Raw genomic sequence first — 224,671 nt, forward strand, 5'->3', positions numbered from 1 at the left:
TCTTGCAAAATCGCAAGGCCCTGTAGCGCAGTTGGTTAGCGCGCCGCCCTGTCACGGCGGAGGTCGCGGGTTCAAGTCCCGTCAGGGTCGCTGAGGCGGTCGGAGAAATCCGGGCGTCGACGGTGATCATCACACGATGGTTGCAAGGCTCTGTAGCTCAGTTGGTAGAGCGTTCGACTGAAAATCGAAAGGTCACCGGATCGACGCCGGTCGGAGCCACCACTGAAAGCCCCTGGGAAACCGGGGGCTTTTGCTTTGCCCGAGGACTTGTTTCAAGAGGAAGCAGTTTGATCCACGGCACCTGCAAGCTCGCAGGTGACGTCTTTTTTGAAGCCATAACCGTCGCATGATTCTAGAGGCACGCTAATATCGGGGAAATTGCCCGGCGCGCCCAAGGAGGAATGGCCATTCCAGAGACAATCAGGCACAGAAACATGGCTGTCTTCATAGACCTCGAGAATTTATTCGGGGGCTACGGCGGTGATGTCTTAGGGGTGCCCATTTCCCGCCTTATCAGAGGCATCAAGGAAGAGATGACGTCACTGGGCATCAGTACCGGATCAGCCACAACGAGGGCCTATGCGAATTGGAGCCATCCAGGAATGGCTACGTATCGACGCGAGATGATGGAAAATGGAGTTGAACCAATCCAGGTATGGTCCCAAGCGGGACCTACCCGCGATCGCCGCGAGGTAAGGAAAAAGAACGCGGCAGACATTCAACTCGTGGTTGATGCTCTCACTGTTGCGGGTGAAGCGCCTTGGATCGACGTGTTCGCAGTTGTTAGTGGCGATGGTGACTTCATTCCGCTCATTCGGCGACTGCAATTCTTAGGCAAGATAGTAGTGGGCGTGACTATCAGACATGCCGGAGCGGGCGGCGTCAGCCAGGACTTAAGAGCCTCGGTGGATCATTTCGTTGATCTTCAAGTCGGCGATGAGTTATCCACTCCGGCAATGGCTGTACCCCCAACCGATGCTTCGTCAACCGAAGATGGGTTCGCCGTACGCCACGTTGCCCATGTAGTCCCTTCGAACAAAAAACCGTCCCAAGATGAGTATGTTCAGACGACATTGAAGTTTGCGAAGGACTACCCACAGACGATGAAGGACGGGGACGTTGATGGAGCGTTCATGAACGGCCTCCTCCGGCGTCAATGGCCCCGCGTCACCTATTCCGACTATGGTTACCGGTCCTTCGGAGCCTTCATTGAAGAGGGATGCGGTTTATCAATCTTCCATCCCAAGGTCCCGCATACCCTTCAAACAGAGCCAAAGACCTCTCGGGATACGGAGGCTCAAGCAGATGTTGTTGATAGAGCAGGCTTCCTCTCCGTCGTCAAGAGCCTCCTGCAAGACGGTTCCCCTTTCTCTGATCGGATCAGAGAAAGGGGAACGAAGGGGTTCACTGTCGCAGACGTAGATACGGAGATGCAACGCCTAGTGCCCGAAGTTCGGCGGAGTGAAATCGGCTTCCCCTCTGTTTTTTCCCTGCTCCAGTTTGTCCTGCGCGGTACCTCCCTCGTTGTCGTTAGGGACGGGCTAGAAGGAAGAGTTGTGGATCAGGGAGCCGTCGACGGGCGCGAGCAGTTTCCGACGCTCGACGAGATATCTATCCTGCGCGCGGTGCTTGAAGAAGTTTCGCCGCAGGTTACATACCCGACACTGGAGGCGCTGACCGATGTACTAAACGAATTGACCCTTCAACTGCTACCACTCGCTCCTGAAGAGTTTTTAGATCTTGTGAGCAACCAATTGCCGGAGATTTCTGCTGAGCAGATCCGCCACGCCTTCAGCCTGCTCTTCACTGTCGGTGCATTTCTTGAAGATGAAGCCGCTGGCACCATCATTCTCAGCTCTGACATCAACTCTGTTGATGACGGCGTGGATTTGGTGCTGCAGGACGCAGAACGAAGAGCAGAAACCATCGGCTGGGATTTGAAGGGCGAACCCGAGCGTAAGTCGCTCTTTCCTGTTGATTGAACTTTGATTCGCGCCGTCGGAAAGCGCACCAACCTAACCAAGTACTACTAGAAGCAACGGCTGAGACATGCATGTCTCCCGCGCTTCAGGGACGAATCGATTCAAGGCCGTCCGCCGTCGATTAGGCTATGTCTGGGTACGGGGCTACATGCAAGGATTGCGGGGAGGATCGGCGATGCCACACAAGATTCTGGTTGTTGATGATGACGCGGACATCCGCGATCTCGTCTCCACCAAGCTTGAGTCAAGCGGCTACGAGGTTGAGACCGCCGGTGACGGGGTTGCCGGCCTGGAGTTGGCTACCAACAATGAGTACAGCCTCGTGATCTCCGACGTCATGATGCCCGGCATGTCCGGCGTGGACATGGTCAGGATGATGCGCTCGGCAGAGCCTCCTATCTCCATTCCCGTGATCCTCCTGACCGCCAAGAACCAGGAACGCGATATCGAGAATGGGTTCGCTGCCGGAGTCACGGACTACGTCGTCAAACCTTTCAGCCCTCGCGAACTCGCAGCCCGGGTTGCCGGCATCCTGGCACGCTAGCTCCCGTGCTGGTCTCATGGGATGTGCTGGCGGTTGCCGTCGTCGTACTGGTTGTCGCATGCGTGCTGGCGCTGGCCGCCGTCGTTCTCATCAAGGCGGTACGCCACGCCCGTGAGCGCGGGCGAACTGTCCATGACGAGGCAATCCGCAGCCGCATCATGATGCTTGCTGTTGCAGAGGATGAGGCGCTGGAGGAGTTGGTGTCGGAACTGGCCTCGACAACAGGTGCCCTCGGCGAACACGTGGAAAAAACTCTGCTGCGCATGATTCCGGAAGTCCGTGGCGATGTACGCGAAGCCATGATCCGCGTCCTCGCCGCTCGCGGCCTGCTCAGCCGATCCCTTGACCGAATCCATTCCCGCGGCGCCATTCAGCGGGCTGCTGCGGCTGAACTGCTCGGCATTCTCGGCGGCAGGGAGGTCATCGGCCCCTTGACGGCCGCCCTTCAGGACAAGAGCCTCGAGGTCCGTCTTGTGGCGGCGCGTGCCCTCGGCGTCGCGGCCCAGCCCGAGGCCGGAGGGCACCTCGTCGATGCGCTTTCGCTGACCAGTGGGATCCCGCACTCGGTTGCCGCCACGGCGTTGCTCAATCTGCCCGAACAGGATCCCGCAGTGTATATCGAGGGTCTGCGGGACCGGGACGCCGGGATCCGATATGGCTCTGCGGCTGTGGTGGGCCTGCTGCTCATGTCGGAAGCCGCGGACGCACTGTTCGACTGCATGGTTGCGGAGCGGGGCCGGGAAGGTGCGTCCGATGTCGTCATCGCTGCCTGCGCCCGGTCACTGGGACGGCTCGGCCACAAGCCTGCCATCAGCGAACTTGCGGACATTTCCTGCTCAAGCGCTGCGTCGTCGTCTGTCCGGCAGGCAGCAGGAGAAGCTCTCAAGGCGATGCCTGGCGCCGAGGCACGCGACGTGCGCAGGCGGGTCATCGAGCATGCCGATGCGGATGTCCGCCGCATCCTCGTGGATGCATAGGGGGAACGGATGGAGAACGTGCTTGAGCCGCTGAGAGCGGCAATCCGGTTGCTCTTCGAGATCACGGCGTACCCCGTACTGGCCTACTTCATCGTGATCAATTCGTTCCTGCTGCTGCTGATCATCTTCGCGAGCGTGAATTTCACCGCGCATCTCCGGCGGCAGTCCTTTGCCGGGGCCCGAGTCACCGCCGCATCCCCGCTCAGTCCGGGAATCTCCGTCCTGATGCCGGCGTATAACGAGGGCGCAGTCATCGCAACGTCCGTCCGCTCTGTGCTCGACCTGCGCTACCCGGATCACGAAGTCGTGGTGGTCAATGACGGCAGCTCGGATGAGACGCTGCAAACGCTGATCGATGTCTATGACCTCGTCGAAGACCGGCGGGAAGTGTCCGTCAAGGTGCCCGTCCGGGGAACCATCCGCGCCATCTACCGTGCGCGGGATACAGCGCTGCCCATCGTGGTTGTTGACAAGGAAAACTCGGGCCGGTCGGATTCGCTGAACATGGGACTGAACGTCGCGTCCAAGGACCTCGTGGTGATGGTCGACGCCGACAGCCTGCTGGATCCCGATTCCCTCCTTGTGGTGTCCAAGCCCTTCACTGATGACCCCGAGCGCGTGATCGCAACCGGCGGAGTGGTGCGCGTGGCCAACGGATGCGAGGTCGTTGCAGGCCGCGTGGTCAGCGTGAACATGCCGAAGAACTACTTCGCCCGCATTCAGATCGTGGAATACCTGCGCTCCTTCCTCCTTGGGCGGGCGGGGTGGTCCCAACTCAATTCCCTGATTCTCATTTCCGGTGCCTTCGGAATGTTCCGGCGCGACCTCGTGACCCAGGCGGGTGGTCTGGACCCGGACTGCATCGGCGAGGACTTCGAACTGGTCATGCGCCTGCACCGGATGATGCGCCGGTCCAAACGGAAGTACCGCGTCATCTTCATCGCCGAACCGGTGTGCTGGACGGAAGTTCCCTCCACGGCCGCGGTCCTTGCAAGACAACGACGGCGGTGGCACCGCGGTCTGTGGGAAGTCCTGATCAAATATCGCGGCATGACGTTCAACCCCCGCTATGGGACCGTGGGCATGATTGCGCTGCCCTACTACTGGATCTTTGAGCTCATCGCTCCCGCCATTGAGCTCTTTGGCCTCGTCATTGTCCCGCTGGGACTGCTGCTCGGCGTGGTGAACGTGCCCTACGCGCTCGCGTTCATCGCTGTCGCGTACCTCTATGCCATTTTTGTCTCGCTGATGGCATTGCTGGTCGAGGAAGCTTCGTTCCACCGCTACAACCGGTGGGGGGATCTCTGGGTGGCCCTGCTGGTATCGGTTCAGGAAAACATCGGGTACCGCCAGCTGACCGCTATCTGGCGGATTCAGGGCTGGTGGGCAGCGCTTCGCGGCAAGAAGCAGGTCTGGGGCACCATGACCCGGACAGGTTTCGAGAACGCGTCACCGTAGCCGGCGCCGGTGTTCCTGCTAACTACCGCTGCCAAAACACGCGAGGATGGTCAGGCCGCCGCCCTCGGTCTCCTCCAGCTCAAGGAAACCGCCGTGCGCCTGGGCAATCCGATTGCAGGTTGCCAGGCCGAGCCCGGTACCGGCTATTGCGTTGCTCTCCAGCCGCACGAGCGGTTCGAGCACCCTCTGCCGGTCTTCGGGAGCAATCCCGATGCCATTGTCCTCGAACTTCAGGCACCACCTATCTTCGGCGGACTGGCCGGCACTGATCCGTACTCTGGGAGACCTGTGGGGATGGCGGTAGTTCAGGGCGTTCTGGAGCAGATTCTGCAACAGCGTATGTAGCTGGGTGGGATCAGCCTGGCCCACAAATTCCTCCACCTCAAGGCGCGCTCCGGCAGCGGAGATGGCGGCGGCGAGGTCGTCCTGCACGGCTCTCACGGTTGCCGCCAAACTGACCGGTTGGACGCGCAGAGTTCCGTTGGAGCGGGCAAATGCGAGGAGCTCTTCGATCATCGCCGTCATCCTGCCCGCGCTGGCACCGATGCGCTCGAGGTATTTCCGGCTGGTGCTGCGGGCGGGAATCGCGGTGTCATCCTCAAGCATCTCGGCGAAGCCGCGAATACTTGTGAGCGGACCCTGCAGATCATGGCTCACCCGCCCGGCGAATTCCGCGAGGAGTTCATTGCTGCGTTTCAGCTCCTGCAGGGCGGTGCTCAACTCGCGTGTCCGCAGTTGCAAGTTCAGGATGTCCATGATCTGGGTGGCCAGGATTTCGAGGCTGCGGCTCTGTTGTGGAGTGATCGAGCCGGGTGAATCATCGAATACGCACAGTGTTCCCAACGCGTCGCCCTCCGCGGTGATGAGCGGAGTAGAGGCGTAGAAGCGGACCTCGGCGATCTCACCGGTGACAAATGGGTTCCCGCGGAACCGCGGGTCCTCCAGACAATCCTCCACCATGACCGTGTGGCCATAGCGGAAGACCTGGGCGCACATTGAGTCTTCGCGTGAACAAACACTCGCTTCGATACCCCGAGCGGCTATCTGGTGCTGTTGGTCGGCGGTGATGATGTTGATGACAGCGAAGGGGACCCTGCAGACGTCCGCGGCCAGTACTACGAGGTTGTCGAGATCCTCGTAATAGGTTCCCTCGCGGCCGGACAACCCGTCCGCAAGGGAATAGCGCTCCAGTGTGAGAAGCCGCTGTGTCTCGCTTCGGCTGCCTACCTCTATGGACACGGTGTGGTTCCCCCTCCTGTACGTCCTGGGGGAAGTCTAACGGCTGGCGGGCCGTGGCCATGCTGCGGGAGAAGACTCACGCCGTTGACCGTTAGAGGGGTGGAGCCCTGTCTGCAGGCAGCCGGCACTCCATCAGCCACCACCCCTCAATGGAAGGACCGCCAGGCGTGAGACTCAAGTTCGCCGTGGCCGTTTTTGGTGCGCTCACCCTGTCCCTGGCCGGGTGCGCCGCTGCCCCACCGGAGGCAACCAGCACCCTGAGCATGCCGCCTATCCCTTCCGAACCACCGCAGTCTTCGCCATCCATGTTCCAATCGCCCGATCCTCGGCTCGCGGAGGGCGCACACAACACCGGAGCGGCCATGGCGGACTGCCTGGTTGTTGCCGCCGGAATCTCCTCTGTGCTGTTGGCCCCGCTCAGTTTCAGGGGAGATGAAGATCCCGAGACCATGGCCAAGCTTGAGGATCAGCTGCATCACCTGCACGGCAAGGTTCCCGACGAGCTCAAGCCGCATTTCGTCCGGGTGGCGGACGCCGCTGAGAGCGGCCCGCACGGCACTGGCCAGTTCGATGAATCCGCGTTCCGTGAGGCGCTGCAGCCAGTCCAGGAGTGGCTCAGGGAGCACTGCAGCGAGCCTTCCCGCTGACCCTTCCGGCGCGTGTCAAAGGTTCAGCGGAAGGGTTAGGCTGGGCGAAAGAGAAAGGGCGCCAGCATGGAGCACGAGCAGGGAACAGGGCCGGCGGGCGTAGCGCCCGTTACTGAATCCGCAACCGGCAGGACAACCATCTCCGAAACTGCCGCCGCAAAGGTTGCCGCGATCGCCGCCCGGAAGGTGCCGGGGGTCTACGCGCTGGGCAGCGGCACCGGCAGAGCGCTTGGGGCGCTTCGCGATGTGGTCGGTGGCAGCGACCTGGCGCAGGGTGTGCACGTGGAGGTGGGAGAGATTCAAGCCGCCGTTGACATCAACCTCGTTGCTGAATACGGCTACCCGCTCACTGCGGTGGCCGACCAGGTGCGCGTAGCCGTATTCGCCGCTGTCGGTGAGCTCGTGGGCCTGAAGGTGATTGAAGTCAACGTTGAAATCAATGATGTACACGTGCCCGGCCTGAATGATCCCAAGAGCACTGAGAAGCCCCGCCCCGCGGCGAGCTAAGGAGCCACTATGAACCTCACCGTCGTCGGTATCCTCGTTGGCACCATCCTTGCTTTCGCTGCGCTCATCTTCCACTTCTGGGGCTTCCTCCTGGTGGCACTCTTCATGGCTATCGGCGCTTTCGTCGGCCGGGTTGCGGAGGGCAAGCTCGACCTGCGCAGCGTGCGGGATGCCCTGGCCGGACGCCGCTCATCATCGTGACCGCAGCAGCCGCAGCGCCGCAACGGCTGGCCGGCCACAACCGGATCAGCACGCAGGCGCTCACCAGCACAGCGTGCGCCGTTGCAGCCGAGGTGCTTCGGGTTCCCGTCCGCGAGGTCCGCGCCAGCTGGTCTGACGACGCCGGTCTGCTCGCCCTCAGCCTTGCTACGCCCATCGCCATCCCTTCCCTGCACCGGGTGGCAGCGGACCCCGCGGCTGTTGAGATGTTCGGTGGATCCGTTGAGGACCGCGTGCATCGAGCCAAGGGGGTCATTCTTGAGCGGGTCGCCCAGCTGAGCGGGTCCCGTCTGAGCCGCGTCGACATCAGGGTCACCGGCGCCCGTGTCAGTGAGCGCGGGAGGACGCAATGAATGATGAGACCACCCGCCTGACCTCGGACGTCATCCACCGGGAAACCCACGCATCCCGGGCGGTACCGGCCACGATCGTTGCCGGGTTGGTCATCCTCGTCTGCCTGTACGTGATGCTGGAGGCCGCTCTGAAGGCGCTTGGCCAAAATCCCTGGTTACTGGGGCCGGAGGCAACGGCAGGGTGGCTGGGTGCGCTTCCGGCAGGTGTCTCCGCCTCAGTGCTTGCCGCGGCGGGAGTGTTGATCTTCCTGGTGGGGCTCCTGTTTTTCCTCGCTGCGATCCTTCCCGGCAGGCGGGCGCGGCTAAGCATTCCCAACGGGCGCGCCGCCGTCGTTGTCGATGCGGAGGTGCTGGCATCCTCGCTGGCGCGCCGCGCGCGCGTGGCTGCGGGGGTGACTCCGGAGCAGGTGCTGGTGACCATCGGCCGCCGGCTCGTCGACGTGCAGGTGCGGCCAACATCCGGCATCCCCGTGAACCAGGAGTCCGTCCAGGCGGCCGTGGAGGATGAGCTTCGCCGGACCGCCATCGATCCGGTGCCCGAGGTCTCGGTGGCGATTGCGCAGTCCGGGGTGATCGGTCAGTGAACCAGACTCCACGGACCATCAACCGGATCCTGCTTGCAGTCTTCGGTCTGGGACTGATGCTCGCCGGAGCGCTCGCCATGGCGCTCGGTGTCCCCGCCGTCGCCGGCTGGTGGCAGTCAACGGCTGCGCAGGCTGGTCAGTGGATCAGCAACGTTTTGGACGCTACAACCCTCCCCGGGCAGCGGGACAGCTGGCTCTGGATCGTTCTAGCCCTGCTGATGGTGCTGCTGATCATCCTCATGTTCGCGTGGGTGGCCAACCAGGGGAAGGGACGGTCAGGAACGCTTGCCTATGACGACGACGACCACCCGGTTCCCGGCAGCGTCACCATCAACGCGGCGGTGGCGGAGCAGGCCCTGAAGGCTGCACTGAGTGAGCGGGTGGACCTTGTGAACTCGGCCGTATCCACCTATGAGTTCCGTGGCCGGCCTGCACTGAAGGTGAAGGTCTTCCCGCGGCAGGGCGTGGCGCCCTATGTGGTAGCGGAGGAGGTCTCGGCGCTCGTGTCTGCGCTGGATGCCGTGCTCGGCGTGCAGACACCGGTGCTGATCAGCATCAGCTCCGGTGCCCGCTCGCGTTTCACCCGCGCCGAAAGGGTGCGCTAGGCAGAGGGTGCGTTAGGGCTAGTCCCGCGCGGCGCCGGCTGCGTCAGGACCGCTCGATCCAGACCGCGCAGTCCGGCTGCAGCTTCTTGCCGCCTCCCGCTTCAGATACGGCATCTTCCGCGCTGGCAAGTACGACGACGCCGGAAGGCAGCTCGATGGGCTTCTCGCCCATGTTCGCAGCCACCAGCACTGAACCGTTGGTAAGGGCGATCACGCCCTCGCCGGGGCGGTGCTCCGGCGCCCACTCCAGCGATCCGCGCCCCAGTCCACGCGAAGAGCGTTCGGTCAACGCCGACTTCACCAGCTCATGCACGGAGCCGGGGCGGTCAACCTGGACGTCCGCCGCGTACGCCGCGAAGCCGGCGGGCTGGGGCAGCCAGGGGGCGGCGTCGTCGTTGTTGTTGGTTGTGCTGAAGCCGAAGCCCGGTGCGTCAGCCTTCCACGGAAGCGGCACCCGGCAGCCGTCGCGGCCGCGCTCCACGCCCTCCGTGCGGAAGAACGCGGGGTCCTGGCGGACGGTGTCATCCAGCAGGGTGTGCTCGGGCAGGCCGAGCTCATCTCCCTGGTAGAGGTAGGCGGAACCGGGCAGCGCCAGCATGGTGAGAATCGCTGCGCGTCCGCGCCGCAGTCCCAGCGCCTCGTCAGGCTGCTCATCCCGCGGCCCAACGCCCTTGGGCAGCTGCGTCGGGTCCTGCAGGCCGAAGCGCGTGGTGTGCCGGACGGTGTCGTGGTTGGAGAGGACCCAGGTGCTGGGCGCACCGACATTCCCGGCCTGCGCGAGTGATTCGGTGATGCTTGCGGTCAGGCGCCCGGCATCCCAACCGGCGCGCAGGAAATCGAAGTTAAAGGCCTGCTGCATCTCGTCCGGGCGGACATAGTGGAAGAGCCGCTCCGCCGGTTCCACCCACGCTTCCGCGACCAGCATGCGGTCCCCGGGGTACTCGGCCAGGACGCGGTTCCAGTCGCGGTAGATCGCATGGACGCCGGGCTGGTCGAAGTACGGCGGCGTGGGCTCGGTGGCTGTTGATTCTTCGGCTGCATCGGGGTTGTGTACGTCGCCCACCATGCTCTCGCGGCCGGCCCAGTCCGGCAGTCCCTCCGCTTTGACGAGGCCGTGCGCCACGTCGATGCGAAAGCCGTCCACCCCGCGGTCCAGCCAAAAGCGCAGGACAGAGATCATTTCCTCATGCACTTCGGGGTTCTCCCAGTTGAGGTCCGGCTGCTTGGTGTCAAACAGGTGCAGGTACCACTGGCCGTCCTCCACCCGCGTCCAGGCATCGCCGCCGAAAATCGACTGCCAGTTGTTCGGGGGCAGCTCGCCGTTCTCGCCGCCGCCGTCCCGGAACATATAACGGTTGCGCTCGCTGGAGCCCTTCGGAGAGCGCAGGGCGGCCTGGAACCACTCGTGCTCGTCCGAAGTGTGATTGGGTACCAGGTCAACGATCACCTTGAGTCCGCGCTCGTGGGCGTCGGCCAACATGGCATCGAAGTCAGCGAGGGTGCCGAAGCGGGGATCCACATCCCGGTAATCAGCGACGTCGTAGCCGGCATCCGCCTGTGGTGAAACATAGAACGGCGAAAGCCAGACGGCGTTCACCCCGAGGTTCTGAAGGTAGGGGAGCTTGCTGGTGATGCCGTGCAGGTCACCCATGCCGTCGCTGTTTCCGTCCGCGAAGGAACGGGGGTAGATCTGGTAGATCACGGCGTCTTCCCACCAGGCGGCGCCTCCACGGTCCTGAACCGGGTGGACGGGAGTTGAAAGATCGGAGGCAGTCATGGGGGCTCCTCTGCAGGATGGTGGGTCACGATTGGATATCGACGGGGCGGTCGGGTGCGCCTGGTGTTGCAGATCACAACGTAAGCGCTTACTTTGATCGTATCAAGAGGCAAGGCGGCGGTAACCAATTCAGTGCCTAGCTGCCGGACAAAGGAGTCATTTTCATGGCGATTATTCGCGGTAAGAAAGCGGTGCTGCCAGTGGCCGCACTCAGCGTGCTAGCACTCACACTCTCCGCCTGTGGATCGGGAAGCGAGGGCGAAGGAGGCGGTGACCAGCCGGCTGCCGACTGCGCTAACTACGAGGACTACGGAACCTTCGATGGTGAAGAGGTAAGTGTCTACTCGACCATCGTCGACGTCGAAGCGGAGAGTCTCGAGAACTCGTGGGCCGATTTCGCCGAGTGCACCGGCATCGAGGTTGTCTACGAAGGCTCGAAGGAATTCGAAACCCAGATCGGCGTCCGTTCACAGGCCGGGAACCCGCCGGACATCGCCATCTTCCCGCAGCCGGGTCTGCTTGCAGCCGAGGTTGCCAGCGGCAACGTCCTGCCCGCGCCGGATGCCGTCGAGGCACTTGTCGACGAGAACTGGTCCGAGGACTGGAAGGGCTACGGCACCGTGGACGGCGAGTTCTACGCCGCCCCGATGCTCGCCAACGTCAAGGGTTACGTTTGGTATGACCCTGCAACCTTCGAGGAGAAGGGCTGGGAAATCCCTACCACCCTCGATGAAATGATGACCCTCACTGAGGACATCGCTGCCGAGGGAACCATGAAGCCGTGGTGCGCAGGCTTCGAATCCGGTGAAGCCACAGGCTGGCCGGGTACTGACTGGGTTGAAGATTATGTTCTCCGCCAGGCCGGACCTGAGGTCTATGACCAGTGGGTGAACCACGAGATTCCGTTCAATGATCCCCAGATCGTGGAAGCTTTCGATTCCGTCGGTGAAATTCTGAAGAACGACGAGTTCGTCAATGGCGGTTTCGGAGACGTGCGCTCCATCCTGACCACTCCGTTCGCTGATGCCGGCCAGCCGGTACTCGACGGCGAATGCGCCATGCACCACCAGGCATCCTTCCAGGCCGCCAACTGGCCTGAAGGAACCGAGGTTGCCGAAGACGGAGACGTCTGGGCGTTCATGACCCCGGGTGTCGAGGCAGGCAGCAGCGCGATCACCGGTGGCGGCGAATTTGTCGCTGCCTACTCCGATGAGCCTGCCGTGGTTGCTTTCCAGACCTTCATGGCAAGCGGCGAGTTCGCGAACAACCGCGTGGAGCAGGGCGGCGCGATCAGCGCCAACAAGGCACTGGATCCGTCACTCGCGCAGAGCGCACTCGACCGGCAGTCCATCGAGTTGCTGCAGAGCGAAGACACTGTCTTCCGCTTTGACGGCTCCGACCTGATGCCGGGCGCCGTTGGCGCCAACTCCTTCTGGAGCGGCATTGTCGAATGGATCAATGGCACGCCGACCAACGAAGTGGTTGACACCATCGAAAGCAGCTGGCCCCAGTAGTTCCTTCTGCGGACCCGGCGTTCCACGGTAGTGGGACGCCGGGTCTGTCCTGACAACTGACCGCACCCAGCAAGGAGGCTGCGTTATGGAGGATCTCGGCGAGAAATTCCTGCAGGTGGTGATCGCCATGGCGATCTTCGCCGCCGTCATCGGGATCATCATGCTGCTGGTGGACCGTGCACCCAAATCGTTCCGCGACAAGGCGACGATCATCGGCTTTCTGGCACCCGCTGCAATCCTGTTGATTGTCGGCATGGTCTGGCCTGCGCTGCAGACCACCTTCCTCGCGTTCACCGACCGCGACGGAAACCTCACCGGTCTGGACAACTTCATCTGGATGTTCACCGAGCCGACCGCCCTGGTCACCCTTCGGAACACCGTCCTATGGGTGATTCTCGTGCCCACAATCTCCACGATCATCGGTCTCGTCTATGCCGTCTTCATCGACAAGGCGCACGGCGAGAGAGTGTTGAAGGCACTCGTCTTCATGCCGATGGCCATCTCCATGGTGGGCGCGGGCATTATCTGGAACTTCATGTACGCCTATCGCGGAGTGGAACAGGAGCAGATCGGGCTGGTCAACCAGATCCTCGTCTGGTTCGGTGGCGAACCGCGTCAGTTCCTGCTCGAGGCACCGGGGAACACCTTCTTCCTGATCGCCGTCATGGTCTGGATCCAGGTGGGCTTTGCCATGGTGATTCTCTCCGCCGCCATCAAAGGCATCCCCGCAGACATCGTGGAGGCATCGCGCCTGGACGGTGCGACTGCCTGGCAGCAGTTTTGGAGCATCACCATTCCGTCAATCCGCGGAGCGTTGGTGGTGGTGATCACCACCATCACGATCATCACCCTGAAGGTGTTCGACATTGTGCGGACCATGACCGCCGGAAACTATGACACCTCCGTGATCGCCAATGAGATGTACACGCAGGCATTCCGGGCCAACGAACCCGGCCGGGGCGCGGCACTGGCGCTGATCCTGTTCCTGATGGTGCTGCCCGTGGTTATCTACAACGCCCGCGTGCTCAAGAAGCAGAAGGAAATCCGATGACTTCGACACCAGCTGTTCCAGCCATGGGAACCAAAGACACCGGGGAAGACACCACGGTACAACCGCCCATCGCCCGCCGGGTGAAACAGCGCCTGACGTCCCGCGGCGCCACGATCGCCGCGGTGATCATCGCTGTCATCTGGACCGTACCGACGCTCGGGCTGTTCATTTCCTCGTTCAGGCCGGAAGAGAACATCAACCAAAATGGTTGGTGGAACGTGCTCTCGAACTTCGAGTTCACACTCGACAACTACGCGGACGTCCTGATCTCGGGCGGCAGCCAGTCGCCGAACCTCGGCCAGTACTTCATCAACTCCCTGGCGATCGTGATTCCGGCGACGCTCATACCGCTGGTGATCGCCTCCATGGCGGCCTACATCTTCGCGTGGAGCAGTTTCCGCGGGAAGGACACACTGTTCGTGTTCATCTTCGCCCTGCAGATCATTCCTCTGCAGATGGCGCTGATTCCGCTGCTCACCCTCTTTGTGAACCTGAAGATCGGCGAGTTTGAGCTCCTTCCATCCGGATCCTACGCACAGCTGTGGATTGCGCACACCATCTTCGCGCTGCCGCTGGCCATCTTCCTGCTGCACAACTTCATCGCGGAGATTCCCGGTGAAGTGATCGAGGCAGCGAGGGTGGACGGCGCCGGACACGCCACCATCTTCTGGCGGATCATCATTCCACTGTCGGTGCCGGCGTTGGCCTCCTATGCCATTTTCCAGTTCCTGTGGGTCTGGAATGATCTGCTGGTTGCATTGGTGTTCTCCGGAGGTACAGGAGACGTTGCGCCCATTACGCAGCGGCTCGCCGAGCTCACCGGTACCCGCGGCGGCGAATGGCACCGACTCACGGCCGGCGCCTTCGTGTCCATGATCGTCCCGCTGCTGGTCTTCTTCGGGCTGCAGAGGTACTTCGTCCGTGGTCTGCTGGCTGGTGGCCTCAAGGGCTGATGCACCGTGACCGGCATCGAAGATGTTGCGGTAGCCACGGGAGTTTCAACCGCAACCGTGTCGCGCGCCCTGCGGGGCCTCGCCGGAGTTTCGGCGGGGACCCGCGCCCGGGTACTGAGTGCCGCTCAGGAACTCGGGTACGTGCCGTCGTCAGCGGCGTCCGGCCTGGCCTCTGGACGCACCATGGCGATGGGCGTGCTGCTGCCCCTGATCGAACGCTGGTATTTCTCGGCCGTCCTTGAGGGGGTTGACCGTCAGCTCAGGGCCGCGGGCTACGACCTCATTGTTTTCAGCCTCGGCGGAACGGGAGTCAACCGGGAACGCGTGTTTCACCGCTCCATCCTGCGGAAGCGCATCGACGCCCTCCTGGTCATGTGTATGGAGCTCACCGAAGACGAGTACCTGGCTTTGCGTGAACTGGAATCGCCCACCATTGTGGTGGGCGGTTCCGTTCAGGGAGTGCGGCACGTCGGCATCGACGACGGCGCTGCCGTGCGGGACGCCGTCGAACACCTGATTTCCCTTGGCCACACCAGAATTGGGCACGTGCGCGGAGGCGGTGCCTTCGGTCTCTATTTCGAGGTGCCCCGCATCCGCGAGGAGTCTTATCTAGCGACCATGGCCGCCCACGGGCTGCCCCTGTGGGATGACTGGTCCGTGTTCGGCGATTTCCGGTTCGGTGAGGCCAAGATCGCCGTGAAGCGGATGCTGTCCACCGTGGATGAACGCCCCACCGCACTGTTCTGCTCCTCCGATGAGATGGCCTTCGGCGCCCTGATGGCTGCTTCCGAACTCGGCATCAGCGTGCCGGGGGAACTGTCAATCGTGGGTATCGACGATCACGAGTTCGCCGGGCCTATGGGCTTGACCACCGTGCGGCAAGTGCCTGAGGAGCAGGGAGCCTTCGCCGCGGATCTGCTCCTGAGGGAGCTGGAGGGGGCGCTGCCCGTGCTGAACCCGCCAACGCAACCCCATGAACTCATCCAGCGCGCCTCGACGGGTCCGGCACCCCGCTAGTGGTGCTCTTCGTTAGTTCGTCGGGGGTTAAGCGGCGGCTTGTTCGTGTCGGTTGACGCGGTCGAGTAGATTGCGGAGGGCGTCGCGACTGAATCGCCAGTCGAAGGGCACGGCGGTGAGGTTGTACCGGGATTGGAATCGGAGCAGCCTCTGTTCGAGGGCGTCGAGATCATCGAAGTCCTGGGGCTTCACGACCTTGCGTTGAACGATCGAGAAGTAGATCTCGACCTGGTTCAGCCAGGACGCGTGGACCGGCAGATGAACAAGTTCTGCTGTCGGCCAGGCGTCCTTCATCCGCTGGACGGATCGGACGCCGTTATGGGAAGAGCCGTTGTCCACGACCCAGAACACCCGTTTCGCTGACGCGTAGGGTTCGCAGCTCATCACCTGGTCAACGAGCTGCTCGAAGGGTTCGATGCCGGTCTTCGGGGCGCAGAACCCGTGCACTCGGGCTGTGTGCACGTCGTAGCCAGCGAAGTAAGCCAGGGTCCCGCCGCGGCGGTATTCGAATTCCTGCCGCCGGGCGCGCCCCGGGCCGGGCGGCAGATCGGGGTGCCGACGGGTCAGGGCTTGCAGTTGCGACTTCTCATCGGCGCTGATCACGTACTCGGCCTCGCCGAGCGGTTCACCGTCCCAGGTTCGGGCGTAGAGATCCAGCACCCGGGCGGCTTTGGCTTGGAAGTCGGGGTCGCGGGGAAAGATCCACGACCGGCACTGCCAGGGCTTGATCGCGTCTCCGGTCAGCCAGCGCCGGATCGTGGACGTCGACACCAAATCCACTAACCCGCGAGTGACGGCCTCAGCGGCGAGTTCGGAGTGAGACCACCTCGACAGCGGAACGGCGTTTTCGGCGGGCAGGGCACAGGCCATCACTTTGACCTCCGCGACCACGACGGTCGAGAAAACCGGCGGCCGGCCACTGCGAGGCAAATCCTGTAAACCGGCGATGCCCGATTGGGAGAACCGACGACGCCATTTCCGGACCGTATCAACGGTGACCTGAAGGTCGCGGGCGATCGCGGCGTTCGAGAGGCCGGCGTTAGCCGCGAGCACGATCCGGGCCCGCAGATTGTCACGGATCGTGCTCTTCACCCGGGCTGCCCGCCGGGTCAGGGTTCGGTAATCGGTGGGGCTGAGTACGACAGAGAAAGGACTGGTCAATGTCATGAACCTGTTCTGCACCCGGGCTGTGGATAACTCGTCACGACACGCCGTCAAACACGCCACGATGGACGGATGGTCACCATTCCCGAGTCCACCCAGCATTCCCTGACCCACAAGCTCAAAGCCCACGCCGCCGCGAACTGGCCAGCCGCCAGCGGCGTCACCGTCCGATTCCATGGCCGGTTCGCCTACGTCACCGCGCTCCTGGCCGACGGTGACGAGCAACCCTTGATGCGGCTGCGATACAACCAATCAGCGAGCATATGGGGCTTCGCCCTCTACCGCGCCAGCCACGACGACTACCAGGACAGCACACTGAACACCGGCCTGCCGATCGGCAGCCCACAAGAGGCCCTCGACACAGCCGCCGGCCTCTATTTCGAACCGCCCTCAAACCCCCGACGAACTAACGAAGAGCACCGCTAGCTGCTACCGCCCTGGTTTCAATTCGGTCGCTACGCTGGTACGCATGGCTACTGAACTCCTCTACCTTGACGATTTCGATGTCCTGACCGCGCCCGCAACCGTCACAGCGGTGACCGTGCTCGAGGACGGCAGGCTCGACGTTGTACTGGACCGCACCTGCTTTTACCCCCGCGGCGGCGGACAGGACTGGGACACCGGCACCATCCGCGGCGGGCACGCCGCCTTTCGGGTCGAGGAGGTGCGCCTCGACGAGCACGGGGTTGTCCATCACCTGGGCGCCGGTGAAGCGTGGAAGGAATCCGCGGGCGGGGAGGCAACATTGGAGGGCGCCGCCGTCGTGCTGGAAGTGGACGCAGACCGGAGGGCTGTCAACACGCGGCTCCATTCCGCAGGGCATATTGTTGATCTCGCCGTTGAGCGGCTGGAACTGCCCTGGGTGCCAGGTAAGGGTGCGCACTATCCGCACATGTCCTTTGTCGAGTACACCGGGGACGTGCCCGGTGAGGTGGAGGATGTCCGGCAGCGCATCGAACAGGAGGTCGCGCAGATCATCGGCGAAGGCAGCCGCAACGAGATCCGGTTCATGCCGGTTGCGGACATGGGTGAGTACTGCAGGCATGTCCCGGACAACATCCCGACCAACAAGCCCGCGCGGATTGTGCTCTACAACCAGACGTTCGGCGTGCCGTGCGGTGGAACCCACGTCCGGAATGTCGCGGAGGTCGGTACGCTGAGCATTCCCAAGATCAAGTCGAAAAAGGGCGTCACCAAGGTCTCCTACGCTGTGGAGGACGTCAACTAGTCCGAGTCCAGCAGGTCCGCCTCGCACGCCGCCCGGAAGGGTGAAACCGCCAGGATCAGTGCGGCCGCCAGCATGACCGCCGCGGCGGAGCCGAGAGCCACGACGGGGCCGAACGCCGTAGCCAGGGCGCCGCCTAGGGGAGCGCCGATAACGATCATGCCGCGGTTCACGGACCGCCTGGTTGCGCTCATCCGGGCAATCAGCGCATCCGGAGTGACCCCCTGCCAGTACCCCATCTCCAGCGGCCCCTCGGCGCCCATCGCCAGGCCGAAGAGGAATTGCCCGAGGACTGCGCAGGCGAACGCCGCCCACACCGTGGCCGGCCAACTTTCGATGCTCCCGCCGCCCGCCTGCCCGGCTGCCACCAGTGGTGCCAGAACCACGACGACGACGGCGGCCGGCTGGGCCAGCCTCGCCGCCACCATGACCCGTCCGGTGCCGTAGCGCTGACCCCAGCCCGAGGACCAGGTGGTGCCCAGCACCGCACCGATTCCCGCTCCGCCGAGGACAAGACCCAGGCCGAGCGCGCCGAGTTGAAGGTCATTGAGGATCAGGGCCGGAAGAACGGTGCCGACCATCGCTGAGCCGATGAACCAGACGTGCGTGCTCAGGCCCAGCGGCCGCAACAAGGATGAGCACTGACAGCGCCACGGTGGTGAGGTAGGTACCGAAATCCGAGACCGTCGAAGCAACCCAGAACCGGACAAAGGCGGGATTCCGGCGGAGCTGCATGCGTTGCCGAGTCCGCCGGCTCAGGACGCGCGTGCGAGCTGGCGAATGGGAACCCACCGTGACGCGAGGCGGCGGTAAGCCGCGGCCGCGCCGGTCATATCCGCTTCGGCGAGGCACTCGATTCCCATCCGGACATCCATGGGGGACTCGTCCGGAAATACCAGGTCCGCAACCGGTCCGTAGTCGAGTTCGACGACGGCGTCGCGGCGGAAAGACTGCAGCCACTCCGTGATTTCGGTGAGCTCTCCCAGCAGATCAAGCTCCGGAGCAGCGATGGCGAGCCCGGCTACGGCACGGCGCGCACGATCGATGCAGTCGCTGATGGTGGCGGAGACTCGGACGGTGTGGACTTCGCCGTCGTCGTCCACCACCTCGGTGAGGTCGTCTTCGTGGATGAGGACAAACCAGGCGAAGGGGATGCCCCACGTCGCAGAGCGGGTATGCAGCTTGGCGGTGGATTCGGTCAGCGTTTCGGGATCGAGCCGCGCCTGGTGCGCCTCCCTCGCGATTTCCGGGAGGAGCACATCCATCAGCGGACCGCGGATGGTCTGCTCGAGGGACTCAGCGGACAGGTAGGTGCGTACCGCCAGCTGATTGGGGCAGTAGTAGGGCGCGGTGGTGCCGTTGCTGCGCGGGAAATGCAGCACGCGCACAAGATCCTGCGCATGGTGCGGAAACGGGTCCGATACTGCGCGCGTTATGCGCCGCATCGCATCGATGCGTTCCAGCTGCTCGGTGACCCTGCGGCCGCGGGTCCGCTGTTCCAGGATGGCGAGCTGCTGGGCGTCACTGAAGGCATCAAGCGGCTCATACACCCGTAGGTAGGAAACGTAGGGGAAACTGCTGCCGGCGCCGGGCACGTCTGCCATGGATCAGGTCAGCTCTACGATGACCGGCGCGTGGTCAGAGGCACCCTTGCCTTTGCGTTCCTCCCGGTCGATCGACGCGCCGCTGACCCGCTCTGCGAGGGCGGGGGAGGCCAGGATGAAGTCAATACGCATGCCCATGCGCTTGGGGAAGCTCAGCTGCTTGTAGTCCCAGTAGGTGTAGACACCGGGGCCCGGGGTGTGGGGGCGGACAACATCGGTGAAGCCCGAGTTCTCGAACGCGTGGAAGGCTGCGCGCTCCGGCGGGCTCACATGCGTGTAGCCGTTGTTGACGAAGAGGTCGATATCCCAGACGTCCTCATCCTGCGGCGCGATGTTCCAGTCACCGGTGAGCGCCACCTGGGCGGAGGGGTCTGCCTCCAGCAGTCCGACGGCGTGCTTGCGCAGCAGCTCAAGCCATTCGACCTTGTACGCCATGTGCGGGTCCCCGAGCGCCCGCCCGTTCGGTACGTACAGGCTCCACACGCGCACGCCGCCGCAGGTGGCGCCGATGGCGCGGGCCTCCTGCACGGGGTCGGTGTCCTTCCCGAACACCGGCTGCCCGGGGAAGGTGCGCTCAACATCGGTCAGCCCCACACGTGATGCAATGGCGACGCCGTTCCACTGGTTCAAGCCGAAGTGCGCAACCTCGTAGCCGCTCTTCTCGAACATGTCCCAGGGGAAGTTGTCGTCCTTGCACTTGGTTTCCTGGATGGCTAGGACGTCCGCATCGGAGCGGTCAAGCCAGGCTTCCACGCGGTCGGCACGGGCTCGGAGGGAATTGACGTTCCAGGTCGCTATTTTCACAGTTGCTACGTTACCTAATCAGCGCCACCACGAGTCGTCGGGGGAAACCGGGACGGTGCGCTTGTGCCGGGTCATCAGGTAGCGGCGCTCAATCAGCTGCGCGGCTTCCTCGGGAACGTCCCGACCCTCGAGGTAGTCATCGATCTGCTCATAGGTGAGACCGAGCTCGTGCTCGTCGCTCTGCCCCGGGTTCTCATCCAGCAGATCCGCGGTGGGGATCTTGTTGTAGAGGCGCTCCTGCGCGCCGAGTTCCTTCAAAACCTGCCGATTCTGCCGTTTGTTCAGGCCGAACAGGGGAAGGATGTCTGCCCCGCCGTCACCGTACTTGGTGAAGAAGCCGGTGACTGATTCCGCGCCGTGATCGGTGCCGATCACCAGTAGGTTGTCATCACCGGCCAGGGCGTACTGCGCCACCATTCGTACGCGCGCCTTGACGTTGCCCTTGTTGAAATCGGACATTTCGTTGCCTGCAGCGCTGGTGAACTCAGCCTGGAAACCGTCCACGGCGGGAGCGACGTTGTAGACAACGGACCGGTCCGGTTCGATGAACGCCAGGGCCGCCTGGGCATCGTCTTCGTCATGCTGCACGTTGTACGGCAGGCGAGCCGCGACGAACGTTGCCTCCACGCCGTCGGACCTCAACTCATCAGCCGCCAGCTGCGCGAGCTTTCCGGCAAGGGTGGAGTCCAGGCCGCCGCTGATGCCGAGCACGAAGCCCTTGGTGCCGGTGGCCCGGACGTAGTCCTTGAGAAAGTCCACGCGCCGGCGGATCTCCTCCGCAGGGTCGATGGTGGGGCGTACGCCCATTTCCTCGATAATCTTCGCCTGGAGTTCACGCATGCGACCCAGCGTACTCATTTTTTGTCGCCTACCTGCTGCCTAAAACGCGCGTAAACCGCAGGTAGGCGACAAAAACTCCAAGGGCTACTGCTTGAAGGCGGCGTCGAAGGACAATGACGACGGCGCGAAGTCGAACTTCTTGAGGAAGGCCAGGGCCTCGGGGGCTCCGTCCAGGCGGTCCATGCCGGCGTCTTCCCATTCAACCGAGATCGGCCCGTCATAGCCGATCGAGGTCAACGCTCGGAAGCTGTCTTCCCAGGGCACGTCTCCACGGCCCGTGGACACGAAGTCCCAGCCGCGGCGCGGATCTCCCCACGGCAGGTGGGAGGAAAGGATGCCGTTGCGGCCGCCGCCCATCCGCATCTTAGTGTCCTTGCAGTCCACGTGGTAGATCCGGTCAGCGAAGTCGGAGATGAAGGCTACCGGGTCGATCTGCTGCCACATGAAGTGGCTCGGATCCCAGTTGAGGCCGAAAGCGGGACGATTGCCGACGGCGTCAAGCGTGCGCTTGGTGGACCAGTAGTCGTAGGCGATTTCGGAGGGATGCACCTCGTGTGCAAACCGCACACCGCAGTCATCAAACACGTCCAGGATGGGGTTCCAACGGTCGGCGAAATCCTGGTAACCGGCATCGATGACGTCCTGGCTGACGGGCGGGAACATCGCGACATACTGCCAGATCGAGGACCCGGTGAACCCGACGACCGTCTTCACCCCGAGTTTCTGCGCAAGCTTGGCGGTGAGCTTCATTTCCTCCGCTGCACGCTGCCGGACGCCCTCCGGATCGCCGTCTCCCCAAACGCGCGGCCCGACGATGGCTTCGTGGCGGAAGTCGATCGGATTGTCGCAGACCGCCTGGCCCTTGAGGTGGTTGGAGATGGTCCAGACCTTCAGGTTGTTGCGCTCCAGAATGTCGAGACGGTCCTGGATGTAGTCATCGTCGTCCCACCGCCACGCGTCCAGGTGGTCTCCGGAGACTGCGATTTCCAGGCCGTCGTAGCCCCACTGGCCCGCGAGTTCGGCGACCTTCTCAAACGGCAGGTCGGCCCACTGGCCGGTGAAAAGTGTGAAGTTGCGTGCCATGATTTTTCTCCTTGTGTGAGTGGGTCAGGAAAGCGTGCGGCTGGTGGGATCCCAGTCCTCGGGCAGCGGCTCGGCAGCCACGGCTGAGCTGGCAACGTCAACGAACGTGCGACTGTCCACCGACTCCGCGATCGAAGCCATGGTGTCCAGGACGTGGAAGGCAGTCTCCCCTTGTGCGCGGTGTGGAACGCCGGCGCGGATTGAGCGGGCCAGGTCGAGGACGCCTGTGCCGCGCCCGAAGGTGGAACCGACCGCCGGGAAGGTCTCCCAGTCTTCGGCGCCGTGGCGGTGGAGGCGGATGTCGCCGTCGAACCTGTTGGGATCCGGGAAGGCAATGGTGGCTTCCGAGCCGGTGATCTCGACGAAACCGTGCCGGGGGAGCGGTGAATCGAAGCTGAAGTTGCTCGTGGCGGAAGCGCCGCGCTCGAACTGCACCAGGGCGCTGACATGGGTCGGAACGGTGACGGCGAACTCCTCACCGGCGCGCGGGCCGGAGCCGATGATGCGCGTTTCCCGCGACCGTGATCCGAGCGCAGCAACGGTCCCGATCGCACCGAATGTCTGAACGAGGGCTGTCAGGTAGTAGGGGCCCATGTCGAAAAGCGGGCCGGCACCCTCCTGGAACAGGAAGGCCGGGTTGGGGTGCCAGGCCTCAGGCCCGGGGGACTGCATGAGGGTCAACGCAGTAAGCGGCACTCCGATGTCCCCACGCTGGATCATCCGGAGGCCTGTTTGCAGCCCCGCGCCGAGGAAGGTGTCAGGGGCGCAGCCCAGCCGGAGGCCGGCGTCGGAAGCGGCCTTCAGGAGTGACCGGCCTGATTCGCGGTCGAGCGAGAACGGCTTCTCACTCCACACGTGCTTCCCCGCAGCCACAGCGTCGAGCCCTACCGGTACATGCGCGGCGGGAGTGGTCAGGTTGACGATGATCTCGACGTCCGGGTGCGCGAGCGCGTCCTCGACAGTCCCGGAGGCAGCGATCCCGAACTCCTCGGCACGCGCCCGGGCGGCCTCGGGGAAGAGGTCCGCGACGATATGGACCTGGACGTCGGGGAACGCCGTGAGATTGGTCAGGTACTCCTTGCTGATGACGCCCGCACCGATGATGCCGACGCCCACCGGGCCGCTCATGCTCCTGCCTGCCTGGAGTCCGCCTGCAGGTAGTGCAGGCTCGCCTCGAGCGCCTCGAACAGGTCACCGGCGCTGTCATCGAGCTCGACGACACCTACCTCTACCGATCCGGCAGCGGCCAGGACTGAGGGGACGTCCATCCGTCCGGCGCCCACCGCCACCTGCGAGGTGTTGTCCTTGTCCAGCGCGCCGTCCTTGAGGTGGATGAACCGCACGCGGTCGCCCAGCTTCGCGAGCAGCTCGGCTGGATCCTGCCCGCCCACTGCCACCCAGTAGGTGTCCACTTCAAGCACGACGGCGGGATCCAGGGCGCCGGCGAGGACCTCCAGCCCGGTGCGGCCGCCGAAATCGGTTTCCACCTCCCACCAGTGGTTGTGGTAGCCGACGGTGATGCCGTACTCCGCGCCGAGGGCCGCCACCTCGTTGAGGGCCTGTGCGGTCTGCTCGACGGCCTCCTCGGTGGTCCACCGCTCAGGGTGCACCATGGGCTCGATGACCGTGCCGATGCCCAGTGTCCGGGCTGCTTCGAAGATGAGGTCGCGGTCGCCGTCGAGCAGCGGTGCGTGGCCCGACGGAGCGGCTATGCCGTTGCGTTCCAGCGCAGCGGAGAGCGCCGCCGTGTTCGCTGCGAAGTTGTAAGGCTCGACCCGTGAGAAACCGATCGATGCAAGTCTGTCGATGGTGCCGTCCAGATCAGCCTCGAGGGCTTCGCGGACGGTGTAGAGCTGGACAGACAGGGGTGGAGTTGGCACGTGGGATCCTCTCGCTGGCGCCGTCGGGATAGCCGGTACTAGATAGTCTTAGTCCAGATGCTGTCAGCTTCCGCGCTGCGCTCCACACCGTTAAGGACCTTCTGCACCTGCAGTCCGTCCGCGAAGGACGGCTCCGGCTGGCGATTCGCTGTGATTGCTTCGACGAAATCCTTGGCCTGATGGGCAAATCCGTGTTCATAGCCCAGAATGTGCCCGGTGGGCCACCAGGCAGACATGTAGGGGTGGGAGGGCTCCGTCACCATAATGTTGGTGAAGCCCTGCCGGGTATCAGGCGCGGTTGCATCGTAGAAGCCGAGCGAGTTCATGTTCTCCAGATCGAAGGAAATCGCGCCGGTGGAGCCGGCCACCTCAACGCGCAACGCGTTCTTGCGCCCGGTGGACATGCGGGTCGCTTCGAATGAGCCCACCGCGCCGCCGTCGAACCGGCCGCTGAACAGGGCAAGATCGTCCACTGTGACGCTTCCCCGCTCGGCTGAGGCGGTGCCTGCGAGCCCGGAGGCTTCGGCCAGCAACGGACGCTCGTGCACAAAAGTGTTGAGGATCCCGCTCACACCTGTGATCTTCTGGCCGGTGATGAACTGCGAGAGATCTACCGCATGCGCGCCGAGGTCACCGAGTGCGCCGGAGCCGGCGGATTCCTTCTGCAGCCGCCACGTCAGCGGGGCGTCGGCGTCAACCAGCCAATCCTGCAGGTACGCGGCACGTACCTGACGGACCTCGCCGATTGCACCGGACTGAACCAGATCCCTCGCGAAGGCCGCTGCAGGAACGCGGCGATAGGTGAAACCAACCATCGCGAAGACGTTGTTGCCGGCGCGGTCAGCGGCGGCTGCCATCGCCTCAGCCTCTTCGAGGGTGTTGGCGAGCGGCTTCTCGCACAGAACGTGCTTTCCCGCCTCAAGCGCTGCAATGGCGATCTCAGCATGGGATCCGCCGGGAGTAACGATGTCGATGACGTCGATGTCGTCGCGGGCGATGGCCGCCCGCCAGTCAGTAGCCGTCTCTTCCCAGCCCCATTTACGAGCCGATTCCTCTACTCCACGGGCGTTGCGCCCCACGAGCAGGGTCATCTCCGGCCGGGCCGGCAGGTCGTGGAAGCGCGGTGCAACCCGCCACCCCTGCGAATGGGCAGCCCCCATAAATCCGTGTCCGATCAGGGCGATTCTCAGGGGTGGTGCGTCGTTGTGCATGTTTCCTCTTTATCCGGCGGCGGTTATAAGCAGTTGGATGGAGGCGGGGCGCCCTGCCAGCGATTGAGCGCCCCGCCCCTTAGTGTCCTACGATTCGAAGGCGGTCGGCAGGTACTGCTCAACGTTCTCACTGGTGACAACCGGAGCGTTCAGAACGATGCGCTTCGGAACTTCCACTTCCACCAGATCGCTCATGGCCTTGCCCTGGACAATCAGGCGGGCAAGGAGAATTCCGTCGGCCGCCTGGGTGGCGGGGTAGATGACGGTAGCTTCCAGGACGCTCTCACCGGACTGGATCTCTCGCATGGCGTTAGCGGATCCTGCGCCGCCAACCATGAAGAATTCGTCACGGCCGGCGTTGTCGATGGCTGCCAGGACACCGATGCCCTGATCATCATCATGGTTCCAGATCGCGTCGATCTCCGGTGCTGCTGAGAGGAGCTGCGAGGTTGCTGCTTCGCCTCCGGCAATGGTGAAGTCGGCTGCGACGCGGTTGTCCACGTCGAGGCCGCATGACTCCAGTGCATCGGCGAAGCCCTGGCTGCGGTCCTGAGTCAGGGGTAGGGAGTCGACGCCGGCGATCTCGGCAACCACTGCGTCCTCGTCACCTTCGAGCTGTTCGCAGATGTAGGTGCCGGCGCTGACGCCCATTCCGTAGTTGTCGCCGAGGATGGTGGTGCGGGCAGCGAACGGGCTCGAGAATTCACGGTCAACGTTGATGACCGGGATGCCGGCTTCCATGGCTTGGGTGGCCACCGGGGTGAGGGCGGCGCCGTCCGTCGGCAGGAGCACGATGGCATCGACGCCGTCGTTGATGAACTGTTCAACCTGGCTGATCTGAAGGTTGGCGTCATTGGTTCCCTCGGCGACACGCAGGTCGATGTCCGGGTAGTTTTCAGCCGTAGCGATGGCAGCGGAGTTGATGGCGCCCAGCCAGCCGTGGTCGGCAGCAGGTCCGGAGAACCCGATGACTACGGTGTCGCCTTCGGCCTGATTTCCTTCGACGGATGCATTGGTGGGCTGCGTGTTGGTGTTACCCGCGTCGGCTGTGCACCCGGTGACAAGGGCGCCGACAGCCAGGAAGGCACCGGTGGTGACGAGCATCTTCCGGCCCGTACGAACTGCAAGCATGTGAATCTCCTCAATGAGTTAGGTGCGTCTTCGCAAGGGTGCAGCATGCGTCTTCCATGGCCGCTTCTTCGCGTGACTGCAATCACAATAACAGAAGATCGAAAGAAATCGACGACTTTATACCGATTGCCGACATAATGTGTTAGCTTCGTCTCATGTTCGAAGAAGATCAGCCACGTCCGTTGCTCGAAGTTTGGGGGATTACCAAGCAATTCGCTGGTGTCCAGGCGCTTAAAGGCGTCGACCTGCAGGTACTTCCAGGAGAAGTGCACTGCGTCATGGGTCAGAACGGAGCCGGTAAATCCACCCTCATCAAGACGCTGTCCGGAGTACACCAGCCCGACGGCGGTGAAATCCGCTGGGAGGGAAAGGAGATCTCGATTCCCGGCCCCACCGCCGCCCTGGATCTCGGCATCGCCACGATGTACCAGGAACTCGACGTCGTGGATGGACTGTCCGTAGCGGAGAACATCTTCCTCGGGCATGAACGCGCCAGCGGAGGCGTGCTCCACGTCAAGAAGACAAATGCGATCGCGCGTACCCTGCTGAAGCGGCTCGGGCACGGCGGTCTTTCGCCGTCCACCGAGGTCGGTTCGCTTTCTGCCGCCAACAAGCAGATCGTGAGCATGGCGCGCGCACTGTCGCGGGATACCAAGCTGATCATCATGGATGAGCCGAGCGCCATCCTGGACTCCGGCGAGGTGGCTAACCTTTTCCGTGTGGTGCGCGAGCTCACGGCCCAGGGCATCGCCGTCGTCTACATCTCCCACCGGCTGGAAGAGATCCGCCAGATCGGTGACCGCATCTCCGTGATCAAGGACGGACGGAGCACAGCGAGCGGTCTGAGCGTCACCGATACGTCGAGGGCTGAGCTGATCCGTCTGATGACCGGCAGGGATGTCGAGAACGTTTTCCCGGAGGGGACACCGGTACCGTCCGATGCTCCCATAGTTCTCAAGGTCGACAACCTGGAACTGGCCGGACACTTCGAGGATGTCAGTTTCACGGTACGGGCAGGCGAGATTGTCGGGCTCGCCGGCCTCGTCGGGTCCAAGCGGTCGGAGATCCTTGAAACCATCTACGGTGCACGGAAGGCTTCTTCCGGGACGGTATCCGTCAACGGCAAGGTGCTGCGTCCCGGGTCTGTTCCAGCCGCGGTTGACGCGGGAATCGGGCTTTCGCCGGAGGAACGCAAAAGTCAGGGCCTGATTCTCGATGAACCGATCTTCAAGAACGTAACGCTCTCGACCTTCGAGCGCTTTGCCCGCTCCGGATATCTGAATGAAAAGGCAGAGCGGAACGCCGCGCGCGAGCAGATCGCAGCCCTCGAGTTGCGTCCAGCTGATCCGGACCGCCCGGCCCGGACGCTTTCCGGCGGAAATCAGCAGAAGATACTCCTCGCCCGCTGGCTCGTGCACGGAACTCCGGTGCTGCTGCTCGACGAACCAACCCGCGGCGTCGACGTCGGGGCGCGCGCTGAAATCTACGCGCTCATCCGCAAACTCGCCGCTGCCGGGACCGCAATCATTGTTGTTTCGAGCGAAATCGAGGAAGTGCTCGGCCTCGCCGACAATGTCCTCGTCATCGATGACGGCACCGTTATCACCCAAACCAAAGCAAGCGATCTAGACGAGCACGGAGTGCTCGACCTCGTCATGAAGGGAAGTGCCGCGTGAGCGAGCAGAAAACCAAGGTGGCTGAACCGCGCATCGACGCGTCGGCCGACCACAGCGCCCCGAAGGCCAACCCGCTACAGAGCTTCCTGAAGGGCTCCGGAGGCCGCAGCCTGGGGCTGGTCATTGCCCTGGTGCTGCTGTTCGTGGTGGGTGCCATCACCAGTGGGGACCGGTTCCTCAACCCCGAAAACATGCTGACCATCCTCCGGTACGCCTCGATCATCGGTGTGATCAGCATCGGCGTCACCTTCGTTATCACCGCCGGAGGCATTGACCTTTCGGTCGGTTCGGTCATGGGACTGGCGACCGTCGTTGCTACCCTGACCAGCGTCCAGCTGGCCGCTACGCAATCATCCTGGATTCTCATGGTGCTTGTGGCGCTCGCGGTCGGTGCCGGAGCGGGCCTGATCAACGGGGTTGTGATCGCTTATGGCAATGTCGTCGCCTTCATTGCCACGCTGGCCATGCTGGTTGGCGCACGGGGTCTGGCCGAGCTCATCTCCGGGCGCAGCACGCAGATCGTCGTCAACCAGGACTTCCTGCAGGTCATGCGCGCTGACTTCCTGGGCGTTCCTGTTCTCGTGTGGATCTTCCTCCTTGCCGCTGTTGCAGGATGGTTCCTCCTCAACCGCACCACGTTCGGCCGGCGGACCATCGCCATCGGCGGAAACCTCGAAGCTTCCCGCCTGGCGGGTATCAAGGTGAAGCGCCACCTGGTCTACCTGTACGTCCTGGCCGGACTCGCCGCGGGCATTGCGGCTGTCATGATGCTCGGCCGTACTACCGCGGGTACCTCGACGCACGGTCTGCTCTACGAACTGGACGCGATTGCCGCCGTCGTTGTTGGTGGAACACTGCTCATCGGCGGGCGCGGCACAATCATGGGCACGGTTCTTGGTGTGCTGATCTTCAGCACACTCACCAACGTCTTCATTCAGAACAATCTGGACACCTCCGTTCAGGCTCTAGCCAAAGGCGTGATCATCGTGGTCGCCGTTCTGTTGCAGCAGCGCTTTGCAGCCAGTGGCAAAACACGACGGGCCAAGACGAAGCCAGCGAAGGCCTGACCGGGCACCAGGATGCAGGTCACCCAGCCGGCTCCCGAACTCAGGGAGCCGGGCGAGCAGCGGTAACCGGAAGGTGAGTCGGTGAGTTTCCTGAACGCGGACTACGCGCTGCACGGCAACGCAGACCTCGACCTGGTTGAGGATGCCCTCCAGCGGTTCTTCAGTGACGCGAAACTCCGTGCTGTATCGGTGAACGCTGCCTACCTCGGTCTCTGGGAATCGCTGGAAAGGGCAGCCGCGGGCGGCAAGCGCTCCCGCCCGCGGCTGGTTCTGCTTGCCTACAAACAGCTGGGAGGTACTGATGCCTCCAGCGCGGCGCAGCTCGCCGCCGTCTACGAGCTCCTGCACAGCGCGCTGATCATTCACGACGACGTCATTGACCGTGACTTCGTCCGTCGCGGCAGCCCCAACGTGTCCGGCCACTACAGGAACCGGGCACTGCGCACCGGAGCTTCCCCGGCGGCCGCTGAGCACGCCGGAGTTTCGGCAGGAGTACTCGCCGGCGACCTCGCACTCTCGGGTGCCTACCGGCTCTTGAGGTCCGTGGCGGCACCGGAGGCCGTAGCGCAGCGGCTTGGCGACATCCTCGATGACGCCGTTTTCTCATCAGTGGGCGGGGAGGTCCTCGACATTGAGTTCAGCCGGACGCAGGACATGCCCTCGCTCGAGGACATCACCAAGACGGCCCACCAGAAAACGTCTGTCTACTCGTTCGAGGCGCCGCTACAGGCTGGAGCCGTGCTGGCCGGGGCTCCGGAGCCGGTCGTCGCGGCCTTGACGTCTTTCGGGCGTTACGCCGGGATCGCCTACCAGATTTCCGATGACCTGCTGGGTGTTTTCGGCAGGGAAAGCCGGACGGGCAAGACCAGCTGGGGAGATTTGAGGGAGGGCAAGCGGACAGCCCTGCTCTCCTATGCAGCAACGCGGCCGGAATGGAGCAGCATCGCGGCACTCATCGGCTCCCCGGACCTGACAGCCTCCAGCGCCGAGTACGTCCGCTCCGTGCTGGTGGCCTGCGGTGCCAGGGACTTCGCGGTCAGTCTGGCTACCGAGAACGCACACCTCGCCGTCATGCACCTGGAGTCCGAGGGCGTGCCCAACGGGTTGCGCAGCAGCCTTGCGCGCATGCTGTTCGCCGCCATCTCCGAGGCCACCTCACACTAACCGCGCCTCTGCCGTTCGCCCGGCTCAGGGCTGCCGCCTGTTCTGCCGTTATCATGAAGGAACAAATCCGGCACCGCGGCGATCCGCCAGGAAGGACCTGAACCAGGTGGAAGGTAGAACGGTGGCCGGCACCAACCTCGGTAACAACCGTGACTCCACACGGCAGCACAACCTTTCCACGGTGCTGCGGCTCGTGCACTCCATGGCAGGCGTCTCCCGCGCACAGCTCACCCGCGCCACGGGGTTGAACCGTTCGACCATTGCGGCGCTTGTCGGGGAACTGGTCCAGCTCGGCCTCGTCGTAGAGAGCAATCTCGACCAGGCGCAGCAGCACGGACGCCCCAGCATCATGATCGAGCCGAGTCCCGGAGCGCTGGCGCTGTCGGTCAATCCGGATATCGACGTCGTCAGCGTCGCTCTGGTCTCGCTGGGCGGCCACATCGTCAATCCGGTCCGCTTCCACACCGTCCGTGCGCCGTCGGTCGCGGAAGTCGTGAACATCGTGACTGCTGTCTACGCCGGAATGCGGACCTCCCTGCCGGCCGGGCACCGAATCATGGGGGTAGGGCTTGCCGTTCCGGGGCTGGTAGATCCCGGGGATGGCACTGTCATTGAAGCGCCGCACCTCGGCTGGCGCGACCAACCGCTCGCGGCTCTGCTCAGCGACGCGCTGAAGCTTCCGGTCATCGCCGCGAATGACGCCGTGGTGGGCGCTCGCGCGCAGGCAACCTTCGGCGCGGGCCGGGACGTGTCAGACCTGGTCTATCTTTACGGAGGCGCCAGCGGGATCGGCGGAGGCGTGATCAGCGGCGGCCGCCTGGTGCGCGGTGCCACCGGCTTTGCCGGCCAGCTCGGGCACACGCACGTGCGCTCCGGGGGTGAGGCATGCACCTGCGGGTCCTTCGGCTGCCTCGAAGCCGAGATCACGCGGGAAGCGCTGATCGCGGCGGTCGGTCTGCCTGCCGGCGAGACGGAGAACCTCGAAGAAGCCGTACTGGAAAGGCTCCAGGATGAATCGGAATCGCAGGAATTACGCGAACTGATTGACCGCCAGGTCCAGCTCCTGGCCGTAGGGCTCAAGAGCGTCGTCAATCTGCTGAATCCCTCCATGATCGTACTGGGAGGGTTCCTGCGGATCCTGGATCGCGCCGCCCCCGACGCCCTGAGCGAGGCGCTGCGCACTCCGGGTACGCGCGGTCCACGAGAGCGCGTGGCCATCGAACTGGCTCCCCTGGGCGAAGATCCCATTCTGGTCGGTGCCGCGGAGCTCGCGTTCGAACCCCTCATCCGGAATCCTGCCGGCTTCCTTCGATTTCACGACGACGACGCCGACGTGCCGCTTTCCTTCGCATAGCGGACAATCTTTCGGACCACGAAAAAGCGGATCCTGTTCCAGCCTTTGCTGGAACAGGATCCGCTTTTCTTATCAGGGCCAGATGGCCCTTACAGCGCGATCAGCGTGATTCGTGCGGAATTAGTTGGGGATGATCACCACTTCAGCGGTTCCGGTCAGCGGATCGGAAGCCGCATCGCCGGCGTCAGTGTAGGACGCATTGAATACTGCCGAGAGATCGTCCACTGCGGGATCGTGTCCCTCAGGAACCGTGGTGGTGATGGTTCCGGTGCAGCCGGTGGTGGTGGTCTGCGGGTGTCCGTGGGTGTGGTGGCCCAGGATGTAGGTGACCTGAACCAGTGCGCAATCGACGGGCTGGTCGTCGGTGACGCGGACTTCGTAGGAAACGGTGTCGCCGAACTGGAAGGGCTGGTCCGCAACCGGAGTAATGAATTCGACAACCGGTGCCTGGTTTCCGACTTCAATCGTCACTTCTGCGGAGGAGTGCTTTCCCCGGTGCTTTCCGCCCTGGTCGGTGACCTGAAGGCTTGCGGTGTAGGAGCCGATCTCTTCATAGGTGAACGTGGGGTTCGCCTCTGTTGAGTCCACGGTGCCGTCGGAGTTGAAGTCCCAGGCGTAACGCAGCTTGTCGCCGTCGGCGTCTGCCGTGCCTTCGCTTGAGAACTGGACGGTCAGCGGGGCTGAACCAACGGTGGGAGTACCGGAGGCCACTGCTACCGGGCTGTGGTTGCCGTTCTCGCCGATGTAATCAATGCGGGACAGCTGCGCATCAGGGTTCTCGCCGAAGTAGCCGTCGCCGTACTCGAGTACGTAGAGCGCGCCGTTGGGGCCGAACTCCATGTCGATCGGGTTGTCAGTGACCAGCGAGTCCACCACGTTCTCAATGGAGACGAGCTCACCGTCGGCGGTGGTCATGCCCTTGATGTAGTCGCGGGTCCACTCGTAGAAGAAGGACATTCCGTCGTAGTACTCCGGCCAGGCGACGGGTGCGCGGCCCTTGGTGGCCTTCTTGTCGAAATCATAGGCAGGCCCGGCCATGGGACCGATTCCGCCGGTCTCCAGTTCAGGGAACTCAGCCGAAGCGCCGTACGAGTACCATGCCTGAGGCTGGGATACCGGCGGCAGCTCGCGGAGCCCGGTGTTGTTCGGGGACTCGTTGACCGGAGCATCGCAGTTGAACGTCTCACCGGAGGTGTTGGTGGCGAAATTGTAGTCAACGTACGGCAGTTCGGCGGTGGCGCAGTAGGGCCAGCCGTAGTTGGAAGGCTCGGTCACCGACATCCACTTGCCGGTTCCTGCCGGACCACGAAGCGGATCGGCTGACCGGGCGTCGGGGGAGTAGTCAGCGATGAGCAGTTCACCCGTGTTCTGGTTGAGCTCGATGCGGAACGGGTTGCGCAGGCCCATGACGTAGATCTCGGGGCGGGTCTGTGGAGTTCCCGGTTCGAAGAGGTTGCCCTCGGGGATGGTGTAGCCGCCGCCCTCGGTGGGGGTGATCCGGAGAACCTTGCCGCGCAGGTCATTGGTGTTGGCGGAGGTCCGCTGTGCATCGAATGCCGGGTTGCTGTCCGGGCGTTCGTCAATAGGGGTGTAGCCGCCGGATGCGAAGGGGTTGGTGTCATCGCCGGTGGACAGGTAGAGGTTGCCCTCGGCATCGAAGACGATGTCGCCGCCGACGTGGCAGCAGATGCCGCGGTCAACGGGAACCTCGAGGATTTCCTGTTCGCTGGCCAGATCGATGGTGGAACCGTCGAACTGGAAACGGGACAGGACAAGCGAGCCCTTGAAGGGCGCGAAATCGGCGGCGGTGCCGGTGGTCGGTGCGTCACCCTCGTTGATGCCCTCAGTGGCCGGATCATCTACCGGAGTGTCCCCCGGAGGCGAGTAGTAGAGGTAGACCCAGTTGTTGCCCTTGGTTCCGAAGTTCGGATCGAGCGCGACGCTCTGCAGACCTTCCTCGTCATGCTCGTAGACATCGAGGGTTGCCGCCAGAGTGTTGAGGCCGGATTCGGCATCATTGAGCCACACCTCGCCGCCGCGGGTGGTGTGCAGGACGTCATTGTTGGGGAGGACCGCAAGGTCCACCGGTTCACCCGGCGTGTCATTCAGGGTCACCTTTTCGAAGTTTGCGTCCGGCGGAGCCACCGGCGGTGCTGCGGCGTCCTTGGCCTGAGCCGGTGCAGCGGCGAATGAGGTGGCCAGCAGTGCCACCATTGCCAAACCTGCGCCCGCTCGTGCAGCGCGCTTCATTGAGAATCGTGCGGCATCGGTTCGATGCCCGGAAGCTTGCGCTATCCCGTGTTGATTGACTGTCATCATTCACTTTCTTCTCGCCTTTGAGGACCCGGGCCAGCCGGAGTCAGGTCACCTAGAACGCTAGTAGAAGCGTCTCAGTTCCGCTAGTGGTTTCAATAAACAAAGTTCGCAATTCTTCCGACACGCAAACAGATTCCGGGCGTGCAAAAGTGACTTGTGTCCAGTGAAACCGGCACCAACGCGCGCCAGAAAATCTTTGTTGTTCAATCCAGCTAAAGTAGGGCTGCGGTCGTTGAGCTTCGCATCCCCTGTGTCTCGAGCACCAGCTGCTTCACCGCAGCCGCCGGCACCTGCCTGCCACCGTTCACGAGGGTTTCGATGGACGCCGGGACCTGGTCGTGGGAAGCGATGATCAGGGGCGTGCCGTTCTTCGAATCGGGTAACCGTCCATGCGTTCCGCGAACGTGCGTCGGGTCCAGCGGCACGGTGTTCATGGCATACCGCAGGCCGAGCTTCTTCTTGGCCAGATTCAGGCCGGCCTTTGCCTTGGCCAGTCTGTCCGCGGGGTTGAAGAAAAGTTCAGCCGGGTCGTATCCGGGCTTTCGGTGGATATCGACCCCGCGCGCGTATTCCGGAGCCCGGTCATCGTCGAGCCAGAAGTAATACGTGAACCATGCGCCGGGTTCGGCAACCACTACCAGCTCACCGGACCGCTCATGGTCGAGCCCGTAACGGGCTTGCGCTTCGCGGTCGAGGACCTCATCGACCCCGTCGGTTGCGCGAAGAATCACAGCCGCGCGCTTAACATCCGCCGGGTCGGAGACGTATACGTGGGCAACCTGGTGGTCTGCAACGGCGAAGGCCCGCGAGGTCCACGGGTCCAACTGCTCCTTCCCGTCCTGCACATACACTTCGAGCAGACCCTCACGCCGAAGCGTCCGGTTGATGTCCACCGGCTTTCGCGCTTCCTCGATGCCGTACTCCGAGACGACAATCACCGCGTAGCCGCGCGCCTCGGCTTCGTCCAGCAGCGGGGCGAGGACCCCGTCCAGGTCGGTTGCTGCCTGGGCTGCCTGGAGTGAATCCGGTCCGAACCGTTGAAGATCGTAATCAAGATGCGGCACGTAAGCCATCAGGAGATCCGGCGCCTGGTTCCGCAGGACATGGCGGGTGGAATTCACAATCCACTGCGTCGACTGGATAGCCGCGGTCGGTCCCCAGTACTGGAATAGCGGGAACTCGCCGTAGTGTCCCACCAGCTCATCATGCAGGGCTGGCGGACGCACGTACGCGTCCGGTGATTTCCGTCCGTCCGCATGGTAGATCGGTCGAGGGGTCACAGTAAGATCAGTGGTCATTCCCATGGCGTACCACCAGCAAATATTACCTGCCCGGTACCCGGGATCCTGCTGCCGGGCGGCCTCCCAGATCTTCTCTCCGGAAACCAGCCTGTTGTGCTGGCGCCAAAGGTGCACATCTCCCAGTTCGCGGAAATACCAGCCGTTCCCAACAATGCCGTGCTGCGCCGGAGCCAGTCCGGTCAGCATGGTCGATTGCACGGTGCAGGTCACCGCCGGCAGGACCGTCGCCAGTTCGGACGACCATCCCTGTGACGCGAGTTTGCTCAGGCGGGGCATTGAACGGAGGGACAGGGCAGTCAGCCCCACAACATCCAGCAGCAGTACTGGTTTCACGGTTCTTCCTTGCAGTTGTCTTACCTAAATACGGATGAATGCTCAAGTGCTCCCAGCGATTACGACGCCGGTGCTGCCGCGAGCAGATGGGACTCGGCCCACCCGATCTCGGCGGCGATGCCGTCGACAATTCCCACCTGCCCGCTGGGCAGGACGCTCCAGGTGTAGGTTTCGATGTCCAGGTGCACTTCCCAGCCGTAGTGCCTGCGGGAAACCTCGGCCACGGTGTGCCGCAGCACAGCGGCAGTTGTCTCCAGCGGGGAGGAGGGGATGTGGTGGAGCGGGATGTGGAAATGAACCCGCCAGGGCGCCTTCCCGGGCAGGGTGTCGAGGGCCTCCGTCAGGTCATCGGCAGCCAGGATTCCGTTCTCACCCTGTTCCCGCACCTGGTGAAGGTAGCGCGGTTCGGCGAAGGCCGTGAGTGCGGCCCGTGCGGCGGCGCTGGAGGGGTCGGTTACGTGCAGGGCGGCCGAGGCCTGAATCTTGACCACTCTTAGGCCTGCCGCTTCGATCCGGTTGACGGCGTCAACCGGGTCAGCGAAGGACACAGCGAGGTGACAGGTGTCCACACACAGGCCGATGAACTCGGGATCAATGCCGCGGTCAATCCGCGCTTCCAGCCAGCCGGCAACATCGGCGACCGTATCTAGTACGCAGCCCGGCTCCGGTTCGACGGCGATGCGGACAGTTTTTCCCGTACGCTCCTTCAGCTCCCGCAAGCGGGAACTTAGCTCCACAAAAGCGGCGGTGGCGGCGTCGTCGTCGGCTTGTGTCCAGGGTTCCCGCCAGGCAAGGGGCAGCGTCGAGATCGAGCCGGCTGTGTTTTCCGGCAGGAGCGCAGCCAGGATCTCAGCGCAGTCGAGGGTGTATTCCAGCCGCCTCGGCTCAGCCCAGGTGGGCTTGTAGACGTCGAGTTTGACCACCTCGTTGTGGAAACCGCCGTAGGGAAAGGCGTTGATGGTGTGCAGCTGGAGGCCTTCCACCAACAGGACCTCACGGAGCGCCGCCAGATCATCGGCATTGTGGGCCAGCCGGCGCGCCAGCCCGGCGGGAAGCCAGAGCCCCACGCCGAGAATGTTCAGGCCCGCCTTCCGCCGGATGGGGCCGGAGTACTCGTGAAGCTGCCGGATCAGCCCGTCGAAGTCCTCGGCCGGATGGACGTTCGTGCAGTAGGAGAGGAGCATCAGGCGCGTGCACCCCGCAGGACCGAGTTGCCCTCGAATCCCGCTGTAGCGTTGGGAGGCTCTGCCGCGTCGAAGCCGGGGATCGGGTCGAGGATCAGCTGGCCGCTTTGACCGTAGAACTCGACAGGGTTGCGCCAGAGGACCTGATCGACGTCGTCGGCGGTGAAACCGGCATCAAGCATGGCGTGTGCGGTGCTTGAGGTCTTGAGCGGATCAGACCGGCCCCAGTCGGCAGCGGAGTTGACGAGCACGCGCTCTGTTCCGTAGCGGCTGAGAATTGCGACCATGCGCTGCTCATCCATTTTGGTGTCGGGATAAATGGAGAAGCCCATCCACGCGCCCGCGTCCTTCACTATTTCGACGTTGGTCTCATTGAGGTGGTCCACCACCACCATGCCGGGGGCGATGCCGGATTCGCGGACAACATCAAGGGTCCGGTGGGTGCCGGCCAGCTTCTCCCGATGCGGTGTGTGCACCATGACCGGCAGCGAATATTCGAGGGCAAGCTCCAACTGGCGGCTGAACGCGTGGTCCTCAGCGGGAGTCATGGAGTCGTACCCGATCTCGCCGACGGCGACCACGCCCTCCTTCACGAGGTAACGGGGGATCTCCTCGAGGACGGGAACGCAGCGCGGGTCATTCGCCTCCTTGGGGTTGAGGGCGATCGTGGCGTGATGCCGGATGCCGAACTGCGCGGCACGGAACCGCTCCCAGCCAAGCAGCGAGTCGAAGTAGTCGAGAAAGGAACCGACATTGGTGCGCGGCTGCCCCAACCAGAAAGCCGGCTCAACGAGCGCGCGCACACCGCTGGCGTACAGCGCCTCGTAGTCATTGGTGGTGCGGCTGGTCATATGGATGTGAGGGTCAAAAATGCGCATGGCTGGTTTCCCCTTAGGAAGTGGTCGAATGGCTGGAGGTGGCCAGGAGCAGCGTGACGTCGTCCGGGACCGGCCGCCCAGCGGCTGTCCGTTCGGCGGCGAAGTCGCCTGCCATCCGGGCAAGCTCGTCATCCGCACGTTCCTGCAGGTCCGTGACGGCACGGAGGCTGACCCCCATGAACACCAGCTTCAGCACGGCGTGGCGCCAGCTGTGCTGGTCCAGGTAGGCGGCTGCAAACGGCCCGACGGCGGCGGCAACAAGGCCGCTTTCGTTGGTTCTCAGGGCCTCAGTGGTGAGCCTCAATCCCGCGATTACGACGACGTCGGGAAGCTTCGGTGAGCGCGCGGCCAGCGCTGCCAGTCCGCGAAGCACGCCGCGGCGCTCCGCGGAGTCACCGCCGTCGTAAAGTGCCGATAGCGCAAGCGCCAGCTCTTCGGGCGGAAGCAGTTCACCGAGTCGGCCGAGCAGCAGGCCACGGGCGGAGTCGCTGGTGGTACCGAAGAGTACGCCGGTGGGGTCGGCATCCGGGTACAGGGGCGTGCGGCCCAGCCGGCGCCCGGCCTGGGCGAAGACGGTGGTGAGGGTGGAGGGATCGGCGGTGACCGCCGTCGTGCTCTCCTGAAGCCAGCGCTCAGATTCCCTGCTGCGTACTGATTCCGCCCAGGCGTCGCCGAGCGCCGCGATGCTGCGGGCGGCGAGTCCCGGTGCGTCGTAGGAGTGCCGCGGCAGTTCGACGGCGGCCACACCGCGGTAGTTCAACTCGGCCAGGGTGCCGAGCGCGAGGGGCAAATCCACGGTTCCTTCGCCGAACGGCAGATGCTCGTGGGCGTGCGGGCGCATGTCATCCAGCTGGACGTTCGCCAGCAGCGGCCCGGCCTCAAGAAGTGCCCCGCGTATGCCGTCCGGTTCGACCACTACACAGTGCCCGATGTCCACGGTGATCCGCAGGTTGTCCGGGTTGTCGAGCTCTGCCCGGAGGCGCAGGGCGTCCGACACCGTCTCCACCAGCATGCCCGGCTCAGGCTCCACGGCCAGCAGCACGCCTTTGTCGCGGGCATACTCAACGACGCCCGCCACACGTTCGGTGAGCCGCTGCCACCCCGTTTCCGGGGACGTTCCCTCCGGGAGGACCCCGGAGAAGAAGGAGACACACTCTGCCTCCAGCGCTGCCGCGATGTCGACGGCGCGGCGCAGGAAGGCAACGCGGCTTTCGGCCTCCTCATCCACCAGGGCGGGACGGTGCTTGTGGCGCGGATCGAGCAGGAAGCGGGTGCCCGTTTCGATGACCACGCGAAGCTTCAGCTCACCGAGCGTCTTCCGCAGGGCCTGCAGTTGTTCAGCCAGGTCCTCGGCGAACGGGTCCAGGTGTGGATGCCCCAGGGTCAGAGCCACTGCTCCATAGCCCTGCTCGGCGAGGAGATCCAGGGCCACTGAAAGGGGGTGGTCGGTGAATCCGTTGGTGCCGTATCCCAGGCTGAAGGGCAATGGTGATGCCGTCATGACTCGCTCAACTTCCTGTTCCACGAACGTGTGCGCATGAGCTTCCCGAACAGGTCCACCGACGCAAGCACGCCTGCGGCGGCCAGGTTTCCGTGGCGAACCGTGAGCGCTGCCTGCAGCGGCACCATTGCGCGAATGCCCGCCTTAGTGGCGTCGAGTGCATTTGTTGCCACCGGGTTGCGGGCAGCGCGCACCTGCGCCGGGGCGCACCGGCCGGCGTAGGCAGCTGTAGCGGCAAGCAGGGCAAGGATTTGGTTGCGGGACTCTTTGCCACCGGATTGCAGAGTGCCGCCCACTACTGCACTGGCAAGCAGGGCGGTGCCGGCAGCGACGCCGGAAGCCGTCGTCGGCGTTGTTCCGTGGACTTCCCCGCGGGAGAGGACGGTGACCCCGGCCGTGTGGCCGCCCATGATGACCGCCGCACTCAGGGCGGGGCGCAGGTGCCCGAAACCGGCACCCATGAGGACGTCAAGGGCACGGCAGGCGCCCATGGTGAGCGCGCCGGGGACGGCATGATTCTTGGCGATCAGGTCATAAGTCCAGATGGAGGCTGCGAGCGGAACTCCCACCGCCAGCGCCGGCCTGCCTCCGCCGGCCGCACTGAGGCCCAGCCCGGCGACGGTCAAACCCGCGGCGGCAGCAAGAGCGCTGCGTGCGCTGATCCTCCCGGACGGAATGGGGCGCTCGGGGCGCTCGCGGGCATCGATTGTGCGGTCGGCGTAGTCGTTGAGTGCCATGCCGCCGGCGTAAAGGCACGCGCTCGCCAAAGGGAGAGCCACCCGGCGGCCGCCTAGTGCATGCCCGGCTGCAGATCCGCCCGCGAGAGTGTCGCCAAGTACCGTCAGCACGGCCGGCGCGCGCACGAGCTCAAGGTAGTCGTTGACGCTCACGGCTGCTCTGAGCTCCCGCCGCCGGCCGCCAACCGGGCACTTGCCGTCTCCGCCCACTCCACGAGGTTGCGGGTCTGGTTGGCGAACGAGTGCTCGTCGCTGCCCCAGGGATCCTTGAAGAAAAACCCCAGTGCCTCGACATTGCCTTCCTCTCCCGCAGCGTGGGCGAGGGCCATCAGCCGGGCGAGGTCGAGCACCATGGGAGCGGCGAGCATGGAGTCGTAGGCGCTCCAGGTGGTTTGCAGGGTCAGGCGCGATCCGAGGAAACCCTCAACGTTGATGTGGTCCCAGGCCACCTTCGTTTCACCGAGATCCTGGACATTGTCAATGTGAAGCGGAGTGACCGCACCCCCCGTCAGCTCCTGCAGGCCGCGGTTCTTGGACTGAAGCTTGCCTGAGACGGCCTGCGGATCGGCGAGGGTTGCGCCGTCCCCACCGCCGAGCAGGTTGGTGCCGGCCCAGGACAGGACACGGAGCCCGCGAGCTGCGAAAGCGGGTGCGAGGACTGACCGCAGCCAGGTCTGGCCGGTCTTGCCGTCCTGGCCGGCGGACGGCACCTGATGCCGGGCGGCGAGCTCACGCAGCGCTGGGATGGTGAGAGCCGTGGAGGGTGTGAAACACACATAGGGGGAACCGGCCAGGATAGCTGCGTAGGCGCCCACCGAGCTCGGCGGCAACACGCGGCGGGCCGGATCCTTCAGGGCGGCGAGAAGCAGGTCTACGTTGTAGAACTCGGCGATCGGTTCAACGGGTGCCTCGGTGGAAGCGACATCAAGAACGACGACGCGGTCAAGGTTATTGGCCTGCTTGAAGTCGGTGATGTCCTGCGCGAGCCGCTGGGCCACCTTTTCCTGTGACTCGGACTTCTGTGCGGGGTCGTAACCCGGCCGCACGCGCTGGTCCGCCTCACCGAGCTGTGAGCGGACGGATTCGAGCAGGTGAGACGGCAGCATTCCCGAATCAACGAGTGCCTCGGCACGCTTGGTCATGCAGACGCCGCTGATGTCGTGTCCGCCCACCACGAGGTCGGTGAAGTCGGGAAGCAGAGCCGCATTGAAGGAGTGCTGGTCCGTGACGCAGCCCGTGGCGGGGGCAAGGCCCGAAGAGATGGCAGCGAGTCCCACCGTGGCAGTGGTGGCCACGGATCCGCGCGCACCGATGAGCCAGATGCCGGTCCTGCCATAGGCAGGAGCGGTTGATTCTGACCTTTCGGCCTCGCTCTGAGTTCCTTCGGCTGATGTACCCAATTCGGTGTTCCTTTCGAAAGTTCGGCAGCGCTGAGGCCCTCCGGGCGGACCTGTTCAGGACCACCCGGAGAGCTTGCGCGTCAGTAGGAGTAGCAGGTGAGGAAGTTGAAGCTGTCCTCGGCGAACTCCGCCGTCGCCGGGGCGCCGTCGCGTTCAATGACGTAGTACTTCACATGGCCCTGCGCGGCGTCGAGAATGGGCGCCCAGTCAATGTCCCCTTCTCCGACGTCGGTCAGCAGGGGAAAGCTCTCGAAACCGAGGGTGTCGGCCGGCAGTGCGCCATCCTTGATGTGCAGCAGTTCAATCCGGTCACCGTGGCGCTCAAGCAGGTCGACGACGTCGACTCCCGCGTCAGATGCCCAGTACACGTCCAGCTGGAAGGCCACGTAACGCGGGTCGGTGTTCGCCAGGAGCACTTCATAGGCGGTTGTCTGCTCGCCGGTCTCCGGGTTGGTAACCAGCGTGGTGAACTCCCACCAGTGGTTATGCCCGAAGTGCTTGCCGGTGCCGGCCTCGACGGAGAGCTGGCCGAGATGGTTCATTGCCTCGGCGGTGGCCAGCACGTCTGCGTAGGTGCTGCTTCCATCCCTGTTGATACCGGGTGCGGCCCAGCCGCCGGATCCCGTGTACTTCTGGCCGATGGTCTTGGCGTACGCAAGGGTCTGGTCGAAGGTCGCTTCAGCTGTGCTTCCGTGCGCCGACGGAGCCTTGAGCTTGTATTCCTTGAGCAGTGCACGGAACTCCTCCGCGCTTCGTCCTTCATAGGAACCGCCGAACGGCTCCACGTTCTTGTAGCCGATCTCAGCCAGCTCGGCGAGGACGGCCTCGGTACCGATCTCCCCCTGCCAGCCCGCGTAACTGTAGAGCTGGAACGAAATCTTGCTGGCCGGAATGCTCTTGCCTGCGCAGTCGGCTGCCGGGTTTGCATTGCTGGACGCGGGAGCCGCAGCAGCGGGCCCGGTCAATAGAGCGGTCGCCGCGATGGCAAGTGAAGCGGCGCCTGCCAGCCTGCGAATAGCCCCCCGGTGTGAGCGGGTGCTGCCGGTACGGGTGTCCTTGATCAAAGCTTCCTCCTTGAAGTGATGCTGCGTCGTAGCTGTGCCGGAGGTTCTCTCCTGCTGGGAGACCTGTGGAGAGACGCCGGTCACAAAGAACCTAACACGACTAATGACGATGACCAACGGATGTAGTGGTTCCTTCGATATATTCGCGCAACCCAACGTGACCAATAAGACGAAATTGCGGGCAATAACGCGGATTGCGTGGCATTCGATCATTTCGACGGCGGTGGAAGCGGTTGAAGCGCGTGCACGCGCCCTTTCTTCCGGGTGCCCACCGAGCCCGCTTCCAACCCTCTGTTTCGTCGAAAGGTGTGCTGTAATTAGTCGATGAGTGACATAAGTAGCTTCAATGGCCTTGGTTCATCCGGCGCGAGCGAGTTGTTCCAGATCCTGCGCGATGGCCGTCCGCGTACGCGGACCGAGCTCGCCGAGCAAATGGGCCTTGCCCGTTCCACCATCACGCTGCGCATCGAGGCGCTCATGGAACTCGGTCTTGTTGGTTTCGTGGATGATGCGGTTTCGACCGGCGGGCGTCCCTCCTCACGTATCGCGTTGAAGGCCGGCAGCAAGGTAGTACTCGGTGTGGACATTGGCGCTTCGCATCTGCACGTCGCGGTTACGGACCTGACGGGCCACCGCCTGCATGAAGCTTCGCGGGCCATCGAAGTCACGCAGGGCCCCGATGTTGTGTTGCAGGCAGTTGTGGAGTTGGGTACCGAGTTGCTCGAGCAATCAGGGCGGGCCGTCAAAGACCTGCTGGCCATCGGCATCGGCGTGCCCGGCCCGGTGGAGCACCGGACCGGCAGGCCGATCAACCCGCCGATCATGCCCGGCTGGAACGGTTTCGACGTGCCGGGCCACCTGCAGGCCCACTTCCACGTGCCGGTCCTCGTAGACAACGATGTGAACATCATGGCGCTCGGTGAGCGCAACGTCGCCTGGCCCACAGTAGACAACCTCATCTTCGTCAAGGTCGCCACCGGCATCGGCTCGGGCATCGTCTCCAGCGGTATGCTGCAGCGCGGTGCAGACGGCGTCGCCGGGGACATCGGCCATATCCGCGTGCACAACGGCGGTGGCGTGCCCTGCCACTGCGGGAACAAGGACTGCCTGGAAGCAGTGGCATCCGGGCCGGCCGTCGCGTCGAAATTGCGCGCCCTCGGACTGGAAGCCACTACCAGCGAGGATGTGGTTCGGCTGGTTGGCGCGGGAACCACCGAAGCCGTGCATGCCGTGCGCCAGGCCGGCAGGGATGTAGGTGAGGTGCTCTCTGCCTGTGTCAGCCTCATCAATCCGTCCGTCATTGTCATCGGTGGCTCGATGGCACTCACTGGCGAGCACTTCATCGCGGGCATCCGCGAAGTGGTCTACTCCCGAACTATCCCCCTGGCTACCCAGCACCTGCAGATTGTGCAGTCAAGTTCCGGCCTCGATGCCGGCGTGCTCGGCGCCAGCATGCTGGCCATCCACCATGCCATGTCCCCACAGCGCATCGATGCCATGGTCCTGGGCCTGTCTGACTCGATGGCGGGCTAGCCGCCGACTTCTTCTGACACCCTTCCGACTTTTGCTTGACAGACAACAAAACCCCGAATTAGGGTCAGACCACAAGCCCGAACGACGGCGGCACTGACCTTCCCGGTAAGCGTCGCCGCCGGCTGGCCAGGCGGGAGGGTCAACACCTTCCTGCCTGGATTTCAGGTGCAATTGCTCTTGAAATCGGGGAAGTTGTGGTTGTGAAAGCTCGGATTACATCAGCACCATGACTTCCTGCCACTATCGCGTCTGGCACCGATTGACGGCAACGGTGGTGTGTTGAGCGCACGGCGAGGACGCTGTGGGTGAGGCAACCAACCGTGGGTAGCGCTGCTGCCCGGCTGCTTCGGTTCCTGCCGTGAGCCCCGTAACCAATTGCTGCGCCGCAGCTTCACATGCTTCCCCACCAAGGTCGGCGGCGGAACGCATCCAGTGCCAGGAAAGGCAAACATATGTGCTTTGGATTCAATGCCCCAGGCGCCCTTCGTCGTTCATTGGAAGAGAAGGGGGTTGACCGGCGCAGCTTCCTGAGGGGAGCCGCAGCGGTCGGTGTAGGAATGGGTCTGGCCGGCGTTGGCGGGACTGCTGCCATCGCCGCTCCCGGTGGCAGGAAGGGCCGGCCGGTGCCTCCCGGACTCATCAGCATCCAGCTGTACACGCTGCGCGACATCATGCGCGGCGAGGGAGTGGATGCAACTCTGGCGAGCCTTGCTGACTTCGGCTACACCAAGGTTGAGCTTGCCGGCCTCTACGGACGCACCGCTGAATCGATGCGCTCAACCCTTGATTCGCTTGGCATCACCCCATCATCGAGCCACGACGGCATCAGTTCCTCGCCGGCCGCACTGGAGGCGAAGATCGCGAACGCCGTCACCCTCGGCCAGACGCACATCAACGTGCCGTATCTGGCTTCAACCTCCGGGGATGACTGGCGCCGCTGGGCGGACCAGATGAACGTGGAGGCCGCAGCTGCCCGCGCAGCCGGGCTCAAGTACGGTTACCACAATCACGCCCACGAGTTCACGACCGACGTCGGCGGCGGAGAGACCCCATGGGACATCTTCACCAGCCGCCTTGATCCCAAACTGGTCCACCTGGAGGTAGACCTGTACTGGGCTGTCACCGGCGGTGTTGGCGTGGGCGCGAAAGATCCCGTTCAGTTCGCCATCGACACCATTCAGCAGGCGCCGCAGAAGGTTCTGCAGTACCACGTGAAGGATAAGGAGAGCCTCGACGGCGACCGCAATTTCGCTGACCTCGGCACCGGAATCATCGACTTTGCGCGTATCTTCCGGGCCCACACACCGAAGGAATACATCGTCGAGAACGACCAGCCGGACGTCACGCCCCTGCAGACCGCAGAGGTGGGCTACGACTACCTGCGTGCGCTCCGCTTCTAGTGGGAACTGCTCCAGTAGAGCCGTAGAGCGGACCGACGCTCCCAGTCGAGCCGTCCGGTGAAAGCCGGGTAGATGTCTCCCACAGAGGCACCTGCCCGGCTTTCGTCGTCGTCGGGGCTTGGGAAAGCCCTGTACAGCAGGGTGGCAGGTTTTACCCGGCAAACGCCCACGCAATCGTCACCGGAATGATGCGCTGAGCTGAAATGTGCAACCGTCGCCCCGTCTAAACTGATTCCCATGACCGATATCCCCACCGCCCGTGACCGACTCCGCGATCTCATTTTGGAACTGGCGGTGGTGCGGGGGAAGGTCACACTTTCCAGCGGCAAGGAGGCGGACTACTACATCGACCTCCGCCGGGTGACGCTGCATCATGAAGCGTCGGCGCTGGTGGGAGAGGTCATGCTGGGCCTGCTCGACGACGCCGGCATCACCTTCCAGAGCGCGGGCGGCCTGACAATGGGGGCGGACCCGGTGGGAACAGCGCTGATGCACGCCGCCACCCGGGACGGACGCGCTATTGACGCCTTCGTGGTGCGCAAGGCGCAGAAGACATACGGAATGGGCCGCCAGGTCGAGGGCCCGGATGTAGCAGGTCGCGACGTCGTCGTTCTTGAGGACACCTCCACTACCGGCGGATCCGCGCTCACCGCAGTGGAGGGCGTGCGCAAGGCCGGCGGGAATGTAGTGGCAGTCGCGGTCATCGTGGACCGCGATACCGGTTCGAAGGAGCGGATCGAATCCGAAGCGGGCGTGCCCTACCTCTTCGCGTTCAGCAAGGACGAACTCGGTCTGGAGTAATGGCCAACCCATGACCACCGATCCGGAGCGGCTCCTCACCTATGCGCATGGCCTGAAAGGCATGTCGCGCCGGCGCTTCCTTACCGGTTCCGCTCTTGGGCTGGCCCTGGCCACGGACCTGTTCGTTACGCGCCAGATCCAGGAAGCCCGCGAAGAATTCACCATTATCCCTGTGGAGGATGAGTACGCAGACGCCACCTTCCCCAACGCTCGCTGGATCCTGTTCCCGGGATACAAGACGAGCTGGGAAGAAGGTGTCTGGATCATGAACTCGCTCCGGCCGGTGCTCAGCCGGCGGGCACGGTTGGCCGTCATGGGCTACTCCAACCGGGGCCTGGATATCTCCACCATCGTCGGCTCCCTGCGGCGCTACATCCGCACCCAGCAGATTGACACCCTGTATTTCTACGGACACAGCTTCGGGGGAATGGTGGCTGTGGAGGTTGCTTCCCGGCTTCGTGAGGTGGGTATCGACGTCCGGTTCATCCTGCTGGATTCGAGCCCGCATGACCGGTTTGACGTGATCGACCAGGCAATGTTCGACGGCGTTGTCTACCTTTACGAGGCCGGTTACCGTGTTCCCACCGTTCTTCGCGGCAGTTACGAGCTGGCTGAGCGCATTGTGCACAAGAACGAGCGCACCTGGTCGCAGATCGTCGATCAGACCCTTGAGCAGCTCTCACCGTTGGCTCCGTCCAGTGTGCTGATCCAGTCCCAGGCGTCGTACATCTTTCATTACAACGTTGCCCGGTTCAGTCTGGGCAGCAGCACCGAACTGGCGTTCATCGGCAACCCGAATGACGGCACGGTGGATTACGCGACGGCGCGTCCCGGCTGGGCGGCGGCCTTCCCGGACAGCTTGGTTTCAGCGGACCTCATTACCGAGGGTGCTCTCCCGCCCCACGCCAGCCCGCAGTGGAACCCGCTGATTTACCAGGCTGCGGTGCGCGAACTGCAGCAGGAATTCCTTCCGATTCCCACCGGTGGAGCAGTGAAGAGCATCTCCTAGTTTCGTGCAGAACCGGCGCCAACCTGCCTATAGTCGCTTCAGAACGGTGGCAGACCTCGCACTTGCGCGGAATGCAGCCCAGAGCTAGGCGGCGATGTCCCGCAGGTTGAGGATGCCGGGCATCAGACCTGCTCGATGAGGTCCTGCACGGAGTCCACGATCTGCGCCGGCCGGAACGGGTAGGCATCGACGTCTTCCCGCTTGGTGATGCCGGTAAGCACCAGGACAGTATGGAGACCGGCCTCCATGCCCGCGATGATGTCCGTGTCCATGCGGTCACCCACCATGGCGGTGGTCTCCGAATGCGCGTCGATCTGGTTCATTGCCGAGCGGAACATCATCGGGTTCGGCTTGCCCACGATGTACGGCTCGCGGTTGGTTGCCGCTGTGATGAGCGCCGCTATTGCCCCGGTGGCGGGAAGCGGGCCCTCCTTGGAGGGGCCGGTGGTGTCCGGGTTGGTGGCAATGAACCGGGCGCCGTCCAGGATCAGGCGAATGGCCTTTGTGATCGCTTCGAACGAGTAGGTTCGCGTTTCGCCGAGCACCACATAGTCCGGATTCTGGTCGGTGAGGACAAAGCCGGCCTCGTGCAGCGCCGTCGTCAGTCCGGCTTCACCAATCACATAAGCTCGGCCGCCGGGCAGCTGATCGCGCAGGAACTGCGCTGTGGCGAGCGCCGAAGTCCACAGATTCTCCTCCGGAACCTCGAGTCCGGAGGCCTTCAGCCGTGCAGCCAGGTCACGCGGGGTGTAGATCGAGTTGTTCGTCAGAACGAGGAAGCGGCGGGAGGTTGCCACCCACCGGTCAATTAGCTCCGCAGCTCCCGGGATGGCCTGATTCTCGTGGACCAGGACGCCATCCATATCAGTCAGCCAGCACTCGATGTGTTCGTTTTCGCGCATTTGCTTCTTCCGTGACGACGTTGGAGGGGACATAAACCCGGCATCAGTCTTTCACTCTAGTCTTGGGGGGTGGAAGAAACTGTGGAAAACGCTCCGGCAACCGTGGGTGTGGGTCCCTGGGAGGGCGTGTGGCCCTCTGGTCCGCACTGGGACCCGGATTTGCTGGCACACGGGGATACCCGGAACGTAGTTGATGAATACCGCTACTGGCAGCATGACGCCATCGTTGCCGACCTCGATTCCAAGCGCCATAACTTCCACGTGGCCATCGAGAACTGGCAGCATGACCTGAATATCGGCTCAGTGGTCCGCACGGCCAACGCTTTCCTGGCGCGTGAAGTGCACATCATCGGACGACGACGGTGGAACCGCCGCGGAGCCATGGTCACCGACCGCTACCAGCACGTTCGGCACCATCCCACGGTTGAGGAGTTTGTCGAGTGGGCGCAGGCAGCCGGGCTACGTGTGATCGGTATCGATAATTTCCCCGATTCCGTGCCGTTGGAAACGTATGAATTGCCGCGCGATTGCGTGCTCGTGTTCGGGCAGGAGGGCCCGGGCCTCACTCCGGAAGTCCATGCCGCCGCCGATGCCACGCTGTCCATCGCCCAGTTCGGTTCCACCCGTTCGATCAACGCATCAGCAGCAGCGGCCATCGCCATGCACGGCTGGGTGCGGCGCCACGTGTTTGGGCAACACACCATTCCGCAGTAGTCAGCCCTGCTGGTCCGCGTCGATCCCGTCCACGGCCTCGCGCAACCGGACAAGGAAGTCAACGACGACGGCCGCATCCCCCGGTGGGAGCGTCTGAGCGACATCCATCATCCGCTGGTGCGTATTGCTCATGGTCCGCCGGGCGTCGCAATCCGGCTCTGCGCTCGCCTCCAGGACCAGTGCCCGGCGGTCGCTGGGGTGCGGTTTGCGCCGCACGTGCCCTGTCCGGGCCAGCCTGTCGATGAGGCTCGTGGTGGAGGCAGAGGAGATCCCCAGCCGAACAGCGAGTTCCTTGGGGCTGACTTCGCGATGATCATGCTGCGCCTCAAGCAGGTAGCGCAGCGCAAGGAAGTCGGTTTCGCCCATGCCGGTGGAGGAGCGAGTGCGTCGGCGCATGGCTGTTTCGGAGGCACGGTAGTCCCGTAAGGCGTTGAGCACGGAGATACCCGGATCCAACCGGTCAGTCAAGGTTCCCCCCGTGACGGGAACAGCCTGCGGAAGAGTGCTCATGTCTGTCAGCCTAGCATTTTGTTAGCGAGCCTTGCAGGACGCTTACCATGTAGCTAGTTTTCCTAGGGAAATGGGTGTAGAACTGCTAGGAGGCTAACTATCAGAAGGACCAACCGCGATGACGATGAGAATTAACAGACCGCCCCGGATCTCACGTCAGGTTGTCTCATGTCGGTGACCGTTGCGGAGAGACTTCCTTCGCTGAGTGAGATGCCGGAGCCGGACCTCGCCTCTCTCCTCATGCAGGTGGGGTTGGGTGACGAACGTGCATTCACCGCCCTTTACCGGGCCACGAGCGCGCGGATCTTCGGGCTGGTGCGGAGGATCGTCGTAGACCCCACGATGTCGGAGGAAGTGACCCAGGAGGTTTTCCTTCAGGTATGGAACAAGGCGCCGGAATTCTCACCGGCACTCGGATCGCCCATCGCGTGGCTCATGACACTCGCGCATCGTCGTGCAGTGGACAGGATCCGGTCGGAGCAGGCTCATCGGAACAGGTTCAACCGGTGGTCCACTGGCGAGGTGCTGACGCCTTTTGACTGCGTCATGGAATCGGTTCTGGCGCAGGACGAGTCCCAGGCGGTGAAGGCTGCCTTCGGTGTGCTGACCGAGAAGCAGAGGCAGGCAATCGAGATGGCGTACTACAAGGGGCTCACCTATGCGCAGGTGGCGGAAGTGTTGGGAACCCCTCTCGGCACGGTGAAGGCCCGGATCCGCGACGGCCTTGCACGGCTCAAGGATGCACTCGAACCCAATTCATCACTCGCGCCGTAAGGTTTCCGCGCAATTAGCGCCCTCGTTAGGATGGGACAGAAGCGAGGCTTCACCTGCGTGAGCCTTGAGTGCCCGAAACCCATACGAGGAGTTGCCATGCCCATCGCCACACCGGACAGTTACGCCGAGATGATCGACCGCGCCAAGGCCGGCGGCTTCGCCTACCCGGCGGTGAACGTAACGTCCTCCCAGACGTTGAATGCGGCCATTCGGGGTTTCGCCGAAGCGGGCTCTGACGGCATCATCCAGGTTTCCACGGGCGGTGCAGCCTACTGGTCCGGCGCCTCCGTCAAGAACATGGTTGCCGGATCCCTCGGCTTTGCAGCCTTTGCGCGCGAGGTCGCCAAGAGCTACGACGTCAACATTGCGCTGCACACGGACCACTGCCCGAAGGACAAGCTTGACGACTTCGTGCTGCCGCTGCTGGCCGCATCGGAGGAAGCAGTCAAGCGCGGTGAAGACCCGCTTTTCCAGTCCCATATGTGGGACGGTTCGGCCGAGACGCTCGAGGAAAACCTGCGGATCGCCAAGGAAATCCTGCCCCGCGCCGCTGCGGCGAAGATCATTCTCGAGGTTGAAATCGGCACCGTTGGCGGTGAGGAAGACGGAGTCGAAAACGCGATCAATGACAAGCTCTACACCACGGTGGAAGACGCAATGGCAACCATTGACGCCCTCGGAGCCGGCGAGCACGGCCGTTACATCACTGCGCTGACCTTCGGAAACGTACACGGAGTCTACAAGCCGGGCGGCGTGAAGCTGCGCCCCGAAATCCTGAAGGACATTCAGGAGCAGGTGGGTCAGAAGATCGGAAAGGACAAGCCCTTCGACCTCGTGTTCCACGGTGGTTCCGGCTCCTCGGACCAGGAAATCGCTGACGCCGTTTCCTACGGCGTGATCAAGATGAACATCGACACGGATACGCAGTACGCCTTCACCCGCCCGGTGGCGGACCACATGCTCAAGAACTACGACGGCGTCCTGAAGGTCGACGGCGAGGTGGGCAACAAGAAGACCTATGATCCGCGCGTCTGGGGTGCGTCCGCAGAAGCCGGCCTGGCAGCCCGTGTTGTCGAGGCCGCCAAGTCGCTTGGATCAGCGGGCAAGAAGCTCTGATGTCGGACGAGTTCCGCAAGAACCTCCTGGGCCCGGAGCCTACGCTCCTTCCCGAGGAACCGGATGTTGTGTCCCGGCTGGCGGCAGGGGACGAGGCTGTCGATCTGGCAGCCAAGCACCCGACGTCGTCGTTATTGTGGGCCATCCTCGCCGACGAGGCGTATGGCGACGGACGCACCATCGAGTCCTACGCCTACGCACGCACCGGCTACCACCGCGGGCTGGATGCGCTCCGCCGGAACGGGTGGCGGGGAGCGGGCCCGGTGCCGTACTCGCATGAGCCGAACCGCGGCTTCCTGCGCGCGCTGAACGCGCTCGGCCGTGCGGCGGCCTCGATCGGTGAGATCGATGAGGCGGAGCGCATTGCGAAGTTCCTGCGCGAATCGGACCCGGAGGCAAGCGAGAAGCTTTCCGGTTCCTAGCCGGCGCACCTTGAACAGGAACTTTTGCGCAGGTCTGGTGAGCTGACGACGTCGGCAAGTCGCCGGATCTGCGCAAAAGTTCCCTTGGTGGTGGGCGCCCTTTGACACTCCCGCAGCCGAACTCATAGTTTCGTTGTGAGACCCATGGGCGCCGTGGGCGCCTCCACACGAAGGAGACGCATGGCTGAGCAGGAGAGAACAACCGGACCTCCCACAACGGACGCAGGGGAATTCGCCACTCCGGATTCCGAAACTCCCGAAGGGAAACGGACACTTCGGAAGGCGATCGGCGCCTCCGCGATCGGCAATGGTGTCGAGTGGTTCGACTACAGCATCTACGGACTGATGGTGGTGTACATCAGTTCCATTTTCTTCCCGGGAGACCAGGCAACGGTCTGGGCGCTGGGAACCTTCGCCGTCTCATTTCTGGTGCGGCCATTCGGCGGGTTCTTCTGGGGTCCGTTGGGTGACAAGATCGGACGGAAGTCCGTGCTGGCGATGACCATCCTGTTGATGGCGGGTTCCACTTTCTGCATTGGTCTGCTGCCAACGTATGACGCCGCTGGCTTCCTCGCTCCGGCGCTGCTGGTTCTGCTGAGGTTGATTCAGGGCTTCTCTGCCGGCGGTGAGTATGGTGGCGCGGCGACCTTCATGGCTGAATACTCCCCGGACAGGAAACGCGGTTTCTACGGCAGCTTCCTGGAGTTCGGCACGCTCGCGGGGTTTGCCTTGGGCAGCCTGGTCGCTCTGTTGTGCCAATTGATCATCGGCGCCGACGCCATGGCCGACTGGGGGTGGCGCATTCCGTTCCTCATCGCGGGTCCCATGGGAGCGGTTGGTTGGTACCTTCGCAAGAAGCTCGAGGACACTCCCGTCTTCCGGGAGGCGGAGTCGAAGGGCGAAACCGAATCCAAAGCCGGGGTGGCGCTGAAGGACCTGCTGACCAAGTACTGGCGTCCGATCCTCTCGATGTCAGGGCTCGTAATCGCCCTCAACGTAGTGAACTACACGTTCCTGCAGTACATGCCTACCTACCTTCAGGTCACGATCGACATGGACGCGGACGCCACTTTTACCCTGCTGCTCATCGGACAAGTCGTGTTGATGGCCTTGATCCCCTTTTTTGGAGCACTGTCCGACCGGGTCGGACGCAAGCCTCTGTGGTGGTTCTCTCTGATCGGGCTGTTTGTCCTGGCAGTGCCGATGTACATGCTCATGGGATTGGGGTTCGGATTTGCACTGCTGGCGTTTGCGGTCCTCGGACTCCTCTACCTGCCGCAGCTTGCGACCATTTCGGCGATGTTCCCATCCCTGTTTCCCACCCACGTACGGTTTGCCGGCTTTGCCATTACCTACAACGTCGCCACTGCCCTGTTCGGCGGAACAGCCCCGGTGGTCAACGGAGCACTCGTGGAAAGCACCGGGAACAATCTGGTCCCGGCCATGTACATGATGGGCGCGTGCGTGATCGGAGCTCTCGCGCTCATCAAGACTCCCGAGACCGCGGGCCTCTCGCTGCGCGGACGCAACACACCCGGCAGCAAAGTGGCGGCAGAAGCTGCCTAGCGGCGTCAGGTACCGGAAACTGCCGTTGATTCGGTGAGCGGCAGCACCGTCGTCGTTACGTCCACCACCTGCGGCTTCTTCGGCACCGAGCTGAACCCGAACCGCACGCGGGGACGCACGCTCGTGAGCTCGCCGAGTGGATCGCCCGCCCACGACGCCGTTGCGGCGGTGATGACCCGGGCGCCGGTGACGCCGTAGAACTGCCGGCGGCCGTCCTTCGTGGTACCTGCTGTGCGCACGCCGGGCATGATGATTTTGGAGATGGGGTTGATGGCAGTCAGCCAGCGCGGATGGGTGGCGATCATGGTAGGAATCAGGCCGAGCACACGCCCGACGACGGTTGACTCACCCAGTTCCGCGCGGATACTGAGCGGGCCGGCATCGAGGGCGAGCGAATCCTCTCCCATACTGACCGTCAGCGGAACGGTGCGCACAATGTCGAAGGAATAGGCTCCGGACACGTAGTCGGCGACGGCCGACGTCGGAGCGAGCAGCGTGCGCGTTCCTTCGGCGCTCTGCACCATCACGTCGGTGAACGCACCGTACGGGGACGCGCCCCACATGCCGATGACGATGCGCACTCCCGATGTGGTGCCCAGGCTGGCGATGTGTCCTACGAATTGTTCGGTCTCGGCGCTCATGGTTTCCATTATGTACGGTGTGCGTTCGGCCGCCGAGAACCGGAGGCTGGTGCGCCCGATGTTGATGCGCCCGATCGAACTTGTTGCCCGCAAATACCACACATTTGCGTTGACTTATTCCAAACAGCTGAGAAACGCTGGTCAGTAATACTTGCCTCGCCTAGGTTGGTTTTATGGCACAGGGACCTGTTCGTGCGGGGCTTGATGGTTCGGCCTCTGACGCGTTGTTGAAGCTGGGGCGTTTCTTCAGCAAGTGGGAAGAAACCGATGACGGCCGGGCGGTTTTCAGGGAAGGCGGAAGAAGCGGCGACATCTTCTACCGGGACCGCTGGAGCCATGACAAAGTGGTCCGCTCCACGCACGGGGTCAATTGCACGGGCTCGTGCTCCTGGAAGGTGTACGTCAAGGACGGCATCATCACCTGGGAATCGCAGCAGACCGACTACCCTTCCGTAGGTCCCGACAGCCCGGAATATGAACCGCGCGGCTGTCCGCGCGGAGCGGCCTTTTCCTGGTACACCTATTCCCCAACCCGGGTCCGCTACCCGTACGGACGCGGTGTGCTCATTGAGATGTACCGGGAGGCAAAGGCCCGGCTGAAGGACCCGGTGCTGGCATGGGCAGACATTGTGAACGATCCCGACCGGCGGCGGCGCTACCAGCAGGCCCGCGGCAAGGGCGGCCTCGTCCGGATTCCCTGGCAGGAAGCAATCGAGATCGCCGCGGCTGCGCATGTCCACACCATCAAAGCCCACGGACCGGACCGGGTGGCCGGCTTCTCGCCGATTCCCGCGATGTCCATGGTGTCCCACGCCGCGGGTAACCGCTTCATCCAGCTCATCGGCGGAGTGATGACGTCCTTCTACGACTGGTACGCGGACCTGCCGGTGGCCAGCCCGCAGGTGTTCGGTGACCAGACGGATGTTCCGGAGTCGGGCGACTGGTGGGACGCGACCTACCTGATGATGTGGGGCTCGAACGTACCTGTGACCCGTACGCCGGACGCGCACTGGATGACGGAGGTGCGTTACCGCGGAACCAAGGTGGTCTCGGTGAGCCCCGACTACGCGGACAACACCAAGTTCGCCGACGAGTGGCTGCCTGCCCAGGCAGGCACGGACGCCGCGCTGGCCATGGGCATGGGCCACGTGATGCTCAAGGAGTTCTTCGTGGACCGGGAGGTCCCGTTCTTCCGCAACTACGTCCGCCAGTTCACGGACCTGCCATTCCTTGTCCGGTTGGAACAGCACGACGGCGGCGCACTGGTCCCGACCAAATTCCTCACCGCCGCGGATCTGAGCTCACATGCTCCGGGCGAGGATGATGCGTTCAAGACGGTCCTGTTCGACCAGAAGACCGGCCGGGTCGCCGTCCCCAACGGCACGATGGGACACCGCTACAACGACGGCGGCATGGGCAAGTGGAACCTCGACCTGGGAGAGATTGACCCCGCGCTGTCCATGCTGGAAACCTCCGGTGCCGGCAGCGCCGAGATCCTCATGCCGCGCTTCGATGACCCGTCCGGTGAGGCAGGAGTCCAGCGCCGCGGCGTTCCCGTTCGGGAGGTCGAAGGGCACCTCGTCACCACGGTGTTCGACCTCATGCTTGCCCAGTACGGTGTGGGCCGCGAGGGGCTGCCGGGGGAGTGGGCGGGCAGTTACGACGATGCTTCTACTCCCTACACGCCGGCGTGGCAGGAGGAGGTCACGAGCGTCCCCGCGCAGGCCTGCATCCGGGTGGCGCGCGAGTTCGCCCGCAATGCCGAGCAGTCCAACGGCCGCTCGATGATCATCATGGGCGCGGGAATCTGCCAGTGGTTCCACGGGGATGCAACCTACCGGGCAGTGTTGTCGCTTCTGATGCTCACCGGGTGCATGGGCCGCAACGGCGGCGGTTGGGCCCACTACGTCGGCCAGGAGAAATGCAGGCCGATCACCGGATGGATCTCACTGGCCAACGCGTTGGACTGGTCCCGGCCGCCGCGCACCATGATCGGCACGGGTTACTGGTACATGCACACTGACCAGTGGCGCCAGGACGGCTACTCCGCTGACGCGCTGAAGTCACCGCTGTCCACCGGAAACCTCGACGGCATGCACACCGCCGATGCCCTGGCGCAGTCCAACCGGCTCGGCTGGATGCCCTTCTACCCGCAGTTCGACCGGAACCCGCTGGATCTGGCCGAGGAAGCCCAAGACGCGGTGGATCGCGGTGAGGTGGCCGACGCGCCGTCGTACATTGCGGATCAGCTGAAAAGCCGCAAGCTCAATCCCGCCATTGAGGACGTCGACTCCCCGAAAAACTGGCCGCGCACCCTGATGCTCTGGCGGTCCAATCTGTTCGGAAGCTCGGCAAAGGGAAACGAGTACTTTCTCCGCAACCTGCTCGGGACCCACAACAACGTGATGGGCGAGGACCATTCCAGCGGCCAGCTTCCCGAGGACGTCACGTGGCATGAGGAAGCGCCGCAGGGGAAGCTGGACCTATTGGTCACCGCGGACTTCCGGATGACGTCGAGCACGCTGCTCTCGGACATCGTCTTCCCCGCCGCAACCTGGTATGAGAAACACGATCTCTCCTCCACCGACATGCACCCATTTGTCCACGCCTTCACCCCGGCTATTGACCCGCCGTGGCAATCGAAGTCGGATTTTGAGACCTTCCACCTGCTGGCCAGGGAGTTTTCCCGCCAGGCCAAGACGCACCTCGGTGTGCGCAAAGACCTGGTGAGTGTGCCGCTGCAGCATGACACCCCCGGGCAGGTTGCTCAGCCGGGAGGTGTGGTGCGCGATTGGCGCCGGGAGGACATTCCGGCTGTTCCCGGCCAGAACATGCCCAATTTCCATATTGTCGAGCGGGACTACACCGCTATTGCCGACAAGCTCGCGTCCGTGGGGCCGCTGGCCGACACGCTGGGCTTCACCGTCAAAAACATCACTTACCGTGTCAAACGGGAAGTTGACCGGCTGGGGCACTCAAACGGGGTCATGCAGGGCGGCGCGGGCAACGGCCGGCCGGCGATCGACACCGATTCGAAAATGGCTGAGGCAATCCTGGCGTTCTCCGGAACCACAAACGGTGAGCTTGCCGTCCAGGGTTTCAAGGACCTCGAGAAACGCACCGGAGTGAAGTTGGCGGACCTGGCGGAGGGGTCGGAGGAGAAACGCATTACCTTCGCCCAGACGCAGGCAGGACCGGTTCCTGTGATCACCTCGCCGGAATGGTCCGGCTCGGAGACCGGGGGCCGCCGTTACGCTCCGTTCACCGTCAACGTTGAACGGTTGAAGCCTTGGCACACACTGACGGGACGCATGCACTTCTTCCTGGATCACGACTGGATGCGTGACGTCGGGGAGGCCCTGCCCATCTACCGGCCGCCGCTCGACATGAACCGGCTGTTCGGTGAGCCGAAGCTGGGCCCCGACGGCACCAGGGAAATCACGGTACGGTACCTCACCCCCCACTCGAAATGGTCCATCCACTCGGAGTATCAGGACAACCTGCTGATGCTTTCGCTTTCACGCGGCGGCCCGACCGTCTGGATGAGCCCTGCGGACGCTGCCTCCATTGAGGTGAAGGACAACGACTGGGTTGAGTGCGTCAACACCAACGGCGTACTGGTCGGCCGGGCGATCGTCAGCCACCGGATGCCGTCCGGCGTCGTTTTCGTCTACCACGCACAGGAACGGACGATCGATGTACCGAAGTCCGAGGCGACCGGCCGGCGCGGCGGAATTCACAACTCGGTCACCAGGCTGCTGGTCAAACCGACCCACATGATCGGCGGCTACGCCCAGCTCGCCTACGCCTTCAACTATCTGGGCCCAACGGGAAACCAGCGGGACATGGTTACGAGGGTCCGCCGTCGTTCACAGGAGGTGAAGTACTGATGCGTGTCATGGCTCAGATGGGCATGGTGATGAACCTGGACAAGTGCATCGGGTGTCACACCTGCTCGGTGACCTGCAAGCAGGCCTGGACCAACCGGGCGGGCACCGAGTATGTCTGGTTCAACAATGTTGAAACCCGGCCCGGGCAGGGGTACCCCCGGCGTTACGAGGACCAGGATAAATGGCGCGGGGGTTGGGAGTTGAACAAGCGCGGCCGCCTGAAGCTGAAGGGCGGCGGACGGCTGAAGAAGATGCTTGGGCTCTTCGCGAGTCCCGTGCAGCCTGAGCTGGCCGACTACTACGAGCCCTGGACGTATGACTACAAGAACCTCGTGGACGCCCCGCTCGGCGACGACTTCCCCGTTGCCAGGCCGAAGTCGCTCATCACCGGGGAAGACACCAAGGTGACCTGGTCCGCCAACTGGGATGACAACCTGGCCGGCACAACGGAGATGGGCCATCTGGACCCGATGGTCGAGAAAGTCCGAAAGGAGTCCGCAGACAAGATCAAGTTCGAGTTCGAGCAGACCTTCATGTTCTACCTGCCGCGGATCTGCGAGCACTGCCTCAACCCCTCCTGCATGGCCTCCTGCCCCTCCGGCGCTATCTACAAGCGGGTGGAAGACGGAATCGTGCTGATTGACCAGGACCGCTGCCGCGGGTGGCGTCAGTGCATCACGGGCTGCCCGTACAAGAAGGTCTACTTCAACCACAAGACCGGGAAGGCGGAGAAGTGCACGTTCTGCTACCCCAGGATCGAGGTGGGACTGCCCACCGTATGCTCGGAAACTTGTGTTGGCCGCCTGCGCTATCTGGGCCTGTTCCTGTATGACGCAGACAAAGTAACCGAAGCGGCATCGGTTCCGGATGACAAGGACCTTTACCAGGCGCAGCTGGACGTACTGCTGGATCCCAATGACCCGGCCGTGGTTGCGGCTGCCCGCGAGCAGGACATCCCGGACGACTGGATCGATGCCGCGCAGCGCTCGCCCGTCTACGCGCTCGCGAAAGTCTACAAGATAGCCCTTCCGCTGCACCCGGAGTACCGCACCATGCCAATGGTCTGGTACGTTCCGCCGCTCTCTCCGATTGTTGACCTGCTGCGCGACCAGGGGCATGACGCTGAAGACCACGGAAACCTGTTCGGCGCCATCGACGAGTTGCGCATTCCGGTTGAGTACCTTGCCGAGCTTTTCACCGCGGGCGATTCCGAGATGGTTACCGGTGTGTTGAAGAAGCTCGCTGCCATGCGCTCCTATCTGCGCGGCATCAGCCTGGGCAACGATCCGGACGATTCCATTCCGGCTTCCGTCGGGATGGAGGGCGAAACGATGTATGAGATGTACCGGTTGATGGCTATCGCCAAGTACGACGAACGCTATGTGATTCCGAAAGCCCACGTGGAGCAGGCACACGATCTCGAGGAGCTGGGATGTTCCCTCGATTTCGACGGCGGCCCCGGCATGCAGGACTCCCCCTTCGGGGAGGCCAGCGGCGTACCGACACCGGTCGCAGTGGAAACGTTCAATGCGCTGCAGCAGCGGCAGACCTCCGACGCTCCCGGAGGTCGGGAGACGCTGCGTGGTCGGGTCAATCTGCTGAATTGGGACGGCAATGGAGTGCCTGAGGGCATGTTCCCTGACCAGCCGCGCGATGATCCGCAGGAATACGATCACTCCGATGGGGAGGAACGGCGATGAGCAAGCTCTTTGGCGGCTGGACGTCGAAGAGGTCTACGCAGGAGGGACGCGAGGGAAGGGAGGCCGTCACCTACCTCGCCGCGGCCTGGTGCCTGTCCTATCCCGATGAGGAGCTGCTCGGCCGGATCCCGCTGATCCGGGCGGCTCTCTCCGAGCACGACGGCGCGCTTGCACCATTTGAGTCCGTCCTCCGTCAGCTCGAGACCAGTGCACTGCCCGAGGTCCAGGCGACGTATGTGCAGGAATTCGACCTGAGCCGGCGGCACTCGCTCCATCTGTCCTACTGGACCGACGGCGATACCCGGCGCAGGGGCGAGGTGCTGGGCGAATTCAAGCGGGTGTACCGGCGCAGCGAGGTGTTGGTGGACCTGGACGGTGAATTGCCTGACTACCTGCCGATGGTCCTTGAGTTCGCAGCCACGGTGGACCCGGCTGCAGGAAGGGATCTGTTGCTGGGATTCCGCCCGAGCGTCGAACTGATCCGGTTGGCTCTCGAGGACGACAAGCTGGCGCACGCCGACCTCGTGCGTGCAGTGTGCGACACCCTGCCCGGCCCGTCACCCGCGGACCGCAACGCCGTCATGCGGCTGGCCAGACAGGGGCCGCAGACGGAATCCGTGGGCCTCGATCCGTATGATCCGCGCCTGCTCCCCCTGAGTTCATCGAAAGGTTGACCATGGACGTCCTGCTCTGGGGAATTGCCCCGTACGTCTCAATGGCGGTGCTCATCGGCGGGCTCATTTGGAGGTACCGCTATGACCAGTTCGGCTGGACGACGCGCTCCTCGCAGCTGTACGAGTCCCGGCTGCTGCGGATCGGATCACCGCTGTTTCACTTCGGCATTCTGGCGGTAGTGGCCGGCCACTTCTTTGGTCTGGTCATTCCCATGTCCTGGACCGAAGCAGTGGGGATGAGTCAGGACTTCTATCACTTCAACGCGCTCTTCGTCGGGGGGATCGCAGGAATCGGCACTCTTGGCGGGATCGCGATCCTGATCTACCGCCGCCGTAAGACAGGCCCTGTCTTCATGGCGACAACACGCAATGACAAGATGATGTACGTGGTTCTCGCGGCCGCGATCGTCTTCGGATTGTGGACCACGCTGGCGAGTGTCTTCCTTGGCGGGCACGGGCACAACTACCGTGAGACGGTAGCGCCCTGGTTCCGTTCCCTCTTCATTTTCCAACCGGACATTGCATCCATGGCGGCCGCTCCGTTCTCCTTCCACCTGCACACGCTGGTGGGCATGCTGCTGTTTGTCATCTGGCCATTCACCCGCCTGGTGCATGCGTTCACTGCTCCCCTCCATTACCTGTTCCGGCCCTACATCGTCTACAGGTCGAGGGATCGCAGAGGTTCGGGCAGTTCACCCTCGCGTCGGGGCTGGGCGCCCGTCGGTACACCGGACCGCGATAACCGCAGGCGATAAGGACGAGGCAGAGGGGAAGAGATGGGCCCACAGACCCCAGCCAGCGCAACTCCGCCGGCTACCCATACACCGGGGAAGACCCGCAACCTGGCGCTGGCAACGCTCGCCTCAGTGGTTGGTTTCCTCGCGTGGACGGTCATTGCACCACTCAGCGGCACGTACACTGCGCAGCTGGGCCTTGCCCCCTCCGCAACGGCAGCACTGGTAGCGATGCCCGTGCTGGTGGGGTCGGTCGGGCGGATTGTGGTCGGTGTCCTCACGGACCGTCACGGCGGAAGGGTCATGTTCACTGCCGTACTGCTCGCAGCCGTCCCGCCGATCCTGCTGGTGGCCCTGGGGGGAACCATCAATTCCTATCTCCTCCTCATTGCGGCAGGGTTCCTGCTGGGGATCGCCGGAACCGTCTTCGCCGTCGGGATACCTTTTGTCTCCGCCTGGTACGAGCCCGAAAGGCGGGGATTCGCCACCGGCGTCTTCGGTGCCGGCATGGGCGGAACCGCACTGTCTGCCTTCTTCACACCGCGGCTCGTGGACCTGATCGGCTATCTTGCCACGCACCTTCTCATTGCCGGGCTGCTGGTGGCCACGGCCATCGTGGTGTGGCTTTTCATGCAGGAGGCACCTGCGAGACCGTCGGTCCCGTCAACCGGAGTCGCCGCGAAACTCCTGGGCGCCGCCCGGCTGGGAGTGACCTGGCGGATGTGTTTCCTCTACGCCGTGGTCTTTGGCGGGTTCGTGTCATTTTCGACCTACTTGCCCACCTACCTGCGGGACATCTATGAGTTCGACCTCACGGCGGCCGGAACACGCACAGCGGGCTTTGCTCTCGCGGCGGTGCTGGCTCGCCCGGTGGGCGGTATCCTGGCGGACCGGATCGGGGCGAAACCAGTGGTTCTCACCTCCCTTGCCGCTGTTGCCATCCTCGCCTGGGTGGTGAACCTCAAGCCGGCCGGCGAGGTGCCGGCGGGGCTGACCTTCCTTGCAATGGCTGCGGCGCTCGGTCTCGGTGCGGGCGGCGTCTTCGCATGGGTGGGGGTACTGTCTCCGCCGGAGAAGGTAGGTGCGGTTGCAGGGATTGTCAGCGCTGCGGGCGGTTTGGGCGGCTACTTTCCGCCATTGATTATGGGCGCCACCTACGACGCCGAGGACAACAGTTACTTCATCGGGCTGATGTTGCTCACGGTCACAGCACTGGTTGCGCTCCTTTTCACTCTCTTCGCGGTGAAGGGCAAGCCCGAAAACTCTCAGCCGCCGTCCTGACCCGCGGAGCATGGGGTGGCGGTGCATTGATTTTGTTAGCTGACCTAGACTTAAAGCATGAGGATCAACGCGTTTGCAGACGTATGCCTGCGCGCAGTAATGCTGCTGTCGGCGGCCCCGGAAGGGGACCTGCTCACATCCCGGGACATCGCGGACGGCATCGGCACTCCTTACAACCACGTCAGCAAGGCCATCGCGCGTCTGCGTACGCTTGGACTCGTTGACATTACGCGGGGACGCAGCGGGGGCGTGACCCTCAGCCAAGCCGGGCGGCACGCCACGGTGGGTTGGCTCCTCAGGCAGCTGGATGACCGTGCCGATGTCGTCGACTGTGAAAGTGCCGCAGGCGGATGCCCGCTGAACCATCGCTGTTCGCTGCGCGCTGCACTGCGCCGGGCACGCGAGGCCTTCTACTCGGAACTGGATGACCTCGTCATTTCAGAACTGCCTAGAACGGAGCAGATGGGCCCGGTCTTCGTGACTTTGCACACACGTAAGTCGGCCTGACAGCTCAAATTCAAGGAACTTTCTACGTGGTGTAGAAATCCCTGCAAAAACTGGTATCAGAAATGCTACTTTTCTTGTGTAAGCCCTTCTACGCAGGAGAAAACGATGCTCTCGGACCAGTCCTTTCCCATTATTGAAGCCACCCTCCCGCTCGTTGGAGAGCGCATGCCGGGCATCGCAAAGAACTTCTATGGGCGCCTCTTCGCAGCGCATCCCGAACTGCTGGACGGTCTGTTCAGCCGGGCCAATCAGAAGAACGGCTCCCAGCAACAGGCGCTCGCCGGAAGCGTTGCCGGATTCGCTGCGCACCTGGTCCGCAACCCGGACACCTACCCCGAGGTGATGCTTTCGCGCATCGCACACAAACATGCCTCCCTGGGAATCGCACCCGAACAGTACGACGTCGTCTACAAATACCTGTTTGAGGCAATCGCCCATGAGCTCAGCGACGTCATCACCAGCGAGATCGCTGCTGCCTGGAGCGAGGTGTACTGGCTCATGGCCCACGCCCTTATCAAGATCGAAAAGGGGCTCTACGCCGAACAGGCCAACACTCAGCCCTGGAGTTCCTGGACCGTCGTCGCCAAGCAGCCGGCGGGAACCGCGGCCATGACCTTCACGCTTGAGCCGGCGGATGACACGCCGGTAACCCTCGCCAAGCCCGGTCAGTTTGTCAGCGTCCGCGTGCAGTTGGCCGACGGCCTCCGTCAGGTGCGCCAGTACTCGCTGTCGGCGGAGACCAGCTCCCGCCGGCGGGTCTTCACCACGAAGCGCGATGACAACGGAGAGGTTTCGCCGGTCCTGTACAACGACGTCGCTGTCGGGGACGTGATCGAGGTATCCAACCCATATGGTGACGTCACTCTTGCTGACGGGAACGCGCCGCTGGTGCTCGCCACCGCAGGCATCGGCTGCACTCCGTCAGCGTCCATCCTGCGCTCACTGGTGGAGCGCGGCTCTGAGCGTGAGGTCCTGGTGCTCCATGCCGAGCGCAGCCTCGACCAGTGGGCGTTGAAGGACCAGATGAATGCCGACGTCGATGCACTCACCGGCGCCCGGCTGACACTATGGCTGGAGAACCCGACCGGCACTGCACACCCCGGGTTCATGTCCCTGAAGGGGCTGGACATTCCCGATGGCGCGTCTGTGTACCTGTGCGGTCCGCTTCCCTTCATGAAGAACATCCGCGCGGAGGCGCTCGCCGCCGGGGTCCCGGCCGACCGCATCCACTACGAGGTCTTCGGTCCTGACCTCTGGATGAATTCAGCCAACTGATCCGGTGGGCGGCTAGCACCATGAAGCGGCGGTAAGCACTATGAGAACGACGACGACGACGACGACGGGCCGGCTGCCGGCCGCACGGGCGTCCTGGCATCGGAAGGCCAGCAGGCCGGTGCTGGTCTGGTTTGTGCTGCTGCTAGTGCTGGCGCTGGTTCACCGGTGGGTGCCGGAGTCCCGCTGGTTGCTGGTCCACATGTTCGTGCTGGGAATGGTCACGAACTCCATCCTCATCTGGAGCCAGCACTTCGCAGAGGCTTTGCTGAAGAACCGGCTCGGCGAGGAGCAGCGGAACATCCAGGTGCTCCGCATCCGTTTGCTGAACCTCGGCATCGCAGCCACTGTTGCGGGTGTACTGACCGGCATCTGGGCGCTGACGCTGGTGGGCGCCGTCGTTATCGGAGCCATGGTGACCTGGCATGCAGTGTCCCTGATGCAACAGCTGCGGACGGCTCTGCCGTCCCGCTTCGGGTCAACGATCAAGTACTACATCGCAGCCGCGCTGTTGCTGCCGGTCGGTGCTGCCTTCGGTGCAGTTCTGGCGTACGGGCTCGATGAGCGCGCGCATGCGCGGTTCCTGCTGGCTCACCAGGCGCTGAATGTGCTGGGCTTTGTCGGTCTCACGGTCATCGGAACGCTGGTGACGCTCTGGCCGACCATGCTGAGGACCCGCATGGTGGACGGGCTTGCGCGCGCGGGGCGCTGGGGTCTCGCGGCCATGCTCGCCGGGACGCTGTTGACGACCGTTGGGGCGCTGGGCGGGTGGGCCGTTCCGGCTGCGCTGGGAGTCCTCGTCTACCTCGACGGCGTCGTGATCACCGGGTTCTACTTCGTCAAGTGCGCCTGGCAGAAGCGGCCCAACGACTATCCCACGTTTTCTGTGGCTGCGGGACTGCTCTGGCTCACCGGTTCACTGTTGGGACTCTTCCTCCTGATCGTCACCGGTCCGGTGGACCCGGAGCGGTTGCACCTGCTCACCGTTCCGGTGGTTGCCGGTTTCGCCGCCCAGGTACTCCTGGGCGCCATGAGCTTCCTGATGCCCACCGTTATGGGCGGCGGTCCGGCGGCTGTCCGCAACGCGCTGCAGGAAACCAACCGTTTCGCGATGCTGCGGATCGCAGTCATCAACTTCGGCCTGCTCATCTTCGTGTTCAGTGAGGCCAGTTGGGTCAGGGTGATTACCTCAGCGCTGGTTCTCGCCGCTTATGTGTCCTTCCTGCCGCTCATGGTCCGCGCGGTGAGGGTCTCGGTGGCTGCGCGGAAAGCGACGGTCCGCGACCAGGATGGGTCCAACGGACTTCGGCGCCCGGTGCGGGTGACCATCGAGCCTCCTCCGGCTCCGCAACGCCATCTGGCCTTGGCCGCGGCCGGCGTCGTGATCGTCCTGGCGGGAGCAGGAGCGGGCATCATGCTGGACCCGGCGGCGGTTGGACTGAACCTGGCTCAGCGGGCCGGGACCGCCGAGGTAGAGGCAACCGGTGAAGAAACCCGCGTCAAGGTTTCTGCGCGGGACATGCAGTTCCACCCGGCGTCCGTGGACGTGCCTGCCGGGAACACGCTGGTCATCGAACTGAGCAATGATGATCCCACCACCGTGCATGACCTCGCGCTCGAAACGGGCGAACGGTCGGAGCGCCTCCGCCCGGGAGAAACAGCCATCCTGGACGCCGGCCTCATCACGGCAGGCACGGACGGCTGGTGCACCGTCGTCGGGCACCGGAGCATGGGGATGGTGTTCGAGGTCAACGTGATTGGCGGTCCCAGTGATGATCCGGCTGCGGCAGCCGGGGCCAACCACGGGAGCGAGAGCAACCATGGCGGCCATGGCGGGAGCGGCGGTACCGGCGGGCCGCTCAACCTCAGCGAGGACCCCGGCCCCGGCTTTGTGGCGCGTGAAGCGGCCCTCCAGCCGGCGCCGGCAGGCACGGTGCACCGCTTCACTTTCGAGATCAAGCAGGAGCAGCGCGCCATCGCTCCGGGGGTTCTCCAGGAAGCGTGGACCTACAACGGGCAGGTTAACGGCCCAACCCTGCGCGGTAGGGTCGGCGACACCTTTGAGATCACGCTGGTCAACAACGGGAGCATCGGGCATTCAATCGACTTCCATGCGGGCGCGGTCTCTCCTGACGAAGTCATGCGCTCCATCCCGCCCGGGGAATCCCTGGTCTACCGGTTCCGCGCCGAGCGGTCCGGCATCTGGCTGTACCACTGCGCCACCGCGCCTGTCTCGGCCCACATTGCCTCCGGGATGTTCGGTGCGGTGATTATTGATCCGCCGAACCTGCCACCCGCCGACCGCGAGTACCTCCTGGTGCAGTCGGAGGCCTACCTTGAGGACGGCTCCGGTGCGGTGGATGTAAGGGCGATCGCTGCGGGGCAACCGGACGCCGTCATATGGAACGGACACGCCAACCAGTACATGTTCCAGCCGCTTCAGGCGGAGACCGGTGAACGCGTCCGCGTGTGGGTGTTGGCGGCCGGGCCTTCGCGCGGTACCAGCTTCCACATCGTCGGCGATCAGTTCGACACCGTCTTCAAGGAAGGCGCCTACCTTTTGAGAAAGGACAATCCGGAGCAGGGCGGTGCCCAATCACTCGACCTTGCGCCGGCTCAGGGCGGTTACGTGGAACTTCAGTTCGACCAACCTGGAAACTACATGTTCCTCAATCATTCCCTCGCTGATGCCGAGCGGGGTGCGCAGGGGATGATCGCGGTCACCGAGGCACCGTGATGTCACCGACCTTCGTTGAGCAGTCTCACTCCCCGCGCTGCTCGTCCTCCTCGTTGGTGGGGCGGTCGTCATCTGCCGCGTCAGTTGCCGCGCCCGACGGCGTTGCCCCACCCTCGCCTGTCCAGTCGCCCTGATCGCTGGCGTCGGCGGCGGGATCGGACTGGACATCCGGATCGACCGGCGGCTTGCCCGGCAGGTCCTCGTCGATTTCCTGCGGCTTGTCCGACGTGCTTTCGCTCATGGTCTCTCCTCGCGTATCCGAATAGCTGATACCTGAGTCCTATGCCCCGGCGACGGTCCGCGTCAAGGCCGTCACCGGGGCGCCGGGCAGGTCACAGACCGAGGTCTTCCAGCACGGGGAGCTTGCCGCGCACGGCGCTCCGGGCATCTTCAGCGGTGCGCGCGGAGAGTGCAAGTTCTGCCAGTTCCTGCGCCTGCTCCAACGTCACGGTCTTGAGCACAGCTGCCACTGCGGCCAGGGACCGCGCGGTCATGGACAGCGTGGTGACGCCCAAACCCACCAGTACGACGGCGAGCGCAGGGTCCGCTGCTGCCTCACCGCAGACTCCCACCGGTTTGGCGTTACGTTCTGCGGCTGCGCCTTCCGCTGCCGCGCCTTCGGCTGAAAGGCGGACCAGCCGCAGCACGGCCGGCTGCCAGGGTGTGTTGAGCGCTGCAAGGGGGCCAAGCTGGCGGTCCGCGGCCATGGCGTACTGCGTGAGGTCGTTGGTGCCGAGGCTCGCGAACGACACCTCGCGGAGGATGGCGTCCGCGGTCAGGGCAGCGGACGGCACTTCCACCATCACGCCGGGCGTCTTCAGGCCGGCGTCAGCACACATGGAGGCGAACTTCGCAGCCTCGTCCGCCGTCGAGATCATGGGTGCCATCACCCACACGTCTGCTTCCGACTGTTCAGCGGCGCGGGCAATTGCCTCGAGCTGCCGCTGCAGCACGCCGGGGGAGGTGAGGTCCGTGCGGTAACCGCGGACCCCCAATGCCGGGTTAGGCTCCGTCGCGTCCGTGAGGAAGGGGAGCGGCTTGTCCGCTCCGGCATCGAGGGTACGGAGTACAACCTTCTTGCCGGGAAAAGCGTCGAAGACGCCCTGATAGGCAGCTGCCTGCTCATCGACGGTCGGCTCGCTGTCCCGCTCAAGGAAACAGAACTCGGTCCGGAACAGGCCAACTCCTTCGGCCCCAAGCTCGGCTGCAGCCACAGCGTCTTTCGCTCCGCCCACATTGGCGAGGAGGGGCACCAGATGACCGTCCGCCGTCGTGCCCTGGCCGTCAAAGTCAGCCAGCAGTGAAGCTGTTTCCTCCCACGCGGCAGCCGCGCTCCGTTCGGCATCCCCTGGTTCCTCGACAAGCGTGCCGGCCGCGCCGTCGACGTACACTTCCGCGCCGTCGGGCAGGTCGTCGACGCCGGGTGCTGCCACTACGGCAGGCAGCCCGAGGGAGCGGGCAATGATGGCGGTGTGCGACTGCGGGCCGCCGCCCGATGTGACGAGGGCGAGGACAACGGCGGGGTCCAGCGTGGCGGTGTCGGCCGGCGCAAGGTCCTCGGCGACGAGGACAAACGGTGTGGCAGAGGCAGGAATGCCCGGAGCCGCCTGGCCGCGGAGCTCCGCGACAATGCGGGAGCGGACATCAAGGACGTCCGTTGCGCGTTCAGCCATGTACCCGCCGAGGTTGTGCAGCATCTCGGACACTGAGGCCGCGGATTCCCAGACGGCCCGCTGGTTGGACAGACCTTTCGCGATCAGCTTCCCGGCGCCTTTGAGCAACATCGTGTCCCTGGCCATCAGCGCCGTTGCCTCAAGGACCGCCTTGCCGTCACCTGAGGCACGCTCGGCACGCGACTTGAGTTCGTCGTGGACCGCCGTTGCTGCCTGTTTCAGCTCCGCCGTTGCCTCCTCGGCGCTCACGCCGTCGGGAAGCTGTTCCCCGGCCGGAGGTTCACTGACGGGTTTGGGCATCTGGCGGACCGGTCCGATCACTCGACCGGGGCTGACGCCTACTCCTTGAAAGTTCTGCACTGGAGGTCCTCATTTTCGTTGTGACGCAGTTCATATAGCGTTGCTATAGGTGCTAGGCTAGCGGCCATGAGTTTCGAAGGCCAGCCACCGGCGAAGATGAGACTGCTGCGTGCAGCCGCAGAACTGCTGGCCAACTCTGCTGGAGCTCCCGTTTCCACCCGCCAGATCACCCAGCTGGCGGGGGTGAGCGCGCCTACCCTGTACCACCACTTCGGTGATAAGGAAGGCCTGTTTGATGCGGTGGTTTCAGCTGGTTTCGAAGAGTATGTGGCGGGCGAGAGAGATTTTGCTCCGTCCGGACAGCCGCTGGTGGACATCCGGCGGATGTGGGACAACCACGTGCAATTCGGGCTCAACCAGCCGGAGCTCTATCTGGTGATGTTCGGCAATATCCGCCCCGAAAGCCGCCCGGCCATCGTTGCAGATGCCGAGGCGCTCATGGAAGAGATGCTGAACAAGGCCGCTGCTGCCGGCCAGTTGAGCGTTCAGCCGAGTGAGGCGGCCAGGAGCATCCTGGCAGCCAACGTGGGAGTAACGCTCATGCTGATCGCAGAAGCTGTCGTTGACCGGAACCTCGATCTGTCCACCATGACCCGGGACGCCATGATCTATGCGGTGGCTTCGGATCAGGCGGAGCAGAACGGGAACGAAACGTCTGGAAAATCGTCGGTTGTGGTGGCTGCGATCGCGTTGAATGCAGCACTGCAGTCATCGCACTCCGATCAGCTGTCCAGTTCCGAACTCAAGCTCTTCCTTGAGTGGCTCCACCGGATCTCAACCAGTTCCACCACATAGTGCTCCACATCTATCGGACCATCCTGCGCTGGCGCGGGACTCACGGTTAGGAAATCACATGGCAACAGAGACAGCTGCGAAGCCCAAGGGCAGCATGCGCGTCGGCGTCCAGAAGTTCGGGACGTTCCTGTCCGGCATGATCATGCCCAATATCGGTGCATTCATTGCGTGGGGACTCATTACCGCGCTCTTCATTGAAGCGGGCTGGCTTCCGGTTGCGGAGCTGGGCGGCTTCGGAACGGATGCGGAGGGCAACCCGAATACCGGCCTTGTGGGCCCCATGATCACCTACCTGTTGCCGCTCCTGATCGCCTACACCGGCGGCCGGATGGTCTATGACGTCCGCGGTGGCGTCGTCGGTGCAATCGGCACCATGGGCGTGATTGTCGGCGCTGGTATTCCCATGTTCATCGGCGCCATGATCATGGGCCCGCTCGGCGGCTGGACCATGAAGAAGATCGACAAAATCTGGGACGGCAAGATCAAGCCCGGTTTCGAGATGCTGGTCAACAACTTCTCCGCCGGCATCTGGGGAGCAGCACTCGCGCTGATCGGCTTCTACGGTATCTCCCCGCTGGTCGAGGCATTCAGCACGGCTGCGGGCAACGTGGTCCAGTTCCTGGTGAACAACGGGCTCCTGCCGCTCACCAGCATCTTCATCGAGCCCGCCAAGGTCCTGTTCCTGAACAACGCCATCAACCACGGCGTCCTCACCCCGCTGGGTGTCCAACAGTCACTGGAGGACGGCAAGTCCATCCTGTTCCTCCTCGAAGCAAACCCCGGCCCGGGCCTCGGCATCCTGCTGGCGTACATGTTCTTCGGCCGCGGCATTGCCAAGGCGTCCGCTCCCGGAGCTGCAATCATCCACTTCCTCGGCGGCATCCACGAGATTTACTTCCCATACGTCCTGATGCGCCCGCTGCTGATCCTGGCCGCCATTGCCGGCGGCATGACCGGAATCGCGACGCTCGCCGTCACCAACTCCGGCCTGGTCGCCCCTGCCGCTCCCGGTTCGATCATTGCTGTACTCGCCCAGACGGCCCGTGACAGCTACTTCGGTGTGATTCTGTCGGTGATCCTTGCGGCCGCCGTGTCCTTCCTGGTTGCCTCGGTGATCCTGAAGACCTCGAAGCAGAAAGACGACGACGGCGATGAAGGCGGTCTTGCGGCCGCCACCTCGCGGATGGAATCGATGAAGGGCAAGAAGAGCTCTGTTGCCTCCAACCTGACCGGTGGCGGGAACGTTGCTGTGATGGCCGGACCGATCCAGAACATTGTTTTTGCCTGCGACGCCGGCATGGGTTCAAGCGCGATGGGCGCATCGGTACTGCGGAACAAGATCAAGGCGGCCGGCTACCCGGACGTCAAGGTCACCAATGCTTCGATCGCGAATCTACGGGATGATTACGACGTCGTTGTAACCCACCAGGACCTGACGGAACGGGCCAAGCCCGCTACCTCCAGCGCAGTGCACGTCTCTGTGGACAACTTTATGAACAGCCCCCGGTATGAGGAAATCGTGGACCTGGTCAAGGAAAGCCGCAGTGACAGGGCGGATGCAGGTGCAGCAGCGGGTACCGGCGCCGGCTCGGATGCTGATGCCGGATCCTTCGGCGGCGCACACGCTGCCGGAGCGCACGCGGCGGGAAATGCCGCGGAAGAGGCAGCCGGCGGGACGTCTCCTGATGCTCGAGGAGCCGGCGCACACGCTGCCGCAGCGTCTGCGGATGGTGAGGAATCGGCGTCGGACATCCTGGTTGCCGAAAGTGTTGTGCTCAGCGGTTCCTCGACCAACAGGGATGCAGCCATCGACGAGGCAGGGCAGCTGCTGCTGGCTCGCGACGCAGTGGATGAGGGCTACCTCCGCGCCATGCATGAACGCGAGGAATCCGTCTCCACCTACATGGGCAGCTTCCTGGCGATTCCGCACGGCACCAACGCGGCGAAGGGCCACATCCGCAAGTCCGCGGTGTCCTTTGTCCGCTACCCGGAGGGAATCGACTGGAACGGTAAGGAGGTCAAGTTCGTGGTCGGCGTGGCCGGTGTGAACAACGAGCACCTGCACATTCTGTCCTCCATCGCGAAGGTCTTCACGGACAAGGGGCAGGTGGCCCAGCTGGAGGCAGCGACCTCGGCTGAGGAGATCCTCGAAATCTTCCGGAAGGTCAACGCATAGTGAAGGCAGTCCACTTTGGAGCAGGGAACATCGGGCGCGGCTTTGTTGGGCTGCTCCTCCATCAGGCCGGCTATGAGGTGGTGTTCGCGGATGTCGCGGACGCTCTCATCAGCGAGCTGGCGGGCGCGGAGAATTACCGCGTCCACGAGGTGGGTGAGCAGCCGGCCGTGCATGCAGTCGACAACTTCCGTGCGGTGAACTCCACTACGGAGGAGAGCCGGCTGGTCGAGGAGATCAGTTCCGCTGACATCGTAACCACAGCTGTGGGCCCGCACATCCTTAAGTTCGTGGCGCCGGTGATCGCGAAGGGGATAGCCGCACGGGCGGGCGGCTCCGCCCCGCTGCAGGTCATGGCCTGTGAAAACGCGATCAACGCGACCGACATCCTTCGGGAGTTCGTCGCTGCATCCTGGGATGAGGCAGGCGGGGACCTGGCAGACCGTGCGGTCTTCGCCAACACTGCAGTGGACCGCATCGTTCCAAATCAGGAGCCCGGCCAAGGCCTGGACGTGACGGTGGAGACCTTCTACGAGTGGGTGATCGACCGGACGCCGTTCGGGAACAATCCGCCGGTGATTCCGGGGGCGATGTTCGTGGACCGGCTCGGCCCGTATATCGAGCGGAAGCTGTTCACCGTGAACACGGGACACGCGTCGGCGGCCTACTTCGGGTACCAGGCGGGCCTGGAGAAGATCTCCGAGGCTATGGCTGATCCGTCAGTAGCCGCGGATGTTCGAGCGGTGCTCGGGGAAACCAAGCAGCTCCTCGTGGACAAGCACGGCTTCGATGAGGCCGAGCAGGAGGCGTACGTCCAGAAGATCCGTGGGCGCTTCACCAACCCGCACCTTCCGGACACCGTGATCCGGGTAGGGCGTGCACCCCTGCGCAAGCTCAGCCGGAATGAGCGGTTCATCGGTCCGGCCGCCGAGCTCGCCGAGCGAGGTACTACGCCCTCGGCTTTGCTGAAGGCGATTGAGTCAGCGCTGCGTTTTGATGATCCGGCGGATGCCGAGGCGGTTGAGCTACAGAAGCTCCTACGGTCCTCAGGGGCAGCCGAAGCTACTCAACAGATCACCGGGCTCTCATCGGATCATCCGTTGTTCCCGGATGTGCTGAAGCTTGTGGAGGAGCGGCAGAGCGCGCTGGTCTGAGTTCTGAGCCCACCGAAACGGCGCCGTACCCCATCAGGGGTGCGGCGCCGTCGTCGTTCTTCTTGAGGGTGCGCTGACTCAGGCGCTCTCTTCGCCCTTGGTGTCGACTTCCTCAACCCAGCTCGGCGGCTCGTCCTTGCCCTGGTCCTCGTCCTTCTCGGCGTCTTCCGGGGTTTGCTGCACGATGCCCTGGGCGTGGTGGGTAGGCGCGTAAATGGTGTAGAGGCGGAGTGCTTCGTCGCCGGTGTTTTCGACGTCATGCCAGGTTCCGGCTGGCACCTGAATGCTCCAGCCGTCCTCGACATCCTGCTGGTAGGAGAGGTCGTCCTTCGACGGCCCCATCTTCACGCGACCAGTTCCTGCGTCAATACGCAGGAACTGGTCAGTGCCGTGATGCACTTCGAGGCCTATTGCACCGCCCGGCTCAATCGACATGAGCGTCACCTGCAGGTGCTTGCCTGTCCAGGCGACGCGACGGTAGGCGGCGTTTTCCGTTGTGGCGTCCTCGATGTTGAACGCGTTGGGGTTCGGTCCGTTGTCAGTGATGTCCATGAATCCATCCTTGACCATCCCGGCCAGGACCGCCAGAGTGATGGCGGGCCACCCGCCGGCCTCGGAAGGCTGATGGGCCTTCGGTTCAGGTCCAGTAAAGAAGTTACTCCCGCGAGCAAGGAAGTGCTGCTGCGCTGGTATCCCAGGATCAAAAACGGAGGGTGATTATTTCGGCCGTCAGGTCGAGGTCGCTGACGCCGTCGACTGCCTCGGAGACGTCATTCAGCAGGGCGCCATACTGCTCCTGCCAACCGGGTACGGGCATGATGGGCGCGATCGTCAGACCCACCCGATAGCCGGCCGTCGATACCGCGCGAAGGGCTGCGGTGTTCCTCCTTCAAGCAGGCACTGGGAGGTGTGGGTACTCGGGTTCTCGTTGCTGGAATTGCAGTACGTCCGGGTTCAGGATGACCCCCTCGCGGATTTCGATCGCGCGGCTGATGGTCTCGCTCCGAGCCCAGGCCGCCGGGCCTGTGATGACGGTTTCCAGGAAGGGCAGCAGAGCCTCGCTGATCTCCCAACTGGCGGAATTCCAGAGGTAGGAGGGGCTGTGATCGACCGCGTAGTAGTCAATGTGGTCGCCCACCGTGAACATAGGCTGGGCAAAGGTGGTCGGCTTGGCCCAACTGAAGCCCATACCCTCATCGCAGGAAACATCAACAATCAGGCTGCCGGGCCTGAAAGCGTCCAGGTCCTTGGTGCTCAGGTAGGTCAACGGTGCATTTGGGTCCTGCAGAGTGCAGTTGACCACGATGTCCCTTTCGGCCAGGAATGGCGCCAGCGGTACCCGTCCGCGTTCGGTGATGACCTCGCTGAGGAACGGTGCCTCATGATTGTGGTCAAACTGGGCGATCCGTACCGAATGGATGGGTGATCCGACGGCGGCCACTCCCCGGTTGGTCAGAACCTGGACGTCATGGATGCCGTGGGCATTGAGGGCGGTGACGGCCCCGCGTGCCGTTGCCCCGAAGCCGATGACGACGGCGCTCAGCCGCCGTCCGTAGTCGCCGGTAGCGCCGGTCAGGGCGAGGGAGTGCAGCACTGAGCAGTAGCCGGCCAGTTCGTTGTTCTTGTGGAACACGTGCAGGCCGAAGCCGCCGTCGCTGGCCCAGTGGTTCATCGCCTCGAAGGCGATCAGCGTGAGCTTTTTGTCGATTGCCAGTTGGGTGATGGCCCGATCCTGAACGCAGTGCGGCCATCCCCACAGGATCTGCCCGTCGCGGAGTTCGGCGAGATCCTCGGGTTGCGGTTTGGGCAGGAGAACGACGTCGGCCTCCGCCAGTACACGCTCGCGTGGGACGATGCCGCCTACGAGTGGTGCCAGCTGGGAGTCTGAAACACCGAAACGCTCACCGTACCCTTCTTCCAGGATCAGGTGCTGCAGCAATTCGGGGGCAATGCGTGTCAGATGCAGGGGGTGTATCGGCAGGCGCCGCTCATCAGGTTTTCGGGTGCTGGAAAGGACGCCGAGGGTGAGGCGATCGGTCTCGGATGGTGCCTGGCGGGGGGACTTATCTGCCATGATCGCTCCTGTCGCGGAACCGAATGGGTTCCTTGCTTTGAACGTTACAGGCATGCCGGGGCTCTGCGGGAAGCTATATCAAGGAACCACTTCATTTCACCCCGGCATACGATAGTAAGTATGCTTGTTAATCGACCTCTTCCAAGATAGGAATTTTTGCCACAGGACACGCAACGCACGCTATTGAACAGGCTGGGCTGGCTGAAGCCCTCCGTCACACGCTCGAGGCTGCTACTTGCCTGCAAGGCTGCCCTCGCCGTGGGTATAGCCTGGGTGGTTGCGCCGCTGATGCCCGGAGTCGTGGATGAATACCCCTACTACGCCCCGCTCGGCGCGTTGCTCAGCATGCATTCAACGCTCAAAGGGTCGGCGAAATACGGTCTGCAGATCCTCGCAGGGCTCGCCCTCGGTATTCTCCTCGCCGCGATCGTGCTGGTTGTCGGTGCGCCAAACTTCCTGACTATCTCGCTCGTGGTCGCCGTCGGTGTGTTGATTGGCAGCATGCGCTGGCTTGGAGCCCCGGGCCAGGAATACTTGCCCATCGCGGCGCTATTCGTCCTGATTGTGGGCGGCCAGGACGCAAGCGGGTACGCGATCGGCTACCTTGTGCAGATGATCGTGGGCATAGCCGTAGGGCTCCTGGTCAACCTCCTGGTTCTTCCGCCCCTGACATTCGATTCTGCTGTACAGAAGGCATCACGCTTCCGTCGGAGCCTGTCGCGTCACCTCAACGACGTCGGTATCGCGCTGACGGAGAGCTGGCCTCCCACCCGCGAGGACTGGGCCGGCCAAAATGATGCATTGGCTGCAGCGGCAGCGGAAGTGCGGGGGACCATCCACCTCGCTGATGACAGCAGGAAGGGCAACCCGCGGGCAAAAATTCATAAGCGGAACCTGGAAGCAGATTATGAGGACTTGGCTGCCCTTGAGAATGTCACCTTCCATATCCGCGACCTAACCGAGGTACTCGCGGGGGCGGTGTGGGGAAAGCCCTTCCCGGTGGAACTGCCGGCAACCCTATGTGAACCACTCAGCCAAGCGATTCTCGCGGTAGCCGACGTGCTGGACGCTTGGGACGGGCAGGCGGACCCACAGGAACCCATCAAGCATGCAGAACGCAGTATTGAACGGCTCCACGCTGGACTTGATGAGCATCGTTCCGGGGGTCCGGCGTCGATGAGCGCCGGTGCCACTGTTGCCATGGCCCTGCAGCGGATACTGGCAGCCGTCAGGATCCGGCTGGAGGGCGCCCGCGCGGGTCACGCGGACTGACGGAAATGTTGATTGGATAGCTGCGTCGTCTCACACACCTTCGAGTGAACCCTCGCCGGATTTCTCGACACGACGCACCACTGCAAGGTGGACAGCAGTGTCCGCGACTCGGTGGATCGAGTCCAACGATTCGACAATGTCATCGCCGTCGGGGGTTTCGATTACCAGCCGCCCTTTGAAAGAGGGCGTATGTGTGCCGTCATTGCAGCGCACTCCTGCGGCCAGCATTCTTCGGGCCTGTGCTCCATCAAGTACCAGGTCCGGTGATGGTTTCACGCCCTGAGCAAGCTCTAGAGCTTTCACGACACCGATGAGAGCGCCGGTCCGATCAAGTACGGCCATACCAATACGAATCCTGCTCAAACCTGCCATGTTTTTATTCCCTGTCATTGAAGCGTTACGCCTTCAACGCTAGAGAAAGGGCATGGCTAGGACCCGAGAGATGGCTGACAGCAGTATGTAAGCCCGCTTCGTATTCGCTGATAGCGCGCTAGAAGCTTGCTCCACGCAATTCAAGGAGAACAAGATCGCAGGGCTGCGATATGGGCGCGATGACGGTTCGACCACTTCAACCTGCAGCCAAAGCCGCGAAATTCTCCGGTTTCAGGCGCTCTGGCGGTCACCGCGAACCGGAGCTGAAAGTGAAATCAGCTCCGAATTCGCCAAGCCGGCCTGCTGCTGATCGACGTTGGAGACTGCAGGATGAAGAGAAACTATGACGTTTTCCAACGCGGCGCGAAGGTTCTGATTAGCCAGCCCGGTGGACCGATCGAATTCTTCCTCTTCTGCCTCCAGAGTCGACAGGAGTTGCCGGCCGATAGCAGTGAGCTCGACCAGGAGGACACGGCGGTCCTCTTGGTCACGCACCCGGTGCACAAAGCCTCGCAGCTCCAGCCGCTCCACGGTCTTGCCCACAGTCTGCGGCTGAATATGCAGCACGGCGGCCAGGCGGGCCTGGGCAACCGCCGATCGATCGGAGAGGACCCGCAACAGAGTCAGGCCGGAGTGGGTGATCCCATGGGCTTTCAGCCGCTCGTTCTCGTAGCGTTCGTTCATCCGGGCTGCCGTATTGAGCAGCCGACCGATCGACCATGAGTTGATTTCCACTGGTTCCCAACTTCCCTTTGTGCCAGCCCGGTCACCTCACTCGCGGGCTGTTGATAGGTAAGCCTACTGATGGTGGCCCTATTTCACCTGAGTATTATGCCGTGGTTTTACACAAGAAACGCTCAACCCTGGACAAGCCGGATCAGGGGAGCGTCCTGTTCGTCCAGTTCAGCATCGCGGCGGTCAAGTTCATCCGTAAGTTCTTCCTTGCGGATTTCCGTCTCGAACGACGGCGTGCCGTCCCGAACGTATTCAAGGTCAAGCTCGCGGTGCACCTTGCTGTTGAGGATCTCCACCTCAGTGAGCGCGAGCTCACTGAGGTCTTCGGGGAATGGGTCAGAGGGGCCGAGTTTGGAACTCAAAGTAATCGCCTATCGATCAGCACTTTCGGGCCTGCTTCTGGACCCCAGCCCGAGATGTGAAATCTCGTGGCAGTCAGAATCATAACCGTCCCGCAATCCTGATGCGTTTCACGTGGATTAAGAGTGCGTAGCACTACTCAGCATCCGGCGGCTTTCGCTGCGAGACAGTAACAGTCCGCGCCCGTCCAAACCCATTTCACCTGACCCGACTCGCGCCGTGAGCCCACGAAGCTCGCGCCCGGGATCAACGGTTGAGAATTTCTTCCTGGACGAGGCGGGCCAGGTCCTTGAGGAACTGCCCGTCTTCGACGGAAAAGTCGCGTGGTTTCTGATCGATGACGCACAGTGTGCCCACGGTCCATCCACCGGGTCCCCGTAAGGGGTAACCGGCATAGAAGCGGATGAATGGCTCGCCCAGCACGAGTGGGTTCTGCCGGAACCGTTCGTCCTCAAGTGCATCATTGATGATGAGCGGGCCGGCGTTCCGGACCGTCGTGTCGCAGAAAGTGATCTCCCGCGGCAGATTCTGCTCAATCGGCCCAAGCACTGATTTGAGAAACAAGCGCCGGTCATCGAGCAAAGCGATGATTGACGAGCTGACCTGGAAGTGCTCCTTTGCCTGTTGCGTGTACCGATCAAACCGGGCCTCGGGGAAGGAGTCCAGTAAGCGGGTCCGGTCCAATGCGGCCAAGCGTTCATTCTCCTGTTCGACGGCGCTGAACAGGAATGCCCCTGCCGCACCGAGTCCCCGTCGCGGGTCCCTGTCAGGGGGGTCGGCGTCGCTCTCGGAATGAACCGGTACACGGGTCTGCACCGTTGTCAGCTCAAGCAGTTCATTGGCGGCTTCGGCCAGAAGATTTCGTTCCAGAGACGGCAATGACAGTTGGCCCGTCAGGTAGCACTGCACCTCGAACGCTGAGATGCCGCCTCCAAGTCCGTAGTAACGGATCCACAGATCCTCAACACTCAACTCCGCCTCAGACAAAGCCGTGGACGTCATGTCAATCTGCACTTGCTCGTTCAACGTACCTCCAGGGCAATCCAACTAGCGATCCCAGCAGCAGCCGAGCGGTAGGAAGCAGGAGGCTGGGATGATAAGCGTGCTGATCATCCCAGCCTAGACGCTTTTCGTCAGGTGAGGGGAATGACCTCGTAGGTATGGCCTGCCGCGCGAAGCCGCTCAACCAGGACGTCGCCGAGGGCGGTCGCCGGGGTCAGCGATCCTGCCGCGGGCGGCAGGCGGTCGCCGTCGAGGGCAAGCGAGAGCGCTGCCTCTCCGGCCATGACGGCGGTGGCGGCGTATCCCGGGTCCCCGGATCCGGCTGCGACGGCCCGGTACCGCCGGCCGCTCTGGGTGGAAGCAGTCACCTGGGAACGGAACCAGCCAGATCGCCGCGCGGCCTCGCTCGGGCCCGCCCCGGGCGAGGGAAGGACGCGGTCCAGTAATTTCCTCGTGAGCGGTAGGGCCAGTGCGGTGCCGAACACCCGCAGGCCGAGCGCCGTCGCTCCGGCAAGAACGGCCCCGGCGGGCCCGCGCTGCATACCCATCACCTCGCCATATCGCAGGGACTGTCCGTAGGCCCAACCCTGCAGGGCATTGCTGCGACGAACGATCCGCGTGTTCACTGACGCCATGAGAAAGGGAGCGGTCCACAGGCCGCCCTCCGTGCGGCCGACCCATCCCAGGTCCGCCGGTTGCCGGGTGGAGGGCTCCGCCGTCCGGTCCGGACTGAGGGAATAGGGATCACCCGCGAGGAAACGCAGCACAGGATCCGACCGCATGCCGTCGAGCTGCCCGCGCATCGACTCGATGGTGCCGCCGCTGAAGCCACCCTTCGCCCTGGCGACGAGCTGCACTTCGATCAGTCCGCCCGCGCCGTCAGTCTCCGCGGCGTGGTGCAGGAGGAGCACTGCGAGGTCCGACGGGACGGAGTCGTAGCCGCACGCATGGACGATCCGTGCGCCGGTAGTCCTTGCCAGAGTGTCGCAGCGGTCGATGGCTTCGCGAATGAAGGACACCTCGCCCGTCAGGTCACCGTAGTGGGTGCCGGCGCGGGCACATGCCTCGACGACGGGCAGCCCATACTTTGCGTAGGGACCGACCGTGGTGAAGAGAACCCTGGTGCCCGCGGCCAGCGCAGCGAGCGAGTCAGGGTTCTCCGAGTCAGCCTCGATGAGAGCCCAATCGTGTGCGGTGACGGGCAGCCTGGACCGTACGGTCTCCAGCTTTCCTCTCGACCTTCCGGCGAGTCCCACGCGCAGGTCCGGCGGAGCGTGGTCCGCAAGATATCCGGCGATCAGTTCACCGACGAAACCAGTCGCACCGAAAAGGACGAGGTCGTGGTCGCGCGTTGGTGCCTCCATGCCAGCAGTCTTCCATGGCAGCGTCTTCGCGACATATGTGGGCGGATTCCTGGAGCTGATGCAACCACTCCTGGCCTTACGAAGGTGCAGGGCCGTCGTCGTTCTGGGGTTTGCGCCCGCCCAATCGCTGAGCGAGTCCGATCGCGTTGAACGGGGCGTGGACCTTCACATCGTTGTCGAAATACAGGTAGACGTCGCGACCGCGCCCGTCCGGGCAGGCACGTCCGGACAGCCAGCCCTCACTGAGCGCCGCCCACTCGTCCAGCTCTGTCTCCGTGTAACCGCTGGTGTAGAGCTCGGTGCTGCCGTGCAGCCGGACATAGACGACGTCGCCGGTCACCTCCCGGAACTGCGGCCACTTCTCTGCCGAGTCCGCCACCACCAGCCCGACGCCGTGACGACGCAGAATCTCATAACTTTGCTCGGCGCCGAAACTCTCATGCCTAGGCTCAAGCACATGGTGAATGGGCCGGTCCGCGTCAGTTGTGACCCAGTCCCGGTCCTTGAGCCGCTCATCGTGGCCGCGGGCGAGGGAGGCGGCCGCCGTCGTCGTTCTGGGTAGTTGAGAGAAGAAGGTATCCAGGAGTTCCGGATCGAAGCGGCGGGTAGCTGGCAGCTGCCAGAGAACGGGCCCGAGTTTCTCGCCAAGGGCAAGCACTCCGGAGGCGAAGAAGTTGGCCAGCGCGGTCTCGGCATTCCGTAGTCCGAGCATGTGCGTGATGTAGCGCGGGCCCTTGACGGAGAACCGGAAGTCACCCGGCACGGTGTCCCGCCAGCGGAGGAAGCTGTCGCGATGCTGGAGCGAGTAGAAGGTCCCGTTGATCTCGATGGTGTCGAGCTGGGACGCGGCGTACTCAAGTTCGAGGCGCTGCGGAAGGCCGGCCGGGTAGAAGGACTTGCGCCAGGGTGCGTACCGCCAACCGGAGATGCCGCAGCGGGCTCGGGCCTGGGAATCCGACATGGGCGAACGCTACCCCGCGCGGCGCTTCCGGCACCAGTGGCGCCGGACAGTTGGCTGAGGCAATTGTCCTTGTTGGGGCAGTTGTGTCGGGCGTAAAATGCAGTCCTCAGTTCACTGTTGGGGGCCGACGTGAAAGGAGTCGGAGACACCCGTTCCCTCACGTCCGTCGCGACCAGCGTGGCACCCCAGAGAAGCTGAACATCATGGATTCCGCCCTACCCCGCGTTTCCCTGCGAACCTCCTATTCACCTCCGCGCATTGCACTCTTTGCCGTCGGCGCCACGGCAGCCTGGATTTTGTCCGTGACGATCGGCGCTTTGCTCGAGGTTGATCCGGGGGTCGCGAAGGTTGCCCTCATTGTGCATACCATCTCCCTGGTCGCGGCATTCGGTGCTGTCCTGCTGGTCGACTGGGTGGGGTTCCTCTGGCTGATCTCGCGGCGGAAACTGGTCGAGACCAGCCGGATAGAGTCTGCGGCTATGCCCATCATCTGGGGTGGGCTCGCAGGCTTGCTGGTCACCGGCGCCCTGATCAACCCGGCCATGGAAAATCCCCTGACCATCATCAAGGTCTGCGCGGTGCTGGTGCTGATGCTCAACGGGATCCTCCTCATACCGTGCATGCGACGGCTGAACTCCATGCCGGCAGGGACCCGGTTTGGCGACGTCCCCGCCGGGATGCGGGTTCACCTGCTGATCTGCCTCGCAATTTCGCAAACCTGCTGGTGGACGGCGATGGTTGTCGGGTTCATCAACAGCTCAGACCTTCTCTAGCGTCTCCTTTTGTGTTGTCCGCTAAACTTGGGTGGTAAGAGCCCCGGACTTCTTACAAGTCTTGGGGCATTCTCATGCACGGCGGCACCTTTTCGCGCGGCACGCGGCGCGTACTTGTTGCCGCCAAACAATGGGGGAGGATCCCATGCCAGCAATCGTGATCGTCGGAGCCCAGTGGGGCGATGAAGGCAAAGGCAAGGCCACAGACCTGCTCGGCGGGCGTGTGGACTACGTCGTGAAGCCAAACGGCGGCAACAACGCCGGGCACACCGTCGTCGTCGGCGGAGAGAAGTACGAGCTCAAGCTCCTTCCCGCCGGCATTCTCAGCCCCAACGCCATTCCGATCATCGGCAACGGCTGCGTCATCAACCTCGAGGCTCTGTTCCAGGAGATCGAAGGGCTGGAGGCACGCGGCGCTGACACCTCGAAGCTGCGCGTTTCCGCCAACGCACACCTCGTTGCTCCCTACCACCAGGTCCTCGACAAGGTCACGGAACGCTTCCTCGGCAAGCGCGCCATCGGAACCACCGGTCGCGGCATCGGACCGGCCTACATGGACAAGGTCGCGCGCCTTGGCATCCGCGTACAGGACGTCTTCGACGAGTCGATCCTTCGCCAGAAGGTTGAGGGATCGCTCAAGCAGAAAAACGAACTCCTGCTCAAGGTGTACAACCGGCGGGACGTCGAGGTCGAGGAAATCGTCCAGTACTTCGTGTCCTTCGCCGACCGGCTGCGCCCGCTGGTCATCGATTCCACGTACGTGCTCAACGAAGCGCTCGACGCCGGCAAGGTGGTCCTCATGGAGGGCGGCCAGGCCACGTTCCTCGACGTGGACCACGGCACCTACCCGTTCGTGACGTCATCCAACCCGACCGCGGGTGGAGCGTCGGTGGGCTCCGGCATCGGGCCCACCCGGATCAGCCGCGCCGTCGGCATCATCAAGGCCTACACCACCCGGGTAGGCGCGGGGCCGTTTCCCACCGAACTGTTCGATGACATGGGCATCTACCTGCAGAAGACCGGCGGTGAGTTCGGCGTGAACACCGGCCGGCCGCGCCGCTGCGGCTGGTATGACGCCGTGCTGGCCCGCCACGCTGCGCGGGTCAACGGCTTCACCGACTACTTCGTGACCAAGCTCGATGTCCTCACCGGGATCGAGCAGATTCCGGTGTGCGTGGCCTACGACGTGGACGGCGTCCGCCACGATGAAATGCCCATGACGCAGACCGAGTTCCACCACGCCAAGCCGATCTTCGAGTACTTTGCCGGCTGGACCGAGGACATTACCGGCGCACGCACCATTGAGGACCTGCCGGAGAACGCCCAGGCCTACGTGCGGGCGCTCGAGAAGATGTCCGGTGCCCGGTTCTCCGCGATCGGCGTTGGCCCGGACCGCGACCAGACGATCGTGATCAATGATCTGATCGGCGGTTAGCTTTTCTCATAAGAACGGCCAGATTCCCGTTGCGGGGACCTGGCCGTTCTTATTGTCCGGGTTGGCTCAGAGATTATTGACGACGTCGGCCTCTTCACGCAGCTTCTCTACCAGTGCAAGCGCGACTTCCGACGTTTTCTGCTGCTTGGCCTGCTGCTCAAGCTGCGACTTCACTTCCTCATACGGCGGGATTTCTCCGCCCTGCGCGGCCGCGGCTCCCGAGGCCTTGGCCTCTTCGTACAGAGCCTTCAATTCCTCCTCGGTCGGCGCGGCGTCCGCGCCTTCCTCTGCGAGCAGCGCATCGATTCGGACCTGCTGCCTGATTTGCTCGATGGCTTCCTCCTTGGGAATGCCCTGCTTCTCTTCAAGCGCCGCGAACAGCTCGTCAGCGGACGTGAACTGGTTCGATGCAACCAGCTCATCAGTTGTCGCTGTGATGGCTTCCTCGCTGGCTTCGATCCCACGGGCGTCAGCCTCCTGGATGAGAAGCTTGTTGCCGATGAGGTTGTCGAGTGTCTGCGTCTTCAGCTGTTCCTGGTCGACTTCCTGCCCGGTTACCTGGGACTGCATGGACATTTGCGTGAAGGCGCCCTCATAGGAAGTGGTGAATTCTTCCTTGGTGACCTCGATGCCATTGACGGTTGCGACGACGTCCGGGACCCCTTCAAGATCGGGGGTAGGGGCTTCAGCCGGTGTGCTTGCTGCACTTTCACTCGGTGCAGGCTCTGCCTCGGTGTTACCGGCGCAGCCAGTTGCGAAGGCGAGCGAGCCCGCCAGGACAACGCTCAAGAGCAACTTCTTCTTCACGGACTCTCCTCATGTTGATGACCGACGTAAAACTGTAGCAATCGGGAATGTGTGTCGGCTCGGCGTCGGCTGGACGGACGCTGGACGGTAGGATGCGCAAGATGCCGAACTTCAGCGCCGACCTGCACCTGACCAGCCTCCCGCAGCTGCTGCTTGATGTTGATGCCATTGATGCCAACATTGAGCTCAAGGAGCAGTGGGCGGTGGAACACTCCATGGTGCTGGCTCCGCATATCAAAACAACGATGACCCGCGAAATAGTCCAGCGTCAGCTTCCGGGTTCGTGGGGAGTAACAGTCGCGACGACGGCGCAGGCAGCCCATGCCGTGGGCTGGGGTGCCCGGCGGATCCTGATTGCCAACGAAGTGGTGTTTCCTCCGCTGGTCCGCGAACTGCGCCGGCTGCTGGAGATCAATCCGTCCGTCGAGGTGTACTGCCTGGCTGACTCTTCGGCTGCCGTCTCAGCACTCGCGCGCGGATTCGAGGACACTGACCGGCAGCTGTTCGTGCTGCTTGACGTCGGTATTCCGGGCGGGCGCACCGGCATCCGACATCCTGCGGAGGCTCCCCGTCTCGCCGCAGCGGTGAAGGATGCCCGCGGTCTCCGCCTCGCGGGCATCAGCGCCTACGAGGGGATTGCGCCGAATGTAAGGACCCCCGAGAACCTGGCGGTGATCGACGCGCACTGCCGGACGGCGATGGAAGTCTTCGATGCGCTGCGGAGCCAGTTCGAGGTCGAGCGGCCACTCTTCTCGGTCGGCGGGTCGGCCTTTCAGGACCGTGCTGCACAATTCCTTCCGGAAGGAGCATTGAGCGTGCTCCGTTCCGGCTGCTACGTCATTCACGACCACGGCACCTACGCGGATGTTTCCCCGTTGCCGGACCTGCGGGCCGCAGCGGTGGTGCGCGCCGTCGTGCTTTCCGTGCCGGAAGAGGGGCGGGCAATCGTGGGTGCGGGGAAGCGGGAGCTGGCATACGACGCCGGCCTGCCCACCCTCGTGGCACACCACCGGGACGGTGAGGCGCTGCCTGAGCCGACGGGCGTCGTCGTTCGGTTGTTTGACCACCATGCGGTGGTGGATAGCGCCGGGTCCCTTCAGGTGGGCGACACCGTTGATCTCGGCATTTCCCACCCCTGCTCCGTCTTTGACCGGTGGCGAACGGCGCTTGCAGTGCACGGCAACTCAACGGAGCTGTGGCACCCGCAGTTCTGAGGGCTACCAGCCCCAGGTGCCCGGCGCGCCCTTGAAGGGACCCACCACCTTCGAGGTGATCCAGCCGCCGTAGAAGTCGCCGGGCTGAGCCTGGACCACCTCATTGTCAACGAGGCAACGGTCCATCCGGCCCGGATACACGGCAATGGTTCCGGTCAGCTGCTCAAAGCCGGCCGTGGGTTCAAGGTACGTCCAGGCGGACCGTTCCGCGCGTGCTGAGCCGGCAACGACGTCGTAATAGGTAGCCGCTCCCTTGAATTCACACCAGGTGGTTCCATCCACCCGGTGCAGGGTGCCCGGAGCGAAATCCGCCTGCGGCACATAAAAGACGGGCGGATGGCTCGTTTCCAGGACGCGCATGGCGCGCTGAGTCCGCGCGATCTCCTGACCGCCGAATTCGAGAACGACGACGCCCGGATAGTTTTCGACGCGGGGCGGGCGCGGGTAGTCCCACACCGACTCCTGGCCCGGCCCCGGCTTCTCTCTGCTGATACCCATGGGGCCACGCTACTCTTCGGTACCCTTGAAACAGCCCCACTTCCTATCCGAGAGGTCCGCGATGAAGATCAGTGTTGGACAATTCAGGCCGGGCGGGGACGTCTCCGCAAATGTCGCGACCATGCGGGAGCTCGCCGGCCAGGCGGTGGAGGACGGGTCGGAGCTGATCGTCTTCCCCGAGGAATCCATGTTCTCGATCGGGAAAGTTGAGGGTGCGCTCGCTGCTGCTGTGGACGCAGGCTGGTCCGTCTTCGTGCAGCAGCTCTCTTTCCTGGCGGCGGAACTGAAGATCGCCGTCGTCGCCGGCGGGTATGAGTCCAGCGGCGAAGAACGCCCGTACAACACGCTGGTGCTCATCGAGGACACCGGGCGGATTGTGGACACCTACCGCAAACTGCACCTCTATGACGCCTTCAGCTACTCCGAGTCGCAGCGCATCAAACCGGGCGACGGCGGAATCACCGTGGTCCCGGTCGGTAGCCTCAATGTGGGGCTGATGACCTGCTACGACCTCCGTTTCCCGGAGCAGGCGAGGGCGCTCGCAGACCGTGGTGCCGACGTCGTGCTGGTGCCTGCTGCGTGGTTCAAGGGGGACCACAAAATCGAGCACTGGGAGACGCTGCTGCGCGCGCGGGCCATCGAGAATACGGTGTGGATCGCGGCGGCGGGGACGTCGTCCTCACACACGATCGGGCACTCGGCCATCCTCGATCCGATGGGCGTTCCGCAGGTTTTCCTGAACGACGAGGAGCAGGGTGTGGTGACGGCCGAGGTGACCCGGAAGCGCATCGAAGAAGTGCGTGAATTCCTGCCCGTGCTGCGGAACCGCCGGTTCGCGCGGAATGAGGAGATCGTCGAGGGTCACTAACTTGTAGGACAAGTTATGTAGTTGTACGATAAGTCATCCGATCCGCTCTTTAGAAGGCTTCCGCGATGACTTACACGCCCGATGCGATCCGCCACGTTCAACTCTCCACCGTCACGCTGCCGCTGGCCACACCGATCTCCGACGCCAAGGTTTTCACCGGCAGGCAGAAGCCCATGACCGAAGTGGTCTTCCTCCTCGCGGAGATCCTCACGGAGCAGGGGGTGTCCGGGCTCGGCTTCTCCTACTCGAAGCGGGCAGGCGGCCCGGCGCAGTATGCACACGCGAGGGAAGTCGCCGAGATTCTGATCGGTGAGGATCCCAACGACATCGCCAAGCTGTATAACAAGTTGCTCTGGGCAGGCGCCTCGGTGGGCCGCTCCGGTGTTGCCACCCAGGCGCTCGCTGCACTGGACATCGCGCTGTATGACCTGAAGGCGAAGCGCGCCGGACTCCCGCTGGCCAAGCTGCTCGGCTCCTACCGGGACTCGGTGCGCACCTACAACACCTCCGGAGGCTTCCTCAACGCGTCGATTGACGAGGTGAAGGAGCGTGCCTCGCAGTCACTCGCCGAGGGTATCGGCGGCATCAAAATCAAGGTTGGTCTGCCGGATTCCGCGGAGGATCTGCGCCGCGTCGCGGCGGTTCGCGAGCACATCGGCCCGGACGTGCCGCTCATGGTGGACGCGAATCAGCAGTGGGACCGAGCCACCGCCCTGCGCATGGGGCGCAAGCTTGAGCAGTTTGATCTGGTCTGGATTGAAGAACCCCTGGACGCGTACGACGCCGAGGGGCACGCCGCGCTGGCACTGGCACTTGATACCCCCATCGCCACGGGCGAGATGCTCGCCTCCGTCGCTGAGCATGAGCGGCTGATTGCCACCCGCGCCTGCGACATCATCCAGCCTGACGCCCCGCGCGTCGGCGGCATTACCCAGTTCCTCAGGCTCGCCACCCTGGCGGACCAGGCGGGGCTGGACCTTGCGCCGCATTTCGCCATGGAAATTCACCTGCATCTCGCCGCTGCGTATCCGCGCGAGCCGTGGGTTGAGCACTTCGACTGGCTGGACCCGCTGTTCAACGAACGGCTTGAGACCCGTGAAGGCCGCATGATCGTCCCCGACCGCCCGGGACTGGGCGTGACCTTCAGCGACCAGGCGCGGGTGTGGACCACGGACAGCGTCGAGTTCGGCCGGCGCTGATCAGGCTGGCTGTGGCAGGCAGCGGCCCTGGCCGTGTCAGCCGTAACGTCGTGTCAGCATTAAGCGCATGAAGCAAACGCTGGCAGTCTCGCTCGTCGACAGCCTCCGCCGTCGGATTGTGGATGGCACCATCCCTTCCGGCGAGAAGCTGCCGAGCGAAAGCGCGCTCATCGGCGAGTTCGGCGTCAGCCGCACAGTGGTGCGGGAGGCGGTATCGCGTCTCCAGGCCGAGGGGCTTGTGTACACGCGGCGGGGGAGCGGCAGTTTCGCGCTGACCCCGCCGTCCCCGGACGAAGACTCGACGGGCGGCATGCGGCGGCCCCGGACCCTGGAGGAGCGGCGCGCGCTGCTGTCATTTCGCGCGGGGGTGGAGAGTGAGGCGGCTGCGCTTGCGGCCGGTAACGCCACGCCTGCCATGATTGCCGCGCTCGATAGCGCCCTCGAGGCATTCGACGCAGCCGGCAACCACGCGGCAACGGCGGTCTCCTGCGACTTCGCGTTCCACCGGGCTGTGGCCGAGGCCAGCGGAAACTTCTACTTCGTTGACGCGCTGCTGTCACTGGGGCCCGCCATGATTGCGATGCCGCCGGAGCGTCTTGAACCAGCCGACGACGGCGGCCAGTCAGAGCGGTTGCAGCGCGTCGCCGCAGAGCATCGTGCGGTACGCAACGCGATAGCTGCGGGGGATTCACTGACCGCCGCCGCTGCCATGCGGCTGCACCTGGTCAACTCGCGGTCCCGGCTGGGCCAGGAGTCCGGCTCCTAGCTCGCCGTACGATGGACGCATGACCAAAAACCCAGAAACCATCCGGATGTACGGGGCCGACTGGTGCCGTGACTGCATCCGCACCAAGCGGCAGCTGGATGAACTCGGCATCAGCTACGAGTACATCAACCTCGTTGAAACGCCGGATGCCGCTGAAGAAGCCAAGAGCATCTCCGGCAGGACCAACATTCCGGTAGTGGTGTACCCGGACGGCGCGCACCAGGTCGAACCGACCAACCCTGACGTCGAGGCGAAGCTTCGCGAGCTGAACCTGCTCGGTTAGTCAGTCGCGGCCGTCCGGCTTCACCGCGAGTACCGGGCGGTCCGCCTGCAGGAGGATCCGCTGAGCGTGTGAGCCCATGATGAACTTGCCCACCTGCGTGCGCTGGCGAAGGCCGATCACGATCAGCGAGACGTCGTGTTCGACCGCGAGCTCGAGGATTTCGTCCGCGAGGTCATCCCTGTGGGAGGGGCGAAGAACGCGTGCGGTGATGCCGGCGTCGGCGGCTGATTTTTGCAGCCGCGAAAGGTCTTCGTCACTGGCAACCGACTTGTCCACGCGGGAGCCCTCGCGCACGGAGTTGACGATCAGCAGCTCCTCGCCGCGGAGCTTCGCCTCGGTGATTGCTGCTGCGACGGCCGCTTCGCCGACGGGTGTGGGCACGTAGCCGACCATGATGCTCATGGGTTCTCCTAGAAGTGTGCGATTAGGAATCTGCGTTAACGCGGGTGGTGTCGCGCTGGCGGCGGGCCAGGGCGGACTTGATCATGGGGCCCACTGCTACCAGGACGAAGATCACCAGCAGGGTGGCCGAGATGGGGCGGGTGAGGAAGCCCGAGACGTCGCCTTCGAGTACCAGCAGCGAGCGGCGGAGGTTCGACTCGAGGAGCTCACCGAGCACGAACGCCAGAACCAGCGGCCCGGGCTCGAAGCCGAACTTCTTCATCAGATAGCCGAGCGCCCCGAAGAGCACCACGAGCAGCACATCGAACATTGAATTACGGATGGTGTACGCGCCGAGGATGGTGATCAGCGCCGTGATGGGGGCGAGGATGGCGGCCCGAACCCGCAGGATCTTCACGAACAACCCCACCAGCGGGATGGACAGGATCAGGAGCAGGATGTTCCCGATGTACATGGAGTTCACCACGCCCCAAAACAGCTCCGGGTCTTCGGAGATCAGCTGAGGTCCAGGGGTGATGCCGTGGATCAGCAGCGCGCCGAAGATGATGGCCATCGTTGCGTTGGCCGGGATGCCAAGCGTGAGCAGCGGGATAAAGGAGCTCGTCGCAGCCGCGTTATTGGCGGTCTCCGGTCCGGCTACGCCCTCGACGGCACCTTTGCCGAAGCGGGAGGGGTCCTTGGCCCGCTTCTTCTCCACCGCGTAGGACACCATGGAGGAGATCGTTGCCCCTCCGCCGGGAAGGATGCCGAGGAAGAAGCCCAGGACGGAGCCACGGCCGATAGCGCCGGAGGATTTGCGCAGGTCCGCACGGGAGGGCCACACATTGGCAACCTTCGCCGGTGCGCTGACCGCCCGGTGGCGCTCCTCAAGGTTGTAGAGGATCTCGCCGATTCCGAACAGACCCATCGCAATGGGTACGAAGTCGATGCCGTCGGCGAGGCTCAGGTTACCGAAGGTGAACCGTTCGGCGCCGGTGAAGACGTCGCGGCCGACGGTCGCCAGTAGCAGGCCGACGGCGGCGGCGATGAGTGCCTTGATCTTGGTTCCACCGCTGATGGTTGCAACCAGCAGGATGCCGACAAGCGCCAAGGCCGTGTACTCCGGCGGGCCGAAGTCGAGCGCGAAGCTGGCTACGAGCGGCGCCAGGAAGGTGAGGCCGATAATGGCGACCGTCCCGCCGATGAATGAACCGATGGCCGCGATGCCCAGGGCGGTTCCGGCTTTGCCCTGCTTGGCGAGGACGTAACCGTCAAACACGGTCACCACGGAGCTCGCCTCGCCGGGAAGCCGCAGGAGGACGGAGGTGATGGTTCCGCCGTATTGGGCGCCGTAGAAGATGCCGGCGAGCATGATGATCGCGGTGACGGGGTCAATGCCGTAGGTCAGGGGCAGCAGGATCGCGATGGTTGCTGCGGGGCCGAGGCCCGGCAGTACGCCGATGAGCATGCCGATGACGACGCCCATCAGGCAGTAGAGGAGGTTCTGCGGGTCCAGCACTACGCCGAAGCCGTTCAGAACCGGGTCGAAGAAATCCATGGTGGGTCCTTTGGTCCGTCAGGTCTTAGAACAGGTGGGGGATGGACGTTCCCAGACCCAGGATGAAGATGGCGTAGAAAGCGGCAACAACGAGCACTGAATAGAGAGTGGCTGAACGCCAGGTCTCGCCACCGAGGAACTTCATCCAGACGAAGCACAGCAGTAGCGCCGGAATCTCGAAGCCGATGACCGGCATCAGCCACACCATGGCCAACAGCGTGACGAAGCCGAAGCCTGCCATGCGGGACAGCGGGGAGAATCTTTCGCCGTCCACACCCCCGCGCCGGCCGACAACCAGCTGCGCGAGGGCGAGGACGGCGATGATGAGACTGATAATGAACGGCCACGTCCCGGGGCGTGGCTCGCCCGGTGTGCCCAGGCCGAGACCAACAGCAATGACCATGCCTGCGACGCCGACGCCGGCCGCCACGAGTGAGGCGGCAAGGTTGGCCGTGGAGCCCGACGGCGGTGGAGAATCTGCCGCCCATTCGGCGGCGAGTTCCTCCGGCGTCAGATCTGGAACGCCAGGGACATCGGTGCCTGTGCTTTCGGCTTCGAAGTCGTGATTCCGCTTCATGGTGATGCTCATTTCAGCTGATGGTCTCGGCTGGGACAGGAAACGGGCTCTTACTCGCCGGAAAGCGAGATGTCGTACTCCTCAACCAGTGCCTTGTACTGCTCTGCGAGGGCGTTCCACTCCTCGACAACCTCTTCACCGGTTACTTCCCACGGGGTCAGGATGTTCTGCTGGTTGAACTCCTGGTAGGTCTCGGAGTCACGGACCGACTGCACGGACTCGATGAGTCGCTCTTTCACGTCCTCGGGAAGACCCTTGGGCGCAGCCAGTGCGCGGTACTGCGACACGGGAACCTCATAGCCTTCTTCGATGGCGGTCGGGGTGTCGGGAAGGAACTCGGGGCGCTCTTCAGCGAAGGTAACGATCGGCGTGACGGTGCCGGCTTCAATCTGGGGGAGAGCTTCACCAAGCTGGATTGTGGCGACGTCGACCTGGTCACCCATGACAGCGGTCAGGGCCGGCGAGCCTGAATCGAACGGTACTGCGGTTCCGTCAATCTCGGCCTGGGCGAAAAGAACCGCCTGGGCCAGCTGGGAGCCGGTGCCGACGCCGGTGGTGCCGAAGTTCAGTTCTTCGGTGCTTTCCTGAATATCTGCGAGGGTCTCAAACCCGGACTCCGGGCTGGCTACCAATACGTAATCGTCCTGGGAAAGACCCGCGATGACGTCCAGATTGTCCAGATTCACTGCCTCGTCCTCGCCGACAGCGAGCGGCGTGATGGTGATGAGGGAGGCGTTGAGGAGGATGAGATTCTGTCCATCCGCCTCCATGGCGGCAACTTCCTTGGTGGCCAGCGCGCCGTTGGCTCCAGCCTTATTAACCACGGGCACGGCAACGCCGAGGTCTTCCGCCATCCCCTCGGCAACGGCGCGTGCGATGCGATCGGTCGAACCACCGGCATCCTGGCCAACAGTGATCGTTACGGGGCCGCTGGGGAACGCTTCGCCGGATTCAGCGCTGCCCCCGGCCACGTTACCGCCGCAGGCTGACAGGGCGAGAACACCGGCAGCGGCAGTGGTTGTGATCAGGGTGCGGCGGGTAGATGATGCTTTCACGTGTTGGTACTCCTCATTCAGGAACGGCGTTGTTCGGCTACAGGCCTGGAGCAAAGGTGTGATGGCACTCACGGCTCGGCCCTGAGAAGACTGTACGGAGCGGTTATGATGCATGTCCAAGCCAACATATGCATGAAGTGATACCCGGAAGGCATCATGTTCACTCTTGATCAGGCACACAGTTTTGTCATCGTCGCCGAAGAGCTGCACTTCGGCCGGGCAGCCGAACGGCTCAATATGACCCAGCCCCCGCTGAGCCGCCAGATCCAGAAACTGGAGCGCAGTGTCGGCGTCGAGCTGCTGTTGCGCGACAACCGGAAAGTGTCGCTCACTGCTGCCGGCCGCGCCTTCCTGGTGGAAGCCAGGAAGCTCGTCGTCGCCGCCGAGAGGGCACCGCGGACGGCGCAGCGCATTGCGGCAGGCAAGTCCGGTCAACTGCGGGTCGGGTTCACCGCCGCTTCCGGTTTCAGCCTCCTTGGGCCGCTGCTGACGGAGATCGCAACGGAACTGCCCGACGTCGATGTGGAGCTTCAGGAGCTCGTCACCGGTGAGCAGCTGGCAGCGCTCATCGACGGCGACCTGGACCTTGGCCTCGCCCGGCCGGCTTTCGACGCTGATCTCTTCGAGTCGCATCTGATGTTCACCGAGGATCTTCTGCTGGCAGTCCCATCGGGGCACGAGCTTGACCAGCTGAACCGCTTGTTGACGGTGGCGGACCTCAAGGGCGTCCCGCTGATCATGCATTCGCCGACCAAGGCCCGGTACTTCTACGACCTGGTGGTCCGCACCATTCCGGTGGAGCACGGCAATGTAGTTCATACGGTGAGCCAGGTCCTCACGATGGTGGCGCTGGTTGCTGCCGGGCGGGGAGTGGCCTTCGTTCCGGAGTCGACAAGCCTCTTGGGGGTAGAGGGTGTCTCCTACCTGCGCCTGGCGGATATTGAACCGGACGCCGTCGAGCTTTATGCCATTTGGAGCAGGGAGCTGCGTAACCCGGCCCTCGGCAGGCTCCTTGAGGTCATCCGGACCAAGGACCTGTAGGTCCTTTTGATACCCGCAGGGCATCAGTCCATTCAAAAGTGGGCTTGGACAGGCATCACCCGATTTCCTACGGTTGAAGTAATCCATCAAGGAAGCACCACCCCTCGCCGTTCACGGCGATCTGCCCTAAGGAAGATGCATCGTGGCCCAGTACGAGCCCCAGGAACTTGCCCAAAAGCTGAAGGACGGCCTGCTGTCCTTCCCGGTAACCGCCTTCACGCCGGAGCTGGCCGTGGACGAGGACGCCTACCGGCAGCACCTGTCCTGGCAGGCGAGTTTCGGCGTCGCAGGTCTCTTCGCGGCCGGCGGCACCGGTGAGGGTTTCAGCCTGACGCCCGCAGAAGCGGCTCAGGTCATCCGCGCGGCCGTCGAGGAGGTCGGCACCAAGGTGCCTGTCCTCGCCTCCGCAGGTGGTTCCACCGCCCAGGCCATCCAGAACGCTCAGGACGCCGAGGCTGCCGGCGCCGAGGGCCTCCTGCTGCTCCCGCCGTACCTCACCGAGTGCGACCAGGAGGGGCTCCTGGCCCACGTCAGCGCGGTCTGCTCCGCTACGAACATCGGCGTCATCGTCTACAACCGCGCCAATGCCATCTACTCGGCAGATACCGTTGCCCGCCTCGCCGAGCGCCACCCGAACTTCATCGGGTTCAAGGACGCCATCGGGGACATCGAGCATCTCACCAAGGTCTACGCCAGGAACGGCGACCGGCTCTTCTACCTGGGTGGCCTGCCCACCGCCGAGACCTTCGCCCTCCCGCTGCTGCAGCTGGGAATGAGCACCTACTCTTCGGCGCTGTACAACTTCGTTCCCGAGTTCGCGCTTGAGTTCTATGGCGACGTCCGGAGGCAGGACCACGCAGCGGTCACCGAGAAGCTGCAGCGCTTTGTGCTGCCCTACCTCGACATCCGTGACCGGGTGCGCGGTTACGGCGTCTCGATCGTCAAGGGCGGGCTGAAGGTCGTCGGCCGCGATGTCGGCGGGGTCCGTCCGCCGCTGCAGAACCTGACGGAGGCTGATCTCGCTGACCTCGGGGCGCTCATCGACGCCGCCGGTATCCGTCCTGCACCCGCCGCGCTCACCCACGCCTGACACCAGCACTTCCAGAAAAAACCAACCGGACACCATCGGTAAGGAGCTTTCATGCCTACGCAGCACGCCACACTTCAGGGTCACTCCATCATCGCCGGGCAGGGAACTGCCGGGAACGGCAAGACCGTCTGCGGCTTCAATCCGGCCACCAACGAGACGCTGGAGCCCGCCTACTCCCTGATCGACGAGGCACAGCTCAGTGAAGCGACCTCCGCCGCGGAGGAAGCCTTCGACTCCCTCAGCACCCTCGATCCCGAAAGCCATGCGGCTTTTTTGGCGAGCATTGCCGACCGCATTGAAGCAGCGGGTGAGGAAATCGTTGCCCGTGCCATGCTCGAGACCGGCCTGCCGGAACCACGCATGCGCGGCGAGCTTGCCCGCACCACCGCCCAGCTTCGTCTCTTCGCTTCGGTGGTTCGCCAGGGCGATCACCGCGGCGTCCGGATAGACCCTGCACAACCCGACCGCACCCCGATGCCACGCGCGGACATCCGGCAGCGGAAGGTGCCCCTCGGTCCCGTTGCCGTCTTCGGCGCGAGCAACTTCCCACTGGCTTTCTCCACTGCCGGTGGTGACACTGCGTCGGCGCTCGCCGCGGGCTGCCCGGTGATCTTCAAGGCGCATAACGCCCACCCCGGCACCAGCGAGCTGGTTGGCCGCGCTATCACGGAGGCCGTGAACGACGCCGGCCTCCACCCGGGCGTCTTCTCCCTCATCTACGGTCCCGGTGCCAGTATTGGCCAGGCCCTCGTCTCGGATCCGGTCATTCAGGCGGTCGGCTTCACCGGCTCGCGTTCCGGTGGCACGGCGCTCATGGCAACAGCCGCCGCGCGGCCCCAGCCCATTCCGGTGTACGCGGAAATGAGCTCGATCAACCCGGTCATCTTCTTTGAGGGTGCCCTGCAGGGCGATCTCGACGGGCTCGCTGCCGCGTATGTCACCTCCGTCACCGGATCCAGTGGACAGCTGTGCACCTCACCCGGCCTGGTCTTCGTGCCAACCGGCGAGGCCGGCGACAACTTCCTTGCCGCGGTCACCCGTGCGCTCGAACCTTCGGCGGGACAGACCATGCTCACGCGTGGAATCGCAGACTCCTGGAATGCAGGCGTTGAAGCGCTGGGATCGCAGGCCGGGGTCGAGCTGGTTGCCCAGGGCACAGACGGGGCCACAGAGAACGCGCCCGCACCGGTTGTCTACGGCACCCAGGCAGAGACGTTTCTCAGCAACCCTGTTCTGCACGAGGAAATCTTCGGTGCCGCGTCGCTCGTGGTGCACTACTCCTCCACAAAGGAATTGGTGGCGGCAGCGAAGCGCCTCGAAGGGCAGTTGACCGCTACCCTGCACCTCACCGACTCGGACTACGAGACCGCGGCGAGCGTCCTGCCCGTGCTGGAGCGCAAGGTTGGCCGCATTCTCGCCAACGGCTGGCCCACCGGCGTCGAGGTTGGTCACGCGATGGTTCACGGCGGCCCGTTCCCTGCCACCTCGGATACCCGCACGACGTCGGTCGGCACCCTCGCGATCGAGCGTTTCCTGCGGCCGGTCGCCTACCAGAACATTCCAGAGGTGCTCCGCCCCGCCGCAATCCAGGACGGCAATCCCTGGCAGCTGAACCGCCGGATTGACGGCACGGTAGTGCCGGCGACGGAGGGTGAGGGCAACGGTACAACCATCAAGGCCACCGGGGAGGACGCGTGACCGCCCAGCCAACCATCGCCGTCGTCGAGGTTGTCCCGGTTGCCGGGCACGACTCGATGCTGCTCAACCTCTCGGGAGCGCACGGGCCGTTCTTCACCCGCAACGTCGTCATTATCACCGATTCCGACGGCCGTACCGGGCTGGGCGAGGTTCCCGGAGGGGAGGCGATCCGCTCCACCATCGAGGAAGCAGGCCGGTTGCTGAAGGGCAAGCCGGTAGCGCGTTTCCGCAGTCTCCTGCGCATCGTCGCCGCCGCGTTCGCTGATCGCGACGCCGGTGGGCGCGGGCTCCAGACGTTCGACCTGCGCACAGCTGTCCACGCGGTTACCGCGATCGAGTCGGCCCTGCTGGACCTGCACGGCCAATTCCTTGGGGTTCCCGTTGCCGAGCTCCTGGGCGACGGTCAGCAGCGCGACGCCGTGCCGATGCTCGGCTACCTCTTTTACGTGGGAAATCCGGATTCCACCGACCTGCCGTACCTGCGCGAGCAGGATTCCTCCGACGACTGGGTGCGTGTCCGGCGGGAAGAAGCGATGACGCCTGCCGCCGTCGTCCGCCTGGCCGAGGCAGCACAGGCACGCTACGGTTTCGCGGACTTCAAGCTCAAGGGCGGAGTGCACGCGGGCGATGACGAGGTGGACGCCGTCGGCGCGCTCAAGGAACGCTTCCCGGACGCGAGGATCACGCTCGATCCGAACGGGGGCTGGCTGCTGGAGGATGCCATCCGGCTGGGGAAGCGGATGCAGGGCGTTGTGGCCTACGCCGAGGATCCCTGCGGCGCCGAAGGACGGTTCTCCGGCCGTGAGGTCATGGCGGAGTTCCGCCGCGCCACTGGGCTGAGGACGGCGACCAACATGATCGCGACGGACTGGCGGGAGATGGCCCATGCCGTTCGCTCCAACGCCGTGGACATCCCGCTCGCTGATCCGCACTTCTGGACTATGGCCGGCTCGGTCCGGGTGGCGCAGCTCTGCAACGAGTTCGGGTTGACCTGGGGATCGCACTCCAACAACCACTTCGACATCTCGCTGGCCATGTTCACCCACGTCGGCGCTGCCGCTCCTGGCGAAATCACGGCGATGGACACGCACTGGATCTGGCAGGACGGCCAAGGGCTCACCACCAGCCCGCTGCAGATCCGTGGCGGCGAGATCAGGGTTCCGGACGCACCCGGACTAGGGATCGAGTTGGACCGCGGCCGCCTCGAAGAAGCGCATGCATTGTATCTTGAGCACGGTCTTGGCGCCCGCGATGATGCCGCGTCCATGCAATACCTGATCTCCGAGTGGACGTTTGACCCGAAGAGGCCCTGCCTGGTCCGCTGATGCAGGGTCAGTAGGAATCGACAGGTAAACAGGAGGGTTTGTGGAGGGGGTTCTCCTCGGGTTCGGCATTGTCCTGGCGCTGGTCGGCGTTGGCATTGTCGCCTCGATCCTCCTCCCAACCCGCACCCGGGCCATGCAGGAGGGGCTCACGCCGGTGATTTACTACATCACCAACCCGGCGCTCATGTTCATCCTGCTCGCCGAGACCGAACTTGCTGAAGTCCTGAGCATCTACACGCCGATCGCGCTCCTGGTTGCTGCCGCGACCGCCGTTGTCTATGCGCTGTTCAGCCGCTTCATCCTCAAACGCCCGGCGGCACAGACAGCGGTGGGGGCGATGGCGTCCTGCTACGTCAACGCCGGCAACATCGGCATACCTATTGCCCTGTATGCGGTGGGGAGTTCCGCCCCGGTGGTCTCGGTGCTGCTGGCCCAATTGCTGGTGATCGCGCCGGTCTTCCTCACAATCTTCGCCTGGTGCGGCAGGAAGACAAGCCCTGCCGGCTCATCGACGGCGCCCGGGCCCGCCGGTGGTTCCCAGTCTCAGCGCAGGTCACCGACGCTTGCGCGGACGGTTCTGCGGTCGGTGGCCAATCCCGTCACTCTCGGGACGGCCGCAGGGGCACTGTTTGCCGCAACCTCGCTCACGCTGCCGGCAATAATCTGGACGCCGCTGGAGATGCTTGGCCAAGCGTCAATCCCGCTTCTCCTGATGGTTTTCGGTATGAGTCTCCGGGGACAGAAGCCGCTGGCACAGCGGAGCCTGCGTGCCGACGTCGTGCTCGGAAGTGTGGTGAAGCTCGCGCTGATGCCGGTCATCGCGTGGGTGGTTGCTTACTACCTCTTCCGTGTCGAGGGCACAGCGCTGCTCGGCGTGGTGGCCATGGCGGCGCTGCCCACCGCGCAGAACGTGTTCCTGTTCTCCGCCCAGTTCGGGTTGAAGGTCACGCTGGTCCGCGACATCATCCTGATGAGTTCGTTGTTGGCACTGCCGGCGTCGCTGTTGGTGGCGGTTCTGCTGGGCTAAGTGAGCCGCCGGGGGCCCAGGGCTGTGTGGGGGCTATCCCGAGCAAAGGCAGAAGGGGTGCCCAGCCGGGTCCAGAAACACACGGAAGGATTCGCCCGGCTGGTGCTCGTGCTTGATTGCTCCGAGTTCGAGCACGGCGGCCTCGGCTGCATCCAGATCATCCACTATCACGTCCAGGTGCATTTGCTGCGGGGAGTGCTGGCCCGGCCACTCAGGCGGCGAATAGTCCCCCACCTTCTGGAAGCAGATGCACTGGCCGTAGTCCGCCTGGACCTCAACCCAGTCAGGCTCTTGCTTGACCTTCCAGTCCAGCATGGTCCCGTAAAACCGTGCGAGGGCAAGGGGATCGGGACAATCAATAACGGTCGTGGGAAACCTTGCGATAGCCATGCCCATACCGTACGTACAGTTGCGGTCGATTAGTGTCCGCATGAGGGGTCTTTTCCTGCGGTCACTGCGTGCAATACGGATTCGTCCGGCAGGGTGATGCCCGGCCAGACAATCTTGGACCGGCCGCGTGCGCGCTTCATCGCGGCAGGTACAAGGGACAGGTCCGCACCGGCCTCAAAGCAGATCTGTGCCACGAGGGGATGCGACCAGCTGCTGGTCGGTTTGCCCTCGATCGATCCGAGATACATTCCGGCGACCTCCGCGAGGACCTGCGGGCTGACGCCGTGAATAGTCCTGATTTCGCTGACGGCGCTGCCGAGGTCGAAGGGCCGTGTTGTTGCGTGACGGATGGCGGTCCCGGCCACCCATGAAGCGACAATGTGAGGGTCTCTCGCAAGCATGGCGTCAGCATAGAAGCCGGCTCTGACATCCCGCTCCATTTCATGCATGCGTACATTGGGACAGACTTGCCTCATGGCTGATTCAGAAATCACAACTTCCGGCTCCACAGTCGAGGAATGGACACAGGCTCTCGGGGAATCGGTGGGTTCGCCCGGCGGCGGTGCAGGAGCAGGGGTCATGCTCGCCATTGCAGCGTCGCTGACCTCTATGGTCGCGGGGTACACCGATGCCGGCGCTGAGCAGGGAGAGCAGTTGGAGAGTCTGCTGGCCCGGGCGCGGGAGCTGCGCCGGACCGCCCTGCGGTTGGCGGATGATGACGCGGCCGCTTCGCGCGCCTTCGGTTCCGCGCTCCGATTGAACGAGGGCGACGAGCGCGACCGGGCCATCCGCGAGGCATCGCTGGGCGCCGCGCGGTCATCCGCAATGCTGGGAGATCACGCCATCGCTGCGATTGATGACCTGTCCTGGTTGGCGGAGAACGGCAATAAGGCACTGATAGCGGACGTCGTGGTGGCCTTTGGTGCACTGCGCGCGGCCGTGACCGGAGCCCGAACGAATGTCAGCTTCGATCTGGCCACGCTGAGATCTTCCGGCCTCACACTCGAGCAGGTCCGCGAGCAGCAACCCCGCCTCTGGGCAGCCGTCGAGAAGCTTGATGCAGCAATTGTGCGGATCGATGAGGCGACGGCTGCCGTGGACCACCGTGCTGCCCCCACCGACTCGGCCTAACGCTGGCCGCCCGCCTGGCCGGGTCCCGTGTACGGAGTGGCAGCGATGATCGAGATGGTGACCTGCCGCTTGTTCGGCGCCGTGTAAGAGGTGCCATCCCCGGGCCGCAGACCGCGGATGGATACACCCAGAGGGCTCTGTTCGCTGAAAACGTTTAGCTCCTCCGTTCCCAGGATGACTCGGTTTCCCATCAGGAACACTTCGGGCTGCCCGTCGATGCAGGCTTCAATCAGCATGCCCGGCTCTACGATTCCATCATCTGCGGGTGAATGGATGTTCACGTTCTTCAGCAGTGCCGTCAGCTGCCTGATGCGTGATTCCCTGGCCATTTGTTGGCTGGACTCTTCCTGCTGCCCCCGTGCATTGAGCAATACGTCCAGTTCCCGCTTCAGACGCGTATAGGCCTCCTGTGTGAGCCAGGTAGCGGGGGCAACTGAATGCAGCATTTCACTCCTAAAATACGTGCGGGCACCACCGGAAGAACCGAGTGAACGAATGTCCGGGGCGGTGATGAATGTTTGAGCATAGCCCATTCCTGTTTTTTAGCAATTCCGGAGATCGTGAGGGCTGCATATTTCTTCGACAGCGTCAGGACTGGCTTTAAAAATATAACTGGGTATGGTTCTGGGTATTGATGAGGAAGGCGGTGATCCCCGTGTCAGGAAAGTCTCCCCGGAGCGCTGGCGTGAAAAAGCAAGGAAAGTCCATCCTTGAAAAGCGTGCCCAGAAGAGGGCAAAGGCAGAGTCCAGCGAATCGCTGTTCGCCAAGCCCCGCAAGAACCAGCGGTAGCTCAAGCTTCAGTGGTGTCCCGCTCATGCCTTCCGCCAGTCGACGTTCCTCCCACGGGTTGGTGAAGATCGGGCGTGAGCGGGATACCGCTGATCGGTTTTGTATGCAATTCGGGTCCTTTTCGGGGTGAACTGTTCGCGGCGGAATATCGCGCTCGCCGGGTTCAGCTAAATTCCTGATAAGTAGTCAAACCTTCTCTTTTCGGAGCACGGTTCAAGGGGTTTTGGGTATTCTATGGCGTGGTGCGGATGAACATTTCCACGCGACTGGCTGTGCTATTTCTGCAGAGTTTTTCCCTGATCAAGTACCGTTTCCTGTGTGACCGTGAACAGTGAACCGACGCCGTCGTCTGCCGGGCAGCCGCCCGCGCGCAGCCGCTCCGCGAACATCCGCGACGTCGCGAAGGCGGCAGGTGTCTCTCACCAGACAGTCTCGCGCGTGATCAACGGGCACCCGAGCCTGCGCGAGAGCACGCGGCAGCGGGTTCTCGACGCGATGGAAGCACTCCAGTTCCGCCCCAACCGCGCGGCCCGCTCGCTGGTCACCAGCCGCTCCGGCATGATCGGCGTGTTGGTCACAAACGGCACCTACTTCGGTCCGGCGTCGACCAGGGCTGCAATTGAATCTGCAGCCTCCACTGCCGGCTACCTTGTCGATACGGCTACGCTTACGTCCCTTGAAGAGACCGCTTTCAAAGAAGCCCTTGGACGGCTGGTTGATCACGCGGTTGAGGGACTCATTGTCCTGGCGCCGCAGGAGGCTACCCTGCGCCAGCTCGTTCACTTGCCCGTCAAGTTGCCCATGGTCACGGTGCATTCGACATCAGCAGCGGACGATCACGGGCTCTCGGTTGATCAGGTGGCCGGCGCCAGGCTCGCAACCCGACATCTGCTGGAGTTGGGCCACCGCAGCATCGCGCATGTTGCGGGACCGGACGGCTGGGTGGAGTCGAAGGAGAGAATTCGGGGGTTTCGTACTGAAATGGCGAACTGGGGTTTGGATTCGTCCCGGATTGTCACCGGTGACTGGACCTCCGACAGCGGTTTCCGGATAGGCCAGGAGCTCCTTGCCGCAGACCCGCCCACGGCAGTCTTCTCCTCCAATGACCAGATGGCGTTGGGGCTCACGCATGCCTGCGGTGACCGCGGTCTCCGGATTCCTGAGGACATCAGCATTGTTGGGTTCGACGATGTGCCTGATGCGCGGCATTTCGCCCCACCCCTCACGACGGTTCGCCAGGACTTCGACGAACTGGGACGGCGCTGCGTGGCGCACCTGCTCACTCAACTGGGAGTGCCCGTACAGAGCGCACCGCGGACCGTTGTTCCCGAACTCATCGTCCGGCAGTCAGCCGCCTCCCCCCGGTAGACCGCCCGTCGGACATCCGCCGCGGGGATTCGTCCCGGACTATTCCACTGGCAGGGCGCTGATCGCGGCGCGTTCGACCTGCAGACCCGTGTGGTAGCGGTCGAGGTAGGTTGCGAAGCCGGCGACGTCGGCCGCGTCAGGTTCGGTTGTTTCGAATTCTGCGTCGGCGAAGACGTGTTTACGAAGGTAGGCGTCCAGGTCCAGTTCATCGCCGGCGGCGTTGGCCGAAGCATAGGAAGCCAGCACCGCCATCCCCCAGGGGCCGCCTTCCGAGGCCGTTGCCGCGACGGAGACGGGTGCGGCGAGAGCGCCGGAGAGGAAACGCTGCGCCACGTCCGCGGTACGGAACATACCTCCGTGCGCAAACATGCGGTCCAGCTCAACGCCCTCTCCGGAAAGAACACGCATCCCGAGGGCGAGCGTGCCGAAGACCCCGTAGAGCTGCGCGCGCATGAAATTGGCCAGGGTGAATTCGCTGTCCGGGGTCCGCAGGAACAGGGGCCGGCCTTCAGGAATTTCGGCGATCGGTTCTCCGGCGAGGTGGTTGTAGGCGAGCAGGCCGCCGGCGTCGGGAGCGCCGTCGAGCGCTTCCCGGAAGAGGGTAGTGAAGACGTCGTCCGAATTCAGGGCAGCACCGGAAGCCGACACGGCTCCCGAAGCCGCTGCGAAGCGGGAGAAGAGGCCCACCCACGCGGCGAGTTCACTGGCACCGTTGTTGCAGTGCACCATGGCAACGGGGTCACCGGAAGGGGTCGTGACCAGGTCCAGTTCATGGTGCACCCGCTCGAGCGGACGTTCGAGAACCACCATCGCGAAGATGCTCGTGCCGGCGCTTACATTGCCGGTACGGGGGGCAACCGAGGACGTTGCCACCATCCCGGTGCCGGCGTCGCCCTCCGGCGGACACAGCAGGGCACCCGGGCGGAGGCCGCCGGTGGGGTCAAGGAGAGCGGCCCCCTCAGCAGTCAGTTCGCCTGCCGGCTGGCCGGCCACCAGGACCTCGGGCAGAAGTTCGGATAGCTTCAGGCCGGGTACGGTTTCGGCTGCCAGGGTGTCATAGCGGGTGAGCAGCCCGGCGTCGTAGTTGCTGGTGCCGGAGTCGATGGGGAACATTCCGGAGGCATCGCCCACGCCAAGGACATTGCGGCCGGTCAATTCACGATGGACGTAGCCGGCCAGGGTTGTGATCGAGCGAACCTGCGCTACATGAGGTTCACCGTCCAGTACAGCCTGGTGCAGGTGGGCGATTGACCACCGCAGCGGGATATTGACTCCGAAGAGCTCGGTGAGCTCCGCTGAAGCCGCTCCGGTGTTGGTGTTGCGCCAGGTACGGAAGGGCACAAGCAGTTCATCGGCGTCGTCGAAGGCAAGGTAGCCATGCATCATCGCCGAGACGCCGATCGACCCGAGATTCTCGAGCCGCGTACCGTACCGGCGTTCGACGTCGGCAACCAGCTCCGCATAGGCGGCCTGGACGCCCTTCCAGACATCTGCCAGCGAGTAGGTCCACAGGCGGTCGACGAGTTGGTTCTCCCACTCATGGCTGCCTACCCCCAGGACCGTCGAAGGATCCTCACCGATGAGGCATGCCTTGATTCGTGTTGAGCCGAGTTCGATTCCGAGGCTGGTGCGGCCGCCGGCTATAACGTCCTTGAAATCGGTCATGAGCAGAATCTCCTTCAAATAGACGTCGCCGCTCCACGCGACCTTCCGGCGATTCCCTGCGATGAGAAATGTCCGGACCCGGTGGTGCTTGACAGTGAACGTGACGTCGAGCATATAGTGTGAACGGTCACATTGGGTAGTTCAAGGAACTCCGCCGGACCGCCTACTCGAAAGCGATGGTCAAGCATGACTAGCACCACCCGGTCCTTTTCAGATCGTGAAACGGACGCCATCAACGCCGTCCGCCGCGATGTGGCCAAGCTCCACGCAGAGCTGGTCCGTTACAACCTGGTGGTGTGGACCGGCGGGAACGTGTCCGGACGCGTGCCGGGGATGGACCTTTTTGTGATCAAGCCCAGCGGCGTCGACTATGACGAGCTGACGCCCGAGAACCAGATCCTGTGCACCCTCGACGGAGCCGTCATCGAAGGAACGCCGGGTTCGGAGCGGTCGCCTTCGAGCGACACTGCCGCCCATGCATACGTCTACCGCAACATGCCCCGCGTCGGTGGAGTGGTGCATACCCACTCGACCTATGCCACAGCGTGGGCTGCGCGCGGCGAATCCATCCCGTGCGTCATCACCGCCATGGCGGACGAGTTCGGCGGGGAGATCCCGGTAGGTCCGTTCGCGATCATCGGAGACGATTCGATCGGCCGCGGCGTCGTGGAAACCCTTACCGGCCACCGCTCGCGTGCCGTCCTGATGCAGAACCACGGGCCCTTCACCATCGGCAAGGACGCGCGCGACGCCGTCAAGGCCGCCGTCATGCTCGAGGACGTGGCCCACACCATCCACATCTCCCGCCAGCTCGGGGAGCCGCTGCCAATCGAACAGCGCCACATTGAATCCCTCTTTGACCGCTACCAAAACGTGTACGGGCAGCCAAACCCGCTTAGAACCGGAGCAGCACTGTGACTACCCTGAATACCTCACTCGACCAGTACGAGATCTGGTTCCTCACTGGAAGCCAGGACCTCTACGGCGAAGACACACTCCGCCAGGTCGCCGAGCAGTCCCAGCAGATCGTGAAAATGATCGAAGCGTCCGACGTACCGGTCAAGGTGGTCTGGAAACCGACGCTGAAGGACTCGTCCTCAATCCGCCGGATGGCGCTTGAGGCGAACGCGAGCGACAAGACCATTGGCGTCATCGCCTGGATGCATACGTTCAGCCCCGCCAAAATGTGGATCGCCGGCCTCGACACGCTGCGCAAGCCGCTGCTCCACCTGCACACCCAGATCAACGTCGAGCTGCCGTGGGCGGACATCGACTTCGACTTCATGAACCTCAACCAGGCCGCCCATGGCGACCGCGAGTTCGGCTACATCCAGACGCGCCTGTCCGTGGCGCGGAAGACCGTCGTCGGGCATGTCTCCAACCCGGCCGTGACTGCCCAGATCTCCACCTGGTCCCGCGCCGCAGCCGGCTGGGCCGCCGTCCACGAGCTCAAGGTTGCCCGGTTCGGTGACAACATGCGCAACGTCGCCGTTACCGAGGGTGACAAGACCGAGGCAGAGCTGCGCTTCGGCGTCTCCATCAACACCTGGGGCGTCAATGAGCTCGTCGAGGTGGTCGATGCGCAGTCCGATTCCGACATCGACACCCTCGTCGAGGAATACGAGGCGACGTACGACGTCGTTCCTGAACTGCGGCGCCGAGGGAACCGTCACGAGTCCCTCCGGTACGGCGCGCGTCAGGAGCTGGCGCTGAAGTCCTTCCTCGAGGCCGGCTCCTTCGGTGCCTTCACGACGACGTTCGAAGACCTGGGCGGCCTGCGGCAGCTTCCCGGCCTCGCGGTTCAACGGCTCATGGCCGCCGGTTACGGTTTCGGCGCGGAAGGCGACTGGAAGACCGCTGTGCTGGTCCGCGCAGCCAAGGTGATGGGCGCAGGGCTTCCGGGAGGCGCGTCGCTGATGGAGGACTACACATATCACCTGGTACCTGGGGAGGAGAAGATCCTCGGCGCGCACATGCTGGAAATCTGTCCAACGCTCACCACCTCGAAGCCCACCCTCGAGGTGCACCCGCTGGGAATCGGCGGCAAGGAGGACCCCGTCCGGCTGGTATTCGATACGGACTCAGGGGACGCCGTCGTGGTCGCCATGTCCGACATGCGCGACCGCTTCCGGCTGACTGCCAACGCCGTCGAAGTGGTTCCGCCGGACGCGCCGCTGCCCAACCTTCCGGTGGCGCGCGCCGTCTGGAAGCCGCAGCCGGATTTGGCGACGTCCGCAGCGGCCTGGTTGAGCGCGGGTGCTGCGCACCACACTGTGATGAGCACCGCCGTCGGGCTTGATGTGTTCGAGGACTTCGCAGACATTGCCGGCACGGAGCTCCTGCGCATCGACAGCACGACGACGTTGCGCGAGTTCCAGCGTGAACTGCGGTGGAACGCGGCCTACTACCGGCTGGCGCAGAAGCTTTAACCCGTTCATTTCGCAGGACACACCCCTTATGGGTCTCCATTAGGGGAGTGTCCTGCCAACTCACGCGAGGAGAACATCGATGGCGAACGACGTCGGCACCAACTGGGCGGGGAACCTCGCCTATGGAGCATCCACCCTGCATGAGCCGGCGTCGGTCGAGGAGGTGCGGCGGATTGTCGCTGGGGCGTCATCCATCCGTGCGCTGGGTTCGCGGCATTCCTTCAATAGCATTGCGGACGGCACAGCTGAGCTGCTGTCGACGGCGGCTTTGACCGGTCCGGTGACGGTTGACCGGGATCGCTCGACCGTGACTGTCGGCGCCGGGATCCGCTACGGAGAACTGGCGCAGGAACTGGAACGGGAAGGCATTGCGCTGGCGAATCTTGCGTCCTTGCCGCACATCTCGGTGGGAGGGGCTGTCGCTACGGGGACCCACGGGTCCGGTAAGCGGAACCGCAGTCTGGCTGCCGCCGTCGTCGGGCTGGAGCTGGTGACCGGCAGTGGTGACCTGGTGCGGTTCACTACCAGCGACCCGGACTTCGAGGGTGCGGTGATCAACCTCGGGGTGCTGGGTATTGTGACCAGACTGGAGCTCAAGGTTGAGCCCGCTTTCGAGGTTGAGCAAACTGTTTTCGAGCGGCTTCCGCTGGAGAACCTGCTTCAAAATTTCGACGGCGTGACCGGCGCCGCGTACAGCGTCAGCGTCTTCACCACCTGGCGGGATCCGGATGTTGCCGACTCGGTATGGGTGAAGCGCCGCCCCGATCAGGATGCGCCCCTTGAGGAGACTCTGTTCGGTGCGGTGGCTGCAAAGGATGAGCGTCACCCGCTTCCCGGGCTGCCTGCAATCGGCTGTACTCCGCAGCTGGGCGTGGCCGGTCCCTGGTACAACAGGCTGCCGCATTTCAAGCTGGACTTCACGCCGAGCAACGGCGTGGAACTTCAATCCGAGTACCTGGTTCCCCGCGAACACGCCGTTGACGCGATTCGTGCGGTTCGGGAGCTCAGCCCGGAGATTGTGCCGTTGCTGCAGGTCAATGAAATCCGGACCGTTGCCGCTGACGATTTGTGGCTCAGCTCAAGCTACGCCACCGACGCCATTGGGCTGCACTTCACCTGGGTTCAGGATCAGCCGGCCGTCGAGGCACTGCTGCCCACCCTCGAGGCTGCACTGGAACCATTCTTGGCCCGGCCGCACTGGGGGAAAGTGTTCACCCCCGGAGCGCACGACTTCGATCGGTTGTACCCGCGGCTTGAGGACTTCCGGCTCCTGACCAAGCGGCTGGATCCCGAGGGCATCTTCGCTAACCCGTTCACCGCAAGCCTTATGGCCCGTTAACGCCCTTCGGTCCGCGGGAGCGTCTTCCGAGCACAACCACTCCCGCGGCCAGGAGGATCAGCAGCGCAGCACTGATTCCGACCACCGGTGGGGAGCTTGCTGACACGACATCCGGTGATGCGCTTTCGGCAGCCGGTGGTGCGGCAGTGGGTGATTCTGTCGGCTCCACGTACATGGGTGCCCAGGCATAGGGCGGCATCGCGAATGGAGCGGGCTCCTTTTCGGCGTCCTTGGTCTTCTCCGGCGCTGGCTGCTCGGCCGGGACAATCTGCATCGGCACGGTCAGCACCGGCGCGGGCAGTGCGGGAGATATGAACTGCTGGGGGATCTGGGCTGGTGCTGGTGCTGGCGGCGGAGGAACCGGAGCGGGCTCTGGATCGGGTGCCGGGGCAGGTGCGGGAGCGGGTTCTGGAGCGGGCGGTGCCGGCGCAGGTTTGGCCGGCGGTGCCGGCGCAGGTTTGGCCGGCGGTGCCGGCGCAGGTTTGGCCGGCGGGGCAGGCGCGGGGTCGGGCTCGGGTTCGGAGGACGGCGGGGGCTCGGCAGGCGAGGACGGCGGCGTCACCGGCCCGGTTGCCGGCGGCTCGCTTGGCGAGGGAGGTGGCGTCGTCGGATCATCGCGATCACGCTCGCCGTCATCATCGCGATCGCGATTCCGTCGCGGCTCGATATCGGTGTCAGGCGGTCCAACCTGAGATAGCGGCCCGACGTCGGATCCCGTTGCAGGACCTGATGGAGAAGGACCAGAATCCGAGTTGGGATCCGCGCTGGCGGGCGGAGCAGCGGTGAGCGTTGCACCGATGATCAGTGCAACCCCTGCGGTATATCTGAACCAGTTTTCAGTGCTATGCACGGCATTCTCCCAACGCTGCCGGTCGAAATACGCGGTACAGCTCAACGCGGGCTGGTGCCCGCTTGATGGAGGGCCGATTGCTTGACCGTCAGTGTGCTTACGAGTTTACACAGCGGCTCCCGATTTGTATCCCGCCGGGTTCAGTTTCACCCGAGGAATTCACGGTCGATGTGGGCGCGGCCAACGCTGAGCGAGGTTGTGGTCACAGTGATCCGTGGAGTGGACAGCACCAGGAGAACGGCCAGAACGACAAAGACTACGATGCAGGCAATGATTCCGGTGAGGATGCTGATGGGCGCGAAGACGAGAACCGATGCTCCCGCGACTCCTGCGATGATCAGCCATACGAACGGCGTCGGCCACAACCGTTCGTCGTAAAGGATCGCATCTGGGCTTGCGGACGCCTTAGACATGCTCACCTGCTTGCTGCAGTCTGCGGGGGAGGGGCCCGGGGTTGATGGCCTCGAGGGGCGTCTGGGCATGCCTCGAACGCTTCCCACTGTGCGGAGACAAGTTCATCTGCCGGGCCTGGCTTCCGTGTGCGGTGCGTCGGCGGGTAGGACAGTGTCGGGGATGGCGGGCGTCCCGGCGGCAGCGGTGTGGTTGCGATGTTGCTCTGCCGCCTGCTCACGGTAGCGGACCCTGCGGATCCTGCCCACCATCGAACGCATCAGGAAGATCACGGCGATCACCATGAAAAGGGTCATGAGGAATCCCAGGAGCCCGGGGGTGACTTGGGTGGGATCCAGGCCGGGCCGTAACTGGCCCTCATCCGGTGCTGGTACCAAGGCTGGCAGCGAAGCGGCTAATAGCATCAGAGTTTTTCCTTCATCTGTGGGCGGGTAGGTGCCGGGTCATGGTTGGTCGAGCTTCTGGCGCAGCTGCCGCCGTAACCGGTGGCGCGCCGCTGTACCGGCGGCGACGCTCACAACAGCGCCGAGGGCTGAGGCCAGACCGACCCAGAACAAGGTTCCTTCCGTTGCACCCAGCAGGATCGGCGCGCGGAAGACCACTTCCGACCAGATCACGGTCATCACCAACAACCAGACCAGGGCGGTGAAACCGGCCGCCCACATGTACGGCTGAGGACCCTTCCGGCGGCCGTTACTGCTGAATCCGACTGCCAACAGGGCCAAGCCGGTCAAGGTCACCACTGCACCCCCAATCACGAGCTGACTCAGGAGCGCCCCGAACAGGATCAGCAACGCGGCGATGAGCACGAGCCGGCGGTGCCGCAGGGGCAGACGGAACGGTGAGTTGACGGCGGCCCGCCCGAGTGCTGCCCTGATCTCCGACTCCTGCGGGACGGCCAGGCCGGAAAGGGACCCTGTCCCATCTACCTGCCCGGTCGCGACCGGGCCGATCTCCCGTCCGTCTACCTGCAGCATTGGGCTGCCGGGAAATATCGCCGCGGCAGTGCCTTCCCCGGCGGGAACCCTGGTGAAAGTGATGTGTTCCTGCGGAGCCAGGTCCTCCAGGATTGCCTCGGTCGTTTCCCGTAACGGTTGCGCTGCCGGACAGCCCTCGGTGTACCGGAGCTCGACGCGCATCACCGGCCTCCGGTATGTGCTGGGGCCTGTTCAGGTTCGGTGGTTGATGACCGTGGCCGGTTCCTACGGGAGAGGAACACTGTGAGGGCGCCGAGGAAGAGGATGGCGGAGACCCAGGTGTTGATGCGCAGACCCAGGATGGTGTTGGCGTAGTCGGAGCGCATCAGTTCGAAAAAGAACCTGCCGGCCGTGTACAGGGCGACATAGAGCGCGAAAGGTGCACCTGCGCCCAGAGCGTATTTCTTATCCAGGAAAAGGATCAGCGCCGCGGCGGCCAGGCACCACAGCGATTCGTAGAGGAAGGTCGGGGCGAAGTACCCCAGAATGATCGGGTCGCCGGCGGCGTCGAGCCGAGCAGAACCGGCCGGCAGGTCCATGTCGTGTATTTCGAGGGCCCAGGGCAGGGTCGAGGGGTCACCGTAGAGTTCATTGTTGAACCAGTTTCCCCATCGGCCGATCGCTTGGGCGATGAGGACGCCGGGCGCGGCAGCGTCAGCGAAAGCCAGGAAGCTGACCTTGTTCCTGCGGCAGCCGATGTAGGCGCCGACAGCGCCCAAGGCGATCGCCCCCCAGATACCAAGACCGCCTTCCCATACCCGTAGGGCACCCCAGGGGTCCTTCCCGGGGGCAAAGTAGAGCTGGTAGTCGGTGATGACGTGGTACAGCCTCCCGCCGATGATCCCGAACGGTACGGCCCACATCACCACGTCCAGAGCCTGCCCGGGACTGCCTCCGCGCGCTGTAAGCCGGCGGCTGGTTAGCCACACGGCAACGGCGATGCCGGTCATGATGCACACTGCGTAGAAGCTGATTGAAACCGGTCCCAGCGAGAGGGAACTGACGGACGGGGAAGGAATGTAGGTGAGGGGCTCTGCTGTGTTCATGGTGATCCAATGGCGGTGATGTCGAAGATGACCTCGCAGGGGGCGCTTCGATAGGTGGGGAGCCTGGTCTGATGGGGTGAGCTGTCAGGCGTAGGCGTGGGAGGGGTTTAGATGGGGAGTCGGATGTCGTTGGCGAACCAGTTCTGTAGTTCCGCGACCCAGGCCCCCCAGGCGCCGGAGACCATGAGCAATCCCAGGGTGATCAGGATTCCGCCGCCGAACCGTTGCAGTGCCAGACGGTGGGTGCGGAAAAAGCGCAGGGCTCCCATGCCGCGGCGGGCTCCGAGCGCTATGAGCAGGAACGGCACACCGAGGCCCAGACAGTAGAAGAAGGTCAACAATGCGCCCTTAGCTGCACCGGATCCGTCGGTGAAGGCCAGTAGCTGGACAGCCGAAAGGGTCGGGCCGATGCACGGTGCCCACCCGAGGCCGAAGGTGACACCAAGCAATGGCGCCCCCCAGAGCCCGGTAGGTACGCGTGCGTGGATTCTCGCTTCCCGTTGGAACCAGGAGAGACCACCGAGGAAGACCACACCCATCAGAATCACCAGGACACCGAGCACCTGGGTGATCCACGCCTGCCCCGGCGCCTGGAGCCACGCACCGAGCTGCCCGAACACCGCACCGATCAGCATGAACACCAGCGAGAATCCCAGAACGAACAACCCGATACCCGCGAGCATCCGACCGCGTTTTTGCTGGGCGAGATCGACCCCGGTCAGGCCTGTGACGTAACCGAGGTAGCCGGGCACGAGAGGAAGGACACACGGTGAGGCGAAGGACACCAACCCTGCCAGCACAGCAATGGGAACCGCCAGCAGAAGCGAACCGCTCAGGATGGTCTCAGCGAATGGATTAGCTACGGTGGAGATGACCATGGCCGGGACCTCCATGAGCCGCGTCATTGTTCGGCCACCACATCAGTGATCAGAGCCTTCAGGGTGCTTTTCTCCGCCAACCCGATGATGCGGGCGGCAACACGGCCCTGACGGTCCAATACCAGGGTGCTTGGTACGGCCTGCGCCGGCACATACTCTGCCATGGTGAACTGAACAGTCCCGTCCTGGTCGTTGAAGCTGGGATAGGTGATGCCGAAGTTCCGTTCGAACGCCTCAGCGGTCGGCCGTTGGTCCCGAATGTTCACCCCGAAGAACTGAACACCGTCCTGCTGGTGTTCCTGCGAGAGTGCTTGCAGGTCCGGGGCCTCCACACGGCACGGCGCGCAGGCGGCGTACCACACGTTCAGGACAGTCACTTGCCCGGTCCAGTCGGCTGACGAGATCACTGTCCCGTCGTAGAGCTCGGCGGTCAGTTCCACCGGTTCTCCCCGTGTTTCGGGGGCGTACTCGCTCACCGAACCGTCACCGGCGATGTAGTTCTTGTTATCTCCGGCTTTGGCCTGTTGCGCCAGCGGATCGGTAGCGGCGCACCCAGAGATCAGCAATGACAGGGTCAGAAACAGGACCGGAAGATTCATCCGTGGCCGGTGTTTCCCGCCGTTTTGCCGGCGCGGCGCACCGGTTGGTGTGTGTTGGAAGAGTTGTTTGCTCATTTTTCTCGCCGATCACGCCGGGCATCGGAGGAGGCGGTGTAGGCGGCGAGGATCGCCACGGGTAGGACGATCAGTACCGACACCCAGGAAGGGAACATTTGCCGGAGCAGGAGGTAGCCGATGGCGGCGACCAGGAGCAGGAAAGTGGTCTTATGCCATCCGCGCCATTGGGACATTTCTCTCCAGATCGGATAGTGGAGTCCGTGCATCAGGGGACCAGGTCGTTGAATGAGGTTCCGCCGTCACCGGACACTTTCACGCCGGTTTCGGTGGCGACCCAAATTTCCTGGTCGGCTCCGTCGTCGGTATGGGTGTCTATGGCGGTGGGTGCGGCCCCGATGGAGCCCTTCTTCGCCCAGGTCACCCCGGCGTCTGCGCTGGTGTGAATGTCACCTTCAGGTGTGACACCGACCGCCTTATCCCCGGCCAGGGCGGTCAGCAACAGTAGCGGGCTGTCAGCGACGAGGCTCCAGGTGGACCCGGCGTCGGTGGAACGGTAGAGCCCGTCCGCTGTGGTGGCCAGTACAACATCGCTGCTTGTGGCGCCGGAGAGGTCGAAGGGAGCGATCTGGGTTTCCGCAGCTTCCCATTGAAGACCGTCTTCGCTGGTGATCAGTTGGCCGTCGTATCCGACAAAGGATTCTCCGGTTCCGGTTCTGGTCAGAGCATGAAAGTCGGACTGGCCCTGCCGGGACATAGGTTCCCAGCTCTTGCCGCTGTCGGTGGAACGGAGCAACCCCACCGGGTTGGGCAGATCCGTGTCCGGTCCCGGGTGCCCCGATGCGTACAGGGTGCTGTTTCCCCCGGCGGTGTATCCCATCAGGTCGATCACGGGACCGATACGTTGAGCGGGGGAGGTGGAGACGTCGTACAACCCATCGTGGGTGGCCAACAGCACCCGATCAGTGCCAGGGTCAACGCTCATCCCGTGCACATGACCGGTGGGAAAACTGTTAGGTGTGCTGGTTGGTTGCGGTGCTGCCGAAGGCGCCGAACAGGCCGCCAGGGACACCGTCGAAACGAGCGCCACCGTGAGCAGGACCAGGCGGCGGCGGAGAAAGCGGGTCGCGGAAATTCTTGGGCGCATGTGTTGCTCTCTAACCAAGGTGAAGTAACGGGAAAAAGGTTCGCCCGGTTCCGGGGAGGCGCCGGTGATCAGGCGCCTCCCCGAGACTGGGTTCGCCCGTTCTAGAGCTCGGCCAGGAGGGCTCCCATCTCCTCGATCTCGGCCTGCTGCGTTTCCACGATGGTTTCGGCCAGAGCGATGGCGTCCGGGTACTGCCCGTTCTCGATCTCTTCCTGCGCCATTTCGACCGCTCCGTTGTGGTGCGCTGTCATGGACTCAAGGAACATGCGCGCCGCTTCGTCACCTTCGGCGGCTTCCAGTTCAGCGAGCTCGTCCTCGGTCATCATGCCCTGCATCTCCCCGGAGCCACCCATGTTGCCCATGTCGTGGCCTTCCATGCCGCCTTCGGGTTCGACCGGTTCACCCCAGGTTTCGAGCCAGCCTGTCATCGTCTCGATTTCGGGTGCCTGCGCGTCTCTGATCTGGGTGGCCAGGTCGCGTACTTCCGGGCTGATGGAGTCCTTCTCGAGCATGATCTCGCTCATTTCCACGGCCTGGCGGTGGTGCGGGATCATCATCTGGGCGAACATGACATCGGCATCGTTGTGTTCGGCCGCGGTGTCCTGCGTGGTTTCCGGTGCGGCTGAGCCGGCACTGGTTTCCGGTGCCGTAGCAGTGCCGGGTGTGTCGCTGGATCCGCAACCGGCGAGCGTGAGGGTCGCGGCGATCGCCAGCGCGGACATGGAAAGGTAACGCTTGGTCATGAGGGTGTGTCCTTCGATGGTCGAGCTATCTGCATTTCAGGTGGCGGGCACGACGGGATGCCGTCGGCCCGTTATCGGAGTCGGGTAACTACGCGACTCTTACGTGCGACTGATGCAGAGCTGAACCAGTGTCAGCGAAGGCACGAAAGTGCGGGGAAGCCGTACAACCGGCGGTGGGCCCCGCAAGCGAACACGGCCATAGGCCAGCCGGCTCCTGAGGACGATAGCCGTTGCAAAGGAAACCACCAGGAACGCCAGGATGCACACACCCGCGGCGATCTCTTCACCGCACGTATCCGCACAATCCAGATTCAGCGCCATACCCGAATCCGCAGGGTTGGATGCAGAAGCTGGCATGGAACCCTGATGGTGCACGTCAGTTGCGGGCGCCGCCGTGGCAGCCGAACCGACGGCGTGTGAGGCACCATGCCCGCCCATCCACACATGCATCGCAAGAATGCCCACGATGACGGCGGTCAGGCTAAGGAAGAGAAGAGCTGTCTGGGGCAAGCGGCGTGGAAGAGGCAGGGGTAGGGCGATTCCAGGGTGCTTATTCATCGCTCCGCTCCTTCCCGTTCTCCTGCATGTTCGTGCCTGATATCAGAGTACCGATCCATCCTGTGCGGGATCGAATCGGGGCTCAGCCGGTGATGGCTGCCCGACGCAGGTCCAGCTGGACAGGAGCTGCATGTGCAGAGCGACCACGACGGTCTGAGCTAACAGCTACCCAGCTACCCAGCTGCCCAGCTGCCCAGGGGTGGTTTTCACGGATCCATCGAGGACAAGATGCTCCCTGCGGGGATGCGGAGACGCGCCGTGACCTAATTGTGATCTTGGCGTTGGTATGAGATACCCTCAATCTCGTGCCTGCGTCCCATGGAGGCACTCCCACACGGATCGCCGAGCTCTGTCACCGTGGTGGGGTCGTCCGTTTTCCGCTGGCAGAGGCGGGGGAACCATGTACGCGGGCCCATGCTTTGAGGGTCCTTGGGGTTAAGCCGTTTTCACGGCCGGGTGACTCCCATCCGAACCCGACAGCTAACCTCGCAGGCGTTGGGAGAAGGTACTCGACTTATGTCCACTCGGCATGCCCCCGCGCGCCACCGCGCAGTCCCCGCCCAGACCAATACGTTGGCTGTTATCTCCAAGGCTGTCTCCTCCAATATGGGTTCTGCGGGCCGTCAGGCTGCGGTGATCACCGCAGCTTCTGGTCTCGTTCTCACCGCGGGCCTTCCTGCCCAGGCATTGGATGCACCGCAGCGTCAGGTGAGTACCAGTTCGTTGGTTACCACCGTGGAAGCCGAGCCGGTGTCCGCGGATACCTCGGCCGCTGTCACCTTCGAACGCGAAGCCGTCACCGCTGCGCCCGCTCCCGTGATCGCTGAACCGGCTCCCTTCGTGGAGCATCCGGCACCCGAGGCCGATGCGTCACTGGCAGCAGTGCAGACGGTGGAGCCCGCCCCGGTACAGCAGACCCCTGCGGTGCAGGAAGTGGCACTGCAGGCTGCCGCGGCGCTTCCCGCCGCACCGGCGCCTGCCCCTGCTCCCAAGCCGGAGCCAGCTCCTGCCCCTGCAGCCAGCAGCAGTGTCGGTGCCGCGCTGGTGGCCTCCGCCTACGCACAGATCGGCCGCACCCAGGACTGCACCATCCTCGTCGAGGTCGCATTGCGATCCATCGGCAAGTCTGTCGGCGACCTCGGGCCCGAACAGTTCTACCAGTACGGCACCGTTGTCGGCTCTCCCGCACCGGGTGACCTGGTCATCCGCCCCGGCCACATCGCCATCTACGTAGGTAACGGCCAGGTCATCAGCAGTGGCATGAACGGGGTCAATGACACCCTCCTGCACCCCCTGAGCGATCTCCCCGGATCATCCTTCGTCCGGGTCAACGGCTAACAGCCACCTAAGCCGGGCAGGAAAAGGGTCAACAGGGCGATTGCGAACCGCCCCAAGCTCTTTGCCTACCCACACCTGGGCATGCCGGAGCCATCCCCCTGCGCTCCGGCATGCCCTCACCCCTTCCGCTGAGCGAGACGAGATCATCGTTGTCTTCCCATAACGCGCACGGTCGACGCCGCGCCGCCTCAGGACGTCGTCGCGCAGAACCGGCCACACCACGTCACCAGCAGGGCCGCCGCGCGGCCAGCCGTAGCGCGACGAAGCGCCACGCCTCACCTGTCGCCCCGATCGCCGGTGCAATCTCGGCCGTCGGCGTGCTCAGCGGCGCGCTCCTCGCGGGCATCCCCCTGACCGCAGCGGTGCCATCATCGGTGGAATCATCCACCACCAGCTCGGCCGCGGACAGCGCTCAACAGCCACGAGCGCACAGCGTTGAGGCCGATCCGAAGGCCGAAGTGGATTTCAGCCGTGTCGCGGTGCCCGGTGCTGCCTCCACTGAGCCGGCGACAGGGTCGGTCGACTCATCCCACTTGTTGGCTGATGGTCCCATCCAGACGGACCCCGGCGATGACGCCGACGAAGAACCTACTACTGAACCTGCGGTCGAACCAGTTGAACAGGCCGGCCTTGGCGCACCACTGGCCCAGATGAGCACGGTCTCGACCTTCGGATATCGCACGAACCCATTGACCGGGGTGCCGGGTGAGATGCACACCGGCATCGACCTCACCGGCTCATGTTCCACCCCCGTCATGGCCGCTGCCAGCGGAGTCATCACCGAAGCCGGATGGAGCCCCTACGGTGGTGGCAACCGGATCGTGATTGATCACGGGGATGGGCTCAAGACCACCTACAACCACCTCGCCACGATTGCTGTCAGCGTTGGCCAGACAGCTACTAGGGGAGACGTTGTGGGCGGAGTCGGAACCACCGGCAACTCCACCGGCTGCCATCTACACTTCGAAGTTATGATCAATGACACGCTCGTGGACCCCGGCAGCTGGTTTTAGTCAAGGACAAGCACTAGAGGGCGAGGAAAAATCCCGGCCTCCGCGGTTTCTCATCCAGTGCGGGAACTGCAGTGTGCGTCGAGCTGCAGCGGAGGGGCCACCGCCGCGCGGGTCGCACCAGTCATATAACCATCCCGCACCGGGTCGACCTGAGCTGATTGCGAGGTCATGATCGACCTGAACCTGCACCTGCATCTGTTCGTTCTGGTTTGTTTCTCCTGGCAGGCCTGCCCGCCCCATCAAGTCGCCGTGCCCAGCATGGTCTTCAGGAAATCTGTTCTCTAGCTGACGCCCGCTTCACTCCGAGTCGAGGAATCAGCCCCACCTAGTGATGGATCGATGGCCGCGATGACACCTGGCCTGGCGTCGTTGGATAGCTAAACGCTGGCCCGTTGGACCTTGGAAGTGGTGAACAGAAGAAAAAGCGGCAAGCACCCCCGTTCCAAGGTGCCTGCCGCTTTCCCATCCTAGGGAAACGCTCTAGGAATACTTAGCCGTTGACTCGCACGTAGGACGAGCCTGCAAGGTCGGACAGCGGGTGCTTGAGGGTGAGGTTCGCACCGTTCATGCCGCTGCTGATGACTTCGCCGTTACCTACGTAAATGCCGATGTGGCCGGGCCGGATGACCAGGTCACCGGGAGCCGGGGTCCCGACGACGGTGCCGTACTGATAGAACTGTTCGGGCCCGAGGTCGCCGACAGACTTGCCGATGGATCGCAGTGCGCGCTCAACGAGGATGGTGCAGTCCTGAATGGAGCCAAGCTGGCCGTACGCCGAGGCGACCAGAGCGGCACCGACACCACTGGAGGAAACAGCCGGAGCCGGAGCTGACCGCTGGGCCGGAGTGATGCTGCTCGAAGCGAGCGAAATACGGGCTTCCTGCTGGCCGCCCACCGTGTAGGAGACCTCGTTCGCCGGTGCTGCTTCAGGAATGGCGGCAGGAGCCGCGGGTACCGAGGCTCCTGCCGAGGCGGCCGCTGCGCCCGACACAGTGATTTGTTGGCCGGGGTAGATGATCGACGTGTAGGACAGGTTGTTCTGGGCCAGCAGGGTGTTGAGTTCAACGCCGTAGCGAGCTGCGATGCTTCCCATGGTGTCACCGGAAACCACGGTGTGAACCGATGCCGAGGATGCAGCCGGAACTTCTGCGACCGGCGCGGGAACAGGTGCCTGAGTGGCCGTGGTAGCCGCTTCCTGGGTGTAGGTTCCCGCCTGGGCAGGTGCCCCCACGCCAGCAACGAGACCGCCGGTTGCTGCGATGATGATGGCCGGCCTGCCCAGTGCAACCGCACCGGCTTTGGTCGAGTGGGACAATCCCTCTAGGGCGATCGAGTGGGTTACGGTGGCGCGGTGGCGCGCCGGAGTGTTTCGTGACATGCGTGGTTGCCTCTCCCATGCCTGCGGGGTGAGCTGTCGGGTTCGGATGGGAGTCACCCGGTCGTTCCTGATATTCCGGGAAGGAAAGCAGCAACGTCTTAACCCCAAGGACCATGTGATGGCCCGTCGATCTGTGGGTCCCCCGTTCCTGCCGAACGGAATTACGGACGAATCCCGGGCAGCGGCAGGACTCAGCATTCTGCACGGGAATATTCTCGGCTGGTGCCGGGAACACCTGATGAGGATACCCCCACAGGTACCAAATGTCACGTTTAGATAACAGAAGCCCCGGCCTTGCGGGAGGACATGGATCTCGGAGTCCGTCACCATCAGGGCGTATCACTGCCGCGCATCCCATCCGGTGGACCCGAACGGGTGGGACCGGCGGCACTTGTAACCATGCTTAGTGTTCATTAGGGTGGGAAGGCAGGCAGCGTTCGGGAGGGGATAACCATCACGCAGCGAGCACGCGTTCATCTACGTGGCACCGTACAGACGGTGACGCTGGTGACGCTGGCCTTTTCGCTGATAGTCGCGTTCACAACTTCGGCTGCCGCCGCATTGTGCCTGCAGATGGAGCACACTTCTGGTGCGATGACCGGTAGTGCTGTAGCTATGGGTCCGACGGTTCCGACCAGCAGTACCGAGGCCGCAGTCCTGGCCGCGGTCCCGAAGGGGTCGCCGTCCACGCAAGCCTGCTGTCATCAACAGGTCAGCGCTCCTGATGCCGTAGTCCCACCGCAGCGTGCGGTCCCGGCTGAACCAGCTGACGTCCTTCCCCCAGCCCTCGGGCAACTTTTTGCCGAGAATGGGAACGCACCACCGGGGCTGTTTGATCCGGCGCTGGAGAAACTTGACCACCTCACTCCGTCCTTGACTGCGTTGTCGATCAGTCGCACATAAACCCTCCTCACGGGCGCGCGGAGGCCTTCCTTGGCGTGACCTTTTCAGTCTGTTCCCGGGCCGACACCGTCGGTCTATGGCTGCCCACCGGGGTGCCATACCTACAGAACGAACGAAACCGCAGCCTGACCTCGGTCAGCTGCACCCTAAGTTGAGGAGAAACCAATGACACACCATGTGACGTCCATGCTGGATACCTACCCCAAGGACCTTGGGGGAGTGGACAAGGAAAAGCTCGCCGAATGCATCCAGGCGTGCTTTGAATGCGCCCAGACCTGCACCGCCTGTGCCGACGCGTGCCTGAGTGAGGATATGGTCGCGGAACTGACCAAGTGCATCCGCACCAACCTGGACTGCGCGGACATCTGCGCAACGACCGGCAACGTCCTGTCCCGCCACACCGGGTACGACGCGAACCTCACCCGCGCAGTACTGGAGGCCTGCCGCACCGCGTGCAAGGCCTGCGCGGACGAATGCGAACAGCACGCCGAGATGCACGACCACTGCCGGATCTGCGCCGAAGCGTGCCGCCGCTGCGAGAAGGCCTGCGCAGAATTGTTGTCCGTGCTCGGCTAGAGCCTTCCTCTTTCCCTTTCGTGCTGAAAGGGAAAGAGAAACGTGACGAATCGCAGCAGAAACACCCGTGGCCCTGGGCGGGCACAACCGGCCCCAGGGCCCACCGCCGATGATGACCGCGATCGATAGGGGTCATTCGAAAGTTCACAGGTCTACTGCTGTCTGAACCTTCATCTTCAGCAGCCGCCCTGGGATCAATCAGGTATTCAGATACTGAAAAGGAGCAGTCGGTGTCGAACACGGAAAATAGCCGGTCCAACGAGCAAGGTCAGGACGAGCAGCAGTCCCATCACATGCGGAATATGTACCTGCGTTTCGGGGCGATGATCCTGACCGCCATGGTGGTGATGTACTTTGTCATGTTCATCGGCTCCTACGAATGGAGCCATATCCGCTTCAGCGAGAGCCGCGTGTTCATGGCACTCGCGATGGGCGGCACGATGGGGTTGATCATGCTCGGCTGGATGTTGAACATGTACAAAAATACGAAGGCGAACGTGGCCGTGGTGGTGGTCAGCCTCCTGCTGCTGGGCGGCGGGGCTTTCCTGGACCGCAGCCAGACCACCGTGGATGATCAGGACTTCATGAGCGCGATGATCCCGCACCATTCCCTCGCAATCACCCGGTCCGAACGCGCGGAACTGGCCGACGTGCGGGTATGTCAGCTCGCAGTCGAAATCAGTGAGGCCCAGCGTAGGGAAATCTTTGAGATGGACTGGCTGATCGAGGACATCGCGCAGAACGGTATCGCGGCAACCGTCCAGGAAGCGGCAGACCGGCCCGTTCCTGAGTACGAGGAACCCGCGGAACGCGAGTGTGCTGGAGAGTAACCGGCTGCCGAGTGTCAACCCGGATAACAGCGGTCCAAGGTCCCCGGCTGGTCCCGACCGATCGGTGGCTGAGGAAGTTTTCCGACTCTCCCGTCACAGGGAAATCGGATAGCTGAGCCGCAGCGCGGTGCGGCCCCTGTACGAGGAGATCACGAGGAGATAGGAAGCATGCCTTGACCTATACCCCCTGGGGGTATAGATTCGTGGGTACCGGAGCGGGAAGTCCGAGCCCATCAGTGGCCGCATACTCCTTGAAGGTCACCTCAGGCGGCTGTAGCCGGCAGGAACGACCACCGGCTGCAGCCGCCGCTGATTCCCGAAAAACCATTCCCTTTTTGTTTGGAGATCACCATGTGCGGCGCTACTTCTTCCGATCTGACCCTGACAGACAAGTCCTCCGCTGGCTGCGCCTGCTGCGCACCCCAGGACACCTCGGCTGAGCTGGTTCCCGCGGCAGCAGACGATGTCACTGCCAGTTTCGCCGTGACCGGGCTGACGTGCGGGTCCTGCGCCTCCCGTGTCACCTCAGCCATCAGCGCTCTCGATGAGGTCAAGGACGTCACGGTTGACCTCGTGTCGGGTGGGGCCTCCACGGTCACCATCCACAGCAGCCAGCCCGTCCCTTCCGCAGCAGTACGCACCGCGGTCGAGCAGGCAGGCTATCAACTCACCAACGCCTGACTTTTCCAGGTCCGGGACACAAGCCCCGTGTGACCGAAGGAGAATTCCCATGAAACACCAGACACCCACCGGCTCCGCGGCCGGTGATCACGACACCCACGGTCAGGCCATGCCCACGCAGGAGCCGACCTCCGCGCTCGACGCCGACCAGCACGAGGGCCACGGGGGACATGCGGATGCTGACCATGAGGTACACACCCACGGACAGCACGCCGGGCACTCCACCGCCATGTTCAAAAACAGGTTCTGGATCAGCCTGATCCTGACCGTCCCGGTCGTCCTGTTCAGCCACATGTTCGCCATGATCGTCGGTTACACGCCGCCGGAATTCCCCGGCTCCATGTGGATCTCCCCGATCCTCGGCACCATCATCTTCATCTACGGCGGTGCCCCCTTCCTCAAGGGCGGACTCACCGAGCTGAAGTCCCGGCAACCCGGCATGATGCTGCTGATCGCGATGGCGATCAGTGTCGCCTTCATCGCGTCCTGGATCACTACCCTCGGCATCGGGAACTTCAACCTCGACTTCTGGTGGGAACTGGCCCTGCTGATCGTCATCATGTTGCTGGGCCACTGGATGGAAATGCGGGCACTCGGCTCCGCCGCCGGCGCCCTCGACGCTCTGGCAGCGCTCCTCCCAGACGAAGCCGACCGTGTCACCGAGACCGGGGTCGAAACCGTCCCGGTCAGCTCACTGACGACCGGGGACGTCGTCCTGGTCCGTTCTGGCGCCCGGGTCCCGGCAGATGGTGACATCGTCGACGGCGCAGCTGAGTTCGACGAATCCATGATCACCGGCGAATCCCGCACCGTCCCACGGACCATCGGTGAGACTGTGGTCGCCGGAACGGTCGCCACCGATAACGCGGTACGGGTCAAGGTCACCGCCGTCGGATCCGACACCACCCTTGCAGGTATCCAACGACTGGTCGCCGAAGCACAAGCCTCCTCATCGAAGGCCCAAGCACTGGCCGACCGCGCAGCAGCCCTGTTGTTCTACTTCGCCCTGATCGCGGGCATCCTCACCTTCATCGCCTGGCTGCTGCTGGGCAGCCCGGATGACGCGGTGATCCGCACCGTCACCGTCCTGGTCATCGCCTGCCCCCACGCCCTCGGCCTGGCCATTCCACTGGTGATCGCCATCTCCACCGAGCGGGCAGCAAAGAGCGGGGTGCTGATCAAGAACCGCATGGCCCTGGAACGGATGCGCACCGTCGACGTCGTCCTATTCGACAAGACCGGCACCCTCACCGAAGGCCGCCACGCCGTCACCGCCACCACCACAACCGGCGGTATCAGCGAGGCGGAAATGCTGGCGTTGGCCGCGGCCGTGGAATCCGACAGCGAACACCCCGTTGCCCGGGCCATCGTCCAGGCGGCCGCGGATCAATCGGAAGCCATGGCGTACGGTTACCGCGGTAACGGATTCTCGTCCATGACCGGGAGGGGCGTCCGCGCGACCGTCAACAGCTCCGAGGTCGCCGTCGGCGGACCGAACATGCTCAAGGAACTTTCTTTGGAGACACCGCCGGACATGACGGGCACCATCCAGGAATGGGTGGGCCGCGGCGCTTCGGTGCTGCACGTGGTCCGCGACGGTGAGGTGATCGGAGCGGTCCGGCTCGAGGACCGCGTCCGCGACGAGTCGAAGGCAGCAGTTAAAGCCCTGCAGGACCGTGGGGTGAAAGTAGCTATGATCACCGGTGATGCCCGGCAGGTCGCCGACGCTGTCGGCGCTGAACTGGGCATTGATGAGGTCTTCGCCGACGTCCTGCCGCAGGACAAGGACTCCAAGGTCGCTGAACTGCAATCCCGCGGGCTTAAAGTGGCCATGGTCGGGGACGGCGTCAATGACGCCCCTGCCCTGGCCCGCTCAGAGGTCGGCATCGCGATCGGTGCCGGCACCGACGTCGCCATGGAATCCGCCGGCGTCGTCCTCGCAGGAAACGACCCACGCTCGGTCCTGGCGATGATCGACCTGTCCAGGGCGAGCTACCGCAAGATGATCCAAAACCTCGTCTGGGCCACCGGCTACAACATCCTCGCGGTGCCATTGGCCGCAGGCGTACTCGCCTTCGCCGGTTTCGTCCTCTCACCCGCAGCCGGAGCAGTGCTGATGAGCGTATCAACGATCGTGGTCGCACTCAACGCGCAACTGCTGCGCAGAATCGACCTCAGCCCCGAACGCATCACAACATAGGAACCGACCTGGAAACGTCGGCGTCCCGCCGGATCGCCGATTGGGCAAAGCATGAGTACTCCTTCGGCTGGCTGATACCACGCGTTTTCATAGGCCACCAGCTCGAGACCGGCATCCTTTCGCTCTGTCCGTCTGGAGTGGGTGGACCACAGTTTGACGGCAGTCGGATCAGTTTGGCGGGCCGTGATGATAAGGCCAGTGGGAACAGCAATGATCGAGAGAGAGGAACGTTGGAATGAGTGTTGTGCTGACGATCGTGGGGATCGTGATCATCCTGTTCGGGCTCATGGACATGTTCCACACCTTGTTGCACCCCAGCGGTCAAGGGCACCTCAGCGGGCTCGTACTGGCTGTGGCGTGGCGGTTCTCGAAGATGATCGGACACCGGTTCGGATCAAGCCTCGGGCCAGCAGCAATGGTCACCGTGATCTTGCTGTGGGTGGCAATCCAAGGGACAGGCTGGGCACTGATCTACTATCCCCACATTCCCGGCGGGTTCATGTACTCACCGGGCGTGGATCCGGCAGCCTATCCTGACCTGCACGAAGCGTTCTACATTTCCTTCGTCACTCTCTCTACCCTCGGCTACGGGGACGTCGTCGCTACCGACACATGGATCCGCTTGGCCTCTCCCTTGGAAGCACTGACCGGTTTCGCTCTGCTCACCGCAGCACTGACCTGGTTCACGCAGATCTATCCGCCGCTGTCCCGACGTCGGGCCCTGGCGCTGGAGCTCAAAGGCCTGGCCGATGTCGGTTACGCCGATGCGATCAGGGAAATGGACGCCGCCACCGTGTCACGGGTTCTGGATACTCTCGCTGCTGAAGTGGTGAAAGTGCGCCTGGATTTTACGCAGCATGCCGAGGGCTTCTACTTTCAAGAGCAAAACCCTGATGTGTCTCTATCCCGCCAGCTGCCCTACGCGCTACGCCTGCGCGATGCCGCCCTGGATCGGCAGGAGACCGCGGTACGGCTCAGCGCACGGCAACTCTCTCTGGCGCTGGACCAGTTGGGGTCTGAGCTTAAGGAGAGCTTCCTGCACACCGGGGAAAACCTTGAGGAAATCATCGACGCGTATGCCACGGACCACGGACAGAAACCGCGGAGCTAAACGTCAATGTGGCTAGCCCGAAAATCACGAGGAATCTCAGCCGGCACGACGCGACAATGAGGCACAAGATCAGCAGTAATGAACACATTGACGTATGGGCCGTTATCGGCAGTTCCGAACTTTGCAGCAGGAGTCCGACGTTCGACCTCGGTCACGTGGTGGGTGTGTGCATGGCACCATGCTCGTTCCGGCTGACCAAGTGCAAGACGGACAAGCAGGCCGAAGCCTGCGCCCATCCATGCAATCAACTCGGGAATCATTGTTCGTGCGCTAACCAGGGAGAAGGGAACGGTCCCCCGTAGCTTCAGTTATCCACGGGGTGTGAACAGTCAGCGCTGCTTCCGCTGCCCGTCCCGGATCTCGCGGATGGAAAGCGCTCCGGTGACGTCTTCGGCGGCTGATCGGCCGAGCACCACCACGCGGTCGGCCAGCCGGAGCGCCTCTTCCATGCTGTTGGTCGCCAGGAGGACGGTGGTGGGAAGCGCGCGGTGAAGGGTCTGCAGTACGTTGTGCAGCACGGTGCGGGCAGCGCCCTCGACGGCTGCAAACGGATTGTCCAGCAGCATGACGCCCGGCCCGCTGGCCAAAGCCCGAGCCAGTGCCGCCCGGCGGACTATTTCAGCGGTGACGTCGGTCGGCAGCAGCTTCGCGAAGCGATGGAGGCCCGCAAGGTCGAGCAGTTCAGCGATCTTCGCCTTGCCTTCGCTGGCGCTGGAACTCTTACGAAGCCCGAGCGCGAGGTTCGCCTGCAGCGAGTGGGTCGGCTGCAGAGCGGCGTCGCTCGGCGTCCAGGAACAGCGGTCGTCGGTCCGGCGAACAGGTTCCCCGCCAACCAGAACCGATCCTGACCGGGGATGATCGAGACCGGCGACTGCACGCAGCAGGCGGGAGGCGCCGTCGTTCTCTGTGCCCAGAAGGCTCTCTGTTCCCACGAGGTTCTCGGTGCCGGGCGTGGCTCCTACGAAGGCGAGCACTTCGCCCGCGCGAATTTCGAGATTGACATCCCGCAAGCCCTCGGCGTGGAGGCTCACAAAGGAGACGGGCAACGGCATGGAAGCGCGCTTCACCGCGGCGTGAGGGGGTGGAACCGTGCTGGGACTCATCGGTTACTCCGTAGCATCCAGGTGGCGGGGTAGCCCCGTCCGCCCGCCAGTGATCTCCACTAACCTAGCCGGAGCTGGACTGCATATGGCCACCTCGGGGATATGTCTCGAAACATTACGAACGGCATGTCACCGGCACGGGCGGAACGCTTCTTCGATTCCTGCCGCACTCAAGCTGATCCCGCCTGCCGTCGTGCTAAGCGGTCACCTGACGCTTCGAGGAGATGACTCCAGTGTTGAAGCCAGCCAGGTTGAGGCCGCCATGGAAACGTGCGTGCTCGATCTTCACACAGCGATCCATGACCACGTTCATGCCGGCAGCTTCGGCGTCCCGCGCCACGTCCTCGTGCCAGGAACCCAGCTGAAGCCATAGAGTTTTCGCGCCGGCGGCTTTGGATTCCTCCAGGACCGAGGGGAGGTCATCGTGCTTGCGGAACACGTCAACGATGTCCGGCTGCTCCGGCAAGTCCGCCAGGGACTTGTAAACCGGCTGCCCGAGAATCTCGGTCGCTGTCGGATTCACGAAGTACAGCCGATACGGCGCGGATGACTGCAGGTACGTCGCCACGAAATACGACGCTCGTGACGGCTTGTCCGAGGCCCCGACGATGGCGATCGACTTCGCGTTGCGGAGGATGTTCAGGCGTTCGGGGGCCGACGGGCCCTCCCAGGTGCGGTCCTGTGTGCTCATGCCTTCACTCCCTCTGCGGCGATTTCCTCTTCGCTGACGTCCAGCGCCCGTTCAAGGTGCTCGGATGTTCCTGCAACGGCGGTCTCGAGCGCCTGGTCGATATCCCAGAGGATGTCGTCCAGATCCTCAAGGCCAACGGAGATCCGGATGAGATCCTCCGGGATGCCGGCGGCCGCAAGCTGTTCGGTTGAGAGCTGCTGGTGCGTGGTGGATCCGGGGTGGATCACGAGTGTCCGGGCATCGCCGACGTTGGCGAGGTGGGACGCCAACTGCAGGGCTTCGATGAACTTCTGCCCGGCCTCCCGGCCTCCCTTCACGCCGAAGCTGAACACTGAGCCGGGACCCTGCGGCAGGTACTGTTTCGCCCGCTCATGGTGCACGTGCGAGGGGAGCCCCGCATAGTTCACGTACTCAACCCGCGGATCCTTCTCAAGCCACTCGGCAACGGCCTGAGCGTTTGCCACGTGCTCATCGACGCGCTGCGCCAGCGTCTCAACGCCCTGCAGCAATTGGAAGGCCGACGACGGCGACAGCGACGGCCCGATGTCCCGTAGCTGTTCGGTGCGCAGCTTGGTGAGGAAACCGTACTCACCGAAGTTTGCCCACCACTGGATGTTCCCGTAGGAAGCGACAGGCTCGGTCATGGTGGGGAACTTGCCGTTGCCCCAGTTGAATCTGCCGCTTTCAACGATGACCCCGCCCAGCGTGGTGCCATGCCCGCCAATGAATTTGGTGGCCGAGTGGATCACGATGTCAGCACCATGCTCAAGGGGGCGGATGAGGTAGGGCGTACTGAGGGTGGAGTCGACGATCAGGGGGACACCGGCGTCGTGCGCTATCTTTGCCAGGCCCGCGATGTCCGCGATTTCACCGCTCGGGTTCGCGATGATCTCTGTGAAGACCGCCTTGGTGTTGTCCTTGATGGCGGCGGCGTAGTCGGCCGGATCGGTGCCCGGAACAAACGTGGTTTCGATGCCGAAGCGACGGAGCGTCACATCGAGCTGCGTAACGGTGCCGCCGTAGAGCTGGGCTGCTGCAACGATGTGATCGCCGGCCTGGCACAGTGCAGCGAAGGTGATGAACTCTGCGCTCATGCCTGATGCCGTCGCTACGGCACCGATGCCGCCCTCAAGCGAGGCGATGCGCTCCTCGAAGGCTGCAACGGTGGGATTGCCGATGCGCGAGTAGATGTTGCCGTACTTCTGCAGCGCGAAAAGGTTGGCGGCGTCATTGGTGTCCTTGAAGACGAACGACGTGGTCTGGTAGATCGGTACGGCTCGTGCGCCGTGTGTGGCGTCCGGGGTTCCGCCGGCGTGCAACGCACGGGTGCGGAAGCCGAAGGTGCGGTCAGTGCCCAATGTTTCCTCCAAATTGATCCAACTTTTGTGCACCTGCGGTGACTTCTGGGCGTTCGAATCCACCATACGTGCCCGAAACTTCCGGTGCCTTCCCCGGTAGGTTCTTCAGGGCGAGGACTTTCGCGATCCGCGGCACGCAACCCTCGTTCTGCAGCGAGGTGGTGTCGCCGAGCGGCGTTCCCTCGTACAGCTGGGTCAGCAGTCGCCGCATGATCTTCCCGGAACGCGTCTTCGGCACATCCTCCACGACGACGACGGCGCGCGGCTTGGCAACCGGACCGATGGCCTTCGCGACATGGTTGCGCAGGTCCTGTTCAAACGCTGGATTACCTGCCTCGCCATGCACGACGACGAAGGCGGCGATCGCATGCCCCGTCACCGGATCAGCCACCGGGCAAACGCCCGCCTCAACTACCCGAGGGTGCGACACGAGCGCCGACTCGATCTCGATGGTCGAGAGCCGGTGCCCGGACACATTGATGACGTCGTCAACGCGCCCGAGGATCCAGGTGTCGCCGTCGTCGTCGTATTTGGCGCCGTCACCGGCAAGGAACCAGCCCTGCGCAGCGAACTTCCGCCAGTAGGAATCGAGATAACGCTGCGGATTTCCCCACACTGTGCGGGCCATCGCCGGGCCATGCCGGTCCACCACGATCAGCCCCTGCTCTCCGTGACTGACTGGCTCGCCGTCGTCGTTCACGATGCGCGTGCTCACACCGGGCAGGGCGCGTGAGGCGCAGCCGGGTTTGAAGGAATCATCAGTGGGGCGGGGACTGAGCACTGTCGCGCCGGTTTCCGACTGCCACCACGTGTCCACAACGGGAGCGGTACCGGAGCCGATTTTCTCCCGGAACCAGCGCCACGCCTCGGGATTGGTTGCCTCGCCGACCGTGCCCAGGACTTTGACGGAAGAGCGGTCATAGGAGGACGGAACGCCGTCGGGAAACCAGCCCATCAGCGAACGGATCAGCGTGGGCGCCGTGTAATAGCTGGTGACGCCGTAGCGTTCGATGATCTCGAAGTGCCGCCCGGGATGCGGGGTGTTCGGTGTGCCCTCGAAGATCACCTGAGTGGCACCGTTGGAGAGTGGACCGTAGATCTCGTAGGTGTGTGCCGTGACCCACGCGAGGTCGGCGGTGCACCAGTGGACGTCGTTCACGCGGCACGCGGGATCCGGGTCACTGAAGAGAAACTCGTAACTCCACGACGCCTGCGTCAGGTAACCGCCGGTGGTGTGCACCAGGCCCTTCGGCTTGCCGGTGGTGCCGGAGGTGTACATGATGAACAGCGGCGTCTCGGCGTCGAACGCCTGCGGCTCGTGTACGGGGGAGGCGGTGCCAACAATGTCGTGCCACCACACGTCGCGGCCTTCGGTCCACGCGACATTGCTGCCCGTCCGCCGGATCACCAGCACGTGTTCAATGGCGTTCTTCCCGACGACGGCGGCATCGGCGTTGTCCTTCACCGGCACCGCGGTGCCGCGTCGGTACTGCCCATCGGTGGTCACCAGCAGTTTGGCGCCGGTGTCCTCGACCCGGAAGCGCAGCGCCTCGGCGGAAAAGCCACCGAAGACGAGCGAGTGAACGGCGCCGATACGCGCGCACGCCAGGGTCACGACGACGGTCTCCACCAGCACGGGAAGGTAGATGACCACGCGGTCGCCCTTGCCGATCCCCAGGGCAGTCAGGGCGTTGGCCGCCCGGCACACCTCGTCCTGAAGCTCGGAGTAGGTGACCGTGCGGCGGTCTCCCGACTCGCCCTCGAAGAACAGGGCAGGCTTGTCGCCCAGACCTGCAGCGACGTGCCGGTCCACGCAGTTGTAGGCGGCATTCAGGGTGCCGCCGGCGAACCACTCAATGCGCGGCACCGACAGCTCGCCGTCCGGTCCCTGCTGTGCCGGTTCGAATGTGTGGGCCGTATGCCAGTCGGAGGACCAGTGCAGCCGGCGCGCCTGTTCCTCCCAGAAGGCGATCCGCTCTTCCTCGTTGGTGAAGCCCCCGTGAACAAGGGAATCTACGGCAGTTACGCCCATTTGCGGATAGCCCACTTCTCGAAGACACCCAGGATCGCGTCCGTGAGCTTGCCGAGGATTGCCAGCAGCACTATTGCCAGGAGCAGTCGGTCCACCCGTCCATTGTTCTGAGAATCGGTCAGCAGGAAGCCGAGGCCCATCGAGGACGCCAGGAGCTCAGCCGCGACGAGGAACAACCACGCCTGCGCGAGCGCCAGCCGCAGCCCCGAGATGACCGAGGGGACAACGGCGGGCAGCTGCACCGTGGTGAACAGCCTCAGACCGTTCAGGCCGAACGCCCTTCCTGCCTCGACCAGGTTCTTGTCCACGTGCTGCAACGCCATGGCAACAGTGGTGAACACCGGGAAGAAAGCGCCGATGGAGATGAGAATGACTTTCGAATCCTCGCCGATCCCCACCCAGAGCATCAACAGGGGAACCCACGCCAGTGACGGCACGGCGCGGATGGCGCCGATGGTCGGCGAGAACAGGGTGTCCACCCATCGGGACAGGCCGACAAACGCTCCGACCACGAGACCGGCGATCGCGCCGATCAGAAAGCCGATGACCACGCGTTGGGTCGAAATTGCAATGTGGATGCGAAGTTCCCCGCGCTGGATCAGATCGACGGCGGCGTCAAAGACAGCGGTTGGCGCCGGCAAGGTGACCGGACTGATCAAACCGACGACGGCGGCCAGTTGCCAGGCCGCCAACAGCGCCAGCGGCACAATCAGTCCCAGTCCGAGCTTGGCGACTGCCTTGCCTCGCGGCTTGCGGCGGGTGAGGGCATTGCCCTGCCTGCCGTCGTCGTCGTTTTGATTTGTCCCGTTCGGGGAGTTCGTCCCCTTCGGCGAGAGAACCGAAGCAGGGCCGGTGCCGACGCCGCCGGGCACGATGCTGTTACCGGTGAGGTAAGGGTTGCTCATTACTCTCCAATAGCGGACGGATCGGCGTTGGTTGCGTAGGTGTCATCAAGAAGGGTGGAGAGGGCTTCGTCAATGTTTTCCTGGCTTGCGACGTCACCGGATTCGACGAACATCGGGCCGACTACCTCGAGCACGTCCAGCTGGGCCTGACCGGGGGTGCCGTTGACGTCGAGGTTGGACCGTTCGGAGATGACCTTGGTGGCCACGGATTCTTCGATGCCCGCAACTTCGGCGAGGATGGCTGCGGTTTCCTCCGGGTTTTCCTGAGCCCACTGGCGTGCTTTCTCGTAGGCGTTGACCACTGCTTGTGCGAGTTCCGGGCTTTCCTCCAGGAAGGACTCGGTGGCATTGAGGAAGCCGTAGGTATTGAAGTCCACGTTGCGGTAGAACAGCTCGGCGCCGTCTTCTTCGGCTGCGGCCATGATCGGGTCGAGGCCGGACCAGGCGTCCACCGAGCCGGTGTTGAGGGCGGCCCAGCCATCGGCGTGCTGGATGTTCTGGATTGTCACTTCGCTCGGATCAACGTTGTGCTCGGCCAGTGACTGGAGCAGGAAGAAGTAAGGGTCGGTGCCCTTGGTGGCGGCGATGGACTTGCCGCGGAGATCCTCCGCGGATTCGATACCGGTTTCCGCCGTTGTGACCAGTGCGGACCATTCGGGCTGTGAGTAGATGTCGATGGTCTTGATGGGGGAGCCGTTGGCGCGGGCCATCAGCGCTGCCGAACCGGCCGTTGAGGCGACGTCAGCTTCGCCGGAGCGGAGCAGTTCGTTGGCCTTGTTCGATCCGGCGGACTGGACCCATTTGACCGTTACGCCCTCATCTTCCAACTCGGCCTCGAGCCAGCCCTGGTCCTTGATGATGAGGCTCAGCGGGTTGTAGGTGGCGAAGTCCACCGTGAGTTCTCCGCCGGTCGCGGCTGCGGCTTCGCCGACTGAGCCGTCGGCGTTTTCCCCGGCAACGCAGCCGCTAAGGGCGAGGGCGGCGATTGCGGCGGTGGCGGCGAACTGAAAACGTGCGGTGCTCTTCATGGTGATCCTTTTCGGAGAGTGCGTGGGACGGGTGTAGGGGGCTTGTTCTTGGGGGTGTCGGCGCAACATGGCGGCACGGTGGGCGCCGCACGCGCTGGGATACGGCGCTGCGAACTGGCCGCAGGCGCGCGGTTAGTGCTGGTGGCTGTCGACGCCGAGGCTGCTCAGCAGCGAACTGCGTAGCGCGGCAAGTTCGGCTGAGCCGCGGTCGCGCGGACGGTCGCCCGGAACCTCCAGCACGCGGCTGATGGTTGCACCCTGGACGTCAGGCTCCTTCGCGAGAACGATCACCCGGTCGGCGAGCTGCAGCGCTTCGTCAACATCATGGGTGACCAGCAGGACCGTGGTCGGGGTGGTTTGGTGGATACGCAGCAGGAGGTCCTGCATCTTCAGCCGCGTCAGGGCATCGAGTGCGCCGAAGGGTTCGTCGAGGAGCAGGACGCCCGGGTTGCGTGCCAGTGCACGTGCCAGCGATGCCCGCTGTGCCATGCCTCCGGACACTTCGCGGGGCCGGTGGCCGGCGAACCCGTCGAGTTCCACGAGGCCCAAAAGCTCCTCCACCTTCGCCTTGCCCGCGGCGGAACTGGTTTCCCTGGGCAGGCCGATAGCAATGTTCTCGCGCAGCGAGAGCCAGGGGAGGAGTCGGGGTTCCTGGAACGCGACGGCGCAGCGGGGATCGATCCCGTCCACTGCTGTGCTGTCGATGAGTACCGCACCGCTGGTGGGAGCGTCCAGTCCTGCCGCGGCTCGCAGGAGGGTTGATTTCCCGCAACCGCTGGCGCCCACAATGGCGAGAACCTCGCCTGCTTCAACGTCCAGGGTCACGTCGCGAAGCACCACGTGCTGCTCGCTTCCGCTCCCGAAACTTCGGGTCAACGAAGAGAAAGTCAGCGGCAGTGTCTGGTTGCCATCAGTGGAAATGGCCTGGGTACGGTGCGCTCGAAGAACGGTGCTCATGTATAACTCCATCGCTCCTGGCAGTAGCACCCGTTCTCCTGCAAGCAGGTAAGGGTTGCTGCGGCGTCAACGATCCAGGTCTCTCGGCCGCTCGGGATGGTGGAATTCCACTAAACGCTTTTGCAAGGGTCCGGCGCAATATGTGTCGTAACAAAGGAACGCTTCAGCCGGACATCGGCAGCGTGAGAGGGTCATCTACATGATTGAAATTCTGAACGCGAGCGAGTTGGCCAGGGCAAAGGAAGCGGGTGCGCTGGTCGCCAGCATTCTGCAGACGGTGAAGAGCCGCAGCACGGTCGGGACAAACCTGCTGGAGATCAACCAGTGGACCAAAGAGATGATCGCTGAGGCAGGCGGGGTGTCCTGCTACGTCGACTACGAGCCGCCGTTTGGGCGCGGCCCGTTCGGCGCCTATATCTGCACGTCCGTCAACGATGCTGTGCTCCACGGTCTGCCGCATGACTACTCGCTTGCCGACGGCGACCTGCTCTCCCTGGACCTCGCCGTCTCCCAGCGCGGAATCGTCGCAGACTCCGCCATCAGCTTCATCGTTGGCGAGTCAAAGCCGGCGGAGAGCGTCGCGATGATTGATGCCACCGAACGTGCATTGACTGCCGGGATTGCCGCCGCCAGACCAGGCGCGCGCATCGGCGACATCTCCGCTGCCATTGGTTCAGTCCTCAGCGCCGCGGGCTATCCGATCAATACGGAATTCGGCGGTCATGGTGTCGGGTCGACAATGCACCAGGATCCCCACGTGGCAAACACCGGACGGCCCGGCAGGGGATACGTGCTGCGCCCGGGGCTTTTGCTGGCGCTGGAGCCATGGGTCATGGCGGATACCGCTGAACTGGCAGTCGACGCCGACGGGTGGACACTCCGCAGCGCTACGGGCTGCCGGACCGCGCACAGTGAGCACACCATCGCGATCACCGACGATGGCGCGGAGATCCTGACCCTGCGACAAGAGACCTAGCCAAGCAGCCAGTCCACCGCGCGCTTCATCAGTTCGCGGTGTTCCGGTGAGGAGTACGACGCCGCGTCGTGGCCGAGTGCGTCATAGAAGCTTCGTGCGGATCCAGTCCCGACAGGTCGCTCCAGGGACCACATCAAAGGGTGCAAGTGCCCCTCGTGTTCGTGGCGGGCGTGAACGACGACGTCCGGTGAGGTGCGCAGCCAGCTGTAGCGTTCGTCGGCGAGAGTGAAGTCGGGAATACCGACGGGGAAGGAGCCCTCGAGCAGGATGGTTGCCGCGCCGTACTCCGGGTGCATGGACACGTCGCGTACCCAGCGTCCGCCGAGCGCCGCTTCCCAGGACTCGGAATCGACAAAACTCGTGGCGCTCGAGTGCAGGGCGAGCAGCGGACGGCCGCCGGCTTCCCAGGCGTCCAGGCCATCACGGGCGGCATCTGTACCGGGGGAAGTGCCGCCGTCCCGCGGGAGGCCGACATTCACCACCAGCAGATCCGGCCAGGCAGCAGAGTCACGGAAGCTACCGAGGGTGGTGTCGACGTCGTCGGCTGTTTCTACGGTGAGTCCGTGACCGCGGAGCAGGTCCGCGATGGCCGCGGAAGTTTCCGCGAACGGGTGCCAGGGGTCCGCGTACCGGCCGGTGCCGCTGAGGATGAGTGCCGTTGTCATGGGACCCATTCTGCCCATAAACGGCGTTCTCGACCCGGGTCACATGTCAGGATGGCACGGTGACGCTGTCGGAACTTGTTGATCGAATAGAGCGCATATCGGCGCGCGAGGCCGGCGTCGTGGTTGTTGGGATTGTCGGCGCGCCGGGAGTCGGCAAGACAACCTTGGCGGAGCAGTTGATGGCTTCACTGAACCAGAACAAACCCGACCCGGATCAGCAGCGCTTCGCCCATGTTCCTTTGGACGGGTTCCATCTGTCCGATCAGGAGCTGGCGCGCCTGGGTCTTCTGGAACGCAAGGGCGCACCCGAGACGTTCGACGAGCATGGCTATGCTGCTCTGTTGAAGCGGCTTCGTGGACGGCGGGATTCTGTAGTGTATGCCCCAGGTTTCGAGCGCACCATCGAGCAGCCCATTGCCGGCGTGATCCCTGTGTATCCGTCGGTGCGCACCATTCTCACGGAGGGCAATTACCTGCTGCTCGATCGCCCGGGCTGGCGGCAGGCTCAGGCTCAGTGCACTGAGGTCTGGTACTGCGAGCAGGATGAGAACCTGCGGCTGGACCGGCTGATCCAGCGGCACATCCTGTTCGGAAAGAGTCCGGCTGCGGCGGCGGAGTGGGTAGAGCGGGTGGATGAACCGAACGCGCGATTGATCGAGGCGACGAAGAACCGGGCGGATCTGGTGATTCGGGTCGAGTAGCCGGTCGGTTCCGGCACTTCTGTTGCCTCGTGGCTCCGCGCAAGTTTGACCACCTATCGTTTCTCGATATATTCTCCTTGTAATTCAATCGAAGGAGAACCCGATGGGAAAGTTTGCCGTCCTCGCGTTGCAGGTCGTCATCGCGATGGTCATTGCGGGCTCGTTGTTCATCCAGCTCTGGATGGTTCCGCTGATCTCCGCTGATCTTGAGCAGTCGGGCGTGCCCACTGGGCTGCGCATCACGTTCAACGCGATCGTCGTCTTCGGCATCCTGACGGTTCAAGTGAGCGCCGTCTGCTTGTGGAAGTTGCTCACCATGGTCCGCAGCGGCACGGTCTTCTCCGATGGAGCATTCCGGTATGTCGACATCATCTTCGGGGCCATCGCCGCCGCGTCGGTCCTGGTGTTCGGTCTCGCGGTTCTGCTGGCTCCGGGCGAGATTGCTCCGGGTGTAATCCTGCTGATCTGCGGTGCGTCACTGTTGATCGGCGGTGTAGCGCTGATCGTGCTGGTGCTGCGGGTGTTGCTCGCCCAAGCCGTAGCCCGTGACGCCGAAGCGAAACACCTGCGCAGCGAACTCGACGAGGTCATCTGATGCCCATCATCGTGGACATCGACGTGATGCTCGCCAGGCGCAAGATGCCCGTGGGAGTACTGGCTGAACGCATCGGCATCACACCGGCGAATCTGGCTGTCCTGAAGAACGGCCGCGCGAAAGCCGTCCGCTTCACCACCCTCGAGGCGATCTGCGAGATTCTGGATTGCCAGCCCGGAGACGTGTTGCGTTGGGAGCCGGGAGGCACTGTGGAAAGCAACGACGACGACGGCGGCAACAGCAGGCGCTGACCGCGCACCCGAGATTCGGGCGCGGTACCGCAGCGGCCGCCGATGCTGTGAGAAACTCGCCTAAGCCCCGTTTCCGACGGACGGAATGCGGCGGAGCGCAGCAGACAAGAGTGAGGACGGCACGGTGGCCATCGTTGACAACGGCGTGTATGTGGACGGCCAACGGACCGCCAACCCGGAGAATCTGGACCAGACGTTTGAACTCAAGCGTGATCACGGCGGAATGGCCTGGATCGGGTTGTACCGGCCGGATGATGCTGAAATCCAGCGGGTGGCGGATGAGTTTGCGCTTCACGAACTCGCCGTCGAGGATGCGCTGCACGGCCATCAGCGTTCCAAGCTCGAGCGCTACGGGGAAACCCTCTTCGCGGTACTCCGGCCGGCCAGGTATCTCGATGCCGAGGAAATGGTGGAGTTCGGGGAACTGCACGTCTTCGTAGGCCCGGACTTCATTGTCACAATCCGCCAGGCTGAATCACCCGACCTCGCGAAGGTCCGGCGGCGTCTTGAAGCGCGGCCCGAACTGCTCGCACTCGGACCCCAGGCAGTGCTCTACGCAATCCTTGACGAGGTCGTTGACCAGTACGCGCCCGTTGTCGCGGGGCTCGAGAATGACATCGACGAAATCGAGGACGAGCTCTTCAGCTCCGCTCCTGACGTAGCACGCCGCATCTATGACCTCTCCCGCGAAGTGATCGGTTTTCAGCGCGCCACTCACCCGCTGCGGCCAATGCTCGATGCGCTCCTGGCTGACGCCGAAAAGGAGGACATGGATTCGGAACTGCAGCCCCGCCTGCGGGATGTGCAGGACCACGTGCTGCGCATCATCGAGCGGATCGACTCCTTTCGGATCCTGCTCCAGAACGCCCTCTCGGTCCATGCGACCCTCGTGACGCAGCGGCAGAACGAGGAAATGCGGCACCTCTCGGAAGCGAGCCTGGCGCAGAGCGAAGAGGTCAAGGCCATTTCGTCCTGGGCTGCAATCCTCTTCGCGCCCACCCTGGTGGGCACCGTCTACGGGATGAACTTCGAATTCATGCCGGAGCTGGACTGGCCGCTGGGCTACCCCTTCGCGCTTGCGCTGATGCTGCTGATGGGCGTCGGCCTGTATCTGACGTTCAAACGCAAGAAATGGCTCTAGAACCCCGCCCCACCGGGACACCCGCTCAATAGAACTCCACAGTGTCAACAACGTTGAGGAGCGGTTCGCCGTCGAGCAGCCGCCGGGCGTTCTCCGCGAAGAGCTCCGCGATTTTCCGTTCCTCTTCCTCATATGTGCCGGCATTGTGGGGGCTTACGAGGACGTTCGGAAGCTCCCACAACGGGCTGTCACCCGGCAGCGGCTCCTGTTCGAAAACGTCGAGCGCGGCAAAACCGACCCGCCCGTCCCTGAGCGCCCCGATGAGCGCTTCCTCGTCCACGGTGGCACCCCGGCCGACGTTGACCACGGTGATGCCTTCCTTCACCTGCTCGAGCAGGTCCCGGCTGAGCATGTGATGGGTTGATTCGGTAGCGGGTAGGCACAGCACCACGGCGTCAACGTCCGGAAGAAGAGCGCCAAGGCGTTCCGGCGGGACGATGCCCGAGACACCTTCCGCTTCAATCTCGCGCCGATGCACACCGATGACGTCCGCCCCCAGCGCACTCAGCTTGCGCGCCACCGCGCGCCCAATTCCGCCCAGCCCGACGACGGCGACACGCTGGTTTGCCACCAGCGGCACCGGGCGCCGTGCTCCCCAGACGCGGTTGCGCTGATCCTCCAGTAACTGGGGCACGCCCTGCGCGCCGGCAAGGACGCCGAACACTGCGAACTCGGCCAGCGGTTCGGCGTGCACGCCGCCTGAAGTGGTGAATGTGATGCGCTCCAGCTCATCCGGAGTGAGCTGCGCCGCTTTCACCTGACTGCCGCCGCCTGCAGGCGTGGTGTGGACCCACCGAAGGTGCGGGTTGGCACGGGCAGTGCGGCGCAACTCCTGCCCCGATTGGCCCGGTACGCCGTACAGGGCCTCCGCGCTGTCAATGAGGCGTTCGTATTTTGCCTGTTGCGATGGCGTCCGCCGGAAGTCCCTGGCGCCCTGGTGGTCGCCCGCGTAGAGCTGAGGAGGCAGCAGCGACTGGTCCCGCACCAATTCGATGCGCGGCTCCAGCTCTTCGATCAGCTCGCAGAGGGGCTCGGGCAGGGGAGTGGGTACAAAGACGCGAAGCTCGGCCACGGTTCTCCAGTCGAAGGGGTTCTTGAAAAAGCATAGGGGAGCTCACTGACAACGGTTCTTCGCCGGAACCCGGGCTTCGCGGTAAGTTCCTAAGCAGAGTCCCAGCCAAACATCTCGACCCGCGAAACGGAGACACTGTGCCCCAGCAGATTCACCACCCCGTCGATCCCCGGCCGCTGGGCGGTACCGGTCTCCTGGCCAGTCCCATCACGCTCGGCACCTCATCGCTCGGTGCCGGAACCAGCTCCGGGGACCGTGAGGAGGCGGCCGCCATCGAACTCGCCCAGGCAATGCTGCACGGCCCGTACGCACTCGTCGACACGTCCAACAACTACGCAAAGGGCCGAAGCGAGGCAGTTCTGGGCCTGGCACTGGCGAACGGCGGCGCTGCCGAGGGCCGGTCAGTTGTCACCAAGGCGGACCAGGACCCCGAAACCGGCTCCTTCGACCGGGACCGGGTCCGGCGGTCCTTCGAAGAGAGCTGCCGGCGGCTCGGAGTGGACCGGCTTCGACTGATGCACCTGCACGACCCCTACTCCATCACCTTCGAAGAGGCGGCAGCGCCGGGTGGCGCAATCGCCGGAATGCTGGAACTGAAGGAAGAGGGGTTGGTAGATGCCATCGGCATCGCCGCAGGAACTGTCAGCCTGATGCGGCAGTACGTCGCCACCGGAGCCTTCGACGTCCTCCTCACCCACAACCGGTTCACGCTGGTCGACCGAAGTGCACTTCCGCTCATCGACGAGGCAGTGGAGCAGGGGATGGGCGTGTTCAACGCTGCGCCCTTCGGTGGCGGACTCCTCGCTCGCGGCTCCGCCAGCGGCGCAACCTACGCCTACAACGATTCCCCGCCGGAACTCCTCGAATGGGTAGCTCGGGTCGAGGGCCTCTGCGCCAAACATGGAATCGACCTCCCGACGGCGGCACTCCACTTCTCCCTGCGCTCACCTCTGGTCGATTCCACCATCGTCGGCATCTCATCGGTGAAGCGCATCGACCAGCTCGAACAAGCGCGGCAGGCAGAAGTGCCGCCGTCGTTCTGGGAGGAACTGGACAACCTGGGCACACCGCCGTCGCCCATCACCGATTGAGCGGGTCGGCCCGTGAACTTCGCGGTTACTGCGGACCGCACCCGCCTGGCCTGGCGGTCGGACGGCTCCGGGACTCCGCTCCTGCTCATCGCCGGCCAGGCAACCGCGCTGACCGGCTGGGAACCGATCGTTCCCAGTCTGGCCGAGGATTTCCGCGTCATTCGCTTTGACCATCGAGGGGTAGGCGAGAGCGATGACGGCCCCACCGGACACCTCAACACCAGGGACTTCGCCGCCGATGCCCTCGTAGTCCTCGACGCCGCCGGTGTGGAACGCGCGCACATTTATGGGCACTCGATGGGCGGCCGCGTTGCGCAGTGGCTCGCGATCGATCATCCGGACCGGGTTGGCGCCCTCATTCTCGCTGCCACCTCGGCGGGCGGGTTCCTCGGGAAGAACCGCGATCCCGACGCCACCCGGGCGCTCACCAGCGGCGACCCGGCCCAGCTCGAACCGCTCTTCTTCGACGCAGACTGGGCAACCGCGCACAGCTCGGCTGTCCGGACTTTCTTCACATCACGCGCATCGAAGCAGGCCAAACGCCGGCACTTCCGTGCAAGCACAGAGCACGACGCGCGGAACCTCCTCGGCTCGCTGGAGGCGCCGACGCTCATCCTTCACGGCACAGATGATCCCCTCACCCCGCTGGACAACGCACTGGCCCTTCGTGAACTTATTCCGCACTCGGTACTGGTGAAAGTAGCGAAGGGGCGGCACGGCTTTCATCTCGACCATCCCGAAACCGTCGACTGGATCGGACAGTTCATCGCCCGGAAAGCACCGCATCTCTAGCGTGGCTGGATATTACCTATAGGTCGCAAACCTGCCACACTGGCAGCCTGTCTGAGAAGGAGACTCCATGCCGCACTCCAATGACCCAGCCACCATCAAACGGCTGCTGACCACTCCGGCGCGCTGGGCCGTCGTCGGGCTCTCGAACAATCCGCGGCGGGCCGCTATGGGGGTATCGCGCTTCCTGATCGACCAGCTCGGAATGGAGGTTGTTCCGGTCAGTCTGAAAGGTGACGACGTTTACGGCCGCACCGGATACAAGCGGCTGGCCGACGTGCAGGGAGAGATCGACGTCGTCGACTGCTTCGTGAACAGCCAACGGGTGGGCGCGGTGGTCGACGATGCGATCGCAGTGGGCGCCAAGGCGGTTTGGCTGCAGCTCGGAGTGATCGACGAGGCGGCGGCCCAGCGGGCGGCTGATGCAGGACTGGACGTTGTCATGAACACCTGCCCCGCCATCGAGGCTCCGAGGTTGGGGCTGTAAGCACGAAGCCCCCGCACTCACATGCGCTGGTAGCGGGAGCGCACCACCATGAAGACGCCGTACGCGATCAGCCCCAGTGCAACCGCGCCCAGGATGTAGACGCCGAATGGCTGCTCCTGCAGTGACTTGAGTGCGCCGTCCAACCCGCTCGACTTTTCCGGGTCGTGTGTGACGGTCGCGGTGATGACTAGAATGCCCAGCACGCCCAGCGCGATCCCCTTGGCGACATAGCCGATGGTCCCCAGCGTGGTGATGGCCTTGCCTGTCGAGCCCGAGGGCTTGCCTGACAGATGCTCTTCGAACTTCTGGGTAACGCCGCTGTAGACGAAGTACCCCGCCACAATGAGAATACCGACGCCGATCGCGAGCAGGAGCGCCGGCCCGGCGGGGCTCGCCATCAGGGCCGCACTGGTCGACTGGGTTGAGCCGCCTCCGCCTCCGCCTCCGCCCAGCGCGTACTGGGCAAACCCGATTCCGATTGCCGCATACACCATGGCTTTTCCACCGTTTTTCAGCCGGTAGATGACATCCTCCTTGCCGTCGAGGCGCTGCGGCGGAAAGAACACCTCGCTCAGCAGGAACAGCGCAAGGGCACAGCACCCGATTGCACAGGCCCACAGCAGGATCCCGCCGAACGGCGTGCTGGCGAGCGATGACATGGCCCCGGCCTGATCGGGGCTGCCTGATCCTCCCGAGGCAACGCGCACAGCAATCACGCCGATGAGGATGTGCAGCAGGCCCGCCGCGACATACCCTGCACGGGCAGCAATGATGAACGGCTTGGAATCAGCTGCGTCTTCGGCTCCGTCTGCAACCTTCTGCGCCTGTCGGCCCAGGTCTGACATGTGCACTCCTTGATCGTGGTCCCTATAGTGTGTCACCGCTTCGCTGTAGGCTCACTACGTGGATGCAGAACAGCTTCGGGTGGCCTGTCTGGCCTTCCCCGGCACGTTCGAGGACTTCCCGTTCGGGCCGGAAGCCTTCGTTTTCAAGGTGCGCGCACAGGGCAGTGATGCCTGATATCACTCACACCGCAATAGGGTGGACGCGGCTTGGCGCCTGGCCGGCAGGCTTTCGGCCCATGCGCCACCGAATCCGGGTGGGCACGGGAGAAGCCGCCTTTCGCCGGTTGGCCGAGGGCATCCTCACGTTTGAACTCCACCGCCGCTCCAACCTGCGTATCGCGGCGGAACCACGAGCCGCCGTCGGAGGCTCCGTAACCGTGGGGTTCGGTGTGGGCAATTTACGCCTGAATGCGCCGTGTGAAGTGGTATGGGTGGAAGAAGTGAACCCAACCAGCGACGACGACGGCGGTGCCGCTCGCGGCGCCCGCCGGGCCGGCTTTGGTTACGCCACCCTGCCGGGTCATCCGGAGACCGGCGAGGAGAGTTTCGTTGCAGTGCTGGAGGCCGACGGCTCGGTGTTCTTCGAACTGCACGCCTACAGCCGGCATGGGAACTGGTTCTACCGTCTCGGTGCTCCGGTAGCGCGGTTCTGCCAGGAACTCGCTACCCGCTGGTACCTTAATGCTGCCCGCCAGCTGGCGGCGGGTCCAGCGTAAGCAGATTCAGGCCTGCTGCACCATGGGCAGGGTCAACAGCGCAAGAAGAGGAGGGGCTCCCTGGACCAGGGCGGCAATCCATAGCGTCCGGTTGGTGACCACGAGCACGACGGCGGCGAGCACCATGACTGCCAGCGCGAGGACAATCATGCCGTAACCAACGAGGGTGCCGGACAGAGCCAGGCCCACAATCACACCGGCAGCCAGGAAGAGGTTATAGAAGCCCTGGTTGAACGCCATGGGCCGAATGATGTCTGCGTGTTCCTGGGAGGCAATCCCGAACTTCCGCCACGCGGACGGGTGACGCCAACGCACACTTTCGAGCACAAAGATGTACACGTGCAACAGACCCGCAATCATGGCGAAAAGCGCACTCAACAGCGGAAATGTCATACATCAACCCTATCTGCTGGGTTGCTCTACCCATGGACAGCTCACGTAACGATATGGCAGAGCACCGGCGTGCAGTACGCCGGTGCTCTGCCATATCAGCGCTCGCCCGAAGGCTTACGCGAAGTGCTTCGGAAGCGTGGCTTCGTGTGCTTCCTTCAGCTCCGTCAACGGGAGGGTGAAGTGACCCTGCACGTCGAGCGCGTTGCTCTCGACATCCACAACACCGATCCGCGTACGCGGGAAGTTCCGCGCGGCGCACATATCGTTGAACCGCACCTCTTCCGAACGGGGAACGGAAACGACGGCGCGGGCCTGGCTTTCACTGAACAGCGCGGTGAACGCGTCAATTCCGTCGCGCTCGCACAGCTCGTCAATTGCGATCCGCGCACCTACACCGAAGCGCAGGGCTGCCTCCGACAGTGCGGCGGCGAGCCCGCCCTCGGAGAGGTCGTGTGCCGCATCGATCATGCCGTCGCGGGAGGAGTTGATGAGGATCGCCGCGAGCGTCTTCTCGGCACCGAGATCCAGCGCCGGGGGCTGCCCGCCGAGGTGGCCGTGAAGGTTTGCCCACTCGGAGCCGTCGAGCTCATCGCGGGTGGTGCCGAGCAGGTAGATAGCCTGCCCGTCCTCCCGCCAGCCCGACGGCGTGCGGCGGGCGACGTCGTCGAACACGCCCAGCACACCGACCACCGGCGTGGGGTGGATTGCCACGCCGCCCGTCTGGTTGTACAGCGACACGTTGCCGCCTGTCACTGGTACGCCCAGTTCCTGGCAGGCGTCAGCGAGACCGCGAACGGACTCGGCAAACTGCCACATCACCTCCGGGTCCTCGGGGGATCCGAAGTTGAGGCAGTCAGTGACGGCCATCGGCTTCGCACCGGAAGTAGCAACGTTACGGTAGGCCTCCGCGAGAGCCAGGCGGGCGCCGTCGTAAGGGTTGAGGTAGGAGTAGCGGCCGTTTGCGTCAGTGGAGAGCGCGATGCCCAGGCCGGTTTCCTCGTCAACGCGGACCACACCGGCATCATCCGGCATGGCCAGGGCGGTGTTGCCCTGGACGTAGCGGTCGTACTGGTTGGTGATCCAGTCCTTGGAGCACATGTTTGGGGAGGCCATGAGTTCGAGCACCGCTGCCTTGAGGTCGGAAGGCCGGTCTCCGGCGAAGGAATCTGCCTGCACACCGTCCAGCCACTCGGGGCGGGAGTACGGGCGCTCGTAGACCGGGCCGTCGTGGGCAACGGTGCGGGGATCGACGTCGACAATTTTTTCGCCGGCCCACTCGATGATGAGGCGGCCGGTGTCCGTGACCTCACCCAGCCAGGAGTACTCGACGTTCCACTTGTCCATGATGGCCTCGAACGCGGCGGTATTCTCCGGTGTCACCACCGCCATCATGCGTTCCTGCGATTCCGACATAAGGATTTCGCCCGGAGTCAGCGACGGGTCCCGCAGCAGGACGCTGGTGAGCTCGACGTGCATACCGCCGTCGCCGTTCGAAGCCAGCTCCGACGTTGCGCAGGAGATACCGGCTGCGCCGAGATCCTGGATGCCCTCCACCACTGAGGCCTTGAACAGCTCAAGGCAGCACTCAATGAGGACCTTCTCGGCGAATGGGTCACCCACCTGAACGGCGGGGCGCTTCGACGGCTTGGAGGAATCAAACGATTCCGACGCCAGCACCGATGCGCCGCCAATTCCGTCGCCGCCCGTCCGCGCACCGAAGAGCACCACGCGGTTACCGACGCCGGACGCGTTGGCCAGCCGGATGTCCTCGTGGCGAAGGACGCCCACTGCGAGGGCGTTGACCAGCGGGTTGCCCTGGTAGACGGAGTCGAACACCACCTCGCCGCCGATGTTCGGCAGGCCGAGGGAGTTGCCGTACCCGCCGATGCCGGAGACGATGCCGTGCACCAGGCGCGGGGTGTCCGGGTGATCGATAGCTCCGAAACGCAGCGGATCCATGACCGCAACCGGGCGCGCACCCATCGAGATGATGTCGCGGACAATGCCGCCGACGCCTGTCGCCGCGCCCTGATAGGGCTCCACGAACGAGGGGTGGTTGTGGGACTCGACCTTGAAGGTCACCGCCCAGCCGTCACCGATATCCACGACGCCGGCGTTCTCACCGATACCGACGAGCAGGTGCTCCTTCATGGCCTCGGTGACCTTGTCACCAAACTGGCGCAGGTGCACCTTCGAGGACTTGTAGGAGCAGTGCTCGCTCCACATGACCGAGTACATGGCGAGCTCAGCAGCGGTTGGCCGGCGTCCGAGAATCTCGACGACCCGCAGATACTCGTTTTCCTTCAGGCCCAGTTCGGCCCAGGGCAGGGGCTGCTCGGGAGTCTGCTCCGCGTGCTCGACCGTGTCGATATTGAACTTCTTGGACATTGTCTCTGTGGTCACTTGTTAACCAGCTTCTGCAGTACCGAGGTGAAAATGCCGAGTCCGTCCACGCCGCCGCGGACCTCAACGTCACCGAGAGCTGAGGAGTCAGGACCGAAGCCCGCCTCGACTGCATGCTCAGGGTGGGGCATGAGGCCAACAACGTTGCCGTGCTCATTGGTGATGCCGGCGATGTCGCGGCGTGAGCCGTTGGGGTTGCCGCCCAGATAACGAAAGACCACGCGCCCCTCGCCCTCAAGCTCGTCAAGAGTGCGCTCGTCGGCAACGAACTGGCCGTCCTGGTTCTTCAGCGGAACCACAATCTCACTGCCCTCGGCGTAGGAGGAGGTCCACGCCGTCGAGCTGTTCTCCACTTTCAGGCGCTGGTCCTTGCACAGGAAGTGCAGGTGGTTGTTCTTGACCATTGAGCCGGGGAGGAGGTGTGCCTCGGTGAGGACCTGGAAGCCGTTGCAGATGCCGAGCACGGGGAGTGAACCACCGGTTGCAGCAGCGGTGATCTGCTCCATCAGCGGAGCGAAACGCGAGATTGCACCTGCACGCAGGTAATCCCCGTAGGAAAAACCGCCGGGGATGATGACTGCGTCCACATCCTTGAGGTCATGGTCGCCGTGCCACAGCGCGACGCCGGTGCCTCCTGCGAGGCGGACGGCCCGGAGGGCATCGCGATCATCGAGCGATCCGGGGAACGTGACAACACCGACGCGGACGCCCGACAAACTCGAATCCACCACCGCGGCATTCGAATGCCCGATCAGCGGAGTTTCGACGGTCACTGGGCGTCCTCGATAACCTCGACGCGCGTCACGTCCTCGATCACCGGATTGGAGAGCAGGGTAGCGGCCGCATCGCGGGCGGCTTGCAGCACTTCTTCCGTGACATCGCCCTCGACGGACAGCTCGAACCGCTTCCCTTGCCGCACTTCAGCGAAGCCGGTGAATCCGAGGCGGGGGAGGGCGCCGGCAATGGCCTTGCCCTGCGGATCCAGGATTTCGGGTTTGGGCATGACGTCAACAACGATCCGGGGCATCCGGCAACTCCTGTGAAGTGTGCGCACTGGAAAATGCGGTTAAATGCGGGTGCCCGACGGGTGCCGTCTCACGCTTGGATATTTACAGCCTGTTCCAGCGCTCCGCGAGCTTGCCGTTCCATTCTACCGGCCGAACTCCCCGGCCCGGAAACTCGCGTCCGTTCGCCCGGAATCAGCGTGCGTCAGCGAAGAACTAGCGTGCGCCGGCAGCGCCCAGCACGGTTTCGAGGGCATTCCATCGTGCAATCTCGCAGCCGTCCGTGGCCGAGAAGGAGGCGTACACCCGGTGTCCGTCGACGGTGCCCTTGACTGTTGCTGTCTGCGGACCGCCATACTGCTGGGTGCACATCTGGTTGGGGTCCGGCTGTGCGTTGAAGAAGGCAGCGCCCAGACGTTTCACAGCTGCACACGCCGCTTCCGGGTTGGGCACAGTTGTGGTTTCGCCGATGCCGTCCGGAGTGCATTCGAGGAAATACTCGGTTGGCTGGGAGTCCGGGGTGGGCTTGATGCTGATGGCCAGCATGGCGGTACCCACGGCGTCGGGGTCCGACGGCAGGCTGGGGGTGGGCTTCTGTGAATCTGTTGGCATGCTGCTCTCCGTGGCTGTCGGCGACGAGGATGGTCCCGCTGATTCGGTACTGGGCGTCGTGGGAGGGGCAGCGGTCAGCTCCGTGCCGGGCTCACCGGCCGTGCCGCACGCTGCCAGGGCAGCCGAGAGTGCCGTGGCGGTAAGGATGCAGGCTATCCTGACGGCAGCGCCGTGTGCCAGTCCCATGGGAAAACTCCTAGTCACCCTCGAAGCACCTTTTCGCAGGGTGATCCCCGCACTCAGCGCCCGACGCCGGGTTGATTTCCCGGCTGAAGTTGATTGATGTACTTGCTTAACTGTGCACGCTTTAGCTGGGATTCAGCCGAGAACTCACGTTGCGCCCGCACATAGTCTGCCCGGCCTGCCGGCGTCTCGATGGCGATCGGAGGGTAGCCCCACTCGGCAAGGTCGTAGGGAGATGCCTTCATGTCCATGATCCGGATCCGCCAGGCGAGTTCAAAGCAGTCCATCACGAGCTCGCTCGGAAGCGCCGGCACCAGCTTGTACGCCCACTTGTAGAGGTCCATGTTCGCGTGCAGGCAGCCTGGCTGTTCAAGGGTCCGCTGTGTTGTGCGAGTCGGTTGAAGTTCGTTCAGCGGGACCGCCTGCGGCGCATAGAAGCGGAAGGCATCGAAGTGTGTGCACCGGATGCGGTTAGCCTCCACCACCTCGTCCGTCCCGCTGGAGCCAAGCCGGAGGTTCAGGTATTCGTGCCGGATGGCGTTGTCCTCCGACTTGTACGCCATGGCCCACTCATGCAGCCCGAAGCAGCCAAGCTGCGCCGGACGGGCAGCCGTGCCGGACAGGATGATTCGCGCGAAGTCCACTGCCTCGCGCCGCGCAGCCAGGAATGCGGCGAGATCCACGGTGACTGCGCCGTCGTCGTCGTTCAGGTTCAGTTGCTGCCGTTCCCTGCCCGTGAGCGGGCGGTAGAACTTCCAACCGGCGCGTTCGACGGCGGCCGGTCCGGTCAGCACCGTATGCGCACCCGGATGCCACCGCAGCAGTTGGGCGGGCTTCTGGGTGTAGTAAGTGAAGAGGAAGTCCTCCACCGGATGCTTGCGCTGTTGCGCGCGGCGACGCAGGTACGGCTCGGTGTAGGCGCGAGCACGCTCGGCATGGGCGAGGGCTCGTGGCTCCCACTCTTCCGGAGCCAGGACTGTCAGTGGCACCTCACCATTATCACCTGATGGCCTCGAGCAACCGTCTTCTACCATCCTGGCCGTCCAAAGTGAATGAACGAGCGTTATGAAAACCCGATTTTGCTGGAAGTCTCTGTTTACCGGCAGGTTCTGCTCAGGAGTACGTCCTATCGACGTTACTCGGGGGTAGCCTATGTGAGGCTTGGTTGTGATTCAGGGCACAGCCCCACACCAGCTGCTTTCAGTCCGGCAGGTCCGGGCGCTTTTTCGATGAAAGGTAATCTCGCGTGAAAGACCCCCAACACAGGAATGCGCGGGCAGGTGGTCTGCGTGGAGCTACAGCTCTCGTACTTGGCCTGCCGCTGATTCTCGGATCCATGACAGCGGTACCTGCCGCTGCAGCACCCGCTGGTCCTACTGCTACCCAGCAGATCCAGCCGGTCAAGAAAGTGGACCCCAGCAACTACCCGGACGGCCGCTACATCGTTGTGCTCAATGAAGAGCCTGCGGCTACATACGACGGCGGTGTGCCCGGCATCGAAGCCACCAAGCCGGGGAAGGGCGAAAAACTCACCGGCAAGAAGGACTTCCAGAAGTACAAGAAGCACCTGGAGCAAAATCAGCGGGCTGTGGCCGCCGCGGAGGGTGTGGAAATCAACCGCTCCTACGCTGCCGCGCTCAACGGCTTCAGTGCCAAGCTGACATCGGAGCAGGCGGTTGAACTCGCCAAGGATCCGAACGTGCGCATGGTTGCTCCGGACGTCGAAAACGCGCCGGACGATTACTCGAGCATGGACATCCTTGAACTCCGCGGTAAGAAGGGTGCCTGGAAGACCGAGTTCGGCGGCGAGAAGAACGCAGGCGCCGGGACAGTTGTCGGCGTCATCGACACCGGGTACGCACCGGGCAGCGCGTTCTTCGCCGGCGAGGAAGTACAGCCGCTCAAGGGCAACGCGAAGCCGAAGGTCGGCGTCCCCTACCTCAACGCTGAAGGCCAGATCGCCATGTTGAAGGCGGACGGCTCCACCTTCCTCGGTGAGTGCCAGGCAGGCGAAGGCTTCACCGGCGAGGAGTGCAACTCCAAGGTCCTCGCGGCACAGTACTTCGCGGATGACTTCATCCGCTTCGTTCCCGAAGCGAATCGTGCACCGGAGGAGCTCCTGTCCCCGGTCGACGTCGACACGCACGGAACCCACACGGCGAGCACCGCCGCGGGCAACAGCGGCGTCACGCAGACCGTTGACGGCCGCGACTTCGGTGTGTCTGCGGGCGTAGCTCCAGCGGCCAAGCTGTCGGTCTACAAGGTTTGCTGGGCCGATGATGATCCCGCTACCGGCGGCTGCTACTCGTCCTCCTCAGTTGCTGCCATCGAGCAGGCAACTCTTGACGGCGTAGACGTGCTGAACTACTCGATCTCAGGCAGCGCGACCACCACCACCGATCCTGTGTCGCTGGCCTTCCTCGGCGCAGCATCCGCAGGAGTCTTCGTGGCAGCCTCGGCCGGTAACTCCGGTCCGACCGCCAGCACCGTCAACCACGGTGCGCCATGGGTCACGACCGTCGCAGCGAGCACCTTCAGCCACGCGCTGCAGGGCACTGCCGAGTTCTCCGACGGGACCAAGTTCCGCGGCGCCAGCATCATGAACGCCGGCGTACCCGCCAGCCCGGTTATTCTCAGTGCCGACGCGGCTGCAGCAGGCGGGGTCAGCCCTGCCCTGTGTGGACCCGATTCGCTTGACCCCGCACTGGTGACCGGCAAGATCGTTGTCTGTGATCGCGGTGTCTTTGACCGCGTTGCCAAGTCCGCTGAGGTGAAACGAGCGGGCGGCATCGGCATGATCCTGGTCAACCTCACCGATTCCTCGATGGACACGGACAAGCACTCGGTACCTACCGTGCACGTCAATGCTCCCCAGAGCCTCGCGCTCAAGGAGAAGGTTGCAGCCAACCCGGACATCAAGGTAGCGCTGGTCCCGGAGGACACCACCGGAGAGCCGTTGCCTCCCGTCCCGCAGATCGCAGGCTTCTCCTCACGCGGTCCGCTGCTCGCAACGGGTTCGGACCTCCTGAAGCCGGACATCGCCGCTCCCGGCGTGGCCGTTCTCGCAGGTGTTTCACCGATCGGTACCGGTGGTGACGAGTTCGGGTTCCTTTCCGGAACCTCGATGGCGTCCCCGCATGTTGCCGGCGTCGGAGCCCTTATTCTGGCCGAGAACCCCAAGTGGTCACCCGCTGCGGTCAAGTCCGCCATGATGACCACTGCAACCCCCGTGAAGAACGCTGAAGGCGGCGTAGACGGCGACGTCTTCGCAACCGGCGCAGGCCAGGTCAACCCTTCTGGCGTGCTCAGCCCGGGCCTCATCTACGACGCCGGTCTGAAAGAATACCTGCAGTTCGTTGAGGGAACCGGCTTTGCGGACGTCGATGGCCTCGAGGGCATCGACGCCAAGGACATGAACGTCCCGTCCTTCGCCGTGGGCAACCTGACCGGTAAGGTCACTGTCACCCGTACGGTCACCGGTATGAAGCCGGGCACCTACACCGCATCAGCGAACGTGCCTGGTGTGGATGTGACGGTTACCCCGTCGGTCCTGAAGTTCACCAAGCCGGGCGAAAGCCAGAGCTTCACGGTGACCTTCGAGAACGACACAGCGGCCCTCGGCCAGTTCGCCAAGGGCTCGCTCACCTGGCAGAGCAAGCAGGAAGCGGTTACGTCGCCTGTTGCAGTTCGGCCCCAGTCGGTAGAGGCTCCGTCCGAGGTGTCCTTCACCTCCGAGGGTCCTGACGGCAGCGGAACGATCCCGGTAACCTCGGGATCCAACGCTCCTATCGCCATGGAACTTCTCGGTTTGTCCAAGGCAACCAGTGAAGACTTCTCACTGGTCCCGAATGGCGGAGGACTTTCCCTCTCAACGAACGCATCAAACTACGTGAGTACCCTGACTATCCCTGAGGGCACTCCGTTCGCGAAGCTGTCCGTTGTCTCCGCCGATCCGACTGCGGACTTTGACTTCTTCGTGGTCAACTCGCGTAATCAGATTGCTTATCAGGCAGCTACGGGCTCGGCAAGCGAGAGCCTGAACCTGCAGAATCCCACTCCGGGTACCTACAGGGTGATCGTCAACCTGTTCGCTAGCCCTGACGGTCGGGCAACTGCCGGAACCTTCGACGCCGCCATCCTGGGCGCCGATGAGGGCAACGCCTCGCTCACACCGAACCCGCTGGAGCTCGCCAACGGTGAGTCCGGTGAAGTCACGCTGAACTGGACCGGCCTCGAGCCGGGCTCCTACGTAGGTCGCGTGACCTACGAAGGATCCGCAGCCGTAACGTTCGTTTCGGTTGTTGTAGGCGCTGACGGTGTAGCCGCACCGACGGCAGTGTCATCGACCGGTGATGCAGACAAGCTGCGCACTGCCCCTCAGGGGGACGCTACTCCGACAAACGGTAAGTAGCATTCGCCGGTAGGAAAGCACAGCAAATCCCCCGCACTGGTAACGGTGCGGGGGATTTCTGCGTTCAGCAGGCTCTTTTTACCCCGTACGGACTTAAGATGTGGGTACTCGACCAGCCGCAGAGAGAAGGCGATACCCATGGCTGAGAGAAACCGGCGCCGCTGGATCAGGAATCCGATACCGATCTTCCTCGGTCCTGCCGAGAGGGACGATCTCGATGGGCCTGTAGTACACCGGCATGATGAGTTCGAGCTGGCTTCAGAAACTGAACTCGCTGAACTCAACATCGAGGTGGACTCGGACGGGCATCACTACGCCGTCCGGAGGCATCCGGACCACGAGGCGGTGCGCCGTACCGAACCGGTCCAGAAGTACCCGGACTACTTCACGAAGCCTGTCCTTCACACCGAGGATTGACGCGTGGTTTAGCGACCCGTGCCCGCATAGACGGTGGCGACGGCCTCACCGTCGAGGTCGAACGCGGCATGCACCGCGCGTACCGCAGTGTCGAGCAGATCTGCGCTGGTCACTACCGAGATACGGATCTCGGAGGTGGAGATCATGTCGATGTTCACACCGGCGTCGGACAGTGCCTTGAAGAACTTGTAGGAGACGCCGGGATTTGATCGCATGCCGGCGCCGATGAGCGACAGCTTGCCGATCTGCTCGTCGTATTCAACACTCTCGTAGCCGACATCCGCCTGGGCGGTCTTCAATGCCGCGCGGGCATCTGCGCCTTCAACAATCGGCAGGGTGAAGGAAATATCCGTGCGCCCGGAGCCGTGCGTCGAAACGTTCTGGACGATCATGTCGATGTTCGAGTGGGCGCCTGCAACGATCCCGAAAATCTCAGCTGCCTTGCCCGGGATGTCCGGCACGCCGACCACGGTGACCTTTGCTTCTGACCGATCATGGGCAACACCGGAGATGATGGGCTGTTCCAAGGGTTCTCCCTCTTGAATCTTGATGGTGTCATCGGGGTTGGGCAGTACCCAGGTCCCCTCGAGCTGGCTGAAGGATGAGCGGACGTGCAGCGGAACGCCGAACCGGCGAGCGTACTCCACGCAGCGAAGGTGCAGGATTTTTGCCCCTGAGGCGGCCATCTCGAGCATTTCCTCGCTGGAGATGGTGGAGATCTTCCGGGCGGCAGGGACAACACGCGGATCAGCCGTGTAGACGCCGTCGACGTCGGTATAAATTTCGCAGACGTCGGCATTCAGCGCCGCTGCGAGCGCAACAGCCGTGGTGTCCGAACCTCCGCGGCCGAGAGTGGTGATGTCATTGCTGTCCTGGCTCATCCCCTGGAACCCGGCGACAATCGCGATGTCGCCTTTGTCGATTGAGGTCTTGATCCGGTGCGGCGATACGGCGATGATCCGGGCCTTGCCGTGGATGGCATCGGTGATCATGCCGGCCTGGCTGCCGGTGAAGGACTGCGCGCTGGAGCCTGCTTCATGGATGGCCATGGCGAGCAGTGCCATGGAGATGCGTTCCCCCGCGCTGAGGAGCATGTCCATTTCCCGCGGGTTGGAGGACGAGCTGACCTGCCCGGCCAGATCAAGCAGTTCATCGGTGCTGTCTCCCATGGCGGAAACGACGACGACGACCCGGTTGCCTGCGGCCTGTGTCTCGACGACGCGTTTGGCGACGCGTTTGATTCCTTCGGCGTCCGCCACGGACGAGCCACCGAACTTCTGGACAATTAGGGCCATGCGCACGCTCGCTGAAACTTGGGAGATGATGTCCGGCGGCGTCTTCGGCGCCCGAAACTGGTCAGTTGCGCGGGATTGCTCCCGCCCTGGAGACCGGCCGTGGGATCGAAACGAACCACCGGTAACCGCACACCATGTTAACTGTTCGGATTCGGCTCACCCAATTGGAAGTCGAATTGTGCCGGGATGTCAGTGTGCCTTGCTAGTGTCACATCATGACCAATGGGTATGGGGGAATCATTGCCAGGGGTATTCAACGAAGTTTCGGTTCGGTTGCTGCCGTCCGCAACATCGATTTTGAGGCGCCGCCGGGAGAGGTGACAGCGCTGATCGGGCCCAATGGGTCCGGCAAGACCACCCTGCTGCTGATCCTCGCCTCGCTGTTGGCGCCGGATGCCGGCACTTTGTCCGTCGGCGGATCAGATCCGGGGAAGGACACGGCGGCCGTACGGCGCAAGGTCGGCTGGATGCCTGACACGCTGGGCGTGTGGGAATCCCTCAAGGCCCGGGAGATTCTCACCACCGTCGGTGCGCTCTACGGACTGAGCCCGACGGCGGCGGCTCACCGCGCCGCTGAACTGCTGGCAGAAGTTCGGCTCAGCGACTACGCCGATGCCCCCGCGAGGGTACTGTCCCGTGGCCAGCAGCAGCGGCTCAGCCTGGCCCGGGCGCTCATTCACAACCCGGAGGTACTCCTGCTGGATGAACCGGCATCCGGACTGGACCCGGGTTCCCGGGTGGAACTGCGGATCATGCTGAGGCGGCTGGCAGGAGAAGGCAAGACCATCGTCGTGTCCAGCCACGTCCTGTCGGAATTGGATGAGATCGCGGATCGCGCCGTTTTCGTCAACCGCGGTGAATCCGTGAAGAGCCAGACACTGGATGAGGCAGGAACGCAGCTGCGCAGATACTGCATTCAGGCTGAACCGATGGGAGCGCTCGCCGACGCCTTGACGAGCCACGGCGTCGTCTTCGAGGAGCCCGGTGATTCCCGGCGCGTCGAGTATCAGGTGCTCCTCAGCAGCACCGAACAGGCAGCGTGGCTGTTGCGCACGCTCATCCTGGCGGACGTCGTCGTCACCGCCTTCGCGCCTGCGGGCGGCGCCCTTGAAGAGACTTACATGAGCCTGGATACGGAGCGGCAATGAGCGCCATGGAGACCCAGTCCCTGCAGGAGAGCAGTACACACCACCTTGGCTACGTGACGGGAGTGCGCACCATCTTCGGCTTGGAGATGAAGCAGCGGCTGCGGGGCCGTGCCTGGTACATCATGATGGCCGTCTGGTTCCTTGTGATCGGCCTGGTGTTCCTGCTCGCCACACTGACGACGGCGACCATGGACGGCGCGGGTCCGTTCCTGTTTGACCTGGTGGTCGGCTTTGTCCTGCTCTTTGGTCTGCTGGTGGCGCCGGGGCTTTCAGCGAACGCAATCAATGGCGACCGGACTGGCGGAACCCTTGCCATTCTCCAGATCACGCTGCTCACGCCAGGGCAGATCCTGTGGGGTAAATGGCTGGCGTCCTGGGTTGCGTCACTGGGGTTTCTTGCACTGAGCTCGCCGTTTATCTTCTGGGCGCTGGCGCTGGGAGGGGTCAACCCGCTTGAGGCGTTCGTCTCGCTGCTGGTGCTGGCCATTGAGCTGGGCCTTGTGTGCGCACTCGGTGTCGGGATTTCGGCGCTTGCAGGCAGGCCCCTGTTCTCGATCGTCACCACCTACATGATGGTTGCGCTGCTGTGCATCGGTACGCTGATTGCCTTCGGCCTGAGCATGTCGCTGGTGATCGAGGAGGACGTGCGGGTCACGCAGTCCTTTTACGACTATCCCCAGGAAGCCATCGAGAGCGGGCAGATGCTCACCGAGGAGGATCTGGAGTGCGTCACCAACGAGGTGCTCACGCCGGTCCTGCACACCGAAAGAACTGCGTGGCTTCTCGCTGCCAATCCGTTTGTGCTTGTGGCCGACGCGGTGCCGTATGACCGTGATGCAGGAGATGCGAACTCCGGCGTACTGACCGCAAACTACCGCGCTCCCGGAGTGATGGAAAGCATCAGCGAGCAGGTCCGCCTTGCCCAAGCAGGTCCGGACTACGAGGTCACCTGTGAGGAGGCGCAGTTCTTTGGACCCGGTTCCCGTGACATCGACTCCGAGCCACTGCCGATCTGGCCGCTGGGCCTTGCCCTGCAGGGTGCACTGGCCGGCCTGGTGCTATGGGCGGGCCGTCGGAAGCTGGTGACGCCGGTTCGTCGTCTCGCGCGGGGCACGCGCATCGCGTGACCGCGCCTGATAGAAGTTGCGCACCAGCCTGATGAAACCGGAGCGGGCACGCTTGGCCAGCGCAAAAGTCAGGAGACGGTGCGGCGGCCCTCGAAGGCGCGGCCAAGGGTGATCTCGTCGGCATACTCGAGGTCCCCGCCCACAGGGAGTCCGGAGGCCAGGCGCGTGACCTTGATGCCGATGGTTTTCAGCATGCGCACCAGGTAGGTTGCTGTTGCTTCGCCCTCGAGGTTGGGGTCGGTGGCGATGATGATCTCCTGGACCTGGTCATCCGAGAGGCGGCTTAACAGTTCACGGATGCGCAACTGCTCGGGACCGATTCCCGCGATCGGGTTGATGGACCCCCCGAGAACGTGGTACTTGCCGCGGAAAGAACGGGTGCGTTCAACGGCGATGACGTCCTTGGACTCTTCGACCACGCAGATTGCGCTTGGGTCCCGCCGCGGATCGCGGCAGATCCCGCAGGTTTCCTGCTCTGCAACGTTCCCGCAGATGGTGCAGAATTTGACCCGTTCCTTCACGGTGACAATGGCGTTGACGAGGCGCTTGGTGTCTTCCCCGTCAGATTCGAGGATGTAGAACGCGATGCGCTGTGCCGATTTGGGGCCCACGCCGGGAAGGCGTCCCAGCTCGTCGATGAGCTCCTGAACTGCGCCTTCGTACACGGGTGTATGCCTTAGCTGTAGGTGGTGCTGGGCTGGTTCTGGACGGCCCGACTACTGATCGAGGCTGCGTTCCTCGATCAACCGGCCGTTGAGGATCCGTTCGATGGCCTGGCGGCCGACCAATCCGGATTGTTCGATGGTCTCATCATCCGCACTGGGAATGTCCTCAACGAAGCTCAAGTCTACGGCGCCGGCCGGGCGCTCCTGCTGCTTCGGTCGGGCGGCTTCTGCACGTGCAGCTTCATCGAGCAGCTGTTGGTAGCGGCTGGGACGGGCCGGAGGTTCCCCCTCGAACGAGGGTTCCTCAGGGCCCGGGTCATCAGGATCCTTCGCCGGTTCCGCGGCCAGCCAACTGTCGGCGGCTGGTGACGGGCCGGCTGGTGACGGGTCTCCTGTTGCCCGATCGGCTGGTGACCGGTCCGGGGGAGTAGGTTGAACGGCGGGCGCAGGCGCAGCTACGGGTGTTGACGGCACTGAGGTCGTGCCACCGCGCGGCTGGGACGCCGGAGCGGCGGTAGGAAGCCCCCACGCATCGTCCACCATTGCTGACTTGGCTTCGCCCTCCGGAACGGGCGTAGCTGATGGAACGGGTGTGACGGGTGTGACGGGTGTGACGGGGGTGACGGGAGTGACGGCTGGAGCGACGGCGGTAACGGCTGGACTGACGACCCGCGGTTCCTGCGCCTCTGCCGGCTGATCCCGGCTAGTTAATACTTTTGGGTCGGGTTCACCCGCTGCCGCGGAGCCGTCGTGGATGGCTTCGATGCTGCAGCTCAGGCCGAGCACCTTATTGATGGCCTGCTTCAGGTTGTCTGTGTGCTGGCCGCGCTGGAAACCGAGCGCATTGCCCTGCGAAGCGAACGCCAGTATGAGCTGGTTGTCGCTGAAGGAACGCGGCTTCGCGTCGGCGTTTACGTTCAGCCAGGTGCTGCGCTTGATACGAGCCAGCTCGTCCATGATCTCCGGCCACGCCCTGCGGATCATCTCGATCTGACCGGACGCCTGCGCTGATTGCGAAGGAGACTGCGCTGCCTGCTCCTGCGAGGGTTGCGTGGCGGGAGATGCCGGCGCGTGCGGCTCGCGCGTAGCGGTCGAAGGACGCTCTTCGGTGTTGGGTGCATCGGAGGGTAAACCCCATCCGCCGCCCCAGTCGGCAGCGCCAGGTTCCTGGGCAGGCTCCGAGGCCCGCTCCAGTTTCTCTGCGGGGGCCGGTGTTGCCGCTGAAGCCGGAGCTTCCTGCTGAGTCTCGGGCGGCTGTTGGCCGGCGCCTCGGGATGCCGAAACTGCGGGCGGTGCATCTTCTGATGTGTTGGAGGCAGCGGGTTGGAGAACGGCGGCCGGCGCCGGTTCCGGCTTCGCAGCCGAGGCAGGACCAGCCGGAACCGCGGATGGCGCGGGCAGCGATCCCGCTGTACCCGCACCAGCGGAGCCTCCCGCCTCGGGGAGGCCGCTCGCGTAGCTGAGCCGGCGCTCAATCCGGTCAACACGGGCAAGCGTGCCCTGCTCCGACTGGTCCGCAGCGGGCAGCAGGATGCGGGCACAGAGCAGTTCGAGGTGCAATCGCGGAGAGGTTGCGCCAGTCATTTCGGTCAACGCGGTATTGGTGATGTCAGCAGCTCGGGAAAGCTCGGCGCGTCCAAGCTGCTGCGACTGGGTCCGCATCCGGTTCAGTTGGTCATCAGGGATGCCCCGGAGGATGGACGCGGCGGCGTCGGGGACTGCATTGACGATGATCAGGTCCCGAAAGCGCTCCAGCAGGTCCTCAACAAAGCGACGCGGGTCATGGCCCGTCTGGATGACGCGATCAACGGCACCGAAGACGGTCGCGGAATCACCGGCTGCAATGGCATCGACGACGTCGTCGAGCAGGGATGCGTGCGTGTAACCGAGCAGCGAAACCGCCAGCTCGTAATCAAGGCCGGACGCCCCCGCCCCGGCCATCAGCTGATCCAGCACGGACAGGGAATCGCGGACTGATCCGCCACCCGCACGAACCACCAGGGACAGTACGCCCGGCGCCACCGGGATGTTCTCCTGGTTGCACAGCAGCTCCAGGTACGCCATGAGCGGCTCGGGTGGAACGAGCCGGAATGGATAATGGTGGGTCCGGGAACGGATGGTTCCGATCACTTTATCCGGCTCAGTTGTGGCGAAGATGAACTTGATGTGCTCCGGCGGCTCTTCGACGATTTTCAGCAGCGCGTTGAAGCCGGCGCTGGTGACCATGTGTGCCTCATCAATGATGAAGATTTTGAAGCGGTCCCGGACCGGTGCAAAGGTGGCGCGCTCGCGGAGGTCCCGGGCATCATCCACGCCACCGTGGGAGGCCGCATCAATTTCGATGACATCCAGGCTTCCCGAGCCGTTACGGGCCAGTTCGACGCAGCTGTCACAGGTGCCGCAGGGGACCGGCGTTGGCCCCTGCGCGCAGTTGAGGCAGCGCGCAAGGATGCGCGCTGAGGTGGTCTTGCCGCAGCCGCGCGGACCGGAGAAAAGATAGGCGTGGTTGACCCTGTTCTTGGAGATCGCCGTCATCAATGGTTCGGTGACGTGCTCCTGGCCGATCACGTCGGAGAACGTCTCCGGACGATACCGGCGGTAAAGGGCTGTACTCACAGAAGAACTCTATCGGTTGGGTGGAACGGTCGCGGCATCGGTGGAGGACAGGTGGGACGGGTCAACAATCCATGGTTCACGAGGCAGCCGGAAAGGATCAAACGCACCCAGCGCAGCGTCGAGCGAGGTGTCCGGCAGGCCGAGTGAGCGCAGGATGAGCGACCGCACTGCCGCTGCCTCCCAGCCCTCCGCGGCGAGCGCTTCGAGAGTTACGGCGCCGTCCCGCTTGGCCAGCCGGCGTCGTTCCGGGTTGAGGGCCAGCGGTACGTGCGCATACTCAACCGGCGGCAATCCAAGCAGCGAGCCGAGATACGCCTGCCGAGGAGCCGAGCTGAGTAGATCGTCGCCGCGCACCACCTGGTCGATGCCCTGCTGCGCATCATCGACGACGACGGCGAGGTTGTACGCAGGCACCCCGTCATTGCGGACCACCACAAAATCATCCACCGCCCCGGTATATCCACCGTGCAGTACGTCCCGGATTTCATACTGCCCGACGTCGGTGCGCAGCCGCAGCGCCGCCGGCCGCACCCTGCGGGCGGCCTCCCGCTCAGCCTCCGACAGGTTCCGGCAGGTGCCGGGGTAGTGGCCCGGCAGGACATGCGGCGCAGACGCTGCTTCGGCGATGTCGCGGCGCGTGCAGAAGCACTCGAAAAGGTGGTCAGCCCTGCGCAGGCGGGTGACGGCGTCGTCGTAATGGGCCTGCCGATCGCTTTGGCGGGTGACCTCACCGTCCCAGGTGAGCCCGACGGCGGTGAGCTCAGCGAGCTGCGCTTCCTCGGCTCCCGCACGGACGCGGTCGAGGTCTTCGACCCGCAGCAGGAACTGCCGGCCGGTGGAGCGCGCGAAGAGCCAGGCCACGATTGCGGTGCGGAGGTTCCCCACATGAAGTTCACCCGTGGGGCTTGGCGCGAAGCGGCCGGCGGTCACAGAACTCCTTCAGGAAATCACTGCAGGCAATGTGCTGCCAGGGAACGTAAAGACCCCCCATGCACCTGCCAGAGCCCGCTTACCCTTGCTACCTTCCGGTCCTGGGGGAGTTCAACAGGATGACACCACATGAGGGGCCGCGTAATAGTCTACACAAACCGGCAGGAGGGTCACTCGCTGAGATGCACATCTCCCGATTCGGTACATGGGGGATGTACGGGTATTCTGGAACCTGCTCCAAACAAGGAGGATTCGCCTAGCGGCCTATGGCGCACGCCTGGAACGCGTGTTGGGTTCACGCCCTCGGGGGTTCAAATCCCCCATCCTCCGCTTTCTGCAACACCCCGGCTCGTGTAGTCGGGGTGTTGTGTTTTCCGGCACTGCACAATGTCGCTCCAGCGGTAATGATAAGCCTGCTGAGTAAAGTAATCTTGAGTGAACCGTCCGAAGAGTGAATCATGGAGTACGCCGGATAGCGTCAATCGCAGGGATTGATATGTTCGGCCACGTGCCCATCCTGTGAGGAGTTGCGATTGGACCTGCAGGAATGACCAGGCGACCGAAGCTCAGTCACGCGCTGTCCGCGCTGACCACACCGTTGGCGCCGGAAGACTTTATGTCGCTCTTCAACCCCGTGTTTTCCGCGCGGCAGTTGCGCGGCATCGTCACCAAGGTAGTGCCTGAAACCGCTGACTCGGTGACCATCCACTTTCGTCCGGGGCGGGGCTGGAAAGCGCACCGTGCAGGGCAGTGGGCGCGCATCGGAGTTGAACTTGATGGTGTCCGCCACTGGCGCTCCTACTCCCTGAGCACTGCTGCGGGACAGGATCCGGCAATTACCGTGACAGACATGGGAGCGGTGTCCGGTGTGCTGGTCCGTGAAACCAAGCCGGGAGACATCCTGTTCCTGGCGCCGCCGCAGGGAACCTTCGTCCTGCCGGATCGGCCACGGCCGCTGTTGATGCTGACGGCCGGCAGCGGCATTACCCCGGTGATGTCCATGATCCGCACGCTGGTTCCCCGCCGTCCCGACGCGGACGTTGTCCTGATTCATTCAGCGCGGACTCCCATGAAGACGCTCTTCGTGGAGGAACTTCGCGAACTCGCTGACCAGTTCCGCCAGTTCCGCGTGAAGCTCTGGTTCACCTCCGAGCAAGGCCGCATCGATTTCAGCTCTCCGGCTGCGCTGGACGAAATCTGTGATGACTGGCGGGACCGGGCGGCCTACGCTTGCGGACCCGAGGAGTTCCTCGAGAGTGCCGAGTCGCTGTGGGAAAAGCAGGCGAAACTGCCTTCGGGCAGCCTGACCATCGAGCGCTTCAGCACAGCGCTGGCTGATGGCACCGGGAACGACGGCGGACTGGTCACCTTTGAAGCCTCCGACCGGGAGGTGGAAGCTGACGGAGATACCCCGCTCCTTGAAGTAGGCGAGGATGCCGGGCTGCTCATGCCGAGCGGTTGCCGCATGGGCATCTGCCACAGCTGTTTGCTTCCGCTCCGAGCGGGGCAAGTCCGGGACCTCCGTACCAACGAAGTACATGGAGACCCCGGTCAATTGATACAAACCTGCGTTTCGGCGGCGGCCGGACCGGTGAACCTCGATATCTGAAGGAGTGGGTATGACAGACCTCGTAGAAAAAGTGTCAGAGGACACGAGTGTTGAGAAGCCCCGGCGACGGCCGGGAGCGCTGGCGGCAACCGGCCACCCGCTGGTCCGTCCGCCTGCCGCTGCACACCTCTCCGATGAGCAGGTTGCCGAGCTGGGCCGCGAACTGGATGCCATTCGCGACGAAGTGCTCGACCGCCGCGGCAAGCACGACGCCGACTACATCCGCCGGGTCATCAAGGCGCAGCGCGCGCTGGAGTTCGGTGGACGGGCAGCGCTGCTGTTCAGCCGGAACAAAGCGGCCTGGGTAGCCGGCACTACAATGCTCAGCTTCGCCAAGATCCTGGAAAACATGGAGCTCGGCCACAATATCCTCCACGGACAGTGGGACTGGATGCGGGATCCGGATATCCACTCCACCACGTGGGAGTGGGACTTCGTCACCCCTGCGCGCTCCTGGCAGCACACGCATAATGATCTGCACCACCGCTGGACCAACGTTGTGGGCAAGGATCGCGATGTCGGCTACAACCTCCTGCGGATGGATGATGACCAGCCCTGGAAGCCCTTCAACCTGGGCAACCCGCTGTACAACGCCATTCTGGCGCCGGTCTTTGAATGGGGAATCGCCCTCTATGATTTGGAGCTCCCGGAGTACAAGGAAGGGCTCAAGTCCAAGGAGGCCCTGCGCAAGGACCTCCGGGCACTGGGGCTGAAAGCGGCCAAGCAGTTCGGCAAGGACTACGCCGCGACACCCGCGGTGGCCATGCTCACCGGTTCCGGCAAGCAGGCGCTGATCGGAACGCTGACCGCGAATGCGGTGCGTAACGTGTGGGCTCACGCAGTCATTTTCTGCGGACATTTCCCCACCGGCGCTGACACCTTCACGGAGGAAATGGTCGACGGCGAGACTCGCGGCGATTGGTACGTACGCCAGATGATCGGCTCGGCCAACATCTCCGGCTCCAAGTTCATGCACCTGATGACGGGCAACCTGTCCCATCAGGTTGAGCATCACCTCTTCCCGGACCTGCCGTCCAACCGTTACCACGAGGTAGCGCCCAAGATCCGTGAGATCTGTGCCCGCTACAACCTGCCGTACACCACCGGGCCGCTCCTGAAGCAGGTTGGCTCCGCGTGGGCCAAGGTTTTCCGGCTGGCGCTTCCTGACCGGACGCCCAAGACCAGCTAGGAGACGCAGCGCACTTCAGGCGCCGGCGGGCGGGTGCTTCTGCACCCGCCTGATCCGGCGCAGTGCTGCCTGCTCGGTGGGACTCTGACTGCCCAGGCCGAGCTTCATAACCCCCAGCACGAGCAGGACCGCGGGCTTCACCGGCAGCCTAACCGGCCCAAGATGTGGCAGGGACAGGCCGAGGAGTTCGCGTTGCCGGGGAGTCAGCGTGGCCACAGCACCGGCGAACAGTACCCGGTACCCAAGGCGCTGTGAGCGCGGAAGCGGCGGACGCCGGATGTAGGCCAGCGCGTCCTGAACCTGTTCGCTGGAAGTGAGTTCGCCGTCGTACGCGGCAAGCTGCTCACGCAGTTCGCCGGCGCTCCGCGGCGGGTCGCTCACGCCCATCAATTCACCGGCTTTCGCCCACTGCCGGACATACTCGTCCGCGCCGCCGGGAAAGCTGAGCCCATACTGTTGGTGCGCGCTGAGGAAGGCGTCGGTGAAGGCCAGATGCACCCAGCGCAGCAGATGGGGATCATTGGCGCTGTAGGCGCGTTCGACGCCGTTTGCGTCCACGTACGTGCCGGTCACCTTCTCATGCAGGCGGCGCACCCAGGCGGACGCGCCGCGTGCGGCATCCGTTGACCCGTAGGTCACGGTGAAAATCCAACGGATGGTGTTGGCCAACCGGCCAAGCGGGTCCTCGCGGAAGTTCGAGTGGGCATACACTCCCGCCATCGCCCCGGGATGCAACGCCTGCAGCAGGAGCGCACGAATGCCGCCCACTGTCGGGGTCATTGAACTGTGGACTGCCCAGACGGCTGAGCCGGGAGCGAAGTAGCCGGCGTCATCGCCGTCGGCCAGTTCCTCCGTCCAGGCAGGCGGGTGGGCGCCGGTGCCCGTGAAAGTGTTCTTGAGCTCGACGCGGAGGCGGGTGAAGGGTGACGCCATGGCACCAGTATGCAGGGTCAACCCGTGAGTCCCATCCAGAAAGGGTTGGCTGACGAACCGCCTTCAGCGACAATTTCAAGCCGAACACCGTTTCACTTCAAGGAGCACCAGTGTCCCCGCAGAACCTTCACGACATCCCGCTGACCATGATCGACGGGACCGAGCGCAGCTTCGGCGATTTCCGGGGCAAGACGGTCCTCGTGGTGAATGTCGCCTCGCAGTGCGGCTTCACCCCTCAGTACGCGGGCCTCGAGGAGCTCTACCGGAAGTACGCGGACAAGGGGTTTGTGGTGCTCGGTGTTCCGAGCAATCAGTTCATGGGCCAGGAGCCGGGAACTGAAGCGGACATCCAGGCCTTCTGCTCGATGAACTTCGGGGTGACGTTCCCACTCACCACGAAGAGCGACGTCCGGGGACGGAACCAGCACCCCCTGTATGCAGAACTGACCAGGTTCCGGACGGGCATGATGCCGGGCCTCGTGAAGTGGAACTTCGAAAAATTCCTGGTGAACGACGCCGGCACCGTCGTTGCGCGGTTCGCCCCCACAGTGGAGCCGGACTCCGAGGAGATTGTCACGGCGATCGAGGCCGCACTCGCCGCTTAGGCGCGGGAAACCGCCGTTTCGGCGCAGCGCAGCAGGAAGGCGGCACCGGCGTCGTCGTTGGTCAGCTCACCTTCGATGAGGACCGGGTAGGGCTTTTCCGGAACGCCGTCGGCTGGCCGGACATCGACGTGCGCAACGCTGTAGCCATGCTCGTGGAGGTAGTCGGCCATGGCGTAATCAGTGCGTGAATCGCCTACGGTCCGCCAGGTATGGGGGATGTCTCCGTCGATCAGGCGCAGTGCACGCTCTGCACCCAGGTCCTTGCCGACGCGCACGGATTCAATGTCCGTGGAGATGATGGTGGGGTCCACCCGGTAGTCGACGCTGTCATCGCTGTCCGGCAGGTGGTGCGCCAGCCGGCAGACGCCCATGTCGAAGTGCCGCATGATGTCCAGGACGGCGGCATCGAAGGGGCCCTGCCTGTCGAGGTAGTCCTGGTTCCCGACATCAACGCGCTGCTCGATCGACACCATGGCGCGCTTGGTCTCGTCGAAGAACATGTGGTCGGCGAACTGTTCCTCCACCAGCCGGCGCACCTCATCACCGAACTCCTGCGGCAGCGCGAGGGTCTCGTCGACGTGCACCTCGGTGGCGCCCTCAGAGGTGAAACTGAACCAGGTTGCACCCTTCTCGCAGATGGCGTGGAAGGTGATCCCGGCAGGGATCCCGGCGGCCAGCATCGGCTTCAGAACCTCTTCGCGGATGAACTCATCCGAGCGGCCGGTATTGAAGATCACCGGCCATCCTGCTCCTGCCAGCGCGATCAGCGCATCAATGATTTCCGGCCGCACGGTGCGTGTAACGGGGCTGGCAACCGGCCCGTCGACGTCGAGCAGCAGGCCGATGGGAGCGGGCGCGGTTGTGGAGGAGAACACCGAAGCAGTCACCGCCCCAGTATCCGCGTCTCGGGCCGCCGCGGGGAAATCGGTGACGCGCAGGGTTTCCCCAAGGTCTGAAGATGACACTGAATTCCTGCAGCATCCAAGGCACGATATTGAGGCGAGTAATGGCGATTGAAAAGATCGCGCTGGCCGAGCAGGATGCGGCTGACCTGATGCCTGGGGAGGCAGCCGACCGTCCCATCGGACTGACGCGACGAGTGTTTGGCATTTTGATAGGTACCGGTGCACTTGGCACCGCAGCGGGTTGGGGGATTGTCTCCGCCGCCGGTGGCACCGAGGAGGTTCCGACGTCATTCGGAACCGTTCGGATTGCAGCGGCTGAACGGCAGGCCCGCATGGTTGGCGCGGTGGGAGGCCACGCGAGTAGCGCAGCACACGGGGCCGCTCCGCCAGGCGCTTCGGCGCAACCGTTCAACCACACCTGGGGCGAACACCTGGCAGTGAAACTGGAGGTACGCAACACCTCCGAGCGCAACGTGCTGTTTGCGCCGGGACAGCTGCGCCTCCTCGTGGCGAAGACGACGACGGTGACAAACCGTGGTGCCGACGTCGCCAAGATCCTGCTCCCGGCCGGCTCCCACCGCAGCGTGTGGGTCAGTTTCCTGGTTCCGAGCGGCGTAGCGGGACTAGCCGCACAGTTCACCGATCCCTGGGGCGGCCCGGCTCCGTTGGCGTTGGCGCTTCCCCGGATCTCCCTTCGACCAGGCTCACTGGAGGACAACCATGGCTGAGCAGCTCCCTCCCGAAATACTGGCGCGCGGGGATCTCCTCAAGTTGGGAGCAGCGGCCGGGCTGGGCTTTGCGGCCCTGCCGCTGGTGCAGCCCTCCGCTCCGCGGAACCGCGTTGCACGGACGCCGGTCCCGTTGGCGCTCGCTGCGCAGCCAGGGGTGCTGGACCTCTACATCAACGAGGGCTACCTGAAGATGGTGGACGACACGCTTGTCTACCACCGCGGGTTCGGCAGCCGACCGACCGACGTTGATGACCCGAACCCGAGCCTCACCATGGACCCGACGGTGATCACCGTTGCAGGTGACGTGATTCCCAGCCGCAGTTACCCGCTTGAGGCTCCGCTGCCTCCGCGCGGAACACCGGCGCCGCTGCGGGCTGATGCGGCCAATCCCGGCCAGTTCCTGATCCGCCGCAACTACTGGGCGAGCTACTTCCCGGCGCGGACCATCATCGCCGAATTGGGTAGCACCATCCGCTTGCGCATTCAGAACCGTCTGGGCAAACCGCACACCCTCACCGTCTTCGGTGCCGGGGCCGACGGCGGTGACCTCACGACCGGCCCTGTTGCCCCCGACTCCGTGGCCACCCTTGATTTCCCCTGCCCGCGACCGGGAACCTACATCTTCGCCGACCCGACCAACGCGCCGGTCGAACGTGTACTCGGCCTGTTCGGGGTGCTCGTGGTCATGGACCCGGAGCACCAGTGGGATATTGCGGAGGACCTTGCAACGTTTGAGCGGCAGTGGGTGTGGATCTGCCACTGCGTGGAATCACGCTGGGCGTCCATGGAAGCTGCGGGACAAACCGTGGATCCTGTGCAGACGCCGGCGCTGCCGCGCTACTTCACGCTCAACGGGCGCAGCGGGTTTGAATCCCTGGGCATCACCTTCGACGACACCGTCAATCTCGCCACCGAGGAGGAAACCCTGATCTCGGGCTATCCGAGGCAACTGGACGTACGCCAGTTCGGTGAGGGAACGGAGGCGGGCACGCTCCGCGGCGGCCAGCTGGTGCGCCTGATCAACCCCGGGATCTGCCTGCACCAGATGCACTTTCATGGGAACCACATCTGGACGGTCCGCCGAAACAACGTGGACTGGCCGCGGCACGAGGGGTTCGTCGACAACGAAGGCCACGTGGTCCTCCAGCAGTGGGAGGACGTCGTTGAACTGGCGCAGATGGACACCAAGGACTGCATCATCCCGATCAAACGTCCGCCGGACGCCATCGACCCGGTTTGGTTTGCACGTACCGGTGACTGGGTCTACCCGATGCACTGCCACGCTGAGCCGTCTCAGACCGCCGCCGGCGGCATGTACCCCGGCGGGCTTGTTGCCCACTGGACCCTCAAGGGCCCGATCCCAGGAGCCACACCGTGAGTATTTTCAGCCGCAAGCGGAGTGAGAGACGCTCGAGTCGCCGCTCGATCCGCGCAATCGAAAGAGCCCAGGAAGTCGCCGAACGCCGTCGTCGTGAAGAGGAACGACGGCGGGAGGCAGCTGAGCGCCGCAGGCGGGAGGAGGAACGCCGGCGAGCGGCGGCGGCAGAGCGCCGCAGGCGGCGGTCTTCGCCCAAGCCGAGCGTGTCACCGAAGCCGAGCGTGTCACCGAAGCCGAGTGCGTCGTCGTCGGCGTCTGCGTCGGCAAGCGCGACCGCAACGGCGGGCGCCACTCCCAGTGCCACCGCTTCCGCCACCCAGAGCGCCACTCCAACGGCCACCGCCTCTGAATCCGTCACGCCGTCGGCGACAGCGGATCCAACGGTCACAGCGGAGCCCACCACCACCGCGGAGCCGACCGCAACGGCTGAACCAACGGAACAGCCGGATCCGGTCGGAGGGGTGGAACCGGTGCTGCATCACCGCTTCCAGAGCCAGGTGGATTTCAGCTCGGACCAGCTGGAGGTGGAAAACCCCGTGACGGAATTCCTGCAGACCCCCGCGGTTGCCGTCGACTTCGACTTCCACAGCCGCGACCTCGTTATGGACGATGGCGCGGAATTCGAGATGTGGAGCTTCGAGGACGACACGCACGAGCGGGGCTTTCCCGGCCCCACCCTGCGGGTCCAGGAGGGGAAGGTGTTTCACGCAACGGTGCACCCGAGCAAGGGACCGCACACCATTCACTGGCATGGCATGGAACCTGACCCCCGGAACGACGGCGTGGGGCACACGTCATTCGAGGTGGACGGGCAATACACCTACCAGATGCAGCCCGAACCGGGACGGCCCGGCGACCCGAACTACGGGGCAGCGGGAACGTACTTCTACCACTGTCACGTCAATACGCCGCTGCACGTCCAGATGGGGATGTTCGGTCCACTGGTCATCGATCCGGTGGTGCACCCTGCCTATCCGGTGAGCCCCGGCGCTCGCCGTGCCTTTGTGGACGGACCGGAGTATGACATCGATACCGAGGCGTTGCTCGCGCCCTACTCGCTGGATCCGCGGTGGCATGAGATGAACCATGCTGACGGTCTGTCTGGAGAAGACGCCGGCCTCAACCGGTTTGAGCCCGAGCATTTCTACGTCCTGGGCGGGGAACTTGCCCGCCGTCCTGCCGGCAAGGAAGTGGTGTGGAGTCTGTCCAGCCTGCGCGCCAATGTGAAGGGCGGTCCGAAGAAGCCGACGCTCCTGCGGACGCTCAACGCCAACTACCTGCCCACAACGCTGATCTTTACCGACGCGGATGGAACCGAAGCGCGTATCGCCGAATTGATCTCCCACGATGGCCGGCCGTTCCGGGACACTTCCGTTCCGAATGTCCCCGCACCGAGTTGCCGTGATGCCGGTTATCCCTTGACCGCCAGCAGGCTCGCCTACGGCGCCGCCGAGCGCTTCGACATGCTGCTGCATCCGCCGACGGCCGGTCGGTACTACCTTCGGGTGCAGTGGGAGGACTGGGTCACCGGGGCGGTCCTCGGTACACGCACCATCCCGATCGACGCGACCTGACACTCAATGCCACCCCGTGAAGGAGGACTTTTCCGGTAACTCTTTGGCGACGACGGGCACGCTGCCAGAGCGCCACATTCCCTTGGGGCAATATCTTGCCTAGGCTGTGTTGGTGATCTTCAAAGCAGTGAGCGATGGACGCCCGTACCCCGACCACGGACACGTGACCCCCAAAGACTGGGCCAACGTAGCCCCACGCCAGGTTCGGCTGGACGAACTCGTCACCACCAAGACCACGCTAGACCTCGAGGCGCTGCTGGCCGAAGACTCAACCTTCTTCGGGGACCTCTTCCCGCATGTGGTGCAGTGGAACAACACGTTGTACCTGGAGGACGGGCTGCATCGGGCAGTCCGTACGGCACTTCACCAGCGGACCATCCTGCACGCGCGCGTTCTGGTTATCGATGGCTAGGACACCGAAACGCAAGCCGATCCGATCGAAGAAGAACCCGATCGAATGGCACGGTCACCGCATTGTGACCGAGAACGATCTCGAGACGGTCTTCGCCGATGACGGAAATGTCGAACGCCCGCACGTCTACATGCGCAGGCTGCGCCACGGTGTGGTGCTGGTACTGCTCCTCGCTCTGGTGACCGCCGCCGTGCTCTTCGCGCTGGCCCTGGCCCGGGGGGACATCCAGCTCACCGCCAGCCAGCCATCGGCGAGCCCCGTCAGCGCCTGCCCTGCCGGTCCGTTCGAGCTCGTTGATCCTGCCACAGTGACCGTGAACGTGCTCAACAGCACCAGCATCGCCGGGCTCGCAGGGAATGGTTCGGCGGCTCTGGAGGAACGCGGCTTCACGGTGAACTCCGTCGGCAACCGGTCCGTTGGTCAGACCAACATGACCGCGATCATCGTCTCCGGGCCGTCCGGGTATGCACAGGCATTTACGCTGCAGCGAACCATTCCCGGAACAATCTACGTCGAGGATGAGCGGCCGGACGCCACCGTGGACGTTGTGCTTGGCTCCGAGTTCGAGGCGCTGGTGCCCGCTGAGAAAGTCAACGCCGAACCGGGCGGGCTGGTCTGTGAACTGCCGTCCACAGCGAGCCCCACGCCCGCGCCGTCGTCAGCTGCTCCGTAGGAACGGAACCGCAGACGACGACGGCGCGCGCCGGTCAGCTAGCAGCCGTCTGGTCCGCAGACCTCGCCATCGGGCGAGGTGGATACCGGGATCAGGGGATGGGCTTCCTGCCACGCCTGGTCCAGTGCCTGCCGGAAGAGCTCGACGGGCTGTGCGCCGGAGATGCCGTACTTCCGGTCAATCACGAAGAACGGCACGCCGCTCACCCCGAGGGTCTGGGCCTCGCTGATGTCCCGCCGTACGTCGTCGGCGAAGCGGTCGCCGGCCATGGTGTCACGGACAGACTGCTCATCGATGCCGAGGTCATTGCCCAGTTTCACGAGCACGTCGGTATCGGAGGTGTTCAGACCCTGCTCGAAGTGCGCCGAAAGGATGGCTTCCTTCGCTTCGTTGCCGTGACCAAGCGACTTCGCGAGGTGCAGGAACCGGTGGGCGGGGAAGCTGTTGCCAACAACCACGGAGTCGAAGTCGAAGTTCACGCCGACATCGGCCGCTGACGTGGTGAGCTGGTTCCACATTTGGCGGACCTGCTCAGGGGCAATTCCCTTGCGTTCGGAAAGGTACTGCTGCTCGGTTCCGTCATAGTGCTCGGGGAGGGTGGGGTCCAGCTGGAAGCTCTTCCACGTCACTTCCACGCTGTCCCGGTGCGGGAATTCAGCAAGGGCTTTCTCGAAGCGGCGCTTACCGACGAAGCACCACGGGCATTTGACGTCAGACCAGATTTCAATGTGCATACCTTTCCCAACGGGACGACGGCGGCGCGCTATTCCCGCCGCACCACCTCGCGTTGATTTGGCAGGACACGCCCCTTAGCGCTCCGCAAGAGGGGTGTCCTGCCAGATCAACGGCTGGGGTTAGCGCTGCAGGGCCAGCGCCGGCCGCTGCCCGGTGCGGAGGTGCCGGGTGTAGGCGGGGAGAGTCAGGAATTCGGGGAAGTCCTCGCGGAGGGCCACTTCCTCGAAGAGCCGACGGGCGTCGTCGTACCGGTCATCATCGAAGCGCGGCAGCCGGTCAAATTCATCCTCCAACAGCTGTTCCACCCACTCACGCGTGATGACCTCGCCGGTGTCAGTCACGGCATGGACGTGGATCCACTGCCAGATCTGCGAACGGGAGATCTCCGCGGTGGCGGCGTCCTCCATCAGGTTCTTCAGGGTCACCGCGCCATGGCCGCGGAGCCACGTTTCAAGGTAGCGGACGCCCACCGTCAGGTTGGTCCGGATCCCGGTTTCCGTGATGAGGCCCTGCGTTCCGGTCAGGTCGATGAGGGCGCGGTCATCGGGCACCACGTCCGTGCGCTGGCGGTCCAACTGGTGTGGGCGGTCGCCGAGCACCACGTCGAACACGGCCCGCGCCACCGGGACCAGGTCCGGGTGAGCCACCCAGGCGCCGTCAAAGCCGTCGCCGGCCTCGCGGGACTTTTCGGTGCGGGCCTGTTCCCTGGCGATGGCGTTGATGGCGTCATCGCGGCGGCTGGGAACGAAGGCGGCGGGTCCGCCGATGGCGTGGGCGCCGCGCCGATGGCAGGCGCGCACCAACTGCTCGGTGTAGGCCCGCATGAACGGGGCGGTCATGGTGACCATGGTCCGGTCAGGCAGGACAAAGCGGGGGCCACGGAGCCGGAAGTTCTTGATGAGCGAGAAGATGTAGTCCCACCGCCCGGCATTCAGGCCGGACGAGTGCTCGCGGAGTTCGTAGAGGATCTCCTCCATCTCGAAGGCGGCGGTGATGGTCTCGATGAGCACGGTGGCGCGGATGGTGCCGCGGGGGATGCCGAGCAGCTGCTGGGAGCGGAGAAAGATGTCGTTCCACAGCCGCGCTTCGAGGTGGTTCTCCAGCTTCGGCAGGTAGAAGTAGGGTCCTCGGCCGGAATCGATCAGCCGGTGGGCGTTGTGGAAGAAGTAGAGCCCGAAGTCCACGATGCTGCCCGAGAGCGGTTCGCCGTCGACCAGCAGATGCTGCTCCGGCAGATGCCAGCCCCGCGGACGCACGACGACGGTGGGCAGCTTTTCGCCGAGCCGGTACTCCCTGCCCTCCTCGGTGGTGAAGTCGATGCGGCGTCGCAACGCGTCATGCAGGTTGAGCTGTCCGTTGATGACGTTGGGCCAGGTGGGGGTCAGCGAATCTTCGAGGTCCGCCAGCCATACGTTGGCGCCGGAGTTCAGGGCGTTGACCGTCATCTTGCGGTCCACCGGACCGGTGATTTCGACCCGGCGGTCCTCCAAGCCGGGAGCCGGGGGCGCAACCTGCCAGCCGCCGTCGTTCCTGATGTGTGCGGTGTGGGCCAGGAATCGCGGGTCCTCGCCGCGCGCGATCCGGTTCCGGGTTTCCCTGCGCCGCTGGAGCAGCTCCTGGCGTCGTGGCTCGGCGAAGGCGTGGAGTTCGCTGAGGAAATTGAGCGCTTCGGGGGTGAGGATTTCGTCCTGGCGGGGGATGGGCGGTGCGGTCAGCCTGATGCCGTGTGTGTTCATGCAAGGTGCTCCTTCAAAACGGGGAGGGGTTTAGTGGAACTGCTGGGTCTCGGTGGAGCCGGCGAGGGCCAGGGTGCTGCCCTTGGGGTTGAGGGCGCTTGCCACCTGGTCGAAGTAGCCGGTGCCGACCTCGCGCTGGTGGCGTGTGGCGGTGTAGCCGCGTGCTTCAGAGGCGAATTCCTTTTCCTGAAGTTCCACGTAGGCGCTCATGCCGTCGGCCGCGTAGCCGTGGGCGAGGTCGAACATCGAGTAGTTCAGCGCATGGAACCCGGCGAGGGTGATGAACTGGAAGGTGAAACCCATGGCGCCGAGCTCGCGCTGGAACTTGGCGATGGTCGTGTCGTCGAGGTGCTTGCGCCAGTTGAACGACGGCGAGCAGTTGTAGGCGAGCATCTGATCGGGAAACTCGGTCTTGACGGACTCAGCGAAGCGCCTGGCGAGCTCAAGGTCCGGGGTGCCGGTTTCCATCCAGATCAGGTCCGCGTACGGAGCGTAGGCGTGTGCCCGCGTAATGCAGGGATCGATTCCGTTGCGGACCTCGTAAAACCCTTCCGGTGTGCGTCCTCCGGTGAGGAACGGGCGGTCCCGCTCGTCGACGTCGGACGTGAGAAGTGTCGCCGCTTCGGCGTCGGTCCGGGCCACGATGACCGATGGAACGCCGGCGACGTCGGCTGCCAGTCTCGCCGCGTTCAGCGTGCGGACATGCTGTTGCGTGGGGATGAGGACCTTGCCGCCGAGGTGCCCGCACTTCTTCTCGGACGCCAGCTGGTCTTCCCAGTGCACGCCTGAAGCGCCGGCTACGATCATCGACTTCATCAGCTCGAACGCGTTGAGCGGCCCGCCGAACCCGGCCTCTGCGTCTGCGACGATCGGCACGAGCCAGTCTTCGACTGACTGCGTCCCTTCGGCCCACTCGATCTGGTCCGCACGCTGCAGCGCGTTGTTGATGCGGCGCACCACCTGTGGGACCGAGTTGGCCGGGTACAGCGACTGGTCCGGGTATGTCTGGCCGGAGAGATTGGCGTCGGCTGCAACCTGCCAACCGGACAGGTAGATGGCCTTCAGCCCGGCCTTCACCTGCTGCACTGCCTGGTTGCCGGTCAGCGCACCGAGGGCGTGGGTGTATTCGCCCGTTTCTGCCTGGGAGGTGAGCTGCTGCCACAACTTCTCGGCGCCGCGGCGGGCGAGTGTGTGTTCCTCCTGGACGCTTCCACGAAGGCGTACGACGTCGGCGGCCGAGTAATCACGCTGGATCCCTTCCCAACGCGGATCAGCTGCCCACTCCAGCTCGAGTTCGTGGACCGCTTCGGTGCGGGTATTGCTGCCTGGGGTTCCGGCTTCCTGCGTCATTGCGTTTCTCCTTCCGGGAGGCGTTGGTGCCTCTGCGGTAACTGCTGGTGAGAGCAACGATTCAGCATCCTGCACCCCCGAACCAGAGCAAACCTATGGAAAGGAACGCATTTCTTCGCGTATCGTCAAGAAATGACTACTTCGAGCTGGAATCGCACCCGGCAGCCCGAACTTGAACCCGTTCCCCAGGGTGAGGACGCGATCAGCCTCGGCCGCCGCCTGCGGCACCTCCGCAAGAGCCGGCGCATGACGCTGGAGGAGCTGGGCGCCGTCGTCGGGACAGCGCCGTCCCAGCTCTCATTGATGGAGAACGGCAAGCGTGAGCCCCGGTTGGGCATGCTGCAGTCGCTCGCGAAGGCGCTCGGGGTGAGCATCGACCAACTGCTGGGTGCGGAACCGCCCAGCCGGCGGGCTGCGTTGGAGATCGCCCTCGAGCGGGCTCAGCGGGGTCCGCTGTACGAGTCGCTCGGGCTGCCGAAAGTCCGCACGTCGGCGCGGCTGCCGATGGAGGCCCTTGAAGCGTTGGTGGGTCTGCAGGCGGAGCTCGAGCGCCGGTTAAATGAGCAGGTGGCAACGCCGGAGGAGGCCCGCCGCGCCAACGCCGAGCTCCGCGGCATCATGCGCAGGCAGAACAACTATTTCCCGGATATCGAGGCCGAGGCACAGAAGGTCCTTGCCTCCGTCGGCCACACCAGCGGGCCGCTCTCGCAGCACCTCATCGCCGATATCGCTGCGCATCTCGGGTTCACGTTGCACCATGTGGGGGACCTGCCGCATTCCACCCGATCGGTGACGGATCTGAAGAACCGGCGTATCTATCTCACGCAGTCGCAACGGACGGACCATGACCCGCGGTCGGTCCTGCTGCAGGCTCTCGGCCACTACGTTCTGCAGCATGAGACACCGGAAAACTATCGGGAGTTTCTGAGGCAGCGGGTGGCCACGAACTACTTCGCGGCGGCGCTCCTGCTGCCCGAGAAGGCAACGGTCGATTTCCTCCAGACGGCAAAGTCCGCCAAGGAGATCGCGGTCGAGGACGTTCGGGACGCGTTCGCCGTCTCCTATGAGACCGCGGCCCACCGGTTCACCAACCTCGCAACCCAGCACCTGGGCATCCCCACCCACTTCCAAAAGACCCACCAGAGCGGGATCATTTACAAGGCCTACGAGAACGACGGCGTGACCTTTCCGCAGGATCACACCGGCGCCATCGAGGGCCAGCCCTCGTGCAGGAAGTGGACGTCCCGCGTGGTGTTCGATGTTCCGGACCGCTTTTCCGCCTACAGCCAGTACACCGACACACCGAGCGGCACCTACTGGTGCACTGCCCGCACCGAGCGGGCCGCTGCCGGCGAGTTCTCCCTCAGCGTCGGCGTGCCCTATGCGCATGTGAAGTGGTTCCGCGGACGTGAAACTTCCATCCGTGGTGAGTCCCGCTGTCCGGAGGAATCATGCTGCAAGCTGCCGCCGTCGTCATTGGCGGGTGAGTGGTCAGGCTTCGCCTGGCCCAGCGCGCGTGCGCACTCCCACCTGCTGGCGGCCATGCCGCCCGGCGCATTTCCCGGTGTTGACGAGACCGAGGTGTACTCCTTCCTGCAGGCGCACTCGGGCTAGTCTGGAGCGAGACTGACAGGAGCCTCATGCTTTTTGCCAATGACACTGAAGAGGGTTTGCGCAGCGCGGCCGCGCTCGTGAATACCGAGGATGGGGAGCAGCTTCCCGACGTCGGCTCCCTGCACCGGTTTGCCCGGAACTGGAACTGGACCGGTAACCTGGCGCTCGATGACGCAGAACTGGGCGCCGTCCGTCGCCTTCGCCCGCGTTTGCGCGCCTTATGGGACGGCGATGAGGACTACGTGGTGGAGACGGTGAACTCCCTGCTGCGCGAGTTCAACGCCCTGCCGCAGCTGGTGCGGCATGATTCCTGGGATTACCACATCCACGCAGTCCCGCGGGAGGCGCCGCTGTCCGCGCGCATGGCCGTCGAGGCGGCAATGGCTTTCGTTGACCTGGTGCGTAGCCGGGAGCTGAGCCGATTGCGACTGTGTGCATCGCCGGACTGCGGGAACGTGCTGGTGGATCTGTCGAAGAACCGGTCGCGGCGGTTCTGCGAATCGGGTTGCGGGAACCGGGCTGCGGCGGCGGCGTACCGCGCCCGGCTCGCTGAGCGTGCGGAGTCCGCCTGACCTTTCGAGTCCGGCAAAAAGAAACCCCCGGCCCATTTTTTGGACCGGGGGTTTCTTCGATCAGTACCTACCTACTCAACGGTGAGGTTACGGCACCATCCAGGTGAAACCGCCCCAACCGGTTCCGTTCTGGACCTTGCCCGCGAAGCCACCGGTGCCATTTCCCGAGTAGAGGAACAGCTTGCCGGCGGAGTCACGCGCCAGAAGATCCGCGTTGCTGTCCCCGTCGAAATCGCCGGGGGCAACGAGGGTGAAGTTGTTCCAGCCCTGGCCCGGCTGCGTCCGGGTGCCGAAGCCACCGGTTCCGGTGCCCGGGTAGAGGAACAGCTTGCCGGCGGAGTCGCGGGCCAGGAGATCAGCGGCGGTGTCGCCGTTGAAGTCGCCCGGACCAACGATGGTGAAGCCGTTCCAGCCCGATCCGATCTGGGCCGGCGTCAGGAAGCCGCCTGCACCATTGCCCGGGTAGAGTCGCAGCTTGCCGTCACCAAGACGGGCAATCAGGTCAAAGTTGCCGTCGCCATCCCAGTCACCCGGGGTGACCATGGTCAAGCCGCTCCAGCCTTGCCCGATCTGCGTCTTTCCCGTGACCGTGCCGGTACCGGTGCCCTTGTACAGCCACAGGCGTCCGGAACTGTCCCGAGAGATGACGTCGGAGTTGCCGTCGCCGTCCCAGTCACCCGGAATCAGGATGGCGTTCATGGAGTTCCAGCCCGTACCGATGACCCGGCTCTTCAGGAACCCACCGGTGCCGTTGCCCGGGTAGAGCAGCAGTTGGCCGGCGGAGTTGCGGACAACCACATCCGGATTGCCGTCACCATCCAGGTCTTCGTTGACGGTTGCACCCGCGACCGAAATCGGGACGATCTCCTGCTTGTCACCCGTTGCATTGTGGTGATGAATGAACAGCGCCTTGGCGTCCGTGACGGACTCCTGGCGGTTGACGTTCAGTGTGACTCCAGCCGCCGAAGCGAAGGACGCCGCTGCCGGCTCGCCGCCCTCGAACCACAGTGCCGGTTCGGTGACGTTGAAGTCGATCCAGTCGGTGGTGTCGACCGGGCCACCGGAAACACCGTTCTCGTCAACGTTGAAAGCGCTCGCCGTCGACACCCGGTACTTGATCGGCGCCGAGGCGCCCAGCGTTGCGGCGTTCATACCCAGCTCCGTTACCGGAACCGGAAGGGTCACAACGTTGGTGTCGAACGTGTTGGTGTCCACACTGCCGTCCACCCCGTTGGCGAAGTAGAGGTCGGTATCAAAGACGGGTGCTCCCGCATCATCAATGGTGACAACCTCGAACAGGATCATGTCCAGTGTTGGAGCTCCGGGACCAAGATCCGAGTAACGGAGGGTCTGGACAACGTAATCGACCGTGCTGTCGCCGTCGGTATCGAGCTCGATTGACACTCCGTTGTTGCCGCCGAGCTGCGCCCAGTTCTGCCAGGTGCTGATACCGAAGTTCAGCACACCGGTTGTCGGGTCTCCGGCAGCATCAACCAGCGCCGGAACCGTTGAGGCAGCGCCTACTGCGCGGAGGTCAAACGAGTAGAGAGACTCAAGCGGACGCTCCGCTGCCTTGGGGCTCTCAGCGCCGAGGACCAGCGGTGAAACGATGGACTGGTAGGCGGATTCTCCAGGAACTCCCTGCGAGAGCCCGCGGCCTTCGAGTGCAATGCTGCTCAGGAGGTCAGAGGCGCCGTCGAAGGCAATTTCAGTTCCGGCCGAAATATCCGAGGTGGGCTTCGGTGCCGAGTAGACGGGCACACGAAGTTCCTGCCCATCAGCGCCGAGGAGCTGAATCCGGCCGGAAACGTCGGCGAGGTACTGACGCGGAATGCCGGCCTGAATCTCTTCTGCCGCCGGATCGATTGTTTTGGCGAGAGCCGCAGGATCGGCAATCGTCAGTGTGACGGTCAGCGTTGCCGGGTTGTTGGCCGGAACAGTGATCACCGCTGGTGACACCGAGATGGCAACGCCAGGCATTGTCGACGCTGCAAGGTAGCTGGCGTCATAAGTGACCGGAGCATTGGACGTGTTCTGGACGGTGACCTGCTTGGTGACCGTCAGAGCTTCAGTGCCGAGTTCCAGCACGCCGAAGTTTACCGAGGTGAGGGCCGGCTGCTCCGTCGCGTAGGCCAGAACGGATGTTTCCAGGGCTTGCATCGCGTCAACGCGTCCGGATCCCACGCGGTTCGGTGCGTAGGGAATTCCATCTGCAGTCAGGAGATCATGCGTCGCCGTGTTCATGATGACGCTCTTGGCCTGGTACGGGTTGTACTCGTTCGCGGAGAGGACCAGCGCAGCAATGCCTGCCGTGTGAGGTGCGGCCATCGAGGTGCCGCTCTTCGTCGAGGCCCCGTTGCCGGTTCCTACCTGAACTGAGCCAATGGAAACACCGGGAGCAGTCACATCCGGCTTGACCACGCCGTTGGAGCCATGGACGCCCCGCGAGGAGAACGCCGCAAGGGTGTCCTTCGCGTTGGAGGGTCCGGTAGCCGTTGCCTGATACGAGGGGTCGAGCTGGAGGACAAGCGTTCCCGCCTCCGCCGCCGGCATCAGCCTGGCGGTGTCAGCGGCGGTGAGCTGGAGGCCCGGGATCTTGTCGTTGCCGCCGATACCGGCAGGGAACACGTCAAGCGTTGTGCCGATGACGACGCCGGCGTACCCGGCTGTCGCAGCGTTGTTCCACCGATCGGCTGAGCCGCAGTCACGAGTGGTGTCATTGTCATCCCAGAACAGCCACACCCATTTGCCGGCGTTGGCTCCGGCCACAGGCAGGGCGTCGCAGCCGTCATTGTTGGCTCCGTCAGGTCCCACGACCACTTCACCCCGAAGCGTTTCGGGAGTAACTCCTTCAGCGGCGTAATCGAAGTTGACGGTGTACTGCCCGGAAGCAGGTCCCGCCACGGCCTCGGGTGCCAGAACATCAACGCGGTCCAGGGTTACCTGGGAACCAACGCTGGCCGCAACAGTCAGTGCGGATTCGGCGCTGCCGGGTGAGCCGCCGATGTCGTAGACATCGCCGTCGTTACCGGAGGATACGACCGACAGGACGCCCTGTTCGGTCAGTTCATTGACAATGTCGTTTTCGGGATCGTCGTACGCCGGGAAGGAGGAGCCCAGCGACATGTTGACTACCTGTGCGCGGTCGTCGAAGTTGCCGTCGCCGTTGGGGTCCAGGACGTAGTCCAGGGCCTTTCCCACCACGAGGCTTGAACCCTCGCAACCGAAAACGCGGAGGGCAACAATGCCGGACTCAGGGGCAGATCCCGGGCCGATTCGCATCTCGTTGACGGTCTCCGCCGTGAGGGTGCTGTAGTCACCTTCGAACGTGGTGCCGTCAGCGTTGACTCCATAACCCGAAGAGGTGCCTGCAACGTGTGATCCGTGGCTCTGGCAGTCAAGGGGATTGAGGTCCGGCTGGGGAATTGTGCGTGCGGGATCGGTTGAGCCGGCGTCGTAGGCATCGCCCACCAGGTCATAACCGCCGAGGAACTTGGCGGCATCGTAGAGCGCGGGATCAGGTTCGGCATCAGCCTTGGCCTGATTGAAGGCCTCGATGGTGCCCGGTCCGCCGAAGCCCGCATGGGTGTAGTCAAGACCGGTGTCCAGCACGGCAATGGTGATTCCCTCGCCGGTATTGTCCCGGGCCGTCCATGCTTCGAGCGCGCGAGTGTCAATATCCGCGCCCTTGTTCTCGATGGTTTTGGGGACTATTCCGGTGATCTTCACGACGTCCGGACGGGCAGCGAGCGCCTTGATTGCCTCAGCATCGCCCTGGATGGCGACGCCGGGAAGGGTGTTGGTGGTGGTGTACAGCTGGGAAGCGCCGGCTTCGGCTGCCACCTCGTCCGCTTGTGCCTGGATGCCGGCACGGATTTCAAGAACGCGGTCGGTCCGCTGAATCGGCGTGGTGAACCCGTTGCTGCGTACTTCAGCCGGCTGCGTCTGCTCAAAGGCTCCCTTGCCAGCGAACTGGACGTAGGCCGCCGTCGTTCCCGTTTTCTCGGCGAGGTCCCGGCTGATTTTGGAATCGATTGCGGGCTGAAGCGTTATTCCCTCAGCGGTGGGGCTGTCGGAATCCGGCGCCTGCACTGCCGAAGCCGGTGCCCACATGCTGGAGGCCAGGGCGAGGCCGGTCAGCGACGCCAGCACAGCCCTTCCTGATCTCCGGCGGTATGACTTGCTCATGCTGCTCCTTACGAAGGAAGAGTCAAGGCCCATACCGCTTGAGTCCATTCCTAGCCCCCCGCAGCACTGCTGGCACGGCCAAGACCGGTGTGAGTGTTATTCCATGTGTTGCGATGGGTGCCAGCAGAGATGTGAAGCCCGTTCAGGCTTCACCCTTACAGCTTCATGTGTCACGAGTCACAAGTCAACGGATTTGGTTCGTTAAGGTAGCTAACCGGTCGAGATTTTCCTACGCGGCGCTAGACGGCCGCAGCGCCACCCTGCCAGACCGCATCGAACGGTACGTTCGAAGAGACCCTGTTCCTGATCCCCTCGGTCACGAAAGCCTTGGCAGTACGGGCGGCTTCCAGCGGCGTTGCACCCTTGGCAAGCTCCGCCGCGACCGCTGCCGCAAGCGTGCAACCCGCACCGCTGACCGCGACATCACCCACCTTCGGTGCGCTGAGAATTTCCAGCGTCTCGCCGTCGTAATAGACGTCGACGGCGTCGCTGCCTTCCAGCCTCACGCCACCTTTCGCCAGTACGACGGCGCCGCTTGCCTCATGGATGCGCCGCGCCGCTTCCTTCAGATCCTCCACCGAACGGATCTCGATTCCCGCGAGCGACTCCGCCTCGAAGTGGTTCGGCGTGACGAACGTTGCCAGGGGCAGGATGTTCGCCTTCAGCGCCTGATCAGTGTCGAGTGCCGCGCCAGGCTCCTGGCCCTTGCAGATCAGCACGGGATCCAGCACTACGTTCTTCCACTCCTGGGACTTCAGCGCACCGGCAACAGTGTCGATGGTTTGCGGAGTGCCCAGCATGCCGATCTTCACGGTGCCGATCGCATAGCAGGACTGGATAGCTTCAAGCTGGTCTGCGATGACCTGGGCATCAACGGGAACGAACCGATGGTTCCAGCTGTCCTTCGGATCGAACGAGACAATGCAGGTGAGAGCGGCGATGCCGTAGGTGCCCAGCACCTGGAACGTCTTCAGGTCCACCTGCGCGCCGGCGCCGCCGGTGGCCTCGGAACCTGCGATGGTCAGCGTAATTGCGGGTGCGTCAGTAGCCATTGCACCAGTCTGCCCGACGCCTCGCGGCTTGCGCCAACAGCATCACCGTGCCCGGCCCTCGTGCAGCATCCCGACGGACTTCTCGATCCGTGCTGCCCGGGTCTCAGCTTTCTTGGCGCCGGTGACCTGCAGCGCGTGCCAACTCTTGTTGCTGTAGGAGAGGGTGTCCCAGAACGCCTTGGCTGCAGGGTCCTTCTCGAGCGCGCCCGCAAGGTCCTCAGGTACCTCCACCTCGCGTGGGGCTGTGTCGAGTTCCACCTCGACATCATGCACTTCGCCGGCCTGGACACCGGCTTCCTGGCGCCTGTCCGCGCTGAGTCCGAACATGAACCGGCCACCCATTGACGCGATCGAAGTGCGGAAGGTGAAGCCGTTGACGGTCGCGACAATCTTCGGGTGTTTCCCGCCCCCGAGTTGCTCGACGATGGATTCCGGAACTTCGAACCCTGCCGTGTTCTTGCCGGATGATTCGAGCTCAGCGCGAAACTGCATCGTTGCCTCCACCTGTCGAGCTGCTCTGAACGACGTTGGCTGCAGATTATCCCGAAGGGCGACGTGGGACAATTATCAGACGCCTGGGGGCAGCCGGGCGACAGTGCTAATACAGCGGGCCCTTTGGGCTGCGCGAACCACTTCCACGAATGAGAAACAATGACTCAACTGCAGGACCATGCCCGCGCGCGTTACGCGACCGCCGGCAGCGCAAACTTCTCGATCATGCTGGCGGTTCTTGCCGTCGTCGTCATCCTTTCCAATATCGGCGCATCGAAAGGTGTAGTGATCGGGCCGATCATCGGCGACTTCAGCATCATCACGGACGGCGGGTTCTTCCTCTTCCCGCTCGCGTACATCATCGGTGACGTCATCAGCGAGGTGTACGGCTTCAAGGTCGCCCGGCTCGGGATCATCGTGACGTTTGTGCTGTCGGTCTTTGCATCGCTCGCCTACGCCGTCATCATTGCGCTGCCGGGGTTCGACGATGACTTTGGTCTCGCCAAGCAGGAAGCGCTGGAGTTGGCGCTCGGTCCGGTACCGCTGATTGTGCTCGCGTCTCTGCTGGGGTTCGTTGTGGGGCAGACGCTCAACTCGCTGGTGCTGGTGCGGATGAAGTCGCGGTTCGGCGAGCGCAGCATGGTGGCCCGCCTCATCGCCTCGACCGGTGTCGGGGAATTCGCTGACACGCTGATCTTCTGCGCCATTGCCGCTTCGGTGATCGGCATTACGGATTTCCCGACGTTTCTGAATTACCTCTTCTTCGGCTTCGTCTACAAGACGCTGGTGGAGGTGCTCCTGCTGCCGGTCACGACCGCGGCCATCCGCTGGGTGAAGCGTCGGGAACCGAGCTACGCGGCCGCCTAGCGGCGCCCGTCAAGAACCCCGTCCCCTTGCGCCGCCCTCCGCAAAAGTGCCGTTGTTGTGCAGGATCGTGGGGACGTCCCCACGATCCTGTCACTACGCGGCACTCCTGGTGCAGTTCCACCACGCTTTCAGAATTCTCCCCCGGGTGGCTTCCTGAAACAGGTCCGCCCACTCGAGCCTGATGAAAACCCACCCCTGTTCCATGAGTGCCTTCTCACGTCGACGCTCCTGAAACAGCACCTCGGGGGTCGGAGCGTAGTCGAAGTACTTTGTCTTGCCGTCAAACTCGAGGGCAAGCTTCTGCTCGCGCCAACCGAAATCGATTCGGTGTTCACCGAATCGGGTGTGCACGACCAACTGTTGTTCCGGCTGGGGTATCGGCAGACCGGCTATCAGGTGCGCGGTGAGGGACTCACCCGCTGACTCAGACAGGACGCTGGCATTCTCCACTACCTCACGAGCAATCTGTACGCCCTTGTAGCCTGCCTGGCGTTGAAGCACCTGGTGTAGCTCGGCGCGCTGGACACCCAGATGAAGCGCGTGATCCGCAGTGATCAGCCCCTGCCTGTAGGACAACAGTCTGGCCGAGTCCACAACGGTGCGGGCGCGCGAGGTAACCTGCAACCCGTCGACCATGTCCACCTCGCCGGGCAGCAGCTTTGCTCGGTGTCGAACAACATCAGCGTTGTGCTCCCGCGATGATCCGGAAAGCGGCTGCGTGATGTGAATCCTGCTGTCCACATCCCACAGGCTGAGGCCGTGAACGCGTGCTGCGGACGTATGGCTATACGCGGCTTGCGTCAGCGCATGGCTGGCACGGCTGTGGGCTGTGATCCTGAACCGATCCTGCTCAGCTTCGGTCAGGGATCTCCAGTACTTTGTTGGCACATAGGCGTTGACCTGCAGACGGACGAGGATGCCCCGCTCGACCAGTCGCGTGATCGCGCGGCGGCTGACCCCCATCTGCTCCAGCTCGGTGGTGCGCCAGGAACGGGCCGATCCGCTCAGCCAGGAGTATGCGTTCGCGTCCATTGCACTAGCTTGACCGGCGAAGCGTGGCCCCGTGGCCGTCGTCGCGCATTTGTGGATAAACCTCTGCGTCCAGTACGCAAAGACGCCGACGTTGTGCAGGATCGTGGGGACGTCCCCACGATCCTGCACAAGAACGGCGCTTTTGCGGGAGGGTGGAGAGGAGGGTGGGTGTGCGGGTGCGCGGGCGGAAGAGACGGGGTGCGCGGCGGTGCGGGGTGCGCGGGCGAGAGTGCGAGCTAGCGCTTCGACGCGTAGTAGCGGCCCAGAACCTCGGCCTTGAGGTCGAAGTACGTTCCGTCCTCGATCGCGGCCCGGGCGTCGTCGACCATCCGGATCACAAACCGCTCGTTGTGGATCGAGATCAGCGTTGCCGAGACCATCTCCTTGGCCTTGAACAGGTGGTGAATGTAGGCCCGGGTGTAGTGGGTGCAGGTGTAGCAGTCGCAGCCCTCCATGAGGGGCGTGAAGTCGCGCTTGAACCGGGCATTGGACAGGTTCCACCGACCATCGGGCACGTAGAACGCTGAGTTCCGGGCAACCCGGGTGGGGGAGACGCAGTCAAAGGTGTCCGCGCCGTTCTCAATACCCGTGAACAGGTCGTCCGGCTCCGAGATGCCCAGCAGATGCCGCGGCTTCGATTCCGGCAACTCATCCGCGCACCAGCCCAAAATGGTACCGAGGTTCTCCTTCTCTAGTGCGCCTCCAACACCGAACCCGTCAAAGTTCATCTCCCCGAGATCGCGCGAAGCCTTCCGCCGGAGATCTTCATACTGTGCTCCCTGAATCACGCCGAACAGCGCCTGGTACGGCTTGTCCGACCGCACGTCGGTCAGCCGCTCATGCTCGGCGATGCACCGCTCCGCCCACAACCGGGTCCGCTCCAGTGACTCCTCCTGATACCCCCGCGAATTCATCAGGGTGGTCAGCTCATCGAACGCGAACATGACGTCGGCTCCGAGCTGGTGCTGCACCTGCATCGAAATCTCCGGGGTGAATCTGTGCCGGTCTCCGTTGAGGTGCGAGACGAACCACACGCCGTCGTCGTCGATGTGGGCGAGGCGCTCCTTGCCTACCGCGACGCGGTCATCATCCCCGGCGTGCTCGGCAGCTGCTGCCGAGTCCATGGTGATGACCTTCTTGAATCCCGACCCCAGGCTCATCACCTGGAAGCCGCCCGAATCGGTGAAGGTAGGCCCATTCCAGTTCATGAACTTCCCCAGCCCGCCGGCCTCGTCAAGAACGTCCGCTCCCGGCTGCAGGTAGAGATGGTAGGCGTTGGCGAGCAGCGCCTGCGCGCCGGCCTCCCTCATGGACTCCGGGAGCACTGCCTTCACGGTGGCCTTGGTTCCGACGGCGATGAAGGCCGGCGTCTGAATCTCGCCATGGGGAGTGGTGATGGTCCCGGTGCGGCCATGCAGGCCCTCGCCGGACGCGGTGGTCTCGCTGAGGCGTTTACCGATGGAGAACGAAAAGTCTGATTGTGGCACCCGCCCATCTTCTCAGGAATAGACGGAGGCGCCCGCGTCAGGGAAGAAGCTAGCTGTCCAGCTGCGAGGTCTCGAGGGGACCCGAAGACGGGTAGTGCTGCCGCCGGAAAGCATCCCAACTACCCCAGGCAGTGCGCAGTGACTTCGCCCCCAGACCATAAGTTGAGATGACAACGAGGCTGGACCCCGGGCCTTCGAGAGATGGCTGATCGGCGAGGATCACCAGCCCCTCGCCATGATCGGCGTACTCCGAGACCGTCAAACCCACCTGGTTCTCCGTGCGGAACCACACCGATCCGGTCAGCTCATGCCCGTCCGGGAGGTTGAGGGAGTAGGAGTCCCCGGGCTGCTGTAGCTGCTCGGCACTCAGCTTCCCGATGATCGAACCGCCGTCAGTCGGCTCACCCATGAAAAATGCGGTGCGCCGGGAGCTGGAGGGGTGCCGCTCGAGCGCAAAACGCAGCTGCTGGAGGAAAGTGATCCAGCCCTCCGTGATCTCATCAGCCTCGGCTTCAACCCGCTCAATCGTGACCACACAGCCGTCCTGCACCGGTTCGATCCGGAACGTGTCACCGCCGTCGACGGTCAGGAACGTATGGTTGGGCCCTTCAACCACTGACGGCGCAAAGAAAATGGACTGAATTTCCCCATCCAGGGTGTCGGCTTCCCAGCCGTGCCACTGCCGGACCAGTCGTGGTTCCCGGAGCATGAGCCAGATTTGCCGGGCGTCCGCATTGATGTGCACGCTCAACGGGTTTGAATCTGCCACCGGCACCTCCTGCGCAGGGTGCTGTTCGGTGCTGGACTGTGTGAGGGAATCCGCCTGCTCGCTCATGCGCGCCACTCTACTCCCGCACCTGCAGGCTAACCAGAGGCGGCAGTTTTCCCGTTCAGTGCACGAATGGCGAGCAACTCATGCCCGATGCGCCGGTCCAGCGCTTCAGCCCCAAGGGTCTCAGAGCCGCCGTGCGCGCGCAGGTACAGCAGGACCGTCAGGCGCAGGCCCCGCCAGTCCTTTTCGGCCGCGGGGTCCTTCGTAGACCGCGCGATTTCCCGGTCATACAGGTTCGGCTCGTTCAGTTGCCGCTGGCGCACCGCAGCAGCGAGTTTCGCCTTCAGCGGGTCTGTCTCGGCGTCGTCGGCCGTTCGAAGCGCAGCGGAATACCCAGAGGCACGGGAACCGTCGCCGTCGTCCTGGGTGAGGTGCGCAGCGAGCGCAAGACAGCCCTCGATCAAATTCCAGCGGCCGAAGTTGCCGTCAAACGGCTGGTCCGTGAGCAGGTCGCAGACCCGGAGCGCGCTCGTGGCGTCGGACAGGTCCACGTACAGCGTCAACGCGAGGTCCCGGATGTCCTGCAGACTGCTGCCCGACTTGAAATTGACGCCGCGGGTGAGCCGTTCGGCGAGCTCATTCACACGCGGGCTCTCGGCATGGATGGCGGCGACGTGGGCGACCAGCGCCTCCGGCGACCCCTCGTCGGTGACGATGTGCGCGAGTTCATCGGGCGCCTCCGCCTGGACGGTCGATCCGGTGGCAATCCGCACCGTTTCACCCGACTCAAGCGTGGCCACCACAATGGCCGGAACACCGAAATCATCATGCTCGACGGCGGTGTCCACCACTTCACTGGTGCGCTCGCCTCCCGGAAGGAGGAGTTTGCGGCCGGCCTTCACGGCCTCGGCGGCGAGCGGTTGTAGCTGCGCGTCCACGTCGCTGTCGATCATTGGGAAGTCCTGCCTCACTGCACCTGTTGCCCCGGTTCGAACGGAACCGGTCGATAAAGAAACGGTAACGCCTCAGCGGCCCCAACCGGCGTAGGCGAGCGCCTGGCGCAGGAGGCTGTCGCGTCCGCCGGAGAACTCGGCGCTGACTGCGGGGCTGAGAGCTTCCTCAGGCGTCAGCCACGTCAGTTCCAGGGCATCCTGCCGCGGGTTGCATTCGCCGGTGACCGGAATGAGGTACGCCAACGCGACGGCGTGCTGCCGGTCATCGGTCAACCCGGTCTCGGAAGGGGAGGGAAAATACTCCGCAACAGTGAACGGCGTGGGGCACGGCGGCAGTTGGGGGAGCGCGAAGGGCCCGAGGTCCTTCTCGAGGTGCCGCAGCAGGGCGGCCCGAATAGTCTCCCGGTACATCACGCGGCCGGATACGAAGGTGCGCACCATCTCGCCCTGGTCATTGGCCTGCAGCAGCAACCCCACCTCGGTGACATACCCGAGGGAATCGCATCGGACCGGGATGGCCTCAACATAGACCATGGGCAGCCGGCGGCGTGCTTCGTAGAGGTCATCCTCATTGAGCCATCCGGGGTTGGGGTCTGGGGTGCGCAGGTTCATACCTTCTGTTTTATAGCAGAGAAGGGCTGCGGCGTCCCTGACTCGCTGCACTTCGGCCAATGGCTGAATAGCGGGGGACGCTCAGGAAGCGGTGTTTCCGGTGTAGTCGTTGAGGTCTTCCTGCCGCTGCTTGACCCGGATCTCGCCGCCGTCCGGGTTGGGAAGTCGCAGGGATCGCTCGTAGTTCTCATCGATCAGGATCGTCGCGGTGGGGATGCGCGGCTGCAGGATCTCCACGTCGCCGGAGAGCTCGAAGGCGAGCTCCGTGCTGCCCTTGCCGGCTCCGTGAACCGCGATCAGACCGCCGTTCTTCGCCGTGAAGTCCACCCGGGACCCCTCCTCCGAGCTGAACCGCTTTCGGGCGCCGATGTCACTGAACACCTTCGCGGCGGCTGCCACGTTCGTCGCCAACCAGATGGGCATAACCGCCAGCCCTTCCTCCGCGGGCGCTGTACCGCGGAGCGCGGCCTCATAGGCGAGGAACGTCCGCCCGTCCGTTGCGGTGACCTGCGCTGCCGGCCCATCTGCAGTGTCAATAACGACGGCGGCTGTCCCTGCTTCAGCGGTACGGCGGGCGAACTCGGAGACGGCCCCGACCTCGAAGCTGAAGCTCACTGACGGCTGGTGTGCAACGTGCAGGGCAACGTGCCCACCGTCCGCGGTGAAAACCCGCCAACCCGGTGCATCCTCGACCTGACGCAATCCGAGAGCGGTGAACAGGTCCGAGAAGGCGTCGAAGTTCGGGGTGAAAACGATGGGCCGTACCCTGAGCATTTACTTCTCCTCCACCTGGATGTGCCGCTTGCAATCTAGCGCAACACGGCGTCCAGTACTCTCAACCCATGGCCGCTGAACTGCCCGAACTCCTCCTGCCCGATGCCCAGCGCTGGCGGGTGTGGCTGGAAGAGAACCATGCGTCGTCGTCGGGAGTGTGGCTGGTCCTCCACAAGAAGGGTGGAGCGGTGACCACCCTGACCTGGGCTACTGCCCTCGACGAGGCGTTGTGTTTCGGTTGGATTGACGGCCAGGCCAGAAAACGCGACGGCGAGAGCAGCTTCCAGCGATTCACGCCTCGCGGGCCGCAGAGCATCTGGTCGCTGCGAAATGTAGGGCACATTGAACGGCTGGAAGCTGAAGGCAAGATGCGGGATGCGGGTCGCGCCGCCGTCGAACGGGCCAAGGCAAACGGTCGGTGGGAGCGCGCGTATGCGGGGCCCGCCACCGCCGTCGTGCCGGATGATCTTGCAGCCGCAATAGCGGCGAATCCGGACGCGCAGGCGATGTTCGACGTGCTCACCTCCCAGAACCGGTATGCGCTCATCTTCCGGCTCGGTCAGCTGAAGACAGAGGCCGGGCGGAGGAAGAGAATCGAGGCCTTTGTGGACATGCTCGCACGGCACGAGGCGCCCTATCCGCAGAAGCGGAAGCCCTGAGGCTAGCGTCACCTGCCAGTCGCCGGATGTGACCGCCGCGCAATCCTGACCGCAACGGTTGTGAGAATGACGGTGACCGCCGCGAGTCCTGCCGCAACCGCCGTCGTCGTCGATTCCGGCGCGCCGAAGGTGCGCCCCACCACGATCCAGGCCAGCCCCCAACAGATGGCAGCCGCAATCGCAAAGCGTCCGCTGCCGCGAAATGCGAGGAGCACGCCGATTCCGGCGACGACGGCGAGAACGATTGCGGCCCAGGCCGCCGGTGGGATGCCGAAGCCGCCGAAGCCCCCTGCGACGAGAGCTGCGGTGATGTTCGCGCAGACCGCCACGCAGACCCAGCCCAGGTAGAGTCCGAGCGTGCCGTCCGTTACGATTCCATCGATCGTGGAGGTGGGCTTTGTGGTGGTGAAGATGGCGAAGAGAACAGCCAACACTGCGAGCAGGGCGAGAATGACCAGGACGCTGCCACCAAGTAAGCCGGCCTGAATCGACAGGATCCACGCGGCGTTGAGCAACATCGACACGGCAACCCACCAGCCGAGGCGGCGCTGGCGGCGCGCGGTGCGCTGCGAGGGGAACCACTGGTAGACGGTGTACGCGCCCAAACCTGCGTAGATGACGCTCCAGATGCTGAACGCCGCGCCCGCCGGTGCCAGGAGCGTGGCGTCTGAGCTGAGTGCGCCGCCGGCGGCCTCGTCGATCGGTGTGCCGCCGAACGCGCCGGAACCGATGGCGGTGCCGATGATGCACAGAACAAAGGCAACCGTCACGCCGGTCTGCCGAACCCGATCCGAAGTCATCGGTTCTCCCTTCCTCGCTTTATCTCCACCATAGACACATCAGCCGGGCTAGTGAAAGGGCGTCTGCGGTTTCGATGCCGCGCGAAGGCTTCACCTGTGGGCGGGTTAGTGGAAGAGTGCTGTCAACACGCATATGGGGGTTCAAAAGTGATAGAACGACGACGTCTCACCGGCTCAGCAGCGACGGCTCTCCTTGCCGCTGTCCTCCTGACAGCGTGCTCAGGCCAGAACCAAAGCGACGACGACGGTCTGGCGACCTTCAGTTCCATGGATGACGCTTACGCGGCGGTCGACGAAGTGCTGCAGTGTGAAGCTGATCCGGCTGGCAGGCCGATTGTGCCTGCAGATGAAGGCAAACTGACCTCGGAGCAGAGACTGTGCGCCGAGAATGTGCAGGTAGACCTGTACTCGGATGCCGCTGCGCTCCAGACAGCGTATGAGATCTGGAGTAACTCGCATCAGGGCACGGTCCAATTGGTTCGGGGCGCCAACTGGATGGTTGTCGACGTGACGGATGTGGCAACGGGTGAGCCATCAACCTGGGACATTGAGCGCGTTGCCGATGAACTCAATGGGGAGTACTCCGCCGTCGGCTCGTGACCGGAACTATCAGCTTCGACTGGCGGTTAAGTCTTCACATTGAAGTTCGCTTTCGCTGAAGTTCCGCGATCCACCGGAAGGCACACGTCATCGTACGCAGGATCACTGTGACCAGCGCTGTGTTGCTCGCGCTGCTCGCCTCGGTGGTGTTCCTCGGTCCCCGATTGGTCGACGGCTTGCAGGCGGGCGGCGGCTCTCTGCTGGGACTCGCTGAATGCACGGTGGAGACTTCGGAAGGAGAAGTTGGACTCAACCGTGACGAGGCTCAGCTGGCGACGACGGCCGTGGCGCTGTTGGCTCGCGGTATGGACGCTCCGGACACTTCCACCATTGACGAGGCGGTATTGCAGCGGCTGGCCGAGGGCCCGCTCGAGGACGCCGGTCCCAGCTTGAGCTGCCGCGGATCAGCGGCCAGCGACCTGCCCGAACAGCAGTTGACTGCCACCGGGCTGACGCCGCGCGCGGAGCAGTTGCGCGTGGCGATGATGGAGGTGTTCGGTGACCAGAGCCTAGGCGGGTTTGCTCCGGGAGGTGTCGGTCAGGGGCACGGAGCTGACTCGACCCACTATGACGGACGCGCCATTGACGTCTTCTTCCGTCCGGTGACCGAGGAAAACCGGCGCGAAGGGTGGATTCTGGCCCATTGGCTTGTGGCTCATGCCGAAGAGTTCGACATTCAGTACGTCATCTTCGACGATCGGTTCTGGAGCGCGCACCTGGCTCGCGGTGGATGGCACGACTACGACGCACCTGACCCGAGCAACGAGATCCTGCGCCACCTCGATCATGTGCATGTCGACGTGCTGCGTGGAGGGACTGACTGAACCTCCAGCGGTTGCTTCAGAGGACGGTTGATGCCGCCGGACACCGTGAGACCTTCCGATGGGACGAATCAGCGCTGTAGTGTGATCGCGTGATCCTTCCCAACACCGTTCAAAACGCCGTGGCAGTCGCCGATCACTACGACGAGCTCGATCCGGTTTACCGGCACGTATGGGGCGATCATGTCCATCATGGGCTCTGGGCGACGGGTCGTGAGACACCCGCCGAGGCCGTCGTCGCACTGGCTGAGACGGTCGGCGATCGACTGAACTTGACGCCTGGCGACGAATGCGTTGATATCGGCTGCGGCTATGGTTCCACCGCTCGGCAGCTCGCTGAGACACGTAAGGTTCACGTCACCGGCTTCACCCTCTCCGCTGAACAGGCCCACTACGCTGCCGAGCATCCCGAACCCAACGTGGACATTCAAGTTCGCGACTGGCTCGACAACGAGCTGAGCGACGCCTCGGCCCATGCCGCATGGGCGATCGAGTCGAGCGAGCACATGGTCGACAAGCCCCGGTTTTTCGCCGAGGCGCATCGCGTGCTGGCGCCTGGCGGCCGCTTGGTCGTCTGCGCGTGGCTCGCGGAGACAGATGCAAGCGGTTGGAAGGTTCGGCACCTGCTCGAGCCGATTTGCCGCGAGGGACGCTTGCCCTCGATGGGCACTCGCGAGGAGTATGAGGCGATGGCAATGGCGGCGGGTTTCGTGGTCACTGACTATGAGGATGTCAGCGGCCGGGTTGCGCGCACCTGGACGATTTGCGCCCGTCGACTTGTGAAGGCCTTGCTCCTCGACCGTGACACCCGGCGCCTCGCTTTCAGAGCGCGCAATCGCATCTTCGTTCTAAGCATCCCGCGTCTGATCCTGGCCTACCGCACCGGCGCGATGCGCTATGGGATATTCACGTTGTCGAAAGCCGACGACGACGCAACGCCACCCCAGCCCGGTGAACCGCCGCTGTGAACATGAACCCCTGACGATCGCCTCATGTTTGAAGTAAGTTTGGGCCCATGAATCCCCAGCACCTCCTGGTCGAGGCTTCGGATGGCAGTCAGCTCGCTGTGAGCCGGTGGCAAGCCCCGGGACCTGCAATCGTCTTCTTACACGCTGGAGTAGCGGATAGACGTTCCTGGATCGCGGTTGCGGCTGAGCTCCAGGGAGATGGTTTCGACCTCGTCGCATATGATCGGAGGGGTTATGGTGACACCCCGGCCGCTGCAGAGTCTTCGTCATTTACACACGTTGAGGACCTGCTCACTATCATCGACAATCTGGGCCTCGAGCGAGTCCTCCTCGTTGGCAACTCGATGGGTGGGGCAGTCGCGCTCGATACTGCGCTGATGCACCCTGATCGAGTCAAGGGACTGGTACTCATCGGTGCTGCGGTGTCTGGCATGACCGACGAGGACACTCCGTTTGACTGGCAGCCGGATGACGCGTCCGGACCGCTCATGGCGCGCGCAGATGACCCCAAGGCGACAGATGACGACAGGATTCGTGCGCTTGCTCATCTCTGGCTGGATGGGCCAAGGGCCGCAGAAGGCCGAGTCGCGGGTGAAGCCCGGGACCTCTTCAATGCGATGAACCGGAAGATTCTCGCGGTCGCTGCGCCAGACTCAGCCGGCAGCCACGGTACTGATGCCTGGACCCGACTTGGTGAGGTGAGCGTGCCGGTGCTGTGCACCTGGGGTGATCTCGATCTGCCCTGTGATGTGCCGTTCTACGAGGAGACAGCACGCCGGATCGGGCAAGGGGCCGTACAGGTCTTACCCGAGGTGGCACACCTGCCCGGCCTCGAGAAGCCCGCCCTCATCGCAGAGTTGGTGCGAGAAAGGGCGCGCTGATGGATGCCCGTCCCGGGAAGACCGATGCCATGCGCAACCTGACCTTCGCCATGAATCTGAGCCTGGACGGCTATATCGCTGCGCCGGGTGACGGGCTCGGCTGGGGTGTTTCGAGCGACGAGCTGTTCCAATGGTGGTCCGACCGCGTGGTGTCGACGGATTTGGCGCTGTACGGGCGCAAACTGTGGGAGACGATGAGCTCACACTGGCCGACGGCGGACCAGCAGCCAGGCGCAACACCGGCGCAGATTGAGTATGCGGGCCGCTGGCGGGAAATGCCGAAAGTGGTGTTCTCCTCGACAATCAGCACGGTTGACTGGAACGCCCGCTTGGTTACCGGCGACGCGGTTGCCGAGATCACCCGGCTCAAAGCCGACGACCGCGGCCGCATGGACATCGGCGGCGCCACCCTCGCATCGGCGGCCATGCGGGCAGGCCTAATCGACGAGTATGTACTCGTCACCCATCCCGTGTTGGTGGGCGGCGGCACGCCGTTCTTCACGGCCCTGGACAACTGGGTGAACCTAAGCCTGGTAGAAATCCGGACGTTCCCCAATGATGTGGTCGTGGCCAGGTACGAGACCAGACGCTGAACGCCTGTTCCCGTTTGTGAAATTTCCCGGGCATAGAGTAGGCGGATGGCTGCAAACGCGAAGAAGTCTGAAGTCATCGATGGTTACACCGTCAAGTACCACGCGAACGGTACTACCCGGTGGTCGAAGGGACGCATCGAGAATGGGAATCCGGTCGGCTACTGGGAGTGGTACCGAATAGATGGCACCGTAAAACGGTCTGGATATTTCGACGCCGGCGAGCCGGTGGGGCAATGGACCACATATGACAAAGACGGCAAGCCATACAAGGTGACTGATCGGGGCCAAGTCAGTGCAAAGCTGCCAGACCAGGACTTTGGGCGGGATTCAAGAAGCGGGTAACGCTGCAAGGAAGGTACGATCCGAAAATTAAGGGGGAAATGAAGGATCTAAGGCTGATCGGCATGATCATCATGGCTATTGGAGCGACCCTTGTGGCGGCTATGTTCGCTTTGATGCTGTACTCAAGGATGCTTCACCCAAATTCGGTGCCTATCCTCCCTGGGCTTTTGCTCATTCTCGGTGGCGGTATTGGTGCGACTGGCGCAATCCTGCTGGCTATCGCCACGGTCCGGCTCCATCGCAACAAGAACCCCAGAAGCTAAACGCGAAGAGTGTTCGCTGAGGGATGCGCATTAGCCCCGTTGAAGGGATTTCTCACTAAACGCTGGTTGGTGCGCCGGAAGCTACTACCAATCCCTTGCGGCCGACAGAGGGGCGACCGACGCCGTCGAACATGAGACGATTCACTCCGTCAGCACTTCGCTGCTGCAACTAGCGTCTGCCCCAGCAGTTTCGACCGAGGCGCCACCTCGTTCCATCCGCATCGATGATCAGCTTGCGGACCACGCCGCGCCCCAGCAAGCTTCGCCGCTCACTGATTCTGCCTCCTCCCTCGAGGTACACGAGCATCGCGAGACAGAGCTCCCGTAAGGCTTTTTCTCGGTATTCTTCGGCGTCCTCCTCAGCGTCCTCTTCATCGAAAACCATGGTCTGCACGTCCAGCTCGGGAACGTAGGCGACCATGAATGCTCCGCCATCGGCTCCGATGATGACTGAGCGTCCCTCGCTCATGCGGCTGTTCACGAGGGAGTTGTAGGGCCAGATTTCGTGATCGGAGTTTACATCTGCCGTCACAAAATGCTCATGGTAAACGTCCTGAACGACGCGCCTGAGCATGGCTCTCATATCGATGGTCATGGTGACAGTTTCGCAAACCGACGCCGACACTTTGTAGGACTCAACCGCCCGTGCCGCCCCAGGATCTCTGGCAGGACAGGCGAGGTCAGGATGCCCACTCTCGTCTATTCACCGAAGATCCGGCAGTCTAGGGAAATGGATTTCCCACTCGTCATACGTCAGTGCACTGACCAGGATCTCGCAATCTTTACGCGGGAGGAACCACCCGGCGCGGGCATCGCCCGAACCATGCTGCAACGTCAACGTGAAGGACGAGTGTTTTTCGCCGCAGCTTGGGAAGGAGTCGTGCCGCTGGGAACTGTGGTCTTGGATTTGAACGCTGATTACCCGCCGGAAATAAAGAATCTCTTCGTGAACCCCGCTAGAAGAAGTCAAGGCGTAGGAACCGCTTTATGCGAATGGCTCGAGACGAAGGCTCGGGACGCAGGCTTCAATCACATCTACCTCGGAGTCGGTACAGACAACGCCGGCGCACGGGACCTATACATGCGCCTTGGATACCGGCCGATCGGGGAATCGGCATCCATCACCTACGAGTACACCGACGATGACGGCAGCACCAAAACCGCAACCGAAACATCCGACTACTACTCAAAACCGCTGAACTGACCGGCAAACCTCAACGTCGACCTGTCGCAGGAGTCCAGCTCGAAGCGCCCGGTGAGGGATCGCTAGGAATTGATCGCCGTCGCGTCTGTAGGGGTGCATAAGCTACGGGGATGGAATCAGACGAGCCGTGGTCCGACTACAGTCGTGACCGTCCCCCGCGTGGGTGGTCGTATCCGCTTGGACAAAAAGACTTTCTGGTGGGACTTCGGCGCCAGAATGTGAAAGTGTGAACGCTGTCATTGAGCTGGCTCGACACGAAACCGGCAGAACCGTTGTATCTGCTGACGGCTGATTGGTTCTCCGATGCTCGCGCCAATTACTTCGGGATCGAGGATCGGGGCTCTAAGCCGCTTCGCATAATTCACCATGCAGTGCCCTCTCCGTTGCGCCAAGAGGTGCGGGATGCGCTAACGAACGGGTATTTGCAAACGATGGTGGACTGGCTCCGAATGGCGTCGGTTCAGGGAAACGCCTGGACGGCAAGTGATCACCATTGGCGCCTCACTTGCATTGTCGACGGCAACATCGCAGTGAATGAGACCTAATCCACCGCTCGTGCGGTGGGGGATCGAACACTGGAGAAAGAATTCGCGAACTTGGTGGGGTTGTCTGTCGCTACGCTCGAGATATGGGAACAATTTCGAGGCGCCCACCCGACCGTGACGCGGTGCTAGCTGAAATCGCGCACGCTGCAGCTATTCGCCACGAGGACTCCAAACGCATCCTGCTTGGAATCGATGGTGTCGATGGGTCCGGGAAGACGATGTTCGCTGACGCCCTAGCTGAGCATATGGGCGCCGCTGGGAAGCACGTCATACGCATCGGTTTAGACAACTTCCATCAGCCACGCGAGATCAGATACCAGCGTGGTCGTTCCTCCCCTGAAGGATTCTGGCTCGACTCATACGATTACCAGCGTCTACATGCTTTCGTGCTCCAACCGCTGTCCAATCAGGGCTCGGGATGGTTCCGGCCGGCCAGCCATGACCTTGACTCCGACCAGTTGATCGAACCACCCGCGCAGCTCGCGCCCGCTGGGAGCATCGTCATCGTCGACGGCATGTTCCTCAACCGGGACGAATTGCGAACCAGTTGGAACTACTCCGTCTTCCTTGATGTCCCCTTCCAAGTAACAGCGGAACGTATGGCCGTCCGAGATGGGTCTCCGGCAGACCCTTCCCATCCAGCGATGCACCGGTATGTCGGCGGTCAGAAGCTCTACATGGCCCAGTGCGACCCGGCTGTGCGGGCGACGCTCGTTGTTGACAACACTGATCCTCAAAAACCAACAACCATCTCACTGGATCGGGCGTCCTACAGGCGGACGAGTTAGACCACGCCCGAGAGCTGCGCGCTGAGGGATCCTTTGACTGGACAACTCCGATTGGTCCGTGGTCGTGAGGTACACGCCGGGATTGTGAGTCGCAGTGGTAGATGGCGCGGTTTCCGCCGCGGTTAATGGCCGATGAGGAGTGCCTCGCGAGTAGCGTCGACAACATCGAGTGTGAGGGCGTCGAGGTTGTTGAGGGCCTAGACGCGTTCGATTTGAATGATGAGCCGGTCGACGAGGCGGAAGGTCCCGCCGGTGATGCGGTCGATGGTCGCGATCGCGGTGATGTAAGCGAGAGGGTCGGTTGTTGTGTTGCTGGCCGGGAGCCGTTGAGTGAGGACGGCGGTGAGTTCAGCGGGTGTGAATGGCCGATATTCATGGGCGAAGCCGATACGGCTGTAGAGCTGGGGTAGCGGGTGATTCTCTTTTCAATGCCAGGCATGCCGATGAGGATGACACCACGTGTGACGATCGAGGCACACCGTTGCTGGGTTGCGGGACACTTGTAGTCAGCGAGCGACACTGGGGCGCTTAGCCAGAGGGTACGAGGAGACAACGTGGCGTTCATCCGGACTATTACAGGGGACATGGACCATGCCTCCCCCGGCGAGCTGATTCGAGATACTCCACGGCGCCCTCGAGGCGCGTCGGTGATCGTGCTCAACGACGACACCGAGGTCGCAGCCTGATGTGGATAACCGGCGACGTCGAACTGCCCGACGAGATCCTCGACGCCCACGAGCGTGGCGAGCTCGTCTTTTTCGTCGGTGCAGGGGCTTCGCTGGGTAAGCCTTCGAACCTTCCCCTATTTGACAGCCTTGCGAAGAAGCTGGCACTACTGGCATCGCACCCATTTTCGAAGCGCGGCGGACTGGACTTTTTCATTGGGCAGCTCGAGTCGCTACCACAGGGATTTGACGCGCATCACCACGCGCACACCCTGATTTCCAATCCGAAGTCGAGATTCAATCCGCTTCATGGTGCGATCGTCGAGCTCGCGGGAATCGGAGGAGCATTCCGTGTGGTGACCACCAACTACGACGATCACCTTGCGTCTGCTGCAGGTAGCGGGTCGATCACTGTCCCGGATACCTGGTACGCCCCGGCGTTACCCCTCGGGCGTGACTTCGCTGGGCTCGTCCACCTGCACGGCTCAGTACGGCGCCCGAAGGAAGAGATGATCCTCACCGACCGTGACTTCGGCCATGCATACATCACCGATGCGTGGGCAGCACGGTTCCTCCTCCCCATGTTCGATCGATTCACGGTGGTGTTCATCGGCTACAGCCACGATGACGTGATCATGCGATACCTCGCGCTCGGGCTGCCGTCGAGCGGCAACACCGCGACCTCTAAACGGTTCGCGTTTACGAGCGACCCCTCGAACAGCAAGTGGGGCTACCTGGGGATTCAACCTATTACCTACCCGGTGGTCGGGCGCGATCATCGAGCGCTCGTGGGCGCGCTTACCGCGTGGGCCGGCCGCGCCAAGATGGGGCAGACCGACCACCAGTCGCGCGTGCAGGCGATCATCGGCGGCGGAACCGCACTCCCACTGCCCGACCGCGACTACCTCAGTGATCGTCTCCGGACTACAGACGGCGCCCGCGACTTCGCGATTGCGACGGAATCACTGCCCGACGAAACCAAACTCGAATGGCTGACCTGGCTGGAGGATCTCCCTGAGTTCAAAGCCCTGTTCTCGCCGCCGGACGTGCCGGACGCGACAGCGATTCTAGGCAACTGGTTCGCAAGAACCTTCATCGAGTCGACGACGCTGAACGGTGCAGCCCTTCAAACCCTGCAACGACTCGGGCAGTCAATGACCGCCTCGTTATACCGGACCGCCACGTGGGTCACCAGCGACCTGAGGAAGCAGGATGCGGCTGCCGGAGAACGGTGGCAAGCACTCCTCGCCACCTCAATCCATGGACAGTCGGCGCCGCTCGGAACTGACTTCCTTTTACCGTTCCTGCCCGATCTGGCAGCACCCAGCATCACGGTGCTGCGGACAGCGCTGCGGCCGTTCCTCAAGCTGGAGCGGCGCTGGTTCGTCGACGAGTCCGCAGAGCGCACGATCCACCCCGATGCGAAGATCACCTGGAACTCGGAGGACTACGCGCTGACCCAGCACGTCCTGCTCGTCGTGCAGGAGTCCGACGTCGGAGATCGCTCTCTCGGCGGTGTCTTGGAGGATGCTATCGTCGCGGCGTACGACCTGCTCGACGCCTACCACGGCGAGCGAGGCTGGGACCCGCTCGCGCATCACCGATCTGCGATCGAGCCTCATGCCCAGGACGAACTGCGGGAGCCGCTCGATGCGGTCATCGACGGCCTCCGCGAATACGGGATCAAGGCACTGCCCGTCTGGCCGGACCTGCCGGATCGATGGTGGAGTCTCAACCGCGCACTTATGCAACGACTGGCCCTGCATCTGGTGGCCGTCGATCCGGCGAGAAGTGCGAACGACAAGCTCTCGTGGCTCCTTGATCGCACTGGGCTCTATGCAGACGATCTGAAGCACGAGACCTATCAGGTTCTCGGGGCTGCCGTCGGTACTGCGGCGCCGTCCTTCAAGCAGCGGGTTTTGGACGCCGCCACTGCTGGACCCGACTACCCCGAGGACATTCCCGATCGTGACCGCCACTTCGGGTATGCGATCTACAACTTGCTCGCATGGCTAAAGCAAGCCGATCCTGATTGGGCTGAGGCTCAAACCGCGTTCGACGCCGCCCAAGCTGAGAACCCTGACTTCGGGGTGCGAGAGCATCCAGACTTCGACAGCTGGATGACAAGCGGAACCTGGGGCGGGAAGCCGCCGATGGACATCGAGGAATTCATTCAGGCGCTTGCTCAGAACGTCAACGCTGCACTCGATGACCTGCTGTCCCACGACTACTCCGAACGCCACTTCGATCAGCCTGAATGGCGAGATGCACTCGGGCTCGTGCAGCAGGCCGCTGAGCGACGCCCGGATCTTGGCGTGCTGCTCTGGGACGCCGTGCTCGGTCACGACGGCCTTGATGAAAAGCAGGTCGACCTGTGGCGCGCGATCGTCGAAGGCTGGGGCAAAGCCCACCTAGGAGATTCAGGGCTCGGGGCTGTCCAGCGCGTCAACACACTGCTGCCGGACAAGGACTCCGCCGATGCGATCGGGCGTTTCCTGCTTGATCAGATTCGACAGCAGATCGACGCAGATGAATCGCCGCTGCTCGCATCCATGCGTGAGCTGGCGCGAGCACTCTGGCGAGAGCAGGGCACAGGATTCACGCACCGAGAAGACTCGACCCCCCTGTCGTTCGCGCCGCTTTACCTGAACTCATGGCCGGGGTTCCTGGCCCAATATTGGGGCAGTGAAGTCGATCGTCGCTGGAGACACTCGCGTGAGGAATGGACTGGACTCAGCGACGAGGAGTCGGAGGCGCTCGTCGCGTTACTAAACGGCAACAAGGATGCACTGGACGCTACTCAGCCCGCGCTTACCGGAGAACTGTTCTTCTACTTCGCCGCAGACGCAAACTTCGCGGCGGCGCACCTGCTTCCGCTATTCAACGATCCGCAGCGACATGCCTTTGGCTGGAGCCCCTTCCTGCACCATCCCAGGTGGAATGACCGGATCCTCGCAGCCGGCCTCTTCGACGGCATGGTCGCCGAGCTCAGCCGTCTCGACGAGTTGCAAGACGGAACCCTGCATCACATTTTTCTGGGGTTCATAACCTCCGTGGTGTCATACGCGGGCATCACGAGTACCGATCGAAGGCGCCTGCTTGACCAGACAGTGCTCGCATCAAACGGCTCGCATGCCGCCGGCTTCGCTGAAGCAGTGGCCCGGTTCCTTCGTGAAGACGGCGTCGACGGCGCCGAGGTGTGGCGACGGTGGCTCGGAAAACATCTGGAACGCCGCCTTAGCGGGCAGCCTCGGGTCGCATCCGCCGAAGAGCTTGCACGCTGGGCGGACGTAGTCCCCGCCGTCGGTGAGTTCGTCCCTGCCGCTGCGACGCTTCTCGGCGGGCACAGCATCGGCCTCGGCGAGAGGTTCTTCAACCCGGATTTGCCGAATGACGTCCTCGCCGCCTATGGCCCTGAGCTCGTTGCTTTCTTTGCGGAGCGGGTCCGAAGCACGACCGGCTCAGACCACATGTTGAGGTACCGCGCGCAGAAACTGGTCGAGACGATACAAGGAGCGGTCAGCGACTCCGTTGCCCAGCCACTGGTTGACGCAGCGACGGAGGGGGGGTTTCTGGATGCTGCGAAATGAAACGACCTCGAGCAGTGGAATCTCGACCTCTGGAGGAGCTCTGCTGCTCGACGCGATATCGGGCCACGCGGTGGTGGTCCGGAGCGCGGTGACTGGCCGTCTGCCATCCGACCTCAGCGTCTCACTGCTGCCATCACAAAGCTGTACCGGCGGTTTCTGGCGCTCAGCTAGTTGACCACCCTTGCGCACGCACCCACGCAACGAGGCGTTGGTCCCGGTCCTTTCGAGCTTGATCCCCGGTGAGCTGGCGCGTGACGACTCTTGTACCAGCGCCCCGTACAAGAGTGCTCTCTCCTACTTCTATCCACGATGCGTGCTGAGCTTTGCCATGGTGCTTCCCTTCGCACGAGCATGTGCAATCGTCTCCCTCAGCCCTCCTGCACCGTAGGTCGCACTTCTCTGCTTCGCTGTAGTGCATTTCAATGTCAACGCTTCCATCGCGTATGGCGATGGCCTCAGCGACGTCCGCGAGGTTTTCTCGGGCGATGGTCCAGTGACCTTCCCCAGCCAAGCCGCCCCTCGGGCGCGTCGACCGATGTTGGTCGTATCGCTGCGCCTACTGCCGTCTTGAACATCGACTTGTTCGAGGGCTCATCTCCCCGGGGACCCCGTAGTCCTCGTTGACTATGTCAGTCTGATCGGAGCCCACCAGGACGGCCCGATTGGTACCCACCTCAGCGACATGCCGAACCTGATGACGGCTTGATTGGTACCCACCTGTGAACGTTGATCCCATCCAATTGGGATCTACCACGGGAGGGCCAGGATGGGGTCGAGAGTGGAGTTGTTCGCGAGAATTCGGAGAGACGCCAGACTCGAGGAGCTGTCGATTCGGGAGCTTGCGCGCAAGTATCAGGTATCAAGGAAGACCGTCAGGAGCGCTCTGAGGTCGCCGGTTCCGCCGGCTCGAAAGACACCGCAGAGAATCTCCCCTCGTTTTGAACCCTTCAAGTCTGTGATCGACGCGATGCTGATCGAGGACACGACGGCACCGAGGAAACAGCGCCACACTGCCAAGAGAATCCTTGCCCGGCTGATCGAGGAGCACGCAGCGCAGGATGTGTCCTATTCAACAGTGCGGGATTACGTCAGGGTGCGACGAGCCAACGATCGACCGTTTATGAACTTGGCAGATCAAAGGTCCACAGTTTTCAGCATGTCGTCGAGCGTTGCGAGAGTCTGCCTAAGTAGCACTGTGTGGGCTGCTGAGTCGTTCTGTGTCCTGACAAGATCTGAGAGCAGGCCCGTCACTTTTGCATCCTTATCCTCATTCCGGGCTTTTAGCATCTCGACCACTCGACGTTTGGTCTCGTCCTCTGGATCGAGGACGCCCTCGGGGAGATACACTCTTTTTTCTGCCAGCCCCAAGGTAGTTTCGCCCACGAGGCTGGATATTCCCTTACGGATACTCTTCCGCTCAGAAACCACCGTTTGCTCAGGATCGCGACTTCAGTGCCATAGGCTCGACTAATGGGCGGTTATAAGAATCAGCAGCTGACGGAATGGGACCAAGGATGGTCTTTCACCAACAAGGGGGTGTGCTCCGCTTGTGTAAATGATGCAGCTCTCAGCGCTTTAGTGCAGTGCGAAGTTGACTCCCTAGTCTGCGACTACTGCGGGACCTTCGCCACTGACACTTTCATAGCAGCGCCGGTTGACGTCCTTGCGAATGCCATTCATGAGAGCTTCCAAACGGAATACGGCGATCCGGACAACGAGGGTGTGGGGTACGACGGAAGGGAGGGCGGGTATCAACTTCCCGTCTATGACACCTGGGAACTACTCGATAAGTTCAACGTTACGGACAACACGTCTCTTCGAGCTGATCTCTCAAATTCCATCGTTGGTCCATGGTGTCAACTCAATCCATACCGCTCATCACCAGTCGAAGCTTTGTCTTGGGGCTGGAGTGGTTTCCGCAGATACGTGGCCAAGGTTCCGCGCGAAAAGTTGCACGTTCCGTCTCCGGATGCAGATCGGCAGCGGGAGGAAGGTGACATACCACCAGAGGACATGCTTACCGTACTAAGGGCCACAATCAAGCATGGCGAGCTGACACGGGTGCTGCCAGCTGGCACCCGCTGGTTCCGCTCACGCCCGCATGCATCAACAGGTCACTTCTCATCCGCTAAGGATCTCGGCAGCCCACCGCCAGGGGCTGCAAAGACGAACCGCATGAGTGCGGCTGGTGACAGCGTTTTCTACGGCGCGAAGACAAGTACCGGAGTTTTGGCAGAAGTTCATGGGTACACGTCCTACGAGTACGCCACCATTGCTGCTTGGGAAACCGCTCGTCCCATGCTCGTTATCGATCTTGTTGACCTTCCAAGCATTCCGTCGCTTTTTGATCCCGACGAGCGCCATCGGCGATCTAACCTAATTTTTCTACACGGATTCGCAGCCGACGTGCGCAAAACTGCTAAGGCAGGAGATGACGAAGATCAGCATTACGTCCCGACGCAGATTGTTGCCGAACACCTTCGTGAACTCTTTCAAGACGCCCAGGGCAATCGGGCGATGGGAGTTCTTTGGCGGTCCGCCAAGAACGAAACGGTGATGAACTGCGTGTTGTTCGTCGATAACGAGGGTTGTGTCGAGCAGGACCCAGGGTGGGCTAACAACGCTAGGGCGTGGTTGGGACTGATTCCTAACAGTCAGCAACGTGGTCCGCTTGCAGACACCTCGACCTGGTTGGCTGAAGATCCACAGTAGCCCGCTAATTGACTTGCCTACCTATTTGGCGTGGGGCTGGCGATTAACCAGGGTCCCTGGTTTCCAGCCTCGCCAGCACCTGCCGTGCTGCGTCCAGATGATGTACCACCACGCCCACGGCATTACCGCCGTGCCGAGCCGATGGTGAGTCTGATTCAAGGTCCTGAAATTTCCCCCGAGGTGGCTGAGTTTTTGCGGGATTCCGTTCCTGGGCTCGAACGCTAGATGTTGCCGCCCTGCAGATGCCGGTCCATCACAGCCGCAAGTCAGCGAATCAGAGGGCGCCCCAACGCCCGGTGAAGGATTTTTGCCGGGACCCCACAGATGGGTAACGAATCGCGGTGGGCCCTCTGGTTCCCCATGGGCTGGGCGACTCAATCGGTCGCCATCCATTCAGCTCTTCCTAGACCTAAATGCCCACGTCGGGGTCTGTCTGCGCCGCCTTCTTGCGCTTGTACCACTGGACGCCCTTGTAGGCGCCATAGCTCGCACCGGCAATAACCACGACGCCGGCAATGACGAGCCACACCTTTTGCGGGTCGATCTCGTGCTCGACCTCCCCCGCTTCCTTGTTCGCCTGGAATGTTTGGAAGTGCGCCTCCGCCTGGGCCCGCGCGATCTTCGCCGCGGCGCGCAGCGCTTGCTTTCGCGCCAAGATGTCCTCGCGCGCCTTCGCGAGCCTTTCAGGCGCGGAGTCGAGAACTTCGGTGATGCTGGGGGCGAAATGTGTCGTGTCATAGGCCACGTGGTATGTACCGCTGTACCCATTGTCGTGGCTCCGCTGGACTCCGTACTCTTTGCCCTTTGGCGTGAGGCCGTACGCACCCGGCTCACCATAGAGGAACCCTTGGTCCTTCAGCAGATAATTGACCTCGACAGCGGTCGCACCGATTTTCCTACCGATACCGCGTGCGGATAGTCCTGGAACATGGTTGTTCATGAGCTTGGCTCCTTCTCTGATCTAGAATACGTATGTACGAGTGTTCGTACGTGTATGAGTTGAACCTATACATGTATCAGTTAGGTGTCAAAACTATGGACAACCGATCCGCAGGCGAAGTCCTCGCCGAGGCACGCAAAAGCGTTGGCTGGAGCCAAGCAAAGCTCGCTGAAACTCTTGGCTTCAGCACCGTCCTTATTTCGAAGATCGAAAATGGCGTGCGAACCCCATCTGAAGCCTTCATCGAGGCTCTTTCGTCACATCTGCCCGAGAAGGCGGCTGCCGTCCGGGAAGCTGCAGGCTCCGAAGCACGTTCGGACAAGCGCAAAAGCGGGAGTCTGAAGGTGTTAGACGCGATGAAGCTTGCAAAGCAGAACGGCGAACGAGCCAGCCGCCTCAAGGCGCGAGCAGAGAACGATAAGCATGAGGCCGATGAGATCGCCCAACGTCTCGCCGAAAAGGTTAGAGAGTTTGACCGTGAAGTGGTCGATCCATTCTCTCGAGTTGTGACACGTGTTGCCGACCTGCCAGAGGATGTGATCGTGCACGCGGACGTTCAGCCCTCGTACGCGAACCCGGAATTCTCTGACGCGTTCAAAGACGCGCAGTTGAAGACCAGCAAGAGCATCTTCGCCCTGCTGGGCGCCGGAGTTCTCGGAAGCGGTACCGGCGCAGCGTTTGGGGCCGGCGCTGCAACTGCCACGTACATGACGTTCGCGAGCATCGCCACGGCATCCACGGGGGCGGCAATCTCAAGCTTGTCTGGTACTACCGCCACATCAGCGGCTCTCGCCGCCATCGGGGGAGGCAGCTTAGCCGCTGGTGGATTCGGGATCGCGGGTGGAACCGCGCTGCTCACCGGGCTTGTCGCGTTGCCGGTGATCACGGCAGTTGCGTGTGCTGTATTGGCAAGCGGCGGACGCATCCTGGAGAAGCAAAAGGTGGTCGAGCGGAAGATCCAACAAGCGGAGGCTGACTTTAATGCGAATGATGTCATCGTGCGCAGGTTCGTGGCTCGCGCGCGGAAGATCAACGAGATTTTAACAGTGGCGCTACTCGCTGCGGGCAACCACCGACGCACCATAGAGCGCGCGTTGCCCGAACAAGGGGACGTTTCATGGTCTGAACTCGATTCTTCGAAGCAGGCTTCAATGCGGCGTCTGGCAGAAATCGTCTTGGCGTGCCTGACCATGCTCGCGCTGCCTATCGGTATGAACCTGAAACAGGGCGCACCAAAAGGTGCCATGAACGCCGAAATCGTCGACGAGAACTCCGTTCCTCAAATCGCGCCCGAACTGGAAGCGGGTCGCGAGCTTGAAAACGAGTTCATAGACTTCGCAATCGAACAGTCCTTCAGCCAAGTCGCACGATAAGGCATCCGTTGTTGTGGGATGAGGGCTATCTCTTGCGGCGCTTTCTACGGAGACCGTGCAACGCTTGAGCGGCGAGTTGGTCACCGCTTTGCGCAGCTTCCTTCAAGAGTGTTCTACCTTCTTGGCGGTGTCCTGCTTGCCAAAGCGCTAGCCCGAGATTGTGCACTGCGTTTGGTTCGCCGGCTGCGACGGCTCGACGGAGAAGTTCGATTTCGTCGGCGACACGTCCCTTCATCCCATAGAGGTTCGCCAGCGGGATGAGCACGTCGACACCTCCTACATCAATGTGGCGTTCGAGGAGTTCAATCGACTCGTCAACCTCCAGCTCTCCACTCAGTACGAGTTCGACGGCAGCTTCCGGGTTCTCGTCTTTTGCCTCCAGCAGGATTCTCAGTGCGGTGTTCTCGGCTCCGAGGGAACGGTACGCACGGGACAGGCGCACCGGCACGTATGGGTGCTCACCTGATCGTTCGAACCAGGTGATGGCGGTCTTTGCATCGTTGAGTTCAAAGTAGATCTGTCCGAGTGTCAGGGCAGCATGCTGGTCGTCGGCCTCGTAGGCCTGCTCGAGAGGAGGAATGGCCTGCTTGAGCTTGCCTTCGTACCACAGGAAGATGCCGTAATTCAGCAGAGCGTCGGTAACGCCTGCGTCAATCGCCATCTGATAAAGCAATTCGATCGCTTCCGCTTTTGAGATCCGCTGGAGGTCATTGGCTGCGTTATACAGCGTTTCCGGTTCGAGCTCGGCGTCCTCGATCGTTTGGCGGAAGCTCAGCTTCCCATCACTTTCTTCTTGCACAATTTTCACGGCTCTAACCTTCCACAGCTCCGCGAGTTGCATGACGAAGACACGAACGAACGAACTTCTTTCGACGCGTCGGCGGGGAGAGCAGTGGGGTGTCGCATTAGGGCGCAGTGTCCGATGAGGGATCCTGCTAAATCGTCCTGACACTGCGGAGGCAGGATCCTCGCTGGTTCAAGCATGCTTCCTCTAGGGCCTTGCGTCCGGTGGTTCTGTAGGAAGGATGCCAGCGCTCATCTCTGAGGATGAGTTTTCTAGCCTTCGGGTTGAGGTTCGTCGAATCCAGCCGATAGAGGCCGCGGCGGTGGATATGGTGACAGGCATGGAACGACCGCTGAGCCTCGCCCGTGTCTGGGGTGCCCCTGTTGTGGCTGGGGCCTTCTTCTTGCTGTGGTGTCTGGCGGAAGCCGGTCGTATGAACGGTGCCTTCACGAATTGGTCGGGGGCATGGCCGCTCATTCTGGTGACTGTTGCAATCGGCTTGTCAGCATGGAAGCCGTACGCCTCGTTGGTGCTCGTGGCTGTTCTTCTGCTGGGCCAGATCCTCTTCGTGCTGCCACCTATGGCAGCTAACCATTGGGCAATCTACATCGGCGCGTTCATTGCGTTGGGCTTCACTTGTTGGGTCGCATCGAGAAGAACTCGCTTCATCGCCCTGGGTGTGAACGCAATGTTCGCCGCACTCATGACGGTACTCATGCTTTCCTGGCGCTATGGTGCAGGGGTTGGATGGTATGCCCCCCGTGGCGGGGATCTGGCCATGTTGATGAACTACGGGTGGCAGCTCTTTGCGCTCCTTCTTCTGATCGCGGGAGCTTGTGCGGCAGTGGGCATGCTGCTGGCGCTTCAGCAAGAACGCGGGAGCTTGTTCCAGGCACGCAATGCGGCACAAAAGGGCTTCCAGGAGGCGACTGTCAATCTTGTGGTTGAACAGGAGCGGTCCCGGATCGCCAGAGACTTGCATGACGTGCTCGCTCATTCGCTCGCGGTCATTTCTGCACAGGCCGACGGCATCCGGTATGTGAATAAGGGCCTGCCAGCTTCAGTGAACGCCGCCCTCGAGAACATAGCCCGCTCGGCGCGCCGTGCCTTGCTCGACGCTCAAAGGGTCATTGAAGGCGGTCCAGCTGACAGCAACGCGCACCCTCAGCCCGGGCTGGAAGACATACCCCCGCTCGTTGAGGGAATGAGAAGCAGCGGACTGCAAATCACTCACAACGAATCCGGGCAGGCAAAGGAACTCACCGCCGGCCAACAGCTCGCGGCATATCGCATCATTCAGGAGTGTCTGACGAACGCGCTCAAGCACGGCGGCCGGGGAACAGAAGTGCAGCTTCGCCTGAACTGGAGCGGGCCTGGGCTGACCATACTCGTGGCCTCAGCCATTCCCGACGCGGAAGCTGAGACGACGAGCGACGATGAAGAAGAACTCCGCGTCGGTCGAGGAATCCCGGGTATGCGTGAAAGGGCCCATCTTGCTGGTGGTTGGATTACAGCTGGCCCGGACGGGCAAAGCTTCCGGGTCACCGCATACATTCCTTATCTGGATCAGGACAACGGCTCCGGCGACGGAAAGAAGCCATGACAAAGGACCTGCCCCAAGGCGAATCCCGCATCTCCGTAGCAGTGGTCGATGACCAGGAGCTATTCCGTGCTGGGATCCGGATGCTCATAGAAAGTCAGGACGACATGGTCGTCGCGACGGAAGCAACAAACGGCGAAGAAGCCCTCGCAGCAGCGACCGAACACTCTCTGGACGTCGTACTCATGGATCTACGCATGCCGGTCATGGACGGTGTCACAGCCACCCGACGAATCGTGCAACAAGCAGACGCTGCCGGCACTGCCGCACCCAAGATCATCGCGCTGACGACCTTCAACAGGGATCAAGCCATCGTTCAAGCCATCCAGGCCGGTGCTAGCGGCTACCTCCTGAAAAGCGCAGAACCAGAATTCCTACTGGCCGCGATACGCACAGTCCATGCGGGGTACTCCGTCATCGCGCCCGGATCCATACACTCACTCTTTGAACACGCGGCACGAACATTTCCAGCAGCGGGACCGGACCTATCAGTCCTCGAAGACCTGTCCGGTCGGGAGGAAGAGGTGTTCCTTCTAGCAGCTAAAGGACTGAGCAACAGTGAGATGGCCGAAAGCCTCTTCGTTTCCGAAGCAACGATCAAGACTCACCTGCGCAACGTGCTGGACAAGCTCCAGCTTCGTACCCGGCTACAGCTGATCGCGTTCGCCCACGAACACCGGCTCCTCGGCTAGATCTCCGATGAGGCTACTCAAGGTGATTTGGCCAGCAACATGTGCGGCTTGCGCTGTGCCAGCGATCCTGCACGTGGCCACGGGCATCCCTCTTAGCAAATCTGTACCAATAGTGCTCATCCTCCTGGCCGCGATCGCATTCATCGCGACAGGCCTCCGGCGGCGAGCAGCTGAATCCAGCGCTGACCAGCCGCGGGACAAGAGCGCAGCACCTGCACGAACCGAAGTCGCCACGCACCCGCCCTCTCTCCAGCGAATTGAAGCGGCCAGGAAGCTGGCTCGGAAAGTCCTCGATGATCACGAGAAACAGCACACTAACGACCACTAAGAAGCGCACCCATAAAGAATCTCCTGGAAATTTGAAATCAGGAGATGAGCGGTGAGGGATCCCTCACCGTTCGGGGGCGAGGGATGGTCCGCCGAAGGGGCGCTACTGAACCACCTAGTCCTGTGCTCCGCGCCACTGACTAGGTGGGGAAGGCCGCCAGATCCAGGCAACGACTCCAATGACGATCAGCAGTACCGCGAAGGCAAACAGTCCTTGTTCGCTGGGAGTCGCGCTCACCAGATGCTTGAATGTGGCCGATCCTTCTTCTACTCCTGAATCTTCGACCCAGAAGTATCGGGACATGAGCGATGCGAATAACGTTGCGCAGATTACGAATCCAACACCAAGAAGCGCAGAGACTAGAAGTGTTCTTGAGCGGCGAAGTTCGCCTCGCTCCTTTGAATTCCCCATCTAGCCCATTGTTGTCCCCGTGATACTCAGCAACAAGACCATCAGCTCGACGGATCCTTCACCGAGCATGTGACTCGATGAACTAGCGGACCGGGAAGTCACCCTCGTAGTCATTCCATGTACCTGCCAGTTGATGCATAGCAAAGAGCTGGTCGTTCACAGAAGCGTCCTTGCCTGCGAAGTCCATGACGAAGTAGTTCACACTAAAGCTGTCGGTAAGGGTCGAGTTGTACTCTGTGGCCGCGGCACGCGTTCGAAAACGGTAGTAGTTCGCTTCAGCAGTGCTGTATGCCTCAACGCAGCCAACCTCGGCACCGCATGTTAAGTCAGTGATCTCTGTGACCTCGGTAGTTACATCTTTCCCTGTGTACTCGGCTTCCATCACGTCCTCGAGCGTGAGGGTGAGTTGAGGGTGCAGAAACAAATAGATTATCCCTGCTACGAAGACCAGTGGTACTCCTACCAGGACTGCGATCAGCCATTTCTTCCCCATACCGCACCATTATGCAGGAGTCGGTCGAGTCGACGACCGTCCGCAAGCCGGTCGTTCAGTGCCCTCAAGCCGAACCTTTGGGTGCACGGTTAGTTCCCTTGAGGACCTTGTGCTTTTGGTGTCGCCCTAATGATCGGATACTGGCACGGCAGGGACGCTGCGTCCGTCAAGAAGGGTGAGGCTTTTCACCACTGTCCCGTCAGGTAAGCGAACCCCTTCTAGGGTAAGACTCAACAAGCCATCGTTCGGGGGATCGTAGGCCGAGGTGTATGCGTAAGTTAAGTTCTCAGGGAGCTCACCTAAGTCCGCCTCGGTGGGGAATTGGATATTGAGCGAGGCTTCTTGCGCAGATTCCTCGCATAGTTGAATGGAACCATCAGGATGAACGAGGCCAATATTGCTAAAGGTACGCTCGGGCGTCTCTGCGGCGTACCACCTGTACCCAGACGGGGGGTTGGTCCTTGAGGATTCGCCGGCTTGCAATGCCTGTTCAATGGCATTGCACGCCTCTGGTATCGCGGGAACCTCGACATTCTTAGTCGTCACAGGCGCTTCGGAGCCATCGGGGAGAGGGGTGTCGTCGATTAGCGGCACGAGCGTAAGGCCAGCAACTAATGCGGTACCTAGTATCGCCACAAGTATGAAGGGCCAGCGCCGTGGCGCGTTCGGCCGGTCAGTCGATGCAGGTTCGAGCGCGTCTGTCGGCTCGGCGCCGAGTTCGACAATGCGCACACCACCGTCCTGACGCTCGTGATCTACCCAGTCATTAGAATTCATGCTGTTCCCCATGCCTTCGACCTTAGATCCTGCCGGACTGATCCTTTGCCTACGAGCTCGGAGAGCCTTGCCCCGGATGACAGGAGACAGTGCTGCGTAAGCCGAACCGTCAGCGTGCGGATAGGCATCTGACGACTGCCCCACTGCCCGCAAGCCGGTCCTTCTGGCGGTGAGGTTGGCCGTCGTCTACTTTGGGAAGTACCGCCAGATGCCCTCTGTGAGGACTTCTACCGCATCATCAGTCACGCTGATGGCCGTTTGGTCATCGATGGCGTAGGACGGTTGCTGTATACCGCCAGCCCATTTCTCTGCTGCCGCTAAAGAGTTACCGGGTGCACCGTCGGGCGCGAGGTGCGGGCAAATCGAAAAGGGAACTACTCCCAGTGTGCTGTCGTCACCGGTCATCGACTTCCAGCCGACGAACTCACGACCGATCTGCGGGGTCATCACCATGCTGCCAGCGCTCATCCCAACCCACACAGTTTTCGTCAGCGACGGGAACATATCGGCCAGTCCGGACTGCTGCACCCAGTGGTTGAGGTATAGAGCGTCACCGCCAGCCGCCAGTAACACGTCGGTTTCGAGAACGAGTGGCTTCCACCGCTCTTCATCGATGCTCGGCAGCGCGGTCAATTCCAGCACGCCGACCGATTCCCATCCCAGGTCAACCATGGGATTCTCGGATCTTCCACTGATAAATTCCCATGCCTTGATGCCGGGGCCGACCCATGGGTGACCATATTGGGCGGTGGGAATGCACAGTGCGTTGGACTCGCTGATCGGCTTGCCGATCAGTTCTTCGAGTGCTGCGAAGATCGTTGGATTGGTGACGCCAGCCGACGTAAGGAGAAGCTTCACGGCGCCATCCTAGCGGCTGCGGCTCGTAGCACCGCGACTCGATCGGTCGGCGTTCACGGCGCCCAAATGCCATCGAGTGCTCGACCGACCATCAAATGCGCGTAAAACCCGCACGATGAAAAGCCCCGTGAAGGAACGATAAGTGCAACACTGAAATGGTGAAGATCGGCTACGCGCGAGTCTCTACACATCAGCAAGACCTCACCATTCAAAGGGAAGGTCTGGCCGCTCTCGGAGTAGAAGCGGACAACACTTACGTCGACCACGGGCTGACCGGCACCAACCGAGCCCGCCCCGGACTTCTCCAGGCATTGGCTGCGGTCCGGGCCGGTGACACGCTTGTCGTCACCAAACTTGACCGGCTTGCGCGGTCGTTACCCGACGCCCGGGATATCGCCGATGAACTCACCCGAAAAGGTGTGTCGCTAAGTCTCGGTAACAGTGTCTACGATCCGACTGACCCGGTGGGCCGCCTCATGTTCAACGTGCTCGGCATGGTCGCCGAGTTCGAGTCAGACCTGATTCGAGCCCGCACGCGCGAAGGCATGGCCGTGGCGAAAGCCAAAGGCCGGCTGCGGGGCAAGCCGCCCAAACTGTCTCTCACTCGCCGCCGTCACCTATACGAGCTGGTCGACGAAGACAAGTACACACAGATGGAACTGGCGGAGATATTCTCAGTCTCCCGGACAACTATCTATCGCGAGATCAAGAGACGCGCTGCGGCGTCGAAATCCTGAACCCTCACCGCGTAAGCCGGCTACGGAACAGCAGGTATACGAAGTACGGCGCACCGAGCAGTGCGGTCAGCAGACCAGCCGCCAGCTGCGCCGGAGCAACAAAAGCGTTGCGTAATTGCCGAGTCAGCGGGTTACCGCGTACCAGATCAGCAGCATCGTTACGAAGAACCCGGTGACATAGTTCAGCCACAGGAACCGTTCCCAACCGCGGTGGGCGAGCTCGGCGTCGTCGTCCTCCAGGGAAGCAAAGGGGACGATATTGACCACATACAGCAGAACCAGGAAGGAGGCTAGCGGTCCAGGCCACGGGGTGAAGAGCAGGAGAGCACCGCTGACCAGATAGGAGGCGATGGCAAACCTCACGGTCGCCCGGCCACCGGTCACCGTCGCAATGGAGGCGATACCGCCGGCCCGGTCTGCCACGACGTCCTGCACCGCGCCGAACGCCTGGCTCGCCACGCCCCACAGGAAAAAAGAGGCCAGCAGTGCCCACAGCGCCGGCGTGAACTCGGCCTGCGCCAGCACCAGCCCATAGACCGCCGGGCTGACAAAGTGCGTGCTCGAGGTGATTGAGTCCAGGAAGGGGCGTTCCTTGAAGCGGAGTTTCGGAGCGCTGTACGCGATGACCGCGAAGACGCTGACGGCCAGCACCAGCCAGGACAACGGCCCGCCCAGCAAAACCAGCGCCGCGAGGAACGGCACATTGGTGGCAATCGCCGCGCGGAGAGTGGTCGCGTGCATGGTCCGGTCAAGCACGGCACCTTCCACGCCGCCCTTGCGGGGATTGCGGAGGTCAGACTCGTAGTCGAACACGTCATTGATCCCGTACATCGCCAGGTTGTAGGGGATCAGGAAGTAGAGGGTTCCAATAATCCAGGCGAGGTCGATCCGCCCGGCGGTCAGCAGGTAGGCGGCCGCAAACGGGAACGCCGTGTTCACCCAGGACAGCGGGCGCGAGGACACCAGCAAGGTGCGGAGGGTCTTCATGGCTGCGGCTTCCCCGCCCGTTTGCCCAGCAGGATCCACAGCGCGGGTAGCAGGAGCACAGCCGCCACGGGATAGGCGAAGTCTTCAATCGGAGCGAACCCGATGTAGACGCCGGAGATCAGCTCCTCGGAGTAACTGAAGAGCCCGAACGCGATCATCATGCTGTCGAACACGGCGGTCAGAACCAGCACGACGACGGCGGCGGCACCTGCCGCAGCGAGCGCAGTCCTGCGCCTGCCGTCTTTCAATGCCGCCGCTGTTAGGCCGCCGACAAGAAGCGCCGGAAGGAGGAACACCGCATTGAGCGCCCAGTAGGTCACGATTGCCCTCCCGGCTCGTCCGACAGTTGCCGTGCATCCCGGGGACTGCTGCTGCGCTCGGTGAAGATGCGCCGGAACCACAGGAACAGGTTCATCACCAGATAGCACAGGAAGGCGAGGAAGATCGGTTCCTCCAGGGGCAACTCGGGTGCGAGCATCACTCCCGTCATCGCTGCGGTACCCCGGTAGAAGATCCCCAGCCCGATCCCGGCGAGGTCCCATACGAGGAAAAACAGCACTCCGGTGATCAGAACGACGGCGGCCCGGCGGGCGTCGTGCCAGAAGAACAGGCGCAGGCGCTGGTCGAGAAGCACCATGCAGCCCAGCGAGATCAGGAGGAACAGCAGGTAGGCAGCGCCCATCACGTGACCGTGGTTTCGCGGACCCTGCCTGCCCGCAGCGGCACGGGAAGCGGGCCGGTGCTCAGGTCCCTGCGCAGCCGCTTGATCACCAGTTCGGCGCTGATCAGGCACATCGGGATCCCGATCCCGGGGATGGTGGAACCGCCCGCGTAGTACAGGCCCTGAACCTTGCGGCTGACGTTGCCCGCGCGGAAGAACGCGCTCTGCTGCAGGGTGTGGGCCGGGCCCAGCGAGGTGCCTTTCCACGAGTGGTAGTCGCGCTCGAAGTCCGCCGGGCCGTAGCTGCGCCGGAGTACGATGCGGTCCGCGAGGTCCGGGATGCCGGCCCACTCGCTCAGCTGTTGGATAACAGCATCAGCGACGCGCTCGATGCGCTCGCCGCCCGCACCTCCCAGGCTTGGATCCGCCGGGATCGGGACCAGGACAAAGACGTTCTCGTGTCCCTCCGGAGCCACGGTGGGATCCGTGGCGCTGGGCTTGCACACATACATGGACGCGGGCGTGGGAATGAAGGGAGTTCGGCCGAAGATCGCACGGAAGTTCTCCTCCCAGTCACCCGTGAACAGCAGTGTGTGGTGCTGCAGCTCCGGCAGCTCGCCGCGGACGCCCAGGTAGAGCAGAAGGGCGCTGGGCCCGGCTGTGCTGCGGTTCCAGTACCGCTGGGGATAGGTCTGCAGTTCGCGGGGGAGCAGCGTGGTTTCGGTGTGGTGAAGGTCCGCTGCGGAGACGACGACGTCGGCCGCGATGGTGTGCTCCCTCCTGTCAGCGGAGCGGTAGCTCACCCCACGGACGGCCGCGGGTCGCTTGCGGGAGGCCGTCGCAGTGGTCTCGATCCCGGTGACCTCGGCGCCCGTGGTGATGGTGACGCCGGCATTCCGGGCCAGGCCCTCCAGCGCGTCCACCAGCCGGGTGAAGCCGCCCATGGGATAGAGCACGCCGTCGTCGAGGTCCAGATGGCTCATCAGGTGGTACATGCTGGGCGCGGTGAACGGGGAGGTCCCGAGGAACACCGCAGGGTATTCGAGGATCTGCTGCAGCCGCGGGTCGCTCACATAGCGGCGGGCGTAGTTGTGGAGCGGTTCCAGCAGCAGCCGGCCGAGCCGCGGCAGGCGCCCGAGCACATCCGGTGTCAACAGCGAAGTGAACGATTCGAAGGTGGAGTAGAGGAACCGGCGCGTGGCCATGGTGTATGTGTCCGCAGCGGAATCGAGGTACTGCTCCAGCTTTGCGCCGGCACCCGGTTCCAGCCGCTCGAAGAGTTCCACCACCCGGTGCCTCTCGGCGGGAACATCAACGGGTTCGGGGTAGCCCTCGGACAGGAGCCGGTAGCCCGGATCGAGTTTCACGAGGTCCAGCTGCTCATCGGCCGAGGTGCCCAGCAGCCGGAAGTAGTGGTCGATCACCTCGGGCATGAGGTACCAGGAGGGCCCGGCGTCAAACCGGAAGCCGTCCTCGCTCCAGGAGCCGGCCCTGCCGCCCACGGTGTCCTGCTTTTCCAGCACCGTGACGGAATGGCCTTCGGTGGCCAGCAGCGCTGCGGTTGCCAGTCCGCTGATACCGCCACCGATGACGACGACGGCGCGTCCGGACGGTGTGCGTGCCTTCACTGTGCCTCCACGCGGGATGGATGCGGGCTGGAGGGTTCCAGCCCGCGCTTGCCGGTGAGGACAGCGGCCGCGATGCGCAGCTTCACCGTGTTGGGCACGCTGATTCGCGTGCGCATCAGTTCTGAGGCAGGAGTCGCGCGGATGCGCGCGGCCAGTTCGGCGAACAGTTCCTGTGCCAGGGCCACGGCCCTGCGGCTGGATGGGGGCAGCCCGCGGAGCACGGCACGGGATTCGCTCAGATCGTGTTCGATGTCCGCAAGCAACCGTTCCTTGTGCGCCTCATCGAAGTTGTCCGGGGAGACGTCCGGGAAGTAGCTGCGGCCAAGCGACTCGAAATCCTCGGCGAGGTCCCGGAGGAAGTTGACCTTCTGGAAGGCTGCGCCGAGGTGCCGGGCGCCGCGCTCGAGCTTCTTCGTTTCCGTGGCGCTCACCGCGTGCCCGTCGAGGAAGCACTTAAGGCACATCAGCCCGACTACTTCCGCGGATCCGTAGACGTACACGGCGAAGGACTCAGGGGTGTGTTCCGCCTGCTCCAGGTCCGCGCGCATGGAGGCAAAGAATGGGCGGGTAAGGTCAGTGCCGATCCCGGTGCGGCGGGCGGTATGGGCAAAAGCGTGGACCACCAGGTTGGTGCTGTACCCGGTATCCAGCGCGCGTTCCGTTTCGCGTTCGAAGTCGTCAAGCTGGCGCCGGGTGTCCTCAGGAGTCAATCCCGCGGCGGAGGTGACGCCGTCGACAATTTCATCAGCAACCCGCACCAGCGCGTACACGGACTCCACCTGCCGGCGCACGCTGCCCTCGAACAGCCGCGAAGCCAACCCGAAGGAGGTCGAGTAGGAGCGCAGCACTACGGCGGAAGACTTCAGTGCAGCAGCCGTGTAGTCAGCGAGCGCATCGCGGTCCCGGCTCACGCCCGAACCCTTTCGCTGACGACGTCGGAGATGGGCGCCAGACCGTCACGCAGGGCCTGCGGCACATACGGTTCCACGAGGGCCTGCAGCGCGCGCTCGGTCAGGTCGGCGGCGAGACGGGTGGCTTGGTCGCGCGCACCCGATTCAATCAGCAGCTCTCGGACCTCCGCCGCACCGGTTGCGGTCAGGTCCGGGTCCGCCAGCAGCGCCGCGATCCGCGGCCACTGCGGCTGGTCCGCTGCGTAGGAGATCAGCGCAGTACGTTTACCCTCGCGCAGGTCACTCCAGCCGACTTTGCCCGTGCGGCTCTCGTCGCCGAAGACGCCGATCAGGTCATCAGCCACCTGGTACGCAATCCCGATGCAGCGGCCGAACTCTCCCAGCGCGTTCACCAGCAGGTCATCGCCGCCGGCAAGCACCGCACCGGCCTGCAGCGGCGCTTCGAAGGAGTACACAGCAGTTTTCAGCCGCGCCATGTCGAGCACTTCCTCAACAGGCTGCGGAGTTGGATCAAAAGGAGCTAACACATCAAGTAGTTCGCCGGCCGCGGACGCAAAGATGGCTTCATCGAGAAGATCTCCCAGCCGCTGCCGGGTAGCGAGGTCTGTGTCCACCTCGCCGAGCAGCCGGTAGGCGTTGGACAGCGCCAAATCACCGGCAATCACTCCCACGGACAGCCCGGCATGCTCGGCACGCGAGGGACTGCTTCCCTGCGCGGCGGCGAGGTTGCGGTACGTCCCTGACACGTTGGGGATTCCACGGCGGGTAAAGTCCCGGTCCACGACGTCGTCATGCACAATCAGCGAGGTGTGGAGGAGTTCGAAGGATGCAGCGACGGTGGCCGCCGTGACCCTTTCAGTGCCGCCCAGCAGGCTGTAGACAGTCATCACGAGGCGGGGGCGGAACCGCTTGCCTCCCACGGTGCACGTTTCGAGGTGCTCCCACATGGTGCGGTAATCGGGATGCATCGCTTCGGCGCGTGATTTGGACCGGGCGAAGAAGGACGTCAGGACGTCATCTACCAGCTGGCTGTCGGTGGATCCAGCCAGTGTGATCTCCTTGTCCATAGGTAAAGTAAACACGCGTCACCCATTGGAGGGAAATGAACCGCACCGCAGAGCTGGTTGTCCTGGCGGCTGACGACGGAACGCCCGTCGGCACGGCGGACAAGGCGACGGTCCATTCGACCTCCACCCCGCTGCACCTGGCCTTCTCGACGCACGTGTATGACGACGCCGGCCGCATCCTCCTCACGCGCCGCGCGCTGTCCAAGCGCACCTGGCCGGGCGTGTGGACCAACTCCTTCTGCGGCCACCCGGGCCCGGGTGAGGCAACCGAGGATGCCGTGGCGCGCCGCGCGGACCACGAGCTGGGGCTGCGCCTTGATCTGATTGAGCTACGGCTTCCGGACTTCCGGTACCGGGCGGTGGATGCCTCGGGCGTGGTGGAAAACGAGATCTGCCCCGTTTACACGGCACGCGCGGTTTCCCCGGTGAACCCCCGCGAGGACGAGGTGATGCAGGTGCAGTGGGCCGACCCGCTGCAGCTCACCGCGGCCGTTGCCGCCGCACCCTGGGCCTTCAGCCCGTGGCTGACCCTGCAGTTGCCGCTGCTCTACCCGGAGCGGTTCGCCGCCTCCGTCTGACGGCTGTTCTATGCAGAAGGTCAGTGGTGCACTGTCCGACGACGGCGCTCCCGTCCTGCGCTGATTGCTTGCCTCCAGCGCTCCCAGGGTGGAGCCAGCCGCCAGTGGAGCGCCAGTGTATGAAAGGCGCGGCGGAAGCGTCGGCGGCCGGCAGCGCCGCCAGCCAGTGAGCGGGCCGAGATGCCCACTTTGAGGGAGCGGTCGTACGCCGTGCGCTGCGAAGGGTCGAGCGCGAATCCGAGATCGACGTCGTCGTGGACGTCCGGATCCCTGCGATGGATCCGGGAACGCACGCTCTCCCAGTCCGCGCGCCGGAAGGCGCAGTTCGAGCCGAACGGCGGCCAGTGGGCCATGGCGAGCCCCATGGAGACGAAGTACGCCTGCATATAAGCAAGGTTGGCCAGCCACGCACGGAGGGGTCCGGCGTCGTAAAAGTTTCCGGGACCGGTCAGTACGGCGAGGTCGGGTTCCGTATCGAAGCGGTTCGCGATGCGTTGGAGCCAGTCCGTGGGCGGAAGTGTGTCCGCGTCGCAGCGGACAATGATGCTGCCGAGCGCGGCGTCGTAGCCGGCGGAGGCAGCAGCAGCGATTCCGGGCACTGGCTCCGTCAGCACGCGGGCGCCGAGCTGGGCAGCTATCTCCGCGCTGCTGTCGGTGGAGTTGTTGTCCACCACGATGACCTCCAGCGGGGCCACTGTCTGCGCGGCGAGTGCTTCGAGGCAGCGAGTCAGGGGACCGGCGTCGTCCTTGCAGGGAATCACCACGGACAGGGACGGCATGTGCTGATCCTAGCCGCCGCCTGCAGTTCTTTCGGTGTCGTCTCCAGGGAAGAAGAGATCCTCGATGGTGCAGCCGAAGATCGCGGCCAGCCGGAATGCCAGCGGCAGGGAGGGATCAAACCGGCCGCGTTCGATGGAGATGATGGTTTGTCGCGAGACGCCCAGTTCATCGGCGAGCCGCTGTTGGGACCACGCCAACCGCTGGCGGGAATCGTGGACAGAGTTGCGCACATCAGCCCTTGCGTTGGAGGACCAGGTAGCGGATGCCGAAGGAGGCAAAGCACGCGAGCACAACAGCGGGAAGGACGAGCTTGAGGTCGACGGGAAAGTTCGCGGGGATGAACGCAAGGATGGTCGCGCCCGCTCCGGCGAGCAGGACGAGGTCGGTGAACGCGCCGGCGGCCGCACGGTCATACCACCCGGATTCAACGGATTCCTCCGGCCGGTCGGCGGCACCCTTGATGGTGCCGCGGTCCACCACGACGGCGTAGACGAGGGCGACCAAGGGCAGGGCCAGGCAAAGGGCAAAGACCACGCCGCCAAGCATCGGATTGGACTCGGTGGCGCCCATTGCAGCTGCCACCACCCCGAGCGCTGCCGCTAGCGCCAGCCCGGCGGGAATAGCTACCCCCAGTGCTGGGAAACCGCCCCTTTTTGTGGTGCCCCACGGTGTGCGTACCTGTTGATCGTGCATTGGTTCCTCTCCATCATGTAAACCTTGCTTTACATGACAAGTTTGCTTTACACGCTGTCTACTGTCAAGCGCCATTCACTGCCAGGCAGGCGCGCTTTGGAAGGCCTCACGCACAGCGCGCAACGCGGCCAGTAGGCTTGAGTTCATGATCGCCGACCTCATCCGACGGCCGGCCACGCACGCCGAAGTCGCAGCGGACGGCGTGCGGGCTGCAGCCGTACTCAGCACCATCGTGATGGTGTTCTGGTGGGGGCCGGTGGACGTAGCCGTGTTCTTCCTCGCGCTCGGTGGCCTCACGTTGTCCCGCTATGCCCGTCCGCACCCGGTGTTCGATGCGGTGTACGGATGCGCGCTGCTGTTCGCATGCTGGAGCAGCGTCCTGAATGTGTACGAACTTATTGCCTGGTGGGACCTGCTGGTGCACTGCGTCTGCACCGGGCCGGTGGCCGGCATGGCGTACGTGCTTGGATCGCACCTGCAGGTCTTGCCCGCCGCCGGCCACGGACGCCGGAACCGCGTGGGTGTGGTGCTGCAGGTGGTGCTCCTCGGCATGGCGCTCAGCGTCCTGTGGGAATTCGCCGAGTGGGCCGGTGATGCCTGGGTCACCGAGGACATCTACGTAACCTATGCGGACACCATGGGCGACCTCGCCGTTGCCACCCTCGGGTCACTCGCGGCGGGGATTCTGCTCGTAGCGCTCAGCCGCCCGCGCGTCCGGTCCTACCAGTAGCCTGCCACGCGGCTTCGAAAATCATCCACGCCTGAAGTTGCGTGGACAGTTCTACTGAGCCCTTACCGGCCGAATCTCCCGGCGCGGCAGGAAAGACCAGGACAGTACGACGACGGCGGCCGCCGGCTTCCCGCTCCGTGCGCCCCTCCCACAGGGCGCGCGCCGTCGTCGTGATCAGGGTGCGGGCGATTGTGCGGGTTGCTTCCGGCAGGTGCGGTGAAACCGCCGCGAGCGCAAGGTAGCGGGCGAGGATTCCCGTGAACAGGCCGCCGTCACCGCCGCCGTGGGTGCGCAGGGCGCCGTCCGGCTGGACGAGGTGCGTTGCTATGGCGGTGATCAGGCCGCTGGCGCGCTCCAGGCTTCGTTGGTCTCCAAGGGCCAGCAAGGCACCCAGGACCGGGCCCTGGTTGTAGGTGTAGAGGTCGGTGACCAGCCGTTCGCCGGGCATGCGGATGCCATCGAAGAGGAGCCCGGTTGCCGGGTCCAGCAGCCGGGCGAAGAGCCAGTCCACCAATTGTGCCGACTCGTCCTTCCGCCCGATGCGTGCGAAGTAGAGCGCCGCCGGGGCCGTAGCCGGGGTGTTCTTGAAATCGCGGGATGTGTTCCAGAAGAGGCCGCCGCCGAGGTCTGAAGTGTGTGCTGAGATCAGGGCCGCGGTCAGTGTGGGAAGCGGTCTGGTGTCTGCGATATCGGCTGAGCGCAGGGCAGCGAGGGCTAGCCAGGCCATGTCGTCGTAGTAGCTGTTTCTCCAGCGCCCGCCGTTGCGCAGGCGGATGGTGCGCAGGAGGCGGCGAGCGCGCGTGCGGTGAGCGGCGCCGTCGTCGTGATGGGTGATGTCTGCGCGCTCCGCCGCATCGAGGAGGCAATCGAGATAGTGCGCCTGCCACCAGTAGTGCCACGGAACTGTGCTCCGGTTCGGGAGATTGACCTGCGCGAGGTGCGTTCCGGGCAGGCCGAGCAGCCGGTGGCCGAAGGCCGCGGGGACGGACGCGGCGGCTGCTGCGGCGCGCAGTTGTGCTTCCCGATGTTCTTCAGGGAGTTTCTCGGCGGGCAGTTCTGTGGGCATAGAGCCACCCTAAAGGGCGCCGTCGTCCTTATGTTTGAGCACTATGCACAGTGCGGCGGCCGGTGGATGCTGCGGTGTGCTGCATCACAGTAGGCTCGAAGGAGTGTTCGCAGCTGAGTCTTCGACTCACCCCTCGAATCGACCCCCGACGCAAAGGAGATGTCATGGAGTGTGCAGGAACGGTAGCCCTGGTGACCGGCGGAGCGTCCGGGCTCGGCCGGGCGACGGCGCAGCGGCTGTATGACGACGGCGCATCAGTGGTGATCCTGGATCTTCCGCAGTCGGATGGCGCAGATTTTGCCCAGTCGCTGGGGGCGCGGGCGCGGTTTGTTCCTGCTGACGTGACCAGCGAGGAACAGGTTCAGGCTGCGGTGGACGCGGCGGTTGAGCTGGGCCCGCTGCGCATTGTTGTCAACTGCGCAGGAGTGGCAACGCCCGGCAAGGTACTGGGCAGGGACGGCGTGCTGCCGCTGGAGCAGTTCAACAAGGTCATCAGCATCAACCTGATCGGCACCTTCAACGTGCTGCGACTCGCGGCGGCCGCCATGGTAGCCACCGAGCCGGTACAGACGTCGACCGGCACGAACGAGCGCGGGGTCATCATCAACACGGCATCCGTCGCGGCGTTCGACGGGCAGATTGGGCAGCCCGCGTACTCGGCATCCAAGGGTGCTGTTGCGGCGATGACCCTGCCGATTGCGCGTGAACTCGCGCGGTCCTTCATCCGGGTCATGACCATCGCCCCGGGCATCTTCGAAACCCCCATGATGGCCGGCTTGCCGCAGGAGGCCCAGGACTCCCTCGGGAAGCAGGTGCCGCACCCATCCAGGCTCGGCAAGGCCCCCGAATACGCTTCGCTGGTTGCGCACATCGTTGAGAACCAGATGCTGAACGGCGAGACCATCCGGCTTGACGGTGCCATCCGCATGGCACCGAAGTAGATCCTCTTGATTTCTGAGAACACCCGAAAGGACAGCTCAATGGAGAGCAGCCTCCCATCCGCAGACTTCTACGGATTCGAGTCCCTGCTCAGTGACGCCGAACGGGCGAAGCTGCAGGACGTGCGGGACTTCCTCGCCAAGGAAGTGGCGCCGTTCGCCACCGATTGGTGGAACCGGGCGGAATTTCCGTTGGAGGTGCTGCCCAAACTTGCCGCCCTGAACCTGAGTACGCCGGTCCAACAGGGGTACAGCTACCTGTTCAGCGGCATGGTCATCGCCGAACTCACCCGGTCCGATACGTCGCTGGCAACGTTCTTCATGGTGCATCACGATCTCTTCGTTGAGGCCTTGCACGAGTTCGGGACAGAGGATCAGAAGGCACGGCTGCTGAACGATGCCATGGACCTCACCATCACGGGTGCCTTTGCCCTCACCGAGCCCCAGCACGGGTCCGATGTGGCGGGCGGCATGGCAACCACCGCAACGCGGGACGGGGACACCTGGATCCTGAACGGCGCAAAGCGCTGGATTGGAAACGGAACGTTCTGCGACTACATGCTCTTGTGGGCGCGGGACACCGCGGACGGCGCCGTGCGGGGCTTCATCCTGGACGCCACACTGCCCGGGGTTACCAGGACGGCCATCGAGAACAAGATTGCGCTGCGGACGGTGCAGAACGCGGACATCATCCTGGACAACGTCAGGGTGTCAGAAGCAGACCGCTTCGCAGGAATCAACACTTTCACTGACACCAAGCACCTGCTGCGCGGTTCCCGCATCCTGGTGGGCTGGCAGGCGGTGGGCCAGCAGTTGGCGGCGTTCGACGCTGCGCGTGCCTACGCCGTCGAGCGCCATCAGTTCGGGCGTCCGCTGGCGAGCTTCCAGCTCATCCAGCAGCAGCTGGTGCGCATGCTGGGCAACACCACCGCGAGCCTCGGCATGATGGCGCGGGTTGCGCAGTTGCAGGAAGACGAGCACCGCGGATTGCACGAAGGACAGCAGCAGGAGCAGCGCAGCGGAGCGGACATGGCGCAGGCCGCGCTCGCGAAGTCCTACACGTCATCGCTGATGCGGGAGACGGTGGCAATGGGCAGGTCGATCTTCGGCGGCAACGGGATCGTGACGGACTACAAGATGGCGAAGATTTTCGCGGACGCCGAGGCAATCTACACATACGAGGGTTCTTTCGAAATCAATACCCTCATTGTGGGGCGTGCGGTCACGGGAGTATCTGCGATCCTCTGACGGTTGTTGCTGCAGCCAGCGCGGAAGTGGTGGTTGCCAGGGTGAGCAATCCACCGGGACAGTGGAGTATGAGCTCTGTTGAATCGCTGCCCCAGCTGACAGTCCGGGAAACCGCAACCTTCCTGTCGAAGGTGTTTGTGCCCACCCTGGCCAAGGGACCGATCATCCGGCGGCCACGGATGGTCGCGCTTGCAGAGAAGTTGCACCTCGATGAGCGGGCAGTCGCCACCCTCACTCAGCTGGCGGCGAAGTATCCGGCCTCGCCCGTTCTCCTCCGCTTGCCGCTGCGCCGACAGGCGATAGTCCTGGAGCCCAGGGACGTGCACCGTATCCTTGCCGAAACTCCGGAGCCTTTCGCCGCTGCCAGCAGCGAAAAGAAGGCAGCCCTGTCGCACTTCCAGCCGCGGAACTCCCTCATCTCCTCGGGCAGGGAGCGGAGCGTGCGGCGGGCTCTGCAGGACCAGGTGTTGGATTCAGGAAGCCCTGTGCACCGCTTGGCGGAGTCGTTCCTTCCCATCGTCGCCGAGGAGGCGGAGGATCTGTTGCGCGTGGTGCGCAGGTCCGGCGCGTTGACCTGGGATGAGTTCATCCAGTCCTGGTACCGGATGGTTCGGCGGGTGGTCTTCGGGGATGCGGCCGCACATGACGAGGAACTCACGGATATGCTCGCCCAGCTCCGCGCTGACGGAAACTGGGCGTTTCTGAAGCCCCGCAAACGGAAACTGCGCGCACAGTTTCTCGCCGCCGTCGGGCATCGGATGCAGGCGGCACCGCAGGGCAGCCTCGCGTCTGTGATGTCGGGGATGAACCCACAGGACAGCACCGCGCCGGTTGAGCAGATCCCGCAGTGGCTGTTCGCCTTCGATCCTGCCGGCATGGCAACGTTCCGTGCGCTCGCTGCCGTGGCGGCGCATCCGGAGGTTCGAGCCAGGGCGCTTCGGGAAGTCGCCGAAAAACGCTCACGGCGGGAGTATCTCCCCTGGCTCCGGGCCTGTGTCCTGGAGTCCCTGCGGCTCTGGCCGACCACGCCCATGGTGCTGCGGCAGTCCACGGGGGAGGTGTCCTGGGACGCGGGGACCGTGCCGGCCAAGTGCGGTGTGCTCATCTACGCTCCGTTTTTCCATCGCGATCGGCGGACCGTCCCCCAGCCGGATGCGTACACTCCGGAACGCTGGCTGAACAACGACGACGACGGCGACTGGGCGCTTATTCCCTTCAGTGAAGGCCCTGCCGCGTGCCCGGGACGCCATCTCGTCTTGATGCTGACCAGCGCCTTCCTTGCCCACGTTCTGGACGGAACGGAGCTGCAGCTGGAGTCGGCGGAG

General features: G+C 63.5%; 220 protein-coding genes, 3 tRNA genes, 1 other RNA gene, 2 pseudogenes and 3 riboswitches (1 of these 229 cut by a window edge). Of the genes and pseudogenes, 116 read left to right on the plus strand and 110 right to left on the minus strand.

What is annotated here, in order from left to right; genetic code table 11:
• The first annotated feature begins 16 nt into the window (after positions 1-16).
• The 6 genes from ACZ2GY_RS00875 to ACZ2GY_RS00900 all read left to right on the plus strand — a co-directional run bounded on the left by ACZ2GY_RS00875 (position 17) and on the right by ACZ2GY_RS00900 (position 4,961).
• A tRNA-Asp gene (locus ACZ2GY_RS00875) sits at positions 17-90 on the plus strand.
• Positions 91-146: 56 nt separating this feature from the next.
• Positions 147-222 (plus strand) — tRNA-Phe (locus ACZ2GY_RS00880).
• Positions 223-401: 179 nt separating this feature from the next.
• Positions 402-1,982, plus strand: a complete 1,581-nt coding sequence (locus ACZ2GY_RS00885; protein ID WP_471672692.1) for an NYN domain-containing protein — start codon at positions 402-404, stop codon at positions 1,980-1,982.
• Between the two features lie 175 nt (positions 1,983-2,157).
• A complete protein-coding gene (locus ACZ2GY_RS00890; protein WP_471672693.1) occupies positions 2,158-2,526 on the plus strand; it encodes a response regulator transcription factor in 369 nt (122 codons plus the stop codon).
• A 5-nt stretch (positions 2,527-2,531) separates the two neighbouring features.
• The gene (locus ACZ2GY_RS00895) at positions 2,532-3,503 is read left to right on the plus strand and encodes a HEAT repeat domain-containing protein (protein WP_471672694.1); all 972 of its coding nucleotides are present in this window, start codon (positions 2,532-2,534) and stop codon (positions 3,501-3,503) included.
• 9 nt (positions 3,504-3,512) lie between these two features.
• On the plus strand, positions 3,513-4,961 hold the full coding sequence (locus tag ACZ2GY_RS00900; protein ID WP_277359786.1) for a glycosyltransferase family 2 protein: 1,449 nt from the start codon (positions 3,513-3,515) through the stop codon (positions 4,959-4,961).
• Between the two features lie 18 nt (positions 4,962-4,979).
• On the opposite strand, the gene ACZ2GY_RS00905 is transcribed toward ACZ2GY_RS00900, so the two are convergent.
• Positions 4,980-6,200: a sensor histidine kinase gene (locus ACZ2GY_RS00905; protein WP_277359787.1), complete on the minus strand. Its 1,221-nt coding sequence runs from the start codon at positions 6,198-6,200 to the stop codon at positions 4,980-4,982.
• A gap of 167 nt (positions 6,201-6,367) precedes the next feature.
• Here ACZ2GY_RS00905 and ACZ2GY_RS00910 point away from each other — a divergent pair, with 167 nt between their 5' ends.
• From ACZ2GY_RS00910 to ACZ2GY_RS00935, 6 genes are all read left to right on the plus strand, one after another.
• Positions 6,368-6,847, plus strand: a complete 480-nt coding sequence (locus ACZ2GY_RS00910; protein WP_471672695.1) for a hypothetical protein — start codon at positions 6,368-6,370, stop codon at positions 6,845-6,847.
• 66 nt (positions 6,848-6,913) lie between these two features.
• Positions 6,914-7,354 (plus strand): Asp23/Gls24 family envelope stress response protein, encoded by a 441-nt coding sequence (locus ACZ2GY_RS00915; RefSeq protein WP_471672696.1) that lies wholly within the window; start codon positions 6,914-6,916, stop codon positions 7,352-7,354.
• Positions 7,355-7,363: 9 nt separating this feature from the next.
• Positions 7,364-7,555 carry a DUF2273 domain-containing protein gene (locus tag ACZ2GY_RS00920; protein WP_277359790.1) on the plus strand — a complete coding sequence of 64 codons (192 nt, stop codon included), beginning with the start codon at positions 7,364-7,366 and terminating at the stop codon, positions 7,553-7,555.
• Entirely contained in the window at positions 7,546-7,926 is a 381-nt protein-coding gene (locus ACZ2GY_RS00925; protein WP_346028049.1) for a hypothetical protein, read from the plus strand. The genes ACZ2GY_RS00920 and ACZ2GY_RS00925 overlap by 10 nt, the downstream gene beginning before the upstream one ends.
• Positions 7,923-8,510, plus strand: coding sequence for a DUF6286 domain-containing protein (locus tag ACZ2GY_RS00930; RefSeq protein ID WP_277359055.1), 588 nt, complete (start codon positions 7,923-7,925; stop codon positions 8,508-8,510). Before ACZ2GY_RS00925 ends, ACZ2GY_RS00930 begins: the two co-directional genes overlap by 4 nt.
• On the plus strand, positions 8,507-9,115 hold the full coding sequence (locus ACZ2GY_RS00935; protein WP_277359054.1) for a hypothetical protein: 609 nt from the start codon (positions 8,507-8,509) through the stop codon (positions 9,113-9,115). Before ACZ2GY_RS00930 ends, ACZ2GY_RS00935 begins: the two co-directional genes overlap by 4 nt.
• A 43-nt stretch (positions 9,116-9,158) precedes the next feature.
• On the opposite strand, the gene ACZ2GY_RS00940 is transcribed toward ACZ2GY_RS00935, so the two are convergent.
• A complete protein-coding gene (locus ACZ2GY_RS00940) occupies positions 9,159-10,892 on the minus strand; it encodes a glycoside hydrolase family 13 protein (protein ID WP_277359053.1) in 1,734 nt (577 codons plus the stop codon).
• 164 nt (positions 10,893-11,056) lie between these two features.
• On the opposite strand from ACZ2GY_RS00940, the gene ACZ2GY_RS00945 reads away from it, so the two are divergent.
• From ACZ2GY_RS00945 to ACZ2GY_RS00960, 4 genes are all read left to right on the plus strand, one after another.
• On the plus strand, positions 11,057-12,406 hold the full coding sequence (locus tag ACZ2GY_RS00945) for an ABC transporter substrate-binding protein (RefSeq protein WP_056545885.1): 1,350 nt from the start codon (positions 11,057-11,059) through the stop codon (positions 12,404-12,406).
• A gap of 85 nt (positions 12,407-12,491) precedes the next feature.
• Positions 12,492-13,457, plus strand: a complete 966-nt coding sequence (locus tag ACZ2GY_RS00950; protein WP_277359051.1) for a carbohydrate ABC transporter permease — start codon at positions 12,492-12,494, stop codon at positions 13,455-13,457.
• Positions 13,454-14,410 (plus strand): carbohydrate ABC transporter permease, encoded by a 957-nt coding sequence (locus tag ACZ2GY_RS00955; RefSeq protein WP_056545889.1) that lies wholly within the window; start codon positions 13,454-13,456, stop codon positions 14,408-14,410. The genes ACZ2GY_RS00950 and ACZ2GY_RS00955 overlap by 4 nt, the downstream gene beginning before the upstream one ends.
• Before the next feature lie 6 nt (positions 14,411-14,416).
• Positions 14,417-15,427: a LacI family DNA-binding transcriptional regulator gene (locus ACZ2GY_RS00960; RefSeq protein WP_471672698.1), complete on the plus strand. Its 1,011-nt coding sequence runs from the start codon at positions 14,417-14,419 to the stop codon at positions 15,425-15,427.
• 27 nt (positions 15,428-15,454) lie between these two features.
• On the opposite strand, the gene ACZ2GY_RS00965 is transcribed toward ACZ2GY_RS00960, so the two are convergent.
• Complete coding sequence (locus tag ACZ2GY_RS00965; protein WP_471672699.1) at positions 15,455-16,519, minus strand: IS630 family transposase; 1,065 nt, start codon at positions 16,517-16,519, stop codon at positions 15,455-15,457.
• Between the two features lie 144 nt (positions 16,520-16,663).
• On the opposite strand from ACZ2GY_RS00965, the gene ACZ2GY_RS00970 reads away from it, so the two are divergent.
• Together ACZ2GY_RS00970 and ACZ2GY_RS00975 are read left to right on the plus strand one after the other, a co-directional pair.
• Positions 16,664-17,017 (plus strand): hypothetical protein, encoded by a 354-nt coding sequence (locus tag ACZ2GY_RS00970; RefSeq protein ID WP_471672700.1) that lies wholly within the window; start codon positions 16,664-16,666, stop codon positions 17,015-17,017.
• A 43-nt stretch (positions 17,018-17,060) separates the two neighbouring features.
• Entirely contained in the window at positions 17,061-17,819 is a 759-nt protein-coding gene (locus ACZ2GY_RS00975; protein WP_471672701.1) for an alanine--tRNA ligase-related protein, read from the plus strand.
• Here the strand turns inward: ACZ2GY_RS00975 and ACZ2GY_RS00980 are convergent.
• The 9 genes from ACZ2GY_RS00980 to ACZ2GY_RS01020 all read right to left on the minus strand — a co-directional run bounded on the left by ACZ2GY_RS00980 (position 17,816) and on the right by ACZ2GY_RS01020 (position 26,369).
• Entirely contained in the window at positions 17,816-18,448 is a 633-nt protein-coding gene (locus ACZ2GY_RS00980; RefSeq protein WP_471672702.1) for an MFS transporter, read from the minus strand. The genes ACZ2GY_RS00975 and ACZ2GY_RS00980 overlap by 4 nt on opposite strands.
• 123 nt (positions 18,449-18,571) lie before the next feature.
• On the minus strand, positions 18,572-19,420 hold the full coding sequence (locus ACZ2GY_RS00985; RefSeq protein ID WP_471672704.1) for a DUF8083 family protein: 849 nt from the start codon (positions 19,418-19,420) through the stop codon (positions 18,572-18,574).
• Positions 19,421-19,423: 3 nt separating this feature from the next.
• Entirely contained in the window at positions 19,424-20,224 is an 801-nt protein-coding gene (locus ACZ2GY_RS00990; protein ID WP_056545896.1) for an exodeoxyribonuclease III, read from the minus strand.
• Positions 20,225-20,242: 18 nt separating this feature from the next.
• A complete protein-coding gene (gene nadE, locus ACZ2GY_RS00995; RefSeq protein ID WP_277359046.1) occupies positions 20,243-21,064 on the minus strand; it encodes an ammonia-dependent NAD(+) synthetase in 822 nt (273 codons plus the stop codon).
• Positions 21,065-21,148: 84 nt separating this feature from the next.
• On the minus strand, positions 21,149-22,147 hold the full coding sequence (locus ACZ2GY_RS01000; RefSeq protein WP_346027850.1) for a sugar phosphate isomerase/epimerase family protein: 999 nt from the start codon (positions 22,145-22,147) through the stop codon (positions 21,149-21,151).
• Between the two features lie 24 nt (positions 22,148-22,171).
• Complete coding sequence (locus ACZ2GY_RS01005; RefSeq protein ID WP_471672706.1) at positions 22,172-23,275, minus strand: Gfo/Idh/MocA family protein; 1,104 nt, start codon at positions 23,273-23,275, stop codon at positions 22,172-22,174.
• Positions 23,272-24,027 (minus strand): sugar phosphate isomerase/epimerase family protein, encoded by a 756-nt coding sequence (locus tag ACZ2GY_RS01010; protein ID WP_471672707.1) that lies wholly within the window; start codon positions 24,025-24,027, stop codon positions 23,272-23,274. Before ACZ2GY_RS01010 ends, ACZ2GY_RS01005 begins: the two co-directional genes overlap by 4 nt.
• A 38-nt stretch (positions 24,028-24,065) precedes the next feature.
• The gene (locus ACZ2GY_RS01015) at positions 24,066-25,238 is read right to left on the minus strand and encodes a Gfo/Idh/MocA family protein (protein WP_277359042.1); all 1,173 of its coding nucleotides are present in this window, start codon (positions 25,236-25,238) and stop codon (positions 24,066-24,068) included.
• An 87-nt stretch (positions 25,239-25,325) separates the two neighbouring features.
• On the minus strand, positions 25,326-26,369 hold the full coding sequence (locus ACZ2GY_RS01020; RefSeq protein ID WP_056545902.1) for a substrate-binding domain-containing protein: 1,044 nt from the start codon (positions 26,367-26,369) through the stop codon (positions 25,326-25,328).
• 155 nt (positions 26,370-26,524) lie between these two features.
• Here ACZ2GY_RS01020 and ACZ2GY_RS01025 point away from each other — a divergent pair, with 155 nt between their 5' ends.
• The 4 genes from ACZ2GY_RS01025 (at position 26,525) to ACZ2GY_RS01040 (ending at position 31,630) form a co-directional block, all read left to right on the plus strand.
• Positions 26,525-28,045, plus strand: a complete 1,521-nt coding sequence (locus ACZ2GY_RS01025; protein WP_471672708.1) for a sugar ABC transporter ATP-binding protein — start codon at positions 26,525-26,527, stop codon at positions 28,043-28,045.
• Positions 28,042-29,112, plus strand: coding sequence for an ABC transporter permease (locus ACZ2GY_RS01030; protein WP_056545904.1), 1,071 nt, complete (start codon positions 28,042-28,044; stop codon positions 29,110-29,112). Before ACZ2GY_RS01025 ends, ACZ2GY_RS01030 begins: the two co-directional genes overlap by 4 nt.
• 81 nt (positions 29,113-29,193) lie before the next feature.
• The gene (locus tag ACZ2GY_RS01035) at positions 29,194-30,276 is read left to right on the plus strand and encodes a polyprenyl synthetase family protein (protein WP_471672709.1); all 1,083 of its coding nucleotides are present in this window, start codon (positions 29,194-29,196) and stop codon (positions 30,274-30,276) included.
• A gap of 121 nt (positions 30,277-30,397) precedes the next feature.
• Positions 30,398-31,630, plus strand: a complete 1,233-nt coding sequence (locus ACZ2GY_RS01040; protein ID WP_471672710.1) for an ROK family transcriptional regulator — start codon at positions 30,398-30,400, stop codon at positions 31,628-31,630.
• 120 nt (positions 31,631-31,750) lie between these two features.
• Here ACZ2GY_RS01040 and ACZ2GY_RS01045 read toward each other — a convergent pair whose 3' ends face one another.
• From ACZ2GY_RS01045 to ACZ2GY_RS01080, 8 genes are all read right to left on the minus strand, one after another.
• Positions 31,751-33,949, minus strand: coding sequence for a PQQ-dependent sugar dehydrogenase (locus ACZ2GY_RS01045; RefSeq protein ID WP_277359037.1), 2,199 nt, complete (start codon positions 33,947-33,949; stop codon positions 31,751-31,753).
• 209 nt (positions 33,950-34,158) lie between these two features.
• A complete protein-coding gene (locus ACZ2GY_RS01050) occupies positions 34,159-35,580 on the minus strand; it encodes an alkaline phosphatase family protein (RefSeq protein WP_471672712.1) in 1,422 nt (473 codons plus the stop codon).
• 59 nt (positions 35,581-35,639) lie between these two features.
• A complete protein-coding gene (gene eboE / locus ACZ2GY_RS01055; RefSeq protein ID WP_277359035.1) occupies positions 35,640-36,764 on the minus strand; it encodes a metabolite traffic protein EboE in 1,125 nt (374 codons plus the stop codon).
• Entirely contained in the window at positions 36,764-37,642 is an 879-nt protein-coding gene (locus tag ACZ2GY_RS01060; RefSeq protein WP_277359034.1) for a TatD family hydrolase, read from the minus strand. Before ACZ2GY_RS01060 ends, eboE begins: the two co-directional genes overlap by 1 nt.
• 13 nt (positions 37,643-37,655) lie before the next feature.
• The gene (locus ACZ2GY_RS01065; RefSeq protein WP_471672714.1) at positions 37,656-39,143 is read right to left on the minus strand and encodes an EboA domain-containing protein; all 1,488 of its coding nucleotides are present in this window, start codon (positions 39,141-39,143) and stop codon (positions 37,656-37,658) included.
• A complete protein-coding gene (locus ACZ2GY_RS01070) occupies positions 39,140-40,033 on the minus strand; it encodes an SCO3242 family prenyltransferase (RefSeq protein WP_346027860.1) in 894 nt (297 codons plus the stop codon). The genes ACZ2GY_RS01065 and ACZ2GY_RS01070 overlap by 4 nt, the downstream gene beginning before the upstream one ends.
• A complete protein-coding gene (locus ACZ2GY_RS01075; RefSeq protein ID WP_471672716.1) occupies positions 40,030-41,280 on the minus strand; it encodes an inositol-3-phosphate synthase in 1,251 nt (416 codons plus the stop codon). Before ACZ2GY_RS01075 ends, ACZ2GY_RS01070 begins: the two co-directional genes overlap by 4 nt.
• Before the next feature lie 80 nt (positions 41,281-41,360).
• The gene (locus tag ACZ2GY_RS01080; RefSeq protein ID WP_277357322.1) at positions 41,361-42,428 is read right to left on the minus strand and encodes a sugar phosphate isomerase/epimerase family protein; all 1,068 of its coding nucleotides are present in this window, start codon (positions 42,426-42,428) and stop codon (positions 41,361-41,363) included.
• Positions 42,429-42,668: 240 nt separating this feature from the next.
• Here ACZ2GY_RS01080 and ACZ2GY_RS01085 point away from each other — a divergent pair, with 240 nt between their 5' ends.
• The 4 genes from ACZ2GY_RS01085 (at position 42,669) to ACZ2GY_RS01100 (ending at position 47,087) form a co-directional block, all read left to right on the plus strand.
• Complete coding sequence (locus ACZ2GY_RS01085; protein ID WP_056545920.1) at positions 42,669-43,877, plus strand: ROK family transcriptional regulator; 1,209 nt, start codon at positions 42,669-42,671, stop codon at positions 43,875-43,877.
• 452 nt (positions 43,878-44,329) lie between these two features.
• Positions 44,330-45,277, plus strand: coding sequence for a TIM barrel protein (locus tag ACZ2GY_RS01090; RefSeq protein ID WP_471672717.1), 948 nt, complete (start codon positions 44,330-44,332; stop codon positions 45,275-45,277).
• Between the two features lie 237 nt (positions 45,278-45,514).
• Entirely contained in the window at positions 45,515-46,078 is a 564-nt protein-coding gene (pyrE, locus tag ACZ2GY_RS01095) for an orotate phosphoribosyltransferase (RefSeq protein ID WP_056545924.1), read from the plus strand.
• A gap of 10 nt (positions 46,079-46,088) precedes the next feature.
• Entirely contained in the window at positions 46,089-47,087 is a 999-nt protein-coding gene (locus tag ACZ2GY_RS01100; protein ID WP_471672720.1) for a thioesterase domain-containing protein, read from the plus strand.
• Between the two features lie 122 nt (positions 47,088-47,209).
• Here the strand turns inward: ACZ2GY_RS01100 and ACZ2GY_RS01105 are convergent, their stop codons facing one another.
• Positions 47,210-47,989, minus strand: a complete 780-nt coding sequence (locus ACZ2GY_RS01105) for an HAD-IIA family hydrolase (RefSeq protein WP_157359012.1) — start codon at positions 47,987-47,989, stop codon at positions 47,210-47,212.
• Positions 47,990-48,070: 81 nt separating this feature from the next.
• On the opposite strand from ACZ2GY_RS01105, the gene ACZ2GY_RS01110 reads away from it, so the two are divergent.
• On the plus strand, positions 48,071-48,703 hold the full coding sequence (locus tag ACZ2GY_RS01110; RefSeq protein WP_471672722.1) for a TrmH family RNA methyltransferase: 633 nt from the start codon (positions 48,071-48,073) through the stop codon (positions 48,701-48,703).
• Here ACZ2GY_RS01110 and ACZ2GY_RS01115 read toward each other — a convergent pair whose 3' ends face one another.
• Positions 48,704-49,213, minus strand: a complete 510-nt coding sequence (locus tag ACZ2GY_RS01115; protein ID WP_346027866.1) for a MarR family winged helix-turn-helix transcriptional regulator — start codon at positions 49,211-49,213, stop codon at positions 48,704-48,706. It abuts the gene before it with no gap.
• 168 nt (positions 49,214-49,381) lie between these two features.
• Here ACZ2GY_RS01115 and sigK point away from each other — a divergent pair, with 168 nt between their 5' ends.
• From sigK to ACZ2GY_RS01135, 4 genes are all read left to right on the plus strand, one after another.
• A complete protein-coding gene (gene sigK, locus ACZ2GY_RS01120; RefSeq protein ID WP_346027867.1) occupies positions 49,382-49,987 on the plus strand; it encodes an ECF RNA polymerase sigma factor SigK in 606 nt (201 codons plus the stop codon).
• A gap of 96 nt (positions 49,988-50,083) precedes the next feature.
• Positions 50,084-51,103: a class II fructose-bisphosphate aldolase gene (gene fbaA / locus ACZ2GY_RS01125; RefSeq protein ID WP_277357329.1), complete on the plus strand. Its 1,020-nt coding sequence runs from the start codon at positions 50,084-50,086 to the stop codon at positions 51,101-51,103.
• Positions 51,103-51,525, plus strand: coding sequence for a DUF3151 domain-containing protein (locus tag ACZ2GY_RS01130; RefSeq protein ID WP_056545938.1), 423 nt, complete (start codon positions 51,103-51,105; stop codon positions 51,523-51,525). The genes fbaA and ACZ2GY_RS01130 overlap by 1 nt, the downstream gene beginning before the upstream one ends.
• A gap of 180 nt (positions 51,526-51,705) precedes the next feature.
• Positions 51,706-53,091, plus strand: coding sequence for an MFS transporter (locus tag ACZ2GY_RS01135; RefSeq protein ID WP_346027868.1), 1,386 nt, complete (start codon positions 51,706-51,708; stop codon positions 53,089-53,091).
• Positions 53,092-53,096: 5 nt separating this feature from the next.
• On the opposite strand, the gene ACZ2GY_RS01140 is transcribed toward ACZ2GY_RS01135, so the two are convergent.
• Complete coding sequence (locus ACZ2GY_RS01140; RefSeq protein ID WP_471672725.1) at positions 53,097-53,825, minus strand: hypothetical protein; 729 nt, start codon at positions 53,823-53,825, stop codon at positions 53,097-53,099.
• An 80-nt stretch (positions 53,826-53,905) separates the two neighbouring features.
• Between ACZ2GY_RS01140 and ACZ2GY_RS01145 the strand changes: the two genes are divergently transcribed.
• The 8 genes from ACZ2GY_RS01145 (at position 53,906) to ACZ2GY_RS01180 (ending at position 66,527) form a co-directional block, all read left to right on the plus strand.
• Complete coding sequence (locus ACZ2GY_RS01145; protein WP_471672726.1) at positions 53,906-57,622, plus strand: nitrate reductase subunit alpha; 3,717 nt, start codon at positions 53,906-53,908, stop codon at positions 57,620-57,622.
• On the plus strand, positions 57,622-59,322 hold the full coding sequence (gene narH / locus ACZ2GY_RS01150; protein ID WP_277357334.1) for a nitrate reductase subunit beta: 1,701 nt from the start codon (positions 57,622-57,624) through the stop codon (positions 59,320-59,322). Before ACZ2GY_RS01145 ends, narH begins: the two co-directional genes overlap by 1 nt.
• The gene (gene narJ / locus ACZ2GY_RS01155) at positions 59,319-59,996 is read left to right on the plus strand and encodes a nitrate reductase molybdenum cofactor assembly chaperone (protein WP_277357335.1); all 678 of its coding nucleotides are present in this window, start codon (positions 59,319-59,321) and stop codon (positions 59,994-59,996) included. The genes narH and narJ overlap by 4 nt, the downstream gene beginning before the upstream one ends.
• Positions 59,997-59,998: 2 nt before the next feature.
• Positions 59,999-60,751 carry a respiratory nitrate reductase subunit gamma gene (gene narI, locus ACZ2GY_RS01160; RefSeq protein ID WP_056545949.1) on the plus strand — a complete coding sequence of 251 codons (753 nt, stop codon included), beginning with the start codon at positions 59,999-60,001 and terminating at the stop codon, positions 60,749-60,751.
• 21 nt (positions 60,752-60,772) lie between these two features.
• Positions 60,773-62,011, plus strand: coding sequence for an MFS transporter (locus tag ACZ2GY_RS01165; protein WP_277357336.1), 1,239 nt, complete (start codon positions 60,773-60,775; stop codon positions 62,009-62,011).
• A 57-nt stretch (positions 62,012-62,068) separates the two neighbouring features.
• Complete coding sequence (locus ACZ2GY_RS01170) at positions 62,069-62,518, plus strand: RrF2 family transcriptional regulator (RefSeq protein WP_056545952.1); 450 nt, start codon at positions 62,069-62,071, stop codon at positions 62,516-62,518.
• A 105-nt stretch (positions 62,519-62,623) separates the two neighbouring features.
• Positions 62,624-63,793 carry a globin domain-containing protein gene (locus ACZ2GY_RS01175; protein WP_277357337.1) on the plus strand — a complete coding sequence of 390 codons (1,170 nt, stop codon included), beginning with the start codon at positions 62,624-62,626 and terminating at the stop codon, positions 63,791-63,793.
• A 40-nt stretch (positions 63,794-63,833) separates the two neighbouring features.
• Positions 63,834-66,527 (plus strand): multicopper oxidase domain-containing protein, encoded by a 2,694-nt coding sequence (locus ACZ2GY_RS01180; RefSeq protein ID WP_471672728.1) that lies wholly within the window; start codon positions 63,834-63,836, stop codon positions 66,525-66,527.
• 25 nt (positions 66,528-66,552) lie between these two features.
• Here ACZ2GY_RS01180 and ACZ2GY_RS01185 read toward each other — a convergent pair whose 3' ends face one another.
• Both ACZ2GY_RS01185 and ptsP read right to left on the minus strand, forming a co-directional pair.
• Positions 66,553-66,768: a hypothetical protein gene (locus ACZ2GY_RS01185; protein WP_471672729.1), complete on the minus strand. Its 216-nt coding sequence runs from the start codon at positions 66,766-66,768 to the stop codon at positions 66,553-66,555.
• A gap of 91 nt (positions 66,769-66,859) precedes the next feature.
• Complete coding sequence (gene ptsP, locus ACZ2GY_RS01190) at positions 66,860-68,560, minus strand: phosphoenolpyruvate--protein phosphotransferase (protein WP_471672730.1); 1,701 nt, start codon at positions 68,558-68,560, stop codon at positions 66,860-66,862.
• Between the two features lie 66 nt (positions 68,561-68,626).
• Here ptsP and ACZ2GY_RS01195 point away from each other — a divergent pair, with 66 nt between their 5' ends.
• Genes ACZ2GY_RS01195 through ACZ2GY_RS01205 form a run of 3 tightly spaced genes read left to right on the plus strand, consistent with a single transcriptional unit; the run spans position 68,627 to position 72,682 of the window.
• Entirely contained in the window at positions 68,627-69,355 is a 729-nt protein-coding gene (locus ACZ2GY_RS01195; protein ID WP_471672731.1) for a TetR/AcrR family transcriptional regulator, read from the plus strand.
• 58 nt (positions 69,356-69,413) lie between these two features.
• Positions 69,414-71,531 carry a PTS mannitol transporter subunit IICBA gene (locus tag ACZ2GY_RS01200; RefSeq protein WP_471672732.1) on the plus strand — a complete coding sequence of 706 codons (2,118 nt, stop codon included), beginning with the start codon at positions 69,414-69,416 and terminating at the stop codon, positions 71,529-71,531.
• Entirely contained in the window at positions 71,531-72,682 is a 1,152-nt protein-coding gene (locus tag ACZ2GY_RS01205) for a mannitol-1-phosphate 5-dehydrogenase (protein WP_471672733.1), read from the plus strand. The genes ACZ2GY_RS01200 and ACZ2GY_RS01205 overlap by 1 nt, the downstream gene beginning before the upstream one ends.
• Positions 72,683-72,760: 78 nt before the next feature.
• Here the strand turns inward: ACZ2GY_RS01205 and ACZ2GY_RS01210 are convergent, their stop codons facing one another.
• From ACZ2GY_RS01210 to ACZ2GY_RS01220, 3 genes are all read right to left on the minus strand, one after another.
• Positions 72,761-73,234 (minus strand): cupin domain-containing protein, encoded by a 474-nt coding sequence (locus ACZ2GY_RS01210; RefSeq protein WP_277357344.1) that lies wholly within the window; start codon positions 73,232-73,234, stop codon positions 72,761-72,763.
• Between the two features lie 148 nt (positions 73,235-73,382).
• The gene (locus ACZ2GY_RS01215) at positions 73,383-73,523 is read right to left on the minus strand and encodes a spore photoproduct lyase family protein (protein WP_277357345.1); all 141 of its coding nucleotides are present in this window, start codon (positions 73,521-73,523) and stop codon (positions 73,383-73,385) included.
• A gap of 48 nt (positions 73,524-73,571) precedes the next feature.
• Positions 73,572-74,756, minus strand: a complete 1,185-nt coding sequence (locus tag ACZ2GY_RS01220; RefSeq protein ID WP_277357346.1) for a N(5)-(carboxyethyl)ornithine synthase — start codon at positions 74,754-74,756, stop codon at positions 73,572-73,574.
• A 258-nt stretch (positions 74,757-75,014) separates the two neighbouring features.
• On the opposite strand from ACZ2GY_RS01220, the gene ACZ2GY_RS01225 reads away from it, so the two are divergent.
• On the plus strand, positions 75,015-76,028 hold the full coding sequence (locus tag ACZ2GY_RS01225; RefSeq protein WP_471672736.1) for an FUSC family protein: 1,014 nt from the start codon (positions 75,015-75,017) through the stop codon (positions 76,026-76,028).
• 30 nt (positions 76,029-76,058) lie between these two features.
• Here the strand turns inward: ACZ2GY_RS01225 and ACZ2GY_RS01230 are convergent, their stop codons facing one another.
• The 6 genes from ACZ2GY_RS01230 to ACZ2GY_RS01255 all read right to left on the minus strand — a co-directional run bounded on the left by ACZ2GY_RS01230 (position 76,059) and on the right by ACZ2GY_RS01255 (position 80,822).
• Positions 76,059-76,370 carry a hypothetical protein gene (locus ACZ2GY_RS01230; RefSeq protein ID WP_471672738.1) on the minus strand — a complete coding sequence of 104 codons (312 nt, stop codon included), beginning with the start codon at positions 76,368-76,370 and terminating at the stop codon, positions 76,059-76,061.
• A gap of 261 nt (positions 76,371-76,631) precedes the next feature.
• Complete coding sequence (locus ACZ2GY_RS01235; protein ID WP_471672740.1) at positions 76,632-77,135, minus strand: MarR family winged helix-turn-helix transcriptional regulator; 504 nt, start codon at positions 77,133-77,135, stop codon at positions 76,632-76,634.
• A gap of 122 nt (positions 77,136-77,257) precedes the next feature.
• Positions 77,258-77,497 (minus strand): hypothetical protein, encoded by a 240-nt coding sequence (locus ACZ2GY_RS01240; protein ID WP_277359932.1) that lies wholly within the window; start codon positions 77,495-77,497, stop codon positions 77,258-77,260.
• A gap of 244 nt (positions 77,498-77,741) precedes the next feature.
• Complete coding sequence (locus tag ACZ2GY_RS01245; RefSeq protein WP_471672743.1) at positions 77,742-78,497, minus strand: GAF domain-containing protein; 756 nt, start codon at positions 78,495-78,497, stop codon at positions 77,742-77,744.
• Positions 78,498-78,628: 131 nt separating this feature from the next.
• The gene (locus tag ACZ2GY_RS01250) at positions 78,629-79,861 is read right to left on the minus strand and encodes a saccharopine dehydrogenase family protein (RefSeq protein ID WP_346027882.1); all 1,233 of its coding nucleotides are present in this window, start codon (positions 79,859-79,861) and stop codon (positions 78,629-78,631) included.
• 76 nt (positions 79,862-79,937) lie between these two features.
• On the minus strand, positions 79,938-80,822 hold the full coding sequence (locus tag ACZ2GY_RS01255) for a DUF72 domain-containing protein (RefSeq protein ID WP_471672745.1): 885 nt from the start codon (positions 80,820-80,822) through the stop codon (positions 79,938-79,940).
• Between the two features lie 203 nt (positions 80,823-81,025).
• Here ACZ2GY_RS01255 and ACZ2GY_RS01260 point away from each other — a divergent pair, with 203 nt between their 5' ends.
• A complete protein-coding gene (locus ACZ2GY_RS01260) occupies positions 81,026-81,595 on the plus strand; it encodes a hypothetical protein (protein ID WP_471672747.1) in 570 nt (189 codons plus the stop codon).
• Between the two features lie 145 nt (positions 81,596-81,740).
• Complete coding sequence (locus tag ACZ2GY_RS01265) at positions 81,741-83,030, plus strand: adenylosuccinate synthase (RefSeq protein WP_471672748.1); 1,290 nt, start codon at positions 81,741-81,743, stop codon at positions 83,028-83,030.
• 66 nt (positions 83,031-83,096) lie between these two features.
• Here the strand turns inward: ACZ2GY_RS01265 and ACZ2GY_RS01270 are convergent, their stop codons facing one another.
• Positions 83,097-83,837 carry a SurA N-terminal domain-containing protein gene (locus ACZ2GY_RS01270; RefSeq protein ID WP_471672749.1) on the minus strand — a complete coding sequence of 247 codons (741 nt, stop codon included), beginning with the start codon at positions 83,835-83,837 and terminating at the stop codon, positions 83,097-83,099.
• Positions 83,838-83,938: 101 nt separating this feature from the next.
• On the opposite strand from ACZ2GY_RS01270, the gene ACZ2GY_RS01275 reads away from it, so the two are divergent.
• Positions 83,939-85,051 (plus strand): alanine racemase, encoded by a 1,113-nt coding sequence (locus ACZ2GY_RS01275; RefSeq protein ID WP_471672750.1) that lies wholly within the window; start codon positions 83,939-83,941, stop codon positions 85,049-85,051.
• Positions 85,052-85,054: 3 nt separating this feature from the next.
• On the opposite strand, the gene ACZ2GY_RS01280 is transcribed toward ACZ2GY_RS01275, so the two are convergent.
• A complete protein-coding gene (locus ACZ2GY_RS01280) occupies positions 85,055-85,549 on the minus strand; it encodes a DUF427 domain-containing protein (RefSeq protein ID WP_277359770.1) in 495 nt (164 codons plus the stop codon).
• Positions 85,550-85,610: 61 nt separating this feature from the next.
• Here ACZ2GY_RS01280 and ACZ2GY_RS01285 point away from each other — a divergent pair, with 61 nt between their 5' ends.
• From ACZ2GY_RS01285 to ACZ2GY_RS01300, 4 genes are all read left to right on the plus strand, one after another.
• Positions 85,611-86,417 carry a carbon-nitrogen hydrolase family protein gene (locus ACZ2GY_RS01285; protein ID WP_277359769.1) on the plus strand — a complete coding sequence of 269 codons (807 nt, stop codon included), beginning with the start codon at positions 85,611-85,613 and terminating at the stop codon, positions 86,415-86,417.
• 65 nt (positions 86,418-86,482) lie between these two features.
• Positions 86,483-87,616 carry an L-talarate/galactarate dehydratase gene (locus tag ACZ2GY_RS01290; RefSeq protein ID WP_277359768.1) on the plus strand — a complete coding sequence of 378 codons (1,134 nt, stop codon included), beginning with the start codon at positions 86,483-86,485 and terminating at the stop codon, positions 87,614-87,616.
• 67 nt (positions 87,617-87,683) lie between these two features.
• Entirely contained in the window at positions 87,684-88,382 is a 699-nt protein-coding gene (locus ACZ2GY_RS01295) for a FadR/GntR family transcriptional regulator (RefSeq protein ID WP_471672752.1), read from the plus strand.
• A gap of 19 nt (positions 88,383-88,401) precedes the next feature.
• A complete protein-coding gene (locus tag ACZ2GY_RS01300; RefSeq protein WP_277359321.1) occupies positions 88,402-88,665 on the plus strand; it encodes a glutaredoxin family protein in 264 nt (87 codons plus the stop codon).
• On the opposite strand, the gene ACZ2GY_RS01305 is transcribed toward ACZ2GY_RS01300, so the two are convergent.
• From ACZ2GY_RS01305 to ACZ2GY_RS01320, 4 genes are read right to left on the minus strand one after another with little or no spacing between them, the layout of a single operon-like run.
• Positions 88,666-89,067: a universal stress protein gene (locus ACZ2GY_RS01305; RefSeq protein WP_056545999.1), complete on the minus strand. Its 402-nt coding sequence runs from the start codon at positions 89,065-89,067 to the stop codon at positions 88,666-88,668.
• 22 nt (positions 89,068-89,089) lie between these two features.
• Positions 89,090-90,604: a tripartite tricarboxylate transporter permease gene (locus ACZ2GY_RS01310; RefSeq protein WP_277359322.1), complete on the minus strand. Its 1,515-nt coding sequence runs from the start codon at positions 90,602-90,604 to the stop codon at positions 89,090-89,092.
• Positions 90,605-90,629: 25 nt separating this feature from the next.
• Positions 90,630-91,193: a tripartite tricarboxylate transporter TctB family protein gene (locus tag ACZ2GY_RS01315; RefSeq protein WP_277359323.1), complete on the minus strand. Its 564-nt coding sequence runs from the start codon at positions 91,191-91,193 to the stop codon at positions 90,630-90,632.
• A gap of 38 nt (positions 91,194-91,231) precedes the next feature.
• Positions 91,232-92,236, minus strand: a complete 1,005-nt coding sequence (locus ACZ2GY_RS01320; RefSeq protein ID WP_056546004.1) for a Bug family tripartite tricarboxylate transporter substrate binding protein — start codon at positions 92,234-92,236, stop codon at positions 91,232-91,234.
• A 156-nt stretch (positions 92,237-92,392) separates the two neighbouring features.
• Here ACZ2GY_RS01320 and ACZ2GY_RS01325 point away from each other — a divergent pair, with 156 nt between their 5' ends.
• From ACZ2GY_RS01325 to ACZ2GY_RS01345, 5 genes are all read left to right on the plus strand, one after another.
• The gene (locus ACZ2GY_RS01325; RefSeq protein ID WP_056546006.1) at positions 92,393-93,277 is read left to right on the plus strand and encodes a LysR family transcriptional regulator; all 885 of its coding nucleotides are present in this window, start codon (positions 92,393-92,395) and stop codon (positions 93,275-93,277) included.
• Positions 93,278-93,419: 142 nt separating this feature from the next.
• Positions 93,420-94,367 carry a 5-dehydro-4-deoxyglucarate dehydratase gene (kdgD, locus tag ACZ2GY_RS01330; RefSeq protein ID WP_346027889.1) on the plus strand — a complete coding sequence of 316 codons (948 nt, stop codon included), beginning with the start codon at positions 93,420-93,422 and terminating at the stop codon, positions 94,365-94,367.
• Positions 94,368-94,418: 51 nt separating this feature from the next.
• Positions 94,419-96,065, plus strand: coding sequence for an aldehyde dehydrogenase (NADP(+)) (locus tag ACZ2GY_RS01335; RefSeq protein WP_471672753.1), 1,647 nt, complete (start codon positions 94,419-94,421; stop codon positions 96,063-96,065).
• Entirely contained in the window at positions 96,062-97,390 is a 1,329-nt protein-coding gene (locus ACZ2GY_RS01340; protein WP_471672754.1) for an enolase C-terminal domain-like protein, read from the plus strand. The genes ACZ2GY_RS01335 and ACZ2GY_RS01340 overlap by 4 nt, the downstream gene beginning before the upstream one ends.
• A gap of 40 nt (positions 97,391-97,430) precedes the next feature.
• Positions 97,431-98,417, plus strand: a complete 987-nt coding sequence (locus ACZ2GY_RS01345) for an AEC family transporter (protein WP_346027891.1) — start codon at positions 97,431-97,433, stop codon at positions 98,415-98,417.
• 33 nt (positions 98,418-98,450) lie between these two features.
• Here the strand turns inward: ACZ2GY_RS01345 and ACZ2GY_RS01350 are convergent, their stop codons facing one another.
• A complete protein-coding gene (locus ACZ2GY_RS01350; RefSeq protein ID WP_346027892.1) occupies positions 98,451-98,807 on the minus strand; it encodes a VOC family protein in 357 nt (118 codons plus the stop codon).
• 29 nt (positions 98,808-98,836) lie between these two features.
• On the minus strand, positions 98,837-99,208 hold the full coding sequence (locus ACZ2GY_RS01355) for a hypothetical protein (protein ID WP_471672755.1): 372 nt from the start codon (positions 99,206-99,208) through the stop codon (positions 98,837-98,839).
• A gap of 73 nt (positions 99,209-99,281) precedes the next feature.
• Between ACZ2GY_RS01355 and ACZ2GY_RS01360 the strand changes: the two genes are divergently transcribed.
• Complete coding sequence (locus tag ACZ2GY_RS01360) at positions 99,282-99,938, plus strand: cyclodeaminase/cyclohydrolase family protein (RefSeq protein WP_471672756.1); 657 nt, start codon at positions 99,282-99,284, stop codon at positions 99,936-99,938.
• Here ACZ2GY_RS01360 and ACZ2GY_RS01365 read toward each other — a convergent pair.
• Positions 99,935-100,384, minus strand: a complete 450-nt coding sequence (locus ACZ2GY_RS01365; RefSeq protein ID WP_471672757.1) for a GreA/GreB family elongation factor — start codon at positions 100,382-100,384, stop codon at positions 99,935-99,937. The two genes, ACZ2GY_RS01360 and ACZ2GY_RS01365, sit on opposite strands and share 4 nt — an antisense overlap.
• 662 nt (positions 100,385-101,046) lie before the next feature.
• Between ACZ2GY_RS01365 and ACZ2GY_RS01370 the strand changes: the two genes are divergently transcribed.
• Positions 101,047-102,096 carry a LacI family DNA-binding transcriptional regulator gene (locus tag ACZ2GY_RS01370; RefSeq protein WP_471672758.1) on the plus strand — a complete coding sequence of 350 codons (1,050 nt, stop codon included), beginning with the start codon at positions 101,047-101,049 and terminating at the stop codon, positions 102,094-102,096.
• Between the two features lie 39 nt (positions 102,097-102,135).
• Here ACZ2GY_RS01370 and ACZ2GY_RS01375 read toward each other — a convergent pair whose 3' ends face one another.
• Positions 102,136-103,761, minus strand: coding sequence for a xylulokinase (locus ACZ2GY_RS01375; RefSeq protein ID WP_471672760.1), 1,626 nt, complete (start codon positions 103,759-103,761; stop codon positions 102,136-102,138).
• 186 nt (positions 103,762-103,947) lie between these two features.
• Between ACZ2GY_RS01375 and ACZ2GY_RS01380 the strand changes: the two genes are divergently transcribed.
• From ACZ2GY_RS01380 to ACZ2GY_RS01390, 3 genes are all read left to right on the plus strand, one after another.
• Entirely contained in the window at positions 103,948-104,679 is a 732-nt protein-coding gene (locus ACZ2GY_RS01380; protein ID WP_471672761.1) for an L-ribulose-5-phosphate 4-epimerase, read from the plus strand.
• Positions 104,676-106,190 (plus strand): L-arabinose isomerase, encoded by a 1,515-nt coding sequence (gene araA, locus ACZ2GY_RS01385; RefSeq protein ID WP_471672762.1) that lies wholly within the window; start codon positions 104,676-104,678, stop codon positions 106,188-106,190. The genes ACZ2GY_RS01380 and araA overlap by 4 nt, the downstream gene beginning before the upstream one ends.
• A gap of 79 nt (positions 106,191-106,269) precedes the next feature.
• Complete coding sequence (locus ACZ2GY_RS01390) at positions 106,270-107,529, plus strand: FAD-binding protein (protein WP_471672763.1); 1,260 nt, start codon at positions 106,270-106,272, stop codon at positions 107,527-107,529.
• Here ACZ2GY_RS01390 and ACZ2GY_RS01395 read toward each other — a convergent pair.
• The 11 genes from ACZ2GY_RS01395 to ACZ2GY_RS01445 all read right to left on the minus strand — a co-directional run bounded on the left by ACZ2GY_RS01395 (position 107,516) and on the right by ACZ2GY_RS01445 (position 114,753).
• Entirely contained in the window at positions 107,516-108,379 is an 864-nt protein-coding gene (locus tag ACZ2GY_RS01395) for a hypothetical protein (protein WP_471672764.1), read from the minus strand. The two genes, ACZ2GY_RS01390 and ACZ2GY_RS01395, sit on opposite strands and share 14 nt — an antisense overlap.
• Positions 108,380-108,525: 146 nt before the next feature.
• Positions 108,526-108,792 carry a DUF3093 family protein gene (locus tag ACZ2GY_RS01400; RefSeq protein ID WP_277359800.1) on the minus strand — a complete coding sequence of 89 codons (267 nt, stop codon included), beginning with the start codon at positions 108,790-108,792 and terminating at the stop codon, positions 108,526-108,528.
• Positions 108,793-108,894: 102 nt separating this feature from the next.
• On the minus strand, positions 108,895-109,194 hold the full coding sequence (locus ACZ2GY_RS01405) for a hypothetical protein (protein ID WP_277359799.1): 300 nt from the start codon (positions 109,192-109,194) through the stop codon (positions 108,895-108,897).
• A 39-nt stretch (positions 109,195-109,233) separates the two neighbouring features.
• On the minus strand, positions 109,234-109,929 hold the full coding sequence (locus ACZ2GY_RS01410) for a hypothetical protein (protein WP_471672766.1): 696 nt from the start codon (positions 109,927-109,929) through the stop codon (positions 109,234-109,236).
• On the minus strand, positions 109,929-110,813 hold the full coding sequence (lgt, locus tag ACZ2GY_RS01415) for a prolipoprotein diacylglyceryl transferase (protein ID WP_277359797.1): 885 nt from the start codon (positions 110,811-110,813) through the stop codon (positions 109,929-109,931). The genes ACZ2GY_RS01410 and lgt overlap by 1 nt, the downstream gene beginning before the upstream one ends.
• 107 nt (positions 110,814-110,920) lie before the next feature.
• A complete protein-coding gene (locus ACZ2GY_RS01420; protein ID WP_471672767.1) occupies positions 110,921-111,718 on the minus strand; it encodes a cytochrome c biogenesis CcdA family protein in 798 nt (265 codons plus the stop codon).
• Positions 111,715-112,290, minus strand: a complete 576-nt coding sequence (locus tag ACZ2GY_RS01425; RefSeq protein ID WP_471673615.1) for a TlpA family protein disulfide reductase — start codon at positions 112,288-112,290, stop codon at positions 111,715-111,717. Before ACZ2GY_RS01425 ends, ACZ2GY_RS01420 begins: the two co-directional genes overlap by 4 nt.
• Before the next feature lie 71 nt (positions 112,291-112,361).
• Positions 112,362-112,541: a hypothetical protein gene (locus ACZ2GY_RS01430; RefSeq protein WP_277359796.1), complete on the minus strand. Its 180-nt coding sequence runs from the start codon at positions 112,539-112,541 to the stop codon at positions 112,362-112,364.
• 32 nt (positions 112,542-112,573) lie between these two features.
• Positions 112,574-113,452, minus strand: a complete 879-nt coding sequence (locus ACZ2GY_RS01435; RefSeq protein ID WP_277359795.1) for a F510_1955 family glycosylhydrolase — start codon at positions 113,450-113,452, stop codon at positions 112,574-112,576.
• Between the two features lie 101 nt (positions 113,453-113,553).
• The gene (locus ACZ2GY_RS01440; RefSeq protein WP_277359794.1) at positions 113,554-114,195 is read right to left on the minus strand and encodes a DUF305 domain-containing protein; all 642 of its coding nucleotides are present in this window, start codon (positions 114,193-114,195) and stop codon (positions 113,554-113,556) included.
• Between the two features lie 99 nt (positions 114,196-114,294).
• The gene (locus ACZ2GY_RS01445) at positions 114,295-114,753 is read right to left on the minus strand and encodes a hypothetical protein (RefSeq protein WP_471672768.1); all 459 of its coding nucleotides are present in this window, start codon (positions 114,751-114,753) and stop codon (positions 114,295-114,297) included.
• A 330-nt stretch (positions 114,754-115,083) separates the two neighbouring features.
• Positions 115,084-115,263, plus strand: a riboswitch (cyclic di-AMP (ydaO/yuaA leader).
• Between the two features lie 6 nt (positions 115,264-115,269).
• Here ACZ2GY_RS01445 and ACZ2GY_RS01450 point away from each other — a divergent pair.
• Both ACZ2GY_RS01450 and ACZ2GY_RS01455 read left to right on the plus strand, forming a co-directional pair.
• A complete protein-coding gene (locus ACZ2GY_RS01450; protein ID WP_471672769.1) occupies positions 115,270-116,091 on the plus strand; it encodes an NlpC/P60 family protein in 822 nt (273 codons plus the stop codon).
• Between the two features lie 149 nt (positions 116,092-116,240).
• Complete coding sequence (locus tag ACZ2GY_RS01455) at positions 116,241-117,104, plus strand: M23 family metallopeptidase (RefSeq protein WP_471672771.1); 864 nt, start codon at positions 116,241-116,243, stop codon at positions 117,102-117,104.
• Positions 117,105-117,594: 490 nt separating this feature from the next.
• Here ACZ2GY_RS01455 and ACZ2GY_RS01460 read toward each other — a convergent pair whose 3' ends face one another.
• Entirely contained in the window at positions 117,595-118,482 is an 888-nt protein-coding gene (locus ACZ2GY_RS01460; RefSeq protein ID WP_277358837.1) for a LysM peptidoglycan-binding domain-containing protein, read from the minus strand.
• Positions 118,483-118,485: 3 nt separating this feature from the next.
• Positions 118,486-118,660: riboswitch (cyclic di-AMP (ydaO/yuaA leader) on the minus strand.
• An 890-nt stretch (positions 118,661-119,550) separates the two neighbouring features.
• On the opposite strand from ACZ2GY_RS01460, the gene ACZ2GY_RS01465 reads away from it, so the two are divergent.
• From ACZ2GY_RS01465 to ACZ2GY_RS01485, 5 genes are all read left to right on the plus strand, one after another.
• Positions 119,551-119,961 (plus strand): four-helix bundle copper-binding protein, encoded by a 411-nt coding sequence (locus tag ACZ2GY_RS01465; protein WP_277358836.1) that lies wholly within the window; start codon positions 119,551-119,553, stop codon positions 119,959-119,961.
• Between the two features lie 230 nt (positions 119,962-120,191).
• Positions 120,192-120,791 (plus strand): DUF305 domain-containing protein, encoded by a 600-nt coding sequence (locus ACZ2GY_RS01470; RefSeq protein ID WP_471672773.1) that lies wholly within the window; start codon positions 120,192-120,194, stop codon positions 120,789-120,791.
• A gap of 351 nt (positions 120,792-121,142) precedes the next feature.
• Complete coding sequence (locus ACZ2GY_RS01475) at positions 121,143-121,472, plus strand: heavy-metal-associated domain-containing protein (protein WP_277358834.1); 330 nt, start codon at positions 121,143-121,145, stop codon at positions 121,470-121,472.
• 49 nt (positions 121,473-121,521) lie between these two features.
• Entirely contained in the window at positions 121,522-123,672 is a 2,151-nt protein-coding gene (locus tag ACZ2GY_RS01480; RefSeq protein WP_471672774.1) for a heavy metal translocating P-type ATPase, read from the plus strand.
• Positions 123,673-123,907: 235 nt separating this feature from the next.
• The gene (locus tag ACZ2GY_RS01485; protein ID WP_471672776.1) at positions 123,908-124,783 is read left to right on the plus strand and encodes a potassium channel family protein; all 876 of its coding nucleotides are present in this window, start codon (positions 123,908-123,910) and stop codon (positions 124,781-124,783) included.
• 329 nt (positions 124,784-125,112) lie between these two features.
• Here the strand turns inward: ACZ2GY_RS01485 and ACZ2GY_RS01490 are convergent, their stop codons facing one another.
• The 7 genes from ACZ2GY_RS01490 to ACZ2GY_RS01520 all read right to left on the minus strand — a co-directional run bounded on the left by ACZ2GY_RS01490 (position 125,113) and on the right by ACZ2GY_RS01520 (position 132,857).
• Positions 125,113-125,886 carry an ATP-binding cassette domain-containing protein gene (locus ACZ2GY_RS01490; protein ID WP_277358831.1) on the minus strand — a complete coding sequence of 258 codons (774 nt, stop codon included), beginning with the start codon at positions 125,884-125,886 and terminating at the stop codon, positions 125,113-125,115.
• A gap of 196 nt (positions 125,887-126,082) precedes the next feature.
• On the minus strand, positions 126,083-126,577 hold the full coding sequence (locus ACZ2GY_RS01495) for a CoA-binding protein (protein WP_277358830.1): 495 nt from the start codon (positions 126,575-126,577) through the stop codon (positions 126,083-126,085).
• On the minus strand, positions 126,574-127,947 hold the full coding sequence (locus tag ACZ2GY_RS01500; protein ID WP_471672778.1) for an O-acetylhomoserine aminocarboxypropyltransferase/cysteine synthase family protein: 1,374 nt from the start codon (positions 127,945-127,947) through the stop codon (positions 126,574-126,576). Before ACZ2GY_RS01500 ends, ACZ2GY_RS01495 begins: the two co-directional genes overlap by 4 nt.
• Positions 127,925-129,967: an acetate--CoA ligase gene (gene acs, locus ACZ2GY_RS01505; RefSeq protein WP_471672779.1), complete on the minus strand. Its 2,043-nt coding sequence runs from the start codon at positions 129,965-129,967 to the stop codon at positions 127,925-127,927. The genes ACZ2GY_RS01500 and acs overlap by 23 nt, the downstream gene beginning before the upstream one ends.
• A complete protein-coding gene (locus tag ACZ2GY_RS01510; RefSeq protein ID WP_471672781.1) occupies positions 129,958-130,872 on the minus strand; it encodes an ABC transporter permease in 915 nt (304 codons plus the stop codon). Before ACZ2GY_RS01510 ends, acs begins: the two co-directional genes overlap by 10 nt.
• Entirely contained in the window at positions 130,872-131,900 is a 1,029-nt protein-coding gene (locus ACZ2GY_RS01515) for an aliphatic sulfonate ABC transporter substrate-binding protein (RefSeq protein ID WP_471672782.1), read from the minus strand. The genes ACZ2GY_RS01510 and ACZ2GY_RS01515 overlap by 1 nt, the downstream gene beginning before the upstream one ends.
• A gap of 132 nt (positions 131,901-132,032) precedes the next feature.
• On the minus strand, positions 132,033-132,857 hold the full coding sequence (locus ACZ2GY_RS01520; protein WP_277358825.1) for an ABC transporter ATP-binding protein: 825 nt from the start codon (positions 132,855-132,857) through the stop codon (positions 132,033-132,035).
• A 5-nt stretch (positions 132,858-132,862) separates the two neighbouring features.
• Positions 132,863-132,960: riboswitch (SAM riboswitch) on the minus strand.
• A gap of 96 nt (positions 132,961-133,056) precedes the next feature.
• Here ACZ2GY_RS01520 and map point away from each other — a divergent pair.
• Entirely contained in the window at positions 133,057-133,833 is a 777-nt protein-coding gene (map, locus tag ACZ2GY_RS01525; protein WP_471672784.1) for a type I methionyl aminopeptidase, read from the plus strand.
• Here the strand turns inward: map and ACZ2GY_RS01530 are convergent.
• Positions 133,830-134,498 (minus strand): ThuA domain-containing protein, encoded by a 669-nt coding sequence (locus tag ACZ2GY_RS01530; RefSeq protein ID WP_471672785.1) that lies wholly within the window; start codon positions 134,496-134,498, stop codon positions 133,830-133,832. The genes map and ACZ2GY_RS01530 overlap by 4 nt on opposite strands.
• A 59-nt stretch (positions 134,499-134,557) precedes the next feature.
• Between ACZ2GY_RS01530 and ACZ2GY_RS01535 the strand changes: the two genes are divergently transcribed.
• The 4 genes from ACZ2GY_RS01535 (at position 134,558) to corA (ending at position 137,186) form a co-directional block, all read left to right on the plus strand.
• Positions 134,558-135,199, plus strand: coding sequence for a nucleoside/nucleotide kinase family protein (locus ACZ2GY_RS01535; RefSeq protein ID WP_471672786.1), 642 nt, complete (start codon positions 134,558-134,560; stop codon positions 135,197-135,199).
• Positions 135,200-135,302: 103 nt separating this feature from the next.
• Positions 135,303-135,794: a DUF2975 domain-containing protein gene (locus ACZ2GY_RS01540; RefSeq protein ID WP_471672787.1), complete on the plus strand. Its 492-nt coding sequence runs from the start codon at positions 135,303-135,305 to the stop codon at positions 135,792-135,794.
• Complete coding sequence (locus ACZ2GY_RS01545; RefSeq protein ID WP_346027904.1) at positions 135,794-136,045, plus strand: helix-turn-helix domain-containing protein; 252 nt, start codon at positions 135,794-135,796, stop codon at positions 136,043-136,045. Before ACZ2GY_RS01540 ends, ACZ2GY_RS01545 begins: the two co-directional genes overlap by 1 nt.
• A gap of 124 nt (positions 136,046-136,169) precedes the next feature.
• Positions 136,170-137,186 (plus strand): magnesium/cobalt transporter CorA, encoded by a 1,017-nt coding sequence (gene corA / locus ACZ2GY_RS01550; protein WP_277358819.1) that lies wholly within the window; start codon positions 136,170-136,172, stop codon positions 137,184-137,186.
• 25 nt (positions 137,187-137,211) lie between these two features.
• On the opposite strand, the gene ACZ2GY_RS01555 is transcribed toward corA, so the two are convergent.
• Positions 137,212-138,258, minus strand: a complete 1,047-nt coding sequence (locus ACZ2GY_RS01555; protein ID WP_277358818.1) for a D-2-hydroxyacid dehydrogenase — start codon at positions 138,256-138,258, stop codon at positions 137,212-137,214.
• 137 nt (positions 138,259-138,395) lie between these two features.
• Between ACZ2GY_RS01555 and ACZ2GY_RS01560 the strand changes: the two genes are divergently transcribed.
• The 3 genes from ACZ2GY_RS01560 (at position 138,396) to ACZ2GY_RS01570 (ending at position 140,625) form a co-directional block, all read left to right on the plus strand.
• Positions 138,396-139,349, plus strand: coding sequence for an aldo/keto reductase (locus ACZ2GY_RS01560; protein ID WP_471672788.1), 954 nt, complete (start codon positions 138,396-138,398; stop codon positions 139,347-139,349).
• Between the two features lie 12 nt (positions 139,350-139,361).
• Positions 139,362-140,141 (plus strand): alpha/beta fold hydrolase, encoded by a 780-nt coding sequence (locus ACZ2GY_RS01565; RefSeq protein ID WP_277358816.1) that lies wholly within the window; start codon positions 139,362-139,364, stop codon positions 140,139-140,141.
• Positions 140,142-140,208: 67 nt separating this feature from the next.
• Positions 140,209-140,625: a CoA-binding protein gene (locus tag ACZ2GY_RS01570; RefSeq protein ID WP_277358815.1), complete on the plus strand. Its 417-nt coding sequence runs from the start codon at positions 140,209-140,211 to the stop codon at positions 140,623-140,625.
• A 17-nt stretch (positions 140,626-140,642) separates the two neighbouring features.
• Here the strand turns inward: ACZ2GY_RS01570 and ACZ2GY_RS01575 are convergent, their stop codons facing one another.
• Positions 140,643-141,470 (minus strand): DUF1206 domain-containing protein, encoded by an 828-nt coding sequence (locus ACZ2GY_RS01575; protein ID WP_471672789.1) that lies wholly within the window; start codon positions 141,468-141,470, stop codon positions 140,643-140,645.
• A 58-nt stretch (positions 141,471-141,528) separates the two neighbouring features.
• On the opposite strand from ACZ2GY_RS01575, the pseudogene ACZ2GY_RS01580 reads away from it, so the two are divergent.
• Positions 141,529-141,627: pseudogene (locus tag ACZ2GY_RS01580) on the plus strand (MmcQ/YjbR family DNA-binding protein); the annotation flags it as partial.
• 79 nt (positions 141,628-141,706) lie between these two features.
• Positions 141,707-142,186, plus strand: a complete 480-nt coding sequence (locus tag ACZ2GY_RS01585) for a DUF1990 family protein (protein ID WP_471672790.1) — start codon at positions 141,707-141,709, stop codon at positions 142,184-142,186.
• A gap of 6 nt (positions 142,187-142,192) precedes the next feature.
• Here ACZ2GY_RS01585 and ACZ2GY_RS01590 read toward each other — a convergent pair whose 3' ends face one another.
• The 6 genes from ACZ2GY_RS01590 to ACZ2GY_RS01615 form a co-directional block, all read right to left on the minus strand.
• Positions 142,193-142,579 (minus strand): DUF1304 domain-containing protein, encoded by a 387-nt coding sequence (locus ACZ2GY_RS01590; RefSeq protein ID WP_346027908.1) that lies wholly within the window; start codon positions 142,577-142,579, stop codon positions 142,193-142,195.
• A 114-nt stretch (positions 142,580-142,693) separates the two neighbouring features.
• Positions 142,694-144,967 carry a phosphoribosylformylglycinamidine synthase subunit PurL gene (gene purL, locus ACZ2GY_RS01595; protein WP_404800730.1) on the minus strand — a complete coding sequence of 758 codons (2,274 nt, stop codon included), beginning with the start codon at positions 144,965-144,967 and terminating at the stop codon, positions 142,694-142,696.
• An 11-nt stretch (positions 144,968-144,978) separates the two neighbouring features.
• Complete coding sequence (gene purQ, locus ACZ2GY_RS01600) at positions 144,979-145,755, minus strand: phosphoribosylformylglycinamidine synthase subunit PurQ (RefSeq protein WP_471672791.1); 777 nt, start codon at positions 145,753-145,755, stop codon at positions 144,979-144,981.
• On the minus strand, positions 145,752-146,009 hold the full coding sequence (gene purS / locus ACZ2GY_RS01605; protein WP_277358811.1) for a phosphoribosylformylglycinamidine synthase subunit PurS: 258 nt from the start codon (positions 146,007-146,009) through the stop codon (positions 145,752-145,754). Before purS ends, purQ begins: the two co-directional genes overlap by 4 nt.
• A 193-nt stretch (positions 146,010-146,202) precedes the next feature.
• Positions 146,203-146,784, minus strand: a complete 582-nt coding sequence (locus ACZ2GY_RS01610) for an SSI family serine proteinase inhibitor (RefSeq protein WP_277358810.1) — start codon at positions 146,782-146,784, stop codon at positions 146,203-146,205.
• Between the two features lie 53 nt (positions 146,785-146,837).
• Complete coding sequence (locus ACZ2GY_RS01615) at positions 146,838-147,815, minus strand: 3-methyladenine DNA glycosylase (protein ID WP_471672792.1); 978 nt, start codon at positions 147,813-147,815, stop codon at positions 146,838-146,840.
• A gap of 302 nt (positions 147,816-148,117) precedes the next feature.
• Between ACZ2GY_RS01615 and ACZ2GY_RS01620 the strand changes: the two genes are divergently transcribed.
• Complete coding sequence (locus tag ACZ2GY_RS01620; RefSeq protein WP_471673523.1) at positions 148,118-151,192, plus strand: S8 family peptidase; 3,075 nt, start codon at positions 148,118-148,120, stop codon at positions 151,190-151,192.
• Between the two features lie 138 nt (positions 151,193-151,330).
• On the plus strand, positions 151,331-151,609 hold the full coding sequence (locus ACZ2GY_RS01625) for a hypothetical protein (RefSeq protein WP_346027912.1): 279 nt from the start codon (positions 151,331-151,333) through the stop codon (positions 151,607-151,609).
• Positions 151,610-151,617: 8 nt separating this feature from the next.
• On the opposite strand, the gene ACZ2GY_RS01630 is transcribed toward ACZ2GY_RS01625, so the two are convergent.
• Positions 151,618-152,904 carry an aspartate kinase gene (locus tag ACZ2GY_RS01630; RefSeq protein ID WP_277358808.1) on the minus strand — a complete coding sequence of 429 codons (1,287 nt, stop codon included), beginning with the start codon at positions 152,902-152,904 and terminating at the stop codon, positions 151,618-151,620.
• Positions 152,905-153,119: 215 nt separating this feature from the next.
• On the opposite strand from ACZ2GY_RS01630, the gene ACZ2GY_RS01635 reads away from it, so the two are divergent.
• Together ACZ2GY_RS01635 and ACZ2GY_RS01640 are read left to right on the plus strand one after the other, a co-directional pair.
• Positions 153,120-154,052: an ABC transporter ATP-binding protein gene (locus ACZ2GY_RS01635; RefSeq protein ID WP_277358807.1), complete on the plus strand. Its 933-nt coding sequence runs from the start codon at positions 153,120-153,122 to the stop codon at positions 154,050-154,052.
• Positions 154,049-155,179, plus strand: a complete 1,131-nt coding sequence (locus tag ACZ2GY_RS01640) for an ABC transporter permease (RefSeq protein ID WP_277358806.1) — start codon at positions 154,049-154,051, stop codon at positions 155,177-155,179. Before ACZ2GY_RS01635 ends, ACZ2GY_RS01640 begins: the two co-directional genes overlap by 4 nt.
• A gap of 68 nt (positions 155,180-155,247) precedes the next feature.
• Here the strand turns inward: ACZ2GY_RS01640 and recR are convergent, their stop codons facing one another.
• From recR to ffs, 4 genes are all read right to left on the minus strand, one after another.
• Positions 155,248-155,844 (minus strand): recombination mediator RecR, encoded by a 597-nt coding sequence (gene recR, locus ACZ2GY_RS01645; protein ID WP_056546101.1) that lies wholly within the window; start codon positions 155,842-155,844, stop codon positions 155,248-155,250.
• Between the two features lie 51 nt (positions 155,845-155,895).
• Positions 155,896-158,460 (minus strand): DNA polymerase III subunit gamma and tau, encoded by a 2,565-nt coding sequence (locus tag ACZ2GY_RS01650; protein WP_471672793.1) that lies wholly within the window; start codon positions 158,458-158,460, stop codon positions 155,896-155,898.
• Between the two features lie 9 nt (positions 158,461-158,469).
• Positions 158,470-159,390, minus strand: a complete 921-nt coding sequence (gluQRS, locus tag ACZ2GY_RS01655; protein ID WP_346027914.1) for a tRNA glutamyl-Q(34) synthetase GluQRS — start codon at positions 159,388-159,390, stop codon at positions 158,470-158,472.
• Between the two features lie 45 nt (positions 159,391-159,435).
• Positions 159,436-159,532: signal recognition particle sRNA small type (gene ffs / locus ACZ2GY_RS01660), an RNA gene on the minus strand.
• 103 nt (positions 159,533-159,635) lie between these two features.
• Between ffs and ACZ2GY_RS01665 the strand changes: the two genes are divergently transcribed.
• The 3 genes from ACZ2GY_RS01665 (at position 159,636) to ACZ2GY_RS01675 (ending at position 162,188) form a co-directional block, all read left to right on the plus strand.
• Positions 159,636-159,720 (plus strand) — tRNA-Ser (locus ACZ2GY_RS01665).
• A 217-nt stretch (positions 159,721-159,937) separates the two neighbouring features.
• Positions 159,938-160,999, plus strand: coding sequence for a ferredoxin reductase (locus tag ACZ2GY_RS01670; RefSeq protein WP_346027915.1), 1,062 nt, complete (start codon positions 159,938-159,940; stop codon positions 160,997-160,999).
• A 10-nt stretch (positions 161,000-161,009) separates the two neighbouring features.
• Complete coding sequence (locus ACZ2GY_RS01675) at positions 161,010-162,188, plus strand: fatty acid desaturase family protein (RefSeq protein ID WP_277359820.1); 1,179 nt, start codon at positions 161,010-161,012, stop codon at positions 162,186-162,188.
• Between the two features lie 15 nt (positions 162,189-162,203).
• Here the strand turns inward: ACZ2GY_RS01675 and ACZ2GY_RS01680 are convergent, their stop codons facing one another.
• Positions 162,204-163,121, minus strand: a complete 918-nt coding sequence (locus ACZ2GY_RS01680) for an oxygenase MpaB family protein (protein ID WP_471672794.1) — start codon at positions 163,119-163,121, stop codon at positions 162,204-162,206.
• 146 nt (positions 163,122-163,267) lie between these two features.
• Between ACZ2GY_RS01680 and ACZ2GY_RS01685 the strand changes: the two genes are divergently transcribed.
• Positions 163,268-163,726 (plus strand): glutathione peroxidase, encoded by a 459-nt coding sequence (locus tag ACZ2GY_RS01685; RefSeq protein ID WP_404800770.1) that lies wholly within the window; start codon positions 163,268-163,270, stop codon positions 163,724-163,726.
• On the opposite strand, the gene ACZ2GY_RS01690 is transcribed toward ACZ2GY_RS01685, so the two are convergent.
• Positions 163,723-164,613: a Cof-type HAD-IIB family hydrolase gene (locus ACZ2GY_RS01690; protein WP_471673524.1), complete on the minus strand. Its 891-nt coding sequence runs from the start codon at positions 164,611-164,613 to the stop codon at positions 163,723-163,725. The two genes, ACZ2GY_RS01685 and ACZ2GY_RS01690, sit on opposite strands and share 4 nt — an antisense overlap.
• Before the next feature lie 119 nt (positions 164,614-164,732).
• On the opposite strand from ACZ2GY_RS01690, the gene ACZ2GY_RS01695 reads away from it, so the two are divergent.
• Together ACZ2GY_RS01695 and ACZ2GY_RS01700 are read left to right on the plus strand one after the other, a co-directional pair.
• Entirely contained in the window at positions 164,733-165,359 is a 627-nt protein-coding gene (locus ACZ2GY_RS01695) for a hypothetical protein (protein WP_471672795.1), read from the plus strand.
• Positions 165,352-166,740, plus strand: coding sequence for a multicopper oxidase domain-containing protein (locus tag ACZ2GY_RS01700; protein ID WP_471672796.1), 1,389 nt, complete (start codon positions 165,352-165,354; stop codon positions 166,738-166,740). Before ACZ2GY_RS01695 ends, ACZ2GY_RS01700 begins: the two co-directional genes overlap by 8 nt.
• Here the strand turns inward: ACZ2GY_RS01700 and ACZ2GY_RS01705 are convergent.
• Positions 166,709-167,128 carry a hypothetical protein gene (locus ACZ2GY_RS01705; RefSeq protein WP_471672797.1) on the minus strand — a complete coding sequence of 140 codons (420 nt, stop codon included), beginning with the start codon at positions 167,126-167,128 and terminating at the stop codon, positions 166,709-166,711. The genes ACZ2GY_RS01700 and ACZ2GY_RS01705 overlap by 32 nt on opposite strands.
• A gap of 82 nt (positions 167,129-167,210) precedes the next feature.
• Between ACZ2GY_RS01705 and ACZ2GY_RS01710 the strand changes: the two genes are divergently transcribed.
• The 3 genes from ACZ2GY_RS01710 (at position 167,211) to ACZ2GY_RS01720 (ending at position 169,399) form a co-directional block, all read left to right on the plus strand.
• Positions 167,211-168,314, plus strand: coding sequence for a multicopper oxidase domain-containing protein (locus tag ACZ2GY_RS01710; protein ID WP_346027918.1), 1,104 nt, complete (start codon positions 167,211-167,213; stop codon positions 168,312-168,314).
• 112 nt (positions 168,315-168,426) lie between these two features.
• Positions 168,427-168,726, plus strand: a complete 300-nt coding sequence (locus ACZ2GY_RS01715; protein ID WP_056546123.1) for a type II toxin-antitoxin system VapB family antitoxin — start codon at positions 168,427-168,429, stop codon at positions 168,724-168,726.
• Positions 168,719-169,399 (plus strand): LytR C-terminal domain-containing protein, encoded by a 681-nt coding sequence (locus ACZ2GY_RS01720; protein WP_346027919.1) that lies wholly within the window; start codon positions 168,719-168,721, stop codon positions 169,397-169,399. The genes ACZ2GY_RS01715 and ACZ2GY_RS01720 overlap by 8 nt, the downstream gene beginning before the upstream one ends.
• A 38-nt stretch (positions 169,400-169,437) precedes the next feature.
• On the opposite strand, the gene ACZ2GY_RS01725 is transcribed toward ACZ2GY_RS01720, so the two are convergent.
• The 3 genes from ACZ2GY_RS01725 to aceA all read right to left on the minus strand — a co-directional run bounded on the left by ACZ2GY_RS01725 (position 169,438) and on the right by aceA (position 173,220).
• The gene (locus tag ACZ2GY_RS01725; RefSeq protein ID WP_346027920.1) at positions 169,438-170,133 is read right to left on the minus strand and encodes a DsbA family oxidoreductase; all 696 of its coding nucleotides are present in this window, start codon (positions 170,131-170,133) and stop codon (positions 169,438-169,440) included.
• Positions 170,134-170,253: 120 nt separating this feature from the next.
• The gene (gene aceB / locus ACZ2GY_RS01730) at positions 170,254-171,870 is read right to left on the minus strand and encodes a malate synthase A (protein ID WP_471672798.1); all 1,617 of its coding nucleotides are present in this window, start codon (positions 171,868-171,870) and stop codon (positions 170,254-170,256) included.
• A 30-nt stretch (positions 171,871-171,900) separates the two neighbouring features.
• Positions 171,901-173,220, minus strand: a complete 1,320-nt coding sequence (gene aceA / locus ACZ2GY_RS01735; protein WP_471672799.1) for an isocitrate lyase — start codon at positions 173,218-173,220, stop codon at positions 171,901-171,903.
• 132 nt (positions 173,221-173,352) lie between these two features.
• Between aceA and ACZ2GY_RS01740 the strand changes: the two genes are divergently transcribed.
• Positions 173,353-174,834 carry a helix-turn-helix domain-containing protein gene (locus tag ACZ2GY_RS01740; protein WP_471672800.1) on the plus strand — a complete coding sequence of 494 codons (1,482 nt, stop codon included), beginning with the start codon at positions 173,353-173,355 and terminating at the stop codon, positions 174,832-174,834.
• Between the two features lie 26 nt (positions 174,835-174,860).
• Entirely contained in the window at positions 174,861-175,406 is a 546-nt protein-coding gene (locus tag ACZ2GY_RS01745; protein WP_346027923.1) for a CGNR zinc finger domain-containing protein, read from the plus strand.
• 87 nt (positions 175,407-175,493) lie between these two features.
• On the opposite strand, the gene ACZ2GY_RS01750 is transcribed toward ACZ2GY_RS01745, so the two are convergent.
• From ACZ2GY_RS01750 to ACZ2GY_RS01760, 3 genes are all read right to left on the minus strand, one after another.
• Positions 175,494-179,594, minus strand: a complete 4,101-nt coding sequence (locus ACZ2GY_RS01750; protein WP_471672801.1) for a S8 family serine peptidase — start codon at positions 179,592-179,594, stop codon at positions 175,494-175,496.
• Positions 179,595-179,833: 239 nt separating this feature from the next.
• On the minus strand, positions 179,834-180,646 hold the full coding sequence (thiD, locus tag ACZ2GY_RS01755) for a bifunctional hydroxymethylpyrimidine kinase/phosphomethylpyrimidine kinase (RefSeq protein WP_471672802.1): 813 nt from the start codon (positions 180,644-180,646) through the stop codon (positions 179,834-179,836).
• Positions 180,647-180,688: 42 nt separating this feature from the next.
• Entirely contained in the window at positions 180,689-181,138 is a 450-nt protein-coding gene (locus ACZ2GY_RS01760; protein WP_056546138.1) for a YdeI/OmpD-associated family protein, read from the minus strand.
• Positions 181,139-181,297: 159 nt separating this feature from the next.
• Here ACZ2GY_RS01760 and ACZ2GY_RS01765 point away from each other — a divergent pair, with 159 nt between their 5' ends.
• Positions 181,298-182,005, plus strand: a complete 708-nt coding sequence (locus ACZ2GY_RS01765; protein ID WP_471672803.1) for a queuosine precursor transporter — start codon at positions 181,298-181,300, stop codon at positions 182,003-182,005.
• A gap of 93 nt (positions 182,006-182,098) precedes the next feature.
• Here ACZ2GY_RS01765 and ACZ2GY_RS01770 read toward each other — a convergent pair whose 3' ends face one another.
• The 6 genes from ACZ2GY_RS01770 to ACZ2GY_RS01795 all read right to left on the minus strand — a co-directional run bounded on the left by ACZ2GY_RS01770 (position 182,099) and on the right by ACZ2GY_RS01795 (position 187,635).
• Positions 182,099-183,037, minus strand: coding sequence for a type IV toxin-antitoxin system AbiEi family antitoxin domain-containing protein (locus ACZ2GY_RS01770; protein WP_471672804.1), 939 nt, complete (start codon positions 183,035-183,037; stop codon positions 182,099-182,101).
• A gap of 236 nt (positions 183,038-183,273) precedes the next feature.
• The gene (gene tgt, locus ACZ2GY_RS01775) at positions 183,274-184,524 is read right to left on the minus strand and encodes a tRNA guanosine(34) transglycosylase Tgt (protein ID WP_277359416.1); all 1,251 of its coding nucleotides are present in this window, start codon (positions 184,522-184,524) and stop codon (positions 183,274-183,276) included.
• Between the two features lie 49 nt (positions 184,525-184,573).
• A complete protein-coding gene (locus ACZ2GY_RS01780; protein ID WP_471672805.1) occupies positions 184,574-185,359 on the minus strand; it encodes an SRPBCC family protein in 786 nt (261 codons plus the stop codon).
• Positions 185,360-185,388: 29 nt separating this feature from the next.
• Entirely contained in the window at positions 185,389-186,249 is an 861-nt protein-coding gene (locus ACZ2GY_RS01785; protein WP_471672806.1) for a DUF6707 family protein, read from the minus strand.
• Positions 186,250-186,321: 72 nt separating this feature from the next.
• Positions 186,322-186,861: an NUDIX hydrolase family protein gene (locus ACZ2GY_RS01790; RefSeq protein ID WP_056546148.1), complete on the minus strand. Its 540-nt coding sequence runs from the start codon at positions 186,859-186,861 to the stop codon at positions 186,322-186,324.
• 81 nt (positions 186,862-186,942) lie between these two features.
• Positions 186,943-187,635 (minus strand): VOC family protein, encoded by a 693-nt coding sequence (locus ACZ2GY_RS01795; protein ID WP_471672807.1) that lies wholly within the window; start codon positions 187,633-187,635, stop codon positions 186,943-186,945.
• A 68-nt stretch (positions 187,636-187,703) separates the two neighbouring features.
• Here ACZ2GY_RS01795 and ACZ2GY_RS01800 point away from each other — a divergent pair, with 68 nt between their 5' ends.
• Positions 187,704-188,294: a YdeI/OmpD-associated family protein gene (locus ACZ2GY_RS01800; RefSeq protein ID WP_471672808.1), complete on the plus strand. Its 591-nt coding sequence runs from the start codon at positions 187,704-187,706 to the stop codon at positions 188,292-188,294.
• 8 nt (positions 188,295-188,302) lie between these two features.
• Here the strand turns inward: ACZ2GY_RS01800 and ACZ2GY_RS01805 are convergent, their stop codons facing one another.
• Positions 188,303-189,094, minus strand: a complete 792-nt coding sequence (locus ACZ2GY_RS01805; protein ID WP_471672809.1) for a tryptophan-rich sensory protein — start codon at positions 189,092-189,094, stop codon at positions 188,303-188,305.
• Between the two features lie 147 nt (positions 189,095-189,241).
• Here ACZ2GY_RS01805 and ACZ2GY_RS01810 point away from each other — a divergent pair, with 147 nt between their 5' ends.
• From ACZ2GY_RS01810 to ACZ2GY_RS01835, 6 genes are all read left to right on the plus strand, one after another.
• On the plus strand, positions 189,242-189,694 hold the full coding sequence (locus tag ACZ2GY_RS01810; protein WP_471672810.1) for a hypothetical protein: 453 nt from the start codon (positions 189,242-189,244) through the stop codon (positions 189,692-189,694).
• Between the two features lie 107 nt (positions 189,695-189,801).
• Positions 189,802-190,518 (plus strand): VldE C-terminal domain-containing protein, encoded by a 717-nt coding sequence (locus ACZ2GY_RS01815; protein WP_471672811.1) that lies wholly within the window; start codon positions 189,802-189,804, stop codon positions 190,516-190,518.
• 89 nt (positions 190,519-190,607) lie between these two features.
• The gene (locus tag ACZ2GY_RS01820) at positions 190,608-191,483 is read left to right on the plus strand and encodes a class I SAM-dependent methyltransferase (protein ID WP_346027933.1); all 876 of its coding nucleotides are present in this window, start codon (positions 190,608-190,610) and stop codon (positions 191,481-191,483) included.
• A 47-nt stretch (positions 191,484-191,530) separates the two neighbouring features.
• Positions 191,531-192,364, plus strand: coding sequence for an alpha/beta fold hydrolase (locus tag ACZ2GY_RS01825; RefSeq protein ID WP_471672812.1), 834 nt, complete (start codon positions 191,531-191,533; stop codon positions 192,362-192,364).
• Positions 192,365-192,393: 29 nt separating this feature from the next.
• Positions 192,394-192,957: a dihydrofolate reductase family protein gene (locus tag ACZ2GY_RS01830; protein WP_471673525.1), complete on the plus strand. Its 564-nt coding sequence runs from the start codon at positions 192,394-192,396 to the stop codon at positions 192,955-192,957.
• A gap of 45 nt (positions 192,958-193,002) precedes the next feature.
• Positions 193,003-193,299 carry a toxin-antitoxin system YwqK family antitoxin gene (locus ACZ2GY_RS01835; protein WP_346027936.1) on the plus strand — a complete coding sequence of 99 codons (297 nt, stop codon included), beginning with the start codon at positions 193,003-193,005 and terminating at the stop codon, positions 193,297-193,299.
• A 432-nt stretch (positions 193,300-193,731) separates the two neighbouring features.
• Here the strand turns inward: ACZ2GY_RS01835 and ACZ2GY_RS01840 are convergent, their stop codons facing one another.
• The gene (locus tag ACZ2GY_RS01840; protein ID WP_471672813.1) at positions 193,732-194,157 is read right to left on the minus strand and encodes a hypothetical protein; all 426 of its coding nucleotides are present in this window, start codon (positions 194,155-194,157) and stop codon (positions 193,732-193,734) included.
• Positions 194,158-194,385: 228 nt separating this feature from the next.
• Here ACZ2GY_RS01840 and ACZ2GY_RS01845 point away from each other — a divergent pair, with 228 nt between their 5' ends.
• The 6 genes and pseudogenes from ACZ2GY_RS01845 to ACZ2GY_RS01870 all read left to right on the plus strand — a co-directional run.
• Entirely contained in the window at positions 194,386-194,766 is a 381-nt protein-coding gene (locus ACZ2GY_RS01845; protein WP_471673526.1) for a GNAT family N-acetyltransferase, read from the plus strand.
• Positions 194,767-195,433: 667 nt separating this feature from the next.
• Complete coding sequence (locus tag ACZ2GY_RS01850; RefSeq protein ID WP_471672814.1) at positions 195,434-196,099, plus strand: nucleoside/nucleotide kinase family protein; 666 nt, start codon at positions 195,434-195,436, stop codon at positions 196,097-196,099.
• Between the two features lie 125 nt (positions 196,100-196,224).
• Positions 196,225-196,509: a hypothetical protein gene (locus ACZ2GY_RS01855; RefSeq protein WP_471672815.1), complete on the plus strand. Its 285-nt coding sequence runs from the start codon at positions 196,225-196,227 to the stop codon at positions 196,507-196,509.
• 144 nt (positions 196,510-196,653) lie between these two features.
• Positions 196,654-196,785 (plus strand): hypothetical protein, encoded by a 132-nt coding sequence (locus ACZ2GY_RS01860; RefSeq protein WP_471672816.1) that lies wholly within the window; start codon positions 196,654-196,656, stop codon positions 196,783-196,785.
• Complete coding sequence (locus ACZ2GY_RS01865) at positions 196,785-200,354, plus strand: SIR2 family protein (protein ID WP_471672817.1); 3,570 nt, start codon at positions 196,785-196,787, stop codon at positions 200,352-200,354. The genes ACZ2GY_RS01860 and ACZ2GY_RS01865 overlap by 1 nt, the downstream gene beginning before the upstream one ends.
• A gap of 766 nt (positions 200,355-201,120) precedes the next feature.
• Positions 201,121-201,456 (plus strand): annotated as a pseudogene (locus tag ACZ2GY_RS01870) (IS21 family transposase); the annotation flags it as partial.
• 32 nt (positions 201,457-201,488) lie between these two features.
• On the opposite strand, the gene ACZ2GY_RS01875 reads toward ACZ2GY_RS01870, so the two are convergent.
• Positions 201,489-201,737, minus strand: a complete 249-nt coding sequence (locus tag ACZ2GY_RS01875; protein ID WP_471673618.1) for a hypothetical protein — start codon at positions 201,735-201,737, stop codon at positions 201,489-201,491.
• A gap of 87 nt (positions 201,738-201,824) precedes the next feature.
• On the opposite strand from ACZ2GY_RS01875, the gene ACZ2GY_RS01880 reads away from it, so the two are divergent.
• Positions 201,825-203,066 carry a HEPN-associated N-terminal domain-containing protein gene (locus tag ACZ2GY_RS01880; RefSeq protein WP_471672818.1) on the plus strand — a complete coding sequence of 414 codons (1,242 nt, stop codon included), beginning with the start codon at positions 201,825-201,827 and terminating at the stop codon, positions 203,064-203,066.
• Between the two features lie 409 nt (positions 203,067-203,475).
• Here ACZ2GY_RS01880 and ACZ2GY_RS01885 read toward each other — a convergent pair whose 3' ends face one another.
• Positions 203,476-204,006, minus strand: a complete 531-nt coding sequence (locus ACZ2GY_RS01885) for a hypothetical protein (RefSeq protein ID WP_471672819.1) — start codon at positions 204,004-204,006, stop codon at positions 203,476-203,478.
• 95 nt (positions 204,007-204,101) lie between these two features.
• Here ACZ2GY_RS01885 and ACZ2GY_RS01890 point away from each other — a divergent pair, with 95 nt between their 5' ends.
• Positions 204,102-205,379, plus strand: a complete 1,278-nt coding sequence (locus ACZ2GY_RS01890) for a helix-turn-helix domain-containing protein (protein ID WP_471672820.1) — start codon at positions 204,102-204,104, stop codon at positions 205,377-205,379.
• A gap of 25 nt (positions 205,380-205,404) precedes the next feature.
• Here the strand turns inward: ACZ2GY_RS01890 and ACZ2GY_RS01895 are convergent, their stop codons facing one another.
• Positions 205,405-206,187 carry a tetratricopeptide repeat protein gene (locus ACZ2GY_RS01895; protein ID WP_471672821.1) on the minus strand — a complete coding sequence of 261 codons (783 nt, stop codon included), beginning with the start codon at positions 206,185-206,187 and terminating at the stop codon, positions 205,405-205,407.
• 316 nt (positions 206,188-206,503) lie between these two features.
• Between ACZ2GY_RS01895 and ACZ2GY_RS01900 the strand changes: the two genes are divergently transcribed.
• Together ACZ2GY_RS01900 and ACZ2GY_RS01905 are read left to right on the plus strand one after the other, a co-directional pair.
• Positions 206,504-207,766: a sensor histidine kinase gene (locus tag ACZ2GY_RS01900; RefSeq protein ID WP_471672822.1), complete on the plus strand. Its 1,263-nt coding sequence runs from the start codon at positions 206,504-206,506 to the stop codon at positions 207,764-207,766.
• A complete protein-coding gene (locus ACZ2GY_RS01905) occupies positions 207,763-208,455 on the plus strand; it encodes a response regulator (RefSeq protein ID WP_471672823.1) in 693 nt (230 codons plus the stop codon). The genes ACZ2GY_RS01900 and ACZ2GY_RS01905 overlap by 4 nt, the downstream gene beginning before the upstream one ends.
• 821 nt (positions 208,456-209,276) lie before the next feature.
• Here ACZ2GY_RS01905 and ACZ2GY_RS01910 read toward each other — a convergent pair.
• The 3 genes from ACZ2GY_RS01910 to ACZ2GY_RS01920 all read right to left on the minus strand — a co-directional run bounded on the left by ACZ2GY_RS01910 (position 209,277) and on the right by ACZ2GY_RS01920 (position 211,322).
• Entirely contained in the window at positions 209,277-209,687 is a 411-nt protein-coding gene (locus tag ACZ2GY_RS01910; RefSeq protein WP_471672824.1) for a hypothetical protein, read from the minus strand.
• Between the two features lie 126 nt (positions 209,688-209,813).
• Positions 209,814-210,464 carry a hypothetical protein gene (locus ACZ2GY_RS01915; protein WP_471672825.1) on the minus strand — a complete coding sequence of 217 codons (651 nt, stop codon included), beginning with the start codon at positions 210,462-210,464 and terminating at the stop codon, positions 209,814-209,816.
• 186 nt (positions 210,465-210,650) lie between these two features.
• Positions 210,651-211,322 carry a Type 1 glutamine amidotransferase-like domain-containing protein gene (locus ACZ2GY_RS01920; RefSeq protein WP_471672826.1) on the minus strand — a complete coding sequence of 224 codons (672 nt, stop codon included), beginning with the start codon at positions 211,320-211,322 and terminating at the stop codon, positions 210,651-210,653.
• Positions 211,323-211,477: 155 nt separating this feature from the next.
• On the opposite strand from ACZ2GY_RS01920, the gene ACZ2GY_RS01925 reads away from it, so the two are divergent.
• On the plus strand, positions 211,478-212,059 hold the full coding sequence (locus ACZ2GY_RS01925) for a recombinase family protein (RefSeq protein ID WP_471672827.1): 582 nt from the start codon (positions 211,478-211,480) through the stop codon (positions 212,057-212,059).
• Positions 212,060-212,182: 123 nt separating this feature from the next.
• Here the strand turns inward: ACZ2GY_RS01925 and ACZ2GY_RS01930 are convergent, their stop codons facing one another.
• From ACZ2GY_RS01930 to ACZ2GY_RS01955, 6 genes are read right to left on the minus strand one after another with little or no spacing between them, the layout of a single operon-like run.
• Positions 212,183-213,046, minus strand: a complete 864-nt coding sequence (locus ACZ2GY_RS01930) for a prenyltransferase (RefSeq protein ID WP_471672828.1) — start codon at positions 213,044-213,046, stop codon at positions 212,183-212,185.
• Positions 213,043-213,366 (minus strand): lycopene cyclase domain-containing protein, encoded by a 324-nt coding sequence (locus ACZ2GY_RS01935; protein WP_346027964.1) that lies wholly within the window; start codon positions 213,364-213,366, stop codon positions 213,043-213,045. Before ACZ2GY_RS01935 ends, ACZ2GY_RS01930 begins: the two co-directional genes overlap by 4 nt.
• Positions 213,363-213,728 (minus strand): lycopene cyclase domain-containing protein, encoded by a 366-nt coding sequence (locus ACZ2GY_RS01940; protein WP_277359028.1) that lies wholly within the window; start codon positions 213,726-213,728, stop codon positions 213,363-213,365. The genes ACZ2GY_RS01935 and ACZ2GY_RS01940 overlap by 4 nt, the downstream gene beginning before the upstream one ends.
• Positions 213,728-215,335, minus strand: a complete 1,608-nt coding sequence (gene crtI / locus ACZ2GY_RS01945; protein ID WP_471672829.1) for a phytoene desaturase family protein — start codon at positions 215,333-215,335, stop codon at positions 213,728-213,730. The genes ACZ2GY_RS01940 and crtI overlap by 1 nt, the downstream gene beginning before the upstream one ends.
• Positions 215,332-216,246, minus strand: a complete 915-nt coding sequence (locus ACZ2GY_RS01950) for a phytoene/squalene synthase family protein (RefSeq protein WP_277359030.1) — start codon at positions 216,244-216,246, stop codon at positions 215,332-215,334. Before ACZ2GY_RS01950 ends, crtI begins: the two co-directional genes overlap by 4 nt.
• On the minus strand, positions 216,243-217,328 hold the full coding sequence (locus ACZ2GY_RS01955; protein WP_471672830.1) for a polyprenyl synthetase family protein: 1,086 nt from the start codon (positions 217,326-217,328) through the stop codon (positions 216,243-216,245). The genes ACZ2GY_RS01950 and ACZ2GY_RS01955 overlap by 4 nt, the downstream gene beginning before the upstream one ends.
• Positions 217,329-217,348: 20 nt before the next feature.
• On the opposite strand from ACZ2GY_RS01955, the gene idi reads away from it, so the two are divergent.
• Positions 217,349-217,891, plus strand: coding sequence for an isopentenyl-diphosphate Delta-isomerase (idi, locus tag ACZ2GY_RS01960; RefSeq protein WP_471672831.1), 543 nt, complete (start codon positions 217,349-217,351; stop codon positions 217,889-217,891).
• Positions 217,892-217,911: 20 nt separating this feature from the next.
• Here idi and ACZ2GY_RS01965 read toward each other — a convergent pair whose 3' ends face one another.
• Genes ACZ2GY_RS01965 through ACZ2GY_RS01975 form a run of 3 tightly spaced genes read right to left on the minus strand, consistent with a single transcriptional unit; the run spans position 217,912 to position 219,364 of the window.
• Complete coding sequence (locus tag ACZ2GY_RS01965; RefSeq protein WP_471672832.1) at positions 217,912-218,670, minus strand: glycosyltransferase family 2 protein; 759 nt, start codon at positions 218,668-218,670, stop codon at positions 217,912-217,914.
• 9 nt (positions 218,671-218,679) lie between these two features.
• Positions 218,680-218,901, minus strand: a complete 222-nt coding sequence (locus tag ACZ2GY_RS01970; protein WP_277359924.1) for a helix-turn-helix transcriptional regulator — start codon at positions 218,899-218,901, stop codon at positions 218,680-218,682.
• 1 nt (position 218,902) lies between these two features.
• The gene (locus tag ACZ2GY_RS01975; protein WP_277359925.1) at positions 218,903-219,364 is read right to left on the minus strand and encodes a hypothetical protein; all 462 of its coding nucleotides are present in this window, start codon (positions 219,362-219,364) and stop codon (positions 218,903-218,905) included.
• Positions 219,365-219,509: 145 nt separating this feature from the next.
• Here ACZ2GY_RS01975 and ACZ2GY_RS01980 point away from each other — a divergent pair, with 145 nt between their 5' ends.
• Positions 219,510-220,094 (plus strand): DUF2238 domain-containing protein, encoded by a 585-nt coding sequence (locus ACZ2GY_RS01980; protein WP_056546241.1) that lies wholly within the window; start codon positions 219,510-219,512, stop codon positions 220,092-220,094.
• Here the strand turns inward: ACZ2GY_RS01980 and ACZ2GY_RS01985 are convergent.
• Positions 220,063-221,160, minus strand: a complete 1,098-nt coding sequence (locus ACZ2GY_RS01985; RefSeq protein WP_471672833.1) for a glycoside hydrolase family 76 protein — start codon at positions 221,158-221,160, stop codon at positions 220,063-220,065. The genes ACZ2GY_RS01980 and ACZ2GY_RS01985 overlap by 32 nt on opposite strands.
• Positions 221,161-221,324: 164 nt before the next feature.
• Between ACZ2GY_RS01985 and ACZ2GY_RS01990 the strand changes: the two genes are divergently transcribed.
• From ACZ2GY_RS01990 to ACZ2GY_RS02000, 3 genes are all read left to right on the plus strand, one after another.
• Positions 221,325-222,101, plus strand: coding sequence for a 3-hydroxyacyl-CoA dehydrogenase (locus ACZ2GY_RS01990; RefSeq protein ID WP_471672834.1), 777 nt, complete (start codon positions 221,325-221,327; stop codon positions 222,099-222,101).
• Between the two features lie 39 nt (positions 222,102-222,140).
• Positions 222,141-223,346 (plus strand): acyl-CoA dehydrogenase family protein, encoded by a 1,206-nt coding sequence (locus tag ACZ2GY_RS01995; protein WP_277359699.1) that lies wholly within the window; start codon positions 222,141-222,143, stop codon positions 223,344-223,346.
• A gap of 68 nt (positions 223,347-223,414) precedes the next feature.
• On the plus strand, positions 223,415-224,671 hold the 5' portion of the coding sequence (locus ACZ2GY_RS02000) for a cytochrome P450 (RefSeq protein WP_471672835.1). It continues 81 nt past the right edge of the window; 1,257 of the gene's 1,338 nt are visible here — the first part of the coding sequence; its start codon is at positions 223,415-223,417; its stop codon lies beyond the right edge, outside the window.

This window comes from Arthrobacter sp. KKT183 (assembly GCF_055657625.1).

Excerpts from the sequence above, each read along its gene's own strand:
- narJ (WP_277357335.1), top strand. The coding sequence starts at position 59,319 with ATGAGCAAGCTCTTTGGCGGCTGGACGTCGAAGAGGTCTACGCAGGAG.
- ACZ2GY_RS01405 (WP_277359799.1), bottom strand. The coding sequence starts at position 109,194 with ATGCTATTAGCCGCTTCGCTGCCAGCCTTGGTACCAGCACCGGATGAG.
- ACZ2GY_RS01610 (WP_277358810.1), bottom strand. The coding sequence starts at position 146,784 with ATGGGACTGGCACACGGCGCTGCCGTCAGGATAGCCTGCATCCTTACC.
- ACZ2GY_RS00885 (WP_471672692.1), top strand. The coding sequence starts at position 402 with ATGGCCATTCCAGAGACAATCAGGCACAGAAACATGGCTGTCTTCATA.
- ACZ2GY_RS01090 (WP_471672717.1), top strand. The coding sequence starts at position 44,330 with ATGTGCTTTGGATTCAATGCCCCAGGCGCCCTTCGTCGTTCATTGGAA.
- ACZ2GY_RS01825 (WP_471672812.1), top strand. The coding sequence starts at position 191,531 with ATGAATCCCCAGCACCTCCTGGTCGAGGCTTCGGATGGCAGTCAGCTC.
- ACZ2GY_RS01425 (WP_471673615.1), bottom strand. The coding sequence starts at position 112,290 with ATGAATCTTCCGGTCCTGTTTCTGACCCTGTCATTGCTGATCTCTGGG.
- ACZ2GY_RS01280 (WP_277359770.1), bottom strand. The coding sequence starts at position 85,549 with ATGGGTATCAGCAGAGAGAAGCCGGGGCCGGGCCAGGAGTCGGTGTGG.
- ACZ2GY_RS01840 (WP_471672813.1), bottom strand. The coding sequence starts at position 194,157 with ATGACCATCGATATGAGAGCCATGCTCAGGCGCGTCGTTCAGGACGTT.
- ACZ2GY_RS01830 (WP_471673525.1), top strand. The coding sequence starts at position 192,394 with ATGCGCAACCTGACCTTCGCCATGAATCTGAGCCTGGACGGCTATATC.
- nadE (WP_277359046.1), bottom strand. The coding sequence starts at position 21,064 with ATGCGTGAACTCCAGGCGAAGATTATCGAGGAAATGGGCGTACGCCCC.
- ACZ2GY_RS01060 (WP_277359034.1), bottom strand. The coding sequence starts at position 37,642 with ATGCGCATTTTTGACCCTCACATCCATATGACCAGCCGCACCACCAAT.
- ACZ2GY_RS01105 (WP_157359012.1), bottom strand. The coding sequence starts at position 47,989 with ATGCGCGAAAACGAACACATCGAGTGCTGGCTGACTGATATGGATGGC.
- narH (WP_277357334.1), top strand. The coding sequence starts at position 57,622 with ATGCGTGTCATGGCTCAGATGGGCATGGTGATGAACCTGGACAAGTGC.
- ACZ2GY_RS01915 (WP_471672825.1), bottom strand. The coding sequence starts at position 210,464 with ATGAATTCTAATGACTGGGTAGATCACGAGCGTCAGGACGGTGGTGTG.
- ACZ2GY_RS01255 (WP_471672745.1), bottom strand. The coding sequence starts at position 80,822 with ATGTCGGATTCCCAGGCCCGAGCCCGCTGCGGCATCTCCGGTTGGCGG.
- ACZ2GY_RS01780 (WP_471672805.1), bottom strand. The coding sequence starts at position 185,359 with ATGAGCGAGCAGGCGGATTCCCTCACACAGTCCAGCACCGAACAGCAC.
- ACZ2GY_RS01880 (WP_471672818.1), top strand. The coding sequence starts at position 201,825 with ATGGGCGGTTATAAGAATCAGCAGCTGACGGAATGGGACCAAGGATGG.
- ACZ2GY_RS01355 (WP_471672755.1), bottom strand. The coding sequence starts at position 99,208 with ATGCTTGCGAGAGACCCTCACATTGTCGCTTCATGGGTGGCCGGGACC.
- ACZ2GY_RS01300 (WP_277359321.1), top strand. The coding sequence starts at position 88,402 with ATGACCAAAAACCCAGAAACCATCCGGATGTACGGGGCCGACTGGTGC.
- ACZ2GY_RS01510 (WP_471672781.1), bottom strand. The coding sequence starts at position 130,872 with ATGAGCAACCCTTACCTCACCGGTAACAGCATCGTGCCCGGCGGCGTC.
- ACZ2GY_RS01445 (WP_471672768.1), bottom strand. The coding sequence starts at position 114,753 with ATGAATAAGCACCCTGGAATCGCCCTACCCCTGCCTCTTCCACGCCGC.
- ACZ2GY_RS01100 (WP_471672720.1), top strand. The coding sequence starts at position 46,089 with ATGACCACCGATCCGGAGCGGCTCCTCACCTATGCGCATGGCCTGAAA.
- ACZ2GY_RS01195 (WP_471672731.1), top strand. The coding sequence starts at position 68,627 with ATGAGTTTCGAAGGCCAGCCACCGGCGAAGATGAGACTGCTGCGTGCA.
- ACZ2GY_RS01435 (WP_277359795.1), bottom strand. The coding sequence starts at position 113,452 with ATGCGCCCAAGAATTTCCGCGACCCGCTTTCTCCGCCGCCGCCTGGTC.
- pyrE (WP_056545924.1), top strand. The coding sequence starts at position 45,515 with ATGACCGATATCCCCACCGCCCGTGACCGACTCCGCGATCTCATTTTG.
- ACZ2GY_RS01000 (WP_346027850.1), bottom strand. The coding sequence starts at position 22,147 with ATGGCACGCAACTTCACACTTTTCACCGGCCAGTGGGCCGACCTGCCG.
- aceB (WP_471672798.1), bottom strand. The coding sequence starts at position 171,870 with ATGAACACACACGGCATCAGGCTGACCGCACCGCCCATCCCCCGCCAG.
- ACZ2GY_RS00975 (WP_471672701.1), top strand. The coding sequence starts at position 17,061 with ATGGCTACTGAACTCCTCTACCTTGACGATTTCGATGTCCTGACCGCG.
- ACZ2GY_RS01430 (WP_277359796.1), bottom strand. The coding sequence starts at position 112,541 with ATGTCCCAATGGCGCGGATGGCATAAGACCACTTTCCTGCTCCTGGTC.
- ACZ2GY_RS01995 (WP_277359699.1), top strand. The coding sequence starts at position 222,141 with ATGGAGAGCAGCCTCCCATCCGCAGACTTCTACGGATTCGAGTCCCTG.
- ACZ2GY_RS00915 (WP_471672696.1), top strand. The coding sequence starts at position 6,914 with ATGGAGCACGAGCAGGGAACAGGGCCGGCGGGCGTAGCGCCCGTTACT.
- ACZ2GY_RS00955 (WP_056545889.1), top strand. The coding sequence starts at position 13,454 with ATGACTTCGACACCAGCTGTTCCAGCCATGGGAACCAAAGACACCGGG.
- ACZ2GY_RS01145 (WP_471672726.1), top strand. The coding sequence starts at position 53,906 with ATGGCACAGGGACCTGTTCGTGCGGGGCTTGATGGTTCGGCCTCTGAC.
- ACZ2GY_RS01530 (WP_471672785.1), bottom strand. The coding sequence starts at position 134,498 with ATGACAACGGCACTCATCCTCAGCGGCACCGGCCGGTACGCGGACCCC.
- aceA (WP_471672799.1), bottom strand. The coding sequence starts at position 173,220 with ATGACGCAGGAAGCCGGAACCCCAGGCAGCAATACCCGCACCGAAGCG.
- ACZ2GY_RS00920 (WP_277359790.1), top strand. The coding sequence starts at position 7,364 with ATGAACCTCACCGTCGTCGGTATCCTCGTTGGCACCATCCTTGCTTTC.
- ACZ2GY_RS01375 (WP_471672760.1), bottom strand. The coding sequence starts at position 103,761 with ATGACCGATTTCAAGGACGTTATAGCCGGCGGCCGCACCAGCCTCGGA.
- ACZ2GY_RS01180 (WP_471672728.1), top strand. The coding sequence starts at position 63,834 with ATGAGAACGACGACGACGACGACGACGGGCCGGCTGCCGGCCGCACGG.
- ACZ2GY_RS01980 (WP_056546241.1), top strand. The coding sequence starts at position 219,510 with ATGATCGCCGACCTCATCCGACGGCCGGCCACGCACGCCGAAGTCGCA.
- ACZ2GY_RS00940 (WP_277359053.1), bottom strand. The coding sequence starts at position 10,892 with ATGACTGCCTCCGATCTTTCAACTCCCGTCCACCCGGTTCAGGACCGT.
- ACZ2GY_RS01750 (WP_471672801.1), bottom strand. The coding sequence starts at position 179,594 with ATGAGCAAGTCATACCGCCGGAGATCAGGAAGGGCTGTGCTGGCGTCG.
- ACZ2GY_RS01400 (WP_277359800.1), bottom strand. The coding sequence starts at position 108,792 with ATGTCTAAGGCGTCCGCAAGCCCAGATGCGATCCTTTACGACGAACGG.
- ACZ2GY_RS01625 (WP_346027912.1), top strand. The coding sequence starts at position 151,331 with ATGGCTGAGAGAAACCGGCGCCGCTGGATCAGGAATCCGATACCGATC.
- ACZ2GY_RS01115 (WP_346027866.1), bottom strand. The coding sequence starts at position 49,213 with ATGAGCACTCTTCCGCAGGCTGTTCCCGTCACGGGGGGAACCTTGACT.
- ACZ2GY_RS01045 (WP_277359037.1), bottom strand. The coding sequence starts at position 33,949 with ATGATGACAGTCAATCAACACGGGATAGCGCAAGCTTCCGGGCATCGA.
- ACZ2GY_RS01680 (WP_471672794.1), bottom strand. The coding sequence starts at position 163,121 with ATGGCGTCACCCTTCACCCGCCTCCGCGTCGAGCTCAAGAACACTTTC.
- ACZ2GY_RS01265 (WP_471672748.1), top strand. The coding sequence starts at position 81,741 with ATGCCAGCAATCGTGATCGTCGGAGCCCAGTGGGGCGATGAAGGCAAA.
- ACZ2GY_RS01900 (WP_471672822.1), top strand. The coding sequence starts at position 206,504 with ATGGAACGACCGCTGAGCCTCGCCCGTGTCTGGGGTGCCCCTGTTGTG.
- ACZ2GY_RS01335 (WP_471672753.1), top strand. The coding sequence starts at position 94,419 with ATGCCTACGCAGCACGCCACACTTCAGGGTCACTCCATCATCGCCGGG.
- ACZ2GY_RS01275 (WP_471672750.1), top strand. The coding sequence starts at position 83,939 with ATGCCGAACTTCAGCGCCGACCTGCACCTGACCAGCCTCCCGCAGCTG.
- ACZ2GY_RS01310 (WP_277359322.1), bottom strand. The coding sequence starts at position 90,604 with ATGGATTTCTTCGACCCGGTTCTGAACGGCTTCGGCGTAGTGCTGGAC.
- ACZ2GY_RS01380 (WP_471672761.1), top strand. The coding sequence starts at position 103,948 with ATGACTAGCACCACCCGGTCCTTTTCAGATCGTGAAACGGACGCCATC.
- ACZ2GY_RS01295 (WP_471672752.1), top strand. The coding sequence starts at position 87,684 with ATGAAGCAAACGCTGGCAGTCTCGCTCGTCGACAGCCTCCGCCGTCGG.
- ACZ2GY_RS01165 (WP_277357336.1), top strand. The coding sequence starts at position 60,773 with ATGGGCCCACAGACCCCAGCCAGCGCAACTCCGCCGGCTACCCATACA.
- ACZ2GY_RS01460 (WP_277358837.1), bottom strand. The coding sequence starts at position 118,482 with ATGTCACGAAACACTCCGGCGCGCCACCGCGCCACCGTAACCCACTCG.
- idi (WP_471672831.1), top strand. The coding sequence starts at position 217,349 with ATGAACCGCACCGCAGAGCTGGTTGTCCTGGCGGCTGACGACGGAACG.
- ACZ2GY_RS01925 (WP_471672827.1), top strand. The coding sequence starts at position 211,478 with ATGGTGAAGATCGGCTACGCGCGAGTCTCTACACATCAGCAAGACCTC.
- ACZ2GY_RS01200 (WP_471672732.1), top strand. The coding sequence starts at position 69,414 with ATGGCAACAGAGACAGCTGCGAAGCCCAAGGGCAGCATGCGCGTCGGC.
- ACZ2GY_RS01480 (WP_471672774.1), top strand. The coding sequence starts at position 121,522 with ATGAAACACCAGACACCCACCGGCTCCGCGGCCGGTGATCACGACACC.
- ACZ2GY_RS01640 (WP_277358806.1), top strand. The coding sequence starts at position 154,049 with ATGAGCGCCATGGAGACCCAGTCCCTGCAGGAGAGCAGTACACACCAC.
- ACZ2GY_RS01740 (WP_471672800.1), top strand. The coding sequence starts at position 173,353 with ATGACTACTTCGAGCTGGAATCGCACCCGGCAGCCCGAACTTGAACCC.
- ACZ2GY_RS01540 (WP_471672787.1), top strand. The coding sequence starts at position 135,303 with ATGGGAAAGTTTGCCGTCCTCGCGTTGCAGGTCGTCATCGCGATGGTC.
- map (WP_471672784.1), top strand. The coding sequence starts at position 133,057 with ATGATTGAAATTCTGAACGCGAGCGAGTTGGCCAGGGCAAAGGAAGCG.
- ACZ2GY_RS00930 (WP_277359055.1), top strand. The coding sequence starts at position 7,923 with ATGAATGATGAGACCACCCGCCTGACCTCGGACGTCATCCACCGGGAA.
- ACZ2GY_RS01230 (WP_471672738.1), bottom strand. The coding sequence starts at position 76,370 with ATGGCCGTACTTGATCGGACCGGCGCTCTCATCGGTGTCGTGAAAGCT.
- ACZ2GY_RS01250 (WP_346027882.1), bottom strand. The coding sequence starts at position 79,861 with ATGGAGGCACCAACGCGCGACCACGACCTCGTCCTTTTCGGTGCGACT.
- ACZ2GY_RS01685 (WP_404800770.1), top strand. The coding sequence starts at position 163,268 with ATGATCGACGGGACCGAGCGCAGCTTCGGCGATTTCCGGGGCAAGACG.
- ACZ2GY_RS01800 (WP_471672808.1), top strand. The coding sequence starts at position 187,704 with ATGGCCGCTGAACTGCCCGAACTCCTCCTGCCCGATGCCCAGCGCTGG.
- ACZ2GY_RS01450 (WP_471672769.1), top strand. The coding sequence starts at position 115,270 with ATGTCCACTCGGCATGCCCCCGCGCGCCACCGCGCAGTCCCCGCCCAG.
- ACZ2GY_RS01570 (WP_277358815.1), top strand. The coding sequence starts at position 140,209 with ATGCCGCACTCCAATGACCCAGCCACCATCAAACGGCTGCTGACCACT.
- ACZ2GY_RS01305 (WP_056545999.1), bottom strand. The coding sequence starts at position 89,067 with ATGAGCATCATGGTCGGCTACGTGCCCACACCCGTCGGCGAAGCGGCC.
- ACZ2GY_RS01985 (WP_471672833.1), bottom strand. The coding sequence starts at position 221,160 with ATGCCCACAGAACTGCCCGCCGAGAAACTCCCTGAAGAACATCGGGAA.
- ACZ2GY_RS01410 (WP_471672766.1), bottom strand. The coding sequence starts at position 109,929 with ATGCGCGTCGAGCTCCGGTACACCGAGGGCTGTCCGGCAGCGCAACCG.
- ACZ2GY_RS00900 (WP_277359786.1), top strand. The coding sequence starts at position 3,513 with ATGGAGAACGTGCTTGAGCCGCTGAGAGCGGCAATCCGGTTGCTCTTC.
- ACZ2GY_RS00985 (WP_471672704.1), bottom strand. The coding sequence starts at position 19,420 with ATGGCAGACGTGCCCGGCGCCGGCAGCAGTTTCCCCTACGTTTCCTAC.
- ACZ2GY_RS01695 (WP_471672795.1), top strand. The coding sequence starts at position 164,733 with ATGGCGATTGAAAAGATCGCGCTGGCCGAGCAGGATGCGGCTGACCTG.
- ACZ2GY_RS01940 (WP_277359028.1), bottom strand. The coding sequence starts at position 213,728 with ATGGGCGCTGCCTACCTGCTGTTCCTCCTGATCTCGCTGGGCTGCATG.
- ACZ2GY_RS01990 (WP_471672834.1), top strand. The coding sequence starts at position 221,325 with ATGGAGTGTGCAGGAACGGTAGCCCTGGTGACCGGCGGAGCGTCCGGG.
- ACZ2GY_RS01675 (WP_277359820.1), top strand. The coding sequence starts at position 161,010 with ATGACAGACCTCGTAGAAAAAGTGTCAGAGGACACGAGTGTTGAGAAG.
- ACZ2GY_RS01725 (WP_346027920.1), bottom strand. The coding sequence starts at position 170,133 with ATGCACATTGAAATCTGGTCTGACGTCAAATGCCCGTGGTGCTTCGTC.
- ACZ2GY_RS01835 (WP_346027936.1), top strand. The coding sequence starts at position 193,003 with ATGGCTGCAAACGCGAAGAAGTCTGAAGTCATCGATGGTTACACCGTC.
- ACZ2GY_RS01635 (WP_277358807.1), top strand. The coding sequence starts at position 153,120 with ATGACCAATGGGTATGGGGGAATCATTGCCAGGGGTATTCAACGAAGT.
- ACZ2GY_RS01390 (WP_471672763.1), top strand. The coding sequence starts at position 106,270 with ATGGCGAACGACGTCGGCACCAACTGGGCGGGGAACCTCGCCTATGGA.
- ACZ2GY_RS01910 (WP_471672824.1), bottom strand. The coding sequence starts at position 209,687 with ATGGGGAAGAAATGGCTGATCGCAGTCCTGGTAGGAGTACCACTGGTC.
- ACZ2GY_RS01260 (WP_471672747.1), top strand. The coding sequence starts at position 81,026 with ATGGATTCCGCCCTACCCCGCGTTTCCCTGCGAACCTCCTATTCACCT.
- ACZ2GY_RS01135 (WP_346027868.1), top strand. The coding sequence starts at position 51,706 with ATGGCTGAGCAGGAGAGAACAACCGGACCTCCCACAACGGACGCAGGG.
- ACZ2GY_RS01170 (WP_056545952.1), top strand. The coding sequence starts at position 62,069 with ATGAGGATCAACGCGTTTGCAGACGTATGCCTGCGCGCAGTAATGCTG.
- ACZ2GY_RS01025 (WP_471672708.1), top strand. The coding sequence starts at position 26,525 with ATGTTCGAAGAAGATCAGCCACGTCCGTTGCTCGAAGTTTGGGGGATT.
- ACZ2GY_RS01465 (WP_277358836.1), top strand. The coding sequence starts at position 119,551 with ATGACACACCATGTGACGTCCATGCTGGATACCTACCCCAAGGACCTT.
- ACZ2GY_RS01630 (WP_277358808.1), bottom strand. The coding sequence starts at position 152,904 with ATGGCCCTAATTGTCCAGAAGTTCGGTGGCTCGTCCGTGGCGGACGCC.
- ACZ2GY_RS01185 (WP_471672729.1), bottom strand. The coding sequence starts at position 66,768 with ATGAGCGAAAGCACGTCGGACAAGCCGCAGGAAATCGACGAGGACCTG.
- ACZ2GY_RS01575 (WP_471672789.1), bottom strand. The coding sequence starts at position 141,470 with ATGTCAGACCTGGGCCGACAGGCGCAGAAGGTTGCAGACGGAGCCGAA.
- ACZ2GY_RS01585 (WP_471672790.1), top strand. The coding sequence starts at position 141,707 with ATGCGCCACCGAATCCGGGTGGGCACGGGAGAAGCCGCCTTTCGCCGG.
- ACZ2GY_RS01930 (WP_471672828.1), bottom strand. The coding sequence starts at position 213,046 with ATGAAGACCCTCCGCACCTTGCTGGTGTCCTCGCGCCCGCTGTCCTGG.
- purS (WP_277358811.1), bottom strand. The coding sequence starts at position 146,009 with ATGCCCCGGATCGTTGTTGACGTCATGCCCAAACCCGAAATCCTGGAT.
- ACZ2GY_RS01520 (WP_277358825.1), bottom strand. The coding sequence starts at position 132,857 with ATGAGCACCGTTCTTCGAGCGCACCGTACCCAGGCCATTTCCACTGAT.
- lgt (WP_277359797.1), bottom strand. The coding sequence starts at position 110,813 with ATGAACACAGCAGAGCCCCTCACCTACATTCCTTCCCCGTCCGTCAGT.
- ACZ2GY_RS01350 (WP_346027892.1), bottom strand. The coding sequence starts at position 98,807 with ATGGCTATCGCAAGGTTTCCCACGACCGTTATTGATTGTCCCGATCCC.
- ACZ2GY_RS01890 (WP_471672820.1), top strand. The coding sequence starts at position 204,102 with ATGGACAACCGATCCGCAGGCGAAGTCCTCGCCGAGGCACGCAAAAGC.
- ACZ2GY_RS01865 (WP_471672817.1), top strand. The coding sequence starts at position 196,785 with ATGTGGATAACCGGCGACGTCGAACTGCCCGACGAGATCCTCGACGCC.
- ACZ2GY_RS01975 (WP_277359925.1), bottom strand. The coding sequence starts at position 219,364 with ATGCACGATCAACAGGTACGCACACCGTGGGGCACCACAAAAAGGGGC.
- ACZ2GY_RS01760 (WP_056546138.1), bottom strand. The coding sequence starts at position 181,138 with ATGCAGTTTCGCGCTGAGCTCGAATCATCCGGCAAGAACACGGCAGGG.
- ACZ2GY_RS01805 (WP_471672809.1), bottom strand. The coding sequence starts at position 189,094 with ATGACTTCGGATCGGGTTCGGCAGACCGGCGTGACGGTTGCCTTTGTT.
- ACZ2GY_RS01485 (WP_471672776.1), top strand. The coding sequence starts at position 123,908 with ATGAGTGTTGTGCTGACGATCGTGGGGATCGTGATCATCCTGTTCGGG.
- ACZ2GY_RS01065 (WP_471672714.1), bottom strand. The coding sequence starts at position 39,143 with ATGACGGCATCACCATTGCCCTTCAGCCTGGGATACGGCACCAACGGA.
- ACZ2GY_RS01745 (WP_346027923.1), top strand. The coding sequence starts at position 174,861 with ATGCTTTTTGCCAATGACACTGAAGAGGGTTTGCGCAGCGCGGCCGCG.
- ACZ2GY_RS01855 (WP_471672815.1), top strand. The coding sequence starts at position 196,225 with ATGGCCGATGAGGAGTGCCTCGCGAGTAGCGTCGACAACATCGAGTGT.
- ACZ2GY_RS01490 (WP_277358831.1), bottom strand. The coding sequence starts at position 125,886 with ATGAGTCCCAGCACGGTTCCACCCCCTCACGCCGCGGTGAAGCGCGCT.
- ACZ2GY_RS00890 (WP_471672693.1), top strand. The coding sequence starts at position 2,158 with ATGCCACACAAGATTCTGGTTGTTGATGATGACGCGGACATCCGCGAT.
- ACZ2GY_RS01495 (WP_277358830.1), bottom strand. The coding sequence starts at position 126,577 with ATGAGCACACAGGACCGCACCTGGGAGGGCCCGTCGGCCCCCGAACGC.
- ACZ2GY_RS01365 (WP_471672757.1), bottom strand. The coding sequence starts at position 100,384 with ATGCTGCATTCAGTTGCCCCCGCTACCTGGCTCACACAGGAGGCCTAT.
- ACZ2GY_RS01965 (WP_471672832.1), bottom strand. The coding sequence starts at position 218,670 with ATGCCGTCCCTGTCCGTGGTGATTCCCTGCAAGGACGACGCCGGTCCC.
- ACZ2GY_RS01590 (WP_346027908.1), bottom strand. The coding sequence starts at position 142,579 with ATGACATTTCCGCTGTTGAGTGCGCTTTTCGCCATGATTGCGGGTCTG.
- thiD (WP_471672802.1), bottom strand. The coding sequence starts at position 180,646 with ATGGCTACTGACGCACCCGCAATTACGCTGACCATCGCAGGTTCCGAG.
- ACZ2GY_RS01770 (WP_471672804.1), bottom strand. The coding sequence starts at position 183,037 with ATGGACGCGAACGCATACTCCTGGCTGAGCGGATCGGCCCGTTCCTGG.
- ACZ2GY_RS01290 (WP_277359768.1), top strand. The coding sequence starts at position 86,483 with ATGACTTACACGCCCGATGCGATCCGCCACGTTCAACTCTCCACCGTC.
- ACZ2GY_RS01130 (WP_056545938.1), top strand. The coding sequence starts at position 51,103 with ATGTCGGACGAGTTCCGCAAGAACCTCCTGGGCCCGGAGCCTACGCTC.
- ACZ2GY_RS00970 (WP_471672700.1), top strand. The coding sequence starts at position 16,664 with ATGGTCACCATTCCCGAGTCCACCCAGCATTCCCTGACCCACAAGCTC.
- ACZ2GY_RS01905 (WP_471672823.1), top strand. The coding sequence starts at position 207,763 with ATGACAAAGGACCTGCCCCAAGGCGAATCCCGCATCTCCGTAGCAGTG.
- sigK (WP_346027867.1), top strand. The coding sequence starts at position 49,382 with ATGTCGGTGACCGTTGCGGAGAGACTTCCTTCGCTGAGTGAGATGCCG.
- ACZ2GY_RS01720 (WP_346027919.1), top strand. The coding sequence starts at position 168,719 with ATGGCTAGGACACCGAAACGCAAGCCGATCCGATCGAAGAAGAACCCG.
- purL (WP_404800730.1), bottom strand. The coding sequence starts at position 144,967 with ATGTCCAAGAAGTTCAATATCGACACGGTCGAGCACGCGGAGCAGACT.
- ACZ2GY_RS01790 (WP_056546148.1), bottom strand. The coding sequence starts at position 186,861 with ATGAACCTGCGCACCCCAGACCCCAACCCCGGATGGCTCAATGAGGAT.
- ACZ2GY_RS01545 (WP_346027904.1), top strand. The coding sequence starts at position 135,794 with ATGCCCATCATCGTGGACATCGACGTGATGCTCGCCAGGCGCAAGATG.
- narI (WP_056545949.1), top strand. The coding sequence starts at position 59,999 with ATGGACGTCCTGCTCTGGGGAATTGCCCCGTACGTCTCAATGGCGGTG.
- ACZ2GY_RS01440 (WP_277359794.1), bottom strand. The coding sequence starts at position 114,195 with ATGACCAAGCGTTACCTTTCCATGTCCGCGCTGGCGATCGCCGCGACC.
- ACZ2GY_RS01615 (WP_471672792.1), bottom strand. The coding sequence starts at position 147,815 with ATGGTAGAAGACGGTTGCTCGAGGCCATCAGGTGATAATGGTGAGGTG.
- ACZ2GY_RS01515 (WP_471672782.1), bottom strand. The coding sequence starts at position 131,900 with ATGAAGAGCACCGCACGTTTTCAGTTCGCCGCCACCGCCGCAATCGCC.
- eboE (WP_277359035.1), bottom strand. The coding sequence starts at position 36,764 with ATGCTCCTCTCCTACTGCACGAACGTCCATCCGGCCGAGGACTTCGAC.
- ACZ2GY_RS00945 (WP_056545885.1), top strand. The coding sequence starts at position 11,057 with ATGGCGATTATTCGCGGTAAGAAAGCGGTGCTGCCAGTGGCCGCACTC.
- ACZ2GY_RS01670 (WP_346027915.1), top strand. The coding sequence starts at position 159,938 with ATGACCAGGCGACCGAAGCTCAGTCACGCGCTGTCCGCGCTGACCACA.
- ACZ2GY_RS01700 (WP_471672796.1), top strand. The coding sequence starts at position 165,352 with ATGGCTGAGCAGCTCCCTCCCGAAATACTGGCGCGCGGGGATCTCCTC.
- ACZ2GY_RS01765 (WP_471672803.1), top strand. The coding sequence starts at position 181,298 with ATGACTCAACTGCAGGACCATGCCCGCGCGCGTTACGCGACCGCCGGC.
- ACZ2GY_RS01085 (WP_056545920.1), top strand. The coding sequence starts at position 42,669 with ATGAGTGACATAAGTAGCTTCAATGGCCTTGGTTCATCCGGCGCGAGC.
- ACZ2GY_RS01175 (WP_277357337.1), top strand. The coding sequence starts at position 62,624 with ATGCTCTCGGACCAGTCCTTTCCCATTATTGAAGCCACCCTCCCGCTC.
- ACZ2GY_RS01285 (WP_277359769.1), top strand. The coding sequence starts at position 85,611 with ATGAAGATCAGTGTTGGACAATTCAGGCCGGGCGGGGACGTCTCCGCA.
- ACZ2GY_RS00950 (WP_277359051.1), top strand. The coding sequence starts at position 12,492 with ATGGAGGATCTCGGCGAGAAATTCCTGCAGGTGGTGATCGCCATGGCG.
- ACZ2GY_RS01360 (WP_471672756.1), top strand. The coding sequence starts at position 99,282 with ATGGCTGATTCAGAAATCACAACTTCCGGCTCCACAGTCGAGGAATGG.
- ACZ2GY_RS01785 (WP_471672806.1), bottom strand. The coding sequence starts at position 186,249 with ATGATCGACAGCGACGTGGACGCGCAGCTACAACCGCTCGCCGCCGAG.
- ACZ2GY_RS01220 (WP_277357346.1), bottom strand. The coding sequence starts at position 74,756 with ATGGCAGATAAGTCCCCCCGCCAGGCACCATCCGAGACCGATCGCCTC.
- ACZ2GY_RS01475 (WP_277358834.1), top strand. The coding sequence starts at position 121,143 with ATGTGCGGCGCTACTTCTTCCGATCTGACCCTGACAGACAAGTCCTCC.
- ACZ2GY_RS01620 (WP_471673523.1), top strand. The coding sequence starts at position 148,118 with ATGACAGCGGTACCTGCCGCTGCAGCACCCGCTGGTCCTACTGCTACC.
- ACZ2GY_RS01020 (WP_056545902.1), bottom strand. The coding sequence starts at position 26,369 with ATGCTTGCAGTTCGTACGGGCCGGAAGATGCTCGTCACCACCGGTGCC.
- ACZ2GY_RS01315 (WP_277359323.1), bottom strand. The coding sequence starts at position 91,193 with ATGAGCATCACCATGAAGCGGAATCACGACTTCGAAGCCGAAAGCACA.
- ACZ2GY_RS01015 (WP_277359042.1), bottom strand. The coding sequence starts at position 25,238 with ATGCACAACGACGCACCACCCCTGAGAATCGCCCTGATCGGACACGGA.
- ACZ2GY_RS01210 (WP_277357344.1), bottom strand. The coding sequence starts at position 73,234 with ATGGACATCACTGACAACGGACCGAACCCCAACGCGTTCAACATCGAG.
- ACZ2GY_RS01245 (WP_471672743.1), bottom strand. The coding sequence starts at position 78,497 with ATGACGTCCACGGCTTTGTCTGAGGCGGAGTTGAGTGTTGAGGATCTG.
- acs (WP_471672779.1), bottom strand. The coding sequence starts at position 129,967 with ATGGGCGTAACTGCCGTAGATTCCCTTGTTCACGGGGGCTTCACCAAC.
- ACZ2GY_RS01795 (WP_471672807.1), bottom strand. The coding sequence starts at position 187,635 with ATGCTCAGGGTACGGCCCATCGTTTTCACCCCGAACTTCGACGCCTTC.
- ACZ2GY_RS01845 (WP_471673526.1), top strand. The coding sequence starts at position 194,386 with ATGCTGCAACGTCAACGTGAAGGACGAGTGTTTTTCGCCGCAGCTTGG.
- ACZ2GY_RS01420 (WP_471672767.1), bottom strand. The coding sequence starts at position 111,718 with ATGACGCGGCTCATGGAGGTCCCGGCCATGGTCATCTCCACCGTAGCT.
- ACZ2GY_RS01005 (WP_471672706.1), bottom strand. The coding sequence starts at position 23,275 with ATGAGCGGCCCGGTGGGCGTCGGCATCATCGGTGCGGGCGTCATCAGC.
- fbaA (WP_277357329.1), top strand. The coding sequence starts at position 50,084 with ATGCCCATCGCCACACCGGACAGTTACGCCGAGATGATCGACCGCGCC.
- ACZ2GY_RS01885 (WP_471672819.1), bottom strand. The coding sequence starts at position 204,006 with ATGAACAACCATGTTCCAGGACTATCCGCACGCGGTATCGGTAGGAAA.
- ACZ2GY_RS01325 (WP_056546006.1), top strand. The coding sequence starts at position 92,393 with ATGTTCACTCTTGATCAGGCACACAGTTTTGTCATCGTCGCCGAAGAG.